Source organism: Fertoeibacter niger (genome assembly GCF_009380135.2).
GTDB classification, from domain to species: domain Bacteria; phylum Pseudomonadota; class Alphaproteobacteria; order Rhodobacterales; family Rhodobacteraceae; genus Fertoeibacter; species Fertoeibacter niger.
This window is the reverse complement of the sequence record NZ_WHUT02000006.1, coordinates 1-229,378: the sequence shown is the minus strand read 5'-3', so window position 1 is coordinate 229,378 and position 229,378 is coordinate 1. Positions and strand designations below refer to the sequence as shown.

203 protein-coding genes and 1 pseudogene (1 of these 204 cut by a window edge) are annotated in these 229,378 nt (G+C 65.0%); 76 read left to right on the top strand and 128 right to left on the bottom strand.

What is annotated here, in order from left to right; all coding sequences use genetic code 11:
- Nucleotides 1-1,139 carry the 3' portion of a calcium-binding protein gene (locus GEU84_RS12025; protein ID WP_152825686.1) on the top strand. The gene continues 1,441 nt to the left of window position 1, outside the view, so only the last 1,139 of its 2,580 coding nucleotides appear in the window; the start codon falls outside the window, past its left edge; the stop codon is at nt 1,137-1,139.
- 368 nt (nt 1,140-1,507) lie between these two features.
- Entirely contained in the window at nt 1,508-1,714 is a 207-nt protein-coding gene (locus GEU84_RS12020; protein WP_107663139.1) for a cold-shock protein, read from the top strand.
- A 155-nt stretch (nt 1,715-1,869) separates the two neighbouring features.
- Here GEU84_RS12020 and GEU84_RS12015 read toward each other — a convergent pair whose 3' ends face one another.
- The gene (locus GEU84_RS12015) at nt 1,870-2,334 is read right to left on the bottom strand and encodes a hypothetical protein (RefSeq protein WP_152825684.1); all 465 of its coding nucleotides are present in this window, start codon (nt 2,332-2,334) and stop codon (nt 1,870-1,872) included.
- Nucleotides 2,335-2,481: 147 nt separating this feature from the next.
- Here GEU84_RS12015 and GEU84_RS12010 point away from each other — a divergent pair, with 147 nt between their 5' ends.
- Nucleotides 2,482-3,393 (top strand): alpha/beta hydrolase, encoded by a 912-nt coding sequence (locus GEU84_RS12010; RefSeq protein ID WP_152825682.1) that lies wholly within the window; start codon nt 2,482-2,484, stop codon nt 3,391-3,393.
- Nucleotides 3,394-3,483: 90 nt separating this feature from the next.
- On the opposite strand, the gene GEU84_RS12005 is transcribed toward GEU84_RS12010, so the two are convergent.
- The 5 genes from GEU84_RS12005 to GEU84_RS11985 all read right to left on the bottom strand — a co-directional run bounded on the left by GEU84_RS12005 (nt 3,484) and on the right by GEU84_RS11985 (nt 10,583).
- Nucleotides 3,484-5,118 carry a nickel ABC transporter ATP-binding protein NikE gene (locus GEU84_RS12005; RefSeq protein WP_174539828.1) on the bottom strand — a complete coding sequence of 545 codons (1,635 nt, stop codon included), beginning with the start codon at nt 5,116-5,118 and terminating at the stop codon, nt 3,484-3,486.
- Nucleotides 5,111-5,926 (bottom strand): ABC transporter permease, encoded by an 816-nt coding sequence (locus tag GEU84_RS12000; protein WP_152825680.1) that lies wholly within the window; start codon nt 5,924-5,926, stop codon nt 5,111-5,113. Before GEU84_RS12000 ends, GEU84_RS12005 begins: the two co-directional genes overlap by 8 nt.
- Nucleotides 5,927-5,933: 7 nt before the next feature.
- A complete protein-coding gene (locus GEU84_RS11995) occupies nt 5,934-6,890 on the bottom strand; it encodes an ABC transporter permease (RefSeq protein WP_152825678.1) in 957 nt (318 codons plus the stop codon).
- 16 nt (nt 6,891-6,906) lie between these two features.
- Nucleotides 6,907-8,493 carry an ABC transporter substrate-binding protein gene (locus tag GEU84_RS11990; RefSeq protein WP_152825676.1) on the bottom strand — a complete coding sequence of 529 codons (1,587 nt, stop codon included), beginning with the start codon at nt 8,491-8,493 and terminating at the stop codon, nt 6,907-6,909.
- Between the two features lie 98 nt (nt 8,494-8,591).
- Nucleotides 8,592-10,583 (bottom strand): CocE/NonD family hydrolase, encoded by a 1,992-nt coding sequence (locus GEU84_RS11985; protein WP_152825674.1) that lies wholly within the window; start codon nt 10,581-10,583, stop codon nt 8,592-8,594.
- Between the two features lie 110 nt (nt 10,584-10,693).
- On the opposite strand from GEU84_RS11985, the gene betC reads away from it, so the two are divergent.
- The gene (gene betC, locus GEU84_RS11980; RefSeq protein ID WP_152825672.1) at nt 10,694-12,196 is read left to right on the top strand and encodes a choline-sulfatase; all 1,503 of its coding nucleotides are present in this window, start codon (nt 10,694-10,696) and stop codon (nt 12,194-12,196) included.
- Between the two features lie 228 nt (nt 12,197-12,424).
- Here the strand turns inward: betC and GEU84_RS11975 are convergent, their stop codons facing one another.
- The 8 genes from GEU84_RS11975 to bcoG all read right to left on the bottom strand — a co-directional run bounded on the left by GEU84_RS11975 (nt 12,425) and on the right by bcoG (nt 21,635).
- Nucleotides 12,425-14,041, bottom strand: coding sequence for a GMC family oxidoreductase N-terminal domain-containing protein (locus GEU84_RS11975; RefSeq protein WP_174539838.1), 1,617 nt, complete (start codon nt 14,039-14,041; stop codon nt 12,425-12,427).
- A gap of 128 nt (nt 14,042-14,169) precedes the next feature.
- Nucleotides 14,170-14,964, bottom strand: a complete 795-nt coding sequence (locus tag GEU84_RS11970; protein WP_241427673.1) for a carnitinyl-CoA dehydratase — start codon at nt 14,962-14,964, stop codon at nt 14,170-14,172.
- 2 nt (nt 14,965-14,966) lie between these two features.
- Nucleotides 14,967-16,982, bottom strand: coding sequence for an acetate--CoA ligase family protein (locus GEU84_RS11965; protein ID WP_152825667.1), 2,016 nt, complete (start codon nt 16,980-16,982; stop codon nt 14,967-14,969).
- Between the two features lie 300 nt (nt 16,983-17,282).
- Nucleotides 17,283-17,585, bottom strand: a complete 303-nt coding sequence (locus tag GEU84_RS11960) for an Rdx family protein (RefSeq protein ID WP_152825665.1) — start codon at nt 17,583-17,585, stop codon at nt 17,283-17,285.
- Between the two features lie 3 nt (nt 17,586-17,588).
- Entirely contained in the window at nt 17,589-18,749 is a 1,161-nt protein-coding gene (locus GEU84_RS11955) for an acyl-CoA dehydrogenase family protein (protein WP_152825663.1), read from the bottom strand.
- On the bottom strand, nt 18,749-20,206 hold the full coding sequence (locus GEU84_RS11950) for a carnitine 3-dehydrogenase (RefSeq protein ID WP_152825661.1): 1,458 nt from the start codon (nt 20,204-20,206) through the stop codon (nt 18,749-18,751). Before GEU84_RS11950 ends, GEU84_RS11955 begins: the two co-directional genes overlap by 1 nt.
- Before the next feature lie 2 nt (nt 20,207-20,208).
- Nucleotides 20,209-20,730 (bottom strand): lipocalin family protein, encoded by a 522-nt coding sequence (locus GEU84_RS11945; protein ID WP_152825659.1) that lies wholly within the window; start codon nt 20,728-20,730, stop codon nt 20,209-20,211.
- On the bottom strand, nt 20,727-21,635 hold the full coding sequence (gene bcoG, locus GEU84_RS11940) for a 3-dehydrocarnitine:acetyl-CoA trimethylamine transferase BcoG (protein ID WP_152825657.1): 909 nt from the start codon (nt 21,633-21,635) through the stop codon (nt 20,727-20,729). Before bcoG ends, GEU84_RS11945 begins: the two co-directional genes overlap by 4 nt.
- A gap of 73 nt (nt 21,636-21,708) precedes the next feature.
- Here bcoG and GEU84_RS11935 point away from each other — a divergent pair, with 73 nt between their 5' ends.
- Complete coding sequence (locus tag GEU84_RS11935) at nt 21,709-22,668, top strand: GlxA family transcriptional regulator (protein ID WP_152825655.1); 960 nt, start codon at nt 21,709-21,711, stop codon at nt 22,666-22,668.
- An 80-nt stretch (nt 22,669-22,748) separates the two neighbouring features.
- On the opposite strand, the gene GEU84_RS11930 is transcribed toward GEU84_RS11935, so the two are convergent.
- The 8 genes from GEU84_RS11930 to GEU84_RS11895 all read right to left on the bottom strand — a co-directional run bounded on the left by GEU84_RS11930 (nt 22,749) and on the right by GEU84_RS11895 (nt 31,569).
- Nucleotides 22,749-24,767: a M3 family metallopeptidase gene (locus GEU84_RS11930; RefSeq protein ID WP_152825653.1), complete on the bottom strand. Its 2,019-nt coding sequence runs from the start codon at nt 24,765-24,767 to the stop codon at nt 22,749-22,751.
- Nucleotides 24,768-24,860: 93 nt separating this feature from the next.
- Nucleotides 24,861-25,658: an amino acid ABC transporter permease gene (locus tag GEU84_RS11925; protein ID WP_152825651.1), complete on the bottom strand. Its 798-nt coding sequence runs from the start codon at nt 25,656-25,658 to the stop codon at nt 24,861-24,863.
- A gap of 31 nt (nt 25,659-25,689) precedes the next feature.
- Nucleotides 25,690-26,478, bottom strand: a complete 789-nt coding sequence (locus tag GEU84_RS11920; protein WP_152825649.1) for a transporter substrate-binding domain-containing protein — start codon at nt 26,476-26,478, stop codon at nt 25,690-25,692.
- A 366-nt stretch (nt 26,479-26,844) separates the two neighbouring features.
- The gene (locus GEU84_RS11915; RefSeq protein WP_152825648.1) at nt 26,845-27,879 is read right to left on the bottom strand and encodes a HesA/MoeB/ThiF family protein; all 1,035 of its coding nucleotides are present in this window, start codon (nt 27,877-27,879) and stop codon (nt 26,845-26,847) included.
- Nucleotides 27,879-28,346 (bottom strand): dUTP diphosphatase, encoded by a 468-nt coding sequence (dut, locus tag GEU84_RS11910; protein WP_152825837.1) that lies wholly within the window; start codon nt 28,344-28,346, stop codon nt 27,879-27,881. The genes GEU84_RS11915 and dut overlap by 1 nt, the downstream gene beginning before the upstream one ends.
- Before the next feature lie 27 nt (nt 28,347-28,373).
- On the bottom strand, nt 28,374-29,606 hold the full coding sequence (gene coaBC / locus GEU84_RS11905) for a bifunctional phosphopantothenoylcysteine decarboxylase/phosphopantothenate--cysteine ligase CoaBC (protein ID WP_152825646.1): 1,233 nt from the start codon (nt 29,604-29,606) through the stop codon (nt 28,374-28,376).
- Nucleotides 29,607-29,854: 248 nt separating this feature from the next.
- Nucleotides 29,855-30,694 carry a ChaN family lipoprotein gene (locus GEU84_RS11900; RefSeq protein ID WP_338144790.1) on the bottom strand — a complete coding sequence of 280 codons (840 nt, stop codon included), beginning with the start codon at nt 30,692-30,694 and terminating at the stop codon, nt 29,855-29,857.
- Nucleotides 30,691-31,569, bottom strand: coding sequence for an RNA polymerase factor sigma-32 (locus GEU84_RS11895; RefSeq protein WP_152825644.1), 879 nt, complete (start codon nt 31,567-31,569; stop codon nt 30,691-30,693). The genes GEU84_RS11900 and GEU84_RS11895 overlap by 4 nt, the downstream gene beginning before the upstream one ends.
- A 74-nt stretch (nt 31,570-31,643) precedes the next feature.
- Here GEU84_RS11895 and cobU point away from each other — a divergent pair, with 74 nt between their 5' ends.
- From cobU to GEU84_RS11875, 4 genes are all read left to right on the top strand, one after another.
- On the top strand, nt 31,644-32,186 hold the full coding sequence (gene cobU / locus GEU84_RS11890) for a bifunctional adenosylcobinamide kinase/adenosylcobinamide-phosphate guanylyltransferase (protein ID WP_174539836.1): 543 nt from the start codon (nt 31,644-31,646) through the stop codon (nt 32,184-32,186).
- Nucleotides 32,183-32,761, top strand: a complete 579-nt coding sequence (locus tag GEU84_RS11885) for a histidine phosphatase family protein (protein ID WP_174539827.1) — start codon at nt 32,183-32,185, stop codon at nt 32,759-32,761. The genes cobU and GEU84_RS11885 overlap by 4 nt, the downstream gene beginning before the upstream one ends.
- 79 nt (nt 32,762-32,840) lie before the next feature.
- Nucleotides 32,841-33,710, top strand: coding sequence for a glutathione S-transferase (locus GEU84_RS11880; RefSeq protein WP_152825642.1), 870 nt, complete (start codon nt 32,841-32,843; stop codon nt 33,708-33,710).
- 48 nt (nt 33,711-33,758) lie between these two features.
- Entirely contained in the window at nt 33,759-35,273 is a 1,515-nt protein-coding gene (locus GEU84_RS11875) for a YifB family Mg chelatase-like AAA ATPase (protein WP_152825640.1), read from the top strand.
- A gap of 34 nt (nt 35,274-35,307) precedes the next feature.
- On the opposite strand, the gene gshB is transcribed toward GEU84_RS11875, so the two are convergent.
- The 3 genes from gshB to rsmI form a co-directional block, all read right to left on the bottom strand.
- Nucleotides 35,308-36,252 carry a glutathione synthase gene (gene gshB / locus GEU84_RS11870; RefSeq protein ID WP_152825638.1) on the bottom strand — a complete coding sequence of 315 codons (945 nt, stop codon included), beginning with the start codon at nt 36,250-36,252 and terminating at the stop codon, nt 35,308-35,310.
- 82 nt (nt 36,253-36,334) lie between these two features.
- A complete protein-coding gene (locus GEU84_RS11865) occupies nt 36,335-36,688 on the bottom strand; it encodes a YraN family protein (protein WP_152825637.1) in 354 nt (117 codons plus the stop codon).
- On the bottom strand, nt 36,685-37,653 hold the full coding sequence (gene rsmI / locus GEU84_RS11860; protein WP_152825634.1) for a 16S rRNA (cytidine(1402)-2'-O)-methyltransferase: 969 nt from the start codon (nt 37,651-37,653) through the stop codon (nt 36,685-36,687). Before rsmI ends, GEU84_RS11865 begins: the two co-directional genes overlap by 4 nt.
- A gap of 85 nt (nt 37,654-37,738) precedes the next feature.
- Between rsmI and GEU84_RS11855 the strand changes: the two genes are divergently transcribed.
- From GEU84_RS11855 to murJ, 3 genes are read left to right on the top strand one after another with little or no spacing between them, the layout of a single operon-like run.
- Complete coding sequence (locus tag GEU84_RS11855; protein WP_152825632.1) at nt 37,739-38,920, top strand: penicillin-binding protein activator; 1,182 nt, start codon at nt 37,739-37,741, stop codon at nt 38,918-38,920.
- 43 nt (nt 38,921-38,963) lie between these two features.
- Nucleotides 38,964-41,705, top strand: coding sequence for a [protein-PII] uridylyltransferase (locus tag GEU84_RS11850; protein ID WP_241427671.1), 2,742 nt, complete (start codon nt 38,964-38,966; stop codon nt 41,703-41,705).
- Entirely contained in the window at nt 41,702-43,246 is a 1,545-nt protein-coding gene (gene murJ / locus GEU84_RS11845; RefSeq protein WP_174539826.1) for a murein biosynthesis integral membrane protein MurJ, read from the top strand. The genes GEU84_RS11850 and murJ overlap by 4 nt, the downstream gene beginning before the upstream one ends.
- Here the strand turns inward: murJ and GEU84_RS11840 are convergent.
- Nucleotides 43,237-43,923 (bottom strand): rhomboid family intramembrane serine protease, encoded by a 687-nt coding sequence (locus GEU84_RS11840; protein WP_152825628.1) that lies wholly within the window; start codon nt 43,921-43,923, stop codon nt 43,237-43,239. The two genes, murJ and GEU84_RS11840, sit on opposite strands and share 10 nt — an antisense overlap.
- Nucleotides 43,924-44,011: 88 nt before the next feature.
- Between GEU84_RS11840 and trpS the strand changes: the two genes are divergently transcribed.
- Nucleotides 44,012-45,055: a tryptophan--tRNA ligase gene (gene trpS, locus GEU84_RS11835; RefSeq protein ID WP_152825626.1), complete on the top strand. Its 1,044-nt coding sequence runs from the start codon at nt 44,012-44,014 to the stop codon at nt 45,053-45,055.
- A 31-nt stretch (nt 45,056-45,086) separates the two neighbouring features.
- The gene (locus GEU84_RS11830) at nt 45,087-46,184 is read left to right on the top strand and encodes a hypothetical protein (RefSeq protein WP_241427662.1); all 1,098 of its coding nucleotides are present in this window, start codon (nt 45,087-45,089) and stop codon (nt 46,182-46,184) included.
- 3 nt (nt 46,185-46,187) lie between these two features.
- On the opposite strand, the gene GEU84_RS11825 is transcribed toward GEU84_RS11830, so the two are convergent.
- Nucleotides 46,188-46,745: a L,D-transpeptidase gene (locus tag GEU84_RS11825; RefSeq protein WP_152825624.1), complete on the bottom strand. Its 558-nt coding sequence runs from the start codon at nt 46,743-46,745 to the stop codon at nt 46,188-46,190.
- 372 nt (nt 46,746-47,117) lie between these two features.
- Here GEU84_RS11825 and GEU84_RS11820 point away from each other — a divergent pair, with 372 nt between their 5' ends.
- The 14 genes from GEU84_RS11820 to GEU84_RS11755 all read left to right on the top strand — a co-directional run bounded on the left by GEU84_RS11820 (nt 47,118) and on the right by GEU84_RS11755 (nt 59,823).
- Nucleotides 47,118-47,615 (top strand): VOC family protein, encoded by a 498-nt coding sequence (locus GEU84_RS11820; protein ID WP_152825622.1) that lies wholly within the window; start codon nt 47,118-47,120, stop codon nt 47,613-47,615.
- A 135-nt stretch (nt 47,616-47,750) separates the two neighbouring features.
- A complete protein-coding gene (locus GEU84_RS11815) occupies nt 47,751-48,614 on the top strand; it encodes a branched-chain amino acid aminotransferase (protein WP_152825620.1) in 864 nt (287 codons plus the stop codon).
- Between the two features lie 57 nt (nt 48,615-48,671).
- Nucleotides 48,672-49,127, top strand: a complete 456-nt coding sequence (locus GEU84_RS11810) for a universal stress protein (protein WP_152825618.1) — start codon at nt 48,672-48,674, stop codon at nt 49,125-49,127.
- 666 nt (nt 49,128-49,793) lie between these two features.
- Nucleotides 49,794-50,651, top strand: coding sequence for a DUF2189 domain-containing protein (locus GEU84_RS11805; RefSeq protein WP_152825616.1), 858 nt, complete (start codon nt 49,794-49,796; stop codon nt 50,649-50,651).
- Between the two features lie 73 nt (nt 50,652-50,724).
- Complete coding sequence (locus tag GEU84_RS11800) at nt 50,725-51,297, top strand: NifU family protein (protein WP_152825613.1); 573 nt, start codon at nt 50,725-50,727, stop codon at nt 51,295-51,297.
- Nucleotides 51,287-51,949: a tRNA (adenosine(37)-N6)-threonylcarbamoyltransferase complex dimerization subunit type 1 TsaB gene (tsaB, locus tag GEU84_RS11795; protein ID WP_152825611.1), complete on the top strand. Its 663-nt coding sequence runs from the start codon at nt 51,287-51,289 to the stop codon at nt 51,947-51,949. The genes GEU84_RS11800 and tsaB overlap by 11 nt, the downstream gene beginning before the upstream one ends.
- On the top strand, nt 51,946-52,359 hold the full coding sequence (gene rimI, locus GEU84_RS11790; RefSeq protein WP_152825608.1) for a ribosomal protein S18-alanine N-acetyltransferase: 414 nt from the start codon (nt 51,946-51,948) through the stop codon (nt 52,357-52,359). The genes tsaB and rimI overlap by 4 nt, the downstream gene beginning before the upstream one ends.
- 189 nt (nt 52,360-52,548) lie before the next feature.
- The gene (locus GEU84_RS11785; RefSeq protein ID WP_152825606.1) at nt 52,549-53,544 is read left to right on the top strand and encodes a BMP family lipoprotein; all 996 of its coding nucleotides are present in this window, start codon (nt 52,549-52,551) and stop codon (nt 53,542-53,544) included.
- Between the two features lie 18 nt (nt 53,545-53,562).
- On the top strand, nt 53,563-55,131 hold the full coding sequence (locus GEU84_RS11780; RefSeq protein ID WP_152825826.1) for an ABC transporter ATP-binding protein: 1,569 nt from the start codon (nt 53,563-53,565) through the stop codon (nt 55,129-55,131).
- Nucleotides 55,131-56,276, top strand: a complete 1,146-nt coding sequence (locus GEU84_RS11775; protein ID WP_152825824.1) for an ABC transporter permease — start codon at nt 55,131-55,133, stop codon at nt 56,274-56,276. Before GEU84_RS11780 ends, GEU84_RS11775 begins: the two co-directional genes overlap by 1 nt.
- The gene (locus GEU84_RS11770) at nt 56,276-57,244 is read left to right on the top strand and encodes an ABC transporter permease (protein ID WP_152825604.1); all 969 of its coding nucleotides are present in this window, start codon (nt 56,276-56,278) and stop codon (nt 57,242-57,244) included. The genes GEU84_RS11775 and GEU84_RS11770 overlap by 1 nt, the downstream gene beginning before the upstream one ends.
- Nucleotide 57,245: 1 nt before the next feature.
- On the top strand, nt 57,246-58,046 hold the full coding sequence (locus GEU84_RS11765; RefSeq protein ID WP_152825602.1) for a purine-nucleoside phosphorylase: 801 nt from the start codon (nt 57,246-57,248) through the stop codon (nt 58,044-58,046).
- Nucleotides 58,047-58,144: 98 nt separating this feature from the next.
- Nucleotides 58,145-59,065: a sulfite exporter TauE/SafE family protein gene (locus GEU84_RS11760; protein WP_152825600.1), complete on the top strand. Its 921-nt coding sequence runs from the start codon at nt 58,145-58,147 to the stop codon at nt 59,063-59,065.
- Nucleotides 59,062-59,823: a TIGR02186 family protein gene (locus GEU84_RS11755; RefSeq protein WP_152825598.1), complete on the top strand. Its 762-nt coding sequence runs from the start codon at nt 59,062-59,064 to the stop codon at nt 59,821-59,823. The genes GEU84_RS11760 and GEU84_RS11755 overlap by 4 nt, the downstream gene beginning before the upstream one ends.
- A 108-nt stretch (nt 59,824-59,931) precedes the next feature.
- Here the strand turns inward: GEU84_RS11755 and GEU84_RS11750 are convergent, their stop codons facing one another.
- From GEU84_RS11750 to GEU84_RS11740, 3 genes are read right to left on the bottom strand one after another with little or no spacing between them, the layout of a single operon-like run.
- Nucleotides 59,932-61,206 (bottom strand): MATE family efflux transporter, encoded by a 1,275-nt coding sequence (locus tag GEU84_RS11750; RefSeq protein ID WP_241427661.1) that lies wholly within the window; start codon nt 61,204-61,206, stop codon nt 59,932-59,934.
- Nucleotides 61,207-61,252: 46 nt separating this feature from the next.
- On the bottom strand, nt 61,253-61,765 hold the full coding sequence (locus GEU84_RS11745) for a PaaI family thioesterase (protein WP_152825594.1): 513 nt from the start codon (nt 61,763-61,765) through the stop codon (nt 61,253-61,255).
- Entirely contained in the window at nt 61,762-62,202 is a 441-nt protein-coding gene (locus tag GEU84_RS11740) for a PaaI family thioesterase (RefSeq protein WP_152825592.1), read from the bottom strand. The genes GEU84_RS11745 and GEU84_RS11740 overlap by 4 nt, the downstream gene beginning before the upstream one ends.
- Nucleotides 62,203-62,336: 134 nt before the next feature.
- Here GEU84_RS11740 and GEU84_RS11735 point away from each other — a divergent pair, with 134 nt between their 5' ends.
- The 11 genes from GEU84_RS11735 to GEU84_RS11685 all read left to right on the top strand — a co-directional run bounded on the left by GEU84_RS11735 (nt 62,337) and on the right by GEU84_RS11685 (nt 71,555).
- On the top strand, nt 62,337-62,702 hold the full coding sequence (locus GEU84_RS11735; protein WP_152825590.1) for a MerR family transcriptional regulator: 366 nt from the start codon (nt 62,337-62,339) through the stop codon (nt 62,700-62,702).
- A gap of 183 nt (nt 62,703-62,885) precedes the next feature.
- Nucleotides 62,886-63,278 (top strand): MerR family transcriptional regulator, encoded by a 393-nt coding sequence (locus GEU84_RS11730; RefSeq protein WP_152825588.1) that lies wholly within the window; start codon nt 62,886-62,888, stop codon nt 63,276-63,278.
- A gap of 19 nt (nt 63,279-63,297) precedes the next feature.
- Entirely contained in the window at nt 63,298-65,076 is a 1,779-nt protein-coding gene (locus GEU84_RS11725; protein WP_152825586.1) for an acyl-CoA dehydrogenase C-terminal domain-containing protein, read from the top strand.
- A 79-nt stretch (nt 65,077-65,155) separates the two neighbouring features.
- Nucleotides 65,156-65,359, top strand: coding sequence for a DUF4287 domain-containing protein (locus GEU84_RS11720; protein WP_152825584.1), 204 nt, complete (start codon nt 65,156-65,158; stop codon nt 65,357-65,359).
- 31 nt (nt 65,360-65,390) lie between these two features.
- Nucleotides 65,391-65,603 carry a hypothetical protein gene (locus GEU84_RS11715; RefSeq protein WP_174539824.1) on the top strand — a complete coding sequence of 71 codons (213 nt, stop codon included), beginning with the start codon at nt 65,391-65,393 and terminating at the stop codon, nt 65,601-65,603.
- Nucleotides 65,604-65,658: 55 nt separating this feature from the next.
- A complete protein-coding gene (locus GEU84_RS11710) occupies nt 65,659-66,297 on the top strand; it encodes a glutathione S-transferase family protein (RefSeq protein ID WP_152825580.1) in 639 nt (212 codons plus the stop codon).
- Between the two features lie 81 nt (nt 66,298-66,378).
- Complete coding sequence (locus GEU84_RS11705; protein WP_152825579.1) at nt 66,379-66,711, top strand: hypothetical protein; 333 nt, start codon at nt 66,379-66,381, stop codon at nt 66,709-66,711.
- On the top strand, nt 66,708-67,919 hold the full coding sequence (locus GEU84_RS11700; protein WP_152825576.1) for an acetyl-CoA C-acetyltransferase: 1,212 nt from the start codon (nt 66,708-66,710) through the stop codon (nt 67,917-67,919). Before GEU84_RS11705 ends, GEU84_RS11700 begins: the two co-directional genes overlap by 4 nt.
- Nucleotides 67,919-68,389 (top strand): cupin domain-containing protein, encoded by a 471-nt coding sequence (locus tag GEU84_RS11695; protein WP_152825574.1) that lies wholly within the window; start codon nt 67,919-67,921, stop codon nt 68,387-68,389. Before GEU84_RS11700 ends, GEU84_RS11695 begins: the two co-directional genes overlap by 1 nt.
- A complete protein-coding gene (locus GEU84_RS11690; protein WP_152825572.1) occupies nt 68,386-69,366 on the top strand; it encodes a cupin domain-containing protein in 981 nt (326 codons plus the stop codon). The genes GEU84_RS11695 and GEU84_RS11690 overlap by 4 nt, the downstream gene beginning before the upstream one ends.
- Entirely contained in the window at nt 69,363-71,555 is a 2,193-nt protein-coding gene (locus tag GEU84_RS11685) for an FAD-dependent oxidoreductase (protein ID WP_152825570.1), read from the top strand. Before GEU84_RS11690 ends, GEU84_RS11685 begins: the two co-directional genes overlap by 4 nt.
- A 30-nt stretch (nt 71,556-71,585) precedes the next feature.
- Here GEU84_RS11685 and GEU84_RS11680 read toward each other — a convergent pair whose 3' ends face one another.
- The 16 genes and pseudogenes from GEU84_RS11680 to GEU84_RS11610 form a co-directional block, all read right to left on the bottom strand.
- On the bottom strand, nt 71,586-72,257 hold the full coding sequence (locus tag GEU84_RS11680) for a sulfotransferase family 2 domain-containing protein (RefSeq protein ID WP_152825569.1): 672 nt from the start codon (nt 72,255-72,257) through the stop codon (nt 71,586-71,588).
- Between the two features lie 111 nt (nt 72,258-72,368).
- Nucleotides 72,369-73,319 carry a 2-hydroxyacid dehydrogenase gene (locus GEU84_RS11675; RefSeq protein ID WP_152825567.1) on the bottom strand — a complete coding sequence of 317 codons (951 nt, stop codon included), beginning with the start codon at nt 73,317-73,319 and terminating at the stop codon, nt 72,369-72,371.
- On the bottom strand, nt 73,319-73,651 hold the full coding sequence (locus tag GEU84_RS11670; protein WP_152825565.1) for a tRNA-binding protein: 333 nt from the start codon (nt 73,649-73,651) through the stop codon (nt 73,319-73,321). The genes GEU84_RS11675 and GEU84_RS11670 overlap by 1 nt, the downstream gene beginning before the upstream one ends.
- Nucleotides 73,648-74,460: a pyrroline-5-carboxylate reductase gene (proC, locus tag GEU84_RS11665; RefSeq protein WP_152825563.1), complete on the bottom strand. Its 813-nt coding sequence runs from the start codon at nt 74,458-74,460 to the stop codon at nt 73,648-73,650. The genes GEU84_RS11670 and proC overlap by 4 nt, the downstream gene beginning before the upstream one ends.
- Before the next feature lie 30 nt (nt 74,461-74,490).
- On the bottom strand, nt 74,491-74,991 hold the full coding sequence (locus GEU84_RS11660; RefSeq protein WP_152825561.1) for a type III secretion system chaperone family protein: 501 nt from the start codon (nt 74,989-74,991) through the stop codon (nt 74,491-74,493).
- A 422-nt stretch (nt 74,992-75,413) separates the two neighbouring features.
- Nucleotides 75,414-77,555 carry an ATP-binding protein gene (locus GEU84_RS11655; RefSeq protein WP_152825559.1) on the bottom strand — a complete coding sequence of 714 codons (2,142 nt, stop codon included), beginning with the start codon at nt 77,553-77,555 and terminating at the stop codon, nt 75,414-75,416.
- A 126-nt stretch (nt 77,556-77,681) separates the two neighbouring features.
- Complete coding sequence (locus GEU84_RS21450) at nt 77,682-78,077, bottom strand: hypothetical protein (protein WP_338144793.1); 396 nt, start codon at nt 78,075-78,077, stop codon at nt 77,682-77,684.
- 19 nt (nt 78,078-78,096) lie between these two features.
- Nucleotides 78,097-78,468, bottom strand: a pseudogene (locus tag GEU84_RS21445) (DNA cytosine methyltransferase); the annotation flags it as partial.
- Between the two features lie 64 nt (nt 78,469-78,532).
- A complete protein-coding gene (locus GEU84_RS21530) occupies nt 78,533-78,685 on the bottom strand; it encodes a hypothetical protein (protein ID WP_420899283.1) in 153 nt (50 codons plus the stop codon).
- 59 nt (nt 78,686-78,744) lie between these two features.
- Nucleotides 78,745-79,500 (bottom strand): DNA adenine methylase, encoded by a 756-nt coding sequence (locus GEU84_RS11640; RefSeq protein ID WP_174539822.1) that lies wholly within the window; start codon nt 79,498-79,500, stop codon nt 78,745-78,747.
- Complete coding sequence (locus GEU84_RS11635; RefSeq protein ID WP_174539821.1) at nt 79,497-79,913, bottom strand: NlpC/P60 family protein; 417 nt, start codon at nt 79,911-79,913, stop codon at nt 79,497-79,499. Before GEU84_RS11635 ends, GEU84_RS11640 begins: the two co-directional genes overlap by 4 nt.
- Complete coding sequence (locus GEU84_RS11630; protein WP_152825555.1) at nt 79,910-80,431, bottom strand: hypothetical protein; 522 nt, start codon at nt 80,429-80,431, stop codon at nt 79,910-79,912. The genes GEU84_RS11635 and GEU84_RS11630 overlap by 4 nt, the downstream gene beginning before the upstream one ends.
- Nucleotides 80,428-80,853 carry a hypothetical protein gene (locus GEU84_RS11625; RefSeq protein WP_152825553.1) on the bottom strand — a complete coding sequence of 142 codons (426 nt, stop codon included), beginning with the start codon at nt 80,851-80,853 and terminating at the stop codon, nt 80,428-80,430. Before GEU84_RS11625 ends, GEU84_RS11630 begins: the two co-directional genes overlap by 4 nt.
- A complete protein-coding gene (locus GEU84_RS21440) occupies nt 80,850-82,769 on the bottom strand; it encodes a phage tail tape measure C-terminal domain-containing protein (RefSeq protein WP_174539820.1) in 1,920 nt (639 codons plus the stop codon). Before GEU84_RS21440 ends, GEU84_RS11625 begins: the two co-directional genes overlap by 4 nt.
- Nucleotides 82,718-82,882, bottom strand: a complete 165-nt coding sequence (locus tag GEU84_RS11615; RefSeq protein ID WP_174539819.1) for an HU family DNA-binding protein — start codon at nt 82,880-82,882, stop codon at nt 82,718-82,720. The genes GEU84_RS21440 and GEU84_RS11615 overlap by 52 nt, the downstream gene beginning before the upstream one ends.
- 40 nt (nt 82,883-82,922) lie before the next feature.
- Nucleotides 82,923-83,171, bottom strand: coding sequence for a hypothetical protein (locus GEU84_RS11610; RefSeq protein WP_152825551.1), 249 nt, complete (start codon nt 83,169-83,171; stop codon nt 82,923-82,925).
- Between the two features lie 88 nt (nt 83,172-83,259).
- Between GEU84_RS11610 and GEU84_RS11605 the strand changes: the two genes are divergently transcribed.
- Together GEU84_RS11605 and GEU84_RS11600 are read left to right on the top strand one after the other, a co-directional pair.
- Nucleotides 83,260-83,952 (top strand): S24 family peptidase, encoded by a 693-nt coding sequence (locus GEU84_RS11605; RefSeq protein WP_152825549.1) that lies wholly within the window; start codon nt 83,260-83,262, stop codon nt 83,950-83,952.
- 1,129 nt (nt 83,953-85,081) lie between these two features.
- A complete protein-coding gene (locus GEU84_RS11600; protein WP_174539818.1) occupies nt 85,082-88,024 on the top strand; it encodes a tetratricopeptide repeat protein in 2,943 nt (980 codons plus the stop codon).
- 490 nt (nt 88,025-88,514) lie between these two features.
- Here GEU84_RS11600 and pcaF read toward each other — a convergent pair whose 3' ends face one another.
- The 13 genes from pcaF to GEU84_RS11535 all read right to left on the bottom strand — a co-directional run bounded on the left by pcaF (nt 88,515) and on the right by GEU84_RS11535 (nt 101,188).
- A complete protein-coding gene (gene pcaF / locus GEU84_RS11595) occupies nt 88,515-89,717 on the bottom strand; it encodes a 3-oxoadipyl-CoA thiolase (protein ID WP_152825546.1) in 1,203 nt (400 codons plus the stop codon).
- Nucleotides 89,710-89,949 carry a hypothetical protein gene (locus GEU84_RS11590; RefSeq protein ID WP_152825544.1) on the bottom strand — a complete coding sequence of 80 codons (240 nt, stop codon included), beginning with the start codon at nt 89,947-89,949 and terminating at the stop codon, nt 89,710-89,712. Before GEU84_RS11590 ends, pcaF begins: the two co-directional genes overlap by 8 nt.
- On the bottom strand, nt 89,949-90,161 hold the full coding sequence (locus tag GEU84_RS11585; protein WP_152825542.1) for a hypothetical protein: 213 nt from the start codon (nt 90,159-90,161) through the stop codon (nt 89,949-89,951). Before GEU84_RS11585 ends, GEU84_RS11590 begins: the two co-directional genes overlap by 1 nt.
- Nucleotides 90,162-90,266: 105 nt before the next feature.
- Nucleotides 90,267-91,049 (bottom strand): SDR family NAD(P)-dependent oxidoreductase, encoded by a 783-nt coding sequence (locus GEU84_RS11580; protein WP_152825540.1) that lies wholly within the window; start codon nt 91,047-91,049, stop codon nt 90,267-90,269.
- Nucleotides 91,050-91,094: 45 nt separating this feature from the next.
- Complete coding sequence (locus GEU84_RS11575; protein WP_152825538.1) at nt 91,095-92,030, bottom strand: branched-chain amino acid ABC transporter permease; 936 nt, start codon at nt 92,028-92,030, stop codon at nt 91,095-91,097.
- A gap of 5 nt (nt 92,031-92,035) precedes the next feature.
- Entirely contained in the window at nt 92,036-92,908 is an 873-nt protein-coding gene (locus GEU84_RS11570; RefSeq protein WP_152825536.1) for a branched-chain amino acid ABC transporter permease, read from the bottom strand.
- A gap of 27 nt (nt 92,909-92,935) precedes the next feature.
- Nucleotides 92,936-93,661, bottom strand: a complete 726-nt coding sequence (locus GEU84_RS11565) for an ABC transporter ATP-binding protein (protein ID WP_152825534.1) — start codon at nt 93,659-93,661, stop codon at nt 92,936-92,938.
- Complete coding sequence (locus GEU84_RS11560; protein ID WP_217438560.1) at nt 93,658-94,461, bottom strand: ABC transporter ATP-binding protein; 804 nt, start codon at nt 94,459-94,461, stop codon at nt 93,658-93,660. Before GEU84_RS11560 ends, GEU84_RS11565 begins: the two co-directional genes overlap by 4 nt.
- A 13-nt stretch (nt 94,462-94,474) precedes the next feature.
- A complete protein-coding gene (locus GEU84_RS11555) occupies nt 94,475-95,668 on the bottom strand; it encodes an ABC transporter substrate-binding protein (RefSeq protein WP_152825532.1) in 1,194 nt (397 codons plus the stop codon).
- A 13-nt stretch (nt 95,669-95,681) separates the two neighbouring features.
- Nucleotides 95,682-96,509, bottom strand: a complete 828-nt coding sequence (locus GEU84_RS11550; RefSeq protein WP_152825530.1) for an SDR family NAD(P)-dependent oxidoreductase — start codon at nt 96,507-96,509, stop codon at nt 95,682-95,684.
- 184 nt (nt 96,510-96,693) lie between these two features.
- Complete coding sequence (locus GEU84_RS11545; RefSeq protein WP_174539816.1) at nt 96,694-98,331, bottom strand: GMC family oxidoreductase; 1,638 nt, start codon at nt 98,329-98,331, stop codon at nt 96,694-96,696.
- An 80-nt stretch (nt 98,332-98,411) separates the two neighbouring features.
- Nucleotides 98,412-99,731: an MFS transporter gene (locus GEU84_RS11540; RefSeq protein WP_174539815.1), complete on the bottom strand. Its 1,320-nt coding sequence runs from the start codon at nt 99,729-99,731 to the stop codon at nt 98,412-98,414.
- 32 nt (nt 99,732-99,763) lie between these two features.
- Nucleotides 99,764-101,188 (bottom strand): MmgE/PrpD family protein, encoded by a 1,425-nt coding sequence (locus GEU84_RS11535; protein WP_152825524.1) that lies wholly within the window; start codon nt 101,186-101,188, stop codon nt 99,764-99,766.
- A 29-nt stretch (nt 101,189-101,217) separates the two neighbouring features.
- Here GEU84_RS11535 and GEU84_RS11530 point away from each other — a divergent pair, with 29 nt between their 5' ends.
- Both GEU84_RS11530 and GEU84_RS11525 read left to right on the top strand, forming a co-directional pair.
- Nucleotides 101,218-102,729 carry an MmgE/PrpD family protein gene (locus GEU84_RS11530; protein ID WP_152825522.1) on the top strand — a complete coding sequence of 504 codons (1,512 nt, stop codon included), beginning with the start codon at nt 101,218-101,220 and terminating at the stop codon, nt 102,727-102,729.
- 144 nt (nt 102,730-102,873) lie between these two features.
- Nucleotides 102,874-104,355 carry an aldehyde dehydrogenase family protein gene (locus tag GEU84_RS11525; RefSeq protein WP_152825520.1) on the top strand — a complete coding sequence of 494 codons (1,482 nt, stop codon included), beginning with the start codon at nt 102,874-102,876 and terminating at the stop codon, nt 104,353-104,355.
- Nucleotides 104,356-104,856: 501 nt separating this feature from the next.
- Here the strand turns inward: GEU84_RS11525 and GEU84_RS11520 are convergent.
- The 7 genes from GEU84_RS11520 to GEU84_RS11490 form a co-directional block, all read right to left on the bottom strand.
- Nucleotides 104,857-105,429 carry a nuclear transport factor 2 family protein gene (locus GEU84_RS11520; RefSeq protein WP_152825518.1) on the bottom strand — a complete coding sequence of 191 codons (573 nt, stop codon included), beginning with the start codon at nt 105,427-105,429 and terminating at the stop codon, nt 104,857-104,859.
- 110 nt (nt 105,430-105,539) lie between these two features.
- Entirely contained in the window at nt 105,540-106,487 is a 948-nt protein-coding gene (locus tag GEU84_RS11515) for a LysR family transcriptional regulator (protein WP_152825516.1), read from the bottom strand.
- Between the two features lie 49 nt (nt 106,488-106,536).
- Entirely contained in the window at nt 106,537-106,968 is a 432-nt protein-coding gene (locus GEU84_RS11510; RefSeq protein WP_152825514.1) for a VOC family protein, read from the bottom strand.
- Nucleotides 106,965-108,176 carry a CaiB/BaiF CoA transferase family protein gene (locus GEU84_RS11505; protein ID WP_152825512.1) on the bottom strand — a complete coding sequence of 404 codons (1,212 nt, stop codon included), beginning with the start codon at nt 108,174-108,176 and terminating at the stop codon, nt 106,965-106,967. The genes GEU84_RS11510 and GEU84_RS11505 overlap by 4 nt, the downstream gene beginning before the upstream one ends.
- Nucleotides 108,176-108,919 carry a CoA-transferase subunit beta gene (locus GEU84_RS11500; protein WP_174539809.1) on the bottom strand — a complete coding sequence of 248 codons (744 nt, stop codon included), beginning with the start codon at nt 108,917-108,919 and terminating at the stop codon, nt 108,176-108,178. Before GEU84_RS11500 ends, GEU84_RS11505 begins: the two co-directional genes overlap by 1 nt.
- On the bottom strand, nt 108,909-109,766 hold the full coding sequence (locus GEU84_RS11495; RefSeq protein ID WP_174539808.1) for a CoA transferase subunit A: 858 nt from the start codon (nt 109,764-109,766) through the stop codon (nt 108,909-108,911). The genes GEU84_RS11500 and GEU84_RS11495 overlap by 11 nt, the downstream gene beginning before the upstream one ends.
- A 22-nt stretch (nt 109,767-109,788) precedes the next feature.
- Nucleotides 109,789-110,685 (bottom strand): enoyl-CoA hydratase-related protein, encoded by an 897-nt coding sequence (locus GEU84_RS11490; RefSeq protein WP_217438559.1) that lies wholly within the window; start codon nt 110,683-110,685, stop codon nt 109,789-109,791.
- A 94-nt stretch (nt 110,686-110,779) separates the two neighbouring features.
- On the opposite strand from GEU84_RS11490, the gene GEU84_RS11485 reads away from it, so the two are divergent.
- Complete coding sequence (locus GEU84_RS11485) at nt 110,780-112,285, top strand: amidohydrolase family protein (RefSeq protein WP_217438558.1); 1,506 nt, start codon at nt 110,780-110,782, stop codon at nt 112,283-112,285.
- 371 nt (nt 112,286-112,656) lie between these two features.
- Here GEU84_RS11485 and GEU84_RS11480 read toward each other — a convergent pair whose 3' ends face one another.
- Nucleotides 112,657-113,661 (bottom strand): aldo/keto reductase, encoded by a 1,005-nt coding sequence (locus GEU84_RS11480; protein ID WP_152825503.1) that lies wholly within the window; start codon nt 113,659-113,661, stop codon nt 112,657-112,659.
- Nucleotides 113,662-113,897: 236 nt separating this feature from the next.
- Here GEU84_RS11480 and GEU84_RS11475 point away from each other — a divergent pair, with 236 nt between their 5' ends.
- Both GEU84_RS11475 and map read left to right on the top strand, forming a co-directional pair.
- On the top strand, nt 113,898-114,785 hold the full coding sequence (locus GEU84_RS11475) for a LysR family transcriptional regulator (RefSeq protein WP_152825501.1): 888 nt from the start codon (nt 113,898-113,900) through the stop codon (nt 114,783-114,785).
- Between the two features lie 349 nt (nt 114,786-115,134).
- Nucleotides 115,135-115,887 carry a type I methionyl aminopeptidase gene (map, locus tag GEU84_RS11470; protein ID WP_152825498.1) on the top strand — a complete coding sequence of 251 codons (753 nt, stop codon included), beginning with the start codon at nt 115,135-115,137 and terminating at the stop codon, nt 115,885-115,887.
- A 41-nt stretch (nt 115,888-115,928) separates the two neighbouring features.
- Here the strand turns inward: map and GEU84_RS11465 are convergent, their stop codons facing one another.
- The gene (locus GEU84_RS11465; protein ID WP_152825496.1) at nt 115,929-116,894 is read right to left on the bottom strand and encodes an AraC family transcriptional regulator; all 966 of its coding nucleotides are present in this window, start codon (nt 116,892-116,894) and stop codon (nt 115,929-115,931) included.
- Between the two features lie 103 nt (nt 116,895-116,997).
- Here GEU84_RS11465 and GEU84_RS11460 point away from each other — a divergent pair, with 103 nt between their 5' ends.
- The gene (locus GEU84_RS11460; protein WP_152825494.1) at nt 116,998-117,876 is read left to right on the top strand and encodes an NAD(P)H-binding protein; all 879 of its coding nucleotides are present in this window, start codon (nt 116,998-117,000) and stop codon (nt 117,874-117,876) included.
- A 92-nt stretch (nt 117,877-117,968) separates the two neighbouring features.
- On the opposite strand, the gene GEU84_RS11455 is transcribed toward GEU84_RS11460, so the two are convergent.
- From GEU84_RS11455 to GEU84_RS11430, 6 genes are all read right to left on the bottom strand, one after another.
- Complete coding sequence (locus GEU84_RS11455; protein ID WP_152825492.1) at nt 117,969-118,748, bottom strand: MipA/OmpV family protein; 780 nt, start codon at nt 118,746-118,748, stop codon at nt 117,969-117,971.
- 15 nt (nt 118,749-118,763) lie between these two features.
- Nucleotides 118,764-121,868: an efflux RND transporter permease subunit gene (locus GEU84_RS11450; protein ID WP_152825490.1), complete on the bottom strand. Its 3,105-nt coding sequence runs from the start codon at nt 121,866-121,868 to the stop codon at nt 118,764-118,766.
- 4 nt (nt 121,869-121,872) lie between these two features.
- A complete protein-coding gene (locus GEU84_RS11445; protein WP_174539806.1) occupies nt 121,873-122,874 on the bottom strand; it encodes an efflux RND transporter periplasmic adaptor subunit in 1,002 nt (333 codons plus the stop codon).
- Nucleotides 122,875-123,129: 255 nt separating this feature from the next.
- On the bottom strand, nt 123,130-124,491 hold the full coding sequence (locus GEU84_RS11440; protein ID WP_152825484.1) for a sensor histidine kinase: 1,362 nt from the start codon (nt 124,489-124,491) through the stop codon (nt 123,130-123,132).
- Nucleotides 124,488-125,231, bottom strand: a complete 744-nt coding sequence (locus GEU84_RS11435; RefSeq protein WP_241427659.1) for a response regulator transcription factor — start codon at nt 125,229-125,231, stop codon at nt 124,488-124,490. The genes GEU84_RS11440 and GEU84_RS11435 overlap by 4 nt, the downstream gene beginning before the upstream one ends.
- A gap of 113 nt (nt 125,232-125,344) precedes the next feature.
- Nucleotides 125,345-125,968, bottom strand: coding sequence for a TetR/AcrR family transcriptional regulator (locus GEU84_RS11430; protein ID WP_241427658.1), 624 nt, complete (start codon nt 125,966-125,968; stop codon nt 125,345-125,347).
- A gap of 124 nt (nt 125,969-126,092) precedes the next feature.
- Between GEU84_RS11430 and GEU84_RS11425 the strand changes: the two genes are divergently transcribed.
- From GEU84_RS11425 to GEU84_RS11400, 6 genes are all read left to right on the top strand, one after another.
- Nucleotides 126,093-126,494 (top strand): RidA family protein, encoded by a 402-nt coding sequence (locus GEU84_RS11425; protein WP_152825481.1) that lies wholly within the window; start codon nt 126,093-126,095, stop codon nt 126,492-126,494.
- A 206-nt stretch (nt 126,495-126,700) separates the two neighbouring features.
- Nucleotides 126,701-127,798, top strand: a complete 1,098-nt coding sequence (locus GEU84_RS11420; protein ID WP_152825479.1) for an aldo/keto reductase — start codon at nt 126,701-126,703, stop codon at nt 127,796-127,798.
- 108 nt (nt 127,799-127,906) lie between these two features.
- On the top strand, nt 127,907-128,431 hold the full coding sequence (locus GEU84_RS11415; protein ID WP_174539804.1) for an ester cyclase: 525 nt from the start codon (nt 127,907-127,909) through the stop codon (nt 128,429-128,431).
- Nucleotides 128,432-128,469: 38 nt separating this feature from the next.
- Complete coding sequence (locus GEU84_RS21110) at nt 128,470-128,907, top strand: Atu4866 domain-containing protein (protein ID WP_152825474.1); 438 nt, start codon at nt 128,470-128,472, stop codon at nt 128,905-128,907.
- Nucleotides 128,908-129,028: 121 nt separating this feature from the next.
- Nucleotides 129,029-129,574 (top strand): Cif family virulence factor, encoded by a 546-nt coding sequence (locus GEU84_RS11405; RefSeq protein WP_152825470.1) that lies wholly within the window; start codon nt 129,029-129,031, stop codon nt 129,572-129,574.
- A gap of 115 nt (nt 129,575-129,689) precedes the next feature.
- Nucleotides 129,690-130,262 carry a nuclear transport factor 2 family protein gene (locus GEU84_RS11400; RefSeq protein ID WP_217438557.1) on the top strand — a complete coding sequence of 191 codons (573 nt, stop codon included), beginning with the start codon at nt 129,690-129,692 and terminating at the stop codon, nt 130,260-130,262.
- Between the two features lie 78 nt (nt 130,263-130,340).
- Here the strand turns inward: GEU84_RS11400 and GEU84_RS11395 are convergent, their stop codons facing one another.
- On the bottom strand, nt 130,341-131,246 hold the full coding sequence (locus tag GEU84_RS11395) for a LysR family transcriptional regulator (RefSeq protein ID WP_152825468.1): 906 nt from the start codon (nt 131,244-131,246) through the stop codon (nt 130,341-130,343).
- 295 nt (nt 131,247-131,541) lie between these two features.
- On the opposite strand from GEU84_RS11395, the gene GEU84_RS11390 reads away from it, so the two are divergent.
- Nucleotides 131,542-132,159: an FMN-dependent NADH-azoreductase gene (locus GEU84_RS11390; RefSeq protein ID WP_152825466.1), complete on the top strand. Its 618-nt coding sequence runs from the start codon at nt 131,542-131,544 to the stop codon at nt 132,157-132,159.
- Between the two features lie 119 nt (nt 132,160-132,278).
- Here the strand turns inward: GEU84_RS11390 and GEU84_RS11385 are convergent, their stop codons facing one another.
- Nucleotides 132,279-133,277: an aldo/keto reductase gene (locus tag GEU84_RS11385; RefSeq protein WP_152825464.1), complete on the bottom strand. Its 999-nt coding sequence runs from the start codon at nt 133,275-133,277 to the stop codon at nt 132,279-132,281.
- Between the two features lie 84 nt (nt 133,278-133,361).
- Nucleotides 133,362-134,465 (bottom strand): Gfo/Idh/MocA family protein, encoded by a 1,104-nt coding sequence (locus GEU84_RS11380; RefSeq protein ID WP_152825461.1) that lies wholly within the window; start codon nt 134,463-134,465, stop codon nt 133,362-133,364.
- 345 nt (nt 134,466-134,810) lie between these two features.
- On the opposite strand from GEU84_RS11380, the gene GEU84_RS11375 reads away from it, so the two are divergent.
- The gene (locus GEU84_RS11375; RefSeq protein ID WP_152825458.1) at nt 134,811-135,728 is read left to right on the top strand and encodes an AraC family transcriptional regulator; all 918 of its coding nucleotides are present in this window, start codon (nt 134,811-134,813) and stop codon (nt 135,726-135,728) included.
- A 90-nt stretch (nt 135,729-135,818) separates the two neighbouring features.
- Entirely contained in the window at nt 135,819-136,634 is an 816-nt protein-coding gene (locus tag GEU84_RS11370) for an MBL fold metallo-hydrolase (RefSeq protein ID WP_152825455.1), read from the top strand.
- A gap of 199 nt (nt 136,635-136,833) precedes the next feature.
- Here the strand turns inward: GEU84_RS11370 and GEU84_RS11365 are convergent, their stop codons facing one another.
- The 5 genes from GEU84_RS11365 to bla form a co-directional block, all read right to left on the bottom strand.
- Nucleotides 136,834-138,897, bottom strand: a complete 2,064-nt coding sequence (locus GEU84_RS11365; protein ID WP_152825452.1) for a prolyl oligopeptidase family serine peptidase — start codon at nt 138,895-138,897, stop codon at nt 136,834-136,836.
- A gap of 238 nt (nt 138,898-139,135) precedes the next feature.
- A complete protein-coding gene (locus tag GEU84_RS11360) occupies nt 139,136-139,762 on the bottom strand; it encodes a TetR/AcrR family transcriptional regulator (protein ID WP_217438556.1) in 627 nt (208 codons plus the stop codon).
- A 223-nt stretch (nt 139,763-139,985) separates the two neighbouring features.
- The gene (locus GEU84_RS11355) at nt 139,986-140,288 is read right to left on the bottom strand and encodes a hypothetical protein (RefSeq protein WP_152825448.1); all 303 of its coding nucleotides are present in this window, start codon (nt 140,286-140,288) and stop codon (nt 139,986-139,988) included.
- Nucleotides 140,289-140,533: 245 nt separating this feature from the next.
- The gene (locus tag GEU84_RS11350) at nt 140,534-141,577 is read right to left on the bottom strand and encodes an AraC family transcriptional regulator (protein WP_217438555.1); all 1,044 of its coding nucleotides are present in this window, start codon (nt 141,575-141,577) and stop codon (nt 140,534-140,536) included.
- 6 nt (nt 141,578-141,583) lie between these two features.
- On the bottom strand, nt 141,584-142,639 hold the full coding sequence (gene bla / locus GEU84_RS11345; RefSeq protein WP_338144788.1) for a class A beta-lactamase: 1,056 nt from the start codon (nt 142,637-142,639) through the stop codon (nt 141,584-141,586).
- A gap of 13 nt (nt 142,640-142,652) precedes the next feature.
- Here bla and GEU84_RS11340 point away from each other — a divergent pair, with 13 nt between their 5' ends.
- Complete coding sequence (locus tag GEU84_RS11340; RefSeq protein WP_152825446.1) at nt 142,653-143,552, top strand: LysR family transcriptional regulator; 900 nt, start codon at nt 142,653-142,655, stop codon at nt 143,550-143,552.
- Nucleotides 143,553-143,641: 89 nt separating this feature from the next.
- Here the strand turns inward: GEU84_RS11340 and GEU84_RS11335 are convergent, their stop codons facing one another.
- The 4 genes from GEU84_RS11335 to GEU84_RS11320 all read right to left on the bottom strand — a co-directional run bounded on the left by GEU84_RS11335 (nt 143,642) and on the right by GEU84_RS11320 (nt 147,928).
- Nucleotides 143,642-144,046 carry a hypothetical protein gene (locus GEU84_RS11335; protein WP_152825444.1) on the bottom strand — a complete coding sequence of 135 codons (405 nt, stop codon included), beginning with the start codon at nt 144,044-144,046 and terminating at the stop codon, nt 143,642-143,644.
- A gap of 63 nt (nt 144,047-144,109) precedes the next feature.
- Complete coding sequence (locus tag GEU84_RS11330; RefSeq protein ID WP_152825441.1) at nt 144,110-146,284, bottom strand: xanthine dehydrogenase family protein molybdopterin-binding subunit; 2,175 nt, start codon at nt 146,282-146,284, stop codon at nt 144,110-144,112.
- Nucleotides 146,281-147,276 (bottom strand): FAD binding domain-containing protein, encoded by a 996-nt coding sequence (locus GEU84_RS11325; protein WP_152825440.1) that lies wholly within the window; start codon nt 147,274-147,276, stop codon nt 146,281-146,283. Before GEU84_RS11325 ends, GEU84_RS11330 begins: the two co-directional genes overlap by 4 nt.
- 4 nt (nt 147,277-147,280) lie before the next feature.
- A complete protein-coding gene (locus tag GEU84_RS11320) occupies nt 147,281-147,928 on the bottom strand; it encodes a (2Fe-2S)-binding protein (protein WP_338144787.1) in 648 nt (215 codons plus the stop codon).
- Nucleotides 147,929-148,232: 304 nt separating this feature from the next.
- Here GEU84_RS11320 and GEU84_RS11315 point away from each other — a divergent pair, with 304 nt between their 5' ends.
- Nucleotides 148,233-149,150, top strand: a complete 918-nt coding sequence (locus GEU84_RS11315; RefSeq protein ID WP_152825437.1) for a LysR family transcriptional regulator — start codon at nt 148,233-148,235, stop codon at nt 149,148-149,150.
- Between the two features lie 149 nt (nt 149,151-149,299).
- A complete protein-coding gene (locus tag GEU84_RS21360; protein ID WP_277604932.1) occupies nt 149,300-149,428 on the top strand; it encodes a hypothetical protein in 129 nt (42 codons plus the stop codon).
- Between the two features lie 271 nt (nt 149,429-149,699).
- On the opposite strand, the gene GEU84_RS11310 is transcribed toward GEU84_RS21360, so the two are convergent.
- The 9 genes from GEU84_RS11310 to GEU84_RS11270 all read right to left on the bottom strand — a co-directional run bounded on the left by GEU84_RS11310 (nt 149,700) and on the right by GEU84_RS11270 (nt 161,011).
- Complete coding sequence (locus GEU84_RS11310; RefSeq protein ID WP_152825435.1) at nt 149,700-150,383, bottom strand: response regulator; 684 nt, start codon at nt 150,381-150,383, stop codon at nt 149,700-149,702.
- Nucleotides 150,380-153,061 carry a sensor histidine kinase gene (locus GEU84_RS11305; RefSeq protein ID WP_152825433.1) on the bottom strand — a complete coding sequence of 894 codons (2,682 nt, stop codon included), beginning with the start codon at nt 153,059-153,061 and terminating at the stop codon, nt 150,380-150,382. Before GEU84_RS11305 ends, GEU84_RS11310 begins: the two co-directional genes overlap by 4 nt.
- A complete protein-coding gene (kdpC, locus tag GEU84_RS11300) occupies nt 153,058-153,651 on the bottom strand; it encodes a potassium-transporting ATPase subunit KdpC (protein ID WP_152825431.1) in 594 nt (197 codons plus the stop codon). Before kdpC ends, GEU84_RS11305 begins: the two co-directional genes overlap by 4 nt.
- Before the next feature lie 10 nt (nt 153,652-153,661).
- The gene (kdpB, locus tag GEU84_RS11295; protein WP_152825429.1) at nt 153,662-155,698 is read right to left on the bottom strand and encodes a potassium-transporting ATPase subunit KdpB; all 2,037 of its coding nucleotides are present in this window, start codon (nt 155,696-155,698) and stop codon (nt 153,662-153,664) included.
- An 8-nt stretch (nt 155,699-155,706) separates the two neighbouring features.
- Nucleotides 155,707-157,374 carry a potassium-transporting ATPase subunit KdpA gene (kdpA, locus tag GEU84_RS11290; protein ID WP_152825426.1) on the bottom strand — a complete coding sequence of 556 codons (1,668 nt, stop codon included), beginning with the start codon at nt 157,372-157,374 and terminating at the stop codon, nt 155,707-155,709.
- A gap of 10 nt (nt 157,375-157,384) precedes the next feature.
- A complete protein-coding gene (kdpF, locus tag GEU84_RS11285; protein WP_217438554.1) occupies nt 157,385-157,477 on the bottom strand; it encodes a K(+)-transporting ATPase subunit F in 93 nt (30 codons plus the stop codon).
- Between the two features lie 585 nt (nt 157,478-158,062).
- The gene (locus GEU84_RS11280; RefSeq protein ID WP_152825424.1) at nt 158,063-158,851 is read right to left on the bottom strand and encodes an ATP-binding cassette domain-containing protein; all 789 of its coding nucleotides are present in this window, start codon (nt 158,849-158,851) and stop codon (nt 158,063-158,065) included.
- Nucleotide 158,852: 1 nt separating this feature from the next.
- Nucleotides 158,853-159,977 (bottom strand): ABC transporter permease, encoded by a 1,125-nt coding sequence (locus GEU84_RS11275; RefSeq protein ID WP_152825421.1) that lies wholly within the window; start codon nt 159,975-159,977, stop codon nt 158,853-158,855.
- 86 nt (nt 159,978-160,063) lie between these two features.
- The gene (locus GEU84_RS11270) at nt 160,064-161,011 is read right to left on the bottom strand and encodes a sugar ABC transporter substrate-binding protein (protein WP_152825419.1); all 948 of its coding nucleotides are present in this window, start codon (nt 161,009-161,011) and stop codon (nt 160,064-160,066) included.
- 172 nt (nt 161,012-161,183) lie between these two features.
- Here GEU84_RS11270 and GEU84_RS11265 point away from each other — a divergent pair, with 172 nt between their 5' ends.
- The gene (locus tag GEU84_RS11265) at nt 161,184-162,173 is read left to right on the top strand and encodes a LacI family DNA-binding transcriptional regulator (protein WP_152825417.1); all 990 of its coding nucleotides are present in this window, start codon (nt 161,184-161,186) and stop codon (nt 162,171-162,173) included.
- A gap of 13 nt (nt 162,174-162,186) precedes the next feature.
- On the opposite strand, the gene GEU84_RS11260 is transcribed toward GEU84_RS11265, so the two are convergent.
- From GEU84_RS11260 to GEU84_RS11250, 3 genes are read right to left on the bottom strand one after another with little or no spacing between them, the layout of a single operon-like run.
- Nucleotides 162,187-163,320 carry a Gfo/Idh/MocA family protein gene (locus GEU84_RS11260; protein WP_152825414.1) on the bottom strand — a complete coding sequence of 378 codons (1,134 nt, stop codon included), beginning with the start codon at nt 163,318-163,320 and terminating at the stop codon, nt 162,187-162,189.
- 12 nt (nt 163,321-163,332) lie between these two features.
- Nucleotides 163,333-164,226, bottom strand: a complete 894-nt coding sequence (locus GEU84_RS11255) for a TIM barrel protein (RefSeq protein WP_152825412.1) — start codon at nt 164,224-164,226, stop codon at nt 163,333-163,335.
- A 9-nt stretch (nt 164,227-164,235) separates the two neighbouring features.
- On the bottom strand, nt 164,236-165,351 hold the full coding sequence (locus GEU84_RS11250; RefSeq protein ID WP_152825410.1) for a Gfo/Idh/MocA family protein: 1,116 nt from the start codon (nt 165,349-165,351) through the stop codon (nt 164,236-164,238).
- Nucleotides 165,352-165,459: 108 nt separating this feature from the next.
- Between GEU84_RS11250 and iolD the strand changes: the two genes are divergently transcribed.
- The 4 genes from iolD to GEU84_RS11230 are packed head-to-tail and all read left to right on the top strand — an operon-like array spanning nt 165,460 to nt 169,994.
- Nucleotides 165,460-167,331: a 3D-(3,5/4)-trihydroxycyclohexane-1,2-dione acylhydrolase (decyclizing) gene (iolD, locus tag GEU84_RS11245; protein WP_152825408.1), complete on the top strand. Its 1,872-nt coding sequence runs from the start codon at nt 165,460-165,462 to the stop codon at nt 167,329-167,331.
- Entirely contained in the window at nt 167,331-168,308 is a 978-nt protein-coding gene (iolC, locus tag GEU84_RS11240) for a 5-dehydro-2-deoxygluconokinase (protein WP_152825406.1), read from the top strand. Before iolD ends, iolC begins: the two co-directional genes overlap by 1 nt.
- 10 nt (nt 168,309-168,318) lie before the next feature.
- Nucleotides 168,319-169,158: a 5-deoxy-glucuronate isomerase gene (locus GEU84_RS11235; protein ID WP_152825404.1), complete on the top strand. Its 840-nt coding sequence runs from the start codon at nt 168,319-168,321 to the stop codon at nt 169,156-169,158.
- Complete coding sequence (locus tag GEU84_RS11230) at nt 169,155-169,994, top strand: class II fructose-bisphosphate aldolase (RefSeq protein ID WP_152825402.1); 840 nt, start codon at nt 169,155-169,157, stop codon at nt 169,992-169,994. The genes GEU84_RS11235 and GEU84_RS11230 overlap by 4 nt, the downstream gene beginning before the upstream one ends.
- A 248-nt stretch (nt 169,995-170,242) precedes the next feature.
- On the opposite strand, the gene GEU84_RS11225 is transcribed toward GEU84_RS11230, so the two are convergent.
- Genes GEU84_RS11225 through GEU84_RS11210 form a run of 4 tightly spaced genes read right to left on the bottom strand, consistent with a single transcriptional unit; the run spans nt 170,243 to nt 176,414 of the window.
- The gene (locus tag GEU84_RS11225; RefSeq protein WP_152825400.1) at nt 170,243-173,695 is read right to left on the bottom strand and encodes an error-prone DNA polymerase; all 3,453 of its coding nucleotides are present in this window, start codon (nt 173,693-173,695) and stop codon (nt 170,243-170,245) included.
- The gene (locus tag GEU84_RS11220; RefSeq protein WP_152825398.1) at nt 173,692-175,218 is read right to left on the bottom strand and encodes a Y-family DNA polymerase; all 1,527 of its coding nucleotides are present in this window, start codon (nt 175,216-175,218) and stop codon (nt 173,692-173,694) included. Before GEU84_RS11220 ends, GEU84_RS11225 begins: the two co-directional genes overlap by 4 nt.
- Nucleotides 175,145-175,750, bottom strand: a complete 606-nt coding sequence (locus GEU84_RS11215) for an ImuA family protein (RefSeq protein WP_338144784.1) — start codon at nt 175,748-175,750, stop codon at nt 175,145-175,147. Before GEU84_RS11215 ends, GEU84_RS11220 begins: the two co-directional genes overlap by 74 nt.
- Complete coding sequence (locus tag GEU84_RS11210; protein WP_152825394.1) at nt 175,734-176,414, bottom strand: SOS response-associated peptidase; 681 nt, start codon at nt 176,412-176,414, stop codon at nt 175,734-175,736. The genes GEU84_RS11215 and GEU84_RS11210 overlap by 17 nt, the downstream gene beginning before the upstream one ends.
- A gap of 421 nt (nt 176,415-176,835) precedes the next feature.
- On the opposite strand from GEU84_RS11210, the gene GEU84_RS11205 reads away from it, so the two are divergent.
- The 6 genes from GEU84_RS11205 (at nt 176,836) to GEU84_RS11180 (ending at nt 183,842) form a co-directional block, all read left to right on the top strand.
- Entirely contained in the window at nt 176,836-177,717 is an 882-nt protein-coding gene (locus GEU84_RS11205) for a LysR family transcriptional regulator (protein WP_152825392.1), read from the top strand.
- Between the two features lie 83 nt (nt 177,718-177,800).
- Nucleotides 177,801-178,271: a formate dehydrogenase subunit gamma gene (locus GEU84_RS11200; protein WP_152825390.1), complete on the top strand. Its 471-nt coding sequence runs from the start codon at nt 177,801-177,803 to the stop codon at nt 178,269-178,271.
- Nucleotides 178,268-179,797, top strand: a complete 1,530-nt coding sequence (locus GEU84_RS11195) for a formate dehydrogenase beta subunit (RefSeq protein ID WP_152825388.1) — start codon at nt 178,268-178,270, stop codon at nt 179,795-179,797. Before GEU84_RS11200 ends, GEU84_RS11195 begins: the two co-directional genes overlap by 4 nt.
- The gene (fdhF, locus tag GEU84_RS11190; RefSeq protein ID WP_152825386.1) at nt 179,794-182,688 is read left to right on the top strand and encodes a formate dehydrogenase subunit alpha; all 2,895 of its coding nucleotides are present in this window, start codon (nt 179,794-179,796) and stop codon (nt 182,686-182,688) included. Before GEU84_RS11195 ends, fdhF begins: the two co-directional genes overlap by 4 nt.
- Nucleotides 182,689-182,698: 10 nt before the next feature.
- Complete coding sequence (locus GEU84_RS11185) at nt 182,699-183,631, top strand: formate dehydrogenase accessory sulfurtransferase FdhD (RefSeq protein ID WP_241427665.1); 933 nt, start codon at nt 182,699-182,701, stop codon at nt 183,629-183,631.
- Nucleotides 183,621-183,842, top strand: coding sequence for a formate dehydrogenase subunit delta (locus tag GEU84_RS11180; RefSeq protein ID WP_152825382.1), 222 nt, complete (start codon nt 183,621-183,623; stop codon nt 183,840-183,842). Before GEU84_RS11185 ends, GEU84_RS11180 begins: the two co-directional genes overlap by 11 nt.
- 114 nt (nt 183,843-183,956) lie before the next feature.
- Here GEU84_RS11180 and GEU84_RS11175 read toward each other — a convergent pair whose 3' ends face one another.
- The 6 genes from GEU84_RS11175 to GEU84_RS11150 form a co-directional block, all read right to left on the bottom strand.
- Nucleotides 183,957-185,624 (bottom strand): peptidoglycan-binding protein, encoded by a 1,668-nt coding sequence (locus tag GEU84_RS11175; RefSeq protein ID WP_174539800.1) that lies wholly within the window; start codon nt 185,622-185,624, stop codon nt 183,957-183,959.
- Between the two features lie 139 nt (nt 185,625-185,763).
- On the bottom strand, nt 185,764-190,359 hold the full coding sequence (locus GEU84_RS11170) for a MupA/Atu3671 family FMN-dependent luciferase-like monooxygenase (protein WP_152825379.1): 4,596 nt from the start codon (nt 190,357-190,359) through the stop codon (nt 185,764-185,766).
- A 16-nt stretch (nt 190,360-190,375) separates the two neighbouring features.
- Nucleotides 190,376-191,377, bottom strand: a complete 1,002-nt coding sequence (locus GEU84_RS11165; RefSeq protein WP_152825377.1) for a glycosyltransferase family 2 protein — start codon at nt 191,375-191,377, stop codon at nt 190,376-190,378.
- Between the two features lie 11 nt (nt 191,378-191,388).
- The gene (locus GEU84_RS11160) at nt 191,389-197,805 is read right to left on the bottom strand and encodes a type I polyketide synthase (RefSeq protein WP_152825375.1); all 6,417 of its coding nucleotides are present in this window, start codon (nt 197,803-197,805) and stop codon (nt 191,389-191,391) included.
- Between the two features lie 272 nt (nt 197,806-198,077).
- Complete coding sequence (locus tag GEU84_RS11155) at nt 198,078-199,493, bottom strand: hypothetical protein (protein ID WP_174539797.1); 1,416 nt, start codon at nt 199,491-199,493, stop codon at nt 198,078-198,080.
- A 99-nt stretch (nt 199,494-199,592) separates the two neighbouring features.
- Nucleotides 199,593-200,483: an acyltransferase family protein gene (locus tag GEU84_RS11150; protein ID WP_152825373.1), complete on the bottom strand. Its 891-nt coding sequence runs from the start codon at nt 200,481-200,483 to the stop codon at nt 199,593-199,595.
- 182 nt (nt 200,484-200,665) lie between these two features.
- Between GEU84_RS11150 and GEU84_RS11145 the strand changes: the two genes are divergently transcribed.
- Nucleotides 200,666-201,418 carry a WecB/TagA/CpsF family glycosyltransferase gene (locus tag GEU84_RS11145; RefSeq protein WP_174539795.1) on the top strand — a complete coding sequence of 251 codons (753 nt, stop codon included), beginning with the start codon at nt 200,666-200,668 and terminating at the stop codon, nt 201,416-201,418.
- Here the strand turns inward: GEU84_RS11145 and GEU84_RS11140 are convergent, their stop codons facing one another.
- Nucleotides 201,419-202,420, bottom strand: a complete 1,002-nt coding sequence (locus GEU84_RS11140) for a glycosyltransferase family 2 protein (protein ID WP_420899282.1) — start codon at nt 202,418-202,420, stop codon at nt 201,419-201,421.
- A gap of 339 nt (nt 202,421-202,759) precedes the next feature.
- Here GEU84_RS11140 and GEU84_RS11135 point away from each other — a divergent pair, with 339 nt between their 5' ends.
- Together GEU84_RS11135 and GEU84_RS11130 are read left to right on the top strand one after the other, a co-directional pair.
- Nucleotides 202,760-203,695 (top strand): CpsD/CapB family tyrosine-protein kinase, encoded by a 936-nt coding sequence (locus GEU84_RS11135; protein ID WP_174539793.1) that lies wholly within the window; start codon nt 202,760-202,762, stop codon nt 203,693-203,695.
- Between the two features lie 60 nt (nt 203,696-203,755).
- Nucleotides 203,756-205,114 (top strand): GumC family protein, encoded by a 1,359-nt coding sequence (locus GEU84_RS11130; protein WP_152825369.1) that lies wholly within the window; start codon nt 203,756-203,758, stop codon nt 205,112-205,114.
- Nucleotides 205,115-205,185: 71 nt separating this feature from the next.
- Here the strand turns inward: GEU84_RS11130 and GEU84_RS11125 are convergent, their stop codons facing one another.
- The 3 genes from GEU84_RS11125 to GEU84_RS11115 all read right to left on the bottom strand — a co-directional run bounded on the left by GEU84_RS11125 (nt 205,186) and on the right by GEU84_RS11115 (nt 208,126).
- Nucleotides 205,186-205,902, bottom strand: coding sequence for a sugar transferase (locus tag GEU84_RS11125; protein WP_152825367.1), 717 nt, complete (start codon nt 205,900-205,902; stop codon nt 205,186-205,188).
- 486 nt (nt 205,903-206,388) lie between these two features.
- Entirely contained in the window at nt 206,389-206,592 is a 204-nt protein-coding gene (locus GEU84_RS11120; RefSeq protein WP_152825365.1) for a hypothetical protein, read from the bottom strand.
- 178 nt (nt 206,593-206,770) lie between these two features.
- The gene (locus tag GEU84_RS11115; RefSeq protein WP_152825363.1) at nt 206,771-208,126 is read right to left on the bottom strand and encodes an oligosaccharide flippase family protein; all 1,356 of its coding nucleotides are present in this window, start codon (nt 208,124-208,126) and stop codon (nt 206,771-206,773) included.
- Nucleotides 208,127-208,283: 157 nt separating this feature from the next.
- Between GEU84_RS11115 and GEU84_RS11110 the strand changes: the two genes are divergently transcribed.
- Nucleotides 208,284-209,468 carry a glycosyltransferase gene (locus tag GEU84_RS11110; protein ID WP_174539791.1) on the top strand — a complete coding sequence of 395 codons (1,185 nt, stop codon included), beginning with the start codon at nt 208,284-208,286 and terminating at the stop codon, nt 209,466-209,468.
- Nucleotides 209,469-209,499: 31 nt separating this feature from the next.
- Here GEU84_RS11110 and GEU84_RS11105 read toward each other — a convergent pair whose 3' ends face one another.
- The 8 genes from GEU84_RS11105 to GEU84_RS11070 all read right to left on the bottom strand — a co-directional run bounded on the left by GEU84_RS11105 (nt 209,500) and on the right by GEU84_RS11070 (nt 218,537).
- A complete protein-coding gene (locus GEU84_RS11105; protein WP_152825361.1) occupies nt 209,500-210,324 on the bottom strand; it encodes a glycosyltransferase family 2 protein in 825 nt (274 codons plus the stop codon).
- A complete protein-coding gene (locus GEU84_RS11100; RefSeq protein WP_152825358.1) occupies nt 210,309-212,831 on the bottom strand; it encodes a hypothetical protein in 2,523 nt (840 codons plus the stop codon). Before GEU84_RS11100 ends, GEU84_RS11105 begins: the two co-directional genes overlap by 16 nt.
- A gap of 34 nt (nt 212,832-212,865) precedes the next feature.
- Nucleotides 212,866-213,834 carry a hypothetical protein gene (locus tag GEU84_RS11095; RefSeq protein ID WP_241427655.1) on the bottom strand — a complete coding sequence of 323 codons (969 nt, stop codon included), beginning with the start codon at nt 213,832-213,834 and terminating at the stop codon, nt 212,866-212,868.
- Nucleotides 213,835-213,990: 156 nt separating this feature from the next.
- Entirely contained in the window at nt 213,991-214,728 is a 738-nt protein-coding gene (locus tag GEU84_RS11090) for an SDR family NAD(P)-dependent oxidoreductase (RefSeq protein WP_152825357.1), read from the bottom strand.
- A complete protein-coding gene (locus GEU84_RS11085) occupies nt 214,725-215,276 on the bottom strand; it encodes a DUF3833 domain-containing protein (RefSeq protein WP_152825355.1) in 552 nt (183 codons plus the stop codon). The genes GEU84_RS11090 and GEU84_RS11085 overlap by 4 nt, the downstream gene beginning before the upstream one ends.
- A 2-nt stretch (nt 215,277-215,278) precedes the next feature.
- Entirely contained in the window at nt 215,279-216,505 is a 1,227-nt protein-coding gene (locus tag GEU84_RS11080; RefSeq protein WP_174539789.1) for an MFS transporter, read from the bottom strand.
- Nucleotides 216,502-217,248 (bottom strand): DUF1365 domain-containing protein, encoded by a 747-nt coding sequence (locus GEU84_RS11075; RefSeq protein WP_152825353.1) that lies wholly within the window; start codon nt 217,246-217,248, stop codon nt 216,502-216,504. The genes GEU84_RS11080 and GEU84_RS11075 overlap by 4 nt, the downstream gene beginning before the upstream one ends.
- The gene (locus GEU84_RS11070) at nt 217,245-218,537 is read right to left on the bottom strand and encodes an NAD(P)/FAD-dependent oxidoreductase (RefSeq protein WP_152825351.1); all 1,293 of its coding nucleotides are present in this window, start codon (nt 218,535-218,537) and stop codon (nt 217,245-217,247) included. Before GEU84_RS11070 ends, GEU84_RS11075 begins: the two co-directional genes overlap by 4 nt.
- Before the next feature lie 320 nt (nt 218,538-218,857).
- Between GEU84_RS11070 and GEU84_RS11065 the strand changes: the two genes are divergently transcribed.
- Both GEU84_RS11065 and GEU84_RS11060 read left to right on the top strand, forming a co-directional pair.
- Nucleotides 218,858-219,367 carry a sigma-70 family RNA polymerase sigma factor gene (locus tag GEU84_RS11065; RefSeq protein ID WP_217438561.1) on the top strand — a complete coding sequence of 170 codons (510 nt, stop codon included), beginning with the start codon at nt 218,858-218,860 and terminating at the stop codon, nt 219,365-219,367.
- A gap of 12 nt (nt 219,368-219,379) precedes the next feature.
- Entirely contained in the window at nt 219,380-220,015 is a 636-nt protein-coding gene (locus GEU84_RS11060) for a ChrR family anti-sigma-E factor (protein WP_152825346.1), read from the top strand.
- 50 nt (nt 220,016-220,065) lie between these two features.
- On the opposite strand, the gene GEU84_RS11055 is transcribed toward GEU84_RS11060, so the two are convergent.
- From GEU84_RS11055 to GEU84_RS11020, 8 genes are all read right to left on the bottom strand, one after another.
- Nucleotides 220,066-220,590, bottom strand: a complete 525-nt coding sequence (locus tag GEU84_RS11055) for a HutD/Ves family protein (RefSeq protein WP_152825343.1) — start codon at nt 220,588-220,590, stop codon at nt 220,066-220,068.
- Nucleotides 220,591-220,866: 276 nt separating this feature from the next.
- Nucleotides 220,867-222,735 carry a DNA mismatch repair endonuclease MutL gene (mutL, locus tag GEU84_RS11050; protein WP_420899281.1) on the bottom strand — a complete coding sequence of 623 codons (1,869 nt, stop codon included), beginning with the start codon at nt 222,733-222,735 and terminating at the stop codon, nt 220,867-220,869.
- Between the two features lie 56 nt (nt 222,736-222,791).
- Nucleotides 222,792-224,099 carry an insulinase family protein gene (locus tag GEU84_RS11045; RefSeq protein ID WP_174539787.1) on the bottom strand — a complete coding sequence of 436 codons (1,308 nt, stop codon included), beginning with the start codon at nt 224,097-224,099 and terminating at the stop codon, nt 222,792-222,794.
- Nucleotides 224,096-225,436: a M16 family metallopeptidase gene (locus GEU84_RS11040; protein ID WP_152825333.1), complete on the bottom strand. Its 1,341-nt coding sequence runs from the start codon at nt 225,434-225,436 to the stop codon at nt 224,096-224,098. The genes GEU84_RS11045 and GEU84_RS11040 overlap by 4 nt, the downstream gene beginning before the upstream one ends.
- A 99-nt stretch (nt 225,437-225,535) precedes the next feature.
- Nucleotides 225,536-226,066 carry a DUF3035 domain-containing protein gene (locus GEU84_RS11035; protein ID WP_152825331.1) on the bottom strand — a complete coding sequence of 177 codons (531 nt, stop codon included), beginning with the start codon at nt 226,064-226,066 and terminating at the stop codon, nt 225,536-225,538.
- Between the two features lie 53 nt (nt 226,067-226,119).
- A complete protein-coding gene (gene lspA / locus GEU84_RS11030; protein WP_152825793.1) occupies nt 226,120-226,626 on the bottom strand; it encodes a signal peptidase II in 507 nt (168 codons plus the stop codon).
- A 29-nt stretch (nt 226,627-226,655) separates the two neighbouring features.
- Nucleotides 226,656-228,245, bottom strand: a complete 1,590-nt coding sequence (gene purH, locus GEU84_RS11025; RefSeq protein WP_152825329.1) for a bifunctional phosphoribosylaminoimidazolecarboxamide formyltransferase/IMP cyclohydrolase — start codon at nt 228,243-228,245, stop codon at nt 226,656-226,658.
- Nucleotides 228,246-228,276: 31 nt separating this feature from the next.
- Nucleotides 228,277-229,378: heparinase II/III family protein (locus GEU84_RS11020; protein WP_174539785.1), on the bottom strand; the 1,102-nt coding region annotated here is incomplete at its 5' end.

Genomic DNA, 229,378 nt, shown 5'->3' with positions numbered 1-229,378 from the left:
TGGAAAGAATCGTGTTTTTCAACGGCAACCAGCTCGATCTGACGGGTGGGCTGACCGTGCGCGCCTGGGGTGGCATCACCACCCTGCGCGGCACCGACCTGAATGACGTGCTGATTTCCAATGCGCTGAGTGAAACGCTGCTGGGTGGCACGGGCAACGATACCTACAGGCTTGCTGCCACGTCCGGCAATGATGTGATCTTTGACAGCGGCGGTTCAGACCGCATCCAGTTCGACGCATCAGTCACGCAGGGAACGTTGCGCATGATGCGCTCGGGCAGCGACTTTGCGGATTTGTGGTTGGCAGTTGTCGATGCCAACGGCACCGCGCTTTCAGAAATACGGCTGGACGAACATTTTGTCCCCGGCAGCCGCATCGAGAGCGTGCTGTTTTCGAACGGTGCGCAACTGAACCTTACAGGTGGGTTGACGGTGCAGGGGTGGGGAAATGCACCTACCGTCCGTGGCACCGACCTGAATGACGTTCTTGTTTCCAATGCATACAGCGAAACGCTGCTGGGCGGCACGGGCAATGACACTTATCGGTTGTCGGCCACGTCGGGCAACGATGTGATCCGTGACGATGGCGGAATTGACCGCATCCTGTTTGACGCATCGGTCCCGAACAACCAGTTGCGCATGTTGCGCTCGGGCGCCGACAGCGCGGATCTGATCCTCGCGGTGGTCGATGCGAATGGCAACGCGCAGAGCGAGATCGTGCTGGACGAACATTTTGTCGTGGGCAGCCGGATCGAGTCCGTCAGATTCGCGAGTGGCGCGCAACTCGACCTGACGGGCGGTCTGCGCATTCAGGGCTGGGGCACGGTTTCAGTGATCCGTGGCACGGATAACGATGACAACATCCTGTCGAACCGGCTGAACGAGACATTGATCGGCGGACTGGGCGATGACACGTTCATCTTCAATCCCGTGTCCAGCACGGCGGTTGACCGGATCCTTGATTTTCAGCAGGGTGGCGACGTCATCCGCTTCTCGGCCGCCTTCGGCCTGAGTGACATCGACGACCTGGTTTTCACCCAGAACAGCGGCTCGGTGACGATCCGGGCGGGCAACCAGTTGATCGTGGTGAATGACGCATTGATCTCGGATTTCGACCCGTCGGATTTCCTGTTCGCGTGAAGTGCAGCAGCGCACCACTCATCAGTGCTGTGCGCGCGTGATTCTTCCGCCGCGGTGGAACCGACCGCGGCGGCGCGCGTTGCCTTTCAAGATCAACCGCGAAAGGACACACAATGAAGGGTATTCTGGCCTGGGCCATCGGCATCCCGATCCCGATCATCATCATCCTTTACGTCATCGACGTTTTCTGACGCCCAGCAGCCTGCCGATAACCCTTGATTTTCGGCCAGATAAGGCATAAGCACAAAGCCGCGACGTTATCACTATCGACCACTGTCTCCCTTCCAAGGCCACAGTCTTTCGATCTTGCCCTGACTGAGCCACGCCGCCGCAGTTCCGCGGGCGGGATTCTTAGAGGAGACATCACGATGGCCAAAGGCACCGTGAAATGGTTCAACGCCACCAAGGGTTTCGGCTTTATTGCACCGGAAGGCGGCAAGAAGGACGTGTTCGTTCACATCACCGCGCTGGAACGCGCTGGTATCCGTTCGCTGGCTGACGGTCAGGCTGTGACCTTCGACATCGAAGCAGGCCGTGACGGCCGCGAATCGGCGACCAACCTGTCGATCGCCTGATTGCGCCGGCCTCCGGGCCGCAAGGACATTGCAGCGGGGCAGATCCTTTGGTCTGCCCCGTTTGCCATTCTGGCGGCCGGCCCATCAGGCTGCCGCCGCATCTTCTGGTTGCCACCAAAGACCACCGGTTGGGGCCTGATGCCAGCCGGTCTCTGTCAGGCCGTGGTCCGGGGGTGGCCCTGTTGCCAGACCCGCGCCAACAGCCGGTCACGCAACGCATGTTCAAACCCGACGCGCAGCGACACCGCCGACAAGGGCGCCCGCAGCAGCACCGGGGCGGAACGGTCCGCGGGAAAACGTTGCTCGCGGCAGTCACGGCTGATCAGCAGCACAGGCAGGCGCAACCCGGCAGCAGTCAGCCGTGAAACGGCCAGCTGCCCGGCCTCCGCCCCCCCGTAACCATCGCATTCCATCACGAACAGGCCGTAGCCCAGCGGATCATCAATCATCGCCGCCAGTGCCGTGTAAAGCTCCGCCTCACCCTCGACCAGACCACCCAGCCCTGCCAGCGCACGCGCCACGGGGTTGCTGGCCCCACCACCGTCGCGCGCCAGCAGCAGCACGCGGATATCCCAACCCACAACCGTAGCCTCGTGGTCGGAGTGACGAAAAACCTGCATGTTGGCCTCCTGTCAGTGCTTGGGACGAAACTGCTCGCGTTATGGGCGAGGTTATCGTGGAATTCAGGCAATTTTGCGGTGCGCCGCCCCCATTGCCGCCGGAATCGAAACAGCGCAGTCTGGAGGAAAGCCAAGGATACCCGCAGCATGACCGACCCCGATTACCAAACCCTTATCGACGCCGAGACCTGGCCTTTCATCCGCGCGACCGAAGCCTGTTACCCGCCCGACGCCGTGGGCCTGTCGGTGGACGATCAGCGCCGGGTCTATGACAGGATGTGCCGGGCTTTTCACCGCGGTCATCCGCCCGGTGTGGCCGTGCAGGACGGGCGACGGGCGGGTGTGCCGGTGCGCAACTACACCTTTGGCCCGCCCGCGGCCACGCTGGTCTATCTGCATGGCGGCGGTTTCGTAGTGGGCGGGCTCGACAGCCATGACGATGTCTGCGCCGAGATCTGCGCCGCGACCGGCCTGCATGTGATCAGCGCCGATTACCGTCTGGTGCCCGAACACCGCCACCCCGCCGCCTATGACGATGCTCTGGCCGTGGCGCGGGCCGTCGAGGGGCCTTTGCTGCTGGCAGGCGATTCGGCGGGCGGGGCACTGGCGGCATCGGTCGCCCATGCGCTGCGGGGCCGCGTGGCGGGGATGGTGCTGATCTATCCGGGGCTGGGCGGCGACCGCAACCGCGGCAGCTATCTGACGCATGCAGCGGCCCCCATGCTGACCCGCGACGATGTGCTGTATTACGCCGCCCTGCGCCATGACGGGCCGGAGCCTGCCGATGATGTGACCGCCGCAGCACTGGCGGCGCGTGATTTCACCGCCCTGCCCCCCACGGTGATCATCAGCGCGGAATGCGACCCTTTGGCCGATGACGGGCGCGACTACCGTGATGCCATTCTGGCCGCCGGGGGCCGGGCAGCATGGATCTGCGAGCCGGGGCTGGTGCATGGCTATCTGCGCGCCCGGCACTCGGTGGCAAGGGCGCGCGACAGTTTTTCGCGGATAACCGGGGCACTGGCGGGGCTGGCGGAAGGGCGCTGGCCGGTCGTGTGACTTGCCAGCGCCGGGGGGCTGACTGCCCCCCGGACCCCCCGTGGATATTTTCATCTGGAAAGAGTGGAAAGAAGGCGCTTGCCGGCCCCTTCAGTTCCCCGCTGCGACCATCCTGCGGCTGGCGATCACCTGCTCCAGCCAGCCCAGTTCCATTTCCGGCACCGAGGACAGCAGCAGGTCGGTGTAATCGTCGAACGGCGGGGAAAGCACGTCGGTTTTCGTGCCATAGCGCACCACCTCGCCGCGATACATCACCGCGATCCGGTCGGCGATGGCGCGCACGGTAGCCAGATCATGCGTGATGAACAGATAGGCCACGTTTTCCTGCGCTTGCAGGGCCAGAAGCAGCTTCAGGATGCCATCGGCCACCAGAGGGTCCAGCGCCGATGTCACCTCGTCGCAGATGATGAGCTTCGGCTTTGCCGCCAGCGCACGGGCGATGCAGACCCGCTGTTTCTGCCCGCCCGAAAGTTCGGCCGGGTATCGGTCGATATAGCCCTTGCCCATCTCGATCTGGTCGAGGAGTTCCTGCACGCGCTGGCGCTTGGCAGCACCCGTCAGACCGAAATAGAACTCCAGCGGCCGCCCGATGATCGTGCCGACCGTCTGGCGCGGGTTCATCGCCACATCGGCCATCTGGTAGATCATCTGCAATTCGCGCAGGTCATCCTTGGTGCGCTGCGCCAGTGCGGGTGACAGGCTGCGCCCCGCAAAGGTGATCTTGCCTTGCGCGGCGGGCAGCAACCCGGTGATCACCCGCGCGAGGGTGGATTTGCCCGACCCGCTTTCGCCCACCACGGCCAACGTCTGCCCCGCGGGCAGATCGACCGTCACGTTTTTCAGCACGTCGAATGTGGTGCCCCGGTAGCGCGCGGTCACATGGGCAACCGACAGCACGGAAGGCGCCTCGGGCTTTTCCACATGGTCGATAGAGCGGACCGACACCAGCGCCTGCGTGTAGGCCTCTTGCGGGGTCTCGATGATCTGGGCCGTGGTGCCATATTCCACCATCCGGCCCTGCCGCAGCACCATGATGTGATCGGCCACCTGTGCCACAACCGCAAGGTCATGGGTGATGTAAAGCGCGGCCACCCCGGTATCGCGGATCGCCTCCTTTATCGCGGCCAGAACCTCGATCTGCGTCGTCACATCCAGCGCGGTGGTGGGTTCGTCAAACACCACGAGGTCGGGTTTCGGGCACAGCGCCATGGCCGTCATCACCCGCTGCAACTGCCCGCCCGACACCTGATGCGGATAGCGCCGACCGATGGTTTCGGGGTTGGGCAGTCCCAGCTTGCCAAACAGCATCACCGCCCGCGCCTCGGCTTCGGCCTTGCCCATCAGGCCATGGGCCAGGCTGGTCTCGATCACCTGTTCCATCAACCGCTTGGCCGGGTTGAAGGCGGCAGCGGCGGATTGCGCCACATACGTCACCTCGCGCCCGCGCAAGGCGCGCAGCGCGCCGGGTGCCGCCAGCCTTATGTCACGCCCGTTGAGTGTCACGGTGCCCGCCGTCAGCCGCACCCCGCCACGCCCGTAAGCCATGGACGACAAGCCGATGGTGGATTTCCCCGCCCCGGATTCGCCGATCAGCCCCAGCACCTTGCCCTTTTCCAGCTCCAGCGAGACGCCATGCACCAGCGTGATCTCCTTCGGCGGCTCGCCGGGCGGATAGGCGGTTGCCTCGATCTTCAGGCCCGTGATCGTCAAGAGATTGTCAGCCACCGCGGCCCCCTTTCAGGCTTGTGGTGCGGTTCAGCACCCAGTCGGCCACAAGGTTGACCGAGATGGCCAGCGTGGCGATGGCCACCGCCGGGATCAGCGCGGCGGGGATGCCGTAAACGATCCCCTCCTTGTTTTCCTTCACGATGCCGCCCCAGTCGGCCAGAGGCGGCTGCACGCCCAGCCCCAGGAACGACAGGGTGGAAATGAACAGCACCGAAAAGATGAAACGCAGCCCCATTTCGGCCACCAGCGGGGAAAGCGCGTTGGGCAGGATCTCGCGGAAGATGATCCATGTCTGCTTTTCACCGCGCAGGCGCGCCGCCTCGACATAATCCATCACCGCGATATCCACCGCCACGGCGCGCGACAGGCGGAACACGCGCGTCGCATCCAGGAGGCCCATCACCAGGATCAACACCGGCAGTGTCACCGGCATCACCGACAGCACCACCAGCGCGGAAATGAGCGAGGGGATCGACATCATCAGATCGACGCCCCGCGACAAAAGCTGGTCCACCCAGCCCCCGCGCACAGCGGCGATGAACCCAAGGATAGAGCCCAGTGTGAATGACAGGATCGTGGCGGCGGTGGCCACGAAAATCGTGGTCTGCCCGCCCCAGATCATGCGCGACAGCAGGTCGCGGCCGATGCTGTCAGTGCCCAGCCAATGTTCGGCCGATGCGGGTTCCCACACATCGCCGACGATTTCGGCCATGCCATAGGGCGCGAGCAACCCGGCGAAGATGGCGGCCAGAAAGTAGGCCCCGGTGAAAATCAGCCCGATCAGGGCGGCAATCGGAATTCTCATGCGGCCCTCATTTCGGATGCCTGAGGCGCGGGTTGGCGAGAATGGACACCACATCGGCGATGATGTTCATGCCGATATAGACGGCGGCGAACACCAGCCCGCAGGCCTGCACCACCGGCACATCGCGTTTGGCCACATGGTCCACCAGATATTGCCCCATGCCGGGATAGACAAAGACCACCTCGACCACGACCACCCCCACCACCAGATAGGCAAGGTTCAGCATCACCACATTGACCACCGGTGCGATGGCATTGGGAAAGGCGTGGCGGTAGATGATGGTGAACGGGGCCAGCCCCTTCAACTCCGCCGTCTCGATATAGGCCGATTGCATCACGTTCAGGATCGCGGCCCGCGTCATGCGCATCATATGGCCCAGCACGGTCAGCACCAGCACCAGCACCGGCAGCGATATGGCGTAAAGCTGCTCGCCCAGGCTCATGCTTTCATTGATCATCGCCAGCGAGGGCAGCGCGCGGAACTGCACCGACAGGATGAAGATGGCGATATAGCCCAGCAGGAATTCGGGCACTGAAACGGTGGCCAGCGTGATCGTGGAAATCACCTTGTCGGGCCAGCGGTTGCGGTAGCGCACCGCAATCAGCCCCAGCCCGATGGCCAGCGGCACCGACACCACGGCGGCCCAGAAGGCCAGAAACAGCGTATTGCCCAGCCGCTGCCCCATAGAGGTGGCAATATCCTGCCCGTTGGTCAGCGCCGTGCCCAGATCGCCCTGCAACACGCCGCCCAGCCAGTTGAAATACCGCACATGGGCGGGGTCGTTCATGCCGAGTTGCTGGCGCAGGTTTTCCAGCGCCTGCGGGGTCGCACCCTGCCCCAATATGTTCTGCGCCACATCGCCCGGCAGAACCGTGGTGCCGACAAAGATCAGCACCGAGGCCGCAAGCAGCAAGAGCAGGCCCAGCGCAATGCGCTGGACCAGAAGTTTCAGGATCGGGTGCATGCGCCCGCCGCCCGCGTTACGCGAGCCAGGTCTTGTGCGGCGCAAGGCCGTTCATCACTTCTTGCACGCCATCGGTTTCCCAGCCCTGCACCTTGTCGCCCACCGCTTCAATGAAGTCGTTGAACATCGGGCAGATCAACCCGCCTTCGTCATGCAGGATGGCGGCCATTTCGGCATACATCGCCTTGCGTTTGGTCTGGTCCAGTTCGCCACGCGCGGCCAGCAGCGTCTCGTCGAACTTGGGGTTGAAGAACCGCGTGTCGTTCCAGTCGGCGGTGGACTGGTAGGCGGTGGAATACATCTGGTCCTGCACCGGACGCCCGCCCCAGTATGAGGCGCAGAACGGCTGCTTGTTCCAGACTTCTGACCAGTAACCGTCACCCGGCTCGCGCTTGATTTCCAGCGGAATCCCGGCCTTGGCAGCCGATTGCTGGAATAGGGCCGCCGCGTCGATGGCGCCCGGGAAGGCCACATCCGACACGCGCAGGATGATCGGGCTGCCGTCATGCCCCGAGGCCTTGTAATGCTCGGCCGCCTTTTCCAGATCGAAGGCGCGCTGCGGCAGGCTTTCGTCAAACAGCGGATAGGCCGCGTTGATCGGGATATCGTTGCCGATGGAGCCGTAGCCTTGCAGGATCTTGTCCACCATCTCCTGCCGGTCGATGGCGTATTTCAGCGCCAGCCGCAGATCCTTGTTGTCGAAGGGCGCGGTATTGGCATGCATGATGAACACGTAGTGGCCACGGCCCGACACGTTCTTCACCGTCAGCCCCGGCGCGCGTGCCAGAAGGCCGGCCACCTTGGGCTCCACCCGGTTGGCGATATGCACCTGGCCCGACTGGATCGCAGCCATGCGCGCGGTGGCGTCGTTGATGACCAGAAATTCCACCCCGTAATAATGGCCGCGCGACGAATCCCAGTAATTCGCGTGCTTTTCAAACGTGTGGCGCACGCCGGGCTCGTTCACGATGATCTTGTAGGCACCGGCCCCGATGCCATCCGCCGGGTTGGCCACGCCACCCTCGGGCTGGATCATCAGGTGGTAATCGGCCATCAGATAGGGCAGGTCGGCATTGGCGGTGGACAGGGTGACAACCACCATGTCGCCATCAACCTTCATCGATTCGATGCCCTGCATGATGCCCAGCGCGCCCGATTGCGCCTTTTCATCGCTGTGGCGCAGCAGGGTGGCCAGCACGTCATCCGGTGTCACGGTCTTGCCGTTGTGGAATTCTGCGCCCTGACGGATCTTGAACATCCAGGTCTTTGCATCGGCCGAGCTTTCGACGCTTTCCGCCAGCCGCATGTCCAGCTGACCATCGGCGGTCACGTCAACCAGCGGCTCGCCACTGGTGCGCAGAACGTGGAAGGGCACCTGGCTGGCCGCCAGCGCCGGATCAAGGCTGTTGGTGGATTCGCCGCCACCCAGACCCATCAGCAGCGTGCCACCCTTCACCGGGCCTTCGGCGCGCACGGCGGTCGCCAGCAGCGTGTTGGCCATCGCGGCCGTCATGCCAAAGGCCGCAGCTTTGCCCATGAAGGCGCGACGGCTGTATTTGCCCTGAGCGGCGCGCGACAGAAGATACTTCAGTTCGTCGTTCATAGCAGTCTCCCTGAGGATCATTTTTGTTGATTGAAGAATCAATAACCCGCGAATCCGGTTTCGGGCAACGAATTCCTGCCCAGCCATCGAAACATTGTTCAGATGAAGTCGCGCGGAACCTTTTCGGCATAGTTGCGGGCAAAAACGACATTGTCACCCTCAAATGCCTCCAGCCGGGCCTCCATGTGCAGGTGCGTGGCATCCGACCACATCGCGGCGGTGGCCAGTGTGCGCACCGCCCAATCGCCCCGCGACAGCCGCTGTTCCCACCGGATCTCGGCCCGTGCCGCCAGCGGATCATCGGGATGCACCTGCCAGCGTTCGGCCATCGTGTCGCCGGTGATCAGGCCATGCGCCAGGTTTTCCGTGTCGCCGCCTTCATCCTCGACCACCAGGGCCACCGTGCCCGCGATCAGGTCATGCTCCACGCGCCGCGCCGCATGGCCCTCGCGCAGCACCTTGTGCCGCCAGGGTGCCGCGCCTTCGGGTGGTGGTGCCACCCATTCCGTTTCGCTGCCCTGATGCACCGGCAGATGCAGGGTGGCGGCGTGCAACGTCACCGTGGCCGCAACCGGGCTGGGCCACAGGAACGGCCAATAGGTTGTGGACAGCGCGATGCGCAGCCGGTGCCCCGGGGCCAGCCGATACGCCATCTGGTCCAGCACCAGCACCGCCGCCACCTCTTGCCCCACCGGCAGCAGGGCGGGTTCGGCCATGCTGTCGCGGTGGCACAGGTTCAGCATGCCGTGGGCAATCCGCACCGACGATCCGTCAGGCGCCACGTCGCACAGCCGCGCCGCCAGAAAGGCGCGCGGCTGGTCCGCGCTCAGCCGCAGCACCAGCCGCGCCGCGCCCAGCAGATCAAGCGGGGTCTCCAGCGGGGCGGTATCGAAACAGACCGACAGCACATCATCCGGGGCCTGATCGCCCGGCATTTCGCCATTCAGCCCCATCGGGAAAAACTCTCCCGTGTGCAGCCCCAGATGCTGCGGCGTGTTCACGCGGGCATGCAGCACCCCGTCACCGCCCAACTCGCCCCCCTGCGTCAGCGCCAGAACCTGTTGGGTCACGCGCGGGCTGGGCCAGACGGGTTCGGCAAGCCAATGCCCGGCGCGATGCGGTGCGCTGGCATCAGGCGGGGCGGAATGCAGCATGTAGGCGCGCATAGCCGGGTCATCCTCGGCCCCGTTGGCGATGCCCTTCAGCCAGCGGTCCCACCAGCGCAGCGCCTCTTGCAGAAAGCCGATCTGCGGGCCCGGCACGGCGGTATGCGGGTATTGGTGCACCCAGGGCCCCACGATGCCCTTGGCCAGCGGCGCGTTTTCCACCAGATGCGCCACGGTGTTCATGTAATTGTCGGCCCAGCCGCCGATACTCAGTACCGGCACCTGCAAGCGGCTGTAATCCTCGCCCACCGACCCGTGCCGCCAATATGCATCGCGCGCCTGATGCCCGGCCCAGCGGGGTGCCAGAAACGGCTGCGCCTCCAGCCGCGCAAGCCAGTTCGCGCGCCAGTCGCCCCGCAGCGCCGGATCGGCAGGGCGTGACGAATAGGACAGCATCACCGCCCCCCAGCCCAGATTCTCGTTCAGCAGACACCCGCCCTTGAAATGGATGTCATCGGCAAAACGGTCGATGGTGGAACAGACGGAAATCACCGCCTTCAGCGCCGGGGGTTGCAGCCAGGCGGTCTGCAAACAGTTGAACCCGCCCCAGCTTTTGCCCATCATCCCCACGGCGCCGCTGCACCAGGGCTGTGCCGCCAGCCAGCCGATCACCTCCACTGCATCGGCCAGTTCCTGCGCGGTATACTCATCCTCCATCAGCCCGTCGCTGTCGCCATTGCCGCGCATGTCCACCCTGACGCAGGCATAGCCATGCCCCGCCACATAGGCATGCATGATTTCATCGCGCGGCAGCGTGCCGTCGCGCTTGCGATAGGGGATGTATTCCAGCACCGCAGGCACCGGATTGGCGGCGGCATCCACCGGCATCCAGACCCGCGCCGACAGGCGGCAGCCATCGGCCAGCGTGATGATCATGTCGGGGTCGTCGGTGATCGGGTGCGGAAATTCGGTGACGGTTTTCATTCTGGCCTCATGGCGCGGGTGGCTGAAATCGGTCGGCGGCGGAACAGCGGCTTGCGCAGCCCCGCGTCACCCTGCACCCTGCCAGCCGGAAACAGGAAAGGACAGACCCGATGTCACAGCCCCCCAACATACTGATCCTGATGGTCGATCAGCTGAACGGCACGCTGTTTCCCGACGGCCCGGCCGAATGGCTGCATGCGCCCAATCTGAAACGGCTTGCCGCGCGTTCCGCCCGTTTCGCCAATGCCTATACCGCCAGCCCGCTCTGCGCGCCCGCCCGGGCGTCCTTCATGTCAGGCCAGTTGCCGCACCGCACGCGGGTTTATGACAATGCCGCCGAATTCGCCTCGGACATTCCCTGCTTCACCCACCACCTGCGCCGCGCGGGCTATCAGACCACGCTCAGCGGCAAGATGCATTTCGTGGGCCCCGACCAGCTGCACGGGTTCGAGGAACGGCTGACCACCGACATCTACCCCGCCGATTTCGGCTGGACGCCCGATTACCGCAAACCGGGCGAACGCATCGACTGGTGGTATCACAACCTCGGATCGGTCACGGGCGCGGGCGTGGCGGAAATCACCAACCAGCTGGAATATGACGATGATGTCTGCCATCAGGCGGTGCAGAAACTCTATGACCTGTCGCGCGGCACCGATCCGCGCCCCTGGTGCCTCACCGCCAGCTTCACCCACCCGCATGATCCTTTCGTGGCCCGCCGCAAATACTGGGATCTCTACAACGATCACCCGATGCTGGATGCACCGGCGCCCATCGCCTATGCCGATCAGGACGCGCATTCGCGCCGCCTGCTGGATGCCTGCGATGCCGGCGCGTTCGAGATCACCGAGGACCATATCCGCCGCGCCCGCCAGGGCTACTTCGCCAACATCTCCTACGTCGATGCGAAAATCGGCGAAATCCTCGCCACGCTGGAGGCGACGCGGCAAGAGGCGATCGTGGTCTTCGTTTCGGACCACGGCGAAATGCTGGGCGAACGTGGCCTCTGGTTCAAGATGAACTTCTTCGAAGGCTCCGCCCGCGTGCCCCTGATGATCGCCGCCCCCGGCATCGCGGCGGGCCGCATCACCACCCCCGTCTCGACCATCGACCTTACACCCACGCTTTGCGATCTGGCCGGCATCTCCATGGCCGAGGTGATGCCATGGACCGACGGCACCTCGCTGCTGCCCGTGGCCGCAGGGGCAGAGCGCGCCCCGGTCCCGATGGAATATGCCGCCGAGGGCACCATCACCCCGATGGTCGCCCTGCGCATGGGCGACTGGAAATACATCCACTGCCCCGCCGACCCCGACCAGCTTTACAACCTTGCCACCGACCCCGGCGAACGGGACAATCTGGCCGAAAGCCCCGCAGCCCGTGATACGCTTGCACAACTCCGCGCTCTTGCCGCCCGTTGGGATCTGCCGCGCTTTGACGCTGCCGTGCGCGAAAGCCAGGCCCGCCGCTGGGTGGTCTATAAGGCGCTGCGCATGGGCGGCTACTACCCCTGGGATCACCAGCCCCTGCGCGCCGCATCCGAACGCTATATGCGCAACCACATGGATCTGAACGTGCTGGAGGAAAACAAGCGCTATCCGCGGGGGGAATGATCCCCCGCAAGACCATAGCAACGCTGTGCCCTGACCAGCGGTCGGAGGCCTTCGGCGAGGATATTTGGGCCAGTAAGAACGGGCGATCCCTGTGCATGTTCTCACTGGTGCAAATATCCAACTGCACCCCTTGCCCCCTCGGGCCGCTTCCGTAACGCGACCGGCTGCCGCAGCGGGTGGCAACGCCGCGCGCGCGGGCTCGATGCCCGCGAGCGCGGCTCCCCCGCCTCAGCTTGCGTCGGCCAGCACCCGTTCTGCGCCCTTCCAGCCCAGCATCATCGCGGGCGCATTGGTGTTGCCCGCGATCAGATTGGGGAAGCTGGAGGCATCGATCACCCGCAGCCCCGCCACGCCATGCACCCTGAGGCCCGCATCCACCACCGATGTCGCCGGATCCGGCCCCATGCGGCAGGTGCAGGACGGGTGATAGACTGTGCCCGAGCGTCGGCGCAGGTCATCGACCATCTGGTCATCCGTCACGCAATCCGGCCCGGGGCGCAGTTCCTCGGCGATGACGGATGCAAGGGCGGGTTGGGCCGCCAGATGCCGCAGATATTTCACCGCCGCCAGCATCTCTTCCACATCGTGGTTGGTCGAATAGGCATTGGCCGTGATCACCGGATGCGCAAACGGGTCGGACGACGCGATATGGATATGCCCCCGGCTGGTGGGCCGACAGTTCGACAGGCCCAGCGACAGGCCCGGAAACGGGTCGGGCGTCAGCAGCGGGCGTTCGCCCTCGCGCGGGACCAGCGTGGAAAACGCCTGCATGTAAAGCTGCATGTTGGGCCGCGCGAGGTCGGGCGAGGTGCGGAAGAAGCCGCCCGCGTGGTTGATCGACTTGGCCAGCGGCCCGCCCCGCGTCAGCACATATTGCAGCCCCACCAGCGCCTTGCCCCACCAGGGCCGCAGGATGGTGTTGTAGGTGGGCACGTTCATTCGCCAGGTATAGTTCAACCCCTGATGGTCGCTGAGGTTGCCGCCCACATTGGGGTTGTGCTGCAGCACCGGAATGCCCAGCCCTTGCAGCAACGCGCCCGGTCCCACGCCTGACAGTTGCAGCAATTGCGGAGAGTTGATCGCCCCGCCCGACAGGATCACCTCGCCCCGTGCGCGCAGCGTCCTTGTCTGCCCGCCATGGCGGTATTCCACCCCCACCGCGCGGCCCTGTTCGATCAGCACCCGCGTCACATGTGCGCCCGTCACCACCGCCAGATTGGGCCGCTTCATCGCTGGGCGCAGGAACGCCCGCGCCGCCGAATTGCGACGCCCGTCCTTCACCGTCAACTGATAGACGCCCGCCCCCTCTTGCCGCGCGCCGTTGAAATCCGGCGTTTCCGGCAGGCCCGCCGCCGCACAGGCATCCAGATAGTTGCGCACCAGCGGGTGCAGCCCGCGCCGGTTGGCCGACACGAACAGCGGCCCGCCCGTGCCGCGCCATTCATCTGCGCCAGCCTCGGTATCCTCCATCGCGCGGAAGGCGGGCAGCACATCGCCCCAGCCCCAGCCCGGGTTGCCCGCCGCCGCCCAATCGTCGTAATCCGCCGCCTGGCCGCGAATATAGACCATGGCGTTGATCGAGGATGACCCGCCAAGGATTTTCCCGCGCGGCCAGTAATCGCGCTGCCCGGCCAGCCCGGGGTCAGGCTCTGTCCGGTAGCCCCAGTTCACCGCGGGGTCGTAGAACAGCTTGCCATAGCCCAGCGGCAGATGGACATAGAACCGCCGGTCAGACCCGCCCGCCTCCAGCACCACAACGCGGTGCCGCCCGCTGGCCGTCAGCCGCTCGGCCAGCACCGAGCCCGCCGAACCTGACCCCACGATGATGTAATCCGGCGTCTCGATCTGCACCGCGCTGCCCCTTTGCTGCTTGGGCCAAACTAGCCGGGGCAACGGGGCGGGCGCTGCGGATTGCGACAAGGAATGTCGATAACAGATGATCGCGCAGCGTCATCATCGGCGCAGAAGCGCGCTCAGCGCCCTTTCCAGACCGGATCGCGCTTTTCCGCAAAAGCGCGCGCACCTTCCAGCTGGTCTTCCGAGGCGTAAAGCCGGTCCACCGTGGCCAGTTGCCGCTTGGTGATCCGGTTCAGCGCGTCCTGAAACCGCATGTCCTCGGCCTCGCGCACCACCTCCTTGATCGCGGCATAGACCAGCGGCGGGCCGGATTCGAGCAGCCGCGCCAGCGCCCAGGCCTTTGGCAGCAGATCGGCGGGCATGGTGATCTCTTTCAAAAGCCCCCAGCGCAGCGCCTCTTCCGCGTCAAACCAGCGCCCGGTCAGCAACAGGTCCATCGCCACATGATAGGGGATGCGTTTCGGCAGCTTGATGCTGGCGGCATCGGCCACCGTGCCCGACCTTATCTCCGGCAGCGCGAAAGTGGCATTTTCCGACGCCAGGATCAGGTCGCAAGACAGCGCCAGTTCCAGCCCGCCGCCACAGCAGATGCCGTTCACGGCGGCAATCACCGGCTTGTTCAGGTTCGGCAATTCCTGCAAGCCGCCAAATCCGCCCACGCCATAATCGCCGTCCACAGCATCGCCACCCGCCGCCGCCTTCAGATCCCAGCCGGGGCAAAAGAATTTCTCACCCTCCGCCCGCAGGATGCAGACGCGCAGGCTGTCATCGTCACGAAAGGCGCGGAAGGTCAGCCCCATGATCCGGCTGGTCGCAAGGTCGATGGCATTGGCCTTGGGCCGGTCCAGCGTCACCTCCAGAATGGCACCTTCGCGGCGTGTCCGCACCGGGCCCTCGGTCTGCATGGTCATCGTCACGGCAATTCCTCCCTCACCAGCGCATCCACCGCGACCGCCCCATCAGCGCGCAATATCAACGGGTTGATTTCAATTTCGGCCAGCGCGGGCCGCGCCAGCATCAGGCCCTGCACCGCCAGCACAGCCGTCACCATTGCCGCCACATCGGCCTTGGGGCGGCCCCGGTAGCCATCCAGCAAGGGCCACAGCCGCAGCCGCCGCAACGCCGCTGTCACCTCATCCGCCCCCACCGGGGCCACCAGGGTCACCGTGTCGGCCAGAAGTTCCGCCGTCACCCCGCCCATGCCCAGCGTCAGTGTGACACCATAGACCGGGTCACGCCGCGCGCCGATGATCACCTCGGCCACGGCGCCCGCAACCATTTCCTCGGCCAGATAGCCCGTGGCCCCCGGCATTTCGGCCTGCCCCTCCAGGCTGGCCAGGCCCAGACGCACCGCGCCCGACTCGGTCTTGTGGGCAAAACCGAGGCCCTTCAGTGCAAGCGGCGGCACCAATGGCCCGGCCCGCTCCGCCAGTTGGGCGAGGGTCGGCGCAGCAATTCCGCGCGGCACGGCGATACCCGCGCGCGCCAACAGCGCCTTGCCCTCAGCCTCTGACAATAACCGCGTCCCGCCAGTGGCTTGCGCGGGCACAGGCCGCCAGCCCGGCCGCCCCGGCGCGGTCTGCGCCGCCTTCACCGCCGCCAGCCCCTCTTGCAGGCCCATCAGCGGGGCCATGCCCTGCGCCAGCATTTCCCCCGCCATGCCCTCGTCAAAATTCTCGGGCAACGAGGCCAGCGGGATGGCGGGCTTGCCGGTCGCCGCGGCCGCAGCCCGGATCGCTTCCAGAGCGGGGCCATAGGAAGACGGATCGCAGCGGTCGCTGCGCGGCGGGTCAATGATGAACAGCCCCGCGTCATAACCCGCCAGCATGGTAGAAAACACATCCGTGGTGCGCGGCCCGTCGCCCCAGATGAAAGTGTGGTAATCCAGCGGGTTGGCGATGGTGACAATCGGCCCGAGTATAGCACCCAACCGTTCCCGCTGCGCATCCGACGGCGGCGGAAACTCCAGCCCGAAGGGCGCGGCCAGATCGGCCACCAGCCCCGCCTCACCTCCAGAACAGGACAGCGAACACAGCCGCCCGCCCAGCCGCGGGCCACCCGCCGCCCCGGCCAGCACATGAAACAGCTTCAGCGTCTCCAGCAATTCTGAAGGGCTGTTCACCTCGGCCACGCCCGCCTGCCGCAGAAAAGCACTCGACGCCGCCCCGCCCCCGGCCAGAGATGCGGTATGCGAGGCGGCGGCCACCTGCGCCAGTTCCGTCTTGCCGGATTTGATGCAGACGATGCCCTTGCCCGCCGCGCGCGCCGCCTCGGCCAGAGCAGCGAAACCAGGCGCATCGTCGATCCCTTCAACATACAGCCCCAACGCCGTGACGCGGTCATCCGCCAGCAGCGCGCCCGCCAATTCCGCCAACCCCACCTGCGCCGCATTGCCCAGACAGGCGACATAGGCCACCGGCAGACCGCGCGCCTGCATGGTCATGTTGATCACGATGTTCGAGGACTGGCTGAGCAGCGCCACCCCCCGCTCCACCCGCCGCCCGCCATGCTGGTCGGGCCACAACAACGCCCCGTCCAGATAATTGATCACACCGTAGCAGTTCGGCCCCAGCACCGGCATGTTGCCCGCCGCGGCCACCAGCGCGACTTGCAAATCGGCCTCGCCTGCCTCCTCCCATCCGCTGGCAAAGCAGGTGGCGCCGCCCGCGCCCATCGCCGCCAGTTCCGCCACCACCTCCAGCGTGGCATGCCGGTTCACCCCGATGAACGTGGCATCGGGCACCCCCGGCAGATCGGCAAGCGACCGGAAGGCCGCCACCCCGCCGATCTGGTTCCGCGTCGGGTGCACCGGCCAGACCGGGCCGTCAAAGCCCATGCGGGCGCATTGCTCCACCACGTTCTGCGCCCAGCCAGAGCCCAGAACGGCAATCGATCGCGGGCGCAGCAGACGCGACAGGTCGCGCGTCATGGCAGCACCTGCGCCTTCGGCCAGGCGCCGGGGGCTGACTGCCCCCGGACCCCCGTGGATATTTTCGGGCAGAAAATGAAAGAGAGCAGGCCGCATGCCCCTCGCAGAACACCCTGCCCCCAATGCGGGAGCAAGGTGCCATTTCCTGGCGCGGTCATCGGCGTCCCCGCCTGTACCGCCAGACCATCATGGCGACTCGGGGTTAACGAAGCGTTGCTTGCCACCATCTTTTCCCATTTTCTGTCCAGAAATATCCCACGGGAGGGGTCCGGGGAGGGTGTGAAACCCTCCCCGGCGCGTTCAACCCGCACCACCCTCAGCCGGTCCGACCCGATCCACATGCCCCAGGTCCCGCCCCGGCCAGGCGGCGTCGCGGACCCGTTGCTTAAGCGCCTTCACATCGGGAAATCCGCCGTCAAGCCGCCGGTCCCAGATCACCACGCCATCCAGTGTGATGGTGAAAACACCACCCGTCCCCGGCACCAGCCCGACCGAGCCCAGATCAGCGCCGAAAGTTGACAGCAGTTCTTGTGCCATCCAGCCCGATCGCAACAGCCAGTTGCATTGCGTGCAATAGGTGATCTCGACGCCGGGCCTGCCCATCGCTCAGGCCCCCAGGGGCCGCAGAAGATCGCGGCTGATGATGTGGCGCTGGATCTCGGAGGTGCCGTCCCAGATCCGTTCAACCCGCGCGTCGCGCCAGAAACGTTCCAGCGGCAGATCGTCCATCAGCCCCATCCCGCCATGTATCTGGATCGCCCTGTCGGTCACACGGGCCAGCATCTCGGTGGCGTAAAGCTTGGCCGAGGCAATTTCGCGGTTGGCGGGAAGGCCCTGATCCAGCCGCCAGGCCGAGGCCAGCGTCAGATGATCCGCCGCGTCGATTTCCGTAATCGAATCCGCAAGTTGAAAGCCAACTCCCTGAAACCGCCCGATCGGCTGGTCGAATTGCTTGCGTGCTGCCGCATAGTCCAGCATCAGGTCGAACACCCGGCGCGCGCGGCCCACGCTCATCGTGGCCACGGTGATGCGGGTGGCATAGAGCCATTCGTTCATCACCGCAAACCCGCCATCCACCTGCCCCAGCACCTGCGCATCGGGCAGGCGGCAGTTGTCGAATTCGAGGATCATGTTCTTGTAGCCGCGATGGCTGACCGATTTGTAGCCGTCGCGGATGGTGAACCCCGGCGTGCCGCGATCCACCAGAAAGGTGGTGATCTTTTTCTTGGGCCCGGCAGAGGTCGCCTCTTCCCCCGTCGCCGCGAAAACGATCACGAAATCAGCATGTTCCGCGCCGGAGATGAAGTGTTTGGTGCCGTTCAGCACCCAGTCGCCGCCATCGCGCCGCGCAGTGGTCTTCATGCCGCGGATGTCCGATCCGGCATCGGGTTCGGTCATCGCCAGCGCGTCCATCCGCTGCCCACGCACAGCGGGCAGCAGATAGCGCTCCACCTGTTCGCCGGTGCAGGCCATCAGGATGTTCTGCGGGCGCCCGAAGAAATGCGTCAGCGCCATGGAACCACGGCCCAGTTCCCTTTCAACCAGCGCGAATTCCAGATGGCTCAGCCCCGGGCCGCCCACGCTTTCTGGGAAGTTGCAGGCGTAAAACCCCAGGTCCAGCGTCTTGCGCTTGATCTCGGCACCGATTTCATGCGGCACAAACCCCAGATCTTCGATCTGCTTTTCAAGGGGATAGATCTCGTTCTCGACAAAGCTGCGCACCGTCGAGACGATCATTTCCTGTTCAGAGGTCAGCCCGTAATGCATCACGCTTTCCTTTGCCCGACGTGGCGGCCTGCCGCATCGGGGCGCGGCAATGCATCATGCGCTGCGGCCAGTGGCAACACGCGGTCAAGGATCATCTGCGGCGCGGCGCAGGTTTTGCCCGCCGCCATGTCCACATGCAGCAACATCTGTTCCAGCGTGGCCAGCACCTCGCCCGCCTTCTCGATACGCACGAACAGGTGGATGCGCTTTTCATCCGCCGCCAGCACCTGGATGCTGCCGGTCAGCGCATCACCCACCCGCGCCTCGCCAAGGTGCATGATATGGGTTTCGGCGGTGTAATAGCTGAAGCCGGTTTTCACATATTCAACATCCGCGCCAATGAAACGCAGGAAAGCATCCACCGTTTCGGATGAAGCGAACAAATACCGGCTTTCGGTCATATGGCCGTTATAGTCGATCCAGCCCGGCAGCACCTGCATGCGGGCCATGACCATCGGGGCACCCTGCGGCACCTCGGCGGCCAGCGCCACCGCGCGCCGCGCGTCATGGTCGCGCAGAACCTTGCCCGCGCCCCAGTTGCGGTCTTTCAGCGCGCGCAGGAAACCGATCAGGTTGCTGTCGCGGATGCGTTCCAGCTCGCGGATCGTGTGGTGGCCCGACTGCGCATCCGACTGCCCGGCGATCAGATCGACCAGCTCGTCGTTGAATTCGGGCACATCCATCAGTTTCGTCCAGGGCCAGGTCAGACAGGGGCCGAACTGCGCCATGAAATGCTTCATGCCCGCCTCGCCCCCCGCCACGCGGTAGGTCTCGAACAGCCCCATCTGCCCCCAGCGCAGGCCAAAGCCCATGCGGATCGCCTCGTCAATCTCCTCGGTCGTGGCCACGCCGTCCTTCACCAGCCACAGCGCCTCACGCCAGACGGCCTCAAGGAAGCGGTCGGCGATATGGGCGTCGATTTCCTTCCTGACATGCAGGGGGAACATGCCGATCTCGCGCAGCACCTCCTTCACGCGCTCAATCAGCGCCATGTCAGAGCGCGCCGATGGCACCACCTCGGCCAAGGGCAGCAGATAGACCGGGTTGAACGGATGCGCGACAAAGATCACCGAAGGGTCGGCGGCGCCTTCCTGCAACTCGCTGGGCTTGAAGCCGCTGGTTGAGGAACCGATCGGCACCCCATGCGACGATTGCTGAATTTGTGCAAAGACCCGGTGCTTCAGGTCCAGCCGCTCTGACACGGATTCCTGAATGTAATCCGCGCCCTCCACCGCTTCGGTAATGCTTGCCGCAAAACTCAGCACACCCTCGGATTGCATGGGAAGGTCAGACAGCGCGGGCAGGGCGGCGCGGGCATTGGCCAGAACCTCGCCGATCTTGCGTTCGGCCTCGGGGTCGGGATCGAACACCGAAACGTTCCAGCCGTTCAGCAGGAACCGCGCGGCCCAGCCGCCCCCGATCACCCCGCCGCCAATGATTGCCGCCTTGCGCGCCATGTCTACCTCTGGTTTGTCCGTTGCAATGCCGCCACGTCATAGCCGCTGCGGCCAAAAATCTCGCGTGCCCGGTCGTAATCCTGCGGCGAGGCCGCGCGGGACCGGTGCAGCATCCAGCCACCCGTGCGGCCCTTCACCCCGATCAGCGCCATGCGCCCGTCGCGGCTGACATCCAGCAGCGCCAGTTGCGTGGCCAACGGCACACCCGCCTGTTTCAGCGTCAGTTCCGCCGGGCCCGCCACCGTTGCCACGCCATCGATCTGCCGCGTGGCCCCGGTCGCCGTATCGCGGCAACTGATGCGCAGCGCCACGCGACCATCGGGCAGGCTGTTGAAATCGGCGGTGGTGTGTCTGCAACCGGCCTGCGCGGCCAGGGGGAAACTCGCCACTTCATACCAGCGCCCCTCCAGCCGCAACACGGCAATGTCGCGGGCATAAAATGGCGATGTGAAATAGCGCAGCGAGGGGTGATAGGTGGTGCAGGCAGTCAGCCCCAGCAGGGCCAGCAGAAATATGCGTGTCATAATGGCGGCCTTTTCATCAGGTTGAGTTTCGCCCTCACCTCGGCCGGAGTAATCACCCGCGCGCCCAGGTTTTCGATGATCGTAGCCGCACGTTCCACCAGTTGCGCGTTTGTCGCAAGCACGCCTTTGTCAAGCCACAGGTTGTCCTCCAACCCCACCCGCACATTCCCCCCCGCCAGCACAGAAGCCGCGACATAGGGCATCTGGTGCCGCCCCAGCGCAAAGGCCGACCAGTGCCAGTCTTGTGGCACATTGTTCACCATCGCCATGAAGGTGTTCAGGTCGTCCGGCGCGCCCCACGGCACGCCCATGCACAATTGCACCAGCACCGGCGCAGGGATCACACCCTCCTTCACCAGTTCCTTGGCAAACCACAGATGCCCGGTGTCAAAGGCCTCGATCTCGATCCGCACGCCGCTGTCGCGCATCCGCGCGCCCATGTCGCGCAGCATGCCGGGGGTGTTGACCATCACATAATCGGCCTCGTTGAAATTCATCGTGCCACAATCCAGCGTGCAGATCTCGGGCCGGCACTCCACCACATGCGCCACCCGCTCCGCAGCACCCGCCATGTCGGAACGCGCTGCCATGCGCCCCATGTTTTCGGTGCCGTCAAACAGCAGATCGCCGCCCATCCCCGCCGTCAGGTTCAAGACCACATCGGTGGCGCTGTCGCGGATCCGCTCCGTCACCTCGCGGTACAGCGCCAGATCGCGCGAAGGCTTGCCCGTTTCGGGGTCGCGCACATGGCAATGCACCACCGCCGCGCCCGCCTTGGCCGCCGCAATCGCTGAATCCGCAATCTGCGCCGGGCTGCGCGGCACATGGGGCGAACGGTCCTGCGTGCCCCCTGATCCGGTCACGGCGCAGGTGATGAAAACTTCGCGGTTCATGGTCAGCGGCATGGCATCCTCCGGGGTCTGTTGCAGCCACTCTAGCGCGCTTGCAAAGCCGCGCTTTGCGATTTACGCAAGAAACATGGCACAAAGCGCAACAATTTTCACCGCCAGCACAGCCCCCCTGACCATCGCCCTGCTGGTCCTGCCGCAAGCCTCGATCCTGGAGGTTGCCAGCACGCTTGACCCTTTGCGTTCCGCCAACCGTCACATCGGCAGCGACGCCTACCGCTGGCGCGTCGTCTCTCCCGATGGCCGCGCCGTGCCCCTCACCTGCGGTATCGAACTGCCCTCCACCGGCGGCCTCACCCAGGCCGAAGGGGCCGATGCCCTGATCGTCATCGCAGGCTTCCGCCAGGCCGAGGTCGCCACCCGCCCCCTGATCCGCGACCTGCGCCGCATCGCGCCGCGCTTTCGCGCCATCGGCGGCATTGATGCCGGGCCTTGGGTGCTGGCCCGCGCGGGCCTGCTCGATGGCCACAAGGCCACCGTGCATTGGGAGGATCTGGAGGATCTGGCCAGCGCCCACCCCGCCGTCGATGTCTTGCCCGACCGTTTCGTGATCTCGGGCCCCCGCTTCACCGCAGGCGGGGCCGCCCCCGCCGCCGACCTGATGCTGCACCTGATCCGCGCCCGCCACGGCGCGGCGCTGGCCATGCAGGTCGCGGCCAGCTTCATCACCACCGCCCGCGACGGGGCCGAGCCGCAGATCACCCCGCCGCGCGACCCCCGGCTTGATCCGCGCGTGGCCGCCGCCATCGCCCGGATGGAATCGCGCCTCGACACACCCGAACCCGTGGCGCAAACCGCCCGCGCCCTCGGCCTATCCCCCCGCCACCTCGAAGGCCTGTTCCGCACAAACCTGGGCCAGACACCCGGCGCCTATGCCCTCTCGCTGCGCCTCGCCGCCGCCCGCCGCATGGTTACCGACACAAGGCACCCGCTGGCTGACATCGCCCTGCGCTGCGGCTTCACCTCCGCCGCCACCCTCTCACGCGCCTTCCGGCGGCAATTTGGCGTGCCCCCGTCCAGCCTGCGCTGACCTTTCTCATTTTCTGTCTGAAAATATCCCACGGGAGGGGTCCGGGGAGGGTGTGAAACCCTTCCCGGCGCGTTCATTCCTCAGGCCGCGTCCAGCAACCCGCGCCCCTTCAGCAGCGCCTCCACCCCCGGCATCCGCCCCCGGAACTGGGTATAGAGCGCCTCCGCCTCCTGGCTTCCGCCTGCCGACAGGATAAACCGCTCCAGCCGCGCCGCCACCTCCGGGTCAAACGGGTCGCCCGCCTCCTCAAAGGCCGCGAACGCATCGGCGTCCATCACCTCCGACCACATGTAACTGTAATAGCCCGAGGAATAGCCATCGCCAGAAAAGATATGCGCAAAATGTGGCGTTGCATGCCGCATCCTGATCGCGCGCGGCATCCCCAGGGCGTCAAGCACCTCGGCCTGCATGGTCATCGGATCGGCGGGCGCGGCACCTTCATGAAACGCCAGATCCACCAATGCCGAGGATACAAACTCCACCGTGCCGAACCCCTGGTCATAGGTGCCCGCCGCCAGCAACCGCTCCAGCATGGCCAGCGGCATCGGCTCGCCGGTCTGCCAGTGCCGCGCGTGTTTCGCCAGCACCTCCGGCACCTCCAGCCAATGCTCATACAACTGGCTTGGCAGTTCCACAAAATCCCGCGCCACAGAGGTGCCGGAAATGAACCCATGCGTCACATCCGACAGCATCTGGTGCAGCGCATGGCCGAATTCGTGAAACAGCGTGCGCGCATCGTCATAAGACAGCAGCGCAGGCGAACCCTTGGCAAAATTGCACACATTCACCACAACGGGCCGCACTTCGCCGCCCAGCTTGCGCTGGCTGCGCATGGCCGAACACCAGGCGCCCGACCGTTTCGATGCGCGCGCGAAATAGTCGCCAATGAACACCGCCACATGCGCGCCGCCGCGCGTCACCTCCCAGGCCCGCGCATCAGGGTGGTAAAGCGGCACATCCAGCGCGCGAAACTCCAGCCCGAACAGGCGGTTGGCACAGTCGAACTGCGCGCCAAGCATCGCCTCAAGGCTCAGATAGGGCTTCAGCGCCGCCTCATCCAGATCATGCTCCGCCTTGCGGCGCCGTTCCGAGTAATAGCGCCAGTCCCAGGGCTCCAGATTGCCGTTCACGCCATCGGCATGCATCATGCCTTCCAGCACCGCCGCATCCGCCAGCGCCCTGGCCTTGGCCGGCACCCAGACCCGCATCAGAAGATCGCGCACCGCGCCCGGGGTCTTGGCCATCTCGGGTTCCAGCTTGTAATCGGCAAAGCTGGCGTAACCCAGCAGCGCCGCCCGCTCGGCCCGCAGCGCCAGTATCTCTGCGGCAATCGCGCGGTTGTCGCTGGCATTGCCATTGGCCCCGCGTGCCACCCAGGCCTCATAGGCCAGTTGCCGCAGGTCGCGCCGCGCCGAAAACTGCAAGAACGGCACGATCAGCGAGCGGTTCAGCGTCAGCACATGGCCCCCTAGCCCCCGCTCCTCTGCCGCCGCTTTCGCCGATTCCAGCACGAAATCCGGCAGCCCTTCCAGATTGGCCTCGGCCAGCGGGTGAAACCACTCCCGCTCGTCCGCCAACAGGTTCTGGCTGAACTGCGTGCCCAGCACCGCCAGCCGCCCCTTCACCGCCGTCATTCGCGCGGCGGCCTCGCCCTCCAGCTCGGCCCCCGCCCGCACGAACATCTGCCGGTAAAGCGTCAGCACCCGCATCTGCTCTGCATCCAGCCCCAGCGCATCGCGCGCCTGCCACAGCGCACCGATCCGGGTGAACAGCGCGCGGTTGTTCGTCACCTCCGATGAAAAGGCCGACAGTTTCGGTGCCAGATCGCGCTGCAAGGCCTCGCGCGCGTCCGTGCTGTCGGCCCCGGCCAGGTTGAAGAACACCCCCGCCACCCGGTCCAGCAGCCCTTCGGCCAGTTCCATCGCCGCAATGGTGTTGGCAAAGGTCGGCGCATCCGGGCTGTCGGCGATCGCCGCGATATTCGCACGCGCCTCGGCCAGCGCCGCATCAAAGGCCGGGGCGAAATCATCATCGGCAATCGCGCCGAACGGCGGCAGGGCGAAAGGCGTTGTCCATTCGGCAAGCAGGGCATTGGTCATGGCAAGTCTCCTTTGCCCGGAAACCTAGGCATGCCCTGCGCCAAGGTCCACACCTGCCGTCTTGCCCCGGCCCAAATATCCGTGCGCCGTGCCCTACCTGCGCTGATGGCCGCCCAAACGCGCCTCCACCCGCCGCAACACCAGCGACAGGCTGATGGTCATCGTCAGGTAAATCAAGGCGACCACGTTATAGGTCTCGAAATAGCGGAAATTGCCCGCCGCCGTCACCTTGCCCAGTTGGGTGATATCCGTCACACCCAGCACCGAGACCAGCGACGAATCCTTCACCATTGCCACGAAATCATTGCCATAAGACGGCAGGATGATGCGAAACGCCTGCGGAAACACGATATGGCGGAAACGGTGCCAGCGGGTCAGGCCCAGCGCCTCGGCCGCCTCGATCTGGCCCTCGTCCACCGCCTGCAACCCCGCCCGGAAAATCTCGGCCAGGAATGACGAATAGGCGATGGTCAGCGCGATGACCGCCCGCCACAGCAGCGAGAAATCCCGCGTGCGCCACGGCTCCCATCCCAAGGGCCCTGTCACCCAGTTCCATGCCATGACCAGCCCCGGTGCCAGCACGAAGGCCACATACAACAGCAGCACGATGATCGGGATGCCGCGCACCACCTCGACATAAAACCGTGCCACCTGCCGCAGCAGCATGAACCGCGACAGCGCCATCAGCGCCAGTGCCAGCCCCAGGGCCGAGGCCAGCGCAAAAGCCACCAGCGTGACGAACACGGTAATCCCGATGCCCTTGGCCAGCGTGGCCAGCACCTGCGCATAAAGCCCGTCGCTGGCCACGCGCCAGAACAGATACACTCCGATCCCGGCCAGCAGGATCAGCCAATAGGGAAAGTCGTGCTGTTCCGCTGGCTTGCGCGGCATCGTTCAGGCTTTGGCCATCCGTTCCGCCGGGTCAGCCGCCGATCTTGAAATCGAGGAACCATTTCTTGTCGAGCGCCGCAATCGTGCCATCCGCCTTCATCGCTGCAATAGCGGCATTCACCGGCCCGACCAGATCAGACCCCTTGGGGAAAATGAAACCGAAATCCTCGGCCCCCAGCGTCTGCCCCACGATCTTCAGCGCGCCATCCGAAGCCGCGACATAGCCGTTGCCCGCCGTGCCATCGGTCAACACCAGATCGACATCGCCCGCGCGCAGCGCCTGCACACCTGCGCCAAAGGTTTCAAACAGCTTGATCCGGGGGTTCGCCTCATTCCCGTCCAGCACCTCATAGACGCCCACATAAAACGGCGTGGTGCCGGGCTGCGCCGCCATCAGCAGATCCGCATCGGCGGCAAAGCTGGCGGCATCGGCAAAGCGCGTCTCGTCGCCGCGCACCAGCATGACCATTTCCGACCGCATATAGGGGTCAGAGAAATCAACCTGTTCCTTTCGGTCGTCGCGGATGGTGATGCCGGTCATGCCCATGTCGAACTGGCCTTCCGACACGGCGGGAATCATCGCGTCCCAGCTGATGTTCTGATAGCTGACAGCCATGTTCAGCCGTTTCGCCATCTCGGCCATCGCGTCATATTCCCAGCCCACGGCAGCCCCCGCCGCATCGACGAACTGCAAAGGCGGATAGGCGTTTTCCGTCACAACCACCACCGCGCGCCCCGCAAGGTCAGGCAAATCCTGCGCCAAGGTCGCGGTTGAGGCAAAAGCAGAGAAAAGTCCCAGCAGGGCAGCAGCGATTTTCATGATGAGCTTCCTGTCACGAAGTTGATGCATGACTATGGCCGCGCCCCCTGCCCGATGCAAGCACCCGCCACAGGGCGGATGAATCAGCGATAACCGCGAGGTATGAAGCAATTTATAACGCGTGACGCATTGCTGCAAAAATCTGCACCAATGGCCCCGCCCGGCGCCTGACGACTGCGGATAACCCCCCTGCGGCCAGGTGCCTTGGCCACTCCGGCCCTCCGCGCCACGCCCACCCGTCCGCTGATTCGCCAACATGCGTAAAGCGCGCAGCCGATGCCACTCATCCAGACGGGTATCCTACCCGCCGTGCATCGCCCGTGCATCGGCAAGAACCCCAAACCCGGGCCTGTTAACCCAGCGTTCTCAGGCCCTTGCGCCGCACACCGCACAACCCTCGCGCCGCTTCACCCCGATCACCCGGCTCTCGCCATAAAGCGCGTCAAAAATCATCAGCCGCCCGCGCAACCCCTGCCCCGCGCCAGTGATGTGCTTCACCGCTTCCATCGCCATCATGGCACCGATGATGCCCGGCAAAGGGGCCGCCACCCCGGCCTCGGCACAGGTGGGCACCAGCCCCGGTGCAGGGCGGGTGGGAAAGACGCATTCGAAACAGGGGCCGCCCCGCGCCGGGTCATACAGGCTGATCTGGCCCTCCCACTGTGTTATTGCCGCTGCTATCAAGGGCTTGCCCAGTTCGGCCGCCACCCTGTTCACCATGTAGCGCGTGTCGAAACTGTCGGTCCCGTCCAGAATCAGATCGTAGTCGGCAAACAGATCGGCGGCAATTTCGCCCGTCAGTCGCCGGTGATAGGGCCGCACCGTGATGAACGGGTTCAGCGCCCGCATCGCCACTTCGGCACTCGCCACCTTGGGCAGGCCGATGCGGGCATCGGTATGGACGATCTGGCGCTGGAGGTTGGAATTTTCCACCGAATCATCGTCAATTACCCCGATTGTCCCCACTCCCGCCGCCGCCAGATACAGCAGCGCGGGCGACCCAAGCCCCCCCGCTCCGATAACCAACACCTTGGAATCCTTCAGCTTTCGCTGCCCCGGGCCACCGATTTCACGCAGCAGGATATGCCGGGCGTAGCGGTCCAGCTCCGCAGGGCGGAAAGCGCCGCCTGAAACTGGCGCAAGCTCCGTCACCTGTCCGCGCAGCCGCGCCAGCGCCGCGCGGTAGCCCAGCACCAGCGCCACAGCCACCGCCAAAGCCAGCCAGACCTGCGCCGATCCGCCGGTCGCCAGCCGCAAGGGATGCCCCTCGGCCAGCGCCAGATGCAGGCCCACCACCGCCAGCCATAATCCGCCGATCATGCCCAGACGAAGCCGCACCGGCGCGGCAAGGTAACGCCCCGTAAACCAGAGCGCCGCCATCATGGCAAGCACCAGAATCATCAACCCCTCCCGGTGGAGCCAAAGCCCCCAGCACCGCGCGCCGTATCCTCCAGAACATCGACGGCCGCAAACCCCGCCTGCACCACCGGTGCCACCACCAGCTGCGCAATCCGGTCGCCATGCGCGATGGCAAAGGGCTCCGTCCCCAGATTGATCAGCAAGACGCCAAGCGGCCCGCGATAGTCGCTGTCGATGGTGCCCGGCGTGTTCGGCAGGCTGATGCCGTGTTTCAGCGCCAGACCCGAGCGCGGCCTGATCTGCACCTCATACCCCGCCGGGATCGCCACGCGCAGCCCGGTCGGCACGATCGCCCGCTGCATCGGGGCAAGCACCATGCCCAAATCCCTGTCTGCCAAGGGGAAATTCGCCCGCACATCCGCCCCTGCCGCCCCCGGGGTCGCATAGGCGGGCAAAGGCAGATCACGGTCTGCCCACTCTTCCCACACCACCCGCACCACCGGGTTCATCGCCACGCCCTGCTGCATTTTCTGTCTCTAAATATCCCCGCCGGAGGCCTCGACATCAGCCATGGCGCCCAGGGCAGCAGCGATACGCGCCGCCAGCCGCCGCGCCACCAAGTCCTTGGCCATGCGCGGCCAGCTTTCCGCACCCGCCGCGTCAATCACCGTGACGGCATTCTCGCTGCCGCCCATGATGCCGGTGGCGGGCGACACATCATTGGCCACGATCCAGTCACAGCCCTTGCGCAGGCGTTTCGCCGTGGCATGTTCCACAACATCCTGCGTTTCGGCGGCGAAGCCCACAACCAGTTGTGGGCGCCCCTCGGTCATCCCAGCGATTGCCGCAAGAATGTCGGCATTCTCGGCAAACGCCAAGGCGGGGGGCTGGCCGGTGCCATCCTTTTTCATCTTTTGTCCTGCGGCATTGGCTACGCGCCAGTCGGCCACCGCCGCCGCAAAGACCGCCGCATCGGCGGGCAGCGCCGTCTGCACCGCCGCCAGCATCTCTGCCGCCGTTTCCACCCGCACCACCGCCACCCCGCCGGGCGGCGGAACCAAGGCCGGGCCGGTTACAAACGTCACCCGCGCGCCCAGCGCGGCCAGCGCCGTTGCCAGCGCGGTGCCCTGCGCACCGGAAGAGCGGTTGGCAATATAGCGCACCGGATCAATGGGTTCATGGGTTGGGCCAGAGGTGACGAGCACATGTTTGCCCTGCAAGGGGCCGTTGCCCAGCGCCGCCGCCACGGCTGCCACAATCTCCAGCGGCTCCGCCATCCGGCCGGGCCCATATTCGCCGCAGGCCATGTCGCCCGCGTTCGGCCCGACGATCAGCGCGCCGTCGGCCTGCACCTGCGCCAGATTGCGCTGCGTGGCGGGGTGGGTCCACATCCGCACGTTCATCGCAGGGGCCAGCAAGACGCGGGTGTCGGTGGCCAGCAGCAGGGTCGAGGCCAGATCATCGGCGCGGCCCTGCGCCATCTTGGCCATCAGGTCGGCGGTGGCCGGGGCCACCACGATCAGATCGGCGCTGCGCGACAGCTGGATATGCCCCATCTCGGCCTCATCCGTCAGATCGAACAGATCCTGGTGCACCTTGGCACCCGCCAGCGCCGAAACCGACAGCGGCGTGACAAATTCGGTTCCCGCCCGGGTCAGCACCGGCGTGACTGCCGCACCCCGTTCGCGCAGGCGGCGGATCAGATCCAGCGCCTTGTAGGCGGCGATGCCGCCGCCGATGATCAAGAGGATACGCTTGGCGTGAAGCATCGGTCTCTCCGCACGGGCACGGGTTCAGGTGTAGGGGCGGGCGGGGCGGAACTCAATCCCTGTGGGTATGGCCGACGACCGGGGGGCTTCACGCCCCCCGGCCCCCGCGGGATATTTGCATCTGGAAAGAGAGTGTCACGAGGTCCGGACCCGCAATGACCCGGCAGGTCTGACGCGCGAATGGCAATGCGCCAGAGGGTGCGCAACGGTCTTTCCCGCTTGCGCACCGTCGGGACAGGCCTGACGCTTCAGGATCTCTGTATCCCGAAGGCCGCGCAGGGATCGCCGCGATCCACCGGCGGGGTGACAAGCCACAGGTCAAAGGGCGCATCGGGGCCGGGGTCGGCCTCGGTCTGGCCAATGGACAGAACCGACAGGTTCGGCGCGGCCAGTGCCAGTGCCGCGGGCACGCCCTGATCGCGGCGCGCATGGCCGGTGCCGGTGATCACCGCCACCGGCCCGCCGGTTTCCGCCATGGCCAGCACCACGGCGCGCGCCAGCGCCGCATCGCGCAGCCGTTGCGCCTGCACCATCCCTGCCAGCAGATCGGCGGGCAAGGCGTTGCAATGGGCCTCATCCTGTTCCGCCTCGCGCGCGGCCTGATCGGCGGCGGCCAGCGGGGCGGCCAGACCGTAGCGCGCCGCATCGGGGCCGAACACGGCGGCCGCCCCTTGCGTCATGGCGTCACGCACGGCCTGCCGGGGCAGATCGCCGCCAAAGACCTGCGCGGAAGGGGCGGCGGTAAATATGGGGTGGTAAAGCGAAAAATCGGGCCAGCCGCTGTCGGCCCAGCCCAGCGCCGCCCCCAGTGCGGCCATGTCGCCCCGGTTTTGCGGCGTCACCCGCGCCGCCTGATCGGGGGTCAGCATTTCAAACACCAAGGCCCGGGGCCGCATGGCCGCCACGGCATAGGCCTGATGCGCGTGGTGAAGCGGGTTGTCATGCACCTCGCCCAGCACAGTCACATCTGCGGCGGGGAGCTGCGCCAGATCATCCGGCGTGATCTCACGCGCGGCTGCCGGCAGCGCCAGCAACCCGACCCCCAGCCAGAGGCTACCGACAAGCCAGAGGCGCGCAGCGACTGTCACAGCAGAAAGTGGTGAACCTCGCGCGACTGGGCCTCAAGGCTGCGCCGCATCTTGCCGAAGGCTGCGGCCTCAAGCTGGCGCACCCGTTCTTTCGACAGGTCAAGCTCCTCGCCCAGGGATTCAAGCGTGCGGGGCGCATCGCGCAGCTTGCGTTCGGTCACGATGAAGCGCTCGCGCGGGCTGAGGGCCTGCATGGCCGTCACCAGCCAGTCGCGCAGGCGGGCTGCGTCATGTGTGCCTTCGACCACTTCGGCGGCCTGGGCGCTGTCATCTTCCAGCGCGTCGATCCACTCGCGGCCCTCGTCATCCGATGATTGCGTGGCGTTCAGCGAGAAATCCGACCCGGACAGGCGGCCTTCCATCATCTCCACATCGGCCAGCGGGACGCCGACATCGGTGGCGATCATCTGGCGCAGCTGGTGGCCGTCCAGGGTTTCGCCGCGTTGCGAGGCCTCACGCTCCAGCCTCGCCTGCACGCGGCGCATGTTGAAGAACAGCGCCTTCTGGCTGCTGGTGCTGCCCGTGCGCACCATCGACCAGTTGCGCATCACATAGTCCTGGATGCTGGCCTTGATCCACCACACCGCATAGGTCGAAAACCGCACGCCACGATCGGGGTCGAACTTGTCGGCGGCTTTCATCAGGCCAAGGCTGGCCTCCTGGATCAGGTCGTTCATCGGTGCGCCATAGCGGCGGAATTTCGACGCCATGGAGATCGCCAGCCGCATATAGGCGGTGATAAGGCGGTGCAGCGCGGCTTCATCCCGCTGGTCGCGCCAGGCATAGGCCAGCCGCAATTCGGTTTCCGCATCCAGCAGTTCCGCCTTCATCGCCTTGCGGGACATGGTTTGATCGGTGTATCCGTCCAGTGCCATTGCAACCCCCTGTCGGCTTGCTTGCCGTTATACTTACCTTACGAGGCCAGTTCCTGACCGGATCACAAGAAACCGTGTCGATTGCCTTGCCGCCGCTCACACTTGTGTTAGGTGGCGCGCGTTCGGGCAAATCGGGGCTGGCAGAGCGGCTGGTTTCCGCCACCGGCCGCCCGCGGATCTATATCGCCACCGCCGAGGCCTGGGATGACGAGATGCGCGACCGAATCGCTGCGCACCGGTCAGACAGGGGCGGCGGCTGGGACACACGCGAGGCCCCGCATGATCTGGCGGGCGCTTTGGTGCAGGTGCCTGCGGGCGCGGTGGTGCTGCTGGATTGCGCGACATTGTGGCTGACCAACCGCATGCTGGCTGATGCCGATCTGGTGGCCGAGGGGGCTGGGCTGCTGGCGGCGCTGGCCGGCTGCGCCGCCCCGGTGGTGGTGGTCAGCAACGAGGTGGGGTGGTCCATCGTGCCGGAAAACGCCTTGGCCCGCCGGTTCCGCGATGTGCAGGGGCGGCTGAACCAGCAGCTTGCCGGGCAGGCGGGGCTGGTGGTGGCGGTGATGGCGGGCCTGCCACTGGTGCTGAAGGGCGCGCTGCCGCCGGGGGCGCTGTGACCCGGCTGTGGCTGGTGCGGCACGGGCCCACCCATGCGCGCGGGATGGTGGGCTGGTCAGACCTGCCCGCCGATCTGTCGGATCGTCCTGCGCTGGCACGGCTGGCCGCGCTGCTGCCCCCGGCGGCGGCGGTGGTATCATCTGACCTGCGCCGCGCTGTGGCCACGGCAGACGCGCTGCAAGGCCACCGTCCCCGCCTGTCGCATGACGCCGCCTTGCGCGAGATCCATTTCGGCGCGTGGGAGCTGCGCAGCCATGCCGAGGTGGAGGCGGATGATCCGGCGCATATCCGCGCCTTCTGGGACAGCTCGGGCGATGTGGCCGCGCCCGGCGGCGAAAGCTGGAACGCCATGGCATCCCGGGTGCATGGTGCGCTGGACCGGCTTGCGTTGGCACATGCGGGGGGCGATCTGGTGGTGGTCTGCCATTTCGGGGCCATTCTGGCCTGCGTGCAGCGTGCGCTGGGCCAAAGCGTGCAGCAGGCCTTTGCCCAGCGCATCGACAACCTGTCGCTGACCGAAATAGCCGTGACGCCCGAGGGCTGGCAGGCCAGCCGCATCAATCACATCGCGTGATGCCTGCGCGCACAAATCTGCGTTTTGCTTGTGCCGCAGCGCAGCCTAGGGTCACGCAAACCGGCAACAGGAGGCCCCAATGACCTATGATCTCGCCATCGGCGACCGTGGCTATTCCAGTTGGTCGCTGCGCGGCTGGCTGCTGTTTGATGCCTTCGGCATTCCCGTGCGCAGCCACACGGCGCGGCTTTACACCGATGAATTGCCTCAGCTTCTGGCAAAATTCGCCCCCGCCCGCACCGTGCCGGTGATGCGCACGCCCGAGGGGCAGGTGGTGCCCGAAAGTCTGGCGATTGCCGAGGAACTGGCCTCGCGCCACCCCGACGCCGGCATCTGGCCCCCGGGCCCGGCCCGTGCCGTGGCCCGCGTGCTGGCAGCCGAGATGCATGCCGGTTTCAGCGCGCTGCGCAGCCATTGCCCGATGAACCTGCGCGTCAGCTATCAGGGCTGCAACCCGCCGCCCGAGGTGCTGGCCGATCTGGCGCGGCTGGAACATATCTGGGCCTGGGCGCGGGCCGAGACCGGGGCGACGGGTGATTGGCTTTGCGGGCCATATTCTGCCGCCGATGCGTTCTTTGCCCCCGTCGCCGCCCGCATCACCGCCTACAACCTGCCGGTCGGCCCCGCCGCGCAGGCCTATGTGGCGGCGCATCTTGCCCACCCGTCCTTTCGCCGCTGGCGCGCGATGGGGCTGGTGGATGGCGCCGATCAGGAATTCTACCGTCGCGATTACCCGCAGCGACCTTGGCCCGGACCGGTGCCGCTGGCCGCGCGGGCGGTGGACGCTGGCCCTTCGGAAAACACCGCCTGCCCCTATTCCGGCAAGCCGGTCAGTGATTTCATGGCCTTGGATGGCCGCATCTTCGGTTTTTGCAACCCGTTCTGCCGCGACAAGACCGTGGCCGACCCCGAAGCCTGGCCCAAATTCATGGCCATTTACACTTCCTAAACCTATCCGCCCTAGCCGTTAACCAGTCTGAACGGCGAGAGGCAGAATATGGTCGCGCGGGCCTTCACAGTGGCCTTCGAAGGCGTAGAGGCCCGCATTGTCGAGGTGCAATGCGCCATCGCGGCGGGCCTTCCGGCCTTTGCCATCGTGGGCCTGCCCGACAAGGCGGTGTCCGAGGCCCGCGAGCGGGTGCGCGCGGCACTGGCGTCGATGTCCATCGCGCTGCCGTCGAAACGCATCACGGTGAACCTGTCACCCGCCGACCTGCCCAAGGAAGGCTCGCATTTCGACCTGCCCATCGCGCTGGCGCTGCTGGCGGCGCTGGAGATCATCCCCAAGGATGAGGTGGACCGCACAGTGGCGCTGGGCGAACTGTCGCTGGATGGCCGGCTGATCGGGGTGATCGGTGCCCTGCCCGCCGCCATGGCAGCTGCCGAGGATGACCGCTCGCTGCTTTGCCCCAAGGCCTGCGGGGCCGAGGCGGCCTGGGTCGGGGCCACGCAGGTGCTGGCCGCCAATTCGCTGGACGAGGTGGTGCGCCACTACACCGGCCAGTCGCCCCTGACCCCGGCCGAGGCGGGCGAGGTGCAACCCCTGCCCATGGGCCGCGACCTGCGCGACGTGAAGGGCCAGGAACGCGCCAAACGCGCGCTGGAGATTGCGGCGGCAGGCCGGCACCATGTGCTGATGGTGGGCAGCCCCGGCTCGGGCAAATCCATGCTGGCCGCGCGGCTTCCGGGCATCCTGCCGCCTTTGTCGGCCATCGAGGCGCTGGAAACCTCGATGATCCATTCACTTGCCGGGCTGTTGACCGAAGGCGGCATTTCGCGCGCGCGCCCCTTCCGCGAGCCGCATCACACGGCCTCCATGGCCGCCATCGTTGGCGGGGGGCGCGGGGCCAAACCCGGCGAGATTTCACTGGCCCACAACGGCGTGCTCTTCATGGATGAATTCCCCGAATTCCCTCGCGCCGTGCTGGAAACCCTGCGCCAGCCAATCGAATCCGGCGAAGTGGTGGTGTCGCGCGCCAATGCCCATGTGCGCTATCCCTGCCGGTTCCTGCTGGTGGCGGCGGCCAACCCCTGCAAGTGCGGCTATCTGGCCGATGCGGCGCGGGCCTGCGCAAAGGTGCCGCTGTGCGGCGAGGATTATCTGGGCCGCATCTCGGGCCCGCTGATGGACCGCTTCGACCTGCGCATCGAAGTGCCGCCGGTGGCCTATACCGACCTAGACCTGCCGCCCTCGGGCGATCCGTCCGCCCTTGTGGCCGCCCGAGTCGCCGCCGCCCGCACCCGGCAGGACCGCCGCTATGCCGCCCATCCCGAAGTGCGCGTGAACGCCGAGGCCGAAGGCGCGCTGCTGGAAGAGGTGGCCGCCCCCGACGCCGAAGGCCGCGCGCTGCTCTTGCGCGTGGCCGAACGTTTCGGCCTGTCGGCGCGCGGCTATCACCGGGTGCTGCGCGTGGCCCGCACGATTGCCGATCTAGACGGTGCCGCAGATGTCCGCCAGCCGCATGTGGCCGAGGCGGTCAGCTACCGCCTCGCCATCGGCACGAAAAGCTGACGCGCACGACATCACCCGGAATGGCGCATGAGGGCTAGACGCCTCGCTTGCGCTCGATCACTTCCCAGATCAGCGCCGCGCCATTCGTCCCGTCAAACCGCTCCAGCTCCTGCAAACCGGTGGGCGAGGTCACGTTGATCTCGGTCAGGTAGTCGCCGATCACGTCGATGCCCACAAAAATCTGGCCCTTTTCGCGCAGCACCGGGCCGATGGCGGCACAGATTTCCAGATCGCGCGCGCTAAGCCCGATCTTTTCGGGCCGCCCGCCGACATGCATGTTCGACCGCGTCTCCCCCGCCTGCGGCACCCGGTTGATCGCACCAATCGGCTCGCCATCCACCAGGATCACCCGCTTGTCGCCCTTTGCCACATCGGGCAAGAACTTCTGCACGATCAGCGGCTCGCGGTTGATGCCGCTGAACAATTCATGCAGCGAGGCCAGATTGCGGTCATCCGGCCCCAGGCGGAACACACCCGCTCCGCCGTTGCCGTAAAGCGGCTTCAGGATCACATCGCCATGCTTTTCCTTGAACGCCCGGATCGTGGCCAGATCCCGCGCGATGGTGGTGGGCGGGATCAGATCAGGAAAGCGCAGCACCAGCAGCTTTTCGGGCGAGTTGCGCACCCAGAACGGATCATTCACCACCAAAGTCCGCGGATGGATCATCTCCAGAATATGCGTCGTGGTGATATAGCCCATGTCGAAAGGCGGATCCTGCCGCAGCCAGACAACATCGTAGCTTGCCAGATCCACCTCGGTCTCGGCACCATAGGCCACATGATTGCCCTTCTCGCGCCGCAGCGTGATCGGCCAGCCCCGGGCCGTCACCCGTCCCTCGCTGTAGGCAAGCTTGTCGGGCGTGTAGAAAAACAGCTCATGGCCGCGCGCTTCAGCCTCCAGCGCGATGCGGAACGTGCTGTCGGCGTCGATGTTCACGGATCCGATCGGATCCATCTGCAAGGCAACTTTCAGGCCCATGGGCATCTCCCGTCATGATGCCCTTCAATGGCCGAAGCCTGACAGGGTTGCAATCACCCCAAGGCGACGCTTGCAAAAAGCGTCAGGCCGCAAAGGCGTTCTCGATGATTTCGATCTGGCCCCGGGCATCCACCAGCGCCACATCAAACCGCGCCTCGGTGTTCTGCCCCGCCGGTTCACCGGCCAGAAACTCCGAGGCTGTGCCATAAATCCGGTCCATCTGCCGCCGTGACAGCCGTTCGGCCGCTGCCGCATGGGTGACGCTGTGTTTCACCTCGATGAAAATCACCTCGGCACCGTCGCGGGCGATCAGATCAATCTCACCCGCTGTTCCACGCCAGCGCGCTGCGGCAATGGCCCTGCCAGACCGCGCGTAAAGCCGTGCAACCGCATCTTCGGCGGCCAGACCCGCCCTGTAGGATACCAACCCGCTCATCCGCCCGCCTCATCTTTCGCTGCCAGTTTCAGCGCCATCTGGTACAGATCCCGCCTTGGAAGACCCAAGCGCGCCGCCACATCCGCCGCTGCATCTTTCACCGATGCCTTGGTCAAAGCCTGCACCAGTGCCGCCTCCACCGCATCCACATCGGGCACCACCCCTTGCCCCCGGTCGATCAGCAGGACGACTTCGCCCTTCACAACCCGGTCTGCAAAGGCCGTTGCAAGCGCATCCAGCCGCCCGCGTGTCACCTCTTCGAATCGCTTTGTCAGTTCGCGGCAGACAACCGCTTCTCGTCCTCCGAAGACTTGCACAAGTTCCCTTAATGTTTTGCCAATGCGTTTGGGCGATTCATAAAATACCAGCGTTGCGGGCACGTCTACCAGTTCGGCAAAGAAGCGCGCCCGCGCGCCTGCGGCGGCCGGGGGAAAACCCGCAAAGAGAAAGCGGTCGGTGGGCAGGCCCGCCACAGTCAGCGCAGCCAGCAGCGCCGAAGGCCCGGGTGCCGCCAGCACCTTGTGCCCTGCCGCAATCGCCGCGCGCGACAGCTGATAGCCGGGGTCGGCCACCAGCGGCGTGCCCGCCTCCGACGCATAGGCCACGCTTTGCCCCGCCGCCAGCGCGCCCAGCAGGCGGGGGCGCATCGCATCGCCATTGTGGTCGTGATAGGCCAGCAGCGGGCGGCCGCGCAGGGGCACGCCGTGGATCTCCATCAGATGCCGCAGGCTGCGGGTATCCTCGGCGGCCAGCAGGTCGGCCGTGGCCAGAATATCCAGTGCGCGCAAGGTGATGTCGCGCGCGGCACCAATGGGCGTCGCGATGAAGTGCAGGCCCGGCGGCAGGGGGCGCTGGCCATAACTGCGGGCACCATCCTGCGGATGAACCGCCACGGCGGCGGGCTCCGCTGCGGGTTCTGAAGGCTCTTCGCCGGTCAGCCCGGGCCCCGTTTCGCCGATGCTCATGTCTGCGCCTTCCACGAAAGTTGCCTTCACCGGGTGAAACGCATAGGCTCTGGCTGACCGATGCCCCCGGGATGAGGAAGTCTGCATGTTGTCTGTTTTGAGGATCGCCCGCAAGTCGCTGGGCCGCGCTGCCATGGTGCTTTCCACGCTGGCCCTTGCCGCCTGCGAGCCTATCGCCCTGACCGGCGGCGGCGGGGGCGGCCCTGCCATCGACACCACGGCCCCCGTGCCGGTGGCGCTGCTGGTGCCTTCAGGCTCTGGCCAGGCCAGTGACGAGTTGCTGTCGCGCAGCCTGCAGAACGCCGCCCGGCTGGCGATTTCCGATCTGGGCGATGTGCGAATCGACCTGCGGGTCTACTCCACCGCGGGCAACCCCGGGCAGGCCGCCGCCATGGCGACCAAGGCGGTAGACGAGGGCGCCAAGATCATCCTTGGCCCGGTCTATGCGCAAGAGGCGAATGCCGCAGGCGTGGCTGTCGCCAACCGGGGCGTGAACGTGCTGAGTTTCTCGAACAACAGCGACATCGCGGGTGGCAATGTCTTTGTGCTGGGGCCGACGTTCCAGAACACCGCCGACCGTCTGGCGGCCTATGCCGTGCGGCAGGGCACCAGCCGCATCATGGTGGTGCATGACAGCACCCCGGCAGGCACTGTGGGCCGCAACGCCATCCAGCAGGGTGTGGCGCGGGCAGGTGGCAGCGTTGCAGGCACCGCCGCCTACGAATTCTCGCAGAACGGCATCGTCGCGGCGGTGCCCGGCATCGCCTCGGCGGCGCGGGCCAACGGGGCGCAGGCGCTGTTTCTGACCGCGACCACCGACGGCGCGCTGCCGTTGCTGACGCAGCTGTTGCGCGAAAACGGTCTGGGGGCGGAGACCCGCTTCATCGGCCTGACCCGCTGGGACATTCCGCCCGCAACGGCCGCGCTGCCGGGCGTGCAGGGGGCGTGGTTCGCCATGCCTGACCCGGGCCGCTACAACCAGTATCAGGGCCGCTATCAGGCCGCCTTTGCCGAGCCCGCGACACCCATTTCGGGGCTGGCCTATGACGGGATCGCGGCCATCGGCGCACTGGTGAAACAGGGCAGGACCAACGCCCTGACCGGATCGGCGCTGACCACGGGGTCGGGCTTTGTCGGCGTCGGCGGCATCTTCCGCCTGCGTGGTGATGGCACCAACGAACGGGGTCTGGCCGTGGCGCAGATCCGCAACAATCAGGTGGTCATCGTTGACAACGCGCCAACCAGCTTTGCGGGTGCCGGCTTCTGAGCCGGCCCTCAGCGGCTTTCCCACATCCGACAGCGCCGAAGGCATGATCCTGCCCGGCGACACCATAATCACGCCCGCTGCACTGGCCGATGCCATCGCCGCTGAACTAGCGGGCGATGGCAACGTGGATGCCAAAGCGGCGCGCGCGATAGCGGTGCGCCATCTGGCGCAGGCCAAGGCCGAGGGCAACGCCCGGCTGGAAGCGGCGTTCCGCGCCCAGAAGGGTGCGGCGCGCGCGCTGATCCGGGGGCAGGCGCTGCTGACCGACGGTCTGGTGACAACCGCATTGGCGGTGGCGATGCAACATCTGCACCCGCTGCCCAACCCCACCGAATCCGAGCGCATCGCCGTTCTGGCTGTGGGCGGCTATGGCCGCGCCGAAATGGCCCCGCATTCGGACGTGGACCTTTTGTTCCTGACCCCGTGGAAAGTCACGCCATGGGCGGAATCGGTCATCGAATCCATGCTTTACATGCTGTGGGATCTGAAGCTGAAAGTGGGCCATTCCAGCCGCACGGTGAAAGACTGCGTGCGTCTGGCCCGCGATGACATCACCATCCGCACCGCGCTGCTGGAGCATCGCTTTCTGGCCGGTCATGCACGGCTGGCGACCGAACTGGGCGACAGGCTGTGGACCGACCTGTTCCGCAACTCCGGCCCCGAATTCATCGAGGCCAAGCTGGCCGAACGCGCCGCCCGGCACAAGCGGCAGGGTGGCCAGCGCTATGTGCTGGAACCCAATGTGAAAGAGGGCAAAGGCGGGCTGCGCGACCTGCAGACGCTCTACTGGATCGGCAAATACCTGAACCGCGTGCCCAGCGCCGAGGGGCTGGTGGCCGCAGGCCTGTTCACGCGCGAGGAATACGACACCTTCACCCGGGCCGAGGACTTTCTGTGGGCGGTGCGCTGCCATCTGCATTACACCACCGGCCGCGCATGGGATCAGCTGACTTTTGACCTTCAGGTGGATGTGGCGGCACGGCTGGGCTACCGCGACACCGGCGGGCGGCGGGCGGTCGAAATCTTCATGCAGGATTACTTCCGCCAGGCCACCCGGGTGGGAGAGTTGACGCGCATCTTCCTGACCCAGCTGGAAGCGCGGCATGCGAAATCGGAACCCGCGCTGATCGGGTTCTTCCGCCGCCGCAAACCGCTGAAACCCGGCTACAGCCTGATGCAGGGCCGCATCGACGTGGCCGACCCTGCGGGTTTTCTGGCCGACAAGCTGAACCTTCTGCGGATTTTCGAGGAGGCGCTGCGCACCGGCCTGTTGCTGCACCCCAATGCCATGCGCCTGATTGCCGGGCATCTGCACCTGATCGACGAGGACATGCAGGCCAACCGCGAGGCGACGCGCATTTTCCTTGACCTGATGCTGCGCCACGGCAACCCCGAACGCGCGCTGCGACGGATGAACGAACTGGGCGTGCTGGGGGCCTTCATCCCCGAGTTTGAACCCATCGTCGCGATGATGCAGTTCAACGTCTATCACCACTATACGGTGGACGAGCATATCATCCAGTGCATCAGCACTCTGGCGCAGATTGAACGTGGCGAGCTGGTCGAAGAATTGCCGATCGCCAGCCGCATCCTGAAAGAGGGGGTGAACCGCAAGGTTCTGTATGTGGCCCTGTTGCTGCATGACATCGGCAAGGGCAGGCCCGAGGATCATTCGATCTTGGGCGCGCAGATCGCGCGGCGCGTTGCCCCGCGGCTGGGGCTGACGGCCGAGGAATCCGAAACCGTCGAATGGCTGGTGCGCTATCATCTGTTGATGTCGGACATGGCGCAGAAGCGCGATATAGGCGACCCCCGCACCCTGCGCGATTTTGCCAAGGCCGTAAAAACCAAGAAGCGGCTGGATTTGCTGACGGTGCTGACGGTCTGCGACATCCGCGGCGTGGGGCCGGGCACCTGGAACAACTGGAAGGCGCAGCTTTTGCGCCAGCTTTACCGCGACACCTTCACCGCGCTGGATGGCGGGCTGGAATCGCTGAACCGCGAAAACCAGTCGGACGAGGCGAAACGCGCGCTGCGCGAGGCGCTGACCGGCTGGGAAATGCGCGATATCCGCGCCGAACTGGCCCGGCACTATCCGCCTTATTGGCGTGGCCTGCCCACCGGCACCCATGCGGTGTTTGCCCGGCTGCTCAAAGGTCTGGGCGATGCCGAAATTCGCATCGACCTAGACCCAGACACCGACCGCGACGCGACTCGCGCCTGTTTCGCGCTGGCCGACCACCCCGGCATATTCTCGCGTCTTGCCGGGGCTCTGGCGCTGGTGGGGGCCAATGTGGTGGACGCGCGCACCTACACCTCGAAAGACGGCTATGCGACGGCGGTGTTCTGGGTGCAGGACAGCGACGGCACGCCCTATGATCTGACCCGCCTGCCCCGTCTGCGCAACATGATCGACAAGACCCTGCGCGGCGAGGTGGTGGCGCGCGAGGCGCTGCGCGATCGCGACAAGGTGAAAAAACGCGACAGCGAATTCCGCTTTCCCACCCATATCGCCTTCGACAACGAGGGGTCCGAAATCTACACCATCATCGAGGTGGATACCCGCGACCGGCCCGGGCTGCTGTATGACCTGACGCGCACACTGGCGGCCAACAACATCTATATCGCCTCGGCGGTGATCGCGACCTATGGCGCGCAGGTGGTGGACACGTTCTATGTGAAGGACATGTTCGGGCTGAAACTGCACACCAAATCGAAACAGGACACGCTGGACCGCAAGCTGCGCCAAGCGATCGCCGAAGGCGCTGCAAGGGCCGGAACGTGAAACCTGTGCGCCTGATGAAGGGGTTTCTGACCGTCGGCGGCTGGACATTGGGCAGCCGCGTGGTGGGCTTTGTCCGCGACGTGATGATGGCGGCCTATCTGGGCGCCGGGCCGGTGGCCGAGGCATTCCTGATCGCGTTTTCCTTGCCCAACATGTTCCGCCGGTTCTTTGCCGAAGGCGCGTTCAACATGGCCTTCGTGCCGATGTTCTCGAAAAAGCTGCAAGGCGGCGAGGATGCGCAGGGTTTTGCCGCCGATGCCTTTGCCGGGCTGGCGGGGGTGCTGGTGGTGTTCACCGTTCTGGGCACGTTGGCGATGCCCTGGCTGGTCTGGGCCATGGCCAGCGGATTTGTGGGCGACGCGCGGTTCGACATGGCGGTGATGTTCGGGCGCATCTCGTTCTCCTATATCCTGTTCATATCCTTGGTGGCGCTGCTGTCGGGTGTGCTGAACGCCTTTGGCCGATTTACCGAGGCCAGTTTCGTGCCCGTGTTGATGAACCTGATGTTCATTGCCGCCATGCTGATGGCCGCCCGCGCGGGTTGGGACATGGGGCTGACGCTGGCCTGGACGGTGCCGCTGACCGGCATCGCGCAACTGGCCTTCACATGGTATTCGGCGCATCGGGCGGGGTTCCGGCTGGCGCTGCGCTGGCCGCGCCTGACGCCCGAGTTGCGGCGTCTGGCGGTGATTGCGGGCCCGGCGGTTCTGGCGGGCGGGGTGGTGCAGATCAACCTGCTGGTGGGGAGGCAGGTCGCCAGTTTCACCGAAGGCGCGGTGGCCTGGCTGTCCTACGCCGACCGCCTCTATCAACTGCCGCTGGGGGTCGTGGGCATCGCCATCGGCACCGTGCTGCTGCCCGACCTGTCGCGCCGCCTGCGGGCCAATGATCCGCTGGGCAGCCGCGACAGTTTCAACCGGGGGGCCGAGTTTGCCCTGATGCTGACGCTGCCCGCCGCCGTGGCGCTGGTGGTCATTGCCCTGCCGCTGACGGCCGTGCTGTTCCAGCGAGGCGAGTTCGGCCCGCTGGACACGTTCAACACCGCGCTGGCGCTGGCGGCTTACGGCCTTGGCCTGCCCGCCTTCGTGCTGCACAAGGTCTTGCAGCCGCTGTATTACGCCCGCGAAGATACCCGCCGCCCGTTCCACTACGCGCTGGTCTGCATGGTGGTCAATCTGGTGTTTGCCGTGGGGCTGATGCCGCTGATCGGCTTCATGGCCGCCGCCTTGGCCACCACCGTTTCCGGCTGGGTCATGGTGTGGCAATTGTGGCGCGGGTCACGCGCCATGGGCGAGGCGGCGCTGCTGGATCAGCGTTTTCTGCAACGTCTGCCGCGCATCATGATTGCCTCGGGGGCGATGGGGCTGATCCTGTGGGGCGGGGCACTGGCGCTGGCCGTGCCGCTGGCGCTGCCGTCATGGCGCTATCTGGCGCTGCTGGCGTTGGTGAGCCTTGGCATCATCAGCTATTTCGGCATCGGCCATCTGATCGGCGCCTTCCGGCTGCACGATCTGAAATCCGTGCTGCGCCGTCAGCGTTGACGGATCTTCTGCTTCACCCGCGCCCAGCCGCCGGGGCTGACCACGAACGACAGCAGGAACCCGGCGGCAAAGCCCGAGATGTCCGCCACCCAATCCCACCCGCCGCCGAACAGCAGGCCGAACAGCAACTGTATGCCCATCAGAAAGCCGATCATGGTGAAGGCGCGAAACTGGTTCGCCCCCTTGGCCGCCAGATTGACCCACAAAAGAAAGGTGAATGCCCCGATCAGCCCATAGACCGGCGGATAACCGCCAAACAGCGGCGCGTCGATGAAGGGCAGAAACGTATAGGCCGCAGCCCCCGCCAGCCCCGCGCCAAAGAACACCACCAGCACCGCCCACCAGCGGAAGATCTCGCCCACCATCTTGCCCAGTGCCAGCAGGATCACCACGGCGAACAAGGCATGGGTAAAGGCGGCATGCACAAAGGGATAGGTGAACAGCCGCATCACGCCCTGCCAGGGGTATTGCCCCGCCTCGATCATCGCGCGCATCAGTTCGGGCGAAAAGGCGAAACGCTGCACCGCATCCAGCCGCCAGCCCACCGCCCCGGGGCCACCGGCAAGGCCCGCGCCGCCCAGACTCAGCACCAGTTCCATGGCGATCATCGGCAGCGCCAGCGCCCAGACGACGGGCGGCAGCGGGTTCAGCGGCGGGGCTGTCAGATTGTCCTGCATCGGGGCCTCATGCACGGGCCTCTTGATTGACGGCCCTTGCCCACAGCGATAAGCCGAAACCGCAACCTTTTCCACAGCGGAGTATCCCATGGCCGAGCCGGTCCAAACGCCTCAGGCTTTCCCCACGCGCATCTTTTCCGGCATCCAGCCTTCGGGCGGGCTGACGCTGGGCAATTATCTGGGCGCGCTGAAACGTTTCGTGCAAAAGCAGGACGAGGGGATCGAGACGGTCTATTGTCTGGTTGACATGCACGCGATCACCGTCTGGCAAGACCCCGCCAAACTGCGCCAGCAAACGCGCGAGGCGGCGGCAGGATTCATCGCGGCAGGCATCGACCCCGCGCGGTCGATCCTGTTCAACCAGAGCCAGGTTACGGCGCATGTGGAATTGGCGTGGATTTTCAACACCGTGGCCCGCATGGGCTGGATGAGCCGGATGACCCAGTTCAAGGACAAGGCTGGCAAGAACAGCGAAAACGTCTCGCTGGGCCTGTTCGCCTATCCCGCGCTGATGGCCGCCGACATTCTGGCCTACAAGGCCACCCATGTGCCGGTGGGCGAGGACCAGAAACAGCATATCGAACTGACCCGCGACATCGCGCTGAAATTCAATAACGATTATGGCGTGAATTTCTTTCCCATCACCGAGCCGGTGATCGAAGGGGCGGCCACGCGCGTGATGAGCCTGCGCGACGGCACCAAGAAAATGTCGAAATCCGACCCGTCGGACCAAAGCCGCATCAACCTGACCGATGACGCCGACACCATCGGGAAAAAAATCCGCAAGGCCAAGACCGACGCCGAACCGCTGCCCGACCATCTGGACGGGTTGAAAGACCGCCCCGACGCGCGCAATCTGGTGAACATCTATGCGGCCCTTGCGGACATGAGCGCCGACGCGGTGATCGCCGAATATGCCGGTGCGCAGTTCGGCACCTTCAAACCCGCGCTGGCCGATCTGGCGGTGGCGAAACTGGAACCGATCACCAGCGAGATGAACCGGCTGATGCAGGACCCGGCCGAGATCGACCGCATTCTGGGCGAAGGGGCCGACCGTGCCGACGCGATTGCCCGGCCCGTGATGGATGAGGTTTACGACATCGTGGGCATGATCCGCTCACGCCGGGCATGACGGCGGGCTGAGGGGGGATCGGGCGATGCCAATGCCGCGTCTGCCCCCCTTGCCGCGCGCGATGCTCCGCTCGGGCAGCCGTGCCACGCTGCATCTGCTGCTGGTGGCCTCGCTGGCGCTGACGGTCTGGACGGGGGCCGAGATTGCCCGCGACCCGCTGGTGCGGCCCTTTGCGGAACGCGGTGCGGCCGAGATCATCGCGGCCACCGACCGGATGCTGGCGGCAGAGGCCACGCCGCAGGTGATCGCCGCCCGCCTGACAAGCCTGCTGGCCGAAGACCCGCGCAACTGGCTGGCGATTGAGGCGGTTGAGGGCGTGGCCGCCGAACGCGGCATCGCCCTGCCCCCCGCCCTGCTGGCGCAGCGTGCGGCGGCATGGGATGCCGACAGCGGATTCTGGGCCAACGCCGGTGATTGCGCCACCTGCATCTGGGATGCCGCCACCTGCAACCTGCAACTGGCGCTGATGTGTCAGGCACCCGTGGCACTGACGCCGCTGGGCGACATCGCGGGGATTTCACGGGCGGGCGTGGCCAGCATCACCGGGGGCGAGGTGGACGAGATCGACCTTGCGCTGTCGGTGGTGGGCCTGTCGGCCACGGCGCTGGTGATCGCCACCGGGGGGTCGTCGGCGGTGGTCAAGGTAGGGGCGGGTCTGGGCAAGCTCGCGCGCCGGATGGGCCTGCTGTCGCCCGCGCTGACCCGCGTGATCACCACGCAACTGCGCGCCGGGGTCGATCTGGCCGCCCTGCCCGCCGTGCGCTCTGCCGATGATCTGGCAGCGGTGGTGCGGGTGGATGCCTTGGCCCCGCTGGGCGCATTGGCCACCGATCTGGGCCGGTTGCGCGACGCCACCGGCACCACCGAGGCACTGCACCTTTTGCGCTATGTCGATGACGGGGCCGAGGCGCGACGTCTGGCCAATGCCGCCGAGGCGCTGGGGCCCCGGGTGGTTGGCCGGATCGAGGTGCTGGGCAAATCGCGCTTCCTGCGCGCCACCCTGCGCTGGTCGGATGCGCTGTGGCAGATGTTTGCGGGGCTGGCGGGGCTGCTGGGCGCAGCCGTGGGTGTGCTGGGCGGCGCAGCGCAAAGCCTGGGCCTGCGTCTGCTGCGCCGCCTTGCGGGTTAGCCGTCAGATCAGCCGCACCTGCGTGCCGACCTTCGCCAGTGGGTAAAGTTCTGCGATATGTTCGTTGTAAAGCCCGATGCAGCCATCGGATGACGGACGCCCGATCTTGCGCGTGTCATGCGTGCCGTGCACCCGGTAGTATTGCCACGACAGATACAGCGCATGGGTGCCCAGCGGGTTTTCCGGCCCGGCGGGAACCATCGCGGGCAGGCTCGGGTCACGCTCGCGCATCGAGGGCGTGGGTGTCCAGGTCGGGCCTTCGACCTTGCGGATCACTTCGGTCAACCCGCGGCGGGTCAATTCCTCGCTGATCGGCACCGAAGACGGGAACAGACGGTAGACTGCTTCATCCTCTGACCAGAAATGCACGGCTTTCGACTGCGTATCGGCCAGAATCGCCCCGTTCTTCAGGCTGGCGAAATGGTCGCGCCAATCGATGCTACGAAAGCCCGAGATATTGTTGCGCACTTGCGCCAGCGCCAGTTGCGGGGCCGCGAGCCCGGCTGCGGCGCAAGCCGACAGGGCCAGCACCCGGCGGCGCGAAAGGGTCAAGCTGTTCATATTCCTGGCATCTCCGTCACATTCTAGTTTCCGAATGCGTAGACAGTCGCCCGTAGAGGTGCCCAAACACAAGTCACGATTGCGTGGCTCATGGTGCCTGCCCATCGTCACGGGATCGATTCATTGGGCTGCGAAACTGAATTTTGCGGCTGCTGGCCGCCGAGTCGGGGCGGCCACGTCCCCCCAAGGGTTCCGGTCTCCCCGTCCGGAACCTGTCGGCCCGATGGTTCCCCGGACCTTAACCCCAGGTCCGGGGTTTTTCCTTCAGCCCGATCGCTTGTAGGCCGTTGCGCGCAACCTCTGTGCAGCCCTGTGCCTTATGTGCCGCAGTCGCACAGGCTAGTCTTGAAGCAAGACAGCAGGAGCAACACCATGAGCCTTCCCGTTTCCCCCGTGCTTCCGGCCGCCACGCGCATTGGCCATGTGCATCTGAAAGTGGCCGACCTGGAGCGCGCGATCGGCTTTTACAGCGGCGTTCTGGGGTTTGAGCTGACCCAGCGCTATGGCACGCAGGCCGCGTTCCTGTCGGCGGGCGGCTATCACCACCACATCGGCCTGAACACCTGGGAAAGCAGGGGTGGCACGCCTCCCCCCGCAGGGCATACCGGGCTTTACCACACCGCTGTTTTGTTTCCCGACCGCGCCAGTCTGGGGGCCGCGCTGCAACGGCTGATCGCGGCGGGCATCCCGCTGGACGGCGCGGCAGATCATGGCGTATCCGAGGCGCTGTATCTGACGGACCCCGATGGCAACGGGGTGGAACTTTACCGCGACCGGCCCGAGGCGGAATGGCCGCGCGACGCGGCGGGCAGCCTGGTGATGACCAATGCCCGGCTGGATCTGAACGCATTGCTGGCCGAAGCGGGCTGACGGCGCGAGTCCGTGCCCGAGGCTGACGGCAGAGGCCTCCGGCGGGGATATTTGGGCCAGCAAGAATGCGGGGCGGTGCGACTGGACCCTGCCGTGGCGGAGTGATTAACTGCACCCGCAGGACAGGAGCATGGCATGGCATTCGGCAGGAACATCCGCACCTATTTCGACGGGCGCTGGCATGAGGGCAACGTGGCGGTGATGCATGCCGCCGATCACGGCATCTGGCAGGGCTCCTCGGTGTTTGACGGCGCGCGCTATTTTGACGGCGTGGCCCCCGATCTGGCCAAACACTGCGCGCGTGTGAATCGCAGCGCCGAGGCGCTGATGATCACCCCAACGGTCGCGGCAGACGAGATGGAGGCCATCGCCCGTGAGGGGTTGCGGGCCTACGGCGCGGCGCAGGCGGTGTATGTCCGGCCGATGTATTGGGCCTTGGATGGCTCGTCGGATCTGGGCATCGACCCCAAGCCGGGCAGCACCGGGTTTGCGCTGTGCCTCGAAGAGGTGCCGATGCCTGCGCCTGAGGCAACCACCACCCTGACCCGCACCCGCTTTCGCCGCCCCGTTCTGGAGGATGCGGTCTGCAACGCCAAGGCGGGCTGCCTTTACCCCAACAACGCGCGCATGCTGGTCGAGGCGAAATCCAAGGGTTTCGGCAATGCGCTGGTGGCCGATGCCATGGGCAATGTCGCCGAAACCGCGACGGCCAATGTGTTCATGGTCAAGGACGGGGTGGTGTTCACGCCGATCGCCAATGGCACCTTCCTGTCGGGCATCACCCGCGCGCGCCATATCGCCAACCTGCGTGCCGACGGGGTGGAGGTGCGCGAGGCTGTGCTGACCTTTGCCGATTTCCATGACGCCGACGAGGTGTTCCTGTCGGGCAACCTGGCCAAGGTCACGCCGGTGCGCGCGTTCGAGGACACCCAGTATCAGCATGGCCCGGTGACGCGGCGCGTGCGGCAGCTTTACATGGATTGGGCGCATTCGGCCTGAGGCTGGACAGCCGGGCCCCTGATCGGCCATGATCGGGCGCTGCATGGGGGATATGCGATGCGGAAGTTTCTGGTCGTGCTGGATGACAGCCGCGAATGCCTGAACGCGATGCGCTATGCGGCGCTGCGCGCGGCCCATACCGGCGCGGGTGTGCAGATCCTGTCGATCATCCCGCCCGAGGAATACCAGCACTGGATGGGCGTGGCCGATCTGATGCGCACCGAAGCGCGCGAGCGGATCGAGGCGCATTTCGAGGTCTTTGCCAAATGGATGCGCGACCGGCAGGGCGTGAACCCCGAACTGGTGATCCGCGAGGGCGACCCGGTACAGGAGATCCTGGCCCAGGTGCGCGAGGATACCGAAATCGGCGTGCTGGTGCTGGGCGCGGGCACCGACAAATCGGGGCCCGGGCCATTGGTCACGCAGATGAGCCGCAATTCCGGCAACCTGCCCATCCCGATCACCATCGTGCCCGGTGACATGACCAAGGAGCGGCTGGAGGCGATTACGTGAGTAGTTGGCCGGATTCTTGGTCGTCGTTTTGCGGCTCAACGAACCGGTGCTTTGCCAAGGTTTCTGTTGCCACCACGGTAGCAAATGCACATACTTCCTAAATGATAGATGAGCGGGACATATGTGAAGAAAAGGTCGCCACTCAATGGGTGCGGCGCACAATTGAAGACATATTGGGTGCGAAACGGGTTGGATCAATTCGATGCCCCGAGTGCCATGGTCAAGTGAGAGCACACCGCATGGGAACTACCGGGCAACGCGCGCATTTTGAGCATATGCAAAAACATGATGGCTGCTCGCTGAAATCCACATTCAAGGGCACGCGAACCCGTCACCCCTACCATCTGAGTTGAATTGAAGGCTCCAAGGCATTCGACTCACATCAAACCAATTGAAGCGTTTGCGCGGTGTTCGGACTTTCGAGTAACTTCTTTTTCAACTATTCAGCTCGCTGCGTAAAGCCGCTAGCACTCTCCTGCCGCTTAAATGGGGTAGCGTCGTTTAGGCTGTGCTAGCTTCTCCACAACCCGGAATTGTGACCGCGCGCGGGCAGGGAATCGTGCTATTCTTCACTTCAATACACTGATCTGCGCCACATTCGCCCTGCAATGCCGTCGCATCCGGTGCCTGCCCTGCGTCCTGCACCGGACCCATGGAGGATCACAGATGACCAAGACCATCGGAAACCCGCTGTCGTGGCTTGTCGGCGGCACGGGTGCCGTGCTGGACCATGCCGCATCCGTGGGCGACACATTTGGCAAGGCCGAGGCCGAGGCGATGCCGGTGCCCCGCAGGATCACGGTCGATGACCTGCGGCTGGCCCTGCGCAAGGGGGCCGAGGATCTGGGCGCGTTCCGCAGCGATGTGGTATTTGTCTGCCTGCTCTACCCGATCATCGGGGCGGTGCTGGCCGCCTTTGCCCTGCGCGGCGATGCGGTGCAGCTGATTTTCCCGGTATTGTCAGGCTTTGCGCTGGTCGGGCCGGTCGCCGCCGTGGGTCTTTACGAGATGAGCCGCCGGCGGGAACGGGGTGAGCCGGTGAACTGGCTGGCCTATCTTGACGTGCTGCAATCGCCGAAATTCGGCGGGGTGGTCTTGCTTGCGCTGCTGCATGCGCTGATCTTTGTGATCTGGGTGATGGTGGCCGACCTGATCGCCACGCTGACCATCGGGGCCGACACGCCGCGCGGGCTGATGGCATTCGCGCAGCTGGTGCTGGGCACCGGGGCGGGCTGGGCGATGATCGTCATCGGCTGCGCGGTGGGGTTCCTGTTCGCCGCATTGGTGCTGGCGATGAGCATCGTATCCTTTCCGCTGCTGCTTGACCGCAACGTGGGCGTGGTGGTGGCGGTTGTCACCTCGGTCAAGGTGGCGCTGCTGAACCCGGGGCCGGTGGCGGTCTGGGGGATGATCGTGGCCGGGTCGCTGGCGCTGGGGGCCATTCCGGCGCTTCTGGGTCTGGTGATCGTGCTGCCGTTGCTGGGCCATGCCACATGGTATGTCTACCGCGCGGCGGTGGCCTGAGTTTAGAACCGTTCCAAACCTTGACTCGGGCGGCGGCAGGGCGCATATCCGACAGGAACCGTTGGAGATTGCCATGTTCATCCAGACCGAATCCACGCCCAACCCCGCCACGCTGAAATTCCTGCCCGGCCAGACCGTGCTGGAGATGGGCACGGCCGATTTCCCCAGCGCCGACGCGGCGGAAAAATCGCCCCTCGCGCGGCGGGTCTTTGCAACGGGCGGCGTGACCGGCGTGTTCTTCGGCACCGATTTCGTGACGGTGACAAAGGCGGAAACAGTGGCATGGGACCATATCAAACCCGCCATCCTGGGCGCGATCATGGAGCATTACCAGTCTGGCGCCCCGGTGATCGAGGGTGAACAATCGGCGGTCAGCCATGGTGGCGGGCATGCCGAGCACACCGGCGAAGATGGCGATGTTGTGCGCCAGATCAAGGAATTGCTGGATACCCGCGTGCGGCCCGCCGTGGCGCAGGATGGTGGCGACATCACCTTCCACGGCTTTGACCGGGGCGTGGTCTATCTGCACATGCAGGGGGCCTGCGCGGGTTGCCCCTCGTCGACCCTGACGCTGAAGATGGGGATCGAGAACCTGCTGCGCCACTACATTCCCGAAGTGCTGGAAGTGCGGCCCGTTGCCGCCTGAGCCGCTGATCCTGGCCTTTGACACATCGGCCGCGCATTGCGCGGCCGCTTTGTTGCGTGGTGATGCCGTGCTGGCGGCGCGGGAAGAACCGATGGAAAAGGGGCAGGCCGAACGGCTGATGCCCCTGCTGGAAGAGGTTCTGGCCAAGGGCGGCGCAGGCTGGCGTGATCTGGCCGCGCTGGCCGTGGGCACCGGGCCGGGAAATTTTACCGGCGTCCGCATCGCTGTGGCGGCCGCGCGCGGGCTGGCGCTGGGGCTGAACGTGCCCGCCATCGGCGTCACCCGTTTTGCGGCGCTGGCACATGGCCAGCCGCGCCCTGTGGCGGTGATCGAGGACGCCCGCCGGGGCGAGGCCTATGCGCAGGAATTCGGCGCGGCGGGCGGGTCTGCGGCGCAGATCGGGGCGCTGGACAGTTTGTCCATGGCGATCACGGCACCTTGTCTGGCTGGTTCGGCCGCCTGTGCGCTGGCCGTTCTGCGGCCCGGCGCGGTGGTTCTGCCCCCGCTTTTCCCCATTGCCGTAGCCATCGGGCGCGAAGCGCTGTTGCGCCTTGCCACACCCCAGCCACGCCCTGCCCCGTTCTATCTGCGCGGGGCCGATGCCGCGCCACCATCTGACCCGCCGCCCGTCATCCTTGATGCGCTGCCATGACACCCGACGCGCTGGCCGCCCTGCATGCACGCTGCTTCACCACGCCCCCGCCGTGGCCCGCTGCCGAGTTCATTGCGACGCTTTCCAGCCCCGGCGCGTTCCTGCTGCACGAATCGCAGGGCTTTCTTCTGGGCCGCGTGGTGGCGGATGAGGCGGAACTCATCACCCTGGCCACCGCCCCCGAGGCACGGCGGCAGGGAATCGGGCGCAGTTTGCTGGCGGGTTTTCTGGCCGAGGCGGCGGCGCGCGGTGCAGCGACCGCGTTTCTGGAAGTGGCTGCCGACAATACCGGCGCCCTTGCCCTTTACACTCAGGCTGGATTTGCCGTGCAGGGCCGCCGGCGGGGCTATTACCACGCGCCCGACGGCCGGCGGACCGATGCGCTGATCCTCACGCGCGCGCTGGTCTGACCCCGGGGCACACCCGCCGCCTGCCGGATATTTGATCGAAAGATAAAAACCCGGGCAGCGTCACATAAATATCTATTGACCCGTCAACCCGTTCCCGCCCTACATTGGCTTCTGATCCTGCCGCGAGCGGGCCGCAGCGCGCGGCACCGTGCCACGGCGGGCGCAAGCAATGACAACCGGGAGACATCCATGACCCTCATCCACAAACTGCTTGGCGCAGCGGCGACGCTGGCGCTGACATCCGGCGTGGCCGCAGCCGAGCCTGCCGTGATCTTTGACCTTGGCGGCAAGTTCGACAAGTCGTTCAACGAAGCCGCGTTCAACGGTGCGACCCGCTGGGCGACCGAAACCGGCGGCACGTTCAAGGAACTGGAAATGCAGTCCGAGGCCCAGCGCGAACAGGCGCTGCGCCGTCTGGCCGAGGCCGGATCGAACCCGATCGTGATGACCGGCTTTGCCTTTGGCGATGTGCTGAACCAGGTGGCCCCCGATTTCCCCGACACGAAATTCGCCATCATCGACATGGTGGTTGAGCAGCCCAACGTGAAGTCGGTGGTGTTCACCGAGCATGAGGGCTCATACCTCGTTGGCATGATGGCCGGGCTTGCCTCGACCTCCGCGACTGTGGGCTTCATCGGCGGCATGGACATTCCGCTGATCCGCCGTTTCGGCTGCGGCTATGCGCAGGGTGTGGTGGCCGCGAACCCGGATGCCAAGGTGATCCTGAACATGACCGGCACCACCCCGGCGGCGTGGAACGACCCGGTGAAAGGTGCCGAACTGGCCAAATCGCAGAAAAGCCAAGGCGCGGACGTGATCTATGCGGCGGCGGGCGGCACCGGCATCGGTGTTCTGCAAGCGGCAGCGGATGAGGGGATCCTCTCGATCGGCGTTGACAGCAACCAGAACTACCTGTTCCCGGGCAAGGTGCTGACCTCGATGCTGAAGCGCGTCGACAACGCCGTGTATGACGCCTTCACCGAAGGCACAGAAATGACCGGCGGCATCACCGTGAAGGATCTGAAATCCGAAGGCGTGGGCTATGCGCTGGACGAACACAACGCGGCCCTCGTGACCCCGGAAATGAAAGCTGCGGTCGATGCCGCCGCTGCCAAGATCATCTCGGGCGAACTGGTTGTGCATGACTACATGAGCGACAACACCTGCCCGGCCGCGACGTTCTGAATGGTTTCGGGCAATGATATGGGGCGGCAGGCAACTGCCGCCCTACCCGATGCAGGGGCCCCGCTGGCCATCGAATTGCGTGGCATTTCCAAGGCCTTCGGTCCGGTGCAGGCCAACAAGGACATTTCCATTCAGGTGAAACGTGGCTCGATCCACGGCATCATCGGCGAGAATGGTGCGGGAAAATCGACGCTGATGTCGATCCTCTACGGGTTCTACAAGGCCGACGCGGGCGAGATCCTGATCGGCGGCAAGCTGACCGCCATCCCCGACAGCCAGAGCGCCATCCGCGCCGGCATCGGGATGGTTTTCCAGCATTTCAAGCTGGTGCAGAATTTCACTGTGCTGGAAAACGTGATCCTGGGGGCCGAGGATGGCGGGCTGTTGCGCCCCTCGCTGGCCAAGGCGCGGCGCGTTCTGGCGGATCTGTCGCGCGAATACGGGCTGGACGTGAACCCCGACGCGCTGATCGAGGATCTGTCGGTGGGCCACCAGCAGCGGGTGGAGATTCTCAAGGCGCTGTATCGGCAGGCCGATATTCTTATTCTGGACGAGCCGACCGGCGTGCTGACCCCGGCCGAGGCCGACCATCTGTTCCGCATCCTCAAGGGATTGAAAGATCAGGGCAAGACCATCATCCTGATCACCCACAAACTGCGCGAGATCATGGAGATTACCGATACCGTTTCGGTCATGCGGCGCGGCCAGATGACCGCCACGGTGAAAACGGCGGAAACCAGCCCCGAGCAACTGGCCGAGCTGATGGTGGGCCGCAAGGTGCTGTTGCAGGTCGAAAAGCGCGCGGCGACCCCGGGCAAGGTGGTGCTGGAGGTGGAAAACCTGTCGGTGCGTGACGAAAACAAGGTGGAAAGGCTGAAAGGCGTCAGCCTGACGATCCGCGCGGGCGAAATTCTGGGCATTGCGGGGGTGGCAGGCAACGGGCAGTCGGAACTGCTGGAGGTTCTGGGCGGCATCGCGCGCGGCACCGGCACAATCCGGCTGAACGGGGTGGAACTGGATTTGACCGGCAAACATTCCGACGGGCAAAGCCGCCGTGCGCAGGGCATCGCCCATGTGCCCGAAGACCGGCAGCATCTGGGCATGATCATGGATTTCGCGGCCTGGGAAAACGTCGCCTTCGGCTATCACCACGCGCCGGAATACCAGAAAAACGCCCTGTTCATGGACAATGACGCCTTGCGGGCCGATACCGAGAAAAAAATGGCGCGTTTCGATGTGCGCCCGCCCAACCCCTTGCTGGCGGCCAAGAACTTCTCGGGCGGGAACCAGCAGAAAATCATCGTGGCGCGGGAAATCGAACGCAACCCCGACCTCTTGCTGATCGGCCAGCCCACGCGCGGCGTGGACATCGGGGCCATCGAATTCATCCACAAGCAGATCGTGGCGCTGCGCGACGCGGGCAAGGCGATATTGCTGGTGAGCGTTGAACTGGACGAGATCATGAGCCTGTCAGACCGTATCGCCGTGATGTTCGACGGGCAGATCATGGGCATCCGCGACCCCGCCACAACCGATGAGCGTGACCTGGGCCTGATGATGGCCGGTGTTGCCGGAAAGGCCGCGTGATGGACCGTCTGCCGAAATGGGCCGATGTGGCGCTGGTGCCGCTGATCTCGCTGCTGCTGGCGGCGTTCTTTTCCGCAATGGTGCTGCTGGCCATCGGGCAAAGCCCGGTCGAGGCGTTCAACGTGATGGTGGATGGGGCGCTGGGGTCGGCCTATGGCTGGGGCTATACGCTGTATTACGCCACCAGCTTCATGTTCACCGGGCTGGCGGTGACAGTGGCGTTTCACGCGGGCCTGTTCAACATCGGCGGCGAGGGGCAGGCGCAGATCGGCGGGCTTGGTGTGGCGCTGGTCTGTCTGGCGCTGCCATGGCCGCACTGGACGCTGGCCTTGCTGGCCGCCAGTCTGGGCGCGGCTGCCTTTGGCGCGGCCTGGGCGGCGATACCGGCCTATCTGCAAGCGAAACGCGGCAGCCATATCGTTATCACCACGATCATGTTCAACTATATCGCTGCGGCGGTGATCGTCTATCTGCTGGTCGATGTGCTGCGCCCGGCGGGGCAGATGGACCCTGCGACGGCCCGTTTCCCCGAGGGCGCGAAACTGCCGTCGCTGAGCGACATTCCCGGCCTGCGCGAGCTTTTCCTGCGGGTGGACAGTTCGGGGATGCCGATTCTTGGTGCCGACGGATTGCAGACCTATCAAAACGTCCCCGCCAATGTCACGCTGCTGATCGCGCTGGCCGCCTGCTATGTCGTCTGGCTGCTTTTGTGGCGCACGCGACTGGGCTATCAGATCCGCGCATTTGGCAAATCCGAGGCGGCGGCGAAATACGCGGGCATCAACCCGGTGCGCATCACCATGATTACCATGCTGATTTCCGGCGGGCTGGCGGGGCTGATGAGCATCAACAACGTGATGGGCGAGGCGGAACGGCTGCTGCAAAACTCGTCCGAAGGTGCCGGTTTCATCGGCATCGCGGTAGCGCTGATGGGGCGCAATCACCCGCTGGGGGTGTTTCTGGCGGCGATCCTGTTCGGGTTCCTGTATCAGGGTGGGGCGGAGCTGGGGCTGTGGACATCGATCCCCATTGAATTGCGCATCGTGGTGCAGGGTCTGGTGATCTTGTTCACCGGCGCGCTGGACCAGATGGTGCGGATGCTGCTGCGCTGGGCCTTCAGTTTCCGCACGGCAAGGGTGGCCTGATGGATTACGCGACACTTCTGCAAATTCTTGACTCCACCCTGCGGCTGGCGACGCCGTTGCTGCTGGCCTGCCTTGCGGGCCTGTTTTCAGAGCGGGCCGGCATTTTCGACATCGGGCTTGAGGGCAAGATGCTGATGGCGGCCATGGCTTCGGGTGCCGTGGCGGCGTTGAGCGGCTCTGTCTGGCTGGGGCTTTGTGCGGGCATAGGGGCCTCGCTGGTGCTGGCCGCGCTGCATGGCATCGCCTCGATCACATTCCGCGGCAACCAGTTGATCGCGGGGGTGGCACTGAATTTCGTGGCCTCGGGCGTTACGGTGCTGATCGCACAGCGCATGTTCGGCCAGGGCGGGCGCACCCCGCCGCTGACCGGCGACGCGCGGTTCAACCCGCTGACCCTGCCCTTTGCCGAGGAATTGCGCGGTGTGCCGGTTCTTGGCCCGCTTTACGCCGAGGTGATCTCGGGGCATTCCATTCTGGTCTATCTGGCGCTGGCGCTGGTGCCTTTGTCGTGGTGGGTGCTTTACCGCACGCGGTTTGGTCTGCGGCTGCGGGCCGTGGGTGAAAACCCCGCCTCGGTGGATACGGCGGGCGTGTCTGTGGTGGCGCTGCGCTATGCCGCCGTGGCGATCACCGGGGTGCTGTGCGGTCTGGCGGGGGCCTATATGGCCACGGCGCTGCAGGCCGGTTTCGGGCGCGAGATGACGGCGGGGCGGGGCTATATCGCGCTGGCCGCACTGATATTCGCCAAATGGCGGCCCTGGGCCGCGCTGTGGGCCACGCTGCTGTTCGGCTTCTTTCAGGCGCTGGCGCTTCGGCCCGATGTGGTCGAGGCGGTGCTGCGCTTCAAGGTGCCGGTGCCTGCGCTGGATGCCCTGCCCTATGTGCTGACCGTGCTGGTGCTGGCCGGTTTCGTCGGCAAGGCCATACCGCCCCGCGCGGGCGGCCAGCCCTATGTGAAGGAACGTTGACATGAGCGCCGAAACGCTGGCCGCCCTGATCCGTGAGCGGGCCGGGGATGCCCCGGTCAAACTTGGGCTGATCCTGGGGTCGGGCCTTGGCCATCTGGCCCATGCGGTTGATGGCGTGGCCATTCCCTATGCCGATCTGCCGGGCTTTCCGCATGTGGGCGTGTCGGGGCACAACCCGAACCTCGTGATCGGCGATCTGGAAGGGGTGCGCGTGGCCGTTTTCGGCGCGCGTGAGCATTACTATGAAAACGGCAACCCTTCGGCCATGCGCCTGCCGCTGACGGTGTTGAAGGCGCTGGGGGCGGAATCGCTGATCGCCACCAATGCGGCGGGCAGCCTGCGCCCCGATGTGCGGCCCGGCGATCTGATGCTGCTGAACGATCACATCAATTTCAGCGGGCTGAACCCGCTGATCGGTGAAAAGACCGATGACCGTTTCGTGCCGATGACAGCCGCGCATGACCCAGATCTGCGCACGGCGCTGCTGGCGGCCGCCAAGACGCTGCATATCTTTTTGCCCGAGGGGTGCTATGCGTGGTATTCCGGCCCATCCTTTGAAACACCGGCCGAAATCCGCGCCATCCGCATTCTGGGCGGTGATGCGGTGGGCATGTCCACCGTGCCCGAGGTGATCCTCGCGCGGTTTCTGGGCCTGCGCGTTGCAGCCATTTCCACCGTCACCAACATGGCGGCGGGGATGAGCGACGAACAGATCAGCCATGAACACACCAAGGCCATGGCCCCCATCGGCGCCACGAAACTGGAACGGGTGTTGCGCGAATTCCTGCGCGGGCTGCGATGAATCCCCCAGCCGGGACAAGTGTTTGACAAGCGCTGCCCTGCAGCGTCAGTCTGGGTTCAGCCCGCCTGAAGCCCCGCCAGAACGCTGATCACCCGCCCATGCAGCTTTACCTTCCCATCGCCGAAGTATCGGTCAATGCCTTTCTTTTGCTGGGCCTTGGCGGAATCGTGGGGTTTCTGTCTGGCATGTTCGGCGTGGGTGGCGGGTTTCTGATCACGCCCCTGCTGTTCTTCATCGGCATTCCGCCCGCCGTGGCGGTGGCCACCGGGGCCAATCAGGTGGTGGCCTCATCCGTGTCCGGCGTGCTGGCGCAGATGAAGCGCAAGGCGGTCGATTTCCGCATGGGCGGGGTGCTGCTGGCGGGGGGCATGCTGGGGTCGGGGCTGGGGATATGGGTCTTTGCCCTGCTGACGGCGGCAGGGCAGGTCGATCTGTTCGTGCAGTTGGCCTATGTGCTGTTTCTGGGGCTGGTGGGGGCCTTGATGTTGCAGGAAAGCCTGCGCAGCCTGCGCAGGGCCAACCGCGCCAATGCTCCGATCCGGCGGTCCCACGTGCATCTGTGGGTGCACAAGCTGCCGCTGAAGATGAAATTCCGCGCCTCGGGGCTTTATATCTCGGTGCTGCCACCGATGATGGTGGGGGCGCTGGTGGGGTTTCTGGCGGCCATCATGGGGGTGGGCGGCGGGTTCATCATGGTGCCCGCGATGATCTATCTGCTGGGCATGCCGACCAAGGTGGTCATCGGCACATCGCTGTTCCAGATCATATTCGTCACCGCCTTCACCACGCTGATGCATGCCGTCACCTCGCAGACCGTTGATATGGTGCTGGCGCTGCTTTTGATCCTTGGCGGGGTGATCGGCGCGCAGATGGGCGCGCGTGTGGGGGTGCGGCTGAAGGCGGAACAGCTGCGCATCCTGCTGGCGCTTCTGGTGCTGGCAGTCTGCGGCAAGATCGCGCTTGACCTGCTGCTGCGCCCGTCCGAGCTTTACTCGGTGGGGCCGGGGGTGCTGCCATGATCCGCGCGGCTTTGGCCCTGTGGCTGCTGACCGTGCCCGCCATGGCGCAAGAGGAACGCATCGTCGCGGGCCTCAGCCAGACCAGCGTGGCGATCACGGCGGATTTCAGCGGGTCCGAAATCCTGATCTATGGTGCGGTCAAGCGTGAGGCGGCTGCCCCGGATGAGCCGAAGCTGGAGGTGATAGTAACGGTCGAAGGCCCGTCAACGCCGCTGGTGGTGCGCAAGAAAGAGCGCCGGGCGGGCATCTGGGTGAATGCCGAGGCGGTGAACATCAGCCGGGCTCCCAGCTTTTACGCCATCCACACCACCGGCCCGCTGGATGACATCCTGTCCAACACCGAAAACCTGCGCCAGCGCATCACCATTGCCAGTGCCGTGCGTGCCGTGGGGATCAGCGACGATGCCGAAGAAGCGCCCAGCTTTCTGGACGCGCTACTGCGCATCCGGGCAGCCGAGGGGCGTTATATCCTGAACGAAGGCCAGGTCACGCTCAGCGAAGACACGCTGTTCCGCGCTGATGTGGAATTGCCCGCCAACCTGACCGAGGGCGATTACCGCGTGCGCATCTTCCTGACGCGCGGCGGCATGGTGGTGGATGCGCTGGAACGCAGCATCGGCGTGCAGAAAACCGGCATGGAACGGCTGATCTTCACCATGGCACAGGACAAGCCGCTGCTTTACGGCCTGTTGTCCTTGCTGCTGGCGGTGGGGGCAGGCTGGGGGGCATCGACGGCGTTCCGGCTGGTGCGGCTCTGACCATGGGCGCAGCACCCCTGTGACTGCCGCCTCTTTTCCCTCTTTCCAGACACAAATATCCCACGGGGGGTCCGGGGGGTGTGAAACCCCCCGGCTCCGCCCGCACAATCAGCCCAGCGCCCGCCGTTCCACCCCCGGATAGGCCAGCAGCATCGTCACACCCCGCGCCACGTTCAGAACCATCAGCGCGGCCCAAAGACCGTGGTTGCCCATCAGCGGCACGAAGGCCAGCAGCGCCACCGCATAGATCGCCACCGACACCATGATGGTCAGCATCATCGCCCGTGTCTGCGTGGCACCGATGAACACCCCGTCAAGGATCCAGCTGGTCACGCCGATCAGCGGGGCCGCGACCAGCCAGGGCAGATACAGCCGCGCCTCGGCGCGCACCCCGGCATCCGTGGCCATCAGGTCGATGATCGCTGGCCCTGCCAGCGCGAACACCAGCGCCAGCAGCAGCGCGCCCCCGGCCCCCCATTGCCCCAGCATCACCGATGACCGCCGCACCCCCGCCACCGACCGCGCCCCCACCGCCTGCCCCACCAGCGCCTCGGCGGCAAAGGCGAAACCATCCAGCGCATAGGCCGACACCTCCAGAAACTGCAACAGCACCTGGTTGGCGGCCAGCGTCACATCGCCAAAGCCCGCGCCGTAAAAGATGAAGGTGGTGAAACAGGCCTGCAACAGCACTGATCGCACCATGATGTCCCGGTTCACCCCGATCATCAGCCGCAGCGCCGCCCGATCAGCCAGCCGCGCCCGCGCCGCCCCCAACACCGGGCCAAAGGCATCGCGGCACAGCCACAGCCCCAGCGCAAGCCCTGTCCATTCGGCAATCAGCGTGGCGGCGGCGACACCCGGCACGCCCCAGCCCAGGCCCAGCACGAACCACAGATCCAGCGCGATATTCAGCCCGTTCATCCACAATTGCAGCCACAGGATGCCGCGCATCCGCTCCAGCGCCACCAGCCAGCCGGTGATTGCATAAAGCGCGATGGTGGCAGGCGCACCCCAGAGGCGGATCGACAGGTATTGCCGGGCCAGCCCCTCCACCTCGGCACTGGCTGGGGCCAGTGCAAAGGCCCCGGCCATCATCGGGGCTTGCAGCACCACGAACAGCAGCCCTGCCACCCCGCCGATGATCAGCGCGCGCAGCAATATGGCCGAACGTTCTGCCAGATCGCCCGCGCCATGCGCCTGCGCGGCCAGCCCCGATGTGCCCATGCGCAGAAAGCTGAAAATCCAGTAAACGGTGGCCAGCACCACAGCCCCCAGCCCGACGGCCCCGATGGGTGCAGCCAGCCCCAGCTGCCCCACCACCCCGGTATCCACCGCGCCCAGCAGCGGCACCGTGGCATTCGACAGCACGATGGGCACCGCCATGCGCAGGATGCGTCGGTGCGTGATGGCCCTGGCCGTCGCGTCGGGTTCAGGCTTTGGTGGAGGCATCGCGTTCCGGCATCAGGAAATGCCCGGTGGCCTGCGCGAACAGCCGGCTGCGGTTGTCCTGCCAGGCCTCGACATGCACCGAAGCATAGCGGCGGCCCGAACGGTTGACCCGCGCGCGTGCATAGGCATCGCGCGGCAGACCGGCGCGCAGGTAATCCACGGTGAAATCAATGGTCTTGGGCAGGCGCGGCAAGGTGCCTGCGGCCGGGTCGATGCGGCCTTGTTCCATGTCTTCCCACAGGGTTGACCAGCTCAGCTCGATGATCGCCGCCACCTCAAGAAACGCCGCGGTGGCACCGCCATGCAGGGCAGGGAGAATCGGGTTGCCGATCAGGCTTTCGGTGAACGGCAGGATTGCGGTCAGCTCGTCCCCCCGCCGGTCGAACTGGATGCCAAGGAATGCGATATAGGGCACGCCACCCACCAGCGCGCGCAAGGCGGCATCGCGGCGCTGCTTGATCACCTGCACGGGTTCGGGGCGGGGGCGGATCATGTGGTGCCTCCCTTGGCGGCGGGGCGTTCTACGGTAAAGGCCCCCGTGGCCGTGGCGACGGGGCGCGATTCGTCATCATCGGTCGCCGTCACGCGGATGAAGGCCACCGAACGGGTGACATGATAGCATTCGGCCCGCGCCGTGATGCGCTGGCCGGGGGTCGCCGGGCGCATGTAGTCAATGCGCAAATCCAGCGTGGCGGTGCTGCCCGGGCGCGTCGGATGCACCATCACGGCGGTGCCGGAGGCGGTATCCATCAGCGCCGATACCGCGCCGCCGTGAATCACTCCTGTCGCCGGATCACCGATGAACCGCGCGTCATAGGCCATGGACACCTGCGCCCGCCCGTCACCGATACTGTCCAGTTCCATCCCCAGCGCGCGGCAATGCGGCAGTGCATTCACGAACTGGCGGGCGCGGGTCTCGGTATCACTCATGGCGTCCTCGGCGGGGCGGGGGTGGCAGGTCAGCGCATTAACCGCCGTTCCACCTGGGGCCGCAAGGGGCAAACAACCGGAACGATTGCGCGCTTTGCCCGTTGGCCCTAACCTGATGACAAGGGAGATGCGCCATGCCAGACACCATGCTGACCTTCAAGGAAATGTGCGCGAAGTTCGACGTGACCCCGCGCACGCTGCGCTATTACGAATACATCGAACTGCTGCAACCGCAGAAGGAAGGCCGCGCGCGGTTCTATGGCGCGCGTGAGGTGGCCCGGCTGACGCTTATCCTGCGGGGCCGCCGGTTTGGCTTTTCGCTGGAGGAAATCCGCCAATGGCTGCTGATCTACCAGCAAAAGGGCAACAAGACCCAGCTTGAAGCCTGGATCGGGATGGCCGACCGGCAGCTGGCCGAACTGACCCGCCAGCAGGCCGAGCTGGAGGTGACGATCGCCGATCTGCGGGCCCTGCGCGATACGGCAGCCGCGCAGATCTGATCCGGCGGCCCGCAGACTGCCTGCAAAATCCCGCCGATCCACCTTACAAAACTGACATAACGTCAGCGGTTTTCTGACGTGACGTTACATTTACGTTAACGTCAACTGATCTAGTAAGCTCTGCGCAAGGGAACCATCTGCTGCGGCATGAATTGCCCTGAGGATGATCCTGCGAGAGAGACGATGACCAACGATGTAATGTCCATCAGCGAGATGTGCGCGGCCTTTGATGTAACACCCCGCACCCTGCGCTTTTACGAGTCGAAGGAACTGTTGTTCCCGATACGCCAAGGCACCAAGCGCCTGTTTACCCGGCGCGACCGTGCGCGGCTGAAGCTGATCCTGCGCGGCAAGCGTTTTGGCTTCAGTCTGGAAGACATCCGGCAATTGCTGGATCTGTATGACCGCGATGGCAGCCAGGAGGTGCAGCTTATCCGCACCTACGAGATTGCCCGCAAACGTCTGGCCCAGATGGAGGCGCAGCGCGCCGAACTGGACGAGGCGATTGCAGAACTGAAAGACCAGCTGGCCTGGGGTGAATCGGCGATTGCCGGGTTCCGCAAGGCCGCCGAATAAAGACAGGGAGAGACCGAGAATGCCCAGCTACACCGCCCCCGTGAAGGACATGCAATTCATCCTGCACAATGTCCTGAAAGTGACCGAAACCGGCATCCCCGGCTATGAGGATCTGGACGAAGGCTTCACTGCGGCGGTGCTGGAAGAAGCGGGCAAGATTGCGCGTGACGTGCTGGCGCCGCTGAACGTGTCGGGCGACCGCGAGGGCTGCCGGCTTGAAAACGGCGTGGTCCGCACGCCATCGGGCTTTGCCGAGGCGTTCGCCGCGATGAAAGAGGGCGGCTGGACGGCGCTCGACTGTGACCCGGAATATGGTGGCCAGGGCCTGCCCTATGTGGCGGCGACCGCGGTGGGCGAGATGTTCATTTCCGCCAACATGGCCTTCAACATGTATCAGGGCCTGACGCATGGCGCCTATTCGGCGATCCACGCCCATGGCACGGCGGAACAGAAATCCACCTATCTGCCAAAAATGGTTGCCTGCGACTGGACCGGCACGATGAACCTGACCGAGCCGCATGCCGGCACCGATCTGGGCATGATGCGCACCAAGGCCGAGCCGCAGGGCGACGGCAGCTACCGCATCACGGGGCAGAAGATCTTCATTTCGGCCGGCGAGCATGATCTGGCGGAAAACATCATCCACCTGGTGCTGGCCAAGGCCCCGGGCGGGGGTGAGGGCACCAAGGGCATCAGCCTGTTCATCGTGCCGAAGTATCTGGTGAATGCGGACGGCAGCCTTGGCGACCGCAACGCCCTGTCGGTCGGCAAGATCGAGGAAAAGATGGGCATCCACGGCAATGCCACCTGTGTCATGAATTATGACGGCGCTGTTGGCTGGCTGCTGGGCGAGGAACACAAGGGCATGCGCGCCATGTTCACCATGATGAACGAGGCGCGGCTGGGCGTGGGCCTGCAAGGCTATGCGGTGGCCGAGGCCGCCTATCAGAATGCCGTGGCCTATGCCCGCGACCGCCTGCAAGGCCGCGCCGTGACCGGCACCGAAAACCCCGGCGGACCCGCCGACCCGCTGATCGTGCATCCCGACATCCGCCGCAACCTGATGGATCAGAAAAGCTTTGTCGAAGGCGCCCGCGCTTTCACCTTCTGGGGCGCGCATCTGATCGACCGTTCCGTGCGGCAGGGCGATCAGGCCGCCGAGGGCATGATTTCGCTGCTGACCCCGGTGATCAAGGGCTTCCTGACCGACAAGGGTTTTGACACGGCGGTGGCCGCGCAGCAGGTGTTCGGCGGGCATGGCTATATCGAGGAATGGGGCATGAGCCAGTTTGCCCGCGACGCCCGCATCACCCAGATCTATGAAGGGGCCAACGGCATTCAGGCGCTTGATCTGGTGGGCCGCAAGCTGACGCAGGACGGCGGCAAGCATGTGCTGGCCTTCTTTGCCATGGTGAAGGATTTCATCAAGGAAAACGAAGGTGACGCCCGGCTGAAACCCGGCTTCCTTGACCCGCTGAAGAAGGCGTCAAAGGATGTTCAGGCGGCGGGCATGTATTTCATGCAGGCCGGGATGAAGAACCCGAATGCAGCCCTGGCCGGGTCGTATGATTTCATGCACATGATGGGCCATGTCTGCCTGGGTCTGATGTGGGCGCGCATGGCCAAGGCTGCGATGGCGGCACTGGACGAGGGTGCCAGCGACCGCGATTATTACGAGGCCAAGATTGCGACGGGCCGCTACTACATGGCCCGGCAACTGCCCGCCACCGCCATGCATCTGGCCCGGATCGAAACCGGGGCCGAGCCGGTGATGGCGCTGCCGGCCGAGGCGTTCTGAGGGGCGAAAGGCCGGGCGGCTGAGGATTTTTCGCACGAAAAATCTGTGCTGCCCGGCGCCGCGGATTAAGGGGGAGACAATGTCGTTTCAGGCCTATCTGGACAATGTGCATGCCAAAACCGGCAAGTCGCCAGAGGATCTGAAGGCGCTGGCGGCGCAAAAGGGCCTGCTGGAGCCTTTGGCCAAGGCGACCGTCATCACCGACTGGCTGAAGGCCGACTTCGGCCTTGGCCATGGCCATGCGATGGCGATCCATGCTTACTTCAAGGGCAAACGCGACTGATCCCGCATCCGCCCCGCAGAGGAGCCTACCCGTGCCCAAACGCTTTCGCCTGACCCGCCGCTTTCCCATCGCCATGACCGAAGACGGCTACCGCCGCCTTAAAACCTTCGCCCATGAGGCTGGGCTGGACGAGGGCGAGGCGGTGTCGTTCATCTTTGAAAACTACAGCAGCGTGATCCACCACGACAACCTGACCCACCGGCTGCGCCTGTTCAATTCGGAACTGGACGCCCGCAAGAAATGAGCGCCCCATGCGCAGTCCCGGACAAGCCGGGCCCGGATCAGCCGGGAAACGGGAGATGACGATGGCGAAACTTTACTGCTTTGGCGAATCGGGCAATGCCTACAAGGCGGCGCTGACCCTGACGCTGGCCGACATGGAATGGGAGCCGGTCTTTGTCGATTTCTTCAACGGCGAGACCCGCACCCCGGAATTCCGCGCGCTGAACCCGATGGGCGAGGTGCCGGTATTCACCGATGGCGATCTGGTGCTGACGCAATCGGGGGTGATCCAGGATTATGTGTCCTCCAAAACCGGCAAGCTGGGCGGGCGTTCGGCAGCGGAACGGCGCGACGTGCTGCGCTGGGTGTTCTGGGACAATCACAAACTGTCGTCGCAGGCGGGCATGACCCGGTTCCTGATGAACTTCCTGCCCGAAGACAAGCGCCCCGAAGGCGTGATCCCCTTCATGCATGGCCGTCTGAAAGCCGCCTATACCGTGCTGAACGACCATCTGGCGGGGCGCAACTGGATGGTGGGCGACCAGATCACCATCGCTGACACCGCCTGCTGCGGCTACCTTTACTACCCCGAACCGTTTGGTTTCGCCCGCGCCGACTGGCCGCATATCGACAGCTGGCTTGACCGGATTTCCGCCCTGCCCGGCTGGGCGCACCCCTATGACATGATGCCCGGCAATCCGAGTGACCGGGCGTAAACTGAGAGAAAATGCTCGTGCATGAGCCCCCAGACCAAAGTGTGCGACACTCAAACCTGGCAATTCACAAAGGAGAAAGCCATGAGTGACGCATATGTAACCGAACGGATGTATCGCACAATTTCCCATCTCACATTGGGTTTAGAAGAAATGCGAGTGCGCTTGCCGAAGGCCTACGACGATGGTTTCAAGACTATTGCTGTAGAAGAAGTTCGTTCAATTTCTTCCGATTTGGCGGTTCGGTTTGGCGACTTGAAGGAAAAGTTGAGCATGAACCGGCATGAAGGGATGAGTTGGGCAGAGTTGAGTGTAGCTGACTTGTCTGACCTCGATCTCGTAAAAACAGCAGAAGAGATATTGGACATCCACGCAATCGCGTCCGACATCATCGAAATGAAGAGGCTCCAGAAATGACCGACGCTTACATCTACGACGCCGTGCGCAGCCCGCGTGGCAAGGGCCGCCCCGATGGCAGCCTGCATGAACTGACCGCCGTGGCGCTGTCGGCCAAGATCCTGAACGCGGTGAAGGAACGCAACGCGCTGGACGGGCACGCGGTGGAGGATGTGATCTGGGGCAACGTGACCCAGGTGGGCGAACAGGGCGGCTGCCTTGCCCGCACCGCGGTGCTGGCATCTGACCTTGACCAGTCGATACCGGGTCTGGCCATCAACCGGTTCTGCGCGTCGGGGATGGAGGCGGTGAACATCGCCGCCAACCAGATCCGCGGCGGGGCGGGCATGGCCTATATCGCCGGGGGCGTGGAAATGATGGGCCGCGTGGCCATGGGGTCGGACGGCGCGGCGATTGCCGTTGACCCGGCGCTGGCGATGAAGACCTATTTCGTGCCCCAGGGCATTTCGGCCGACATCATCGCCACCGAATACGGTTTTACCCGTGATGATGCCGATCAACTGGCGATGGAAAGCCAGCGTCGCGCCGCCGAGGCATGGAAGGACAACCGCTTTGCCCGGTCTGTCATCACCATTCGCGACCAGAACGGCCTGCCGATCCTTGCCACCGACGAATACATGCGCCCCGGCACCGACATGCAGGCACTGGGGGCGCTGAAACCGGCCTTCAAGGACATGGGCGAACAGATGCCCGGTTTCGACAAGATCGCGCTGCTGAAATACCCGCATCTGGAACGGATCGAACATATCCACCATGCGGGCAACTCCAGCGGCATCGTCGATGGCGCCGCCGCCGTGCTGATCGGCAACAAGGAATTCGGCGAGAAGTTTGGCCTGAAACCCCGCGCCCGCATTCGCGCAACCGCGAAAATCGGCACTGATCCCACCATCATGCTGACAGGCCCCGTGCCGGTCACGCAGAAAATCCTGGCCGACAGCGGCATGGGCATTTCCGACATCGACCTGTTCGAGGTGAACGAGGCCTTTGCGTCGGTCGTGCTGCGGTTCCAGCAGGCGTTCAATGTCGATCCGGCGCGGGTCAACGTGAATGGCGGGTCGATCGCCATGGGGCATCCCTTGGGCGCCACCGGGGCCATCATCATCGGCACGCTGCTGGATGAACTGGAACGTTCGGGCAAGGGCGTGGGTCTGGCCACGCTTTGCATCGCCAGCGGCATGGGGGCCGCCACCATTATCGAGCGGCTGTGATGCCGAAACTTGACCTCGCGCTTGTGCCGGTGAAAACTGGCTCGATCTACCCCGAGCCCTATGCGGCGATGGTCAAGGGCCGCTCCAGCCTCAGGCTGGGCGAGGCCGGGGGGCTGACGCAGTTCGGCGTCAATCTGGTGACGCTGGAGCCAGGGGCGATGTCGTCGCTGCGCCACTGGCACCGGCACGAGGATGAGTTCGTCATGATCACCGAGGGCGAATGCGTGATGGTGCAGGATGCGGGCGAAACCCTGATGCGTGCGGGTGATTGCGCGGCCTTTCCGGCGGGTTCGACCGATGGCCATCATTTCCTGAACCGCACCGACCGGCCCGCGCGGTTTCTGGTCGTGGGCACCAAGGCCCCGGCCGAGGTGGCCACCTATTCCGATGTCGATCTGATGGTGCATATCGGCGGCGGTGCTGCCCGCTTCACCTACAAGGATGGCAGCGACTGGGATGGCCCCCGATGATCCTGCGCGGGACCGAGACCGCTTTTGTGCCGCGCGATGCGGATCAGGCCGCCAGCATGGGCGCGCTTGACCGGCAAGACCTGTCGGGTGCGGGCGGGCTGACGCAGTTCGGCGTGTTTGTCGAGGTGCTGTATCCCGGCGCGCGGTCGTCGGACCGGCACTGGCACAGCATGGAAGATGAGCTGGTCTACATGATCGCCGGTGAAGCCACGGTGATCGACGATACCGGCCCCTGGCCCCTGCGTGCCGGTCAGGCGGTGTGCTGGCCCGCGGGCGTCGCCAATGCGCATCATCTGGTGAACCGGGGCACGGCCCCCTGCACCTGTCTGGTCGCGGGAATGCGGCTGCGCGACGATGTGGTGCACTACCCCGACATTGGCCGCACACAGCGCGAGCTGGGCGACAACTGGCAGGTGGAGGATGCCTCGGGCCATGTGCTGCGCGGTGGCCCGCTGCCCGATCATCTGCGGCTGGCCCGCCGCCTGCCGCTGCCGGAACAGGGACGCGCGCCGCTGCCGCCGCTGGTGCTGGCCTGGGTGGCAGAGCCCGACCCGGTGCATCCCGTGCTGGGGGGCGGCGCTGGCCCCTACAGCCATGCCGTCATCGGCGACCCCGGCGGGCTGACGCAGTTCGGCGCGCATCTGGAGGTTTTGCCGCCCGGATCGCGAGCCGGCTTTCGCCACTGGCACGAGACGGAGGACGAAATGGTTTATCTCCTGTCCGGCGATCTGGTGCTGGTCGAGGACACCGAATCCATCCTGCGCCCCGGCGATGCCGCCTGCTGGCCAGCGGCCACACCCGTGGGCCACAGCCTTGAAAACCGCGGCACAACCGATGCCAGCTATCTGACCATCGGCACCCGCAACCGCACCGACACTATCCATTACCCCGATCACGACCTCATCACCCACAAGGACGGCCCGGCCCGGCGCTATACCCGCCGCGATGGCTCGCCTGCCCCAAGGAGCGCGACATGACCGATTTCACCCTGACCACCGATGCCGACGGCGTAGCCACGATCACCTGGGACGTGCCCGGCAAATCCATGAACGTGATGTCACTGGCGGGCTTTGCCGAGCTGAACGGGCTGATGGATCAGGCGCTGGCCGATGCGGGCGTGAAGGGCATCATCCTGACCTCGGGGAAGAAGGATTTCGCGGGCGGGATGGACCTTAACGTCATCGCCAAGATGAAGGATGACGGCGGCGCGCAGGGCATCTTTGATGGCGTGATGATGATGCACGGCGTCATGCGCAAGATCGAACGCGCCGGGATGGATGCGAAAACCCTGAAAGGCGGCAAACCCGTGGTCGCCGCCCTGCCCGGCACGGCCCTTGGCATCGGGCTGGAACTGCCGCTTTCGTGCCACCGCATCATCGCGGCGGACAACCCCAAGGCCAAGATCGGCCTGCCCGAAATCATGGTCGGCATCTTTCCCGGTGCGGGCGGCACAACCCGTCTGGTGCGCAAACTTGGCGCGATGATCGCCGCCCCCTTCCTGCTGGAGGGCAAGCTGAGTGATCCGAAAGCCGCGAAACTGGCCGGGATCGTGGATGAGGTGGTGGCCCCCGAAGACCTGCTGGCCCGGGCAAAGGAATGGATTCTGGCGGCGAAAGACACCGATCTGGTAAAGCCGTGGGATCAGAAAGGCTACAAGATGCCCGGCGGCGCGCCCTATCACCCGGCAGGCTTCATGACCTTTGTGGGCGCCTCGGCCATGGTGCATGGCAAGACGATGGGGGTCTACCCCGCCGCCAAGGCGCTGCTTTCGGCGGTCTATGAGGGTGCGCTGGTGCCCTTTGACACCGCCCTGAAGATCGAGGCGCGCTGGTTCACCTCGGTGCTGATGAACCCGTCATCCGGCGCGATGATCCGCAGCCTGTTCATCAACAAGGAGGCGCTGGACAAGGGCGCGGTGCGCCCCGAGGCGCCCGATCAGTCGGTGCAAAAGGTGGGCATCATCGGCGCGGGCATGATGGGCGCGGGCATCGCCTATGTCAGTGCCAATGCGGGCATCGAGGTGGTGCTGATCGACGCGGCGCAAGAGGCCGCCGACAAGGGCAAGGGCTATTCCGAGGGCCTGCTCGACAAGGGCATGCAGCGAAAGAAGGTGACGGCCGAAAAGAAGGCCGAGGTTCTGGCCCGCATCACCGCCACCACCGATTACGCCGCACTGGCGGGCTGCGACCTGATCGTCGAGGCGGTGTTCGAGGATATGGCGGTCAAGGCCGATGTCACCCGCAAGGTTGAAGAGGCGGTAGGCCCCGACTGCATCTTTGCCACCAACACCTCCACCCTGCCGATCAGCGATCTGGCCCGCGCCAGTCAGCGCCCCGACCAGTTCATCGGCATCCATTTCTTCAGCCCGGTCGACAAGATGATGCTGGTGGAAATCATCCGGGGGCAACAGACCGGCGACCGCGCCGTGGCCAAGGCGCTGGATTTCGTGCGCCAGATCCGCAAGACGCCCATCGTGGTGAATGACGCACGCTTCTTCTATGCCAACCGCTGCATCATCCCCTATATCAACGAAGGCATCCGCATGGTAGCCGAAGGCGTGGAACCCGCGCTGATCGAGAATGCGGCGAAACTGGTGGGCATGCCGCTTGGGCCGCTGCAACTGGTCGATGAAACCTCGATCGACCTGGGGGTCAAGATCGCCAAGGCCACCCGCGCCGCGATGGGCGACGCCTATCCCGATGGCGCGGTTGACAAGGTGTTGTTCGCGATGGCAGATCAGGGCCGTCTGGGCAAAAAGGCCAATGCCGGTTTCTATGCCTATGACGCTGCGGGCAAACGGCTGGGCCTGTGGGACGGTCTGGCAGCGGCCTGGCCGGCAGCCAAGGCGCAGCCCGATCTGGCCGAAGTGCAGCACCGCCTGCTGTTCGCGCAGGTGCTGGAGGCCGTGCGCGCGCTGGAAGACGGCGTGCTGATGGACATCCGCGAGGGCGATGTGGGGGCCATTCTGGGCTGGGGCTTTGCGCCATGGTCGGGCGGGCCTTTGTCCTGGCTTGACATGATCGGGGCACCCCGCGCCGTGGAAATCTGCGATGCGCTGGCCGAGACGCATGGCGCGCGCTTTGCCGCCCCCGCCCTGCTGCGCGACATGTCGGCCAAGGGGCAGCAGTTCTACACCCGCTTTGCCCCCCAGCCCAAGGCCGCCTGAGGCCGCCATGGCCCGCCCCCGTGGGGCGGGTCATCCGCGTGGGGCTACGGCGTCGTCAAAGCGGTAGCGAAACCGCGCCACATCCTCGGCGCACAGATCCGCCAGCAGGGCCGCATCGGCGTCGGAATAGTAGCCGCGCCAATCGGCCACCCGGGCGGATTCGTTCACCCGCGCCAGCGGCGTCAGGCGGAAACCCAGATGCGTCTCGAACGGGGCCAGATCGGTCTCCAGATGCTCCAACCGCAGGAACAGGCTGGCGCGCTCGGCCCCGTGCCGGTCGCGCAGATAGGCGGCGGCAGGCCACAGCCGCAGCGAGGTCTGGGTCTGCGGATGGTTCAGGAACCCGGAAAACCCCTGTGATTTGGCCAGCCCCACCGCCGGATGCGCGAAACTCTGCGCCCGCAGCCAGTGGTAATAGCTGACCGCCCGGTCCCATGGGTTGCGCACCAGCGCCAGCGTGAAGAAATCGGCCACCTCGGCGTCGCTGACCAGCCCCGAAATATCGGCCAGGGTCGAATGCTTCCACAGCCGCCCCTGCGCCTTGACCCCCTTCAACCGCCCGCGCCGCGCCCGGGCCTTGGGCGTGTCGCCAATCAGAATGTCGTCCTTCATCGCCCGCGCCTCCAGCGCAAGGCTCAGCGCCGTGCCACCTGTCTTGGGGATATGCACGAAAATGAACCGCCGCCCGCGCGAGATGATCATGAACCGGAGTCTCCGCGTTTCTTGCTGGCCCAAATATCCCCGCCGGAGGCCTCTGCGGCCTGCGTTGCGTGCCTCCGGCGGGGATATTTAAGCCAGCAAGAATACATGCCGCTACACCCGGTTCGGCGGGTCGCGCCCATCGAAAAAGGCGATGATATTCTCCAGCGCCATCAGACCCATCGCCTCGCGCACCTCCAGCGCCGCCGTGCCCAGATGCGGCAGCAGCACCACGTTTTCCAAGGCGATCAAATCGGCGGGCACCTTTGGTTCGAATTCATAGACATCGAGACCCGCCCCCGCGATGCGGCCCGCCTGCAAAGTGGCAATCAGCGCGGCCTCGTCCACCACATCGCCACGGCTGATGTTCACGAAAATGCCAGTGGGTCGCATCTTGCCCAGCACCTCGGCATTGATCATGTGGTGGGTGGCGGGGCTGCCGGGCACGGCGACCACGACGAAATCGGCGGCCATCGCCTCGGCCAGATCGACTTGCCGGGACGGCAGGCCGGGGTCGGCGACGGGCGAGCGGTTGTAGAACACCACTTCCATGCCAAAGCCATAATGGCAACGCCGCGCAATCGCCTTGCCGATCCGCCCCATGCCGATCACGCCCAGCCTTTTGCCCGTCACATGCTGGCCCAGCATCTGCACCGGGGCCCAGCCGTGCCACTGGCCCGCGCGCAACAGCCGCTCACCCTCGCCCGCCCGCCGCGCGGTCATCAGGATCAGTGTCAGCGCGATGTCGGCGGTGGCATCGGTCACTGCGCCCGGCGTGTTGGTCACGACCAGCCCCGCAGCCTGCGCCGCGCCAGCGTCGATGTGATTGTAGCCCACCCCGAAATTGGCAAGGATCTTTGCGCGCGGCCGCGGCACATCGGCAAAGACATCGGCGCGGAACAGGTCGCCCAGCGTGGGCAGCACCGCGTCATGGTCGCGCAGCGCGGCGCGCAATTCATCGGCATCCACCGGTGTTGTATTGTCGCGCAACGTCACATCAAACCGCGCGCGAGCGGCCTGCAGCACCTTTTCAGGCAGGCGGCGCGTGATCAACAGCTTTTCCATCAGAACATCCTTCCCCCATCCGGCACGGCATGGCCCGGCCCGATCAACACAACCTCGCCGTCCGCGTCCGGCACGCCCAGCACCAGCACCTCGGACAGCACCTTGCCGATCTGGCGCGGCGGAAAGTTCACCACGGCCAGCACCTGCAGCCCCACCAGCCCTTCGGGCGAGTAATGCCGGGTGATCTGCGCCGATGACCGTTTCTCGCCGATGTCACCGCCGAAATCGACCCAGAGTTTTATCGCGGGCTTTCGCGCCTCGGGGAAAGGTTCGGCGCGGGTGATTGTGCCCACACGGATATCCACCTGCATGAAATCGTCATGGCTGATCATTTGCCCAGCTCCCGCCCCCGGTCTGCCGCCGCCTTGACCGCGCGGCGCAGCAGGGCGGTCAAGCCGGTGTCCGCGTCCATCAGCACCGCCAGCGCCGCCGCCGTGGTGCCGCCGGGCGAGGTGACGTTGATGCGCAACTGGCTGGCGCTTTCCGGGGCACGATGCGCCAGTTCGCCCGCCCCTGTCACCGTCGCGCGGGCCAATTGCATGGCAAGGGGGCCCGACAGGCCTTCGGCCTCGCCCGCCGCCGCCAGCGCCTCGATCAGGTGGAACACATAGGCCGGGCCAGAGCCTGACACGGCGGTGACGGCATCCATCTGATGCTCACCCTCCAGCCGCACCACCTGGCCCACGGCGGCCAACAGCGCCTCGGCCAGTTCCAGATGCGCGGATGTCGCCAGCGCATTGCCGGTGATGGCCGTCATGCCGCGGCCCACAGCCGCCGGCGTGTTGGGCATGGCACGGATCACCGGCGTGCCCGTGCCCAGCATCTGCTCATAGGTCGCAATGGTGGTGCCCGCCGCGATCGACAGGAACAGCGTGGCCCCCCCGCCATAACCCGCCAGCGTTGGCAGCGCCGCAGCCATCATTTGCGGCTTGACCGCAATCAGCACGATGGCCGGGGCGTCAGGCAGCGCCGCGTTGAGGTGCACACCCTGCGCTGCCAGCCAGTCCGAAGGATGCGGATCATTCACCCAGACCGACGCTGCCGGCAGCCCTTGTGCCAGCCAGCCCTGCAACATGGCCGAGCCCATCTTGCCGCAGCCCAGCAGCACCAGCCCGCGTGCCTTTACCTGATCCAGAACCATCGCTTCCCCCGGTCACATTCCGGGGGCAGGTTAGGCCCGCCCGTAAGCCTCTGCAATCGCAACCTTCATGGCATCGGCAGGCGTGTGTTCGGCCCAGGCGACCATCTGGAACGCCGGATAGAACCGTTCCGAGGCCATCACCGCCGAGGAAATCAGCCGGTCGATCTGCTCCGGCCCCGCCACCTGCCCGCCCGCCAGCACAAGGCCATAGCGCCAGACCATCAGCTTCTGTTCCGCCCACCAGGTAAAGGCGCCGGTCCAGACCATGTCGTTGCAACGGTTCAGCACATCGTAAAGATCGCCGATCCGATGTTCCGGCGGCTCCATCTCGAAGGTGCAGATCAGCCGCAGCGTTTCATCCTGCGCTGACCAGGCGAGGGTAAGGGAATAGGTGCGCCACTGCCCCTCGACCGCCATGGCGATCTGGTCATCGGTCACGCGGTCAAACTCCCATTCATGGTGTTCGGCCAGCGTTTCCACTATATCTATGGGGTGGATTTCATCGGATGCGTAGGTTTCGGAAAACGACATCGCCTGGCCTCTTCATGAAGCCTCCCGTGAGCCTGGACCCACAAGAGGCTGGGTGTCTGGCAAGTAGCAGCGTTGCCGGATGCTGCCCTTACTAGATATTGTGAGGCGAGGGGGGAACCCTGTAAAGCACTTTCTTGGTGAAACTTCTGTGGACAAGTGTGGCTGTGGCGTGTGTGGCTGTGGCGTGACTGTGGCGTGACAGCAGATTTTGCAGGGTTTGACAGCAGATGTTGCAGCAGATGGGTTTTCCGCAGCGTCGCCTTAAACGAAGGTTAAAAGGGGGCCAATCACGGCCCTTCAACTTGCCATCTGCCGCAAAGGCGGCGTGACCGAGCTCGGTTAGGGTGGAGCCTGCAGCGAGCTTGTGAAGGTGAGGCACTCCCTGTGTGTCGAAGGCTCAGACGCTTGCCCAAGCTTCCGATCTACTCGGTCGCGCCAGTCAGTAACTTCGACGCGTCGGCATCTTCCTTGGACTGGTCAGGCTCAGGGTGACGCACAAACTTGGTCTTGCCGGGCTTCTGCAGCCCCGCCGCGGACAATAATGCCCGGTTCTGCGTTCTTGCAGTGTCCAGCACATAATCCCATTCAACAGCTTCGATCGTGACGCCCGCGAATTTCCCGCCGAGCCTGCGCTGACGCCCACGCTCGTTATAAATTGGATCCCAACCTGACACTTCGTCTCCGAGCCGACCGAGAAAGTCCGCGACAACCAGGCAGTGAAACTGACAATCCTTCGAAACCTTGATCCGACGCCGACCAAAGCTCTCGACCTGGCTGTTCATAATCGCCGCAGCGTACTTTCTCACTTGGTCTTCGATGCGTTCATCTTTGCCGTAGTTTTCACGACCTGGGTGCTTCAGCTCTACTATGAACACTTCGGAAAGCGCGCGAGCGTCGTCCACTTCACCAATCCCACCCACCTCGTCGACTGCGCCAAGGCTAAATCCTACGTCCCACAAGACAATGTCGGGCCGATCCTCAAGTTCACTGCCGATTACAAACTCTCGCAGCGGCAGGTCAGAGGCAAAAGAAGACGTGAAAGCCAAGCGTTCGTCTACGATCCACAAATCATGACCCGCGCTTTCCCATTTGCCAGGATCAGTACCAATTCGTCGCATTGGTACAAGTAGTGAGTGCAATGTCTTCTCCAAGTGATAGACGTCCTCGCCTTGGCTCTTGCTCTTTCTGACACGTCGGATCAGTTGATCAAGGAGATCTAGAACCACTCGCCGACGTGCTGCATGGTGAGCAAGAGAGGTCCGCTCGTTCTCTTGGACAGCCCCCGCTGCCTCGATCACTATCTTTGAGAAGTCTTCAGGAATTTGCTTGCCAGAAACGAGCGCGTTGACCAGGTTTGTCAGGACAGTCTCGCGGTTCTTTTCTGCTCGCATCCGCGGCACGACCAGTGCCTGAGCATACGCCTCTGGTGTGGTGGCGCCAACCGGGAGGCTGGTAAAGATTTCATCGGTATCGCCATAGGCAAAAATTGGCTGCTCTCTCAAGAACGCCTGAAAGGTTGCGCGACGCATGTCGTCGAACTTTTTTACCTGATCTGCGATAAAGTTCTTTCGCGCGTCAGTCACAACGGCTTTCACAATCGCTTTCAGCTCATCTTCAGGTATCGTGAAGGCTGTCCGACTCTCTGTCGTCCGCTGATCAAGAAAGTCTCCCTGAACAATCAGGTGGAGCGTTAGCCCCTGCGCACCTTCGTGCTCGAGCTGGCTGATACCGAGTAGATCGTCTACCTTCCGAGACTGAATCGTCCGGCCATTGCCGAGGAGATGGACTTGGTGTTTTCCGTCCAGTCCACGGCTTGCCTTGGCGTCGCAAAGAAATCCCTTCACGGTAAGGTTCTCTCCGCTGGGCAACTCTATAGGGCCAAGTGGCTCTGGTCCGACGATGACCAGCTGCGACACTGCACTCGGATAAAATACCTCCACCGGCTTACCTGCCACAGCACTGAGTGTCAGTTTAATTTGGGGAGAGTTCCCGCTGAGAAACGGAGCAATGAACTCAGCTGCAAGATAGTTTTTGAGGGTCTCAGCCGTTTTAGAGAAGTGCTCTTTGTATGGCCCGAGGGACAATCCTTCGAAGCGAACCATTGTACCAGTCTCTTCGGGTCGCCAAGCAAGTTTTGGTGCCTTGTCAACGATCTGTTCAACATCAGTCAGGCGAAAGTCAAATGCCCGCTGTTTGAAACCGCCCTCGTCTCGGTACTGACTTTCAACCTCGATTTTCCTGAATGCGTCGAGCCAGTATAGGCGCCCCACACCCTTGCCACCGCGATCCTTCTTGAACTCGGTGTCGATCTGGCAGAATGCTTCAAAGCGAAGTGGGTCGAGACCGATGCCGCGATCCAGAACAGCAATCTCAACATTGTCGCCTCCTAACCCGGTGATGCTGATTTCGATGGTTCCGTCGCGTACATCGCCCAACTCTAGGTCTTCTACCGCCATGACCGCGTTGCTGACCGCTTCGAAAAACGGCTGCAAGGCTTGTGCCTGGTTTGCTGGCTTCATCAGCTTCCGGATACGATTTTTGAGGTTTTCGTTCAATGTGGTCATGAGGAATCTCTTTCATCCAAGCTCGACAGTCTATCGCCAAGGGGTCGAGAGTCACTCCCTCCAATGTGTGGCTACGCCATTTTCAGTCGATGGTCGCGTCCTAAATTCTTCCTCACACCTCCCCCCTCAGCATGCGCCACGCGCTAGCCGCAGCCAGGGGGACCACACCGTTACCGGCTGCAGCGGATCGGTCCAGCCAGGTGGCCAGCCCATCACCCAGTCGCTGAACGCAGGGTTTGAGCTCAGGGTGCCGTCTGAGTGCTTCTCCCCATTCAGCAAAACCACCCGGCAGCGGTGGGAAGAGCGGGGGCGCTGCGGCGTCCAGCCCGCAGCCGTCATCAGATCCCACATCAGCGTCCAGGCCAGGGCCGCATTCTTCAGCGCCACCTGTTTGCCCGTCTGGTTCCGGTCGGTGCGGAAGGAGATCCCTGCCGGGCTCAGCGTCACGCAGGCCCGGTTGCCCGAGCCCTTGAAGGTCGGCGTGGGCCAGTAGGAACAGCCTTTCGCGGGTATGCGGCCCACCGACTTCCGCCGCTGATACGAGGCACGCTGCAACGCGGTAGCCCATTGCCTGAAGGTCTCCGGCGACGATGTCGAGACCGAGGGACAGATGCCCGGGTACGTTCTCGAGGAAGACGAAGGGGGGTGCGGCCTCGGCGACGATCCGGGCGACATCGGGCCAGAGGTGGCGGGGGTCGTCGGCTCCACGGCGGTTTCCGCAAAGGCTGAAGGGCTGGCAGGGATAACCGGCAGTGACGATATGAACGCGGCCGCGCCACGGGCGGCCGTCGAAGGATCGCAGATCGTCCCAGACAGGAGCCGCAGCCAGGGACGCGTCTGCCATCCGCGCCACGAGAGTGGCTGCGGCGAAACTGTTTCGCTCGACATGACATACAGTGCGGTATCCGGGCACTGCGATGTGCAGGCCGAGATCAAGGCCTCCGACACCGGCGCAAAGGCTGATGCCGCGAAAATCGTCATGTCTTTGGGGGGAATGAAGAGCCACACGCGCGTTCCTCGACGGCGCTGGCGCGCTCGGGCGGGGGGCTCGTCTGTGGCCTCAGGTGATTGAAGGCCCGGCAGCGCGGGCATTTGACCGAGACCCTACCACGCAGGGCCTGCGGTTCCATCTTGAATAGCAGCCGGGCACAGCCCGAACAACGCATTTCCACGTCACGGCTTGCGGGCGTCATGGCGTGACACCCGGCAGGGTGAAGTTGGAGATCAGCAGTTCCGCCCGGTCGGGCACAGCACCCTTTGAGGCAATCGTATAGGTGGTCTTGACCGGGGCCATCTGGAACGCCGCGAAGGTATCCCGCACGCCTTGAACGTCATTTAAGGACAGGATGAAGCGCCCTTTCAACGCCCCCAGAACCGCCGCCAGCCGGGCAAAATCCTGCGGGGCGAACAGCGCCTTGCCATAGTCGCCCTCGCAGCCCCAATAGGGCGGATCGAGATAGCGGTTCTGCGCGTCGCGGCTTTCGGGCTTGTCAGGCGGGATCAGGGCGTTGATCAGGAGGTTGCCCACGATCGACACACCCACGCCCACCAGGGCTGACCCGACCGCACCGGCTGTCCCTGCCCCCAGACCGAGCAACTGTCCGACCTTCAGCCCCCAAAACTGCCCGGCGGCAATTGCGGCGATCGAGACGACGATCGACAGCAGCGAGCGCAGGCCATCCTTGCCGGGGATGACCCGGATCACCACACGCACCCCGGGCCGGGGACGCACGCGATGCCAAACACCCGGCAGCACGATCTGCGACCCCTGTTCCGTCACCAGCGCCACGCGGCAGCGCAGCAGCTCATCGGGCGTGGCCCCGGGCAGCACAGTGGAAAGGATCTGCGCCAAGGTCAGCCCTTCGGGCAAATCCAGCGCGATCCGCCCCGCAGCGGGGTCCAGATGCGGCGCGGCCAGCACGGGAATGAGGGCTTTGCCGGTCATGGCCGCACCCCCGCCCAGCGGAAATGCCCTGCCAGCCGCTGCTTCCACGGCCCGGTCAGATAGACCGAGAGCTTGGCGCAATCCTCGTCCGCCATGTGGATCATCAGCCCGGGACGGATCACCACCCCGATATGGGTGGCATGCCGCCCGCGGCGGAACACGACGACATCCAGCGCCTGCGCTTCGTCCAGACTGACCGGCCGCCACAGCGGCGAGGCCTGCGCCCCGCCGATCAGCGCGGCAATCTCGGCATGCTCATCCACCGATCCATAGCCCAGATAATCCGGCAGGCGGATGCCGGTCAGCTCGGCATGGATCACGCAGGCCAGCCCCCAGCAGTCGCACCCCGCCCTGCTGCGCCCGAAGGCCAGATAGGGCAGGCCGATGAAATCGTTGCTCCAGAGCGGCTTCACAGATGCAGCCCCGGAAAGTGGTCGCGCGTCATGCGGCCCATGGGATAATATTCCTGCTCGATCTCCTCGCGGCTGATGGTCAGGGTGATCTCCTCGCCGATGTCGGAGGTGGTGATCATCAGGTCGCTGTATTCGGCCTCGATGACCGATGGGCTGGAGGCCAGCACCACCGCCAGATGCACCGTGGCGGGCGTGGTGAAGCTGCGCAGCAGCGTCGCCATCTCCTGATCGACCGTCTCGATGATCACCGTGGCGGTGGCGGGCGCATCCTCCATGTCCGAGGGCAGAAGGGCGGAGGCGATGATCCACCAGAAGGGCTGGGTCCCCGGGTTGGCCCCGCGCCAGCTTGACCGGGTGCCATAGATGCGGGGTTCGTCCTGCACGACCTCCGCATTGTCGGTCGAGAGCCGGATCGCGGCCTCCAGATCCGGATGTTCGATCTCGAACAGCACGACATACAGCTCTTCCGAGGCCACGGCGTCCTGCATCATCCGGGCATTGAGGGAAACACGTCTCATGGCAGCACCACCAGGCTGAAGGATTTGCGGTATTGCACCTGCTGATGGATGGTCTCGGCCGGGGGCGGATCTCCGAACAGCACCAGCCAGCGCCGGGCGATCAGCAAGGGCTCGCCCGCCCCGGTCAGCAGCGGTGTGCCGTCCGGCATCAGCAGGGGCTGGCCGTCCGTGGTGGGATCCGGCATCCAGAACATCCGCGCGCCCTGCGCGACCGTGACGGCATAGAACCGGTCGAAAATCGCCCGCTCGTTCTGGTCCACGATCAGCGAGGCCGCCACCATCCGCGCCGCTGCGGAAAACCTGCGCCGGTAGCCGGGCGGCCCGGCATCGGACTGGCGGCGTTGCCGCGCGTCCTGCAGCTGCATCTGCCAGCCGGAACGTTCGAATTTGGTCAGCTCGCCGGGCCATTGGGGATAGGTCATCGCAGCACCGAGCCCTGCCGGTCGATCCCGAAATCGGCCTTCAGCGTGCGGCGGGCCTTGCCGCCCGGCGCGCGCAGCCCTGTGGCCACAGCATCCGACACCGCCATGACATAATGCTGACGGCCCCGCTCGTCGGTGCGTTCCTCGACCTCCATTTGCAGCGGGACCGAGCTGTTGTTCATCGGCTGGATCACGATGGTGCTGCCTGCAGGCTGCCCCGATGCCGCCGACGCCGCCACCGCCGTCATGGCCGAGATCAGCGCGCCCGCATTCTCCAGTGCCCGGGCGGTCATGATCTCCTCACCCCGCCGCATCATGGTCAGCCGTTCATCGGGCCGCATCCGGTCGCCGCCCGCCCGACCCAGCGCATAGGTGCGCTGCACCCCAGGCGATCCGGTGTGATTGGTGGAAATCGACGCAGCCGCCGCGCCGGCCGCACTGGGGCCACCAATGCCAAGGGCCCCGGTGATTGCCCCGAAGATGGAGTTCAGCCCGGGCTGGATCACCTGCTGGAAGGCCAGCCGCGCGAACTGCTCCTGCACATAATCCACCAGGCTGCCCACCTCGAACTTGCCGGTGCGCCCCATCGCCACGAAGGCATCCTCCATGCCCGACGACCATTTGGTGACGATGTTTTCCGAGACATCGGCCCAGCTCAGCTGATCCTTGTTGATCTCGATCAGCGCCCGCTGCACCCCCGACTGCCAGTCGTCGCGCCGCTTCAGGTCGGCCTCATAGGCCTTGGCCATGCGTTCCTGAAAGATCGTCTCCACATCGGCCGCGAAGGTCGCGTATCCGGCCTGCGCCTTCTTCAGCGAGGCCAGCGCCTTGTCGCGCCACGCCTCCGCCGCCGCCACATCCGCCGCGTAGGACGGTTTCAGCCGGGCGAGTTCGTCCTTGATGGTGGACACAGCGCCAAGGCCAGCACCGCCACCGCCCCCGCCGCCCGCGCCACCCCGGCCACTCGCTGGCGCAACGACAGGCAGGATCGGTCGGTTGCCGTAGAGGTCGCCGCTCTCGCGGGCCAACCTGTCGCCTTCTACCCTGCCTTGACCGTAGAGGCGATATTGCGATGCAAGGCCCCCGGTATCGTTGTCAACCCATGTCGCCGAAGCCACCCTCGCCCGTGCAGCTTCCCAGATGCGGGTTGCCATGACAGAGAGGTTGCCGGCCGCGCGGAGGGCCGCGTCTCCTATCCCGCCGACAGACCCCGCCACGGCATTGGCCGCATCAATGGCAGAGCCAAGGATTGTTGGCATCCTCTCGAATTCGACATTCGCTTCTGCCCCGCGACGCTGCATTTCCTCCAGCGCCGCAGCCGCCTCCCTAAGTGGCGCAGGGAGCTGGAGGCCGTCGCGCGCGATCTGCTGGATAACAGCAAGAGCTTCACCTGCTCGGATAGCGATATCTTCTGGTGAATTCGCTGCCTTGCCGACTTCATCCATGGCCGCAGCAAGAGCCAGCGCCTGCTCTGGGAGCAGGCCCATGCGCTTGGCAGCCTCGTCGAGTTCTCCCTCAAACAGTGCCAAGGCGTCTTGGGCGTTCAGAAGTGCCCACGGATCATCTTCAGGAATAGCGGAAATGGCGGCTCGCGCCTCCGCCACACCCCGCGCTGCTGCCTCGACATCCTTCAAACCTGCTTTCAGCGGATCAATGGAGGCCCTGAGATCGTCGAATGTCTGGCCAAGTGTCACGCTTGCAAGGTAGGTAGAAAAACCACGCACCTGCCCCGCAAACTGTCCGAACTTCTCTGTCAGGTCAGCCGTCTTCTGTGCCGACAGTTCAGCATAGCCAATGTAGCTGCTGAGCGATTCATCCAGCGCCCCAAGGCGCTTGCCAAGGTCATCCGCCCCCGAGCCCGCATTCAGCCACATCGAGACCAACGGCACGCCCACGGCAACGGCAGCGCCCGCCACGGCATGCTGATCAGCCGCAACGCCGTGTCCAGCACACGGCGGGCCTCGACCTGGGTCATCTCATGCTCCAGCGCCAGTTCGGCGACCAGATCGGATTTCGCGTAGGTTTTCATGGGGATGTCCTTTGCTGGTGAAATGTCGTCCCGGCCCGCGTCATGCGGCCTGGTTGGTTTTCGGGGGGCGGGGGATGTCAGGGGGCCACTCAAGGTCGGCAGGCCACGCCTGATCGAAGAAACGCATAAGCTTTGCCGCCGTCGTAGTGCGGCAATCAGCCCCGTGATCCTTCATTTTCTTGAAGAAATCGCCCTTGCCGAGGGCGCGGTAGGAAATCGCGAAGTGTGTCACCCCTTCATGAGAGGCGAGCGTTTCTGCGAGTGTGATGAGGGCGTGTCGCTGGTCCATGCCCCAAATTAGCCAAAATGAGCCTTACTGGTAAAGCCCTATTTGGCTATGTCTTGTCGATTTAGCCCATTTAGGCTAAAAAAACTCGATGGACCCGATTCTATCGATCATCGACGAAGCCTTGGCTAAAAAGAGCTTGTCAGACGCTGCCGCGTCAAAGCTTGCTGTGGGCAACTATGCCCTCATCAAAAACATGAGATCAGCGCGCTCTGACGATAAACGCTACTCTTTCCAAGCTCTTGAGCGACTTGCGGATGTTCTGGGCTTAGAGTGCTACTTCGGCCCGCCTCGTGAGACAGGCACCGTTTCTACGATGGACCTGGACGGGGCAGAGTTCGCCAACATCCCTTTGTACGATGCTACTCTTGCCGCGGGTTCTGGCGCAAACAACGCAGCCGAAGCCGTGATCAGCCATTTGGCCTTCCGCCGAGACTGGCTGACCCGGATCGGTGTGTCGGCTTCCAACTCTGTGCTCGCCCGCGCCCAGGGGGACAGCATGAACCCCTGCATCCATGATGGTGACCTCGTCTTAATCGACCGCTCCAAAACAGAGGCGCCAGTGCGGGCAAGGTCAGAACATAGTCGGCGGCCCCCACCCATCTACGCGCTGCTCCAGGACGGCCAAGCCCGCATCAAGCGCATCGAGCGCCCCGAGCCGGGGTTGGTCATGTTGATGTCAGACAACCCGGCCTTTAGCCCCGAAGTTCTGACCGGCAGCAAAATCGAAAGCCTCAACATCATCGGACGAGTGATGTGGTGGGGCCATACGACCAGGGATTGAGGCGGCTATCTGCACAAAGTGTGTGCCGACTACGTGTGAGGTTGGACGATTGAATGAGCATGTTCACGGGGACCCACGCCGAACGGCCGTCCCAGCCATGGCGGGGTTCCTCTACCAAGTGACCACAGCCGCGATTGCTTGGGTCTCGCTCTGGCCTGACGAGGACCTCCATCTTGAGGTTGCTGAGGACTTCGCAGTTGCCGCGCAGGATGCGCTGCACGGCGTGCAGGTCAAACACACCTCGGAGTCGGTCACCACTAACTCTCCCAGCGTACTAGAGACGATCAACAGCCTGTTCGATCTACAGGCCCGCAATCCCGACCGGATTGTGACGATCCGGTACCTAACGACCTCCGCGATTGGGATGGAACGTAACGAAAACCATCGCGTTCGCGGGGTGGCTGGCTTGACCTACTGGCGAGAAGCCGCTGGGCCTGCGGTTCCTCTCCAGCCCCTTCGCGACCGCCTCTTGGCTATGCCTCTTGGCTCCCTTGCCCACGACTTCTTGCGCGAGGCGTGTGACGAAAGAGTGCGCGAGGACCTACTGCGACGTATCGACTGGGTCACAGAGGCACTTGGCCAAGAAGAGCAACGGCGGCGACTAGATCAACTCCTCATCGAACACGGTTACACTTTCGGGGTTTCCCCGAGTGCGAGCTCGGGAACCGTAGGCGCGATATTAACGCAAGTTTTCGAGCGCTCAGCTAGCGCCACACCCGAGGACCGCCGATTGAACCGAGCTGACTTCCTTGAGTTGTTCGAGGGATTAACGCATGTCAGCCTGCCGCGGGGGGCGTTGACGGCCTTTGCAAGCACTTTCGGAACGTCCTACGATGGGATGCCTGTCGCTCGACCATCTGCGCTTAGTCTCGCGGCCGTCCCGACGTTTCCAGAGCTCCCCGATCGGCAGGCCCCACTCACCGCGGTCATAGAAAGCCTCGCCCAAGGTGGAGGCGCTTGGTTGGTGGGCGCTACTGGGCACGGGAAGTCCACTCTGGCAATGCGCGCCGCCAAGTTGGTGGGAGGACCTTGGGGCACCTTGCGTCTGAGGGGACTCGGGCCCTCCGACACCATTACACAGCTCAGGCGGGCCGGCGCAGAGGCCACGGTTCAAGGTATTGCCGGGGCGGTGCTCGACGACGTCGAGCACATCCACGACGCGGCTGTTGCGGGCGCTCTCGCAGAGACTATTCAACTGCTTACGCGGAAAGGGGCAAAGATCCTTTTAACAGGCTCGTCCCGCCCCAATTTAACGATGTTGCGAAGCTGCGGTTTGGCGACCAACGCCTGTATCGAGTTGGGTGCGTTGTCAGAAGCAGAGATCGAGCAACTGGTCGCTCTCCTTGGCGGTAATCCGAACGATTGGGGCCGATACATCCATATTGCAAGCTCGGGTGGTCACCCCCAACTTGCACATGCCTTGGCGCTTGGACTCGCCGAGCGGGGATGGCCGGAATCGGAGTTCAGGAGCCTCGCGGCCCTTTTGGGCCACGACGCAGCGACGCGAGAAGTCCTGGACGATACGCGGCGCAGGATCATGGGAGAAATCCCAGAGGGCGCGCGAGACCTGCTGTATCGGCTTTCGCTCCTTATCGGTGTGTTTGATCGGCAAACCGTATTGGCGCTCGCGCGACCGTCACCGCCAGTTGCTCGACCAGGCGAAGCATTTGATCGGCTGCTAGGCCCTTGGATCGAACGCGTCGGAAATGACGAGTTCCGCGCGTCACCGCTTATCCGCGGGTCAGCGGAAGCCATGCTGCCAAAAGAGGAAATCACAGCCCTCCATGCTGCGGCGGCCCGAGATCACACTGCTCGGAAGTCTCTGCGAGCGGATAAACTCGATCCTATCTTCACTTATGCGCTGCTCGGACGTGAAGAACGGTCGTTGACCTTGGCTGCTTTCGCCGTGCTGAGCGCACCGCACGCCGATCTTCAGATGTTGGCCGAGTCGTCAACGGTTTTTTGCCACTACACTTCGCTCACTGGTCAGTTTCCCAACCCCACCCCGCTCCATGCCATCGTTAGAAGCGCCCAGTTACTCCTACTAGCGGCGAGCGGACAAACGGAAAAACTCAGGACTGCGTGGGGCCTTTTCCACGAAGAGCTTTCCGCCATCCCGCATGAGACCTTCAGTGACTCCGAAGTTAAAGGCGCTGACTCTCTTCATTTGTACGTATTGTGGAAACTGCTTGGACTCGAAGGAGCGATTGAGGTTCTCACCGATCTGCCCGACGCTTGTCTTGTTTTCGGTGATTTGATGGCAGTCTCACCGATAGCTTTGGACGATCTACCTGCGGCCTCAGCCGACGCGCCAATTGGTAACCGCGCAGCAGCCTTCTTCTTCCAGCTCCAACTCGGTCAAGCCAAATCTGTTGCGGCCCTGATCCGCACCTTCGAGGCGCTGAAACGACGTACCGAAGCAGAACGGATGACCCTGTTGGCTACCCTCCCAGCAGAGTTCATTAACGACGAACTCGCGGTGCGCGGGCCCTGGATGACGCTCTTCAAGAAGGGGGAGAGGGGCACCGAGTCGCTCGCACAGGAATATTTGCGCCTCGCTGAACTGCTAGACCGCCAGGAAGAGGTCGGCTTTATGTTAGGGGCGGTCGAGACTGCGGCCATAATCCTTGACGAGGATCTAGGTAAAGGCGCCGCCGCATTGGCCGTCGTCGAGGGAGCCTTGGCGCGGCATCCCGGCAATGTCCGACTCCTGCGCGCCCTCTCGCGCATCCATTTTCACGCCCACCGCTATCCCGAACAGTTGGCGATCGGCATGCGGCTTGAGGAGGCTGTCGAATTCGGAGCGATCGAACTGGCGCACTTCCAGCGCGAACTTGCGGTTGGACTCGCGAACCTCGGCCAGAATGAAGAGGCAGCGCGTCTGTTCGAGCGTGCTGCGCGCAACGCGGGGGCTGTCGCTCTACCGTCTATGGCCAACATGGCTGCCGGCCTTCTCGCGGACGCTGCGGTTCAGCATGTTTTTGCAGGCCGAGGGCCTGCAGTGCTGGCGCTGCTCGCAGAGGCCCTGCCCCTCATCGATACTCGACGCACCAACAACGAGTTCGACGACGTCGCACTCCGGAAGCTCTTTGGCCATACTGTGGTATGGGCACGGATGGAGCTTTTTGGGACTAAGGGTGGGACCGGCGAGCTCCGGCTATCGATGGTCGCGGGTGCCAACAGCAACTCAGCAAAGCACCAAGATCTGCTTACGACGAAGAGCGGACCAGTGGAGGTGCTGTGGTACATGTTGGCTGACCTCGAGGCACTCTTGGGAGTGGATCACGGAATTGGACGCGCGATCGACAAACCAAACTGGGATGCTCGCGCGCTCTTCGAGCTCGAGCTGAGCAGGCCCGTCACTCAACTTCGCGCCGCCATCCGCAATGAGAACGGGCAGCTTATCGGTGAAGCTCTTGCTCGGGTGATTGATGTCGAGGCGGCCTTAAGTACACTAGATGGTGCCCGGCCCATTGGTGACGACTTCAATTTCTCGCGAGGTCGGGTGCCGATTTTGTCAGAAGTCGCGTTCGCTGCTGTTCGGCACAACTATACCGTCTACCCCCTAGCAGTCTTCATTCGAATGTCCCTTCGAGGCAATGCAGCAGAAGCGTCGATCCTGCTGCAGACAATCGCTTCCGCCTCGCGGCCCGTTTTCTCCCCCGAACAGGTCGGAAACATTCGCGACTTGTCAAAGGCGCGGCCAATTGAGGACTTTCTCTCTGTTGCGCTTTCCGTCGCCCAGTCTGTTGAGAATAGCTCGGTACCGGCCATCGACCAGCTTTTCCTTATCACCCTGCGCCTGGTCGAGAACGACAATAACCCGATCGCCGGAGAGGTGGTCTCGCACGCAGCCGATTGGCTCGAACGTTCGTGGCGCGAGGCCCTCAACCGCCAAAGCTTCCGCCTCAAGAATCCGCAACTGGCCCGCCCGTTGGTCGAGGCGGCCTTGGCCACGACTCGTCCGCCTTGTTCACGTTTCGCCAAGCTCCTTTTGGTGATCGAACCGTACTTGTCGGTTCGACTCTCGCGAGAACTACGAGATCGTGTCCAGGCAAATGCCGCCGACTAATTCCGGCGGAGTCTGCCCCAGTAAGTTGATCGGACGCACCGCCTCGAGGTGCCTCTCGTGCGGTTTAGCGACCGGCACCGACGACCGGCGAACGAAAGCTGCGGGCCGCTTTCGCCAAAATCAGTTGCATGTTGACACGGACATGCCATACAGCAGTTAGACGCCACTCTGTTGTTTTCAAAAGACTTTCCCTAACATGCAACTGCCCAGTGGAACTTGCGGCAGATGTTGCATGTTCCGCGCCCTCATTTCCGTGCCTTGCGCGCTGCATCTGTGTCTTGCACGGCCAATTATCCGCCGTTTATCAGTGGTTTAAACGCTGCCTCTCCGGGCGGTCTCCGCAACGCCGCCCCTGCCCGGATCGGGGCGGAGATATCCGATAATGCGGCTTATGCAAGTTCCCCTGTGCGTCGTGCAAGTCGGCGTAAACCCCGTCTAACTATATGTTTTCGCGCCGGTATCCGGGCTCTTCCGGCAACGTCCGGTTGCTTTAGACTCTTTCCAGCGCGAGCGCGATCCCCTGCCCCACGCCGACGCACATGGTGGAGAGGGACCGCCTACCCCTGTTCAGGTGCAATTCCAGCGCCGCCGTCCCCGTAATCCGTGCGCCCGACATGCCCAGCGGGTGACCGAGGGCTATGGCCCCACCGTTCGGGTTCACCCGCGGATCGTCGTCACCTACACCTAGCCGTCGCAGCGTGGCCAGGCCCTGCGACGCGAAAGCCTCGTTCAGTTCTATGACGTCGAAATCGGAAATGCCAAGACCCAGCCGCGCCATGAGCCGCTCCGAGGCTGGTGCAGGGCCGATGCCCATGATCCTGGGGGCAACGCCTGCAACCGCACCGCCAAGCACGCGGGCAATCGGCGTCAGCCCATGCTTCGCCGCACCCCCGGCCGAGGCGAGGATCAGTGCGGCCGCGCCGTCACTCACGCCGCTGGAATTGCCGGCAGTCACCGTGCCGCCCTTGCGGAACGGCGCCGGCAGCGCGGCCAACGCCTCAATCGTCGAGTCGCGGGGATGTTCATCACAATCCACCACCTCCGCAGCCCCCCTTCGCTGCGGGATCGCGACGGGCGCTATCTCCAGCGCCAGCCTTCCGCTGTCCCGCGCCGCTGCTGCCTTGACCTGCGAGCGCAGGGCAAAGGCATCCTGATCAGCGCGACTGATCGCGAAGTCTTCGGCCACGTTTTCGCCGGTCTCGGGCATCGAGTCGATGCCGTAGACTGCCTGCATCAGCGGGTTGATGAAACGCCAGCCGATAGTCGTGTCATGAAGTTCTGCCCGCCGGGAGAACGCCTTGTCCGATTTGGGCATGACAAAGGGTGCGCGCGACATGCTCTCGACCCCGCCCGCGATCATCAAGCTTGCCTCGCCCGCGCGGATCGCCCGCGCCGCCGTCAACACCGCGTCCATGCCCGAGCCGCATAGCCGGTTAATCGTGGTGCCGCCTACCGACTCTGGCAGCCCCGCAAGCAAGAGCGACATGCGCGCGACGTCGCGATTGTCTTCGCCCGCCTGATTGGCGCAGCCGAAGATCACATCGTCCACCGCTGTCCAGTCCACCCCCGCGTTGCGCGCAACAAGGGCCTGCAATGGCACAGCACCCAGGTCGTCGGCGCGTATGGAAGAGAGCGAACCACCAAACCGGCCGATGGGGGTCCGGATGTAGTCGCAGATAAAGACATCAGACATTGCCAAACTCCAGATCGACCAGGGCGCTATCCGCATGCAGCTTTGCCCGGGGCCGCAAGGCTTCGAACGGCATCGCCGTTGGTTTCTCGCTCGGGACGAACCGCTCCCGCGGCACGTCAACGACACAAAGCGAACTGTCTAGCCGCGTGGCGCTGGTCAACCCCGTCAGAAGCAGATTTCCGCGATCTGGCTGCCTGGCCTTGCCCTTCCCGGCAATGTGGTCGGTCGTCATCACAACTGTGCCCTTTCTCTCGCATTGGAAAGTCCGCAGCCCTTCCGTCCTGCAAACGGTGGGTCGCCACAGACGCGCAGGCCATCTTCCCTGTAAAGGACCGGCGACAGGGCCAACGCCGGTCTTGCCACCATCTCGGAACACCCGATGCCCAGGTCAGGGATATCCTGCGCGGCGCGCAAGGCGGTCTGCATGATGGAAAGGCGGTCCATGTCAGGCTCTGCAATTTCGTGGGCATCGCTCGGTGCGGAGTGAAACGGGATCAGCGGTGAAAAGGCATGTAGGCGGACCGGTGGAACCTTTCTGTCCGCGCATCGTCATGGCTTGGCCGGGGCCAGCCCCGAAGGCCCGGAGATTGAAAGCCCACCGTCTACACAGATTGTCTGGCCGGTGATGAACCTGCTTGCATCCGACGCCAGAAAGGCTGCAGCGTCGGCAACATCCTCACCCTTGCACAGCCTACCCAGAGGTGTTCGGTCAACACGGCGCTGAAAGCCATCAGCATCCAGCACCACACTTGTCCCGGGGGTTAGCGTCGTCCCCGGCGAAATCGCATTCACACGAATACCTTCTGGCCCCAGTTCCACCGCCAGTTGCCGGGTGACCGCATCAATGGCCGCCTTGGCTGCTGTATATCCCGTGGCACCCGGAATTCCGAAGCGGACCGAGGGCGAGCTGAGGTTGATCACCGACGCTCCCCGCATCCGGTTGCAATGGGCCTGCACCATCTGGATACCCCAAAGGCTGCCACTGATCCCCACTCGAAGAATGCGATCCAGCGTCTCGTCATCCAGCTGGCCAAAAGGCCGATAGTTGATCCAGATCGCACAGGACACCAGGATGTCGACCCCCGAGAACCGGGTTGCGATTGCCTGTCCTGCAGCCTGGTAAGCGGCACGGTCGCCCACGTCCAAACCATACGCCATCACCGTGCCGCCGCGGGATGCAATCTCTGCGGCGACGTCGGTCGCCGCAGCTTCATTGATATCCACCACCGCTACTTTCGCACCAGAAGCGGCTAGCCTAAGTGCGACGCTGCGCCCTATGCCGCCCCCCGCCCCAGTCACGACCGCGGAACGTCCCGCCAGATCAACCTGCATATTTCGCCTCGTTTCGAATAGCAGACGCCGCACCGAAGACCTGCATCACAGGCTTATCCCCAGCTTGCGTCCGATTGTCCCAATGATCCCCTGACGGAACAGCAGAACGGTAAGGATGAAGATAGACCCCTGGACGACCATGACCCATGGCCCAAGCCAGGCGAGGTAGTCATGCACAACCACCATGATCGCTGCGCCGACGATCGGCCCGGCCAGGGTGCCAATCCCGCCGACCAGCACCATCAGAACCACTTCACCCGAGGTCACCCAATGAACATCCGTCAGCGTCGCAAACTGCAGGACAATGGCCTTGAGACCGCCACCCAGCCCCGAAAGCGTCGCCGAAAGAACGAACAGGATCAGCTTGAAACGCGCGGTGTCATAGCCGATCGAGATCGCCCGCGCCTCGTTGTCACGGATACCCTTGACTATCTGACCAAACGGGGAATGGACGATACGGTAGACCAAAAGCGTGCAGCCAAGAAAGATCAGCGTGAAAAGCACATAGATGTTCCAGTCATTGGACAGATCGACCATGCCCAGAAACATTCCTCTTGGCACTGCTTGAATCCCGTTCTCGCCCCCCGCAAAATCTGCCCGCCAAATCGCATAAAAGACGAGCTGTGCCAGCGCCAGAGAAATCATAGCAAAGTATATGCCCTGACGCTTCAATGCGATCCATCCGAAAATCAAACCAAGAAGCCCGGACAACACCATCGCAAAAACAACCGACTCAATCGCCGAAAACCCAAGCTCCTTCGCGCCATGCGCCGCCATGTAGGAACCTAAGCCGAAAAATGCCGCATGGCCAAAAGACATCAACCCCCCGAAACCCAACAAGAGGTTGAACGCCATCGCAAAAATGGCGAAACACATGATCTTCATGAGAAGGATCTTGTATACCACAAAGGGCAAGAGCAGCACCAGTCCACAAAGAATTACAAACAGCACCGCATGGATTCGACCCGCCGGATATGTCATGTCTTTCAAACCTTTCGTCCAAAAATATCAACCCCGGGCCGGTAAAGGATAACCGCGACCATGACGATATAGATGACCATTGCCGAGAATTCCGGCCAGAACACCTTTGCAAGACCCTCCAGCGCACCCATCGAAAATCCGGCAATGATCGCACCTTTGATCGAACCCATTCCGCCAATCACCACCACCGCAAAGGCAACAATCACGATCTCGGACCCCATCATCGGGTTGACTGAATAAACCGGTGCGGCAAAAGCTCCTGCCAGGCCGGCAAGGCCAACTCCACCAGCATAAGCCGCTGCCTTCAGAAGCGGGACGTTCAAGCCGAAAGCCTCTGCCAGAGTTGGATTCTCCGTTGCAGCACGAAGATTGGCCCCGATCCGGGTTTTCTCTATGGTGTACCAAGTCAGGAAACAGATAACGACTGCCGCCACAATGACCCAGACACGGTAGATCGGCAGGTACATCACCCCAAGGTTCCACGACCCGGACAGGGAGGCCGGCACGCTGTAGGGCAACCCGGACACACCGTAGTAATTTCGGAATACTCCCTGCATCATCAGTGTGATGCCGAAGGTCAAGAGAATCCCATAGAGTGGGTCAACGTGATACATTCTTCGGATGAATATGGCCTCAGTCAGAAGGCCAAGAAGCCCCGCCCCAAGGAAGACCAGTGGCAACGCATACCAGTAACCGATGCCTGCGTATTCCAGCAGGCCCCAGGCAAGCATGGCCCCGAACATGTATTGCGCGCCATGCGCAAAGTTCGCGATGTTCAGGATTCCGAATATGATTGCCAAGCCCAGACTCAGCAGCGCATAAAAGGATCCATTGATCAGACCAAGTACAAGCTGTCCCGCCAAAAGTTGAAATGACAAAGCCACCCTCCCGGTTTATTTAGATTGTCATACACTCAGAAACCGCCTGACGCTTTCGATCTCAGCGCTGCCGAGTGGCCCCTCAAGCCTGTCCACCACACGACCGTTCTCGATGACCACAAAAGCATCGGAGACCCGCGCCGCGAAGTCGAAATTTTGTTCCACAAGAAGTATGGTGAAGCCCATCTCCTTCATGCTCTCGATCGTCTTGCGAATTTGCTGTACAATTACCGGCGCCAGCCCTTCAGTGGGCTCGTCCAGAAGTATCGCTCTAGCTCCAGTGCGAAGTATTCGGGCAATTGCCAGCATCTGTTGTTCACCGCCGGAAAGTGCATTTCCTGCCGCGGTCAATCTTGCGCGAACATTCGGAAAAAGATCAAAAATGCGCTCCAGTGTCATCCCGCCATCTCGCACGACCGGCGGCAACATCAGGTTCTCTTGCACGGTCAGAGTGCCAAATATTCCGCGCTCCTCCGGCACAAGCCCAATTCCAAGGAGGGCAATCTTTCTTGGGGAGAGCCCGATGGTCTCCCTGTTTTCAAATCGAACACTGCCCTCCCGGCGGTTCATCAGGCCCATAATCGATTTGACGATTGTCGTCTTTCCGGCGCCGTTGCGTCCCAAAAGCGAGACGACACCGCCCGGCTTTACGTCGAGCGAAACATCATAGAGCGCACGGCTTTCCCCATACCAAGCCGACAGATTGCGCAACTCAAGCGCTGGCTTGACCAAACTGTAGGTGTCTGCAGTCATGGATCAACTCCCAGATAGGCCCGAACAACCTGATCGTTCTGCGAGACGCTCTTGTAGTCGCCCTCGGCAGCCACCTTTCCACGGACAAGAACCGTGACGCGGTCACACAGGCTCTGAACGACCGAAAGATTGTGTTCCACAATCAAAATCGTACGGTCCTTGGCCTCGGCCTGGATCAGCGCGGCAACTCCACCAATATCTTCATGTCCCATTCCCGCGAATGGCTCATCTAGAAGCATCATTTTGGGCTCTAGAGCCATGGTCACCGAAAACTCCAAGGCGCGCTTTCGCCCATAGGACAAGTCCGAAGCGGGTTTGTGCAGCCAAGGCAGAAGGCCAACCGGCTCTATATATGACACGGCGGTTTCATGCAGATTCTTCAGCGACTTCTTGGACCGCCAGAACGCATACTGATCTCCTGTCTTTCGCTGAAGCGCGAGGCAGACATTTTCCAGAACGGTCATGCTCTGGAAGACCGAGCAAATCTGGAACGAGCGAACAAGACCACGATCCGCAATTTGCGATGGGCTCTTGCTTGTAATATCCTCGCCCCGGAAGATGATGTTTCCACTCGTCGGCGTCAGATACCTGGTGATGAGGTTGAAACAGGTGGTTTTTCCAGCCCCGTTCGGCCCAATCAGCGCGTGGATCGAGCCTCGCCGAACCCTTAGGCTGACATCGTCGACAGCCTTGAAGCTGCCGAACTGGCAGGAGAGATTGCGAACTTCAAGCTCGCAATCCTCGCCCAATTGGAGCCCCCCCCTGAGGGGCTCCTGACTTTGATGCGTGAGGATGGTCATGGGTACCGGCCGGTCAGTTGTTCAAGGGGCAGTTTGTTTCAGATTCAGGCTGAAACGCCTCCTCTGCGGGGATGGTCTGGAGGATCTCGTAATAATCCCATGGGCCCTGTGACCGCTCCGGAGATTTGACCTCCGCGAGATACATCGCATGCTCGACAGTGCCATCGGCCCGTAGCCGGGAATTTCCAAAAAGCGGATCCTCGAACCAACCGATTTCGCGAATTCCTGCGAGCACCGCTTTGCCATCTTCCGCACTGCCCAACTGTCCCGCAGAGCGCAGATACGCCAGAACAGAGGAGTAGACCGCCGCCTGAACCTGGCTGGGTTTGGCCCCGTTGTGCGCATCCGCGAATCGCTCGGCAAATGCGCGCGTATCGTCGTTCATATCCCAGTAGAATGCAGTCGTTGATTGCAGCCCCTGTGCAGCATTCAGGCCAAGGGCATGTACATCGGTAATGAAAAGGACCAGTGTCGCAAGTTTTTGGCCCGAAACCACGATACCGAATTCGTTTGCCTGCTTGATCGCATTGATTGTATCTGCAGCGGCACTCGCCAGACCAATCACCTTCGCACCCGAAGCTTGCGCTTGCAAAAGGTAGGAAGAAAAGTCTGCCACGCCGAGCGGGTGGTTTACCGAGCCGAGTACCGTTCCGCCACTGGCTTCGATCACGCGCGTCGTTGCAGCCTGGACGTCACGGCCGTACTCTTGATCCTGAGTCAGGAAGAACCAGCTGTCTCCGCCCTGCTCGACCACGGCGCGGCCGGTTCCATTCGCCAGCGCCCATGTACTGTAGGTCCAGTTGAGGGTATTGGGGCTGCATTCAGACCCCGTAATCCGTGAGGAAGAGGACGACGTCGACAGAATTACCTTGTTCTTTTCAAGTGCAATCTGTGAAAGTGCCAGGACAATTGCGGACCCAGGCACATCGACAATCACGTCGACCTCCTCCTGGTCAAACCAGCGGCGACCGATCGACCCTGCGACATCGGCCTTGTTCTGCGTGTCGGCAGTCACGATTTCTACCGTGATCTCGGAGTTCTCCTTGGCGAAATCTTCCACCGCCATCCGGGCCGCCAGTGCCGATCCTGGGCCGGAGTAATCGCTCAACGGGCCCGACATATCTGTCAGAACACCGATCTTGATGGTTTCGGCTGCAGCAGTCGTCGCGAAGGCGACGGCGAAAACCGTGCTGATCAAGTATTTCATTTTCTTCCTCCCTTTATTCGTTTCGATCGACTAGGCACCTTCTGTCTTCGGAAAAGCCGCCGTATTGCATCCATGAGCCTGCAAGTAGCCAGCCTGCGTCCACAGGAATGTCGACACCGGTGATTCCCGAGGATTCGTCTCCGATGAGAAATCTTGCGACTTGAGCAATTTCCTCTGGCTGGATCACTCGTCTCATGACTGCGCTGGCGGCAATTCTAGCGGGATCCCTCTGACCAGTTTCGATCAGATGCTTCAAACCATCAGTCATTACATAGCCCGGAGAAATGGAGTTTACCCGAACGTTTGATGGCCCCCACTCTGCAGCGAGATTTCTTGCAATCTGAATAACGGCGGCCTTTGAGGTTCCATATGCGTGAAGTGGTGTTGACCTCGCCCCCGTCACAGATGCCATGGCCACGATACTACCCCGCCCGCGACGGGCCATATCGCACCCGATCCCCCGAGCAAGCTGAAAAGTTCCGCGAACATTGACCTCGAAGTAGGTGTTCCAATTCTGAATCCAACCAGACCCCCAGACCTCAATCGGATCAGTTTCTCCACCAAGAATTCCAGCACAGATTATGAGGCTGTCGATAGGGGCATGACCCTTGCGAACAATGTCAAGGAACAAGTCTATACTGGCGGTATCGGCAAGATCTGCAAAGTGGGCGCTTCCGCCAATTCGTTTTGCAAGCGCTTCGGCCGCCTGAAAGTCCTTGTCGCAAATGACGACATGACTTCCATCTTGGCTGATCAGTTCGGCGCAGGCCGCGCCAATTCCGTGAGCGCCACCTGCCACGATGACGGTTCGTGGCAAATTTTGACTGACTTTTGCCGGCATTCCACTTCCCTCTCTCCCTAAATTCAAAAATGGCGCAAGCGGATCAGTTACTCCAATTCTTATGAGGCATGGGCGCTATACCTGGGAGGACCGCAATGCCGACAGACAGCATTCCTTCGAGGCCCGCCAATCGGAGAGCCCGGACTTCGCTATGGCGCCTTCTATGCTCTGATTGCGGATTTCGTCAAAAAGGGCAGAATGCCGTGGTCGATGATTTCGCATCAGCGACCAATGCAGGCCGTCCCATGATCATATCTGACGCCTTTTCCGCGATCATGATCGTAGGCGCGTTTGTATTTCCCGATACGATGTTCGGCATCACCGAGGCATCGGCAATTCGCAACCCCGAGAGACCGCGGACCCGCAGCTGAGGATCGACGACGGAACCTGTGTCAGGGCCCATTCGACAGGTGCCAACCGGGTGAAATGCCGTTGCGCTGGTATTGCGGATGTAGTCGGCTATCGCCTCGTCCGCCAATACATCCGGCCCGGGCTGGATTTCACGTCCAGCATATTCGTTGAACGCCTCTGCCGCAAAGATGCGCCGCGCAATACGGATACCGCGAACCAGGGCGTCAATATCGGTATCGTCCTCGAAGAACCGCGGGTCGATCAAGGGCGCGTGACTTTGGGGATCCAGCGTTATCTCCCCTCGGCTGCCAGGCCGTAGCAGGATAACAGAGGCACCATAGCCGTGCCCGCGCCCGATTCGGCCATTCGCACTGCGCGAGCCCGCCATGAATGTATACTGGATGTCTGGCCGGTCGAGATCATTGCGGCTGCGGATGAAACCCGCTGCCTCCAGCGCATTGGACGCGAGAAGCCCGCGACGGAACAGAAGGTAGTCGATTCCGGACCATGCAAGGCGGGGAAGGACTTTCCAGGAAATCCCGTAGGGGCCAGTATGGTCGGTGCGAAACTGGATTGACGCTGCGGCATGGTCCTGCAGGTTCCGTCCAACCTGCGGCAGATCATGAACCGGTGTTATGCCGCTGGAGGCGAGCGCTGCCGCGCATCCTACGCCGGAACGCATCAGAAGCACAGGCGACCCGATCGCGCCCGCAGTCAGGATCACTTCTCGTCGCGCGGTCAGGAACTGGGTCTGACCGTCCCGCTCCACCTCGACACCCACGGCGCGGCCCTCGCGAAAAACCAATCGCCGCACCGTCTGCCTAAGGCGCAGAGTGAGGTTCGGTCGTTGGGCTGCGGGATTGTAGAATGCCCGTGCCGTTGATTCCCGCCGACCATCGCGCTGTGTGACCTGACGGTAGCCGAAGCCTTCGGGGTCCGGCCCGGCAAAATCGGCGCAAGGGCGATATTGCAGCGACAGGCCTGCAGCGACGAAGGCCCGGCTCACATCGTTGATGGATCGGAGGTCGCTGACCCTGAGATTGCCGCCCGTGCCGTGGAAAGGGGAATGCCGCCAGGTAAGATTGTCTTCCGAGCGTATGAAGTAGGGCAGAACCTCGCGGTAGGACCACCCCTCGTTGCCCGCTTTCGCCCAGTCGTCGTAATCGAGGGGATGGCCCCGCATGTAGACCATGCCGTTGATCGAGCTGCTGCCCCCCAGCACCCGGCCCGCCGGCATGGCGATCCGGCGTCCTGCCGCATGGCGCTGCGGAACCGTCTTGTGCAGCCAGTTCAGGCGCGGGTGGCGGATAAGGCCCGCTACGCCAAGCGGCACATGGATCAAGGGGCTGCGGTCACGCCCACCAGATTCGATCAGGGCAACTGTCATCCTGCCATCCTCGGTCAGCCGGTTGGCCAGCACGCAGCCCGCCGATCCGGCGCCTACGATGAGATAGTCGAAGGTGTCACTCATGGTCTGCATGCTGCCCCGGGAATTTCGGCATTGGCCCCGCAAGAAGGCGGGGCCAGTTCTTTCAGCGTCTCTGCTTCGGGCTAACGCGCGAGCGAAGACGCAAGATCTGGTGACTGCGCGGGTTGGTCAGGGCCCTCGCCTTCGGGAACCGCCCGCAGAAATGCGGTCTCACGCATGCCAAAGACGTTGATGGCGCAGATCGCGCAACTGGCCATGATGAAGGCCACCGGCGCCAGTTGCGACCCCGTTGCCGACACCGCCGCGGTCACCGCCATCGGAGTAAATCCGCCAAATATGGCCAAGGCCAGCGCGTAGCTGCTGTTGATCCAGGTGATGCGGCGCGGCGGAAACAGCTCGACGATTGTCGTCGGGCAGGTGGCCGAGATGAACAGAAGCGACATCGACATGGCAAACTGGCCAATCAAATAGGCTTCGAAGGTGGCCATCGTTGTCATGTAAAGGAACGCCGGATAGCTAAGCAGGATGCAGCTGGCGCAGCCGATCAGGATCGTCCGGCGACGACCGATCACATCGGACAAATGCCCGACCAAAGGGACGCAAGCGGTATAGACGATGAAGATCAGCGTGCTGGCAAGCAAGGCGCTGCGCTGGTCGATACCCAGCACGCGCTGCGCATAGGTGGGCATGTAGAACAGGATCAGATAGTAGGGGGCAGCCCAGGTTCCGGCCAGAATGAACAGCCGCACCGCCTTGGTTACGAGGGATTCCGGAACCTGTCCCGTCGTGTCGATCCGCACCGGCCGCAGGTGCTGTTCCGGTGCCTCGGGCGAATTGCGGCGAAGGTAAAGGCCGACCAGCAACAAGAGCCCACCGAAAAGGAACGGCACACGCCAGCCCCAGCTCATCATCTGCTCGGGCGTCAGCACCGCGCTGAGGCCAAAGCCGATGCCCGACCCCATAAGGGCGCCTACCGCACTGCCCATCTGGTTGAAGCTGCCGAAAAGACCGCGTCGCCCGGGCCCGGCCCATGACACCATGTAAGATGCCGAGGGGCCGAACTCCCCCCCGCCGGAGAAGCCCTGCGTCAGGCGCAGCAACAGCACCAGAAGCGGCGCAGCGATGCCAATCTGGTCATAGGTGGGCACAAGGCCCAGGCCGACGGTGGCAAGACCCATGAGGCCAAAGGACAAAAGAAGTGCCGCCTTGCGACCCCTGACATCGGCAAAGCGCCCCAAGACGACCGCTCCCAGCGGTCGCGACAGAAACCCCACCCCGAATGCCGCGAATGTCGCCAGCAGCGATGCCGTCGGATTGTCCGAAGGAAATATCTGCATGGCAATATTGGTGGCAACGAAGGCATATACGCCGAAATCATACCATTCCAGCATGTGGCCAGCCGCAGCCGATGCCACCGCCTTGCGGCGTTCCTTTTGGTCCATAGTCCTCTCCTCCCCATTTCGCGTTCGCGCGGTCACTGCACCGCCGGTCCTCGCGACTTTTCTTGTCGTGTCGTAGCCCCCGGGCGGGCCCTGCATTGAAGGCCCGCAACCTGCTCCCCCAGGTCGGGCACCCCATCCACGTCCCACAGCCTGGTGATCAGGCGCTGAGCCTCTGCGGCGGGGCAGGCGACAGATACAAGCGCGACAGACTTGCCCGTCAGATCGTCGTCGGACATGGGCTGTGCGCCGGGTTCTGACCCCACGGCAAGATGCCGCCGTCCATCCAGGGTATCTGCCACCAAGGTCATGGCAGTCGCCAAAGCATCGCCCATCGCTGTCACCCGGATCTTCGCGCGCAAGGCCACGATGGCGGGGTCCGATGCGGCGTCATCGCCGAATGCCGCCAGCCCCGGGGATCCGTAAAGCAAGGTCACCGCCACCGCATGCTGGATGCTCAGGGCACAGTCGCGCCCGGTTCGGGGAGCGGGACGGTCTGCTATCCGGCAAAGGGCAGCAGGGACGCTGACGGTCAGTTCATGCAGTCCTTCGACATGAAAGCCCGGCGCGGCGCGCAGGGACAGGCTCGCCTCCACCAGCGCCGTCAGTTGTGCGCAAAGCGGATAGCGCTTGTGGCTGTTTCCAAGGAATTCCCACCGTGTTCCAAGATCCTCCGGGGCGATGTCAGTCATGAAGCTGGACGACATCACCCGGATCAGCCCGCGCGGCCCGTCCAGCGCGGCGCCCGAAGCGTCGATTCCCGCCTCGGCAAAAACCGCCGCAAGATAGCCGTCGCGCGCCGCGCCGCCCACGGCCAGGCTCTTGGCATTGCTCCCCAGGTTGCGGCACAGGCCCGCAGCCTGGTTGGCGGCAATGCCAATCGCCCAGACCATGCTTTGCCGATCCAGCGCCGCAAGCCGGGCAGCGGCGACGGCGGCCCCGATCACCCCGGTGGTCGTGGTGACATGCCACCCCCGGTCGTAATGTTCTCGCCCCAGAATCGCGCCCAGCCGACACGCGGTTTCAGCGCCCAGAAGGAAAGCCAGGATTGCCTCTCGACCGGAAATGCGGCGCTGTTCACAAAGCGCCAGCACCACCGCCCAGATCGGCGCACCCAGATGGGCAAGGGTCGGAAGATGTGTGTCGTCGAAATCGAGGACATTGGCCGAAGCCGCGTTCAGAAATATAGCCTCCGACAGCCCGGTCTTTTCCGCTCGCCCGATCAAACTGAATGAGGGTGGCGCGGCGTTAGCCTGCAAGACGCGAAAGATCCTCTCAATCGCCGGATCGCGAGCACCAGCAAAACAGGTGCCGACAAAGCTGACCAAGGCGCGTCGCGCCTCGTGCACAACAACGGGCGGAAGATTCTCGTAAGTTGCGTTGTCAATGAAATCCGCCATCGCGGCGGTCACCGCGCCCAGCCTGGCCACACCAGGATTGGCGTCCAACACATTGGTCATGGTCGACTCCTCCCGCCAGCCGAAATGACATGCGATACCAGCCCGACTTTTGCCACTTTAGGGAGCGCACCGACCGGACTCAAAGACTGATCCGCGATGGCGCATATCGCAAAACGGTATTGTTCGCCTCGCGCAGCCTGCCCCAGATTGTCCTCGCATATGGATCGGGATCGAGCGGGGCGATGAACGCGAGCGACGACGCAGGCGATGACAGCGCGACGTTCCGCGTTGCAAGATTTGTACGGGAAACGCAGTGGGACGACCTGCCCCCACACATCCGCGCGCTGGGTATCCGGTGCCTGATCAATGCGGTCGGCAACTCGCTGGGAGGAGTGCAGGACTTCGCGATCCAAAGGCTGCTGTCGACCCTGCGTCCGCTGAGCGGACCTCCGCAGGCAGTAGTGATTGGCCGTCACGAGGTGCTTGACCGGGCCAGCGCCAGCTTCATCAATGCCGCAAGTGCCAATGTGCTCGATTTCGACGACACGCATTTTCCCACCGTGATCCACCCGACTGCAGTCGTTTTCGCGCCGCTCTTGGCGCTATCCCAACAGGGTGGGGTGTCGGGTCGCGACTTCCTGACCGCACTGGTTCTGGGTATCGAACTGGCCTGCCGCCTAGGTCTGGCAGTATCACCCGGACACTACCGGCGCGGCGCGCATGTCACGGCGACCTGCGGCATCATCGCCGCCGCCGCGGTTTCGGGCAGGATTCTGCGGCTTGACCTGCCGTCGCTGATCTCGGCCATGGGTATCGCCGCATCGCGAGCGGGCGGCTTGGTCGAGAACCTGGGCAGCGCCGCCAAGAGCGTCAGTGTCGGGGCCGCGGCGCGGGACGGCCTGCTGTCCGCGACTTTCGCGGGGTCGGGTCTTGGTGCGGCACCTGACGCGATCGAAGGGCCGGGCGGATTTCTGGCGGTGGCGTCCAAGGATGCGCACCCCGCGCCCCTTGTCGACAACCTGGGCCACCGCTGGGAGATCGAGAACAACGCCCTCAAGGCCTATCCCTGCGGCGTGGTCCTGGGCCCGGTCATCGACGCCGCCCTGCAACTCTCAAGCAAGGTCGATGAGGGCCGCATTGCGCGCATTGTCGTCACCGGCCACCCCCTGCTGATCGAGCGCGCCAACCGTGCCGACGTGCTTTTGGGCCGCGAGGCCAAGCTCAGCATCCAGCATTCCGTGGCCTGTGCCCTATTGACCGGTCGGATGGGCGTCGAGGAGTTTTCGGATGCCGCCGTGTCGCGGCCGGATGTCCGCCGGTTGCGCCAGAAGGTCACGGCCATGGCGGCCCCCGGCATTGACCTCGATGGCGCACGGATCGAGGTGCATCTGACCGATGGCGGAGTGTTGATGGCCAACGTCGAGCATGCGCGCGGCAGCCCGGCCAGCCCGCTGGATAACGCGGCCCTGAACGAGAAGTTCATCGCCCTGGCACGGCTTAACCGCGGTGGACTGAAGGCTGATCGCCTGCTGCAGACCCTGTGGCAGATAGAAAGCCTGCAGGACATGCGTGCGATCACCCGCCTTTGTTCACCCGAATGAAGGACCCCGCATAAGCGCGCCTTGTCGAGAGCGCCACCAGAGGCACGCCGGACGAGCCCGACCGCAGCCGACGCGGAAAGACCGCGGCACATCAAAGACGGAGCCGGAAGCCGCGGCATCCATAGCACCAGAAGGAGCCATGCAATGGTCAACACTGACCTTACCGTAACCGCCCGTGTCGAGTCCTTCCTGGCCCGGCATCACGGGCTTTTCATCAATGGCGAATGGACGAGCGCCGCATCCGGCCAGACCTTCACGACCAGCGACCCTGCCACTGGCAGAATCATCGCAACGGTCGCAAGGGGTGACGCGCAGGACATCGACCTGGCCGTCAGCGCCGCCCGCTCCGCCTTCGAAGGCGCGTGGTCCGCCACCCCGGCGTCGCAGCGCGCAAAGCTGATGTGGAAACTCGCCGGGCTGATCGACGAGAATGCCCAGGAACTGGCACTGATCGAGAGCCTGGACAATGGCAAGACGCTCGCCTCGGCCCTGCGGGTTGACGTGCCCGATGCTGCCGAACGCTTTCGTTACTTTGCGGGATGGACGAACAAGATCGCGGGCGAAACGCTCAGTTCCATGGGCCCCGAGACCTGGCACGCCTATACGCTGCGCGAGCCTGTGGGCGTGGCGGGGCTGATCGTTGCGTGGAACTTTCCGCTGTTCCAGGCCGCCAACAAGATTGCCCCGGCCTTGGCGGCAGGCTGCACCGTGGTCCTGAAACCGGCAGAACAGACACCTCTGACAGCGCTTCGCCTGGCAGAACTGGTGCAGGAAGCGGGCTTTCCGCCGGGGGTGGTAAATGTCGTTACCGGCCATGGCCAGGATGCTGGCGCGGCGCTTTGCGCCCATCCGGGGGTGGACAAGATCTCTTTCACAGGGTCAACCGCCGTGGGCAAGCTGGTGCTTGATGCGGCGAAGGGCAATCTGAAGCGCGTGACACTCGAACTCGGGGGCAAGTCGCCGACCATCATCCTTCCCGACGCGGATCTGGACCGCGCCATCCCCGCAGCCGCGAACAGCATCTTCTTCAATGCAGGTCAGGTCTGCTCGGCCGGCGCCAGCCTTTATGCACATCGCTCGGTCTTCGACAGGGTCATGGCCGGCATTGTCGACCATGCTGCCCGTCTTCGCGTGGGCGCGGGCACCGAGCCCGGAACTGACCTCGGCCCGGTCGTGTCACAGCTCCAGCTTGACAGGATCCTGGCCCATTGCCAGACCGCACGGGACGAAGGCGCCACTGTCGTTACCGGCGGGCACCGGATCGACCGACCCGGCTACTTCATGGCACCGACAGTCCTGACTGACACCAGCCGGCATATGTCGGTCCGACAAAACGAAGTGTTCGGCCCGGTGCTTTGCGCCGAGGCCTATGATGATCTCGAGGCGGCTCTGGAGGAGGCCAATGCCACACTGTATGGCCTTGCGGCCTATGTCTGGACGCGCGACCTTTCACTGGCGCATCGCATCGCCCGCAAGCTCAAGTCCGGGCTTGTCAATATCAACGGTGCCCAACGTGATGCCTCGGTTCCCTCTGGCGGCTACAAGCAGTCGGGCTGGGGCCGCGAACATGGCCGGCCGGGGGTCGAAGCTTTCACGGAGATCAAGTCGGTCGTCGTCGGCCTTTAGGTTACAAACCTCGGGCACCAGTCGGTTGCGTGGCGGGTGAGTAAGCGGCGCGTCATCGGTGGCATCGTTCCGCGCCTTGCGGATCGGATGCCGATGAGGCGCCTGCCCGGCTGATCGTGGTTCTTCGACGACGCTCTACAGCCGGATCAAGCGGTGGAGCCATCGTGAACTCCGGGCGCAGCCTTGTTGCCTCGCAGCACAGGCGAAATTGCCCGGCGGGCTGGATAGCGCCCGGACTGACATGTGGCCTGCCGCCCGGGACAGGTTGCCATCGGCGCTCGCGCGGTGGTCCAGCCACCAAAATAGGTGCATCCACAGATGGTTGCGCGCGTGGCCAGGCCCTCATTCCTGACCCGGGCCCAACCCGCGAAACCGCGCCGATACCTGCGCGGCCCCGCATCTATTGGCAAGCTCTGCACCCACCCGCCACCTCGCCCGCAAGGGCCATAACGCGAACCATCGCGGTTATCGTCTTCTGGTGCGCCGCGCCGGGGCGCGAGCCTAGGCTCCCGAAGAAGGCTCGTCCCGGGCCGACTGAAGTTCGGCAAGGGCGCGGTAGATGATGTCATCTTTCGAACGCCGCCCCATGGTGAAGCCCGGTGCGATGGGTTCGGGACCATGGACGTCGCGGAACTCTCGTCGGATACCGTCATAGGCGACCGTCCGGTGCGCGATCTTCCATTGGCCCTGCCGCCGTTCGAAACGGTCGACATAGCGGCAAGCCATCGTGACCGTATGGGCTGGCAGGGGCGGGTTTCCCGTGCCCGCGGAAATCCAATGATACAGCAGGCAGCAGGTCTCGGCCACGGCGACGTCTCCGGCGATGTCGATGACGGGTGAGCCCAGCAGATGAAGCGACGATGCCACGTGGTCCTGCCGCCCGCTCGACCAACGCAGGAAGTCGTCCACATCGCCGTTGACGGGCCCGTGGTTGTCGATGGCGCCGTCGTGATAGGCGCTGCGCATCATCGCGAAATCCTTGCGGTCCGACCCGCGCGCATAGGTCTGGATCACGCGGACAATCTCGCGTTCGTCGCGCAAGATTGCCAGCAGCAGGTTGTCACTTTCCGTCATCGTCGCCTCCAACTGTCGCCACCAGATCCCCAGGGGCCCTTCTAGGCAGGCTAGCCCGGATCGGATCCGCGCTCCCAAGACCGATTGGCGATCTGCTTGATGCTTCTCGGCTATGGCTGCCGCGGCAATGTGGCGCTGTCCGATACCGTGATCGGGCGGTCCTCTCCGGCGCACTTGGGCAAGAGTCGGAGCTGCTCGACTAGCAACCCCTCGACCGTCCGGATAGCCATCGAAATCGGCCGACGCGCGTTCATTCCCGAAGTGATCTGGCGCCGGATCGCCGGGTTGGTCAGGTGAACCGCCAGCAGCCGACCCTCGGCGACTTCCTCATGGACCATGGAATACGGAAATACGGTGCAATACAGCCCGCGCAGCACCATTTCTTTCAGGACCGGTATGCTGTCCATCTCGACTTCGTAGCGTGGCGAGATGCGATAAGCGGCAAACCATGGTTCGAGCACGCGGTGAAAGCCGTTGGTAATGGCAAGTGGAAATTGCACCACATCGCGAAACGGTATCGTGTCCGCAGTCCCGGCCAGGATGCGCGAGGTGCCGACAAGAACCATGTCTTCTTCAGCCAGCTTGCGATAGTCGACCAGTTTGGCGGGTGCGGGGTCGGTCAGCAGAGCGATATCGATCCGTTCCTGCTCCAGCCATTCGCTGAGAAAGACGCTCAGCCCCTCTATGATCTTGACCGTCAGTCCGGGGAAACTGTTGCGAACTTGTGCGATCAGGGCCGGTGCAATCAGGTAGGCCAGCGAAGGCGGCAGTCCCACCACCACAGTTCCCGTCAGCCCCGTCGAGGTCGAAGCGAGGCTGGGCTTTATCTCTCCGATGAACTGCAGGACGTATTCCGCCATCTCCTGAAGTCGGCGGCCCTCATCTGTCAGTTCGACGCCCCGCGAGGTCCGCAACAGAAGCTTGACCCCCAGTTCGTCCTCCAGCGCGATGATCTGTCGGCTCAGGGCCGGCTGGGCAATGAAAAGCTTCTCCGAAGCCTTCGTAAAGCTTTGGTGCTGCGCAATTGATGCGAAATACCGAAGTTGGCGAAGCTCCATTCCTTCAGCCCGGCTGTTTCGGCCAAACAGTCATTCTTTCCTCCACCCGTCACCCCCCATCCGTCACGGCAGCGTCTGCCTCCTGCAGTTCGATGAGCAATCCTTGCATGGAAGCGGGCTGCAGGAAAACCATTCTTTGCCCCATCACATTCCTGCCCGGCTGGCCGATCGGAACGACGCCCAGTTGCAAAAGACGGGCCAGATCGGCCTCCAGATCGGTCGAGGCAAACGCCAGATGATGCAGCCCGCCACGCGGATTGCGCGTGAGATAGCCGGCTAGTGGCCCTCGGTCGCCCAGTGGCGACAGCAGTTCGATCTGCGCCCCCGCCAAGTCGAACCTCTGCATCTGGACGCCCTGCGCCTCGTTGCGCAGCACGGGCCCTGCGGCAACGCCCAGCACCGCCTGCCAATGCGCCACCGCGGCCTCCAGATCTGGCACGGCGATCCCGATATGCGAAAAACCGGGCGGCACCGCAGTCATGTCCTGGCCTCGTGCGCAAGTATGGCGTCTGGCCCGGTCTGGTCCAGCAGCGCCGACCGAAGCGCTTCGCCAAGGCCAAGCTCGTCGATAACCTGCGCGGTATGCTCGCCCAACAGCGGCGGCGGGCGGCGCATCGAATGCGGCGTCGCGGCAAGCTTGAACGGAAAGCCCAGCAGCCGCAAAGGCCCCGCCGTCGGATGATCGGTGTCCAGAATCATGTCCCGCGCAAGGGTCTGCGCGTCGCTCAGGGCATCCGACACACTGTTGACGCGGCCACAAGGAATGCCTGCTGCCTTGAGTTCGGCCAGCCACCATGCTGCGGTCTGATCCGCCATCGCCTCGGCCACGGCATTGTCGACCAGATCGCGGTTTTTGACGCGGGCGACATTGGTTTGCATCCGCGGGTCGTCCGACCATTGCGGCTTTCCAGCCAATCGCGCCAGCCTGGCAAACTGCATGTCGTTCCCGACTGCCAGCGCGATATCCCCATCGCGGGTTGCAAAGGTCCGGTAGGGAACGATGTTGGGATGGCCGTTGCCGAAGCGCCCGGCCTCGCGGCCCGACACCAGATGGTTCGAGGCGACATTGGCAAGAAGCGATATGCCGGTCTCGTAAAGCGATGCGCTTACCGCCTGGCCTGCTCCGGTCTGCTCCCGTGCGCGGAGCGCGGCGAGAATTGCGATCGTGGCATAAAGCCCGGTCGCAATGTCGACGATCGCCACGCCATGTTTGGTTGGCTCGCCGCCGAGGGCGCCGGTAATCGACATCAGCCCGGTCTCGGCCTGAAGGATGAAGTCGTATCCCGGATCGGCCGAACGAGGGCCGGACGGCCCGTAGCCGGTGATCGAGCAGCGCACCTGCTGCGGCGCATGGGCCAGACGCCACTCCTCGCCAAAACCCCACCGTTCCAGTGTGCCGCTCTTGTAGTTCTCGACCAGGATATCGGCCTCGCGCATCAGCCGCTCCACGACCTGCCGCCCTTCGTCCGACTTCAGGTCCAGCACAATGCTGCGCTTGTTGCGGTTGACACCCAGGAAATAGGCCGCCTCGCCGCCCGCGTGGGGCGGCCCCCAGCCGCGGGTCTCGTCGCCCTGTGGCGACTCTACCTTGATCACTTCGGCCCCCAGATCGCCCAGCGTCATCGTGCAAAGCGGCCCGGCCAGAACCCGGGTCAGATCAAGAACCTTGATGCCGGAAAGTGGCCCCATCACTCGGCTCCTCCTTTGTGCATGAAATGGAATGCTGGCCCATCCAGCGCAGGCAGGGGCGGCAGTGAGGCCAGCGTCTGACGTCGCCTCACCACCCAGGGAATCCCCTCGACCGCCTGATCCGCCGTGAAGCCGGGCGCGACCGCAGCCAGCGTCATCTCGCCATCGTCGAACCGAAACAGCGCGCGGGGCGTTGCCAGCGCCGCCGGACCTGCCCCGCGGCCAGGGCCGGGCCGGCGCGGCCCTACACCCGGATGCCCCGGACTGGTCACATAGCTGACGCGCTGGACAAACCGTTTGGGCTCATGCGGCATCAGCAGCACCGTCCGGCGGGCCAGCACGGCGATGTCATGCGCCCCACCCGAGCCGGGAAGCCGAACTGTCGGCCGGTCATAGTGACCGATGACGGTGCTGTTCAGGTTGCCAAACCTGTCCACCTCGGCCCCCGACAGCAGGCCCACGTCGATGATCCCCTTCTGCAGCGCGGCGAAGACGTCCATCATGCTGCCCAGCATCGCCGCGCCCCGTGCCACCGACGGGCTGCCGGTCGAAAGCGGTGGCTTGTCGGGGTCCGCTCCGATCACCCCGGATTCGAAGATCATGGTGATGCCGGGCGCATGCAGGCGCCGCGCGATCATGGCCGCCAGGCCCGGCGCCCCGATCCCGACAAAGGCGACCTCGCCATCGGCCAGATCTTGCGCGGCATGCCACGCCATGGCCAGTGTCGCGGGATCAGGCTGCATGGGGCGGCTCATGCGCGGCCTGGACAAGCGCCGCCTTGCGGGCCGGAGCTACCACCTCGGCCACCCCGGTCCGGGTGTCTTGCACCCAATTGTCGACCCACGCCGGGTCGCGCGAAAGCCGGTCGAATGCCCTGTAGTAATCATCGTCGCGGTCGTAGACGCCATCGACATACGACGGCCATGCCCCGAATGGCACCTCTGCGACCGCCGAGACAAGATGGGCCGGAAGGATGGTGCTGCCCGGGTCTGCGCGGATTTCAGCAGGGTCAACGATCTTTTCCACAGTGACAACGATCCTGCGCGCTGCCCGTGCGCCGGCCAGCGTATCGCCCAAGATGCCGCTGCTTTGCACATTGCCCAGCGGGTCGGCCCTGTGCGCATGGACCAGCGCAACATCCGGCACCAGCGCCGGCACCGCTGTCAATTCAAGCCCGGTGAAAGGGCAGACCACGCTGCGGCGACCACCGTCAGGGACAAGATCGCCCTCGGCAAGGACATGCGTCGGCAGGAATGGCAGCCCCATGGCCGCCGCCTCCAGCCGCAGCAGAAGGCCGAAATTGCTGGTCTCGCGCAGGCGCAGACGGTCTTCGGCCAGCGCCCTGCGGCAGATATGTGAGATGCCGATTCCAGGGTTGCCGAACCAGCCCACGACGATCTCTTTCGCCGCACCGGCCGCCACCAAAAGGTCGAACAGGATGTCCGCCCCGGTGCGGCAGAGTGTCAAACCGGTGACGCCCTGGCGGACGATTTCGCGCCCGGCCGCAAAGGGGACGCACTGGCCGAACCCCCCCACGAAGACAAGCGACCCGGACGGCACGAGCCCCCGGATCGCCTGCTCCAGGGACATGACCTTGGTCCCTGATACCGGATCAGGCATCGGAACGCTGATTCCGGTCATTGGCGAAGTCTGCCACATAGCGGTCCAGAGCGTCCTTGTTGCTTTGCCGGAACTTCATGAAGTCGGGCTTGCGCTTGTCAAGGAAGGCCTGCATCCCTTCGATGCTCTCCTCTGTGCCCCAGATGTTCGCCAAGAGTTCCATCCCCTGTTGCCAGGACGGATAAAGGGCGTCGGATTCGTGGTTGAGCGACTTCTTGGTGGCGCGGATCGTCTGCGAGGAATGCCCCTTGATCTTTTCACACCACGCCAGCGTTTCGGCGAGCAGACGGTCCTGCGGAACGACCTTGTTGATCAGCCCGATCTGCACAGCCTCTTGCGCCGTGAACGTGCGCGCGAGGAAAATCATCTCGCGCGCCAGGCGCTCGCCGATGATGCGGGGGATGTATTGCGTCGCACCTACCGTCGGACAGGCGCCCACCTTGGCACCAGTCTGCCCGAACACGGCATTGTCCGACGCGATGACCAGGTCGCACCACAATGCCAGCTCGTGGCCGCCACCCATGCAATAGCCGTTGACCATCGCGATGACCGGAACAGACAGCCCGCGGATCGTCATCGCAAGACCCAGCATGCGGTCGTTCCACATATGGGCGTTCTGGCGGTTGAGCTTCATCATCGCGGTGAAGTCGCCGCCGGCCGAAAAGGCCTTGTCCCCTGCCCCGGTGATCACAACGCAGCAGATGGTCGGATCCTCGCGCGTGCTCGAAACTGCGTGGATCATCTCGTCCAGGCTTTGCTCGCGAAAGGCGTTGCGGAAACGCGGCCGGTTGATGGTGATCCAGGCGACGTTGTCCTTCACCTCGAAAAGGATGTCCTGATAGGTGTCCGGGGCGGCAGCTGCGATGCCAGGCGAAACTCTTGTGCTCACGGGGGCTTCCTTCCATGCACTCCTCGACTGGCCAGCAGAGTTACCGATCCCTCGAAGCCGTAGGAAAGACTGATTTGCGATCAGGCCGATGCCCTTGCGCGATGACCCCGTGCGGCATGGAAGCAATATCGAATCGGTATTGTCGCGGCACAGCCGCACAGGCCAGAATGCCGGCAAACGCAGCGATCAGGGGATCGACATGCCCGCCCAAATCCTGTTCCGCAACGCCACCGTCCTGACCATGGACTCGCAGTTGGGCGACCTGACCGGCTGCGACCTTCTGGTGGAAGGCAGCCATATCGCCGCCCTGCGACCGAGCATACACGCGCCCGAGGCAAGAGTGGTCGATTGCACGGGCCAGATCCTGATGCCCGGCTTTGTCGATACCCACCGCCACACCTGGCAATGCCTGCTGCGCAACACCGCGGTCGACTGGAGCCTTGGCCAGTATTTCGGCGGCGTGCGCGGCGTGATCGGGGGGCACTACAGTGCCGAGGACATGTATGTGGCCAATTACTGCGGGGCCATCGAATGCCTGCACGCAGGGATCACGACGCTCTATGACTGGTCGCACAACAACAACAGCCCCGACCATGCTGACGGTGGGGTGACCGGGCTCTTTGACGCCGGAATACGTGCTGTCTATGGTTACGGCAATTCGAATGCGGAATGGATCCCCGTCAGTTCCCTGTCCACCGACTTCGACGACCTGCGCCGCGTCAGGCAGCGGTATTTCCCCGGCGACGACGGGCTGAGGACGATGGCCTTCGCAGCGCGCGGCCCGCAATATGCGACGCTGGACGTGACCGAGGTCGACTTCCGCACGGCGCGGGATCTGGGCCTGCGGATCACGGTCCATGCGGGTAGCGGCCATTGGGGCAAGCAGCGGCCGGTCTCGAAGCTGCACAGCCGCGGTCTGCTGTTTGCCGACACCATCTATGTCCACTGTTGCAGTCTGGCCGAGGACGAGATGGATCTGATCGCGGAAAGCGGCGGCCATGTGTCCTGCTCTCCCGAGGTCGAGCTGAACATGGGGCACGGCTGGCCCGCAACCCTGCGGGCCCTGCGTCGCGGCCTCCGGCCCTCAATATCGATTGACGTGACCACCTCAATCGGCGGCGACATGTTCAGCGCGATGCGCGCGATGATGGGCGCAGCCCGGGCGCAGGTGAATTCCGAGGCGCTCGACCGGGACGAGATCCGCGACCGGCCCGTTGTGACCAGCCGCCAGATACTGGAATTCGCGACGATTGACGGGGCACGGGCCTGCGGGCTTGACCATCGCATCGGATCGCTGACACCGGGCAAGGAGGCAGACCTGATCGTGATCGAGACCGCCTCGCCCAACATGTTCCCGCTGAACTATCCTGTCGGTGCCGTCGTCGAGTCCGCACATGCCGGCAATGTAGTGACTGTTCTTGTTGCAGGGCGGCCGGTGAAATTCAACGGCAAGATGCAGGACTTCGATATGGTGGCGGTCAAGCAGCGTATGGAAAGGGCCCGGGACGAGCTGTTTTCGCGCGCCGGCATTCCCGCCGACGGGACTTGGTACCCGCAGCCCCACACGGCCGGGACCATGGGCCGCATCCACAATGCGTGACCGGGGCGCATGCCGCAGCGTTTGTCATTTCATAGGCCTTTGACAGAACCGTCAAGCGCAGTCCAATCGGGCGACCTTCAGTTGCGCGACGGCCGCGCGTTTCAGGCATTTCACGACCATCTTGGGGCTGACGCCCAGCTTCCAGCTCAGATGCGCAAGCGAAGCTTGCGATCACTGTTTTGCGGCCCTGATGGCGCGCCTTCGCCAGCGGGATCGGGCCGGATTGCGTCTGTCGGTGCTGTAATCCCTGGCAGGCACGGCTTTGCCGACGTGAAACGCTCGGCAGTCTTGTTCCGCTATCCTGGGTTTCGGCTTTCGATGATCCGCGCCAGATCGCCGAAAATCGGGGCCCGATGGTCTTCGGCGCTGCTCTATCCGTTCGCTGCCGTTCGGGCTTCACTGTCAAGCCCCTGCATCAGATAGGCGTTGTACCGCTCGCCCGCCGCTGCGCCATGCGGCAGCGCCTGGTCGATCTCGCGCATGTCCTCCTTGCTGAGCTGGACTGTGCCTGCACCCAGAGATTCGCCAAGACGTTCGCGGGTTCGCGCGCCGACCAGCGGCACAACCAACGGGTCACGCGCCATGACCCAGGCGATGGCCAGTTGCGCAACAGTGATGCCCTTCGCCTGCGCCATCGCCCGCAACCGTTCGACAAGTTGCAGGTTGTGGTCAAGGTTTTCACCCTGGAACCGAGGGTTGATCGCACGGAAATCGCGTTCGCCTTCGCGCGCCTTGTTCCAATGGCCGCTGATCAGGCCCCGTGACAGAACACCGTAAGCCGTCAGGCCGACGCCGAGGTCACGCAGTTCGTTCAGGATCGCGTCCGGGCTGCGGGAGATCACCGAATACTCGATCTGCAGGTCTGCGATCGGGTGGACAGCATGCGCCCGGCGCAGCGTTTCCATCGACACTTCGGACAGGCCGATGTGCCGGATGTATCCTGCCTGCACCATCTCGGCCATCGCGCCCACGGTGTCCTCGATCGGCACGTTCGGGTCGAGCCGCGCAGGCCGGTAGACGTCGATGTAGTCGGTCCGCAACCGTTGCATGCTCTGCGCGAGCGAATTCTTCATGGCGCGCGGGCTGCAATCATTGCCGCCCCAGCCGCCTGCCGGGTCGCGCAGGGCGCCGAATTTGACGCTGAGCACCACATCCTCGCGCCGATGACCGGCAAGCGCCTCGGCGATCAGCATCTCGTTGTGCCCGCTGCCGTAGAAGTCGCCGGTGTCGATCAGGTTCACGCCTGCTTCAAGTGCAGCGTGCAGGGTGGCGATGCTTTCGGCACGGTCGGACGGACCGTACAGGTCCGACATGCCCATTGCGCCGAGGCCGATGGCCGAAACGGCGGGGCCGTCAGTTCCAAGCTTGCGTGTCATGGTCAATCTCCTTTGGGGTGGCGAGGTTCGGTCTTCGGGGTTCGAAGAAGCCGGTCATGTTCGCTGCGCCCGGGCGTGCTGCGCCGTGCCAAAAGGCGGATGCCGCTTTGGAACGGCGCGATCCAACCTGCTGTCAACGAACGAACTTCCGACTTCCGATGTGAAGATAGCCTTGCACTTAGTATGTGTTTAGATGATCAATTCGGAATGGGTCATTCGGTTATCGAGATACAATCATGAAGAGCGACCTCAACCGGCTGCACATGCTGTCCGTCGTCGCCAAGCATCTGAACTTCCGCCGCGCCGCAGCCGAACTGGGCATGGCGCCGGGCGCGCTCAGCGAGCGGGTGCGCGATTTCGAGCAGCATCTTGGCATCCGGGTGTTCAACCGGACCACGCGCAGCGTGGCGCTGACCGCAGCCGGCACCGCCCTGCTGACCGAGGTCGAACCGGCGCTGGCCAAGATTGCGTCAGCCGTGGCCGCCGCCCGGACCAGTGACGAAGTTCCCGTCGGCACGCTGCGGATCAATGGACCGCGCCCGGCGCTCGAATTCAGGCTGGGCCCGCTGGTCACGGCCTTTCTGCTGCGTCATCCCGGGATGAGCGTCGAGGTCGTGGCCGACGATGGCTTTGTCGATGTCGTGGGCCGGGGGTTCGATGCCGGTGTCCGCTATGGCGAGGCGCTGGAACAGGACATGATCGCGGTCTCGCTTGGCGCGGATCAGCGCCTGATCGTCGTCGGCGCGCCGGATTATCTTGACCGCAAAGGGCGCCCTCTGGAACCTGACGGGCTAGCCGGTCACAACTGCTTTGCCCAACTGTTCCCAGGCGGCAATCGGTTTGGCTGGACGTTCAGGAAAGCGGGGGTCGAGAAGTCGATCACGCCCAGCGGTTCGCTTGCATGTAGCGAACCCTCCGTGCAGGTGCAGGCGGCGGAGCGGGGCCTCGGCCTTGCGCTGCTGTTCGAGGAGCATTGCATCGAAGGTCTGGCCGCCGGTCGGCTGGAGCAGGTTCTGGCCGATTGGTGCCCACCCTTTCCCGGCCCATACCTGTATTATCCTGAACGAAGGCTGATGCCGGCCGGCCTGCGCGCCTTCGTGACCTTCATCCAGGCGCAGCGATGAGCAGGCCGAACTTGGTTGCCGATGGCAGGCTTGTGCATGTGCTTGACCCGTGGTGCAAACCGTTTCCGGGCTTTTACCTTTATCATCCAAGCCGTCGGCACACCCCCCGGCGCTTCGGGCACTGATCTCGTTCCTGGTCCTGGACACCGCCGCCCGAGCGGACGCGAAAGCCGGTATCTGGATTGAGGGCGGGCGTCTGGCCGGAACAGATGACGTCGGCGGCCCCGCGTGCCGAGCCACACCCCCTACCTGGGTCGTGCCCCCAGCGGTGCAGGGATTTCGGGGCGGGACAAACCGGCCCCAAGATGCTAGGGCCACGCAATCTTTTCCAATGTTCCCTGAGGCCAAGATGACAATCACCCACCAAGACGAGCTTGACGGCCTGCAGAAGATCGGCCGAATTGTCGCGAACACGATGCACGCGATGGCAGGGGCAATGGAACCCGGCATGACCACGCGCGACCTGGACGACATAGGCCGCGCATTGCTGGACCGGGAGGGCGCCATCTCGGCACCGCAGGCCACCTATGACTTTCCGGGCACCACCTGCATCAGCGTCAACGAAGAGATCGCACATGGCATCCCTGGTGACCGCAAGCTTGCCACGGGCGATCTGGTGAACATCGACGTCTCGGCGTCGCTGAACGGCTATTTTGCCGATACGGGGGCGACGTTCCACCTTGGGGCGGTGCAGCCCTCGCTGGAACAGCTGTGCCGCGACGGCAAGCGGGCCATGCAGATCGGCATCGCGCAGGTCGGGCATGGCAAACCCCTGGCCGGGATCGGCAACGCCATCGGCAAATTCGCGGCAAAGCGCGGCTATACCCTGATCCAGAACCTTGCCAGCCACGGTGTCGGTCGGGCCTTGCATGAAGAGCCCCAAGAGGTTGCGACTTGGCCCAACAAGCGCGAGAAACGGCGGATGCACGTTGGCCTTGTGCTGACGGTCGAGCCGTTCCTGTCGCGCGGCGGCATGTGGGCGGCCCCGGGTGGCAAGGATGACTGGACGCTGTTCAGCCGGCCAAAGGCGCCGGTGGTGCAATACGAACACACCGTCGTGGCCACCCGTCGCGGTGCGATCATCCTCACCCTGCCCGCCTGAAGGCTGAGAGACGCGAGACTGCAACACGGCGCAGCCTTTAATCACCCAGCAGCCAACCGCCGTTCTGGAACGACAAGGCATCTGTCCCCGTCCTGGCCCCGGGCATCGGGATCATCGGCATATTGTCGTGGGGACCGGCCTGTTATGCGCTTGAAGGCAACGGAAAAGGCGCTTTCCGACGCGTATCCGACCTCTGCGGCTACCCGTGCGATCGGCACCTTGGTGCGCCGCAAACGGTCGCCCGCAACCAGAATCCGCCATTCGGCAAGATACTGCATCGGCGTCTGACCCGTCACATGCCGAAACCGGACGGCAAAGCTGGTGCGCGAAAGGGATGCACGCGATGCAAGGTCCTGAACGGTCCAGGGCCGCGCGATATCTGCATGCATGGCAGACACCGCCCTGGCGATAGAGGGGTCGGCCACGGCGGCAAGCCAGCCGCCGGTCTGATGCGGGGCCGTCGCAAGATGCTGGCGCATCACTTGCAGCAAGACAAAATGCGCGAGGTGTTCGATCGAAAGCGCCCCGCCCGGCTTTGGCTCGCGCAGTTCCTGTGCGATGCGGTTCAGCGACCACTGCAGCGCCGCAAACTCGGGTTCCGAGCGTATCACGAGGACCGCGGGCAACCCACGCAACAGCATGTCACCGATCGTGCCAGACAGCAGAAATCGGCTGCTGGCCATGAAGAAATCGCCGCCGCCGCCATAGACCGCGGTGCCGCCGTGCCGCACCGGGGCATAGACCGAACCGGCATCCACGCCCTCTTGCGCCGGGGCCGAAGAGATCACGAACGGTCGGCCATGGGGCAGGATCACGCAATCGCCAGCTTCAAGGATCACCGGCTTTGATCCATCGACGCAAAGCCAGCAGCGCCCCTTCAGAACGGCATTGCATTTCAATCCGGCGTGGCGTTCGAAACGGATGGACCAGTCACCCCCCGCGTCCAGTCCCGCCGCGACGCAGGCATGGGGGTGCAGCATGGAAATGATTTCGGACAGCGGGTCCATTTCTGCGACTTTGAACGACGACGACAAAAACTCGGCCTCCTGAACATAGCCAGTTCGAAATCTGATGGGTAAGTCCGGTAAAAGTCAATCTGGAGGCATCGACATGATCCTGATCACCACACCAACAGGCGACATCGGCGCACGTGTCTTGCGACATGTGCTGAACGCAGGGGCGCATGTCCGCGTGATCTGCCGCGAACCCGCACGGTTGCCGCACGACATCGCCGCGCGGGTCGACATCGTTCACGGGTCGCACGGCGACGCTGGCGTTGTCCAAAGGGCGCTCGGCGGGGTTACTGCCGTGTTCTGGTTGCCACCGGGCAATCCGACCGAACCCAGCGCCGAGGCCGCGTATGTCGACTTCAGCCGCCCGTTCTGCGAGGCCCTGCCCCTGTCGGACGTCACGCATGTCGTCGCGATTTCGGCCCTTGGCCGTGGTTGGCCAAAGCCTGCCGGCCACGTCACCGCAACGCTGCGGATGGATGACCTGATCGGTGCCACGGGTGTCGCCTATCGCGCGCTTACCTGTGCGTCGCTGATGGATAACCTGATGCGTCAGGTGGAGCCGGTCCGTGATCTGGGCATGTTTTTCGCGCCGACGCCGGGGGATCTGCAGCTTCCTCAAGTCGCAAAATCCGATGTGGCGGACGTGGTGGCGCGCCTTCTGCTGTCGCCGGACTGGACCGGCGTGGAGGACGTGCCGCTGTGCGGCCCCGACGACATCTCTTTTGTCGAGATGGCGGCGACGATGTCGACGGTTCTGGGCAAAGCCATCGGGTTCCAAGAAATGTCGATGGACCAATTCGCCGGGATGCTGCGGGCCAACGGCGCAAGTGAAGGCATCGCCCAAGCCTATGTCGAGATGTTGACAGCCAAGAACGAAGGCATGGATACGATGATCCGCCCTGCCCCGCGCACGAACACGCCAACGACGTTCGAAGTGTGGTGCCAGACCGAACTGCGGCCCGCCCTGCTGTCCTGACCACAGGGGCCAAATGTTCGCAATCCTCAGGGTCGCCACGCCTGTGTGTGGCGACCCACCGGTTTGACGGGCTGTCTGGCAACTCGTCGCCGTCAGAACTTGAACACATAGCCCAGGCCGACCTTCGTCAGCATGTCGTCCACGACAATCGGGCTGTCCGCAATACCGCTGCCAAGTTTGGTCACGCCAAGGTCCAGCAGCAGCATGTGCCGTTCGGCCAGCATGTAGCCGAAGGTGATCCCACCTTCGACGTTGACGGTCGATGACCCGGAATATTGCGCACGGGACGCTGTGGCCTCGCCCGCGCGGACGCCGTAGTAGTAGTCAACCGCGTTGTCATCCAGCCAGACAGCCGCAAGCTTCGGGGTGATCATCAGTCTGTCCCAGGCCACGAAAGAGCGTGAGGCCTCCAGCTTGAAGCTGCTGCCGTCGCTGTCGCCGGTGACATCCGTCATGGCCGCGAAGGACAGATCAACAAGGTCCGATCGCCAGCCCATCGTTGCCCCGGCCCAGACACCGCCGTCGCGGTCCGCCATGCCGTTCAGGATCGGCGCATCGCCAGCCTCATACCCGCCCTCGCCGCCAAAGAAATCCACCGTGAGGCCAAAGCTGAGCTGTTCGGATGAGATCCAGGGCAGCTTTACATCCACAGATGGAACGCCGATCTTGAAATGGTCGTTCTCGTATTCAACGAAAGGCACGGCGGCGGTTTCTGTGAAACCGTAAGCCGTGTCGCCCTGAAATCCGAACAGGCCAACGGTGAAACTGCCGCCGCGCAGGCCGCCCTCTTGCGCCAGTGTCTGGGCCGGTTGCAGTGCCGCGACGCAAACAGCAAGCGCAAGACTGCCCCGAAGGGTTCTTGAAGTGGTCATCCTGATATCCTTTTTTCAGGTTTGTGAATGAGGTTGCCCGGCAGCGGCGCCCGAAATCCGGTGCACCCAGTCCGCGAGGTTCGAAAGCCAGACCAGCAGCGTCGGCACCACCACAAGGGTCAGCGCGGTGGAACTGATCAGCCCGCCGATGACGGCCTGCGCCATCGAAGCGCTTTGTTCGCTGCCCGGATGGATCGCGAGCGCAAGTGGCAGCATCCCGAGGATCATCGCCAGCGTTGTCATCATGATCGGGCGAAACCGGGTGACGCCCGCCTCGGCCAGCGCCTCGCGCAGCGGGTGCCCGGCGCGGCAAAGCTGGTTGGCGTGGTCGACCAGCAGGATGGCGTTCTTCACCACCAGACCCATCAGCATCACGATGCCGATCATCGAATAGAGATTCAGCGTCGATCCCGCGACCAGCAGCCCCAGCACCACCCCCGAGAACGCCAGCGGCAGCGACGCCATGATCGCAATCGGCTGCAGAAAGCTCGCGAACTGGCTGGCCAGAACCATGTAGATGAAGACAACGGCCAACCCCAGCGCCATGACCATGTCGGCCATCGTGTCACCCATCAGATCGGCATCCCCCCCGACAGTGATCGAGATGCCGGGCGGCAGATCCAGCGCCGCGATGGCGTGGTCGATGTCGGCCATTGCCTCGCCAAGGGTGCGACCGTCCAATCCCGCCGAAAGGGTGATGGCGCGGATGCGATCCTTCCGCTCGATCCGGGTCGGACCGAGATTTTCGGTGTAGTTTGCCACCTCCGACAGGCTGATCAGGCGTCCGCCTGCCGCCGCCAAGGGAAGGCGTGCGATCTGGTCGGGATCATTGCGCGACGCCTCGGGAAGGCGCAGCACGATCGGCTCGATCACTCCGTCGCGCCATTTCAGGTCCGCCACCTCTTCGCCGTCGACAAGACTGCGCAGCGCCGCGCTGACCGTTGCGGCGGACAGGCCGAGGTCGCTGATCACATCGGGCAGGATCAGGAAATCCACCATCGGCCAGGCCTCGCCGGTGGAAAGCCGGACGTCCGTCAGCCCCGGCACGGCAGAGACCGCCGTCAGGATCTGCGCCGACGCCACGTCCAGATCGACGGGATCGGTCCCTGAAACGGTCAGATTGACCGGCGCATCATCCGCGCCCACCCCGCCCGCAGCGGCAATCGACACCTCGACACCGGGAACCTGCGTAAGCCAGTCGCGCAGGACCGGCACCAGCCCTTCGGCCGATGCGGTGCGCGCGCCCGGTGGGTTCAGCGTCACCACCAGCGCCGCCTCGTTCGAAGCGGCTCCGTTGCCCGCCGCGACCGTCGTGTAAACGCTGGCCACTTCGGGCAATTTGCGCAGCAGACTGGTGAGTTGCGTCGCCTTGAGCGCGGTGTAGTTCTGCGACGACCCGACTGCGGTCTTTACGGCGATGTCGATGCGGCTTTCATCGGTCTTCGGCAGAAACTCTGATCCGACCTGCGGCAACAGCGCCAGGGCCCCGAAAAACGTGGCAAGCGCCAGCGCGATGGTGGTCTTGGGCCAGCGCAGGCTATGGCCCAGCACGTGGCGGTAGCCGCCGGCCATGCGTTCGAAGGCGTGCTCGAACCTTTCGATGGCACGGCCCACCGGCCCACGCCTGGCCCCGGGCTCGGAGTCCGGATCATGCCAGACGCTCGACAGCATCGGGTCCAACGTAAAGCTCACGAACATCGAGATCAGAACCGCAACAGCCACGGTGACGCCGAACTGGACGAACATCCGCCCCACGATGCCTTCCATGAACGCCAAGGGCAGAAACACCGCGCACAGCGCCAACGTGGTGGCCAGCACGGCCAGACCTATCTCGCGGGTGCCGTCCAGCGCGGCGGCGGCGTGGCTTTTGCCCATCCGCAGGTGCCGGGTGATGTTTTCCCGCACGATGATCGCGTCGTCGATCAGGATGCCGACCGACAAGGTCAGCGCCAGCATCGACAGCATGTTCAGCGAGAACCCCAGCGCCGAGATTACCGCCAAGGTTCCCAGAAACGAGATCGGCAAGGTCAGTGCGGTGATGACGGTTGATCGCCACGAGTTCAGAAAGACAAAGACGATCAGCACCGCCAGAACGGCGCCTTCTAACAATGTAGCGCGCACTGTTTTGTAAATATTGCGAATTTCCGTCGACGCATTCAGCAGGATGTCGATCCTGACGCCCTCGGGCAGGCCGGATACGTTCAGCGTGTCGATTGCGGCTTCGACCTTGGCGGCAAGATCGACGATGTTCGCCCCGTCGACCTTGATGATGTCCACGGCCAGCGCGGCCTGGCCATTCTGAAACGCAAGGCTGTCAGCATCCCGGCTGGTCCGCAGGACCATCGCCACATCCGACAACCGCACCTCTGCCCCGCCCGTCCGCGCGAGGATCAACTGACCAAGCTCGGCGGGTGATCGGGCCTCGGAATTGACCTGAACCGGGCGCGAGGCGCTGCCGCCGCGAATTTCGCCTGCCGCAGCCAGAAGGTTGCCGTCACGGATCGCCGCGATCACCTCTGCCACACTCAGCCCATGTGCCCGCAACCGGTCGGGATCGACCTGCACCTCGATCTGCCCTTCGGTCGCGCCGATCAGCGTGGCAGCACCGACGCCTTCGACAGCGGTCAACGCGGGCAGGATGACATCACGCGCCAGCCGGGTCATCGTGTCCGGCGGGTGTCCCGGTCCGCTGATCGCCAGCGAAAGAACCGGATCGTCCAGCGGGTTGAACCGCACCACCTGCGGGGCATCGGCGGCAGCGGGCAGATCGGGCACGACGGTTGCCAGCCGGTCACGCACGTCCTGCGCCGCCTGTCGGCTGTCGGTTTCCAGCGTGAAAAGGATCACGACCGAGGAATGGCCCTGCGCCGAAGTTGAAGTCACCGTGTCGATCCCGGCGATCGTGCTGACCGCATCCTCGATGGGGCGGGTGATCTCCGCCTCGATGGCTTCGGGCGTGGCGCCTGACCACGGGGTCGAAACCACGACCACCGGGAAATCCAGCGGCGGAAAGCGGTCGATCGGCAGGGTTCGCCAGGCCGCAAGGCCAAGCACCACGATGGCAACCATCATCATCGTGGTGAAAACGGGCTGCGCTATGCTGATCCGGGTCAGGAACATCGGTTCATTCCCCAACGACCCGCACAGGATCACCCGGCGCGAGGTTCAACAGCGGCAAACGGGTGATGATGTCGCCAGCGGCCAGCCCGCCTTTGACCGCGACCATATCTCCGGGCCAATCGGCCCCCGGTTCCACCGGAACCAGAACCGCGACACCCTCGCGGATGGCGAGCACATTGGCCGTGCCGCCCTCGGGTCGCAGCGCCGTGCGCGGCACGGCGACACCTTGGGCTTCCTGCCGCGAAACAACCTCTCCGATCAGAAAGCTGCCGCCGGGCAAGGCATGGGTCCGATTGTCGATCTCGAACCAGACCGGCACGGCCCGCGTTCCCGGTGCCGTCTCGGCCCCGATCCGGACAAGGCGCGCCGGTATCCTGACGGACGGATTTTCAGCAAACCAGAATTCGGCCCGAAGCCCCGCACGAAGACTGCCCGCCTGCGCGATGGGAACCAGCGCCATGACGGAAACCACGGAAAGATCGGCAAGTTCGAACAGCGCATCGCCCGGATTGACCAGTTGCCCCGGCTCGACCCAGCGGCTGATGATGTGCGCGTCGTAAGGGGCCACGACTTGCGCGCGCGCCAGATTGGCTTTGGCCTGAACAATGCGGCTTTGCGCGGCGGCGATCTGGGCGTTCAACATGGCGACAGCGCCTTGTGCCTGTTCAAGCGCGGCGGGCGCGGTTGCGCCGCGTTCGGCAAGGCGCGCCGTCCGCTCCAGCGCCATGGCCGCATGGCGCCGCTCGGCAACCAGTCGGGCCATTGCCGCCTCTTCCCCCTGCAACGCCAGTTGCAGATCGCCACGCCTGATCGTCAGAAGTGTCGCGCCGGCCAGAACCTGCTCGCCGGGTTGCGGGCTGACCTCTGCCGCGACACCACCCACTTCGGCCGAGAGGGTGACACGGCGCAGCGGCCTGACCTCGCCGGACAAAGCAATGGTTTCCCGCAGGTCCGTCGGCGCGACGCGAAACAGTTCGGCGGGATCAAGCATCTTCGGCAGCGGCATTTGCCCGGCAAGGGCAGGCGGCATCAAGGTGACCTGAGGGCCCGCCGGGTAGGCCAAGATGACTGCCGCAGCCAGCGCAACGACGGTCAGCGCAGAATAGGTCCCGCGACGTCGAAACTTCGGGGCTGTGGCAAGGTTGGTGTGCGTGTCGGCGGGCAACATGGCGAAACGTCCGGTTTGGCTGATCTGATGCCAGCCTTTTGCTGCCCGAACCTTGTGCCAACATTGCGCAGTTGGCAGCGTTCGCAGAAAACCTCAGACCATCTGCTGTGCTGCGGCGTCCCTGTCCGCCAGCGGAAAGCGAAGCACGAATTCGGCACCACCATCGGCCGAGTCGCCCACGGCGATGCTGCCACCGTGCCGATTGACGATCTGCTGCACCAGATGCAGCCCAAGCCCCGAGCCGCGGGCTTCGGAACGGCGAAAGAACGGCTCGAAAATCTGCACGCGGTCCGCAACCGCGATGCCGGGGCCGCTGTCGGAAACAACGACCGTGGCCGGAGCGCGCACATCAACCTCAATCGACACGCCATCCCCCCCATGGGCAATGGCGTTCTGCACCAGATTGATGACGACGCGCTGGATCGCCTGCCGGTCCCCCAGAATACCCACCGGCTGCTGCGGCACATCAAGCGACAGGTCGGCGCGCGTGGCGATGGCCAGCGGCGCGATTTCTGTCACCGCCTCGCGCACCAGATCGGCCAGATCAAGCCAGTGATGGACGGATGTGTCATCGTCCAACCTTTCAAGATCCAGCAACTGGTTCGCAAGCGCGGATAGCCGCGCGACATCCAGCGTCAGCCGCCGTTTTTCGGGCCCTTCGGGCAACTGCTCGATCCGCAACATGAGAATTGCAACCGGCGTGCGCAGTTCATGGGCGGCGGTGGCCAGAAACCGCTTTCGCCGCTCAAGCCCCTCGTCAAAGCGCGAGAGGGCGGCATTCATCGCCCCGACCATCGCCTGCAGTTCCGGCGGCACGTTGGATTCGGTCAGGCGGGTTCCCGGCTGGTTGATGTCGATGCGCGCGGCCTCTTCCGCCACGCGCGACACGCCTTCAAGATCCCGGCGCAGCAGCCACGGGATACCCAGTGCCACAACCGTCGTGACGACCGCAAGAACCGTCAGGTAATAGGGATTGATGTCTTTCAGCCGCCCGATCACCGGGCTGAGCGTGGGTCCGCCCCCGGTCAGGATCGACACGGGCCCCACCGCGCTGGACTGGCGGGCCCCGATCATGCCGCTGTCAGGCCGGCCGGGTTCCCAATAGGCCTCGACGTCGACCACCGCGCCCACATCGCTGAAAAGTGCGTGAACACCCTGCGGGATCGGGCCGTATTCCACCCGCCGTCCCGCGCTATCGCCGACCATGAACCAAAAGCCGGGCGTTGCGCTCATCTCGGCCAGAAAAGCTGAACCTGGCGATAGATAAAGACGCGCGCCGTCCGCCTGCAGATTTTCGGCAATCTTGGCCAGAACGGCTTCGTCCAGTTCATAGATGCCGCGCCGGTCGGGTTCGGGAATGGCCACGATCACCACCACCAGCGTCAGCGCCAGAACCTGCAACAGGATCAGCCGCCGCGACAGCCGCGAAATGAGCGAGCTGTGACCCCGCTTCATTCGGTTGGCCTCAGAAGATAACCGATGCCGCGCAAGGCATGGATTTCAAGACCGGCCGACTCGATCTTGCGCCTGAGCCGCGAGATGTGGGAATCGAGGGTATTGGACGCGATATCGTCGTCATAGCCAAAGACCGCCTGTTCCAGCACGTCACGCGGCACGACGCGCCCTGCGCGAAGGATCAGCGTCTCGAGTACCAGCAGCTCGCGTCGGGGCAGGTCCAGCGGTGTCTCGCCGATCAGGGCCGTGCGATGACCGACGTCAAAGACCAGCCCGCCCAGCGCAATCCTGTCCGGTTCCACCGCAGCCGGGCGGCGTGCAATGGCCCGCAACCGTGCCAATAGCTCATCAAGGGAAAACGGCTTGGCCAGATAGTCATCCGCGCCCTTGTCGAGCCCTTCGATCTTTTGCCGCGAATTGCCAAGTGCCGACAGCACGATCACCGGGCAATGCATGCCGCGCTTGCGGATTTCAGCAAGCAGCGTCAGCCCGTCGCCATCCGGCAGGGTGCGATCCAGAATGATGGCATCATAATCCACGCCTAGGGCTGCCTCTTTCGCGATGCCGAGTGTGGGCGCAAGATCGACAACGAACCCCTGGCGGGAAAGTCCGGTGGTCAGCATTTCACCCAGACTGGGTTCATCCTCGACAAGCAGAATACGCATGACGCCTCCGGACGGAAGGTTTACCGCGCGAACATTGCGCGAGGATTGCGGCAAGGTCGACAGGGCAAGGCGCATCGGGCGGTCATCCCGCACCACGGACAACGCGCGCGGACCGTGATCGGAAAGGAACATCGGATGCCTCACCCTGTGGTCGCCCCAGATCGCGAGACGGGGGCGGCATTGGTCGATCACGTGGCGGGCGCGGGGGGCGGCCCGGCTTCGGACGCCACAAGGACACCAGAGGCCAGACATTCAAACGCGGCGATCGCCTTGCGCAATGTTGCCGCCGGATCGTCGCTGGCGGCCACCCACAGCGCCGCGTTCAGGGCCATGCCGTTCAGAAGCCGGGCCAGTGCCTCGATGTCCACGGGCTTTATCAAACCCTCGCTCGCGAGGTCTTGCAAGGTTGCGATGGTCGCCTGAAGGCAGCGGTTCTGGCTGGGCCATTGCGACGGATCGCCTAGCACGGACGGGCCATCCAGCAGCACGATCCGCTGCACGTCCGGTTGCAGCGCCATCTCGATGTAGGCCGCCCCTTCCGCCAGCAGCCCCGCCCATCCCCCGCCCGCCCGCTGGCCCGCCAACTGCGCCTGTGCGGCCATCGCGGAATCGATCTCGTCCACCACCGCCGCCAGCAAACCGCGCTTGTCGCCGAAGTTGTGATAAAGCGCGCCGCGCGTCAGGCCGGCCTCTGCCGTGAAGTCGTCCATGTAGGCCCCCGCAAAACCCTTTTCGGCAAAGGCCTTGCGCCCTGCCGCAATCAGTTTCGCCCGTGTTTCCTCCATCATCGCGGTTCTGATGTTGGGTGCCATCTTTGTCCTCCAGTCGCATACGCAACGTATGCCAGTTGACATACGCGGCGTATGTCCATAGGTCACATACGTAGCGTATATGAAAGCGCCACATCACACCATCGGTCAATGGAAAGGGCACAAGATGCCGCTGAAAAACGAAACGATCTTCCCCGCCAACCGCCATGCCCTGTATGAGGCGCACGGCTATTCGGCCGCAGTCAGGGCGGGCGATCTGGTGTTCATCTCGGGCCAGGTCGGCAGCCGCGACGACGGGTCAGCAGAGCCGGACTTCCGCAAACAGGTGCAACTCGCCTTCGAAAATCTCGATGCCGTGCTGAGGGCGGCAGGTTGCAGCATGGATGACATTGTCGATGTCACCACCTTCCACACCGACCCAGAACAGCAGTTCGCCACCGTCATGGACGTGAAGAAGGACGTATTTCCCAGTGCCCCTTACCCGAACTGGACGGCTGTCGGGGTGAACTGGCTGTCTGGTTTCGACTTCGAAATCAAGGTCATAGCAAGGGCGCCTGCGCAGACCTGACCCACCGGGCAACCAGCAACGCGGGCGGTCCCATGACTGCCCGCGCATCGGCCCCGATAGCCAAGGGCCTCGGCGATGCCGGTCGGGCGGCCAAGCTCTGGAGGATCATGCAAGACTTCCGGACGATGTTTCTACCGCCCCGGCACCCTTAGCATCCAGATTGAGCCTGTGAACCGCGACACCTTCGCATGGAACAGGGCTCTATCATGTCAGGAACCATCTCTCTTGATGACTACCGCTTGCTCGGTCGATCCGGGCTGCGGGTTTCACCGCTTTCGCTGGGCACCATGACGTTCGGCACCGACTGGGGTTGGGGCGCGGACGAGGCAGAAGCCGCGCGCATCCTTGCCGCCTATGTGGATCGCGGCGGCAACTTCGTCGACACGGCGGTCAACTACACCGGCGGCTCGTCAGAACGCATCCTTGGCCGTCTGATAGCCGACAAGCGCGAGCGCATGGTGCTCGCGACGAAGTTCACGATGGCGCGCGATCCGGGCAATCCAAATTCGGGCGGCAACCACCGGCTGAACCTTGTGCGGTCGGTGGAGGCGAGCCTGCGTCAGTTGAACACCGACCGCATCGACCTGCTGTACGTCCACGCCTGGGATTTCACCACGACACCCGAAGAAATCATGCGCGCGCTGGACGATCTGATCGGCGCCGGGAAGGTGCTTTACCTCGGCATCTGCAACACGCCGGCGTGGCGGATCGCCCAGATGCAGACCTTGGCCGACCTGCGGGGCTGGTCGCCCTTTGTCGCCCTGCAGATCGAATACTCTCTGGTCGAACGCACGGTAGAACATGACCTGATGCCCATGGCACAGGCGATGGGTCTGGGGGTGCTGCCGTGGTCGCCACTGGGCGGCGGCATCCTGACCGGCAAGTATACCCGCGACGACCTTTCGGACGCGAATGATGCGCAGGTGTCCAGTGAACGCAAAGGCATCATCGCCTCGACCGGCCATCTGAACGAACGCGCCTTGGTCATCGCCGATGTGGTCGGCCAGATTGCCGAGGAAACCGGCGCAAGCCGCGCACAGGTGGCGCTGGCATGGACCCTGCGGCACCCCGCCGTCGCCTCGCCGGTCATGGGCGCGCGGACGCTGGCGCAGGCCGAAGACAACTTCGGCGCGCTGGAGGTGGCGCTGACCGACGCGCAGATGGCCCGTCTGGATCAGGCAAGCGCCCCTGCCCCGGTCTTTCCCGCCCGTTTCACCGCGCGTCCGATGGTGCGGCAACTCATCACCGGGGGCGCGTCGATCACGGCGCGGGACGCCCGTTCACCGGACCGGATGACCGCGTGACACGGGCCGCTGCGCACCGCGTGTCCTGGCTTGGGCGCGCGGGCGCAGGGCGAGGCGACTGACAGCCTGAACAGGTTGAACACCCGACACATGAGAAAGAACGAGGCCATGTCAGACACCATCACCGAACGAAGCCTGCGGGCAGACGATCCCGGGCTGCCGGCGCGCGTGCGGGCGCTCATCTGGATCGGCGAGATCGGGATCGCCCGCGAGAACAACGCCGCCATGGAGCAGTTCTTCCATCCCGACTTCCGTTTCCACGGGCCGGAAGAACCCGCGCTGACACGCGAGCATCTGTGGGGCTATTTCGCGGCGTGCCGCGCCGCCTTTGACGACTTTGCCGTGACGCGGCAGCAGATCCTTTCAGATGGCGGCGATTACCTCGCGGCGCGTTCGACCTTCTCGGGCGTGTTCGTCAGGCCGTTCACGGCATCGCCAATCGGCACACTGCAACCGACGGGCGGTCCTGTCACCTACAGGATCAACAACGTGTTCCGCTACGGCCCGGACGGAACCCTCGTCGAGGAATGGGCGCAGTATGACAGCCTCGTCGTGCTGAAACAGCTCGGCGTCGATGTGACCCTGCGCCACCGGGCCCTGCCGACCACCGGCGTTTCGCCAAGCAAGGCATAGCCCGCCCTGCCCCCCCACACACAGGAAAGGAAGACAGAATGTTCACCATCTTTGCCACCATCATCGCCACCGCAGCGGGCGCGCACGGTGCCACGGCAGCCTGCGGGTTGCCCGGGCCGCAGCAGGCTGCCGAACAGCGCGCAGAGATCTGCGTGAAACCGATCCCCCCGACGCTCGTGAACCAGACCGAGGATACCATGCAGTCGCAGCACGCTGAAAACGCAACCGAGCCGCATCCCTATGTCGGCATGTGGGTTACAGGAGACGGGCGCATCCGGCAGGAACTCTTGCCGAACGGGCGCTATGACGAAGCCCGGGGCAGGCGCGCCAGTGCCTATGTCGGCCGCTACGAAATCACCGGCACAAGCATCTTCTACTGGGACGACAGCGGCTTTACCGCAGACGGCGAGTTCGTGGACATGAACACGCTGCATCACGGCGGGATGATCATGTACCGCGAGCAATCTGGCCAGTGACAGGCGGCGGCCCGAAATCGGGCGAATGCCACCCCGCGCAACTATCTGGCCGCGCGCAACGCCCGGCCAGACGCGACCGAACCCTTCCCGCAACAGCTTAACCACCTGAAAGGAACACGACATGTATCGCACCTCTCTTGTGTTTCTCGCACTTGCGACCGCTCTGCCCGCCTCGGCGCAGCAGATGTGCCCGGATGAGGGCGCAAACTCGCCATCGGCGCTGCATGAAACCTGGATACTCGAAGGCTGGGAAAAACGCCGCGGCGACCCGACCTTTGTCTTCGCCGAGAAGCTGGGACGCTACTACGAACTGGACAGCCCGGGTGTCTACTACGACGACCTCGCGCCGGGACAGGCAACCATGCGGACCCCGGCAGAATACGGCGCGATGTGGGAAGGACCGTTCAACGCGATGCTTTCGGCCCTGCACGGAATTTCCGATCCGGTGCAGGCCATCGTCGGCGACCGCGTTGCGTCCACCACGCTGGAATTTGTCGCACAACTCGAAGCGCCGGACGGCACTTTGACAGCCATCTTCGACCGCTCGCAACTGGGGTGGGAGTGCGCGACCGACGGCCGATGGGTCATTCGCCACGAACACAACTCTGCCCGCGAGGCGACCGTCGAAGACATCGCAGAGTTCTTGCAGCCAGCGACAACGGACTGAGCGGCACCGGCAAGGTGCCCCCACCTTGCCCGCGGTCCCGACAGACCTGGTTGATGAATCCGCCGCCGCGCGTGCGTGGGGCGGGAAGAGGATCGTCCTTCAAAGGGAATGATCCATGCAGCATGGCATCGGCGCTGCGGTGGCGCCGGGGCCGATCCTTCAGAAACTGAAAGAGGTTATCATGAAACAAGCACTGCACACCCTCCTCCTCCCCGTGGTTGCCGCATCTCACCTGTTCGCGGCTGCGCCCGTTCTGGCCGCCAGTGACGCAGCAGCGACGGAAACAAGCAACACGGCGGTTGTCCGCGGCGCGTTCGACGCATGGGCCGCCCAGACCGGCAGCGTTTTCGACATCCTCTCTGAAGATGTGGCCTGGACCATCCCCGGCTCTGGCCCGGTGGCTGGCACCTACATCGGCCGGCAGTCCTTTCTGGAGGATGCGTCGCTTCCGCTGGTGAACCGGCTTGCAACGCCCATCGTTCCCGAGGTTCATCACATCTGGGCCGTAGAAGACCGCGTGATCATCCGCTTCGACGGAACCGCCACCACGACATCCGGTGCGCCCTATGAGAATCAGTTCGTGTGGATCTTCCGCATGGAAGACGGCGTCGTTGTCGAGGCCGAGGCGTTTCTGGACCTGATCGCCTACCAGAACGTCGTGGAAAACAACGAACTGCGCGCAGACTGATCCGCGGAAGGCCAAGACCTTGCAAGGCGGCACCCACAGGTGCCGCCTTCTTGCGTGGCGCCGGGGCCGCCATCGTGCCTATGACCCCTCGCCCAGCCGCCGCCTGAAGTCTTCCAGCAACCAGCGGCCCGCAGGCCCCGGCACACGATCCCACAGGTGGGCGGCATAGGTGGTCAGTGGTGTATCCGGCCCGCGGACATCGTCTGAAAGTTGCAGCCTGACCAACGCGCCCGACGCCAGACTGTCGGCGATCAGATGCAGGGGCATCCTGCACCAGCCAAACCCGGCCAGCAGAAAGTCCATCCGCCGCGCAAGATCGACAAACCGCCACTGTGCCATCCCCGTCAGACCGTAACTCGCGGCATCCCGGTCAACCGGATCGGCAAGAACCAGTTGCACGTGCTGTTCCAGATCGCTGCGTTCCAGCAGCCTGTTCTCTGCGGCCAGAGCATGCCCTTTGGCCGCGACCGGCACCATCTCGGTCCGGATCAAGGGCGTTGCGCAGACATCGTCGGGGACCGTGGGCAAAAGCAGGCCGATCGCCAGCGAAACATCACCACTGCGCAACCGACGCAGGGCGCCGCCAAGGCCTTCGGTCGAAAAGCTGATCGGCAACTGCGGCCAACGCGCGTGCAAGGCGCGCAGGCTGTGGATCAGCGGCGCCGAGGGGACAAGCGGATCGATGGCCAGCGCCAGTTCCGGCTCCAGTCCGTCGCGCGTTCCTGCGGCCACCGCCTCGAACCGCGCGGCGCTGGACAGCACGGCACGGGCCTGCGCCACCAGAACCCGCCCGGTCGATGTCAGGGCCGGGCGATGGCCGCTGCGGTCGAACAGCGTGACCCCCTGCATGTCTTCCAGGGTCGCAATCGATTGGCTGATCGCAGATTGCGCCCGCCCAAGCCTGCGCCCGGCGGCAGAAAAGCTGCCCAGATCCGCGATCGTCACCAGGATGCGCAGTTGGTCGAGGCTAAGGTTTCCGATCATGATCCATCGCTCAAACCGATAAAGACGATCACTTTTACATCGCTTTTTCAGAAGATCGCCAGAGGCTATCTTGGCGGCATGCAACGATCACCCATCACGAACCTTCCGCCCATCAACCCTGCACGGGGTTCGACCAGAGCATCCGTATAAGGCACCCGGCCTGTCGGCGGGCCAACCCAGCCTCAGCCCCGATTGAAGCGCGTTCTTTGCGCCGTGCCGGAACAGAAAAGCCCCCTCCAAGGCGGAACGATCCGGTTCGTTTCAGCCGACAACCCTTGCAACCCAGAGTATCAAAATGACAAAACTCCTCCTCATAGAAACCAGCCCGCGCGGCAAAAGCTCGATTTCGCGCAACATGACGGCCCGCCTTGTCGCAGGGTGGCGGGACGCCAATCCGCACGGCCAGATCGTCACCCGCGATCTTGCATCCACCGATCTGCCGCACGCCACGATGCCGTGGCTGGCCGCCTATTTCACGCCCCCCCACGCGCAGACACCCGAGATGGCGGCGCAACTCGCGCTGTCCGATCTGTTGGTGCGGGAACTGCTTGACGCGGACAGGCTGGTGATTTCGACCCCCGTCTACAACTACAACATCCCGTCCAGCCTGAAGGCGTGGGTTGACATGATCGTGCGCAAGGGCATCACCCTTGGCGCCGATGGTCAGGGCCTGCTGACCGGCAAGAAGGCCACGGTCGTCATCGCGTCCGGCGGCGTTTACGGCCCGGGCTCGCCGATTGCCAACCGAAACATCGCCCCCAATTACATGAAGCTGATCCTGCAAGTGATCGGCATCACCGATGTGGAGATCATCCACGGCGAAGGTGCAAAGGCCGTGGATCTGGGGGCCACGACGATGCAGGCGTTCGTCGACGGCCATGCCGACCGGCTGACACAGGTGGTCGAGGCGTGATCGCCCTGCGCTGATGCAAGTCTAGACGCTGCGCCCCGATAGGGACGAGCCCCACCAAGACGCACACGGCTGTCTTGGTGGGGTCCATCGCAGCGCCCCATCGTCCGGGGCTTTTGACGTCAGGCCCCCAGAAGCCAGCCCGGATACTCGGCAGGAAGTCGGCTGACGCTGTCGAGCACCCGCATATCCTCGGCGTCCAGCGCAATGTCGACCGAACGGACGTTCTCGCGCAGTTGCTCGACCCGTTTGGCCCCGAGAAGGACCGTTGACACGGCACGCTGTTGCAACAGCCAGGCGATTGCGATCTGGCCGGGGCTGCTGTCGTGCTTTGCGGCCACGGACCTCAGCACCTCGATCAGCCGCTCGCCACGAACCCGGTCGATCGGGGGAAAGTCGAGTTCCGTCTGACGGCCACCCGCGCCATCACCGCCGCCAGAATACTTTCCCGTCAGATAGCCCCCTGCAAGCGGGCTCCAGACCATCAGGCCGACCTGCTCTGACTGCAAGAGCGGGATCAGTTCGCGTTCCGCGTCACGTCCGACCAGCGAGTAATAGGCCTGAAGCGACGTAATCGGCGCCAGATCCTTCGCGGCTGCGATGCCGATGGCCTTCATGATCTGCCAGGCGGCCCAGTTGGACACCCCGACATAGCGGACGTCCCCGGATCGCACGAGGCTGTCCAAAGCCTGCAGCGTTTCTTCGATGGGCGTGGCGGGATCGAAAGCGTGGATCTGGTAAAGGTCGATATGGTCCACGCCAAGCCGCCGCAGGCTGGCATGGCACTCTGCCATCACATGACGGCGCGACGCCCCGCGTTGCAGCGGCCCCGGCCCCATGCCCGACCCGACCTTGGTGGCCAGGACGATGTCGTCGCGCAAAAGGCCGAGGTTCCGAAAGGACTGGCCCAGGATCTCTTCGCTGCGCCCGGTCGCATAGACATTGGCCGTGTCGAAAAAGTTGATCCCGGCCTCGACCGCCGCCTTGACCAGCGCGTCGGCCTCGTCCTGCCCCAGCCGTCCGACCTGGCCCCAGATGCCATCTGTGCCGCCAAAGGTCATCGCGCCAAAGCATAGCTCTGACACGAACAACCCGCTTTTGCCAAGTTTCCGCATCCGCATTGTGTCTCTCCTTGTGTTCCGATGGGGATTTTCCCCCGCGTTGAGGGCCGCGCCCATGCCGTGAAGCGGGCGCGGCCGATGGGTCTAATCGGCCACCACCTGCCGCGCGCCGGTTTGGGCGGCCTGTTCCACGGCCGCGACAAGGCGGCTGTTGTGCAGCGCATGCGCAAAGCCCGGTGTCGTGAAGGTCCCGTTTGCGATGTCGCGCGCCAGCGAGGCATAGACCTCGCCCACGTTGATCGCGGCACCGGTCCAGAAATCGGCGGCGGTCGGGCCCTTTCCGGTCGCCACCGGCGCGTCGGGTGCTGCGAAATCCACGTTGGCGGTCAGCGTCAGGGCACCGACCTGCACCCCGGCCAGATGATTGCCCTCCAGTCGCAGCCAACCTTCCGACCCGCGCAGGGTGAAGGTGAAGAGCGCCTGATCGGCGGGCACACCGGCCAGAACCTGCACGGAAACGGGCGCGCCGCTGCTGGTGCGGGCGATCAGATCGACATGGTCCGCAATGTCGCGCAGCGACGTCTCGCCGGTATCGACGATCTCGATCTCGGGCCACAGGGTCTGGGTGCGCGCGTCAACCTCGACGATGCGGCCCATCACGGCCTCGATCACATCCAGCACATGGCCGGTCGTGATGGTCATGAAGCTGGCGCCAGACGCGGCCTTGTTGAAGTAGTCATAGGCCTTGGGCGATTGCGGGCCATATCCGAAAGTCGTGGCGCCAACCCGTGCCGACATCAGCCGCCCGAGTTTGCCCGACGCCACAAGTTCCGCCGCACGCCTGACCGACGGATTGTGCCGCCCCTGCAACCCGATGGCGGTATGCAGCGACCCGGCCGCATCGGCCATCTCCTGCGTTTCGGCCAAAGTGGCCCCCAGCGGCGCCTCGCTGTACACCGCCTTGCCGGCCCGCAGCGCCGCCATCACCAGATCGCGGTGCGCCGGCACCTTGACCGCGACCGTGACCAGATCGATGCGGTCATCCGCGATCATCGCATAGGGGTCGGCAAACCAGCGGTCCGCGTTGAACACCTCTGCCGCGGCCTTGGCACTTTCCTCGCGACGGGTGGCAACTGCGGCCAGCCTGAACGCGGGCTGGGCCTGCAAGGCAGGAATATGCGATGCCCCTGCCCAACTGGCCTGTGTGTCCGCACCGATGATTCCGACCCTGATCTGATTGTTCGCCATGTTCGTTGCCTTCTTAAATGGTTGCGCAGTGACGCCATGTGGGTGGCGTTTCCGGAACATAGGACCAGGGTGACAGCCGGGGTTACGCAGGATCTATCAGAGGGTGGCCCGATCCTCTCACTCGTGGCGAAGGTCGCCGGATCTGCCCTGCCCCCCTCGCGCAGTTTTGAGCCGATCGGGCGCGCTGCTGATAGAAACTGCATAGTCACGGTCGCGGTAATCTGGTGGACTGGGCGCAGGCGCAGGGGCGGATCATCTGGCCACCCAGCCGGGCGGGGCGGGGCGCGACGGCGCAAGACCGCCGGGTGCTTGCGCAAAAGATCAAGAAATGCAGGGCTTTCAGCTATGGCAAAACCGACCTTCACTGACCTTTTGACAGTGATCGAGCGCTATGCGCGCTATGATTACGTAACACCGATCGAGGGCCTGAAAGTCGGCCGGACCGACCTTCCGTCAGAGGTCGGCCATTCGATCTATCAACCGTCGTTCGGGCTGGTGGCGCGGGGGGTGAAAGAGATGCTGGTCGGAGAAACCCGGTTTCACTATGGCGCGGGCGACTCGTTGCTGTGCGCCGCGGACGTGCCGGTGACATCGCAGGTGACCGAAGCCAGCCCGGCAGCACCCTACCTTGCCATCCACTTCGACATTGACCCCTCTGTCGTCGCCGATCTGTTGCGGGAACAATCGGAGGTCCGGCCCAAGGTCGATGAAAGCCGGATCGCGGGCAAGTATCCGCTGGACCCCGATCTGATCGACCCCCTGATCCGGTTGGTGTCGCTGATCGACCGGCCGCGCGACATTCCCGTGATGGCGCCCCTGATCCGGCGGGAAATCATCTGGCGGTTGCTGCACACCGAGCATGGCCCGCTGCTGGGCCAGCTTGCTTTTGCCAACGGCCATGCCACGCGGATCGCGCGGACAACGGCGTGGATCCGCGAAAACTATGCAGCCAGCCTGTGCATCCCGGACCTCGCGGCGCAGGCCAACATGAGCGTCCCGAGTTTCTTTCGGCATTTCAAGGCCGTCACCTCGATGTCGCCCGTCCAGTTTCAAAAGCGCGTCCGCCTGCAAGAGGCACGGCGCGGCCTGACCAGCGCCAATACCATCGCGGCGGTCGCCTTTGATGTGGGCTATGAAAGCGTGTCGCAGTTCAACCGCGACTATCGCCGCCTGTTCAACCTGACACCCAGCGATGATGCCGCAACCCTGCGCGCCACCCTGCAGCCAAGGCCGGTTGCCGTGCGTCAATCCGCAACGGCCTGAACACCCCTGCACCCGGGCCTGACCCAATAAATACCCAGATGCGCCGCCTTTGGCCGCATCGCTTTTGCCTGCGAGCACTGGAGAGGATCAATGACTTCTGACCGCCGAATTCTTGAAAAGGAGGCGCGCCGGGGCTGGCCGCACCCTGCGGCTTGGCTTTGCGCCGCGGGGCTGGGCGTGGCCTTGATTGCTGGCACGTCGGGCGCTGTGGCGCAGACCGTTTCGGGGGCGGTCAGCACGTTTCCGGGCGGAAGCGCCGAGATCAGCGTCGCGCAGGTGCGGCAGATGAGCGTGGTCGTGCAAGCTGCGGGCACCGTCATCTACACCGATCCGACCGGCGGGGCCGAACGCTATGCCGCCCATCCGCCCCCCGACCTGATCCTGGTGTCGCACGAACATGCGGAACACTACGATGCGGCGACTCTGCAACAGTTGCTTCAGCCGGAAACCATCATCGTGGTCCCGCCCTTTGTGAGGGATCTGCTGCCGGAAAGCCTTGCGGGCAGGGCCGTGGTTCTTGGCAACGGTCAGCATGTCGATCTGGGGGAGATCGGCGTCTCGGCGGTCGCGGCCTATGGGTTGCGCGGCCCGGCGCAGGTCTGGCATCCGCAGGGCCGTGGCAACGGCTATGTGGTGACGGTCGATGACAGGCGGCTGTATTTCGCCGGATCGACCGATGCCGTTCCCGAAATGCTGGCGCTGGAAGATGTCTTTGTGGCCTTTCTGCCGCTCTATCCGCCCTATGCCCTGGGGCCGGACGAGGCGGCGGCGGCGGTGGCGGCGTTCCGGCCCGCCAGTGTCTATATCTATCAATACAACAGCAGGGCCACCCGCGACGCGTTCGAACAGGCAATGACGCACGCCGCGCCCGAAACCACCGTGGTGCTGCCAGAAATCACGCGCTGACTGCTGCGGTGTGGCGCGTCGGCCCGCCAAACCCCGCTTTGCCTCGGGGGGAGGATGCGGCCAGCGCCGGTCAACCCGCAAAAAACCGCGCCCCAATCCCAAAGGGTCGGGACGCGTCACACCGCTGTCAAGCTGGTGCAGGGCCTGCTGCCCGCCACGCCCTAACCCGCACGGATCGGCATGGTGGGCGGCTGTAGCCTCAGTCCGGCATGCTGACCTTCAGCCCCGTCCACCTTGCGGCAAAGGCCCAGCGATCGGCAAACTCGTCCACCACCATTCGCATCGGCTTGCCTGCGCCGTGACCGGCCCGGGTTTCGACGCGCAGCAGATGCGGGTGCGGCCCAAGGTCGGCAGATTGCAGCGCGGCCACATACTTGAACGAATGTGACGGCACGACGCGGTTGTCGGTGTCAGCGGTCGTCGCAAGGATCGCGGGATAGCTGGCACCGTCCCGGATCGTGTGCAGCGGCGAATAGGCGTGAAGGGTCTGAAAGTCGGCTTCGACCTTGGGATCACCGAATTCCTGCACCCACATGCTGCCGCTGGTAAAGCGTTCAAACCGCAGCATGTCCAGCACGCCCACACCCGGCAGCGCCGCCGCGAAAAGATCCGGCCTCTGGTTGACGACGGCACCCACCAGCAGGCCGCCGTTGGATTCGCCGTGGATCGCAAGTCCGTCCGCCGAGGTGATGCCTGACGCCTTCAGATACTCGCCAGCCGCGATGAAATCGTCAAAGCTGTTCTGCTTGTCAGCCCGCCGGCCGCCATGATGCCAGGCGCTGCCATATTCCCCGCCACCGCGGATGTTGGCCACGGCATAGACGCCACCCTGTTCGACCCAGGCGATGGCCGCCGGCGAATAATGCGGCACGATGCTGATCGCAAAGCCGCCATAGGCATAAAGCATGGTCGGTGCAGGGCCAGTCACATCCTTGCGGCGCATCACAAAAAGCGGCACGCGCGCGCCATCCTTCGAGGTGTAGATATGCGGCTCGACAATGATCCGGTCCAGATCAATGTCCACATTTGGCGCGGCCCAGACCGAGCTGCGGTTCGCCCCCACCTCAAGTCGGTGGATGGTCAGCGGCGCGTCATAGCTGGTGAAGGCAAAGAACGCCTCGTCGTCGCCCGGCTGGCCCTGAAATGCCCCCGTTGTGCCCGGACCGGGAAGGTCGACCAGCCCTTCGAATGTGCCGTCCAGCGTGTAACGTTCAACCCGCGACTGGGCATCCACCATGTAGGACAGAACGATCCGGTCGCCAGCGACGATGGCCGAGCCTTCACGCAGCACGGCATCGGGCTTTTCGGCGATCAGGTCGGTGAACTGCGGCGCGGCGGCGTCGAGATTGATCGTCACGACCTTGCCGCGCGGCGCGTCCTTCTGGGTGGCCCAGATCATGTGCGGGCCGATATTGCCCAGCAACACCCAGCTGTCATCGTAGCTTTCGACAAGCGTCACGGGCGACAGGTCGGCGTCATTTGTGTCGATGACCGTCACCTGGGCTCCGCCGGTCAGGGCGGATGTGTAGATGATGATGTAACGCCCGTCCGACGTGACATCGACGGTATGGAGCAATGGCAAACCGGGGGTGGGCGCATGGATCAGACGATCCTCGGCCTGTGGCGTGCCCAGCCGGTGAAAATAAATGGCATGCCCGTCTATCGGCGCATCAAACCCGGCATCTGCCGCCGGTTCGGGAAACCGCGAGTAGTAAAAGCCCGCACCATCGGCCGCCCAGGCGATGTTTGTGAACCGGGCCCATTCGATCTCATCATCCAGTATCGTGCTGGTTGCCGTATCCATCACGCGGATGGTGCGCCAGTCCGTGCCACCGACCTGCACGGCATAGGCCACGTGCCCGCCGTCGCTGGAAGGCGCCCATTCCGCAAGCGCCGTCGTGCCATCTGCGGACCAGGTGTTGGGGTCGATCAGCACGCGGTCGGGTCCATCCACACCGTCGCGCAGGATAAGGCGCGGCTGATCGTCCATGCCGGAATTGCGGATGAAGAAGTATTTGCCGTTGCGCTTTGCGGGCGGCAAGGCCGTTTCATGGTTGAAATGCGCGGTAAGCCGGTCGCGAAACACGTCCCGCCCATCCAGTGCCGCCAAATACGGCGCGGATGCCGCATTCTGTGCCTCGATCCATGTTGCCACCTCGGTGTCCTGCCGTGGGTCATTCTCCAGCCAGCGAAACGGATCGGGGACCGTCACACCGAAGTGGTCTTCGACGATGGCGTCTTGCCTCGTGTCCGGATAGGTCATGGGCGTCTCCTCATTGGCGTTCACTGGGCCGGTGGCCAGTAGCAGGAACAGTGTCAGTGCGGATGTGCGAAGGGCTATCCCTTTGTGCGCGGGGCGGACGGGCGGGCGGCTATGCGCCGCGCAGCCGTTTGCCGTCCCGGCTGGCCGGGGTCTGTTGCGTGTCACGTTGGTCTCTCCTGTGCCGTGCTGGCCTCGGGCCAGGCTGAAGCGCGGGCGCCGGTGGCGCAGGCCGCGCCTTTTAAGCGATGGGGTCGCAGATGGGCAGGGTGCTGGCCGCCCGGATGGCCGCGGCGATCCGGGCAGTCGTCTGATCAAGGTCCATCCGCAGGCCCTCATGGATGACGGCGACGCTGATCTCTTCGTCGACCAGACGGATGGCCGCGGTGATGGCTGCGGCACACAACCTGACGTCGAAACTGTCTGGCGCACGCCGCGACCGCGCGGCGATGACCTCGATCAGCTGTTGTTCTGCCTGATGGCAGGCCATCAGCCACGCCGAACGCAAGGCAGGTTCCCTGTGCAGGATGGACAGGATGCGCACGGCGGTGATGGCATCGTTGATGTTGTCGGCGTCCGAGGCAAATGTCGCCATCACGCGCCCCAGATAGGTCTCGAGGCCAAGCCCCCTTGGCCATTCGCGCAGCAACGCCACGAAACGCAGCTCTCCGACCGTCAGCACGGGTTCCACGCAGGCTTCTTTCGACCGGAAATACCGCCAGACCGTGCGCTTGGATATGCCAGCCGCCGCGGCGATGTCATCGCCACTGGTCGCATCGAAACCCTTCATCCAGAAAAGCCGCGCCGCATGACGGGAAACGGCAAGCCGCGCCTCTTCCAATCTCGATTCGTCGATGGCTGCCTCCATGTCTGCGGTGCGTCTGACCCAAACCGCGCAGGTAAGCGGCGGATTGGCAAGATCAACTGCCGGTCCGATGGCAAAGGTTCTTGCCCGCGCCGCGAAAGGGAATGGCACGACAAAGCTGTCAATCCCGCCGAAGCGCTGTGACGCGATGTGCATTGTCGCCATTTCCTTTCCGGTGCGGGGGGATCAAAGCAAATGCGCCATGGGATGCCGCGTGGCGTGGGGATCAGTTTTCGCGGTTTTCCCGCATCTCCTGGGCGAGGCGCGCCGTCTCCTGGGCGATCCGTGCCTGTTCCAGCAACAGCAGTTGCTCTTGGTCACGGCGCTGTTGTTGCTGCAGCATGCATTGGGTATGTGCGGGCGACCCATAATTTGCCCCCATCGCGCTGCAGACGCCCTGGTCCTGCTGGGTGTTTGCAACTGTCTGCTGCCCTGGCGAGACGCAGCCGCCAAGGGCCGCGACGACGGCGCCTGCGCCGCCATATGTGCGCAACTTGGTGAAAACTGATCGTGGAGTGAGGTTGGTCATGGTTGGTCGTCCTGTTCGAGTGGGTGGCTAGTGGGGTCCGATGTGTGATCTGAGTCGCTACGCCACTTAGTGTGTCACTTAGTGCCACAGTAAATGTCACTAAGTGACACGGCGATCAAGTGCAGAAACGGACAATGACGTTGGGTCATCCACCCGGCACGGCCACGGGGCCAAAACAGGCGGGAAGTGTCCCTTGTTCAAGCAGGGCCAGCCATCGCCCTGCAGGCCGGTAGATTCCGCGCCCTTCAGCCGGTCATCGCCATGTCATTTCTGGCGACGATCTTGTCGCGCAGCTGGCTTGCGTGGCGGGCGGGTGGCATGCCGAAGATCCTCGCGTAGTCGCGGCTGAACTGCGACGGGCTTTCATACCCCACGCGAAAGCCTGCACTGGCAGCATCCAGTGCCTTGCCCACCATCAGGCGCTGCGCCTCTTGCAGCCTTAGCCGGGTCCGGAATTCGATTGGCGTCATCGAGGTGATCGCCTTGAAATGGGCGTGAAAGCTTGACCGGCTCATGCCTGCAATCTCGGCCGCGTCGTCAATCGGGCAGGCCTCGTGAAACTGGGTTCTGATCCACAGGATCGCCCGGGAAATCTGATTGAGACGGCTGCCGTCGCGGGCCATCTGGCGGATGGTCGGGCCGCTGCTTTTGTCGGTCATCAGACGATACAGGATTTCGCGCATGATCAGCGGTGCCAGCGCCTCGATGTCGTCGGGCGTATCCAGAAGCGCGACAAGACGATGCGTCGCATCAAACAGCGCAGGAGATGTCGTGTGCAGTTGCAGACCCTCCTCCACCGGTGCGTCGGCGTCGTCGAGGCTTGGAAACTTCAGCACGAGGTCGCTCAGCACTTCCGGGTCAAGCGCGATCTGCAAGCTGAGATAGGGCTCGTCCGCTGTCGCCGTGACGACCGATCCCATGATGGGCAGGTCCACCGATGCGACCAGAAAGCTGGCCGGGTCGTAAAGAATGTCCTTGCCGCCCAACACCACGCGCTTGCGACCCTGGGCGATCATGCAAAGGGTCGGCTGATAGACGACGGGCATGGGCAAGGTCGGCGCCGAGGCGCGCGCCAGTTGGACACCCGGCAAGGCGCTGGGGTGCAGCCCGTCCTCTGGCACGTGGCGGCTGATGATGTCGGTCAAGCTGGCGACTTTGTCTGCAATCTCTTCTGACATGGGTGCATCCTTCAAACGGGGAATTTCGGGGCAGTCCCTGATCTGGATGAAAGCCGACGCGCTGCCTTCGTCCTGCAAAGAAAGGCGGCCGCGCCTGCGCGGCGCGGCCATCTGGTGTCATCTGCGCGTCACGACGTCCATCACCGCCCTGGACAGATCTATCACGGCGGCATTGCGGGTTTCGAAATCAAGTTCGGCATCCGACAGGAAGATCGCGATGAAATAGGGGGCCCGGCCGGGCGGCTTCACCATCGCCACGATGTTGCGGTTGAAGTTGCCGCTGCCCGACCGGTCGGCGACCTGCCAGCCGTCCGGCGTGCTGGCCCGGATCAAGGCGCCGGTGACGCCGCCGGCGCTCATCCAGTCGACAAGTTGCGCGCGCGAGGTCGACGACAGGGCATCCCCGGTCAGCATCGCTTGCCACGTCGCAACCATCGCGTCGGGCGTCGTTGTGTCACGCAGGTCGCCCACGGCAAAGGTGTTCAGCTCCGGCTCGCGGCGGTCAAGCCGGCTGACAGGGTCGCCGATCTTGCGCAGGAAATCCGTGACACTTTGCGGTCCGCCCAGCCGGTCGATCAGCAGGTTCGTGGCGGTGTTGTCGCTCATGTCGAGCGCCGCAAGGCACAGGTCGGCAACGGTCATCGTGTCGCCTACCCTGCCTTCCGTCACCGGCGCATAGTCAAGGATCGCCTCCGCTTCGATCTTTATCGTTTCGCCAAGATCGAGCGCGCCATCGTCGACCCTGTCCAGAACCGCGCCGCACAGCATCGCTTTGAACGTGCTGGTCATCAGGAACCGTTCATCCGCCCGGTGGCTGATCGCCCAATCCGAGGCGCTGTCACGGACCACAAGACCGACCCGGACGTTCAGGGATTGTTCAATGCTGTCGACCGTCTGCATCAGTTGCGATTCGGCTTCCGCCGCAAGGGCGCCGGTGCCTGCGAACAGGCCGATGGCAAACCCGGCAGCCAACCGCTGCCGGGACCAGAATTGGGATTTCATGAGTCCATCCTTGTTTGTGCCGGGCAGAAAGCCCCGTGGAAACGCGCAACGGATCGGCGGATTCCAGCCGGGTCTGGCCGACGTTGAACTGGGCACGACATCACTTGATGTCATGGCGCACCCATAGCGACGCACTTTACCGACCTCAAACGACAAAATATCACCACCCACATAAGCTGGAGTAATGCACATGGATCGCCCCGACATCCCCCTGAACGGCCTGCGCGTATTCGAGGCCGCCTTCCGCCAAGGCAGTTTTACCCGCGCGGCCATCGAGTTGCGGGTCACTCAGGCCGCCGTCAGTCATCAGGTGGCACGGCTGGAGGACCGGCTTGGCATCACGCTGTTTTTGCGCACGTCCAGCGGTCTGGTGCCAACCGACGAGGGTCGCGCGCTTTATCCGGTGCTGGAGCACGGGTTCGACGCGATGGCGCGGGCGCTGGACCGGATCACCGGCCACCGCCATATCGAGGTGCTGAAGGTCGGTGTCGTCTCGACCTTTGCCGTCGGTTGGCTGTTGCCGAAATTGCCAGCGTTCCGGCAGTCCCATCCCGAAATCGACCTTCGCATCTCGACCAACAACAACCGCGTCGACATCCTGCGGGAAGGTCTGGACATGGCGATCCGGTATGGTGCGGGCAACTGGACCGGCGTTGCGGCCGAACTGCTGGTGAATGCGCATCTGACGCCGCTGTGTGCGCCATCCGTCGCCGAGTTTCTTGCCGTGCCCCGCAATCTTGGTCGTGAGGTGCTGCTGCGCAGCTACCGCAGCGACGAGTGGCCACGCTGGTTCGCCGAGACAGGCGTTTTTTGTCCGCCCCTGACCGGACCGGTGTTCGATTCGTCGCTTGCCCTTGCGGATGTCGCTTCGGACGGCGCAGGCGTGGCGTTGCTGCCGGTCGAGATGTTCGCGCGCCGGATCGCCGAGGGCAGGCTGGTGCAGCCGTTCAAGACCACGGTTTCGATAGGAAGCTACTTCCTGACCTGGCAAGCGGACCGGCCATCGACGCCCGCGATGGCCGATTTTGCCAAGTGGCTTTGCGCGGCCTCTGCCGGACAGCAGGTGTGGAACCGGGGCGGCTGAACCGAACATCAGGCACCCCCCGCTGTCCGGCCATTGTTCTTGTCCGATCGCGCTGATGCAGCCGGGAACCCAGGGCGCAAGTTCCCACATCAACCCGTCCGGGCCGCGCAGCCAGAAGCTTGGCAGCACGGCGTCGTAGCTGAGCGCGGATCGCAAGGCGTCGCCCTCAAAGACACCTCTACAACCTGCCGGATCAACAGAGCCGGAACCAGCCGCCCCGGCATGGCATGCGCCGCCGCGCGAAGCCACATCGGCAACACGTGCCTGCGCCGAAAGACCCTGTGCAGGCCGACACCCGCCTGCATCCCGAACGCCCCGTCAAGGCGCAGATGGTCGGCTGGCGCCCTCAACGGATCGATCAGAACGCCGCTCGCCGTGTCCTTCGCCACCAAAGACACCAGCCCGAAGGCGTAGTGGCCGAAATGGCAGATCGCATGGGCGAACAGCGCAAGGTCCGTGGCCAGTCGCAGGGGCCGGACAAGCTGGCTTGCCACCCCCTACTGCCTGGCTGTCGGGGACGCGATCAACCCGCGTGGATCGGCTAGATAGACAGCCATCTAAAGCACATCCTCGATCCGGATCGGCAAGCTGCGGATGCGTTTTCCCGTGGCGTGATGGACGGCATTGGCGATGGCAGCGGCCACCCCGACCATGGCGACCTCTCCCAGCCCCTTGACCCCCGCCGCATTCAGCAAGGGATCCGGCTTGTTGACAAAGCTGACGTCGATCGCCCCGATGTCGGCATTGACGGGCACGACATAATCCGCAAGGTCGTTGTTCAACACGCCGCCATAGCGGGGATCCTGTTCGCTGATTTCGCGCAGGGCGGCCGCGATCCCCCAGATCACACCGCCGTAGACCTGGCTTTCGGCGGTTCGCGGGCTCATGACCGTGCCGCAGTCGATCACGCTTACGACGCGCGAAACCCGGATGCGCCGCGTCGAAGGTTCGACCCGCACTTCCACGAAATGCGCGCTGAAGCTGAGGCCGACGAATTCGGGATACTGGGGGCCAACGGCCGATGGCAAGGACTGGCGCAGGCGGTCCATCACGGCCACGGGCTGCCCCGGTGCGAGAACCTGCACCTCTGCATCAATGTAGGGGCGTTTCAGGCGGAACAGAACCTGATGCACGTTCCCTGCCACGCTGCGGCCATCCCGCAGATCATCCAGTTTGCGGCGCCATTCGTCGGCAACAGCCTCGACCGCCGGAACGACGCTGGCCGTGCCCCATGACCCCGCCGTCACATGCTGCGGCGCGCCGTCAGGTTCGCCGATAATAACCTCAAGCTGCTGCGGATCAATGTCCAGGCGCGCGACAAGGGCTGCGACAATGACGTTGCGCATGCCCTGCCCCATTTCGTGCCCCGAAAGGCTGATCCGGCTTCTGCCATCCGCGCTGACCCGCAGGCGGGCGATGACCGGCGAGGTTGCCGCCTTGTAGCACCCCACACCCACGCCGTAGCCGATCAACAATCCGTCCGCGTCCTGCATCGACCCGATGGCAGGGGATCGGTCGTCCCATCCAAACCGCCGTGCGCCTTCGGTCAGACATTCAACCAGATGGCGGGACGTGAACGGCAGGCCCGTCACCGGGTCGGTTTCGGCCTGATTGGCCAGCCTCAACGCCACCGGATCGAGGCCCGCCGCATGGGCCAACTCGTCGATGGCACTTTCAAACGCGAACGACGCCGGATGCTCGAAGGGCGCGCGCATGAACCCCGGTGATTGCGTGTCGGTGCGGATCAACTGTTCGCTCGACCGGTAGTTCGCAATGGCATAGATGCGCGCGGCGGTTTCGCTGAAGGCGCCCCGAAACGTCTCGGCGCGAGAGTTCTGCTGTTGCCCGTCATAGGAGGCCGCGACGATCTTGCCCGCCGCATCAAGCCCCAGCCTGATCCGGTGCCGGCTGACCGGGCGATAGGTTGCCATGTGAAAGATCTGCCCCCGCGGCAAAACCAGTTTCACCGGGCGTCCGATCAGCATGGCGGCGCGGGCGACCAGCACCGTCTGCTGCTGCATCGAATTCTTCTGGCCGAAACCGCCGCCGACAGTGGGGCTCATCACGTGAACACGCTCCGGGTCCAGCCCCAGCGACAAGGCCACGCCGAACTTGATGGCCCCCGAGGATTGCGAGCCTTCGTGGATGTAAAGATGCCCACCCCGAAAATCAGCGGTGGTCGAGATCAGCTCCATCGGGTTCTGGTGCTGTGCCGCATGGTTGTATTCGGCCTCAATCGTGACGGCGGCGCTGTCGAATGCCTGATCGAAGTCGCCGAAGCTGATGCTGCCCTCGGGCACGAAAACCTCTGTGCCCTCGGCATCAATGTTCGGCGAAAACGCATCGGGGGCGTAGGTGGCGGTCACAAGCGCCGCTGCCTCGATGGCGATTTCAAGCGTTTCTGCAACCACCAGCGCAATCGGCTCGCCGCGATAGATCAGCCGATCCGACAGCATGGCATGGTAGGTGCGAAAGCTGTAAGGGCCGACAGCACCCAGCACCGCTTCGGCAACATCCTGAAAATCCTGATAGGTCAGCACGCGCAGCACGCCCGGAATGGCACGCGCGGCCTGCACGTCGACAGACACGAGCCGCCCTTTCACGATTTCGGACGGAACCGTCATCGCATGGGTCATGCGGTCCACCGCCACATCGGCGGCATATTGCGTGGCGCCGCGAACCTTGTCCAAGGCATCGACGCGTGCGCGGTCGGGGAAGGTATGCGTGGTCATTGGCCTGTGCTCCGCTGCTGTGCGATCATCAAGGCGTCGGCAACCGCCCGCGCGCCGAGTTCGATCTTGAAGGCGTTGTGGTGTCCGGCAGTCGCGCCCTCAAAGGCCGCGCGACCGGCGTCCAGTGCCCGCGCCGGGGTCAGCGTCTGACCGGTCAGCAGCGCCTCGGCTTGCGGCGCGCGCCACGGCCGCGTCGCAACACCGCCCAGCGCGATATGCGCGGCACGAACCCGGTCGCCATCGAGGTCAAGCATCACGGCGGCCGACACAAGCGCAAAGGCATAGGACTCGCGGTCCCTGATCTTGTGGTAGGTCGAGGCCCGGCCATAGGACGCCGCAGGCACGCGGATCCGCAGGATCATCTCGTCGGCCGCCAGTTCGGTGTCGCGATCCGGCGTCTGTCCGGGCAACCTATACAGATCGGCCAGCGGGATGGACCGCAGGCCGCGCGGGCTTTGCGTATCGACGGATGCGTTCAGGGCGGTCAGCGCGACCGCCCAGTCACCGGGGTAGACCGCGATGCAGGCCTCGCTGCCGCCCAACAGGGCATGGCCGCGATCCACGCCCCCCAACGCCGCGCAGCCGCTGCCAGGGTTGCGCTTGTTGCAGGCATACATCGCCCCGTTGCGGAAATAGTTGCAGCGCGTGCGTTGCAGCAGGTTTCCCCCCACCGTCGCCATGTTGCGCAATTGCTGCGATGCCGCCTTCAGCAAGGATTCTGCCAGAACGGGATAGTTTTCCTGCAAGGCCGGGCTTGAAGCAACATCGGTCATGCTGGCAAGCGCGCCAAAGACCAGTTCATTCGGACCAAGCGTCACCTCGTCCAGACCACCGATGCCGCTGACATCGACGATCCTGCGCGGCTGTTCGATGCCAAGCTTCATCAGATCGAACAGTGTCGTGCCACCGGCGATCAGCTGCACGCCTTCGCCCGTCAGTGCCGCGATCACGTCATCCGATGTCGCGGCTTTGGAATATGTGAAGGGTTGCATGGTCTTACACCTCTTCCATCTTGCGTGCGGCGTCCTGAATTGCAGCGACGATCCCCACATATGCGCCGCACCGGCAGATGTTTCCGCTCATCCGCTCGCGGATACGCTCCACCGACGTGGCATTGCCTTCCTGAACGCAGGCAATCGCCGCCATGATCTGCCCGGGGGTGCAGTAGCCGCATTGCAGGGCGTCGTGATCGATGAAGGCCTGCTGCATCGGGTGAAGGCCGTCCGCACTGATGCCCTCGATCGTCAGAACCTCGTGGCCGTCCGCTTTCGTTGCCATCGTCAGGCAAGAGGCAACCGCACGCCCGCCGACGTGGACCGTGCAGGCCCCGCACTGGCCGTGATCGCAACCCTTCTTGGCACCGGTCAGGTGCAAGGTCTCTCGCAGGACATCCAGCAACGAACTGCGCGGATCGACGACGATCTGCACCTCGTTCCCGTTCACGGTGAAGCGGATGGGCATGGTGGCCCCGCTGGCAGCGGGGATCTGGGCCTGAGCCGTCTGATCTGACAAAGGTGGCAAGGCAACCATCCCTGCGGCTGTCAGACCGACGCCGATCGCTTCCCGACGGTTTACATGAAGCATGCCCTGAGGCTGACATAAGGTTGCGTGGGATGTCGAAACTCTCGTCTGGTCGTCATGCATGGCCGGCTCCTGTCAAAGAGATGGGTGTTGGGTTGGGTCGATGCGGCGAAGGGTGGGCGCAAGGCGCTCTGCCAAAGAAGGTGCCGCACTTGCCGCAAAAGCATAAGCGCCCCGCCACAGATGCACCGTGCGGGAATCTGCACAATCAGCCAGACCAAGCTTGCGCAAACAGGGCTGATATGTTGATTTGAAGGGGAATTCCTGTGCCGCCCTGTGATCGACCGCGCCGATTGAACACGGAAGCGCACAGAATTGTGAAGTCAGGAACCGGGACTGGCATCCGCCCCGGGCGAGGAGCCGAACCATGACGAACCTTCACAATGTCTCGCTTGACGATCTGAAAGCCTTTGCAACCGTCGCGCGTCACCGCAATTTCCGGCGTGCGGCCATGGAACTGTCGGTGTCGCCTTCGGCGATAAGTCAGATGGTGCGCAGGCTGGAAGATCAGCTGGGGATCGCCCTGCTCAACCGTTCGACCCGCAGCGTGTCGCCGACGGCGGCGGGGGAACGCCTGTCAGAGCAGGTGCTGACGACGTTCGATGTGGTTCTTGCGGCCCTGAACGAGGTGACGACCTTCAAGGACAAGCCCACAGGCCTTGTCCGGATCAACGCGCCAAGGCCTGTCGCGCACCTGATCCTCGCCCCGCTCATCACGCAGTTCATGCGGGCCGAACCCGGCGTCTCGGTCGAACTCACGGCGGACGATGCGCTGATCGACATTGTGGAACAACGGTTCGATGCGGGCGTGCGGTTCGGGGAATCCCTGCGCAAGGACGTCATCGCCGCGCGCCTTGGCGGACCGCAACGCATGCTGATCCTCGCGGCACCGTCGTATCTGGAGGCGCATGGACATCCGACATCGATCGAGGAACTGATGCGGCACAACCTGATCCGCCACCGGTTTCCGGGCGGCAAGGTCTTTGACTGGGAACTGGAACACCAGGGCCGGACCATTTCGGTGACACCGACCGGAACGCTGACGGTCAACGACCCGCACGTGGCCATTCGCGCGGTGCTGGATGGTGCAGGACTGTCGTTCGAGTTCGAGGGCTATGCCAGCGAGGCCATGGTGCAGGGCCGTATTGTCAGCGTGATGCAAGACTGGTGCCCGTGGTTTCCGGCGCCATATATATATTTCCCCAGCAAAGACAACATGTCCGCAGCCGTCAGGGCGTTTGTGGACTTTGTGCGCGCCGCTGCGGTCCGGCTGCCGGCGCAATAGGCTTTGCTCGACGATTGCAGCGCAGCCGACGCAGAGACGAGTTGGGGTGCGTTGCCCCCCCCGCAAGATCCCTTGCCGTGAATAGCAGGCTGCCCAACGGAAAAGCAGCAGACGGCATGAGGAAAAGCCATTTTGCAGGGGCGCAGTTCATGGCGCTGCGGAATGCTGCGCTCTTTGCGATGCGGTATCACGAGGTCTCGCAGCGCCCGGCCTGTGTTCTGGCCGGTGTCAAACAACGACTCCGCGGCGTGAACGCATCCGCCGCCGCGATTGCCTGACCCCTGCAACACCAAGGCAAGACGAGTTCGACGGCGTCGAGACGTTCTGCGACCCCAAGGGCAAGCACACCAACAACGGCATGCTGCGGCCCGTTGACTTCGAGACAAGGCCGCGAAAACCGGACGCGGCAGGAGTCTGGCAGACCACGGGCACCTTATGCTTACGCAAATCCGGGCGTCAAGGCCGGCACGATTCGCCCGCCACCCGACCCACCAGTTCCCGCGACTGAAGACCTGGTCGAACCTTTCCGGAACGGCCCGGCACCCGGCCCTAGCCCAGAAACCTGTAGCCGATCCCTGGCTCGGTCATGATGTAGCGGGGGTTGGCGGCGTCATCGCCCAGCTTCTGGCGCAGCTGGCGCACATAGACCCGCAGATACTGGCTGTCCTGGGAATGGGCAGGCCCCCAAAGCGATTTCAGGATCATGGCTTGCGTGACCAGCCGCCCCGAGTGGCTGGCAAGTAGCCACAACAGGTCGAATTCGCGCCGTGTCAGGTGCAGGGGCACGCCCGCCTTGGTGACGGTATGGTTGGCAGAATCGATCACCAGGTCGAGGGCCTCGATCACGGCCGGGGTGGCGAGACCAGGCCGGTCGCGCAGCAGGCTGCGGATGCGGGCCAGAAGTTCCTTCATGCCGAAGGGCTTGACCACATAATCCTGCGCGCCCGCATCCAGCGCCGCGACCTTGCCCGCCTCGTCCGCCCGGACCGACAGCACAAGGACGGGAACCCAGGACCAACCCCGGATTTCGCGCAGCACGGTCAGGCCGTCGGCATCTGGCAGGCCAAGGTCGAGGATCACCAGCCCCGGCGCCTCGCGCGCCACGGCAAGGATGCCCTCACGGGCGGTCGCGGCTTCGATCACGCTGTGGCCCTCGGCCTCGAGCGGGACACGCAGGAACCGGCGGATCGGGTCTTCATCGTCGATCACGAGGATACGGGTGGGCGTGGTCATGCGGAAGTCTCGGGGTTGAACAGCGGCAAGGACAGCACGATCCGCGTGCCGGTGCCATCGGGCGCGGCAGTCTCGGCCCGGATGGTGCCACCCATCGCCTCGGTCAACCCCTTGCAGATCGCAAGGCCCAGCCCGGTTCCGGCGCGCTGACGGTCGCCCTCGGTGACGCGGTAGAACATGTCGAACACGCGGGCCTGTTCGCTGGGCGGAATGCCGGGGCCAGAGTCGGTGATTGAAAGCTCCAGACGTGCCCCGCTCGGGCGGGCCGCCACGACGATGGCCGATCCCGCTGGCGCGTATTTTGCGGCATTGTCGAGGATGTTGACCAGCACCTGTTCCAGCAGCACCTCATCCGAAAAGACAAGGGGCAGGCTTTCGGGCACATCGGCTGTCAACTGATGCGCCCGCAGCGGGGCGCGCAGGCGGTGGCGGGCCGTGCCGATCAGTTCGCCCATGTCCAACGGAGCCAGATGCAGCGTCAGCGCGCCATGGCCGATCCGCGTCATGTCGAGCAGGTTCTGCACGTAGCGGTCCAGCCGCTCGCCTTCTTCGCGGATGTTTTCGGCCAGATCCTTGCGGGCTGCGGCGGGCAGATCCGGCGCATCGGCCAGACTGCCGGCAGCGCCGATGATCGTCACCAGCGGCGTGCGCAGGTCGTGGCTGACCGACGACAGGAGGGCGGTGCGCAAGCGTTCGGTCTCGGACGCGAGCCGCGTTTGTGAAAGCTCCTCGGTCAGCCGCAGCCGTTCCAGCGCCAGCGCGATCTGATCCACCAGCGCGTCTAGCAGACGCCGGTCGGTGCGGGCGAACAGCCGGTCGTCGGCATAGGCGATGCCCAGCACCCCCAACCGCCGCTCGCCCGCGACCAGCGGCAGGAAGAACCAGCGCGCCGTCGGCAGAGTGTCCGACCCGCGCCCCGCAGTTTCGCCCTTGTCCCAGGCGAACTGGGCTGCGGACTGGTCCCGCACATCCAGCCGGTCCTCGGGCGGGAAGCCGCCCACGACCTGCAACGCGCCGGTCGCCGCAGGCCGCAGCAAGACAGCCTCGCAGCGCAGGGTCGTGGCGACATGGCTGACCGAGGCCCAGATCACATCATCGGCGGTGGCCGCAGCCGCGATGCGGCGGCTGAAATCGTAAAGCTTGTTGGTGCGGTCGGCGATGCTGGCCTGCGCATCGACCCGCGCCCGCAGCCGTGCCGCCAGATTGCCGGTGATGAGCGAGGCCACAAGAAACAGGCCCAGCGTCAGCAGCTCACCCTGCCGGGACACATGGAACGTGTAGCGCGGTTCGGTGAACAGGTAGTTGTAGGCCAGAAACCCCAGCACCGCCGTGAACATTGCAGGGCCAAGCCCCCGGCGGCTGGCCATGACGACCACGACCGTCATGTAGATCAGCGACAGGCTGGCAATCGGAAACAGTTGTTCAGCCGCGAAGGCGCAGGCCGAGGCGATGGCGACTGCCAACACCGCTTCGCCCCATGCCAGCGGTTCGCGCCCCAAGCGCGGCAGATGCCAGCGTGCGGGGGTGCCCCGAGCGTCCGGTTCCGCCGCCAGTGTGATCTCGAACCGCCCGGAATGTCGCAACAGACCTGCCGCTACGTCTTCGGTGATCAACCGCGCCCAGAACGGCCGGGCGCGCGGACGGCCGATCACGATGCGCTTGACGTTGCGGTCGGCGGCATAGGACAGGATCGCCTGCGCCACATCCGTCTCGGCCTCCAGCGTGGCAAGTTCCGCCCCCAGCCGTTCCGCCAGCCGCAAGGTGCCCGCAAGCCGGTCCTTGTCGGTTTCGGGCAGGCTTTCCGCGCGAGACTGCGTCACGGTCAGCGCGATCCACTCGGCGCGGGCGCGGTCGGCGGACCGTTTGGCGACGCGGATCGCCTCACGCGCGGCGGGGCTTTCATTCACGCAGACCAGAATGCGCTCCTGCGTCGGCCATGGCCCCGCAATCGCATTGGCCGCCATGTGTTCGCGCAGTTGCGCATCCACCCGGTCGGCAGCGGCCCGCAGCGCCAGTTCGCGCAGCGCGGTCAGGTTGCCCTTGGCAAAGAACGAGGTCAGCGCGCGCGCCGCCTGATCCTGCGGATAGACCTTGCCCTGCCGCAGCCGCTCCAGCAGTTCGTCGGGGGGGATGTCGATCAGCTCGATCTCGTCGGCCATCTCCAGCACACGGTCGGGCACCGTTTCACGAACCCTTACGCCGGTGATGCGGGCCACGGTTTCGTTCAGCGTCTCGATATGCTGGATGTTCAGGGTGGTGAACACGTCGATGCCCGCCGCGAGCACCTCTTCGACGTCCTGCCAGCGTTTTTCGTGGCGGCTGCCGTCGGCGTTGGTGTGGGCCAACTCGTCGATCAGGGCCAGCGCGGGGCGACGGGCAAGCAGGCCGTCGAGATCAAGTTCCGTCAAAGCGCGGCCCTTGTAGATCACCGGCTGTCGGGCCAGTTGCGGCAGACCCGACAGCTTGGCCTGCGTTTCGGCCCGGCCATGCGTCTCGATCAGGGCTGCGAGCACCTCCACACCTTCGGCCTGCTTGCGGTGCGCGTCATCCAGCATCGCCCAGGTCTTGCCCACCCCGGGTGCCGCCCCGATAAAGATCTTCAGTCGCCCGCGCCCGATCCGTGCGGCCTGTGTCAGCAGGGCGTCGGGGGACGGGCGCATGAGGGCGTCTGGAGTCATTCCGTTGGCGTTCCCTGCCCACCCCCTGACGGCAGCGGAAAGGCCGCGTCAAGGGCGAGGTTCGTTTCCAGCACATTCACGCGCGGCTCGCCGAATAGCCAGAGAGTTCGGCCCAGGATGCTTCCTTCGATCAGCTTGGTGATCGAAGCGACATCCGCCCCGCGTTCCTTGGCAATGCGATCTGCCTGCGCCAGCGCATTCTCGGGGCTGATCTCCGGATCAAGCCCCGATCCCGAGGCGGTGACGGCGTCGATCGGTGCCGCCCGTCCGTTCATCGCTTCAAATGCCGCCCGGCGCTCGGCAACCGCGGCGATCAGCGCCGCAGACGTCGGCCCGAGGTTCGAGGCCCCTGTTCCGGCCGCGTTCCAAACGCTGGCCGAGGGGCGCGGGTGCAGGTAGCCTGACCCTTCAAAGGGCTGGGCGACGAGGGAGGACCCGATCACGGCATCTCCTTGCACGATCAGGCTGCCGTTGGCGGCAGCGGGAAACAGTGTTTGTGCGATGCCGGTCATAGCAAGGGGATAGGCAAGGCCGGTCAGCAGGGAGAACAGGACGGTCAGGGTGATGGCCGGGCGCAGGTGGGTCAGCATGATTGTCTCCTCAGGCCAGGTTCAGCGCGACAAGGCACAGGTCGATGGCCTTGATTCCCACGAAGGGCACGATCAACCCGCCCAATCCGTAGACCAGCAGATTGCGGCGCAGCAGTTGCGCGGCGGTGGCAGGCCGATAGGCGACACCCCGCAGCGCCAACGGCACCAGAGCGATCAGGATCAGCGCGTTGAAGATCACAGCCGAAAGGATCGCTGACGTGGGCGACGCCAGCCCCATGATGTTCAACACCGCCAGCCCCGGATAGGCCGCGACAAAGATCGCGGGTAGCACGGCGAAGTATTTCGCCACGTCGTTGGCGATGCTGAACGTGGTCAGAGCGCCGCGCGAGATCAGCAACTGCTTGCCCACCATCACCACCTCGATCAGCTTGGTCGGGTCACTGTCGAGGTCGATCAGGTTCGCGGCCTCCTTCGCCGCCGGGGTGCCAGCGTTCATCGCGACGCCCACATCGGCCTGCGCCAGCGCGGGCGCATCGTTCGACCCGTCACCGCACATCGCGACCAGCCGCCCGCCCGCCTGTTCGCGGCGGATCAGGTCGAGCTTCATTTCGGGCGTGGCCTCGGCCAGAAAGTCATCCACCCCGGCCTCGGCGGCGATGGCCGCGGCGGTCAGGGGGTTGTCGCCGGTGATCATCACCGTGCGGATGCCCATGGCCCGCAACTCGGCAAAGCGTTCGCGCACGCCGGGCTTCACGATGTCCTTCAGGTGCACCACGCCCAGAATCTGCGTGCCTTCTGCCACCAGCAGCGGCGTGCCGCCCGACCGGGCAATCGCATCCACCTGCGCCGACAACGCGCCAGGCGGGGTCTGCCCGGTCAGCCGGATCACCGCGTCGATCGCGCCCTTGCGGAACCGCCGGCCATCGGTCAGGTCCAGCCCCGACAGCCGGGTCTGTGCGGTGAAGGGCACGAATTCGGCCCCCTGTGGCATGGCGGGGATCGCCCCCAGCATCTCGCGCGCCTTTTCGACGATGGATTTCCCCTCGGGCGTCTCGTCCGCGAGGGATGCCAGCGCCGCCGCTTCGACCAGTCGCCGCGCGTCCACCCCCGGCGCGGGGATCAGGGCATCGGCCATCCGGTTGCCGAAGGTAATGGTGCCCGTCTTGTCCAGCAGCAGGGTGTCGACATCGCCCGCCGCCTCGACTGCGCGGCCTGATTTGGCGATGACATTGGCCTTGACCAGCCGGTCCATGCCCGCGATGCCGATGGCAGACAACAGCCCGCCTATGGTGGTGGGGATCAGCGTCACGAACAGCGCCGCCAGTGTGACGACGGGGATCACCGTGCCGGAATAGCTGGCAAAGGCCGGCAGGGTGACCACGACGAACAGGAAGATCAGCGTCAGCCCGACAAGCAGTATATTCAGCGCGATCTCATTGGGGGTCTTCTGCCGTTCAGCGCCTTCGACCAGCGCGATCATCCGGTCAAGGAAGCTCTTCCCCGGTTCCGCCATGACCTTCATCACGATCCAGTCCGAGGCGATGGTGGTGCCGCCGGTGACCGAGGACCGGTCGCCGCCCGCCTCGCGGATCACCGGGGCAGATTCGCCGGTGATGGCGCTTTCGTTGACCGACGCGATGCCGCGCACCGCCTCGCCATCGGTCGGGATGATGTCCCCCGCCGCAAGGTAGACGAACTGCCCGGCGCGCAGGGTGGTCGAGATGACTTCGGTTGCCGTAACAGGTTCGGCGTCCGCATCGGCCAGCACCCGGACCTTCGTTTCAGACTTGGTAGCGCGCAACGTGTCAGCACGCGCGCGCCCCCGGCCCTCGGCCAGTCCTTCCGCAAAGTTGGCGAACAGAACGCACAACCACAGCCAAAAGGCGATGTGCAGCGCCACCCCGGCGCCCGGCGTGCCCGTCAGCAGGTCGCGCAGGCCCAGCACGGTGGTCATCGCAGCCACGATGGCGGTGACGAACATCACCGGATTGCGCCACAGCGTTCTCGGATCGAGTTTGGTCACGCTTTGCCGGATGGCGGCGGCATACAGGCCGGACATATCGGCCAGCTTTTCATTTTTCGACATGGGAAGCCTCAAAAGCTCTGCCCGGCCAACCGCGCGGTTTCTTCCGCGATGGGGCCAAGGGCAAGAACGGGAAAGAAGGTGAGTGCGCCAAGGATCAGCACCGTCAGGATCAAGAGGGTGACGAACAGCGGCCCGTGGGTGGGGAAGGTGCCGCTGGTGACGGGGGCTTTCGTCTTGCGAATCATCGACCCGGCGATGGCCAGCAGCGGCACGATCATCGCATAGCGGCCCAGCAACATGATCAGCCCCAGCGCCGTGGTGTGCCACGTCCCCGCAGCACCCCAGCCGCCAAAGGCCGAGCCGTTGTTGCCGGTGGCCGACGAATAGGCATAGAGGATCTCGCTCAGCCCATGTGGCCCGGCATCCTGCACCGCCGTCAGCGCCTGCGGCACGGTTGCGGCAACCGCGCCCCCGACCAGAATGCCCAGCGGCATCGACAGGAAGGCCAGCACCGCCAGTGTCACCTCGCGCCCTTCGATCTTGCGGCCCAGGTATTCGGGCGTGCGCCCCACCATCAGCCCGGCAAGGAACACCGCCAGCACGACATAAAGCAGCATGCCGTAAAGCCCCGCCCCCACGCCGCCAAAGATCACCTCGCCGATCTGCATGAAGACCAGCATCACAAGCCCCGACAGCGGCATGAAGCTGTCATGCATCGCGTTGACTGACCCGTTCGACGCGGCGGTGGTGGACGCCGCCCAGAGTGCCGACAACATCGCGCCGAACCGCTGCTCCTTGCCCTCCATGTTGGCGCCCATGCCAAGCGCCGGGTTGCCCGCCACCTCGTAGACATGGATCACCGCGAGCCCAGCTACAAACATGATCCCCATCGCGGCAAAGATCGCCCAGCCCTGCCGACGGTCGCCCGCCATCTGGCCGAACAGAAAACAGAACGCCACTGGGATCAGCAGGATCGACAGGCTTTGCGCCAGGTTCGACGCGATGGTGGGGTTTTCGAACGGATGCGCCGAGTTGACACCAAAGAACCCGCCGCCGTTGGTGCCAAGCTGCTTGATGGCGATCTGCGCCGCAGCCGGGCCACGGGCAATGACCTGTTCACCACCCTCGACTCCCGTCGCCGTCACGGCACCTTGCAGCGTCTGCGGTACACCCTGCCAGGCCAGAAACAACGCAAGCACCACCGACAGCGGCAGCAAGATCCACAGGACCGACCGCGTCAGGTCCAGCCAGAAGTTGCCCAGCGTGGCCCCTTTCGCCGCTGTAAAGCCCCGGATCACAGCAACCGCAACCGCCATGCCGGTGCCCGCGCTGACGAAGTTCTGCACCGTCAACCCGACCATCTGCGACAGATAGGAAAGCTGCGCCTCGCCCGAATAGGCCTGCCAGTTGGTGTTCGTCACAAAGCTGACGGCTGTGTTGAGCGCCAGATCGGGGGACATCCCCCCGATGCCGTCCGGGTTCAGGGGCAACGCCCCTTGTGCGCGCAGGATCGCGAAAAGGACGACGAAACACACAAGGTTGAACGCCAGCACCGCCATCGCATAACTGCCCCAGGTCATCTCGCGTTCGGGGTTGATGCCGCCTGACCGCAAAAAGGCCCGCTCCACCCCGGCAAGCGCCGGCATGCCACCATAAACGCGGGCCATCCAGACCGCGAGGCAAAGGGCGGCACCGATCAGGGCACCGAAATAAAGGGTATACGCCAGGAATGTCATGATCGCCCCCTCAGAACCGGTCGGGCCGCAACAGCGCGGCCCCGAGGTAGACGAACAGGCCCACGGCCACGCAGGCACCCAGGATCAGGTCGAACAGCGGCATGTCACATCCGCTCCAGGCTGCGGACGGCGAGGGCGAACAGGGCAAAACCGCCCGAGCCCAGACCGACGTAAAGGATGTCAAGCATTGCGGAACCTCCGTGTCAGATGCCCGGAAGGTGCGACTGATGCTTGTAAAGATGCCATTCCTGAAAGGGCGCTAACGCGTAAAGGAAGCGTAAAAATCCCGCTGCGCTGAAGAACCTGCTTCGGTTGCTTCCTTCTGCAAACGGCCAAACCGTGGTGTCTTGGGCGAGTGGAGTGCGACGCAAGACAGCTTTCTGAGCGACTGCCCTACTGGGTGGCCAACGTCAGCCGGATCGCGGAAAGGTCGGTTGACCGCCCGTCGCGAAAGCACCGCCCAGCTTGGCGTGCCCGGCCCGATGCCGCCGCTCCGCCAGGTTTGCGCGCCATCCTGCGGCGACACCGAACGGGCCTTTCGTGCCGCCCGCAGCATTTTTCCTTGCGGGGTCGCCCGCGTTGGCGGCGTTTTCGCCCGGGCCCATCCTGCCTTGCACGGGTTTCAGCGCCGAAGATCTGCCGTTGCGACAGTGACGGAAGCCCTTGATTTAAAGGACTTGCAACCGCTTCACACCGTCCCGCCAAGCGATGCTTCCAACGCCGCCATCTCTTGCCCGCCTGCCATCAGGTCTTGCAATTCTTCGGGCGTAATCTGGCCGCGTTCGGACGTGCCCAAGGTCTTGCCGCGATTGAGCACGGTGAAACGATCACCCACCGCCATAGCATGCCGCACGTTGTGGGTGATGAACACGACGGCAACGCCCTTTTTGCGCACCCTGTCCACCGTGGACAGCACATTTGCCGTCTGCCGCACGCCAAGGGCCGAGGTCGGCTCGTCCAGGATCAGCACCTTGGCCCCAAAATGCACCGCGCGGGCAATGGCGACGGTTTGCCGCTCGCCGCCCGACAGCGTGCCGACCGCCTGATCCGGCCCACGCAGGTTGATGCCCATCGCCCGCATTTCCTGCATGGTGATGCGGTTGGCCTTTTCATGGTCGAACAGCCGGAACGGGCCGAACTTGCGCAAAGGCTCGTTGCCCATGAAGAAGTTGCGGCTGACCGACATCAGCGGGATCATCGCAAGATCCTGGTAAACGGTGGCGATTCCGGCGGCGATGGCGTCGCGCGGATCGTCGAACTGCGTCGGCTTGCCGTCGAACAGGATCTCGCCCGACGTGGGCTTGTGCACGCCCGACATCGTCTTGATGAAGGTCGACTTGCCGGCGCCGTTGTCGCCCAGCAGGCAATGGCATTCGCCCGGATAGATCTGCAGGGACACACCTGCCAGTGCGATGACAGAACCAAAGTGCTTCTCGATGTTGCGCATTTCGATCAGGGGAGGGGGAAGGGGCGACATGTCAACGCTCTCCGGTGATGAGGCGGCGGATGTAGGTGTTCAGCACGACAGCCCCCAGCAGGATGACGCCCAGGAACACCCGGAACAGCGAGCTTTCAACGCCCGCGAAGAACAGGCCCTGCTGCACGACGCCGAAGATCAGCGCCCCGAGGGCCGCACCGATGACGGACCCGTATCCGCCCGTCAGCAGGGCACCGCCGATGACCACGGCAATGATCGCCTCGAACTCTTTCAGCAGCCCGCGATCCGCCCCGGCCGAGCCGAACTCCATCACCTGGCAGGTCGCAAAGACGGTCGCGCAGAAGGCCGAGAACATGAACATCAGGATCTTCACCCGGTTGACCGGCACGCCGACATAGCGCGCGGCCTGCGCATCGCCCCCGCTGGCGAAGATCCAGTTGCCAAAGCGGGTGCGGGTCAGGAGGATGTGACCGAAGATCACCAGTGCCACCGCCCAGACGATCAGCAACGGAATACCATCCACCACCGGCTGCCCCTTGTTGTTGCCCCGCTCGAACACGGCGATGACCCCGGCATCGCCCAGCCAGACAAAGAGGCCGTTCAGGATCTTGCCGCCGAAAAGCCAGGCCACAGGGTCGCCCGCGGCGGCGTCGGACACGCCGCCGATGATCGTCTTCCGCTCGATCAGTTGCGGCAGAAAGATGGTGAAGCCGCGCAGGATGAACAGGAAGGCCAGCGTCACGATGAAGCTGGGCAGCCCGGTGCGCACCACGATATAGCCGTTCAACGCACCAATGGCGATGCACAGAACGAAGGTCAGCAGGATCGCCAGCCAGACCGGCCAGCCCAGCGTGACCGTCAGGATGGCGATGGACATGCCCGCGAACCCGATCATCGAGCCGACCGAAAGATCGAATTCCCCGGCGATCATCAGCAGACATGCACCCACGGCGATGATCATGAACTGGGCCGAGACGATCGACCAGTTCAGGACGCCCTGAATGTTGAACATGCCGCTGTCGGCCGCGAAGATCAGGAAGAACGCAAAGACCGCGATCGTGCCGACGATCCCGCCAAGCTCGGGCCGGATCAGCGCGCGGCGCATGCCCGACATCTGTTTGACCCGTTCATCGGACACGGGCGTTGGTCGTGCCGCTTCAGCCATGCGGGCACTCCTTGAATGAGGTGTTGGTGCGTGTTGCAGGGGTTCGAAACCGGGCGCGCAGTAGGGCCCGCGCGCCCGAAAGGGGGCTAGCGGTATTCGCCCGCGAAAGCCTCGACCTTGGTCAATCCGTCTGCGGTGACAAAGCCGGGGCCCGAGTTGATGTTGTTGCCCGGCAGAACGCCGTAGCGGTCATAGTTGGTCAGCACCACCACCGGCAGATAGGCCTGAAGGAACGGCTGCTGGTCGATGCCCCACTTGATCGTGCCGGCCTGAATGCCCTTCACGATCTCGGCGCCAAGGTCGAACGTGCCGAAGTAGATGTCGCCGGCCATGCCGTTCTCGGCCAGGGCCTGCAGCGTCGGGTCGGCCGAAGTCGGCCCCAGCGTCAGCACGGCATCGGTGTCGGGATTGGCCGAAAGATAGGCCAGAACGCGGTTCTTGATTTCGGCCGGGTCTTGTCCTGCGTCGATCATCTGGTTGCCCAGCGGGATGCCCAGACCATCGGCAAAGCCCTGGCAGCGTTCCTGCGACGACGGCTGAACGATATAGTGGTTCACGCACAGGAAAGACGCCACGCCATCGGCCTTGGCCCGCTGACCCGCAGCCAGACCGGCGTCGTATTCCGGCTGGCCGACATACATCAGCGCGCCCACTTCGCGCGCCTGTTCGGGTGTGCCCGAGTTCATGATGATCACGTTGATGCCGCTGTCGACCGCCGCCGTGATCGAGCCTTTCAGCACGTCGAAATCGGCCAGCGTCGTGATGATGCCATCGGGGTTCGACGCCGCCACCTGATCGATGATCCGCGCCATGTCGGCCAGATCGCCGGTGGGCGGGTTGCGGTATTCTACCGTGACACCCATCTGCTCGCCAGCCAGCGCCATGGCGTTCTTGATCGTGTTCCACCAGCTGTCGCTGTCAGGAGCGTGGCTGACGAGAACATAACGTTCGCCCTCGGCATGTGCTGCCGAGACGCTGGCAAACGCACTTGCCGCAACCGCCGCGACGGCGATCGCCTTGGAAATCTTCTTCATGAGGTCCTCCCTGACCGATGTAGGCGCGCCGGTATGCAACCTGTGGCACCTGAGGGATGGTAGCTTGGCTCGCAACCAATTGCAACCGGTTGCAACGCATATCGATACAGGTGGTCTTCTTGGGCAGTCTGTCTGTATACTGCTCCCTGTCATCGAGAGCAGCGAGTATGTCATGACAGCTACCCTGAAGGATGTGGCCGCGCGCGCCGGCGTGTCGCGCTCGGCCGTGTCGCGCACGTTCACCGATGGCGCGTCGGTGTCGCCAAAGACCCGCATGAAGGTTGAAATTGCCGCCAATGAGTTGGGCTACGCGCCGAATGCCTTGGCCTCCAGCCTGACGACCGGGCGCACGAAGCTGATCGGGCTGATCGTGAACAACTTTCAGAACCCGCTGATCCTCGAGGTGTTCGATCTGTTCACCCGGGGCCTGCAGGATCGCGGGTTGCGGCCGCTTCTGGTGAACCTCAGCACGGCGACAGACCCCGCAGCCTCGTTGCGGATGCTGCGGCAATACTCTGTCGATGGGGTGATCGTGGCCTCGTCCACCCTGCCGCCCAGCTTTGCCGAGGCGTTCAAAAGCGCCGGGCTGCCGGTGGTGCATGCCTTCGGGCGCTATTCGGCCTCGCCCGATGTTCATGTGGTGGGGATCGACAATGTGGCCTGCGGGCGGATGGCCGCCGAGGCGCTTGTGGCGCGCGGCTATGACCGCGTGGCCTTTCTGGGCGGGCCGCAGGATGCTACCTCGACCCAGGACCGGGCGGCGGGGTTTCTGGCCGCACTTCGCGCGCATCCCGCGATCACCGTCAGCGTCAGCTATGCCAGCACCTATACCTTTGACGCAGGCCGGGCGGAAATGCAGCGCCTGCTGGAAAGCCCACCCGCGCAGGCCTATTTCTGCGGCGATGATCTGCTGGCCGTGGGTGCGCTGAGCGCGATCGCAGATGCGGGCCTGTCGGTGCCGGGTGACATCGGGCTGATCGGGCTGAACGACATGGAGATGTCGCGCTGGCAGAACATCGGCCTGACCACGATCCGCCAGCCCGTCGCCCAGATCATCGACGCCGCAATCGACCTTGTGGTGATGACGATCGAGGCCCCCGACCGTCATCCCGAGAATCGCATCTTCCCCTGCCGGGTGATCGAACGCCAGACGCTGAGGTAAGCCGAACGGCGCGCTAGCGGAACATCGGTGGCCGCGCGTCCATCCATGCCCCGCCAGCCTTTGCCGAGGCAACCGCCGTGTGAACGGCTGCCATCGACCGCAGACCGCTGGCTGCGGTGGGCAGGCCGTCGCGCGCCTCGCCGCGAATTGCATCCGCGATGTCGCAGTAGATGTTGGCCACGGCCAGCGGAAACCCCTCGGGGTGTGCGATGGCGACCCGGCTCAGGCGTTTTGCCTCTTCGTAAAGCCCTGCCTCGCCCTTTTCGATGATCTGGGTGCGCCCGCCCACCGGCGTATAGATCAGCTGGTTCGGCTGTTCGGACGCCCAGCGAAAGCCGCCGGTTTCGCCAAACACCTGAATGTCAAAGCCGTGCTGCCGCCCGATGGCGACGGAAGAGGTCCAAAGCCGCCCGACCGTGCCGCGCGACAGGCGGAAGTTGACCATCGCATCATCCTCCAGCACCCGGCTGGAAATGGTCGAGGCAAAATCTGCCGACAGCTTTTCCACCTCGTCGTCGCAGATGAAGCTGGCCATGTGCAGCGCGTGGATGCCGCAGTCGGCGAATTGCCCCGACACGCCCGCCATTGCCGGATCATAGCGCCAGCGGACGCGCGGGTTTTCCGCGTCGGTGGCGTCGCCGTGGTGGCCGTGGCTGAAATTCGTCACCACCAGCCGGACGCGGCCGATATCGCCAGCGCGCACCATGGCGCGGGCCTGGCGGACCATCGGATAGGCCGAGTAGCAATAGTTCACGGCGCAGATCTTGCCGGTCTTTTCGGCGATGCGGACGATCTCTTCGCCCTCTTCCACCGTCACCGTCATCGGCTTTTCGCACAGCACGTGGAACCCGGCCTCGAGAAAGGCCTTGGTGATCTCGAAATGCGTCGCGTTGGGGGTGGCGACTGTCACCAGATCCACCCGGTCGGCGCGGCCCCGTTCGCCCGCCAGCATTTCGGTCCAGTCGCCATAGGCGCGGTCAGGGGCGACGCCGAGGCTTTGGGCATAGGCGCGCCCCACATCCGGGCGGTGATCCAGCGCCCCTGCGGCCAGGGTGAAATGCCCGTCAGCCAGCGCGCCAAGGCGGTGGGCCGGGCCGATCTGGCTGCCTTGCCCGCCGCCGATCATGCCCCAGTTCAGTTTTGCCATGGTCGAAGTCCCTCAGTTGAAGCCGATGGAGTGCAGATAGTCGCGGTTCGCCCGTGCATCGTCGACCGGGCTGACATCCAGCGTCGGGTCACAGTCTTGTTCAACCGTGCACCAGCCGGTGAAGCCCGCGTCCAGCAGGATCTGGCGCACCGCCGGAAAATCCACATCGCCCTTGCCCAGATTGCAGAAGATGCCCTGACCGCAGGCGTCGTAGAACCCGGTGCTGGCGGCAATGGCGGCCGCTTTCACGGCAGGGTCTATATCCTTGAAGTGCATGTAGGAAATGCGGCCGATATGGCGGCGCATGAAGGCCACGGGATCATAGCCCGCATAGGAATGATGGCCGGTGTCGAAGCAGATTTTCAGGATGCTGTCATCCACCTCGTCCAGCAGACGCTCCAGTTCCGGCTCAAAGTCGATGAAGCCTGCGGCGTGGGCGTGGATGCCCACCGTCAGGCCGTATTCCTCGGCCCCCAGCTTGGCCACCGTGGCAATCCGGTCGCGGAAGGCGGCCCATTCGGCGGCGTCCATCTGCTCGGCCGCGTCCGGGCGGCCCGCAGTGGGCGCGCGGCGGGGCGAGATGCTGTCGATCAGCACCAGATGCCGGGCACCATGCGCCGTCAGCGCCTTGCAGGTGCGGGTCGCGGCATCCATCACCTCGTCCCAGGCGGCGGGATCATGGAACGGGCGGAACACCACGCCGCCGATCAGTTCCAGCGCGTTTTCGGCCAGCGCCGCGCCCAGAACACCCGGGTCTTCGGGCATGAAGCCGATGGGGCCCAGTTCGATGCCGCGATAGCCGGCGGCGGCGCAATCGGCCAGCACCTGACGCCAGGCCGGATTGCGCGGATCGTCTGCAAACTCCACCCCCCAGGAACAGGGGGCGTTGCCGATGCGGATGGTCATGGTGTGTCCTTATGGTTTGGGAACGGGATGCCAGCGCCCATCGGCGGCGGACAGAAAGGCGGTTTCGATGATCTGCGCCACGGCAAGACCATCGCGGAAGGTGGGCCAGACCGGTTGACCCGTGGCGATGGCTTGCAGAAAGTCGCGCGCCTCGATGATGATCTGGTCCTGATAGCCGGTGCCATGCCCCGGCCCTTGGCAAAAGGCGCCATAGTCGGGATGCGCCGGGCCGGTCAGGATGCGGGCAAAACCGCGCGTCGCCTGAGGACCGTCGGCGCGGTAAAGGTGCACCGCGTTCTGATCTTCCTGGTCAAAGCGGATCGCGCCCTTTGTGCCATGAATTTCATAGGCATACCCCATCTTGCGCCCCGTCGCGGTGCGGCTGATGTAAAGATGCCCCATTACGCCGGACGCAAAGCGCAGCATCATCTGCGCATGGTCATCATTTGTGACCGCGACCGGCCCGCCGGGGCCGGGGCGGTTGGCGTGCACGGTTTCGATGCGTGCCGAAAGCTCCGCCACATCGCCCATCAGGGCCAGCGTCAGGTTGATCGGATGCGGTGCCAGATCGCCCATGCAGCCCGTCGCCCGCCCCGATGTGCGCCAGGTGGCGGGTTCAGATGGGTCGGCCAGAAAATCCTCGGTATGTTCAGCGCGAAACCACGTCACCGTGCCGATCGCACCTTCGGCCAGCAATTGCCGCACGAACTGCGTGGCGGGCGTGCGCACATAGTTGAAGCCGATCATGTTCGGCAGGCCCGATGCCTCGGCCGCCGCGACCATCGCGCGGGCATCCTCCAGCGACGCGCCCAGCGGCTTTTCGCAGAACACCGGTTTTCCGGCGGCAAAGGCGGCTTCGGCGATGGCGCGGTGGGTGGACTGGGGCGAGGCGATGACCACCGCCTGCACCTTGGGGTCTGCGATCAGATCCTGCCAGTCGGCAGCGGCACGGGCAAAGCCGTAGGCGGCGCGATAGCGTTCGGCGCTTTGCGCGCTGCCGGCGGCAATCACCTCCAGCCGTGGGCGCAGTTCCGTGCCGAATACCGCGGCGACGGCCGACAGGGCAACCGCATGGGCCTTGCCCATGTATCCGCCGCCCACCAGTCCGATCCCGATGTCTGCCATTGCATCCTCCCTGACGCGACCAGTGTTGCAACCGGTTGCAAAACGGATAGCCAAAGCGTATAGCCAAAGCAAGCCCCGATAGCGGGGCAAAGGCAGCGCGAGGAACCCATGACCGCATCCGGCACGACTGTCAGGCTCACTGTGGCACAAGCCATCGTGCGGTATCTGATGAACCAGTATATCGAGATCGACGGGGTCGCGACGCGGATCTGTGGCGGCGGGTTCGGCATCTTCGGCCATGGCAACGTGCCCTGTCTGGGCGAGGCGCTGTATCCGGTGCACGCGGAACTGCCGCTGTATCGCGGGCAGAACGAACAGAGCATGGGATTCGCGGCGGCGGCCTATGCCAAATACCACCTGCGCCGCCGCTTCATGTTCTGCACGGCAAGCGCGGGTCCGGGCACGGCCAACCTTTTGACGGCGGCGGCGCTGGCCCATGCCAACCGGTTGCCGATGCTGATGCTGTGCGGCGATACCTTTCTGACCCGGCTTCCCGACCCGGTGCTGCAACAGCTTGAACATTTCGGCAATCCGACGATCGGGGTGAACGATGCCTTCCGCGCGGTCAGCCGCTATTGGGATCGCATCACCCATCCGGCGCAGATCCTGCAATCGCTGCCTGCGGCGCTGAACACGATGCTTGATCCCGCCGATTGCGGCCCGGCCTTCCTTGGCCTGCCGCAGGATGTGCAGGGCTGGTCATGGGACTATCCGCAGGCGTTCTTTGCCCGGCGTGTGCATCGCATCCGCCGCCAGGCGCCCGACAGCCTTGAAATCGCCGAGGCGGCGGCCCTGCTGCGTGCGGCGAAACGCCCCGTCATCGTGGCGGGCGGCGGCGTGCAATATTCCGGTGCGGTGGCCGAACTGACCACCTTTGCCGAGGCGCATGGCATTCCCGTGGTGGAAACCATCGCCGGGCGGGCCAACCTGCTGGCGACGCATCCGCTGAACATCGGCCCTATCGGGGTGACGGGATCGGACAGCGCCAACACCATCGCGGGGGCGGCGGATGTGGTGCTGGCCGTGGGCACAAGGTTGCAGGATTTCACCACCGGGTCGTGGACGGTGTTCGCCCCGGACGCCCGGCTGATCGGGCTGAACGTCGGGCGCCATGATGCGGCCAAGCATCTGTCGCTTGCCGTGGTGGGGGATGCCCGGCTGGGCCTGTTGGCGTTGGGGGCCGCCCTTGGCCCCCATCGCGCGCCGGATGGCTGGGTGGCGCAGGCGCAGGCCAAGCGCAGCATCTGGAATGCCTATGTCGCGGACAACACCCGCCCCGGCAACCGGCCCAATTCCTATGCGCAGGCCATCGGCGTGGTGAATGCCCTGTGCCACCCGCGCGACCGCATCGTGACGGCGGCGGGCGGTCTGCCCGCCGAGGTAACCGCCAACTGGCGCACGCTGGGCATCGGCACCGTGGATGTCGAGTTCGGCTTTTCCTGCATGGGCTATGAAATCGCCGGGGGCTGGGGCGCGCGGATCGCGCAAACCGAAGCAGAGCCTGACCGCGACACCATCGTTCTCGTGGGCGACGGCAGTTATCTGTTGATGAATTCCGACATCTATTCATCGGTGCTGACGGGCAAGAAGTTGATCGTGCTGGTGTTGGACAACGGCGGATTTGCCGTGATCAACAAGCTGCAGAACAACACCGGGCAGGACAGTTTCAACAACCTGATCGCAGATTGCCCGACCGTGTCCGCGCCCTTCACCGTCGATTTTGCCGCGCATGCCCGCGCCATGGGGGCCATCGCCGAAACCGTGGCCGACCCCGCAGCACTGGGTGAGGCGTTCCTGCGCGCCAAGGCGGCCGACAAGACCACGGTGATCGTGATGCAGGTCGATCCCCATGACGGCTGGACGACCCAGGGCCATGCCTGGTGGGAGATCGGAACGGCGCACGACTCTGACGTGGACAGCGTCAACGCCAGCCATGCCGAGGTCGAGGCCGGCCGCGCCCGGCAAAGGCAGGGGGTGTGATGGCCGATCTGTCCCGCCTCGGGCATGGCCCTTTCCTGGTGATCGGACGCGCGGGCATGGATCTTTACGCCGACCCGCCCGGCACCCGGACCGAAGAGGCCACCCGCTTTTCCGCCAGTCTTGGCGGATCATCGGCCAACATTGCCGTGGCCCTGACCCGGCAGGGGTGCCGGGCCGCGCTGATGACCTGCGTTTCGGACGACGCTGTGGGGCGGTTCTGCCTGAACCAGCTTGACCACTACGGCATTGACCGGGCCCATGTCCGCCGCGTGGGGGGCGAGGCGCGCAATTCGCTGGCGGTGGTGGAAACCCGGCTCGAAAACTGCCAGTCGGTGATCTACCGCAACGGGGCTGCCGATTTCGAGATGACGGTCGCCGATGTCGAGGCGGTGGATTACGCCGCCTTTTCCGCCCTGATCACCACCGGCACCGTTCTGGCCGCCGAACCGTCGCGAGGGGCCGCGTTCCGCGCCTTCGATCTGGCCCGCGCGGCCGGGTTGCCGCTGATCTTCGACATCGACTATCGCCCCTATTCGTGGCCCTCGGCGCAGGTCGCATCGCAGGTCTGTTCACGCGCCGCTGCGCTGTGTGACGTGATTGTCGGCAATGATGTCGAGTTCGGCTTCATGGCGGGCGACTACGCGCGCGGGCTGGACTGCGCGCGCGATCTGGCCCGGACGACGGCGCAGATTGTTGTCTACAAACGCGGCGAGAACGGCGCTGTCACCCTGACGGCAAGCAGCGAATTCGCCAGCGGCATCTACGCCACCGAGGCGCTGAAACCCACCGGTGCGGGCGACAGCTTTCTCGGTGCCTTCGTGGCTGGCCTGTCGCGGGGCCTGCCCCTGCCCGATTGCGTCCGGCGCGGATCGGCGGCGGCGGCGATGGTGGTGGCCCGCGTCGGCTGTGCCCCCGCCATGCCGACCGAGGCAGAGCTTGCCGCCTTTCTTGCCACCCATCCCGGCCCTTCCTTCTGAAAGCCCCACCATGCACATCGCCCCCCATGACAACCACAACCGCGCCATCGTCGATCTGCATGACGCGCTTGTGCCGCTGGTCTATTTCAACATCATCCGGCTGAAGGCGGGCGAAAGCTTTGACTACCGCACCCCCGGCTATGAAACCTGTGTGGTGCCGGCCACGGGCACGGTGACGGTCGAGACGATGGGCGAGACCTTTGCCGCCATCGGCCACCGGGGCGCGGATGTGTGGGACGGCGAGCCCGAGGGCGTTTATGTGCCCAGCGACACGGGCGCGCGGATCACGGCGCTGACCGAAACCGAAACCTTCATCGCCGGTGCGCAGTTCGCCGAAACCCTGCGCCCCTTTGCCGTGCGGGCGGCCGATATCGACCGCGTGCAATACGGATCGGACGACACGAAAACCCATCGCAAGATCAAGCACATCCTTGGCGCCGCCTATCATGACCGTGTGGGCCGCCTGCTGGTCAGCGAGTTGTTCACGGTGGGCGCGGGCGGCTGGTCGGGCTTTCCCAGCCACAAGCACGACACCGACCGGCTTCCCGATGAGACGCGGCATGACGAATGCTACAACTTCCGGTTTCGCCCCGACTACGGCTCGGGACTGCAAATGCTGCAGCGGGTCGATAATGAACCCGGCGATGCCTATCACATCATGAACCGGTCCACCGTGCTGATTGACAAGGGCTATCACCCTTGCTGCGTGCTGCCGGGATACGAGATGTATTACTTCACCATCCTTGGCGGCCAAAGCCAGCGCAGCCTGAAGCAGTATTTCCAGCCCACCCATGCCGCACAATTGCACACTATTCCCGGCATCATGGACATGGTGGCCAAGTTCAAATGACCCTTGCAACGCTGTCAGACGTTCTGCGCCCGGCGCTGGCGGGCGGCTATGCGGTGCCCGGTCTGGTCTGTCTGGGCTGGGAGGACATGCGCGCCTACGTGATGGCGGCCGAGGCCGAGCGCGCCCCGGTGATCCTGCAGGCCGGCCCCGGCTGCCGCGCGCACACCCCCTTGCCGATCCTGGGTGCGATGTTCCGGCATCTGGCGGCCAGCGTGGATGTGCCGGTCGTGGCGCATCTGGACCACGGCTATACGCTTGCGGATTGTCAGGACGCGCTGGACGCCGGGTTCACCTCGGTCATGTTCGACGGATCAAACCTGCCTCTGGACGAGAATATCGCGCAGACCGCCGCCGTGGTGGCCTTGGCCCGTTCGGCCGGGGCCTCTTGTGAGGGCGAGATCGGCTTTGTCGGCTATGACGGCGGGGCGGGCTCGGCGGGCACGGATCCGGCGCAGGCCGCGCGATTCGCAGCAGAAACCGGCGTGGACGCCATGGCGATATCGGTGGGCAACGTGCATCTGCAACAGGGGCCGGGCGGCGGTCTCGACCTTGGCCGTATCCGCGCGATCGAGGCGGTGACGCGCGTCCCGCTGGTCATCCACGGCGGATCAGGCGTGCCGCCTGCGCAGCGGGCCGATCTGGCCGCGCGGTCGCGTATCTGCAAGTTCAACATCGGAACCGAGTTGCGCATGGTCTTCGGCACCGCCTTGCGCAGCGCCGTCAACAGGGATCCGGCCCGGTTCGACCGTCTGGCGATCCTGCAGGAAACCCATGAACCGGTCTTCGAGGCCGCCAGAACACTCTTGCGCAATCTTGGGGCTTCAAGCCGGGTCTAGGGGGCTGCGGGCCGTCTGCCCGAGCGCGCGCTTGCACCGGCGCTGGGCCGCACCTTTGACAAATGGCCGCTTCAAGTAATGATGCGACTGCGGCGCCACACAGCAGCCAGGCAGCTTTGCGCGCGTCGCGTCGGTCACGCCCGCCTTGCCGGCAGTCAATGGATGGCATCCGCGCAATGCTGTGCACCTGTTCTGACATCCACGAACAGGGTATTTCAGCCCCACCGTTCTGAAATTGCTGCCGTCATTCAATGGAAATCCCGGCTGGGGAACAGCTTTTTTGCCTGTTCCCGCGGGTGCCGGGCCGTTGAGCGGGGGTCGCCGCCCACGGGGCGTTTCGTCTCATCGGCGCGGCCATCGTTGGAGGCAATCATCACCGGGCGGCCCAGCGTGGTGAGCAGGGACGAGACATCCTCGACATGTTCGGCGATCAGATGCACCACGGGGCCGTCGCGTTCGATGCGGCCCTGCACGCGCAGCAGGCGGCCCGCGATCACCGCCTTGCGGAAGGCGGCGTAAACGCGGGTCCAGACCACCACATTGGCCGTGCCGGTCTCATCCTCCAGCGTCAGGAAGATCACCCCGGATGCTGTGCCGGGGCGCTGGCGGGTGATGACAAGGCCAGTGACAGTGACGCGGCCCCGGGCCTGCGCCAGCCGGTCGGCGGGCAGGCTTTCGGGCAGGCGGGGGCGCAGCAGTTCAACCGGATGGGCGCGCAGCGACAGACGCAGGGCCAGATAATCCTCGATCACCTCCTGGCCCAGGGTCATCGCTGGCAGGGTGACGGCGGGTTCCACGCCGCCCTCGCCATCCGGGCCGAACAGCGGCAGGGGGGCGGGGGCGCGCAGCGCCTTGGCCGCCCACAGCGCATCGCGCCGCGTCAGGCCGAGGGCGGCAAAGGCATCGCCTTCGGCCAGCCGTTCCAGCGTGTCGGGGCGCACCCCGGCGCGGCGCCACAGGCTTTCGACATCGGGATAGCCGTTGCCACGGGCGGCGGCGATCCATGCCGCATCCTCTTCGCGCAGGCCCTTGATCTGGCGAAAGCCCAGCCGCAGCGCCAGCGCGCCATCCGCGCGGGGCTCCAGCGTGCAATCCCACAGCGAATGGTTGACCGAGACGGGCCGCACCTCAACCCCGTGTTCGCGGGCGTCGCGCACCAGCTGGGCAGGGGCGTAAAAGCCCATCGGCTGCGCGTTCAGCAGCGCGCAGGTGAAAATGGCCGGGTGGTGGCATTTGAGCCAGGCCGAGATATAGACCAGCCGGGCAAAGCTGGCGGCATGGCTTTCGGGGAAGCCATAGCTGCCGAAGCCCTCGATCTGGGCGAAACAGCGGGCAGCGAAATCGGCATCATAGCCGCGCTCCAGCATGCCCGACACGAACCGGTCGCGAAAGCTGCCGATGGTGCCCATGCGCTTGAACGTGGCGAGGCTGCGGCGCAGCCGGTCGGCCTCGGACGGTGTGAAACCGGCGGCGACCACGGCGATCTGCATGGCCTGCTCCTGGAACAGCGGCACGCCATAGGTGCGCCCCAGCACCTCCATCATCGCGGGGCCCAGGTCTTCGACGGGTTCCTTGCCCTGACGGCGGTTGATGAACGGATGCACCATGCCGCCCTGGATCGGGCCGGGGCGCACGATGGCCACCTCGCAGACCAGATCGTAAAAGGCGCGGGGCCGCATCCGGGGCAGGAAGTTCAGCTGTGCGCGGCTTTCCACCTGAAACACCCCGATGGCATCGGCCCGGCAGAGCATGTCATAGATGGCGGGGTCTTCGGGTGGCACATTGGCCAGCGTGCGCCGCTCGCCCCGGTGATCCTTCAGCAATCCAAAGGCCTTGCGGATGCAGGTCAGCATCCCCAGCCCCAGTATATCGACCTTCAAGAGACCCAGCGCGTCGATATCGTCCTTGTCCCATTCGATGACGGTGCGATCCTCCATCGCGGCGTTTTCGATGGGGCACAGCTCGTCCAGCCGGCCATGGGTGATGACGAACCCGCCGACATGCTGGCTCAGATGCCGGGGAAAGCCGATCAGTTCGCCGATCAGCTGCATGGTCAGCGTGACGCGCCGGTCGGCGGGGTCAAGGCCAGCATCGCGCAGCCGGTCTGCGCCGGGGGCAGAGGATGACCAGCCCCAGATCTGGCCCGACAGGCGCGCGACGACGTCCTGGCTCAGGCCCATCACCTTGCCCACCTCGCGGATCGCGGCGCGGCTGCGGAAATGGATGACGGTGGCCGTCAGGCCCGCGCGTTCGCGGCCATAGCGGGTGTAGATCCACTGGATCACCTCTTCGCGCCGTTCATGTTCGAAATCCACGTCGATGTCGGGCGGCTCGCCGCGTTCCTTGGAAATGAACCGCTCGAAGATCAGGGTGATGGATTCCGGCGGCACCTCGGTGATGCCCAACAGGTAGCAGACCACCGAATTGGCCGCCGACCCGCGCCCCTGGCACAGGATGCCTTGCGACCGGGCGAAGGCCACGATGTCATGCACCGTCAGGAAGTAGGATGCATATTCCACCTCGCGGATCAGGGTCAGCTCTTTCTCCACACGCGCGACGATCCTGGGCGGCGGCCCGTCGGGGTAGCGCCAGAGCAACCCGTTGCGGGTCAGCCGTTCCAGCCGGGCCTGCGCCGGTTCGCCGTTCAGCGCCTCGTCGGGATACTGGTAGCGCAGCTCGTCCAGCCCGAAGGCGCAGGCATTGGCAATCTCGACCGTGCGGCGGATCGCGGCGGGGTAGCGGTGGAACAACCGCGCCATTTCGGCCCCGGATTTGAGCCGGTGTTCGCCATTGGTCAGCCGACGCTCGCCGATGCTGTCGATGGTGCATCCCTCGCGCAGGCAGGTCAGCACATCGGCCAGCGGGCGGCGGGCCGAGCGGTGCATCAGCACATTGCCGAGGGCGACCATGGGCAAGGCGGTGGCCTGGCCCAGCGTGGCCAGCCGGTCAAGACGGGGCTGGTCGCGGCCGTCGTAATGCGGCGCGGCACCCAGGAAACACTGGCCGGGGAAGGCTTTGGCAATCTGGGCGATATGCGCGCGGGTGGTGGCGGTCACGGTTGCATCGGCCTCGACCGGATCGGGCGGCAGCGCGATCAGGATCATTCCCTGCCCCCAGTCCAGCAGATCGGCGCGGGTCAGATGGCATTCGCCCTTGGGCGCGCGCCGCTTGCCCTGTGACAGCAGGCGGGTCAGGCGTGACCAGGCTGCCACATTGGTGGGCAGGGCCACCCATTCCACCAGGCTGTCGGCCAGCACCAGCCGCGCTCCTGCGATCAGCCGTGGCAACGGCGTGCCGGGCAGGACGGGGGCTGCGGTGTCGCCGGTAAAATGCGGCACGGTCTGGCGGCTGGAATGGTCGGTCACGCGCTGCGAGCGGATGGCAGGACCGGTGGCTGTGCTGTCAGGGGCACCGTCCTGTGCCGCCTCGGCCTGTGCAAGCGCCTCGTCGCGCAGACGGACCAGCTCCTTCAGGGCGGAGAATGCCCGCACCACCCCCGCCACCGAATTGCGGTCGGTGATGGCGATGGCGGTCAGGCCCAGTTCGGCAGCCCGCGTCACAAGTTCCTCGGGGTGCGAGGCTCCGGTCAGGAAGGTGAAGTTCGAGGTGACGCACAACTCGGCATAGGGGGGGGCGCTGCCCCCGCCGCGACTGCGCCGCGCCTCCCCGGGGATGTTTGAGCCAGGATGAAAGCCGGTCATGCGAATTCCCCCTGCGCGAACCAGTTCTGCGCCCCCGAGGGCGCGGGCCAGTTCTGCGCCCCCGAGGGCGCGGGCCAGGCCGGGTTTTGCGGGGTGTGGAACAGCCACAGCCGCGGGCCTTGCTGCGTTTCGATCCGCCAGTAGTCGCGCAGGCCATTGCGCCAGGAGGGGTCGTCGAACCACCATTCCGGGGTGATCCTTTCCGGCCCATGGGCGCGCAGGGTGGTAAAGGACATGCGCCGCCAGCGGAACTGCGCGGGCGGGTGGCCCGAGGCATGGGTGACGGGTTCGGGTGGAAAAAGCGTGATGGGCCGCAGGGGGCCGCGCCTGCGGGGTGCTGCGAGGGGTTCCGACCAGGCGGCGGCCACCAGCTGAAAGCTGCGCTCGGGGATCTTGCTGTTGGCGGGCACCATCCGCAGCACGCGGTCAAAGCCGATGCGGTTGCCAAGGCGCGAAACCAGATCGGCCAGCGCATCCTCCTGCCGCAGGGCGGGGCCGCTGCCGATCTGTTCCGGCGCCAGCGGCTCGGTGATCGTGGCCGACAGGCGCATGCCGTCGATGCCAAAGCCCGAGTCAACCTCATCCACACCCTTGGCGAACAGGGCGGCGATGCGGGCGGGGTCGCGCATCGGCCGGGCCAGACCGATTTCCACCTGCGCCGTGCCGTGATCCACCCGGCGCAGTTCCAGCCGCAGGCGGCGCGCGCCCTGCTGGTGCAGCGCCAGCGTGGCACACAGCCGGTCCAGCAGGCGCGCAAGCCCGGCCATCACGTCGGATTGCAGGCCGATCGGTTCGGGCAGCGTGATCCGCACGCCAAAATGCGGCGGCTCGGGTTCTGCCGCCACCGGTTCGGGCTGATGGCCCAGAAGCTGATCCAGCCGCAGCACCAGCGCCGCGCCAAAGCGGCGGGCCAATGGTGCGCGGGGCAGTGCTGCCAGATCGGCGATGCGGGCGACGCCGACACGGGCCAGCGCGTCAGCGGTGGCATGGTCGATACGCAGCGCCGAAACCGGCAAGCGGCCGATGCCTTGCACCAACGCGCCTTCGGCAAGGATCCCGCCACCGTGGCGTGCCAGCGCATGCGCGGCCCCGCGCGTGCCCGCAATGGCGCTGGCGACCGACAGGCCCGCCCACTCCAGCCGCGCATGCAGATCGCCGCGCAGTTCCGCCTCGCCGCCGAACAGATGCGCGACGCCGGTGATGTCGGCCACCAGACCATCCGTGCCATCGGCGGCGACCATGGGCGCATAGCGGCTGGCCCAGCGGCGCAGGGCCGACAGGGCATCCGCCTCGCGTGCCAGATCGGCGGGCCGGGTCGTCACGTCGGGGCAGATCGCCCGGGCATCGGCCAGCGGCATGCCGCGCCGCAGGCCGCGCGCCTCGGCGGCAAGGTTCAGACAATGCAGGTGATCGGCATTGCCCGACCGGTGGGTCAGGGCAAAGGCCCCCTCAACGGGGCGGTTCCGCAGGCTGGCATCGCTCGCCAGCCGGGGAAACCAGATGGACAGCAGCCGTCGCGCCATGCCAGTTCAAAGTCCACGATCCGATAGTTCCTGATTTGTTCTTGTTAAGGGACCAGCGGTGCAGAGTCGAGTCCGCCGCTGTCGCAGCCACGGGTTCACAGTGCCACCGCGTCTCGCAGGCGCTGCTGCCCTGGCCCTCGCGGATCAGCATCAGCCCGGTTGTCCGCCCGGTTTCGGCGGCCAGTTGCAGCCGACGGCCTGCGGTCAGCGACAGCGCCTGTTGCGGTTCGGCAATGACCAGCGCGACGGGCGCTGCGCGCAGCGCCTCCTCGACGCACCACAAAAGGTCGGTCTCGCCCTTGGGTGTCAGCAGCATCAGCCGCTCGCCCAGACCGGCGGGCAGGCCGCGCAGCATGGGGCGCTGCGGCTCATGCGCGGGCAGCACCCACAGCACGGGGCCGGGGTGGCGCAGGCACTGGACCAGCGCAAAGGCGCGGCGGCCCGGCCCCCCGGCCTCATGCACGCGGGCATTGGTCAGCGTGAACGGGTCGGCCGCCGCCGGGCGCCGGGTAAGGTTATGCAGGGTCGTCACGCGCGTCCTCCAGCACGATGTCCAGCTCGCCATCCGGCAGCGGGCGTTGCAGGTCAAGCGCGCGGTCGATGGGGGCGGTCAGCCACAGCCGCCACTCCTCGGGGCGCGTCAGGATCACCGGCATCGCCTTGGGGTGAATGCGCTCCACCTCGCGGTTGGGTTCGCAGGTCAGGAACCCGAAGGCCTCCACCGTCACCTCGCCCTCCTTCAGCTTGCGCACCGAGGTCCATGTGGTGCGGATACCGGCAAAGAACGCCAGCGGCCGGTCGGGCCCCAGCGCGAACCACACCGGCTTGCCCTTGCCGGGCCCGGGCCGGTTGTCGGGCTCGGAAAAACTGGTGAAGGGCACCAGACAGCGGTGCGGCACCCCCAGCCAGCGCCGCCAGTGCGGCGAGGCGAGGTTGCGGATGTTCGTCACCCCCGGATCAGTGCGCTTGCCCGCCAGGAACTGCGGCGGCGTGGGCATCCCCCAACGCGCCATCGCCAGCTGCCAGCCACCGTCTGGCCCATGCCGGATGATCGGCGCCGGATAGTCGGGCCAGATCCCCGGCATCGGCGGCAGGTTGCCGGTCACATCATCCAGCACCTCGCCCTCGGCGACCACGTCATCAAAGACATGTCGCATCGCGTCCTGGCTCTTGGTCTGGGAGTAGAGGTTGCACATGGGCGGGGTCCGGAATCAGCAGGGCCCAAGGGTGCGAACATTGCGGGAACTTGTCCAGCGAATGTGTGCGTGGGCAAGGTTGGCTGTCGCAATTGTTGATGAGGGGCGGTGCCAGCGCCAGTGCTTGCAGGCACGCGTCCTGCCCACCCGCCTGCGCCGGATCTTGGCCACGAAAAGACCTGTTCCACCGGTATTGCGCGGTCTGGTGGCTGATCTCGATCCTGCGTTCCTGCAACAGGTCTTCCACGTTACTTGGCGACAGCGGAAACCGGATGCAAGGCAGCACCGCAAGGCGGATAGCCTGCGGGCTGGTATTGAAGTGCTTGAACGCTGGGCGCTGCGTCTTCAAGCAAGGCAGCAAGCCCGCCCTCCCTCTGCCGCTTTTCTTGCCTGCACCCGGAAATGCTGCCAAACCCGGTGCATGATCGACAAGCTGGAGATGTTTCTTGCCCTTGCCCGCGAGCGCCACTTCGGGCGTGCGGCGGAAAGCTGCGGTGTCACGCAACCCACGCTGTCCAGCGCCATCAAGCAACTGGAGGATCAGCTGGGCGTGCAGCTGGTGTTCCGGGGTTCGCGCTTTCAGGGGCTGACGCCCGAGGGGCTGCGCGTGGTCGATTGGGCGCGGCGCATCGTGGCCGACATGCGCGGGCTGAAGGATGAGATGCGTGCGGTCCGGTCCGGTCTGACCGGCGTTTTGCGGATCGGGGTCATCCCCACCGCGCTGCCGATGGTGGCCGACCTGACGCTGCCCTTTACCGAAAGGCACCCGCATGTGCGCATCAGCGTTCTGTCGCGCACCTCGGCGGAAATCCTGACCGGGATCGAGGCGCTGGAGCTGGACGCGGGCATCACCTATCTGGACAACGAACCTCTGGGCCGGGTCACGCAGGTGCCGCTTTACGCGGAACACTACCGCCTGCTCTGCGCCCCCGGCACAGCGCTGGCGGCCCGCGCGCAGGTGACATGGGCCGAGGTGGCCGGGGTGCCCTTGTGCCTGCTGACAGCCGACATGCAGAACCGCCGCATCGTCAATCAGCATCTGGCCGAGGCGGGGGCGGTGGTGGCGCCTTCGGTCGAGTCGAACTCGACCATCGTGCTGGTGTCGCATGTGCTGTCGGGCCGCTGGGCCTCTGTCGTGCCGAAAAAGCTGGCCGATCTGTTCACCGTGGGCGGGCGGCTGGTGGCCCTGCCGATCGTGGCCCCCGAGGCCGCGCATCTAGTGGGCCTGATCGCGGCCCACCGCGAGCCACACACCCCGATACTGGCCGCGCTGCTGGAGGCGGCACGCAAGGCAGTCGATTGACCGAGCCTATTGAACAACGGGTTATCACTATTGATTTGCCTATCGCACCGCGTAGAAAGGGCAAAGCCAACCGGAGGTAAGCCATGCAGCAGGACGCGGCAGACATCAGCGCGCGTGTGGGGGATATCCTCAGCGCCCATGCCGCGCTGGAGGGGCCCTTGCTGCCCATCCTGCATGCCGTGCAGGCCGAATATGGTTTCGTGCCGCAGGCGGCGCTGCCGCAGATTGCCCGGGCGCTGAACCTCTCGCGCGCCGAGGTGCATGGCGTGGTCAGCTTTTACCACGATTTCCGCGAAGAACCGGCAGGCCGCCATGTGGTGAAACTGTGCCGCGCCGAGGCCTGTCAGGCCATGGGCGGCGATGCCGTGGCCGACCATGCGCGCGCCCGTCTGGGGGTGGACTGGCACGGCACCACACCCGGCGGCGTGACGCTGGAGCCTGTGTTCTGCCTGGGCCTTTGTGCCTGCGCCCCTGCGGCGCTGATCGATGGCCGGGTGGTGGGCCGGGTGGATGCCGCAAGGCTGGATGAATTGCTGGCGGGGTGCGGCGCATGAAAATCTATGTGCCACGCGATGCCGCCGCCAAGGCACTGGGGGCTGATGCCGTTGCCGCCGCCGTGATGGCCGAAGCGCGACGGCGCGGGCTGGATGTGACGCTGGTGCGCAACGGATCACGCGGCATGGTCTGGCTGGAACCGCTGGTCGAGGTGGATTGCGCCACCGGCCGCTATGCTTTTGGTCCGGTGTCGGCCAAGGATGTGCCCGCGCTGTTCGAGGCGGGGTGGCATGATCACCCGCTGGCCCTTGGCCTGACGGCGGAACTGGACTGGATGAAACGCCAGACCCGGCTGACCTTTGCCCGTTGCGGGCTGACCGATCCGCTGTCGCTGGTGGATTATCAGGCGTATGGCGGGCTGGCGGGGCTGCGGCGCGCCTTGGCCGATCCGGCAGGCATCGTGGCCGAAGTCACCGCATCGGGGCTGCGGGGCCGGGGCGGCGCGGGCTTTCCCACAGGCATCAAGTGGAAAACGGTGGCCGAGGCGGTGGCCGATCAGAAATACATCGTCTGCAATGCCGATGAAGGCGATTCTGGCACCTTCGCCGACCGGATGATCATGGAGGGCGACCCCTTCACCCTGATCGAGGGCATGGTTATTGCGGGCATCGGCACGGGCGCCACGCGCGGCTATGTCTATCTGCGGTCCGAATACCCCGATGCGATTGCGGTGATGACCGAGGCGGTGCTGATCGCCCGGGCCGAAGGGCTGTTGGGCTCGTCGGTGCTGGGCTCGTCCCACGCCTTTGACATGGAGATCCGCACTGGGGCCGGGGCCTATGTCTGCGGCGAGGAAACCAGCCTGCTGAACAGTCTGGAGGGCAAGCGCGGCGTGGTGCGGGCGAAACCGCCTTTGCCCGCCTTGCAGGGGTTTCTGGGCAAGCCCACGGTGGTTAACAACGTGATTTCATTGGCCACCGTGCCGGTGATTTTCGAGCGGGGGGCGGCGTTCTACAAGGACTTCGGCCTTGGCCGGTCGCGCGGCACCATCCCCTTGCAGATCGCGGGCAATGTGAAACATGGCGGGCTGTTCGAGGTGGCTTTCGGCCTGACGCTGGGCGAGATTGTGGACGGTATCGCGGGCGGCACAGCCTCGGGTCGGCCGGTAAAGGCCGTGCAGGTCGGCGGGCCTTTGGGGGCCTATTTCCCCCGCTCGATGTTCCATGTGCCCTTTGGCTATGAGGAGTTCGGCGCGGCCGAGGGGCTGATCGGCCATGCGGGGCTGGTGGTGTTCGACGACAGCGCCGACATGTTGAAACAGGCACGCTTTGCTATGGAGTTCTGCGCGATTGAATCCTGCGGCAAATGCACCCCCTGCCGCATCGGTGCCGTGCGCGGCGTCGAAACGGTGGACCGGATCGCACGCGGCGACACCGCCGCCATCCCGCTGCTGACCGACCTCTGCACCACGATGAAAGCCGGGTCGCTGTGCGCGCTGGGGGGGTTTACCCCCTACCCCGTGATGAGCGCCTTGACCCATTTCCCCGCTGATTTCCACGCCACCGCAAAGGAGGCCGCCGAATGAAAGACTTCATCATCCCCGACCGCGATTTCGGCACCCCTGCGGCCAAATCGAAAACCATGGTCACGCTGACAATCGACGGCTTCGACATCACGGTGCCCGAAGGCACCAGCATCATGCGTGCCGCTGCGGAAATCGGCATTTCGGTGCCAAAGCTGTGCGCGACCGACTCGGTGGATGCCTTCGGCTCCTGCCGCCTGTGTCTGGTCGAGATCGAGGGGCGCAACGGCACCCCCGCCAGTTGCACCACACCCGTTGCCCCCGGCCTGAAGGTCCACACCCAGACCGGCAAGCTGAAACAGCTGCGGCGTGGCGTGATGGAGCTTTACATCTCGGATCACCCGCTGGATTGCCTGACCTGTTCGGCCAATGGCGATTGCGAATTGCAGGACATGGCGGGGGCCGTGGGCCTGCGCGATGTGCGCTATGACGCGGTGGATACCCATTTCAAGGCGCGCGATGCCGGCGGGTCGGTCAACGCGCACTACATCCCCAAGGACGAATCCAACCCGTATTTCACCTATGATCCGGCGAAATGTATCGTGTGCAGCCGTTGCGTGCGCGCCTGCGAAGAGGTGCAGGGCACCTTCGCCTTGACCATCGAAGGCCGTGGGTTCGACAGCCGCGTGTCCTTTGGCGCGAAAGCCGACAATGCGCTGGCGTCTGACTGCGTGTCATGCGGGGCCTGCGTGCAGGCCTGCCCAACCGCCACCTTGCAAGAAAAATCCATCATCGAGATCGGCACGCCCGAGCGTTCGGTGGTAACAACCTGCGCCTATTGCGGCGTGGGGTGCAGTTTCAAGGCGGAAATGCGCGGTGATGAACTGGTGCGCATGGTGCCCTACAAGCACGGCAAGGCCAACCGGGGGCATAGCTGCGTCAAGGGCCGCTTTGCCTATGGCTATGCCGCCCACAAGGACCGCATCCTGAACCCGATGATCCGCGATGTGATCACCGATCCCTGGCGTGAAGTGTCCTGGCCCGAGGCGATGGAGTTTGCGGCGCAAAAGATGCGCGGCATTCAGGCGCAGCACGGGCGGCATTCGATCGGCGTGATCACCTCCAGCCGCTGCACCAATGAAGAAACCTATCTGGTGCAAAAGCTGACCCGCGCGGTGTTCGGCAACAACAACACCGACACCTGCGCGCGGGTCTGCCATTCGCCCACCGGCTATGGTCTGGGCCAGACCTTCGGCACATCGGCGGGCACGCAAGACTTTGATTCTGTGGAACAGACCGATGTGGTGATCGTGATCGGGGCCAACCCGACCGACGGGCATCCGGTTTTCGCCTCACGTCTGAAAAAGCGGCTGCGGCAGGGGGCCAGGCTGATCGTGATCGACCCGCGCCGGATTGATCTGGTGGATGGCCCGCATGTGAAAGCGGCGCACCACCTGCCGCTGCGGCCCGGCACCAATGTGGCCGTGGTGACGGCGCTGGCGCATGTGATCGTGACCGAAGGGCTGTTTGACGAATCCTTCATCCGCGAACGCTGCGACTGGGACGAATTTCAGGACTATGCCGAATTCGCCGCCGACCCGCGCCATTCGCCCGAGGCGACGGAACTGCTCACACAGGTGCCTGCGGCCGATTTGCGCGCGGCGGCGCGGCTGTTCGCCAAGGGCGGCAACGGCGCGATCTATTACGGTCTGGGCGTGACGGAACACAGCCAGGGTTCCACCACGGTCATCGCCATTGCCAACCTTGCCATGCTGACCGGCAATGTCGGGCGGCCCGGTGTGGGGGTTAACCCGCTGCGCGGCCAGAACAATGTGCAGGGGTCGTGCGACATGGGGTCGTTCCCGCATGAACTGCCCGGCTACCGGCATGTGAAGAATGATGATGCGCGGGCGGTGTTCGAATCGCTCTGGGGTGTGACCATCGACAATGAACCGGGCCTGCGTATTCCCAACATGCTGGATGCGGCGGTGGAGGGCACGTTTCGCGGCCTTTACTGTCAAGGCGAGGATATTTTGCAATCCGACCCCGACACGAAACATGTGGCGGCGGGACTGGCGGCGATGGATTGCGTCATCGTGCATGACCTGTTCCTGAACGAGACGGCAAATTACGCCCATGTCTTTCTGCCCGGCTCGTCCTTCCTTGAGAAAGACGGCACCTTCACCAATGCCGAGCGCCGCATCAACCGGGTGCGCAAGGTGATGGCCCCGAAGAACGGCTATGGCGACTGGGAAGTGACGCAGATGCTGGCCAACGCCATGTTGAAAGAGTCGGGGGGTGGCAACTGGACCTACACCCACCCCTCGCAGATCATGGATGAGATTGCCGCCACCACGCCATCCTTCGCCGGGGTCAGCTATGAGCGGCTGGAAGAGCTTGGCTCCGTCCAGTGGCCCTGCAACGCGGCGCATCCTTTGGGCACGCCCCTGATGCATGTCGAAGGTTTCGTGCGCGGCAAGGGCAAGTTCATCCGCACCGAATATGTGGCAACCGATGAACGCACCGGCCCGCGATTCCCCCTGCTGCTGACCACGGGGCGGATCCTGTCGCAATACAACGTCGGCGCGCAGACACGGCGCACCGCCAACGTGGTCTGGCACGATCAGGACGTGCTGGAGATCCACCCCCACGACGCCGAGGTGCGGGGGGTCAAGGATGGCGACTGGGTGCGGCTGGCGTCACGCGCGGGCGACACATCCTTGCGGGCAAAACTGACCGACAGGGTGTCGCCCGGCGTGGTCTATACCACCTTCCACCACCCCGACACGCAGGCCAATGTCATCACCACCGATTATTCCGACTGGGCCACCAACTGCCCGGAATACAAGGTGACGGCGGTGCAGGTGGCCCCATCCAACGGCCCGACCGGCTGGCAGGAGGATTACAACGCGCAGGCCGAAATGGCCCGGCGCATCCTGCCTGCGGCGGAATGACAGGGGGCTGCTGATGGACCTGCGGCACAGCCTGCCCCGCCTTGCCTTCCAGGCCGGGCGGCTGACCGAGGGCACGCGCATGCTGCCCGAGGAAACGGCGGTGGCGATCAGCTACAACGGCACCACGCAGGCGGTGATGATGGCCACCCCGGCCGATCTGGAGGATTTTGCGCTGGGGTTTTCCCTCACGGAAGGCATCGCTGCGCCGGATGAGATCGACAGCATCACAGCCGTCGAGACTGACCGGGGGATTGATCTGCAAATCTGGCTGGTGGGGCCTGCGGGCGACCGGCTGGCGGCACGGCGGCGCAGCATGGCGGGGCCGGTGGGCTGCGGTCTGTGCGGCATCGACAGTCTGGACGAGGCTTTGCGCGCGGTGCCGCCCGTGCCGCCCTCCGGCCTTGCCCTGACAGCGGCGCAGGTCATGGCGGCCATCGCCGCCCTGCCGGGCCATCAACCTTTGCATGATGCCACGCGGGCGGTGCATGCGGCGGCGTTCTGGCGGCCCGGACAGGGGATCATCGCCGCGCGCGAGGATGTGGGGCGGCACAACGCACTGGACAAGCTGGCGGGGGCCCTGGTGTGTGGCGGCGCGGGCATGGTGCGTGCAAGCACGCACCCTACCGGAAGTGACGAACCCGCACGCCGCGGCGGATCACCCGCCGTAGGGTGCGTGCTCGCACGCACCGAGCCATCAACCGTTTATCCAAAAGCCCACGACGGTGCCATAATCCTCACATCGCGCGTCTCCATCGACATGGTGCAGAAATGCGCCCGCATCGGTGCGGCGGTGGTGATCGCCGTGTCTGCCCCTACAGCCCATGCCGTGCGGATGGCCGATGCGGCGGGCATCTCGCTCATCGGTCTGGCCCGCCCCGACGGGTTCGAGGTTTTCACCCATCCCTCCCGCATCAGCACCCAAGAGGCCGCCCATGTCGCCTGACAAACTGGTCTATATGGCCAACCAGATTGCCCTGTTCATGGAAAGCAAGCCAAAGGCCGAAGGCGTGGCCGGGCTGGCGTCCCATATCAATGATTTCTGGGAACCCCGCATGCGGCGCCAGTTCTTTGGCCTGATCGACAGCGGCGCAGCGGGCTTTCGCCCGCTGGTGCTGGAAGCGGCGGCGCAGATCAGACGCCCGGCGCCGGTCTGACCTGGCGGAGCGGGGGGTTTCACACCCCCCGACCCCCGTGGGATATTTGTCTCTGGAAAGAGCAGAGCGCCTCGATCGGTCGAAGGAGCATTGCGCGGTGGCAACGCGCCCCGGTCAATCCCCCAGGTTCAGCAACCCACCGGCCAGCAGGCCCACCATGGTCTGCTGGTTCATGTAGCCGGTTTCCGGCAGGTTGCGCGCCGCCTGAAAACGGCGGATCGCGCGGCGGGTTTCGGCGTCGAACGTGCCGTCGGCCGGGCCAGGGTTGAAGCCCAGACCATCCAGCCGCTGCTCGATCAGACTGCGCGCCAGCCCGCTGAGGTTCAGCGCCGCCTCGGCGGCTTCGGCCTGCTTGCGGGCAGCGTCGTCTTGCTGCGCCTGCCCTGTCAGCGCATCCACCCGTTTTTGCGCCTCGGGCGCAAAGGCCCCGCGCGGGAAGGCGCGCAGATAGTCGCGGTAGGCAATAAGCGTGTTGGACTCGCGCGCTTTGATCCAGGCCGCACGGTCCTGTTCTGCGGATGCCTCGCGCGCGGCCTCGTCGAAAACCGCAAGCCGGGCATTGGCCACATCGGCGTAAAGCCCGTCAGGATAGCGTTTGACATAGGCGCGCAGGCCCGGCTCATCCCCTGCTGCGCCGGTCTGATCCCAGTAGATGCGGTCGGCGCGTTCCTGTTCCGCGCGACGCGCCTCGGCCTCGGCCTCCAGCTCTGCCGCGCGGCGGTCAACCTGCGCTGACAGCCGGGTCAACTGGTCACGGTTCAGAAAACCTGTGGCGGGCAGATCGTTGCGCGTCTGCCATGCGGTGATCGCCCCGCGCGATCCGGGGCCGAACACGCCATCCACGCCGCGCGGGTCATGCCCAAGCATGGCAAGACCGCGCTGAATGGCCCGGCGCTGGTCGCGCGTCAGTTGCAGGGCTTCCTCGGCCTGCTGTGCGACCTGCGCAGGGTCGGGGCGGATGGCGGCAATCTCGGCCCGGGCCTCACGCGCATACCGGCCCTGCGGATAGCGCGCGAGGTAGGATTCGTAGGCCGCCACCGTGCCGATAGCCTCGGTCGCGCGCCAAAGCGCGTCTTCGCCGCTGACCGGCGGTTGGGGTTGCGGTGCGGGCGTGACCCCGCCTGCGGGACGGAACGGCACCAGCGGCGACAGAAAGCCCTCGGCGGTCAGGTCGGGTGCCTCCTCCAGCATGGCAGACAAACTCTTGCCTTTCAGCGGCAGTTGCCGGGTGGCAAATGTCGCAACCGCCAATGCATCACCGCTGATCACCGTCACCCCCTGCGGCACCTGCAAACGGCCAAGGCCCGCCTGCAGGCCCGGCCCCAGTGGAAGGCGGCGGGTTTCGGTGCCCAAAAGCAGCACAGCCCCGCCCCGCGCGGTAGCGGCAATCTCCATCAAGGTGGCAAGGTTCAGCCCGGTGGCATCGACGCTGGCCAGATCGGGCTGGCTGGCATCGGTGCCGATGAACCAGCTTTGCCCCGCCGAACGGGCGAAATGCCCCGACAGCAGGATGACCAGCCGATCCTCGGGGCGCAGGGCGGCCAGCTGTTCCGAGAGCAGGCGGCGCGCATCGTCAGCCGCCAGATCCTCGCCCGAGATCACGCGGAAACCTTGCCGCTCCAGCGTGCTGGCGGCATCAAGCGCGGCATCGGCGGCGGTGATGTCGGCGGCATCGGCATAGTTTTCATTGCCGATGACCAGCGCGCGGTCTTCGGCCCGGGCCATGCCGCCCAGAAACACCAGCGCCACCAGACCCGCCTTGCCGCACCAATTCATCACCATGCCGCTCTCCTTCATGCCAGTGTCAGGCAGGGCCGAAGTGGCCGTGCCGGATTCCGGGTTAATCTAGCATGAGAACGGCAGGCGTTGCGTTTTGTTCCCTGACCCCGGCGAAAAGGCCCCGCCGCGGCAATTGCACGTGTCAGGCCTCCTGCTTGCCGGCGCGCAAGGCGCGGCGGCGGGCCATGGCGTCGGCCCGCGCATCGGCACGGCCCGCGCCCGCCCCGGCGGCAAGGCCAAAGCCCTGGCCTGCTGCGGTGCCAGACAAAGCCTTGGGCGAGTCATCCAGATAGGCCGCCAGTTCGGCAAGGACGGGATAGCGGAAGATGTCGATGATCGACATCTTCGTGCTGTTCAGCGCTGCCTTGATGTCACGGTGCGCCTGCACCGCCAGCAGCGAATGGCCGCCAAGTTCAAAGAAATTGTCCTTCGGCCCCACATTGGGCACCCCAAGAACCCGCGACCATATGGCGGCAATCTGCGCCTGCACCCCTTCGGCGGGTGCCTCTTGCACGCGCGGCGCGGCCACGGCGGCCTGTGGTGCGGGCAGCGCCTTGCGGTCTACCTTGCGGTTGGGGGTCTGGGGAAAGCTGGCCAGCGTCACGATATGGGCCGGAACCATGTGCTCGGGCAGCCGCGCAGCAAGGGTTTCCTTCAGGTTCGGGGCCGCCCCCGTGACATAGGCCACCAGCCGCAGATCGCCCGGCGTATCCTCGCGCGCCAGAACGACGGCCTGGGTGATGCCGGGCTGCTGTTCCAGCACGGCCTCGATCTCGCCCAGTTCGATGCGGTAGCCGCGCAGTTTCACCTGATGGTCGGCGCGGCCGATGAAATCCACCTTGCCATCGGCCCGCCAGCGCACGAGATCGCCGGTGCGATACATCCGGGCACCCCAGGGCGCGGCGGCCTGCGGCGTAACAAAGGGATCGGGGCGGAAACGATCTGCCGTCAGGTCGGGCCGCTGCCAATAACCCCGCGCCACGCCATCGCCACCGATCCACAATTCGCCCGGCGTGCCGACGGGCGCGGGCTGCAGCGCGTCATCCAGCACATACAGTTGCGTGTTGGCGATGGGGCGGCCGATGTTGGTGATGTTTTCCTGCCCCGACGCGGTTTCGGTCGAGGACCAGATGGTTGTCTCGGTCGGCCCATACATGTTTTCAACCGTGGCCTGCGTGGCGCGGCGCAGATCCTGCACCAGTGCCCCCGGCAAAGCCTCGCCCCCCAGCATCAGGGTTTTCACCCCGGCCAGTGCCGCACGCGAATCGTCGTTCATCGCGATCATCCGCGCCATGGACGGGGTGCATTGCAGATGCGTCACACGGTGGCGCGCCAGTTGTGCCGCGATGGAATAATCATCCTCGGCAGGGCCCTGATTGGCGCGGCGCAGCACCTCGGCCAACGGCTTCAACCCTTCCAGCACCGTGGCATTGGCGATGCCATAGTCGATCAGGCAGGCCACCTCATTCACGCCGATGGCCTTCAGCTCTTCCACCCGGGCCAAGGCGTCGTCCATGGTGCCGAACAGGCCGGAATCATCAAAATACCGCTGGAAGGCGAAATCGAGGATACCCTCCATTTCCTCCGGCGCCACCGATTGCAGGTCGATCTGCATCGGGTTGGTCACGCCCTGCGGTTTCTTGAAGGCCGGGAAGGCCCAGGCATATTGCTTTATCAGGCCCGCCGCCGAGCGCAGGTAATCCTTCATCGGTTCGCGGGCGGTGTCACGCGCAAGGTCGCGGGTGGCGGCAAGGTAGGTGTGCAGCATCAGCGTGACCGTGCGCGTCGCCGGATCATGGCCCGCATCGCGCAGCGCCTGATGGTAGATACCGATTTTTGTGGCCACCTCGGCCACCGTCTGCCCCAGAAGATGCGTCAGCACATTGGCCCCAATGGCCCCCGCCTCGCGCCATGTTTCGGGGTTGCCGGCGGTTGTGACCCAAACGGGCAACTCGCGCGAGATTGGGCGCGGCTGCGTGACAACGGCAAAGGGCGTGCCATTGGCGGTGGGAAATTCCACCGCCTCGCCGCGCCACAGGCGGCGCACCTGATCTATCGCGTCAAACAGGGCCTTGCGGTTGTTCGGCGGGGTGTTTTCCGGCCGCAGCACGAAATCATCGGGCTGCCAGCCCGACGCCATCGCCAGCCCCACGCGCCCGCCGGTCAGGTTATCGATCACCGCCCAATCCTCGGCTATCCGCGCCGGGTGGTGCAGCGGCGCCACGCAAGACCCCGCCCGCACGTCGATGTTTTTCGTCAGGCCCGCAATCGCCGCACCCGTCACCGCCGGGTTGGGGTAGGGCCCGCCGAATGCATGGAAGTGCCGTTCCGGCGTCCAGACCGCGATGAAACCGTTGTCATCGGCGAATTTCGCGCCTTCCAGCAGCAGCTCATACTTCTTCGCCCCGGTGCCATCGTCATTGCCCCAGTAATACAGGCTGAAATCAATGGGTTTGGCGCTGACCGTGCGGCCCGACGACACCAGCGCCCGGTTTTCATCCGAGGTGATGACGATCTTGAACCCGCGCGCCAGCGTCCAGAACAGCTCCAGCACCGAAATGTCGAAGGACAGTGACGTAACCGCCATCCACACGCCCGGCGGATCATGCGGGATGCGCCCATCCATGCCGGTGAAGAAATTCAGCACGTTGCGGTGCTCGATCATCACCCCTTTGGGCCGCCCGGTGGAGCCGGATGTGTAGATCATATAGGCCAGATCGGCAGATGTGACGCTGGTTTGGGGGTTGGTGTCGGGGGAAGCGGCCAGGCGCGGGTCGGCATCAAGGCACAGGGTCTGCGCCGCGTGGGCGGGCGGGGATGCGGCCAGCGCGGATTGGGTGACGACAACCGGCGCGGCGCTGTCCTCGATGAACAGGGCGATACGGTCGGCGGGATAGGCCGGGTCCATCGGAACGTAAGCCCCACCCGCCTTTTGGATCGCCAGCGCGCCCACCAGCAGGTCAAGCGAACGGCGGGTGCACAGGCCCACCAGTGTGCCGGGGGTCACGCCCATGGCAATCAGCACATGTGCCGCGCGGTTGGCCCGGGCGTTCAGTGCGGCATAGGTCAGGCTTTCTGCCTCAAACACAATCGCCGTGGCGTCGGGGGAACGCAGCACCTGCGCCTCGAACGCCTGATGCACGCACAGGCTGCGATCATAATCGGTCGCGGTGGCGTTCCAGCCGTGCAGCACCTGCGCCCGTTCGGCATCCGGCAGCAGCGGCAGTTGTGCCACCGGCGCATCACCCGCCGTCGCCATGGCATCGGCAAAGGTGGCAAAGCGGGTGGCGATGGCGGCAGCCTCTGCCGCGCTCAACCGGGCGGAATCGTAGTGCAGCGCGGCATCATCCGCCAGAACGGCCAGTGTCAGCACCGCACCCGGCACCGGCGCATCCACGCCGGTCAGCGCCACGGGCGGCATCGTCACGCCGCGCAGGCCCCTGTCGCGCGCGATCAGATCCAGCGCAAAGGCGGGCGTCTTGCGGGCTTTTGCCAAGGCTGCGGCAAAGGCCGCCCGGGCAGAGCCCGCCGTGCCCTGCGCATCGACGCGCAGCGGCACCCAGGTGCTGAGAATGCCATATGTGTCGCCACCACCGACAAAGGCCATGTCGCAGACGGGTTTGGCCGACAGCCGCGCCGCCGCAAGGGCCAGTGCCGCGAACCGCGCATCGGTATCCAGTGCGGCAGGCAGGCGCAGCGGCAGGCGGGCATGGGTGGAAAAGCCGGGGCTGGGCAGCGCCATCGGCACTTCGGCAGGTTCCAGCGCCGTCAGGGCGCGCCGCAGGGCAACCTCGCCGGGGGCGACAGCGGCCAGCGCGCGGGTCAGCGCATCCATATTGGGGGCGGTCACGGGCAGGCCCGCCAGTGTCGCGGCCTCCACCGCCCTGCCGTTCTGGTCGGTCAGCCCCGACAACCGCAGCACGCCATCGGCACAGGCGACGGTCAAGCCACCCGCATCCGCCGCCAGAGCCGTCCCGGGGGCTGCGTCACCCGCCACCAGCTCACAACTCCCGACGCAAAGCACACGGTCGCCAAGCATGATCTTCGGCAGGGTCAGCGGGTTGAAATATGTGCCATGGTCCAGCGCGCGGACCAGCGCCGACAGGCTGGCCGCAGGCTGTGCAAAATCCAGAACCCCGGCTGCGGCAGGCCGCGCGGCACGCGCGAAATAGCTGCGCTGCGCCAGATCCTGCTTGCGCCGCTGCGGTGCGCCGGTTTCCAGCGCGGCCACCAGAACAGGGAAACTGTCAATCGCCGCCTCGAAGCATTTCGTGTTCAGTGTCAGCGCGGTATCTGTATCGGCAATGGGGAACAGCCGCTGTTCCAGAATGTCGCCCTCGTCGATCCCGCCCTCGATCAGGTGCCAGGTGATGCCATGCTGCGCCTCGCCATTCGCAATCGCCCAGACCGGCGCGTTGAGGCCCGCATAGCGCGGCAGCGGCCCGTCGTGAAAGTTCACCGCGCCCCTGGCCAGCGCCAGCACCGCATCGGGAATGACCACCAGATTGGCGATGGAAAGCAGCCAGTCCACCCGCAGCCCTGCCAGCCGGTCGGACAGCCCGGCATCCTGCGCCTCCACCCGCAGGCCCTTGCCCAGACCCCAGGCGCGCACATCGCCGTTCTGCGTCACCACGGCGGCGATGCTGTGCCCGCGCTGCATCAGCACCTCGGCGCATTGGATGGCGAGGGATTCGTTGCCGATGACGATGCAGGTCAGGCGGGGGGCATGAATGTTCATGGGCACTCCAAAACTCTTATTCGCCCGGTTGCGGGGCGATGACGGGCGGCGGCGCGGGACGGCGGAACAGGCGGCGAGTATGGTGGCGGATCAGGTCACGCAGGAAATACGGCGCATCGCCGCGGTCTTTCTTCTGCACCAGCAGGCGCGCGCGCCACAAAAGGCCACCCACAGCAAGGGCGACCGTAGCAGCGATCGTATAGGCAAGCCCATGGTTTTTCGTGAAATAATGCCAGCGGCTGTCGAACCAATACGCGGGCATCCGCCGCCATTGCTTCATCCCGGTCGAGACAGAGCCGATATGCGTCACTTCACTTTCGCGCACATAGTCGGTGGGAAAGCCTGCCAGCGCCGCACGGCGGCACAGATCGGTTTCCTCGAAATAAAGGAAGAAGGTTTCGTCAAACAGCCCGATCCGGTCCAGCACATCCTGCCGCATCATCAGGCTGGCACCTGCCAGCCAATCCACCCGCACCGTGGTTTCAGGAATCGACTGCGCGACGATGTGGTTTTTCAACAGCTTGCTGACCGGGCCGAAGCGGATCGCCGCCTCGAACTCGCCCGCGACAGAGGGAAATCGAAAGGCGGTGCGGTGCGGTTCGCCATCGTCGCCGTGAATATAGCTGCCCGCGAAACCCGTAGCGGGGTGGGTTTGCAAATGCTCCAGCAGCGCGCGGATCGACCCCGGGTCGGGGAAGGCATCGGAATTCAGGATATAGACGTAATCGGGCCGTGCCCCCCCCGGCAGACCCGCCCGGATGCCCACGTTATTGCCCGCGCCGAAACCGCCATTGCGCTCCGACTGGATCACCCGCACCGGCACCGGTGCGCTATCCCACCCCCGTTCGGCCACTGCGCGGCTGATCGCCTCGAACGACCCGTCGCCCGAGGCATTGTCCACCACCGTCAGCGCGCCCGCCATGCCCTGCATCTCGCGCAGGGCTGCCTCCACCGCGCGCAGCGTCATGTCGGGCGTGCGCCAGTTCAGCACGACGGTCAGCAGAGTGGGTGCGGGCATGGGTTGCACCATCACTCCGCCGCCTGCGACGGGGTGAAGCGATCCACAGGGCTGGCGGTCGCGCGGCCTGCCCCGGCCTCGGCTGTCGCGATCACGTTGCGCATCTTTGCCGCCAGCACCCGCACATTGGGCTCCAACACCATGCTGTCATGGTCGCCCGGCACCTCGATCACCTCCAGCGCGGGCGCAAAGCGGGTCAGGTCATTGTCGGGGAACACATATTCCTTGGCCGCACTTACCCATTTGCCGCCCGACACCTGCCAGTGCCGGTCCAGCGGCGGGCGGAACAGCGCGGTGGCCCCAACGCGCTGCGGCAGGTCATAAAGCGGCAGGGCCGCGCGGAACGCGGCCTCGATAGCCGCATTGTGGAACGCGCCCTCGGTCTGTTCGGGGGCGGGGTTGCGCTTCTGCATCTCCCATTCCCAGCGCGCGCGCGCCCAGTCGGCCAGATATCCCGGCCCGCGCTTGCGCAATTCGGCCAGCTTTATCAGCGCCTTGTCGGGGCGGCTGAGGGCTGGACGCAGCGGCAGCGGCGTATCCAGCAGCACCAGCAGCGCCACCTCTTCGCCCTCGGCCTCCAACTGCCGGGCCATTTCCCAGGCGGTCAGACCACCGCCGGAAAAGCCGCCCAGCAAATAGGGGCCATGCGCCTGCACCTGCCGCAGTTCGGCGATGTAATCCGACGCCGCCTCGGGCAGCGTGTCATGCGGCGGCTGGTCGCCATAAAGGCCCCGCGCCTGAAGCCCGTAGAACGGCCTGTCGCCACCGATCAGCTGCGCCAGATGCCGCAGGTTCAAGACATTGCCGAACATGCCCGCCACAAGGAAGAACGGCGTTTTCGGCCCGCCATCCTTTTCGTGCATGGCCACCAGATGCGTAAACCGGCGCACCGGCTTTGCCGCCACCGGCGCCGCGCCATCCTGCGGGCCGATCCGCTCGATGATCAATGCGGCACAGCCGGCAATCGTCGGGGCCTCGAACAGCACCGAGATCGGGAAATCCACCCGATACGCCTTGCGCACCATGGAAAACAGCCGCACCGCGATCAGCGAATGGCCACCAAGGGCAAAGAAATCATCCTCCACCCCCACTTGCCCCACGCCCAGCAATTCCTGCCAGAAGCCGACCAGCGTGCGTTCCACATCATTGCGGGGCTCCACATAGGCGGTGTCCAGATCGGGGCGCGCGAAGCTTTGGCCTTCGGTGCGGGCTGCCTCTACCGCGTCGGCCTGGCGGATCAGATGCGGCAGATCCAGCGACGAGACGATGACCTGCGGCAAGCCTGACGCCACGGCACGGCGGAAGGCCTCGGCGCCCTCCTCGGGGCGGATGCCCTGGGTCAAGTTATGCAGCAGGCGTTCCTCGGCGGGGGAAAGCTGCTTGGTATCGGCCTGCCCATCGTCAAACTCCAACTCGCGCGCGTCGGGGGGCGACAGTGCCAGGGCCCCTTCCAGACGGCGGATGGTGAAGCCCGTGATCTCCATCAGCACCGCGCCTTCCGGCGTGGCCAAAGTGATGTCGAAACTGGCCACCGGGCTGTCGGCGCGGTTGGCCCCGGCGTTGCGCACATGGCTGACGATCTGCGCGGGCAAGGGCGCGTGGACGCGGATTGACCCATAAGACACCGGCACCCACAGATGCGTGGGCTGATAGCCCGCAATCAGCCCCATGGCCCATCCGGTCGCCAGATCCAGCAGTGCCGGGTGCAGAAGCCACCCCTCATTCAGGTCATGGCGGAAGGGCGCAGGCAGGGCCAGCGTGGCGATCCCCTCACCCTGCCCCAGTGCGGCCTCGGTCAGCACACGCCAGCGCGGGCCAAAGTTCAGATGCTCCTCCTGCGGGGACCGCAGGCCGTTCGGGTCTTTTGTGACCACCGGGCAGCGGGCGGCAATCGCGGCGGGGTCGATGCGTTTCGCTTGGGCCGCCAGCGGAATCAGCCGCGCCTGCGCGTTCAGCTGATAGCCCACGCGGCCCTTGTGCGGCACGGCGGAGCGGAGTTCGAACCCATACCCCTCGTCGCTGCGGGTCAGTTTCGCGCGGATGTCGCGGGATGCGGTATCGGGCACATCCAGCGGCCGGAAGAAATACAGATCCTTGATTTCAAACGCAGCCACGCCCTCATGCGCCAGCGCCTCGGCGGCGAGTTCCAGATAGCCGGTGCCGGGGATCAGCGCCTGACCGGCCCTGGTGCGGTGGCCATCCAGTATCCAGCGGTCAGTGCCATAGGATGCGGTGAACAGCCGGTTGCCGTCGCGGTCGAACGTCGCCTCGTCCAGCATCGCGGCCTGAATGGGCAGGCGCGGCGCGGGGGGCCGTGTGCCGGTGCGGTCGGCCAGTGCCTCGGCCGCCATGCCAACGCCGGTCCAGATGCCCCAGTTCAGCGCCAGAACGCGCGTGCGGCCACCCTTGCGCGACTGCGCAAAGGCGTTGAGGTATTCATTCGCCGCCACATAGTCGATCTGGCCCGCAGGCCCGGTGACGGTGGAGGTGGAGGCGAACAGCACCATCAGATCCAGCGCGCCATCGGGGAACAGCGCCGACAGCACCTGCGTGCCGTGGAGTTTCGGCGCGAACACCTCTTCCACCGCCGCGGGGGATTTGGTCAAGAGCGGGCCGTCATCCACCACACCCGCCGCATGGATCACCGCGCGGATCGGGCCGAAGGCGGCGGTGCCCTTGGCAATCGCGGCCTTCATGTCTTCGGTGTTGCAGACATCGGCGGTGGCCACGATCACCTCGCCACCCAAAGCCTCCAGCCGTTGCAAGGCCAGGATGCGGCGCGCAACCGGATCGGCGGGGTTGGCCAGATGTTTCGGCCAGTCGGCCCGCGCAGGCAGATCACGCCGCGCGATCAGCAGGATACGCGCCTTGCAGCGGCGGATCAGGTCTTCGGCCAGCGTCAGGCCGATGCCGCCGAAACCGCCGGTGATCAGCACCGGGGTGCCTTCCGGCAGGGTCAGCGCATCGGTGTCGGGCAGGGCCACGGCCTTCACCCCCCGCTCATACCGGCGTTCGCCACGCAGGGCGGCGGCGGTGTTGGCGGGCGTTGCCAGCATATCCTCCAGCACCTGCGAGGCCAGACGCTCCATCGCCGCCGCATCAGGTTTGCCGCGCTTGCCCAGGGGCAGCACCACGTCCAGCGTCGAACACGTCACACCCGGCAGTTCGCGCGGGATCACTTTCACCGGCCCGTGGATCGTCGCCTTTTCGGCATAGGCCAGCACATCGGCCTTCACACTGGCCGCACCCGAGGTTACGGCGGTGATATGGATCGGGCGGGGCAGGTTTTCCTCGGCCATGGCCTGCGCGAGGAACATCAGGGAATAGAACCCCTGCTCGATATTGCGGTGGAAAAAGCTGGAACCGGGGCGAAAAGATTCCTGCGCCGTCACCAGCCAGAAATGCGCGATGCGGTTCGGGGCCAGACCCTGCGCCACCAGATCTCGGATCAGCGCGTCATAGCCATCACGCCCCCGTTCGGGTGCAAGGGTATAGCCGGTGGCATCTCGGCGATAGGCATCGCCTGCGCGCACCGTGGTCACGCGGTGGCCTGCGGCGGTCAGGCGGGCAGCGCACGTTGCACCAAGGCCCGCGTCATCAAGAAACACCAGCCATGTTTCGGGGGTGGAACCGGCCAGCGCCTCGGGGTCCAGATCGCAGTCGGCGGAACGGGGGCGCCAGTGGGGCTGCCAGCCCCATGAGGCCAGATCGTCATTGCGCAGGGGCAGTGCCGGGGCAGTCTCGGCCAGTTTGCCGGGTTCGATGAAATAGGGTTTGCGCTGGAATGCATAGGTCGGCAGCGGCACGCGGTTGCGCTTGGCGTCGCCCCAGATCGGCTCCCAATCCACCGGCACGCCACAGGCCCACAGGCGCGCGATGGTGGCGATGTGCCACTGGTCATCTGGCATGCGTTGTTCCGGGTGCCGCAGCGCGGCAATCACCTGCCCGGCCGCCACGCCATTGGCCTGCGCCAAGGATGACATCGCGCGGCCCGGCCCCATTTCCATGAACACGCGGCCCGGCGTGGCCATCAGCGTCGCCATGCAATCGGCAAACATCACCGTGTTGCGCAGATGGGCCACCCAATAGGCCGGGTCGGTTGCCTGCGCCACCGTCAGCGGCTGGCCAGAACGGTTGGAGATGATCGGGATCTGCGGCGCGTTCAGCGGGATCGATCGCAGATAGGCACCGAAACGGTCGAGTATCGGTTCCAGCATGCGGCTGTGGGCGGCGATGTCGATGGCGATGCGCTGGGTTTCGATGCCCTCGGCATCCAGCCGCGCGGCCAGCGCCACCAGCGCTGCATCGGGGCCCGACACGACGCACAGACCGGGCGCGTTGACGGATGCCATGTCGCAATCATCGGCAAGGTAAGGCCGCAGCGCCGCCGGGTCCAGCGGCACCGACAGCATGCCACCCGGCGCGATGGTGTCGAACAGGCTGCCGCGCAGGTGAACAAGGCCGATGCAATCGGCAAAGCTCATCACCCCGGCAAGGCAGGCGGCGGTATTTTCGCCCATCGAATGCCCGACCAGCGCAGTCGGCGTCACACCCCAACTGAGGTAAAGCTGCGCCAGCGCATATTCGGTGATCATGATCAGCGGCAGTTGCACCGAAGGGCGCTTCAGCCGGTCATTCGCCGCTGCCAGACCGTCAGCCTCGGGCAGCCAGACCGCGCGGATGTCGTAATCCAGCTTGGGCTGCAGGATCGCCAGACCTTGATCCATCCAGTCGCGGAACACCGGCTCTGTCTCATAAAGGTCGCGCGCCATGCCCGCGAATTGCGCGCCACCGCCGGGGAACATGAACATCACCTGGGGGTCGTCACCCAGATGGTCGTGGGTGAACACGCGGCGCGGGTCTTTGCCCTCCAGCAGATCGGCGGCGGCATCGTGGGAATCCGCCACGATCACCCGGCGCTTCTCGAACGCGCGGCGACCGTGTTTCAGCGTCCAGGCCACATCGGCCAAGGGTTGATCGGGGTTGGCACGCAGATGCGCGGCGAGGCGCAGGCTGGCCGCATCCAGCGCCGGTTTGCTGCGGGCCGATAGCACAAGCGGCTGGAACGGCCAGTCGCTTTCGCCCGACGCGTCACGCTGGGGGGCGGCTTGCAGCACGGTATGGGCATTAGTGCCGCCGACGCCAAGGCTGTTCACCCCGGCGCGGCGCGGCGTGGCGCGCATGGGCCAGTCGGTCAGCCGGTCATTCACCCGGAAGGGCGAGGATTCGAAATCAATCGCCGGGTTGGGCGCTTCATAGCCCAGCGAGGGCGGCATCTGCCCGTGGTGCAGGGCCAGAGACACCTTGATGAGGCTGGCCACCCCGGCGGCAGTATCCAGATGGCCGATGTTGGTTTTCACCGATCCGATGCGGCAATGGCCCACCGCATCTGTGGTTTCGCGGAAGGCGGCGGTCAGGGCCGCCACCTCGATCGGGTCGCCCAGATAGGTGCCGGTGCCGTGGCATTCGACATAATCCACCGTATCGGCGGTAACGCCGGCAATGGCCTGCGCCTCGGCTATCGCCTTGGCCTGCCCATCAACGGACGGTGCCAGATAACCGGCCTTTGCCGCCCCATCGTTGTTGACGGCAGATCCCTTGATGATCGCCCAGATATGGTCGCCGTCGCGGATCGCATCCACTGCGCGGCGCAGCACAACCGCCCCGGCACCCGAGCCGAACACCGTGCCCTGCGCGCGGTGGTCGAAGGCGTGGCAATGACCATCGGGCGACAAAATCTCGCCGTCCTGAAAGATATAGCCGCGCGCATGCGGCAATTCGATGGTGACGCCGCCCGCCAAAGCCATGTCGCATTCGCCGTTCAGCAGCGCCTGTGTGGCGTAATGCACCGCGACCAGCGAGGTGGAACACGCGGTCTGGATGTTGATCGACGGGCCCTTGAGGTCGAAGATGTGCGATACGCGGGTAGACAGGAAATCCTTGTCGTTCCCGGTGTGGCGCAGCAGGAACATGCCGGTGTTTTCAACAAGGTCCGGGTTGGAACACAGGTTGAAGTAGAAATACGATCCCATGCCGCAGCCGGCGTAGACGCCAATGGCACCCGGGAAATTTTCGGGCGGGTGGCCTGCGTTTTCCAGCGCCTCCCAGCACACTTCCATGAACTGCCGGTGCTGCGGATCAAGGATCGCGGCCTCTTTGGGGGAAAACCCGAAGAAATCGGCATCGAACTGCTCGAACCCATCCAGAATGGCGGCGGCGGGCACATAGTTGCGGTGGCGCATGCGGGCGGGGTCTTCGCCTGCGGCCAGCAATTCGGCATCGGTGAGGTGGCGGATGCTTTCCACCCCGTCGCGCAGATTGGCCCAATAGGCGGCAATGTCGCCAGCGCCCGGCAGGTGCGCGGCCATGCCGACAATGGCAATGTCGGTTTCCGTGATCTGCTGATCCGCCCGCGTGTCTTCCGTCATGCCATCCACTCTGGTCGCGGGCGTGCTGCGGTATACAGCCAACCCTACCTAAATTAACGCAAATTCACCAGCAAAGACAGCCTGTGCCGGATCATCTTGCTATCATGCACACGGCCGCGGCAATGCCTTCGCGCTGACACGACTCGGCCGGTTTTCCTGCTGTGTGCCCTTTAAACTTGCCACGAATATGGCTGGTTCATGGCGGCTTTCTGCAAGTCCGGCCAGCCTGTCTGCCAGCCATCGCCTGATACGGGCCCACGGGGGCGTGAGTTTCACAATACCGTGCGCGGCGGGCGGGCGGGGGCCGCAGCCGTGGCAACAGGCGGGGCGGCGGGCTGGCGGCGGGCCAGCGCCAGCGCCTCGGCATGGCCCAAAAGCGCCCCGGCCAGCAGCCAGGTGAACGGGATCAGCGTGGCATTGGGCAACAGATCGACCATGTTGGTGCCCAGGATCAGCGCGACCAGACATACATAGGGCGAGATTTCCACGCCACGGCGCAGCCCCTGCTTGGCCAGTGCAAACAGCGGCAGCGCCAGCAGCCCGAACTGCGCGATGAAGCCAAGCCAGCCGGAAACCCCCATGGCAATGATCCAGGCCCCGTCGGATATGGTCAGCAACTTGCCCGTCACCGCATCATAGACATGGTTGCGCCCATAACCGCCCCAGCCGAACAGCGCCTGCTGGCTGGCATGGTCCAGCAGCATTTCCTCGTTGTCAAAACGGAAGCCCAGCGACTGCGCGCGTTCGGGGCTGATGCTTTCGGCAAAGGCCAGCAGCGTGTCGATGGGCACCAGATGCGCGCCGCGCAGCAACGGATAGCTGATTGCCAGAAGCGCCATGGCCGCCGCCGCCAGCACCATGCCGCGCCGCCCGGCCAAAAGGATGATCCCCGACAGCACCACACCATAGGCCAGCGGTCCCACGCTTTTGCAGGCCACCAGCAGCAGGCCCAGATAGACGGTCGCGGCAATCAGCCTGGGGCGCTCTTTCCCGCTGGCACAGCGTGCCAGCATCAGCGCCGAGACATAGCACATCAGCGCAAAGAACGCCGCCCACAGCCCATGCGGCAGGAACACGATGGGGCGAAAGCCGCCTTGCCGGATCATCTGGATAAAGTCATGCTGGAAAAAGCCGTAGACCCATACGTTGATCTGCGGGCTCAGCCGCACCTCGATCAGCATCGGTATGGAATAGAACAGGCCCGCCACCACCAGCGCCACGGCGATATTGCGCATCGCCTCGGGTGTCGCCAGATAGCGGCGGCCCAGGATCAGCGGCAGCAGCGCGATGAACTGGTTGGGCACGGCGGCGACGGAATCGTAAAGCCGCATCCCCGGCAATTGCCCGGTGGCCAGCGGGAAGGGCTGCGTGTTGGTCAGCACCGTGGCAAAGGCCCCCAGGATGAACAGCGCCATCAGCGCCTTGCCCAAAAAGGTGGGGGGCAGGATCGCCAGCCGCTCCTGCCGCACGAACAGCACCATCACCAGCGCCGACAGGGTGGGAATGCTGAACTTGTCCAGATCGGGCACGGCGGGCAGGTCGATCTTGGCCAGTGGCGGCAGCAGAAGATAGCCGCCAAGGATGGTCCAGATCAGCGCCTTGTCAGGCGTCAGGCGGCGGAACAGCACGAATGTGACCAGCGGCCAGATCAGCAGCATCAGATAGGCGATGATGTTTCCGAACTGCATCAGGCACTTTCACCGGTGTCGGGGCGCGGCCCGCCGCGACAGGCGGGCAGGCGCAGAAAACATAGCATGCGGCCAGCCCCCGCGCCACTGGCGCCCCGGTCAGACCACCCGGCGCAGGCCGGGGACTTGGCGCAGCACCCAGGTTGCAACCAGCGACATGGCAAAGATCAGCAGCGCGGCAAAGGCGGCATTCACCCCGCCGCCGAACAGCTTGTATGTGACGAGCATGAAGAACGGATGCACCAGATAGATGCCGAAGGCCAGCTTGCCCAGTGCCGCCACCGCCTGATTGCGCAGTTCGACCCGCCACAGCACCTCGAACAGCACCGCCGCCAGCAGCATCTGCACCGCCCAGAACATCGGCGCCCCGGCAAAGGTGATGGCAGAAATCAGCGCCGCCGTGCCAAGCGGCAGCAGCGCATTGCCCTGCCGGTGCCCGATGGCGGCAAGGATGCCGTAGATGAACGGCGGCAACGCATAGCCCCATTGTGGCAGCGGCACCGGCATCGGCACAAAGGCCTGCGCCCACAAGAGCGGCGGCGAGATCAGCACCAGCCCGGCGCAGGCCACAACCAATGCACGCGGCGTCTGCACCAGATGCACCAGCAAGGGCACCAGCAGCGAGGCCAGCATGACAAAGGGCAAAAACCACAGATGGATGGTCGAGCCCACCAGCAGCGACCACGGATCGCTTAGCAAAGGGCGGGGGGTATCGGCGGTGGCACTGTCCACGGCGATGAAGAACAGCGACCAGAACAGCCAGGGAAAGGCGATGCGCTGCACCCGCGCCAGCCAGGTAAAGCGGCCCTTTGACCGTTGCAGCGACTGCACCGCCAGAAACCCGGTCAGCACCAGAAACAGCGACAGCGCGACATAGCCCACGATCCGGCCCGGCGCATGCGCATGCGCCCACACAATGCCCAGCGCCGCCGCGATACGGGCCAGGTCGATAGAGCGGCGGTAATAATCCTGTGGTGCTGTCATAGCCATCGGGCGTAAGGCAAACAGGAAACTCAGGCAAGAAACTTGATGCCCTGCGAGATGGCAATCCGGAAACAGAATGTTCCGCTGCGCAAAGCAGTTGCGAAAGGCCAGGGCGCGGCTTTTCGTCGATTTGAAACGGCGATCATGCTAGGCCTGCGCCCGAGAACACGGCGGAGGCAAGGGCAGCGGTGGAATTTCGGTATGACAGCCATGTGATCCGGGTGAACCTGCCCGATACCGCTGCATTGCTGGCAGCGGTGCGCGCCCGGTTTGCGGCACGGCAGGGCTTTGCGCTGGCCACGATCAACCTTGACCATCTGGTGAAGCTGGCCAGCCCCGGGGCGTTTCGGGCGGCCTATGCGGCGCAGGACATGGTGGTGGCCGACGGCAACCCGATTGTCTGGCTGTCGCGGCTGGCCGGGCGGCCCGTGGCGCTGGTGCCGGGGTCTGACATGGTGGTGCCCCTGGCACAGGCGGCTGCGGATGCGGGTGTGCCGGTGGCCTTTGTCGGCAGCAGCGCGGCCGCACTGGCGGCGGCGGCGACCAGCCTGACCGCGCGGGTGCCGGGGCTGAACGTGGCGATGCAGGTGGCGCCGCCCATGGGATTTGACCCTCAGGGACCGGGTGCAGACCGCATTCTGGCCGATCTGGCCGCCGCGAACATAGGGCTGTGCTTCATCGCGCTGGGGGCACCCAAGCAGGAGCTTTTTGCTGCAAGGGGCCGCGCGCTTGCCCCGCATGTGGGCTTTGCCTCGGTGGGCGCGGGGCTGGATTTTCTGGCCGGACGCCAGACCCGCGCGCCGGAGTGGATGCGGAAGCTGGCGCTGGAATGGCTGTGGCGCATGGCGTCCAGCCCGCGCCGGCTGGGGCCGCGCTATGTGGCCTGTGCGGCGATCCTGCCGGGGCAGGTGCTGGCGGCGCTGCGGCTGCGGCGGGCCTGATCACTTGTATTCGATCAGCCCCGTGCGGCGGTTGATCAGCCGCCCCCAGGCATAGCCCAGCGCGCCCTGCGCCTCGGCCAGCTTGCCCAGCACAAGAAACGCGGCAACGGTCCAGTCGCCCTCGCGCCTCGCGATGCGCAGCACCTGAAGAGGCCAGGCCAGCAGCAAAAGCAGCCACAGCGGATGCCACACCAGCGCCAGCAGCAGCGCCGTCAGCGGCAGCACGGCCCCCCACAGCAGCGCGCGCCATGTTTCGCGCACCCAATGCCGTTCCGGCCCTGCGCCGTGCAGGTCGGCACCTTCGGCAAAGGCATGGCCCGCCCGCCGCGTGCGCCGCCACCACTGACCGAACCGGGTCATCGCCGCGTCATGCAGGGTCATCTCGGCCTCCAGCCGCCAGACGCGGCCACCGGCCCGGATAAGCCGCAGGCACAATTCGGGTTCTTCGCCCGCGATCAGAACCTCGCGGTAGCCGCCCACCGCCATCAGGGGCGCAAACCGCATCAGCGCATCACCGCCGCAGGCCGTTGCCGGGCCGGGGGGCGTGTTCCATTCGCGGTCGCACAGCCGGTTGTAGACAGACGCCTGGGGAAACCTTTCGCGCCGCCGTCCGCAGACCACCGTGACCCTGGGATGTGCTTGCAGGAACGCCACGGCGGCGGGCAGCCATCCGGCCACCACCTCGCAATCACCATCAACCATCTGCACCAGATCGGGCGGGGCGGCGCCTTCGAGCGCCGTCAGCCCGGCGTTGCGCGCCCGGGCGGCGGTAAAGGGCTGCGTCATGTCCAGCGCCACCACCTGCACGCCCATCCGCGCCGCCATGGCCTGACTTCCATCCTTCGATCCGCTGTCCACATAGACGATGCGCCGCACCTGCCCTTTGAGCGAGGCAAGACAGGCCTGCAAGCGCGCGCCTTCGTTCCGCCCGATCACCACGGCATCGACAATCGGCGCAGCACCGGCGGCGTCCGGCACAGGTGAAACATGCTGGTCTGGCACAGGCTGGTCTGGCACGGGGCTCTCTTTTTCTGCGGATGCGATGGTTATCCTATGCGCTGCGGCATGGCCTTGTCATGGGTTAACATCGCTGTGACCGGACCGCCGCAGCGGGCTGCAAGACCGCCTCCAGACTTCCCCCCGCAGAAATTATCTGTTAATCACCAATTGGCTGGGCGGGGGCCCGGGCGATTCCTTTCGGCATGGGCGCATGTTTGCCATATTCCTGAAGTATCTGTCCCGGGATCATGCCTGCTGCAAAGCGGGTGCGTGTTTTACCGTTGGTGGCACGTTCGTGCCACGTTGCAGCAGGAGCCTGAAGTTCGGATGCCAAAACACAACATGTTGGTGACGCACGCGCTTCGGCCTGTGGATGTGGAGCATTCCGAGATGAACGGCGACAGGTTCGGCAAGCGACCGGAAGAGGCGGACAAGCCGCGCAGCACCGGGGTTTCGCTGTTCCGGCAGGGCAAGGTGCCCGGCGCGGCAGGGCTGAACGTGGATCACCGCACGGGGCCCGGGCCGTTTTCGGGGCCGATCTTCAATTCATCACCCAATCCCGACCGTGTCTGGGAATCGCTGACCGCCGTAACCCTGAACCCCGGTCATCTGGATGGAAACGGTCTGTTCTCGCAACCGTCCACCAACCCTGCCACGGCGGCCTTTGACATCTTGCGCACGCGCATCCTTCAGGCGCTGGCTGAACGCGGCTGGAAACGCATCGCCATCACCTCGCCCACGCATGGCTGCGGCAAATCCTTTGTGGCCGCCAATCTGGCGCTCAGCCTGTCACGTCGCCCGTCAGGGCGCACCGTTCTGATGGATCTGGAATTGCGCAGCCCCGGGTTGGCCCCGCTCCTCGGCGTGGCCGACGCCGGGCCGCTGCGCGATTTCCTGACCGGCGAGCAGCCGCTGGAATCGCATTTCCTGCGGGTGGGGCGCAATCTGGCGCTGGGGCTGAACGGCACCCCCGTGACCGATGCCGCCGAACTGCTGCAAGAGTCCGCCACCGCCGACGCGCTGGCCGAGATGCTGGAGCAGCTTGACCCCGAAGTGGCGCTGTATGATCTGCCGCCCGCGCTGGTCAGCGATGATGTGATCGCCATGCTGCCGCAGGTCGATGCCGTGCTGCTGGTGGCCGATGGCACCAAGACCACCGCCGAAGACATCCGCGCCTGCGAGCGCCTGTTTGAAAACCGCACGCCGCTGATGGGGGTGGTGCTGAACCGCGCGCAGGATCGCGGGATGGACCGCTACCGTTATGGCAAGAAAAAGTGAACCCTGCTGCGGCGCATTCCGGCGCCCGCAGCCCCAGTGAAGTAACAGGACGCCGCTTTCATGGGCCCCATTCAATCTTTGGACGATCTTTTCGGCGTGCTGCGGCGGCGCGGGCTGCTGATCGCGCTGATCAGCATTGTCGGCATTGCCGCTTCGGTATTTCTGGCCAGCCTTCAGCCAAACAGCTATGAGGCGGCGGCGGTCTTGCAGGTGGAAACGCCGGTCGTCACCGATGGCACCGACGATCCGACCGGCACCAGCACCGCCCAGTTCCTGCAACTGATCGAGCAGCGCATGCTGACGCGCGAAAACCTGATCGCGGTCATCGAACGCCACGCGCTGTTTGCCGCCGCCGAGGGCATGAACATCGACCAGAAGGTGCAGCTTCTGCGGGCCGCAGTGCGGTTTCAAAGCGTGGCACGCGTAGCCCAGCAAGCCTTTGGCGGCGGGGCGGGCGTGTCGGCCATGATCATCTTCGCCCGGTTCGAAGACCCCGAACAGGCGGCGCGGGTGGCCAATGATTTCGCGCAGAGCATTCTGGATGAAAGTGCGGCGGGACAAGCCGCGCGGTCACGCGAGACCATGCGGTTCTATCTGGAGGAAGAGGCCCGCGTCAGCGACGAGATCGTGGCGCTGGAAGGCCGGATCGCCGCTTTCAAGAATGCCAACAGTGCCGCCCTGCCCGATGCCGGCACCGCGCGCGAGAACGAATTGCTTGATCTGGATGCCGCCATACGCGCCATCGACCAGTCGCTTGTGGGCCTTCTGGGCGAGCGGACCGTGCTGCAGAACGCGGGCAGCCTGCGCGCTGTGGAACAGCGGCAACTGGAAACGCTGGTGGCGCAGATCGACGTGTTGAATGCGCAGAAGGCCGCGCTTCAGGCGCAACGCGATGCGCTGGCGGCCTCGTCCGCCCGCACGCCGGAAATCGAGCGCGAGCTGAGCGCCTTTGACCGCCAGTTGCGCCAGTTGCAGGACCAGTATGATGTGATCAACCGCCGTCTGGCCGAAGCCGAGACCAGTCAGCGGCTGGAAGAGCGCAACCAGGCCGAACGGTTTACCCTGCTGGAACGCGCGATCGTGCCGCTGGAACCCTCTGGCGGGCGGGGCCGCAAGCTGATGGCCATGGGCGTGATCGCCAGCCTGGGTCTTGCCTTTGGTCTGGCGCTGGCGCTGGAAATGATGAACCCGGTGCTGCGCACCCGTGGCCAGATGTTGCGGCAGCTAGACCTCAGCCCGGTAATCACCATCCCCGACCTGCCGTTGCGTGGCAGCCCGGCGGGCGGGCGCGCGGGGGCAGAAAAAGGCCCTCTCATGCGGCTGCGCGACGGGTTGCCAAAGCCGATGATGCTGGCAGCGGGCATTGTGGTGTTTCTGGTGGTGATGGCCGCTGCGGCCATCGGTGCCATCTCCGCCTGACACCCTGCCCCCGGCATACAAAAGGCCCGCTCCCCTGCCAGGGTGCGGGCCTTTCTGTTGTTGCAGGGGTGTCAGTAACCGGTGGCCTTCATCACCACGCCCACCGTGCGGGCCATGATCTTGGTATCCGTCCAGAGCGACAGCCGCGCCTCATAGGTCGCGTCATATTCCGCCCGCGCCTCGAATGTGGTGCGGTTGCGCCCCGCCGTCTGCCAATAGCCGGTGATGCCGGGCCGCAGCGCGTAATAGGCCGTGCCGGGATACAGCGCCTGCTGGTTCAGCATCATCGGGCGCGGGCCGACCAGGCTCATGTCGCCGATCAGCACGTTGTAAAGCTGCGGCAGCTCATCCAGCGAGGTTTTGCGCAGCAGGCGGCCAAAGCGGGTGATGCGCGGGTCATTCTTCAGCTTTTGTGTGCTGTCCCATTCCGCACGCGCCGCCGGGTTGGCCGCAAGATACGCTTCCATCCTTGCATCGGCATCGCTGACCATGCTGCGCAACTTCCACATGCGGAAGGGCTTGCCGCCCTTGCCCACACGCTGCTGCGTGTAAAACGCCTTGCCACCGTCGCGCGCCACCAGAAAGGCCAGCGCCCCGATCACCGGCAGCACCACAGGGGCGGCCATCACGATGACAGCCACATCCAAAGCCCGTTTCAGGCTGTTGCGATACAGCCCGCGCCGCGGCGGAAAAACCGTGGGCGGTGAAAAGCCGATCTGCTGCGCCGCGTCAGCCCGCTCGGCATCAACCGGGCTTCCGGTTGAGAACTGCGGAAAACTGATTGTCATTGTCAGCGACCGATCAACAATAGCTGCGTCACCGCAGGCAGAGCCCCGGCAGCGCAGCATTCACTCGTACTGAGGGCGCAGACGTTGCCCTTCCGGTTCTGGCAGAAACCGTCGAATTCTGGATACATGACTTGCACTCGGATTGAGCGCCCCCTAAGGGATATTTTACCTTCTTCTCCGGGCCTTTGGCGACAACCTTCCGACAGCCGCGGCGGCATTTACGTTAGGTTAACTAAATTTTTTTTCAGGCCGGGCGGCTTGGGCGTGAAGCCACGCAGGAATCCGCAACCATCACGTGCATGGCGCAGCACATTGATGCCGCAACGCGGCAGGCTGATTCGGCTACCGATCAGCCACAGCGGTGTTCAGGCCGACAACCCCGCGCCGCTGACACTGCGCTGACCTGACGAAAAGACATGCCCTTTTGGATAAGCCATTGTTTCTCAATCACGCCGTCCGTTTTCGAGCAGGCAGAGCGGCATCAGTTCACCGTGTGACAACCTGGCGCGGTGGCACGCAGGGGGTGCGCGCCTCACGCAGCAGGCAAAGGGTAAGCAGCACGATGACCCCCAGCACGCCTCCCAATGAATAGGCGAGCGCCGTTCCCAAAGCACCGGACCCGGCATAGATTGCGCAAACCGCACCCAGAATGCCCGAGATGATGCCACCATAAACGACAACAAGCGTCATCTGCTATCCTTCCGCATGCGCGTCTCCCAAGGCAGCATCGTAAAATGATGCCACGTTTCGGAAACAATGCCAGCAGGATTTCGTTAATTATCCGCTAATCCGCACGCAATCGCGCGGACAGCCGGGTGTTTTCCATGCGGCCATCGGCGAACATGCCACAGCCGGCACCGCAGGCCGGTCAACCCGCCAGCGCCAGGACGGCGGACCAGTTCAGCGCAAGGGCCGTGCCGCCCGCCAGCAGCGCCAACGCGGCAAATCCCAGATCGTGCAGCGCATCCCAGGCGCCATGCCGCCGGGCGATCCAGATCACCGCCGGATAGACCAGCACCCAGGTCAACCCCTGCGCCGCCAGCCCGCCCAAGAGCCCGCCAAAATGAACCCCGGTCAGAAATGTCGCCGTCTGCACGGTGGCCTTCAGCGCAACTACCCAAAAGAAATTGCGCGAATCCCCGGCGGCCAGCGCCGCCTGATCATAGGTCATGCCGATCACCAGCGGCATCTGGGCACAAGCCACGACCACCAGAATGGCCCCCGCCTGCGCATAGCGAGCGTCATACAGGAAATCGACCAGCGGCACGCCCCCCAGCGCCAGCAGCGCCAACAGCGCCAGCACCCCCGCCGTCAGCCCGCAGCGCAGCCGCCGCAGCCGCGCAAAGTTCCGCGCCGAGGCGGATGGCGGGCTGTCACGGTAAAGCGGGATCAGCACCCGCCCCGCCACGGCCTGCGCCAGCAGCACGGGGAAAGAGGCCAGAAAATAGCCGATGTTGTAGATGCCCAGCTGATCCAGCGGCATATAGGCGCCCAGAATGGCCTTGTCGCCCTGAAACAGCAGAAAGCCGCAGGCGGTGGACAGGAAGATCCACTTGCCGAAATGGATCAGCTCACGGCCTGCCGCCGGCTCCCACTGAAAGCGGTTCTTCGGGCCGGGCAGATACATGTGCACCAGCCACAGCTTTGACAGCGTGCCGATGTTCTGCCCGATCACCAGCGCCCAGACCGACGGCCATACCCAGGCGATCAGCACCATCGACACGATGCCAATGGCCTGGCTGGCCAGATCCAGCAGCGTGACGCGACCCAGCATCAGATGCCGGTGCGCGGTGTCGATGCGGGTGGGGGCAAAGCCGCCGGTCAACAGGGTCAGCCCCACTGCAGGCAGCAGCACCGCAAGGTCGGGTGCCCGGAAGAATTGCGCCGCAGGCCAGGCCAGCGCCCACATCGCCAGAAACAGCAAAGCGCCGCGCGCCACCTGAATCGTCCAGGCGGTGTTGAGGAAATCGGGGTCGTCGCCCCGCTTGTTCTGCGAGATCGAGGCACCAAGCCCCACATCGGAAAACATCATCAGCCCCACCATGAACACCGATACCAGCGCCATCAGGCCAAAGGCCTCGGGGTAAAGCAGGCGGGTCAGGATCAGGTTCGAGGCCAGCCGCAGCAATTGGGCAAAGGCATAGCTGCCAGCGGTGATCGCCGAGCCGCGCAGAACACGGGCGAAAATGCCGGATCCGGTCAGCATGCGGGGAAGGCGGGACATCGGCAGGCTCCTTGCCGCACAAACAAGATGGGCCCGGCCGTGACGGGTGGGCGATGCGACCCTAGGCGGGGCGGGGCGGGGCGTCAATCAGCACGGGGCTAGGCAATGCGGCAGATGCAGCCTACTGTCGCTGTATCAGCAACATCAGGGGTTTGCGGTGAAGATTGCCTATCTGGTGAACACCTATCCGCGCGGATCGCAGACCTTCATCCGCCGCGAAATTCAGGCGCTGGAGCGTCGGGGGATCAGCATCCACCGCTTTGCCATGCGGTCCGACCGGGCGGCGCTGGTGGACCCCGCCGATCTGGCCGAGGATGATTTGACCGAGCATGTGCTGGCGATGGGCGGGCGCAGGCTGCTGGCCTCGGCTGTTGGATGGGCCATGCGGCATCCGGGCAAGGCGCTGGCGGCGTTGCGGCTGGCACTGGCCAGCGGGGCAAGGGGAGGGCGGCTGATCCATCTGGTCTACTGGCTGGAGGCGGCACATGTGGCGCGGCGCTGTGCCGATCTGGGCATCACCCATCTGCATGCGCATTTCGGCACAAACTCGGCCACGGTGGCCATGCTGGTGCGGGGTTTTGGCGGGCCGCGCTACAGTTTTACCGTGCATGGGCCAGAGGAGTTTGATGCGCCGGTGGCGCTGAACCTGGGGCTGAAGATGCGCCATGCCGCCTTTACCGTGGCGATCAGCAGCTTCGGGCGCAGCCAGCTGTGCCGCTGGGCCCGTGGTGCCGACTGGCCGCGCCTGCATGTGGTGCATTGCGGCATCGAGCCGGCAAAGTTCCCCGAATCCGCCCCGCTGCCCGCCAGCGGCGCGCGGCTGGTGGCGATCGGGCGGCTGGCGGAACAAAAGGGTTTCGCCCTGCTTGTCGAGGCACTGGCGCTATCCCAGGCCCCCGGCCTGCATCTGACTCTGGTGGGTGACGGCCCCTTGCGCCCGGCACTGGAGGCGGCCATTGCCGCGCATGGCCTTGGCGGGCAGGTCACGCTGACCGGCTGGGCCGATGAGGCGCGGGTGCGGGCCGAACTGGCCGCCGCCCATGCGCTGATCCTGCCGTCTTTTGCCGAGGGGCTGCCGATGGTGGTGATGGAGGCGATGGCGGCGGGCCGCCCTGTGATCGCCACGATGATTGCCGGTGTGCCGGAACTGGTGCTGCCGGGGGAAACCGGCTGGCTGGTGCCTGCGGGGGATGCGGCGGCGCTGGCGGGCGCGATGGATGCGCTGGCCGCCACAGCCCCCGAACGGCTGGCGGCGATGGGGCAGGCCGCACGCGCCCGCGTGCTGGCCCGGCATGACATCGACGTAGAGGCTGCAAAGCTGGCGGCACTGTTTGCCGGATAATGCGCGGGTGCAGGCGGCGGCGCTTGCCCGATCAGCGCCCGCGTGCCCATCCGCTGTTTCGGCCCAGCCGCACGGCCAGCGATACCGCCGCATAGGTGGCAAAGCCCGGCGGGTCGGCCAGCGCCAGCCGCGCCAGACCCAGCACGCCCAGCCGTGGTTTTGCCTCGCGCGCCAGAATGCCGGGGTAAAGCTGTGCAATTTCGGCCACGCCCGCATCCTGCCGCCGCCTCACCCGGACCAGCGCCGAAAACCCCTCGATCATCGGCCAGGTATAGGTGGCGGGGCATTCGATGCGTTCATGCGGGCTGAATTGCAGCCGCACGAAGGTGTCGTCGGAAATGATGCCCGGAAACGCCCCCCAGCGCGCCCGCCCCGCCGCATTCACCGCGAAAAAGCCGAACCCCGGCGCGGGGCTTTGCGCAAAGGGCAGGCGCGACCAGAACCCGGCATAGGCGCGTGTCACCCAGCTGCGCGCCCGGCTGATCAGCGGGCGGCCACTGGCATAGGTGGGCAGGTCACGGTCAAGCGCGGCGATGATCTGGGCGATCAGCGGCGGGCTGACCCGCACATCGGCATCCAGATAGGCCCGCATCCGCCCCCGCGCCGCCTTGTCGCCCGCGTTCAGCGCGCCGGGTTTGCCGCCCTCGGGCAGGTCAAGCACGATCAGGTTCCAGCCCGCCGCTTCGGCCCGGGCCGCATAGCTGCGCGCGATGGCGGCGGTGTTGTCGCGGCAGCCATTGGCCACCACCACCGCCTCGGCCTGCTGCGGGCCTGCGGCGAACAGCGATTCAAGGCAGGGGCCGATATAGCCCGCCTCGTTGCTGGCCGGGATGATGACACTCAGCACGCAGCACATCCCGCAGCCAGCGCCTGCCAGCGCGGGTTGTCATCGGCCAGATGGCGCAGCGCGCCCCAACTGCCCCATTTGCCGGGGCTGTAGACATCGACAAAGGCGTTGAACGGCGCATCCGTCAGCCCCTGCCAGCCTTGCAGCAGCCGGGCGTAAAGCGCACCCATTTCGGGGGTGTAGTTCAGATGGGTGAAAAACGCGGTCAGTTCGGCATCATCGACCAGCAGGCCATAGCCCACAACATGCGTGCCGCCCTCATACATCACCAGATCAAGCCCCGCCTCTGCCGCCACATCGGCCTGATAGGGCAGCACGGTGCCCAGCAGATTTTCCAGCGAATCGTCAGGCTTGCCACTTTCCGCCCCGGTGGCGAGTTCGGCTGCCGCCCGCGCCACCGCCAGATCAAAGCGGTGGGCCGCGATATGTTCGGCGCGCGCCGCGCCTTGCAGGCCCAGCGCGTCGGCGCTGGCTTCGGCCGCCGCGCGGCTTTCGGCCAGCCAGCCCTTCACCAATGCCGCCTTGTCCTCGTTCCCCAGGCCGCCGCTGAAATACCCGGTGACGGCATAGGCATCAAAGGCCTGTTTCGGGGGGGGCAGGCCTTCGGCCACCACCTGCGGCGCATCCAGCACCGCTTCCTCCAGCCCCAGCCAGCCGGTCTGGCTGCTGATCACCCGCACCAGCCGTTCCGGGGCCTGATCGCCGAACACGGCCGCCCAGATACCCGCCACCTCGGTCGCGCGCAGGGCATAGTATTGCACCCAGGTGCCTTTCTCGCCCCAGCGTTTCAGGCCCTGTTCCTCGGCCCAACGGGTCTGGCCAAACTGCCAGTTCCACATTTCGTTGGAATATTCGACATGGGCGCGAAGGCCGGGTTCCAGCCCGTCGCGCACCACCTCGGCCATGGCGCGCACCAGCGCATCCTCGGCCAGATGGGGGATGGTGAACCACGGGTCGGCGTCCAGCTCGTTCGCCAGCGCCACCATCACCTCGACCGGCACGCCGTTCACCGCCCAGGTGTAATGCCCGGGCAGCGGGCGGTCGGCGGCCAGCGCCAGCGTGGCGTTGTTGGTCATCATCCAGTCCATGAACCGCACCGATGCCACGCCACGGATGCGCGCCAGCCATTCGGGGTTGAAGATCTGGCCTGCCGCATGTTCGGCCTGCCGGTCCTCGCGCAGGATAGTGATGTTGCGCAAAGGGTCAGTTTCGTCGATGGCGGTGATGTTCAGCAGGACCGACCCTTCGCCGGGCAGATAGTCGAATGTTATGCGCCCCGGTTCGGCTTTGGCATTGGTCGCGCGCCCGTCCAGCGCCAGCGTGCCCTTGCCCTCATAGGTCAGCACATAGCGCCCGGCGGCGGGCGATTGCGGCGGAAGGTCGGTCAGGAACACGGTCGATATCCCGGTGACATTGGGCGGCATTGCCTTGGGCCAGCCGTTTTCATCCAGATACCCGGCCTCGGCCAGCGCCGGATGGTCAAACCCGCCCCATTGCCCGGGCAGATGGCCGATCCAGGGGCGGCCCGATTTCATCAGGTCAAGAAACGGCTGCTGCACCGACCAGTCGTAAACCCCCGCCAGCCCCAAAGCGAGCGCGGGGTTGGTGACGGGTGCGAACACCCGGGGCGGCGGCGCGGCGGCTGGTTGCACCACGGGCGCGTCTGCCAGCGGCGCGGCCGCTTCGGTCGCGACCGGCGCCGTTGCGGTGGGGGTGGCCGCGTCATGGGCCTGAACCGCAGCCCATGCGATGCGTTGCAGCACCGGGGCCAGATCATCGGCGATCACCGCATCACGGCTGGCCCACTGCCGCGTCAGTTGCGCGGGCAGGCCTTCGGGCGTCTTGCCGGTCATCGTGGCCATATGGACCATGGCCACCAGATAGCGGCCCTTGCCGTTTGGGTGGATGTCGTCGGAAAACGCATCGCGGATGTCATCCATCCCCGGCACGCGGCCCGCCGCGATCTCGTCCGCCAACAGGCCCATCGCCTGCCCTGCCGGGATCAGCCGCACGGCGGGGGCCGTGGCGGGGCGGGTCTTGTTCAACTCATCCGCGATGCCCTGCCACAGCGGCAGGTCGGCGGTCAGCCGGTCGCGCCAGGGCACGGTTGCGCCCTCGTCATGCGCCACGGCCACGCCGGTGCCGCTGTTCAGGCTGTGCCAGGTTTCATAGATGAACACCTGCGCCGTCGGTTTCGCCTGCCAGGCGAGGCTGGCAAAGTTGCGCGCCTGCCCCACCGTGTCGTTCCAGTCGATCTGCGCCAGCAGGGGGATGCCTTCGGTCAGCACCAGCGCCTGCGTATTGCCGCGTGGCAGCACCATGCGGGCGTCGACGCCTTCGGCCTCGGCGGAGTTTTCCCAGTTATACTTCAGCGGTGCCCCGTTGATGATCTGCGATTCCGCCCGCAGTTCCACCCCCTGCGCGCGGAACCCGCCTTGCACCAGCGGTGCCAGATCGGGGCCGACAAGGCTGTGGCCCACAAACAGGATCTCGGCCAGCAGAGACAGGATCGACATGGGGGCAGGCCTTTCGTCAGGTATCAGGTGCGCGTCAGGAATCCGATGGGGCGGCAACGCCGGTGGCAGGATAGCCCGTCACCACCCGCCAGACCAGTTGCTGCACCACCGGCACCGCCGCATCTGGCAAGGCATCGGCGGATGTGCCATCGGCGCGGGTCAACACATGCGGCAGGCCTTCGGGGCTCTGGTGATAGAGCACCGCGAAATGTGTCAGCGCAATGACATAGGCCCCCAGATCATTCAGGTGGATCGGGTCGGTGCTGCCATCGGCATTGCGCGCAAACAGGTCGTCGCGGCGCGTCAGGCCGGGCACCGTGCCTGCGTCGATCGCCCGCACCAGCGCCGCCATCACCTGCCCGCCGGGGATCACATGCATGGGCGCCACGCCGGGCTGTGTCAGCGCGCGGCGCAGCAGATCATCCTGCCAATACCGCGCCAGATCGGCATCCAGCCGCGCCAGCCAGCCCTCGGCATCATCCAGCCGGTGCCAGGTCTCATACAGGTAAAGCCGCACCTCGGGCCGGGCCGCCCGCGCCTTGGCCGCCCAAAGCGCCAGATGCCGGGCCGAATCGTGATAGCGGATCGCATCGCGAATCTCGACCATCTCGGTCAGCACCACGGCACCATAGCCACCCGTATCCAGCGCTTCGGCTGCCGGGCGAAAGGCCGCGCTGGCGTTTTCCTGCGTGAAGCCCGGCACATCGCCCAGCCAGTGCTGGCGCAAAGACGCGCCCCAGCCCAGTTGGCTGGCATGCTCATGCCCGGCAAGCTGCGCCAGCATCGCGGGCATGTCGCGCCCCACAAGCGAATGCCCCAGATGATAGACCGGCATGGGGCCTGTGGGTGTCTCCAGCGGGCGGGCATAGGCGGCGGCAAATTCCGCCGCATCCATCTGCGGCAAGGGGGGCAGCGGTGCCGGAGCAAAAAGCCGGGTCAGCCCAAAGGCACCCAAGGCCGCCAGCACACCCAAAGGAATGATCCGCCGCAACATAGGCCGCATGTGCCTGCCCTCTCTTCCGCTCCGCCCCCGCGTCACTCATTACCCCGGCGCCCGCCCTGTGGCCAGCCTCGCGCCCCGCTTTGCCAGCCCTGCCGCGCAATCTGCCAATCCCGGGGCGTTCTGCCGTGGGATCGCCTGCGTGGCGGGCACAAGGTGCTATTTCGGCGCGAAGATCCGGTAATAGGCCCAGTCGGGCAGAAACTGGCCCAGACGGAAGAACCACGAAAACACCGTAGGAAAGCTGGCCTTGAACTGGTCGCCGCACATCTGCTCGAACATCTGCTGCGCCGCCTGTTCGGGTTCCATCAGGAAGGGCATCTTGAAATCGTTCTTGGCGGTCAGCCGGGTCTTGATGAAACCGGGGTTGGCCAGTTGCACCGTGATGCCCGATCCGCGCAGATCGGCGTAAAGGCTTTCGGCCATCGCCATGACCCCGGCCTTGCTGGCCCCGTAACCCACCGCACCGGGCAGGCCGCGAAAGCCTGAAAGGCTGCCGGTTATCACCAGATGGCCATGCTTTTTCAGCAGCATGTCGGGCAATACCGCCCCCACCACCCGATGCGCGCCGGTGAAGTTCACGTCGCACATCGCCTCGACCTGTGCCGCGTCCCAGTCCTGCGCCGCCATCGGCCAGTAGACGCCCGCCATAAACACCACACCGTCCAGCGCACCCACCTCGGCCGCCGCCGCCTTTACCGATTCGGTGGAGGCCACATCGCAGACCACGCCCGACGCCTTGCCCGGCATCGCCTGCACCGCCGCGTTCAGCCGCAGCGCATCGCGCCCCGACAGGATCACCTCGGCCCCCGCGGCGTTCAGCTTGCGCGCCAAAGCCAGACCCAGACCTTCGCTGGCCCCAACCAGCCAGTAACGCTTGCCGTTGAACTCTCTCATGTTTCCACCCGTCGCAGTGTGGCCACCAGTTCTGCCACCGTTATGCCGAACTTGGTAAACTGGCTGCGGTTCATGATGGTTCCGTTGTCCATCAGATACATCCAGTCGGTCACGTCCAGCACATGCCCGCCCGCATCCTGCGCCAGACGGATGCGGTAGCGCAACCGCACAGCCGGACCAATGACCTGCCCCTGCCCTTCGCCCACCACATCGGGCGCCTCGGCGCTGATCGCCCCGTCACGGCCCAGCCGCAATGTCCAGCACCGTTCCTGCACCGTGCCGCTGTCATAGCGGAAGGTTTCCGCCAGCGTGCCGGTGTTGCCATCCCAGCTGCCCTGCATATCGGCCACAAACCGCGAGGTGACGCGGCCCGTGGGGCCATAGATCACGCCCTCGCACAGGATCGGGCCGTTCAGATGCTGCCGCAGATCAAACACCGGGCCTTTGCCCGCGAAATCAGCGGGCTTCTGGCTGCGAAAGCCCAGAAACCGCGCCTTGGCGGCCACTAGCGCCAGTGCAAGCACGAAACCCGACAAGAGCATCAACATGGTCAGGCCTCCGGCACGGGGGTGGCGGCCAGCAGGGCGATGGCCAGCAGTTTCAGGGCGCAAGGGACGAGGGCGTAAAGCGTGGTCAGCAAGGCCAGCGCCGTTTCTGGATTGTCAGCCCCCGCCGCAAAACCGCGCGCCTGCAACAGCGGCAGCAGCGTGGCCGCCGCCAGCGCCAGCGACAGTTTTGACGCAAAGGACCACAGGCCGAATGCCGTGCCCGCCCCGGCATCGGATATCTGCGCCAGATGCCGGGCAAAGATCGCGGGCAGCAGCGTCATGTCCGCCCCCAACGCGGCCCCGGATGCCGCACAGATCACGGCGAAGGCCAGCGTATCGCCCGCCCCCAGCCGCGCGGCAAAGATGAACGCGATGACTGCCAGCACCATGCCCGCCAGCAGCATCGGCTTGGCCCCATAGGCGGTGGCAAGGCGGCTCCACACCGGGGTGGACAGGGCGGCGGCAAGGAAGAACAGCAGCAGCAGCGGGCCTTCGGCCCCCGGGGCGGCAAGGCGGCTTTCGACAAAGAACAGGAACAGGGTGGATGTGACGGCAACCGGCGCGGCATTCACCAGCGCCAGCAACAGCAACCGCCTTGTCAGGGGGTCGGCCAAGGCAGCGCGCAGGTTCGGCGTGTCCACATGCACCCCTGCGCCGGTCCACTCCCGCCGCATCGCCCAGACCGCCAGCACCGCCACCAGCGCGAACACCGCCGCAAAGGCGGCGAAGGGCCGGTCAGTCAGCGCACCCAGCGCCACCGGTGCCACAGCGGCCAGACAGATGCCCAGCAGCGCCCCGCCTTCACGCCAGCCTGCCAGCCGCAGGTGCCCGCCGGGGCCAAGGGTGGCCGCGCGGCGCACCCCCTCGGCGTAAAAGGTGATCGTCAGGAACGAAAACGCCGAAAACAGCACCAGCAGCGTCAGGCTGAACCACAGCAACGGCGCAATCGGCGGCGTCACCGCAAACAGCCCCAGCATCGCCAGCGCCATCAGGCCTGCCGCCCCCGCCACCATGGCCCCGCGCCACGCCCGGGCCTTCTCCGCCAGCCAGCCCAGAAACGGATCCTGCACCACATCCACCAGCCGCAGCAGGAACAAAGCCGCACCCAGCGCGCCCAGCCCCACGGCATATTCATCGACATAGAACTTCGGCGCATGGATGTAGATCGGCAGCCCGGCTGCCGCGATCAGCGCGGCAAACAGCGCCCAGGGGGCCAGCGGCAGCGTCACCGCGACACCTCATCCACCGGCGGGGCGGGGCGGGCACGGTAACGCGCGCCCTTGATGGCCAGTTTCAGCGCCTGCCAGTGGATCAGCGCCAGCACCCGCCGCGACCCGAACGGGCGGCGCAGGCAGGCTCGCAGGATGCCCGCATTGGTCAGGGCCACACGCGGGCCGGTCAGTGTGGCGTAAAGGCCCCCCTCGCCCTGCGTATAATCAATCCAGATGCCCACCCGGTCGGGCCTGATGTCAAAGCGAAAGGTGTAGCCGCCCTCGATGGGCTGAAACGGCGACACATGCAGGATCTTGGTGGCCGCCAGAGTATCCGCGGGCGTGATGGGCGCATGGTCGGGGCGGTGGCACAGATAGGAATGCCTGTCGCCGAAAGTGTTCGTCACCTCGGCAATCACCACGCGCAGGCCCGCCGCATCATGGCACAGCCAGAAACTGACCGGGTTGAACACATGGCCCAGCACGCGCGGCTGGGCCAGCAGTTCGATCCGGTCGGCCTCGGGCAGGCCATGCGCCGCCAGCACGTCGCGCACCCAAGGCGCGCCGCGCCCCTGACCGGGCGGGCCACCATGATCGCTGTCCCATAGTGACAGCAGGTTGCGGCGATTGCGTGAAAACAGCGACGGGCCCGCAGCCTCGGGCTCCAGCAGCAGATAATCCACCCCATAGCGGAAACTGTTCGCCACGGCCCCCTTGCGGCCATGGAACGTTTCACCCCGGATATGGTCTACCCCGCTCATGCCGCCTCGGCGCGGCTGCGGGCGCGCATCGCCTGCACCACATCCACCGCGCTGGCGAAACCGTCCTCGTGGAACCCGTTGCGCATCCACGCCCCGCAGAACCAGGTGTTCAGCGTGCCGTTGCGCAGCCGGATCGCGGCCTTCGCCGTCTGCCCGGCCATGTCATAGACCGGATGGCGGAAGCTGACGACATCCTGCACCAGATCATCGCGGATCGGCTGGGTGGAGTTCAGCGTGACAAACAGCGGATCATCCTGCGGAATGGGTTGCAGGCTGTTCATCCAATAGGTCAGGTCGATGCGGTCGCCCTGCGGCCCTGCGGGTTCGACATAATTCCACGATGACCAGACCGCCCGTCGTTTCGGCATGACCGACGCATCGGCGTGCAAAACAGCCTCGTTCGGCTGATAGCGCACGGCAGACAAGGCGGCGCGTTCCTGTGGGCTGGCATCGGCCAGCATGGCCAGGCTGTCATCGGAATGGGTGGCGAAGATCACCTCGTCAAACGGCTCCCATTCGGCACCATGGGCGCGCACCTGCACCCCTGCGCCATCACGGCGCACCCCGGCGATGGGGGCGTTCAGGCGGATATCCACGCCCTCGCCCGCCATTGCGGCATGCAGTCGGCGCACATATTCCACCGATCCGCCCTGCACCGTATGCCACTGGTGCTGACCGGTGGCCGACATCAGCGCGTGGTTCTGGAAGAACGTCACCAGCGCCTGCGCCGGAAAATCCATGATCCGCGCGGCGGGGGTTGACCAGATCGCCGCCGACAGCGGCAGGATGTAATAGTCGCGGAACCAGCGGGCGGTGCCCAGCGCCTCCAGCAACTGCCCGATGGTCAGGCTGGCATCGCGGGCCAGCGCGGCCGCCTGCGCGTTGAAGCGGAATATGTCGCGCAACATGCGCAGAAAACGCGGATCGGCGACGTTCCTGCGCTGCGCGAACACCGCGTTCAGGTTGCGCAGGCCATATTCCAGCCGCCCCCCGGCGATCGAGGCCCCAAAGCTCATGCTGCTTTTCGCCGTGGGCACGCCCAGTTTGTCGAACAGGGCGCAGAGATGCGGGTAATTCACATGGTTGAACACAATGAAGCCGGTATCCACCGGCTGATCGCCACGCTTGCCCGCCAGAACGGTGCGGGCATGGCCGCCCAGCCTTCCCTCGGCCTCATACAGCACAACCGCGTGATCCATGGCCAGCAGATGCGCCGCCGCCATGCCAGATATGCCACCGCCGATGACGGCGATGCGGCGGGGGGCGAATTTCAGGGTCTCGAATGGCATCTACGCGGCAACTCCTTGGTCCGTGGTCCATAGACACATGACATGTTACGTCAGGCAATACGCGGGGTTTCATGCGCCGGATCAGAATGTTGCTGCGGATGTGCGATCTGCGGCACGGAAAAAGGCAAATTGATCCGACCGGGCGCAAGCCGCGTAGAAGGCGCATGATGATCGAAACCCTCGCCCCAGAAAAACCGGATGCATGGTCCGCCGCACGCGCCTATGTTGCCCCCGGAACGGGCGCAGGGCGTCGCCGGGAAAGGCCAGTCGTGACTGGACGGAATGAAGGCAACGGGCCGGTGGACCCGGATTGGGCCGCCATGCTCGCGTTGGTGCGTGACCGGCAGGACAAGGCGGCGTTCGCTGCCCTGTTCCGGCATTTTGCGCCGCGGGTGAAGGGGTTCTTGATGAAATCCGGGGCCAGCGAGGCCCTGGCCGAGGAATGCGCGCAGGATGTGATGGCGACCCTGTGGCAAAAGGCGCATCTGTTTGATCCCGAGCGCGCGTCTGTGGCCACATGGGTGTTCACCATCGCCCGCAACCGGCGCATCGACGCCCTGCGCAAGTCGCGCCGCCCCGAGCCCGAAGACCTGCCTTGGGGCCCCGAGGCAGAGCCCGACCAGCAGGCCGCGCTAGAGATGCAGCAAGACACCGCGCGGCTGGGGGTCGCCCTGGCCCAATTGCCGGAAAAACAGCGCGCCCTGATCGAGCGCGCCTATTTCGGCGACCTCAGCCACAGCGAGATTGCCGCCGAAACCGGCCTGCCGCTGGGCACCATAAAATCACGTATCAGACTGGCGCTGGAACGGCTGCGCCACCAGATGACCTGAAGGCACCTTATCATGACGATCCGGCACCATGTTTCCGATACCCTGCTGATGGCCTATTCCGCCGGGCAACTGCCCGAGGCGTTCAATCTCGTGGTCGCCACGCATCTGTCGCTGTGCGACGATTGCCGCGCGCGGCTGGGGGCTTTTGACGCCGTTGGCGGCGCGGTCCTGGCCGATTGTGGCGCGGCGACCATGCCGGAAAGCAGCCTTGAGGCCACGCTGGCGCGGCTGAACAACCCCGTTGCCGCGAAAAAGACGCAACAACGCGGCGATCTGCCCGCCCCGTTGCTGGATTACATCGGCGGCGGGCTGGATGCGGTGAAATGGCGCCCCCTTGGCCTGGGCGTGCGGCAGGCGATCCTGTCTACCGACCGCGCGGCCTCGGCCCGGCTGCTCTATATCCCCGCGGGCCATGCCGTGCCAGACCACGGCCATCGTGGCACGGAACTGACGCTGGTGCTGCAAGGCGCGTTCCGCGATGCGACCGACCGCTTCGCCAAGGGTGATCTGGAGATTGCGGACGAAGATTTGCAGCACACCCCTGTGGCCGAACAGGGCCCGGCCTGCATCTGCCTGGCCGCCACCGATGCGCCGCTGCGCTTCCTGGGGCTGATCCCGCGACTGGCGCAGCCGTTCTTCCGCATCTGACCGGACTGGCCCCGGGGCTGCCCCCTATGGGGCAAGACGCGGTGCCGGTTTCACAGCGTCAGCGTCACAGCCACTACAGTCCCGCCGCTAATGTTGAACGCCTGGTCGGTGATCATCAACTCGCGCCGCGCAAGGACATGTTCGCCGACACGTGCATCCTCCAACGCAAACAGCACAAGCGCCCGGCCCTTGATCGGACGGGCCAGCGCATCGGCAATGACCTGCACATCGGGTTTGGGGATGCGCGCACAGGTCAGCACGTTGAAATCCTCCGACGGGGCCGTCACCCCCTCGGCGGCCACAGCCACATGGCCCGGAAAGGCCACCGGCACCAGCGGATCGGCGCGCAGCCGCACCGCCCCGTTCAGATCGAACCCCGGGCCGGAAATCACCGTCAGACTGCGCTCGATCCCCGGAAACAGCGAAAACGGCCCGTCCTGCGCCACAACCGCCAGCGAAATGCGGTAAAGCAGGCTGCCATCACCGCGATTGACCTTCAGCATCTCGGTGGTCTGGCCCCCGCCATTGGCCCAGGGCATCGTGGTGTAATCCGCCGCTGTCAGATGCCGGATCATTCTGCTGCTGCCCCGCGATCTATGGCGCCCCCGCAGAGCGCATGTTCCATGACATAGATGGTAGCAGGATTGCGCCAGCTTTTTGTGATATTTTTCAAAGCCAAAGCCCGTTTTGTGACGTCTTTTTGCACGCCGTGCCCCAAGCGCCGCGGATTTCCCCGCGCTGCCCTGCCCGCAAAGCGGTCTGCGGCGCGAATCAACCGAAGGTTTTTCGGCGAACCCGGGAAACACGCGCGCCCTGCATCAACAGCCGCGTAGCGCCACCGCCGCTGCGTATCACCGGCGTCCGAACAGCCGTTCGATATCGGCCAGTTGCAGCTCCACATAGGTGGGTCGCCCGTGGTTGCACTGGCCCGCCAGTGGCGTCGCCTCCATTTCGCGCAACAGGGCGTTCATCTCCTCGGGGCGCATCTGGCGCCCCGAACGGACAGAACCGTGGCAGGCCATGCGGCTGAGCACGGCATCCATCCGCGCCTGCACACGCGCCGAGGTGCCCTGATCGGCCAGATCATCCAGAATGTCGTGGATCAGGGCGGCGGCATTCACCGTGCCCAGGATCGCCGGGGTTTCCCGCACCGCCACCGCGCCGCCGCCAAACGCCTCGACCACCAGCCCCAGCGCGGCCAGATCATCCGCATGATCCAGCAGTCGCGCGGCGTCACCAGCTGATAGTTCGACAATCTCGGGTATCAGCAGCGCCTGCGCCGCGATACCCGCCCCGTCGCGCTGCGCCTTCAGCCGCTCATACACCAGCCGTTCATGCGCCGCATGCTGATCGACAATCACCATGCCGGTGGCGGTCTGGGCGATGATGTAGTTTTCGTGCAGTTGGGCGCGCGCGGCCCCCAAAGGCCGTGCGGTATCGGGGGATGGCTGCGCATCGAAGATGCGGGCCACCGGCTCTTCCGCAAAACCGGGCGCTTCGGCATAGCCGCCTGCCGCAGCACTGTCTGGCGCGGGCGGCACGGGGGCCTGCGCCTGAAACGCCCGCGAAAAACTGGCCTGCGAGGGGCGGTCCATCTGATACACCCGCGCGCCTTCGGGGCGGAAGGCCGCCAGCGTTTCGCCCGCCACGGTGGAAGATGCCCGGTGCCCCGCCCCGGCCAAAGCCTGTCGCAGGCCCGAGATGATCAGCCCGCGCGCGCCCTGCGGGTCACGAAACCGCACTTCTGATTTCGCCGGATGCACGTTCACATCCACCAGTTGCGGGTCGCAGGTCAGGCCCAGAACCGCCGCCGGATGGCGGTCGCGGCTCAGCACGTCCATATAGGCCGCGCGCAGGGCACCGAACAGCATCCGGTCCAGCACCGGGCGGCCATTCACGAACAGGAATTGCGCCACCCCGGACCCGCGCGAATAGGTGGGCAGCGCGGCATAGCCGGTCAGCCGCAGCCCGTCGCGTTCCGCATCAATGCGCAGTGCATTGCCTGCAAAATCCGCGCCCAGCACCCGAGCCAGCCGCCCGTGCAGCGCATCAAAGAAATCGCCGGGCTCGGGGTCGGCGCGAAACACCACCCGCGCCTCGCCGCCCGACACATCGCGCAGCGTGAACCCCACAGCAGGTTCGGCCATCGCCAGCCGTTTCACCACATCGCCGATGGCCATCGCCTCGGCCCGGTCTGACCGCATGAATTTCAGCCGCGCAGGCGTGGCATGGAACAGATCGCGCAGTTCCACGACCGTGCCCCGGTTCAGGGCTGCGGGGCGCACCGCCTCCATCCGCCCGCCCGACACGGTAATGCTGGCCCCCTCGGCCCCCGCCGCGCGCGAGGTGATGGTCAGCCGCCCCACCGCGCCAAGGCTGGGCAAAGCCTCGCCCCGGAAGCCGAAAGAATGGATGTTCAGCAGATCGGTTCCGTCGATCTTTGATGTGGCATGCCGGGCCAGCGCCATCGGCAGATCGGTGCCGGTCATGCCGCAGCCGTCATCGGTCACCCGGATCAGCGTCTTGCCGCCATCGGCGTAATCCACCGTGATACGCCCCGCCCCCGCATCCAGCGCGTTTTCCACCAGTTCCTTGACGGCAGAGGCGGGCCGTTCCACCACCTCGCCCGCCGCAATACGGTTGATCGCCGCCTCGTCCAACTGGCGGATCACCGGGCGGTCAGGCGCGACATCGCTTATCTTGGGTCTGTCCAGCATCATGCCACTAGGGTTAGCACGGCCCAGCAGATTCGACCACAGCAACAGTGACAAGCGGCTTAGCCGTCGCTGGCAAGCCCCACCGGCTGGCCGACCACCACGAAATGCAGGTCATCAGGCCGCAGCAGGCGCTTGGCCACGCGGGCCACATCGTCCAGCGTCACCGCCTCGATCTTTTCGTTGCGGGTGGCGGCATAGTCGATCGGCAGGCCCTGCATCTGCATGCCCACCAGAATATCGGCAATCGGCCCGTTGCCATCAAATCGCAGCGGGTAAGAGCCTGTCAGAAACGTCTTGGTCGAAGCCAGCTCTTCGGCGGTGATGCCCTCCGCCGCCATCCTGGCCCATTCGGCCTGCACCACGGCCACAGCCTCGGCCGCCTTTTCATTGGCGGATGCGAACTGACCCAGAAACATCTCGGCATGGTCCATCGGGGCCAGATAGGTGGACACCCCATAGGTCAGCCCGCGCTTTTCGCGCACCTCGGTCATCAGGCGCGCGCCAAAGCGGCCACCGCCCAAAACCTCGTTCAGGATATAGGCGGCAAAGAAATCAGGGTCATCGCGGGTGATGCCCTCATGCCCGAACCGGATCACCGATTGCGGGGTCGGAAAATCCTGCACTGTCACGCCACCTGCCAGCGCCCAGCCGGCACGGCCCGGCATCGGGGCCCCCGTTGCGGGCAGATCGCCCAGCAGATGATCCAGCAGCGCGCCAAGATCCTCTGCCGTGATATCCCCCACCGCCGACACATAGATGCGGTCGCGCGCCAATGCGCCCGTGTTGGCGGCGATGATGTCATCGCGGGTCAGCGCCGCCACGGATTCCAGCGTGCCGTCGCCGGAACTGCCATAGGGATGGTCGCCGAACGCCGCTGCATCAAAGGCATTGGCTGCCAGCACCGCAGGATCCTTGGCGTCGGACCGCAGGCCAGACAGCACCTGACCGCGCACACGTTCCACCGCATCGGCATCAAACCGCGGCTCAACCAACGCCAAACGCAGCAAATCCACCGCCTGATCGCGGTTTTCCGTCAGGAACTGCGCCGAGACGGACAGCGAATCGATGCCCGCACGAAAGCGGTAGCTGGCGGCCAGACCGTCACGCGCGGCGGCAAACCCCTGCGCGTCCAGATCGCCCGCGCCTTCCTCGATCAGGCCGGTCATCAGGTTCACCGCGCCGCGTTTGCCCGGCGCGTCCAGCGATGTGCCGCCCTTGAACCGGATTTCCAGCGCGGTAAAGGGGATACCGTGTTCCTCCACCAGCCAGGCGGTGATGCCCCCGGGCGAGACAACCTCTTTTATGGCGATTTCGGCGCGCAGGGGCAGCGCGAACAGGATCAGCGCAAGGGCCAGACGGATCATCACAGCGCGTTCTCCTCATCCTGCATCAGCCAGCCGGTCACGGCGCGCCGCCGGTCGAGCACCATTTCCGCTGCCGCCATCACATCCTCGGGTGTCACCGCCTGTAAAATGGCGGGCCAATCCTGCACATCCTGCACCGTCAGGCCGGTGGTCAGCGCCTCACCATAGCGGCGGGCCAGACCATCCACATTGTCACGCGCATAGATGTCGGCGGCGCGCAGTTGCGTCTTGATCCGGGCAAAGGCCTCGGGCTCCACACCGTCTTTCAGAAACTGCGCGACGACGGCATCCATGGCATCTTCCGCTTCCTGCAGCGACACGCCGGGCACCGGAACGATGGCCAGCCCGAAGGTGCCCTGATCCAGCGACGAACCGTCGTAGAAGGCCGAGGTATAGACCGCCTTTGCATCGCCAAACTGCAATGCCCGCGCCAGAACCGAGGTCGTGCCGCTGCCGCCCAGCACTTCGGCCAGCATGGTCAGCGCCGCCGCCTGCTGCTGCGCGCCGGGGTTCCGCTCGGGTGCCAGATAGGTGCGCATCACATAGGGCTGCGCCACCCGGCCATCGGCATAGGTCAGCCGCCGTTCGGCCAGTTGCGGCGGCTCCACCGGCCGGTTGCGCGGCAACAGGCCCTCGGTGGGCTTCAGAGGGCCATAGTGCTTTTCCGCCAGCGCGCGCACGGCCTCAGGCTCCACGTCGCCCGCGATCACCAGAACCGCGTTGTTGGGCGCATAGAACCGCTGGTAAAACGCCAGCGCATCATCGCGGCTCAGCTGTTCCATCTCGTGCCGCCAGCCGATGATCGGCACACCGTAGCGGTGGTTCATGTATTGCGCCGCGCGCCGCTGTTCGCCGAACAGGGCCGCAGGATCACTGTCGGTGCGCTGGCTGCGTTCTTCCAGAATGACCTGCCGTTCGGTCGCCACATCTTCCTCGGTCAGGCGCAGGTTGCGCATCCGGTCGGCTTCCATCTGCATCATCAGTTCCAGCCGGTCAGCCGCAACCCGCTGGAAATAGGCGGTATAATCCCACGAGGTAAAGGCGTTGTCATCGCCGCCCTGCGCCTCGACCGTATCGGAAAACTCGCCCGGGGCCAGCGTGTCGGTGCCCTTGAACAGCAGATGTTCCAGAAAATGCGCGATGCCGGAATGGCCCTCGGGCTCATCCGCCGCGCCCGCGCGATACCAGATCATCTGCGTCACCACCGGGGCACGGTGATCCTCGATCACCACCACCTCCAGCCCGTTGGGCAGGGTGAAATCGGTCACGGTTTCGGCATGCAGCGGCAGGGCCAGCGCACAGATGGCCACCACGGAAAGGTGCAGACGACGGAAAAGCATCGGTTGGTCCATCCCTCGGGTCATGTCAGCCATCGACAGGCAACTTACGGCCCTTGCCCCGGCGATCAAGGCCGGATGCAGCCCCCAACGCGGAAGTGACTATTCGTCAGACTCGGGCGGGGCCGACACGTTGCGCGCCCCTGCCCTGCGCCAGCGTGCGAGTTCGGCATGCTGGTCCAGCGACTGCGGCTCATAAGCGCGGAAATAGACGTTCACGTTGAACAGCCGTTCCAGCAGCCGCCCGTCATTCTGGCGGCGGTATTCCAGATCCTCGGCCGCCAGCTCGGGGCGGATATTCGCCGCAAGACCATAGCGCGCCGCATGGGCCAGCATCGCCGTGTCACCCGCAGGCACACCGCCTTGCAGGGTCTGTGGCCGACCGCCCAGCGCCACGATGGCATCGGCATTGGGCGTGGGGTCAGTGCGGTTGGCCCCGCCCAGCGTGGGTTCGGGCAGCGCCGCCAGATCCTCGGGCAGTTCCAGCGGTTTGGGTGGCAGGATGGCAAATTCGTCCGGCCCGTTGGTGGAGGACCGGATGTTCATCAACTGCGGCGTGTCCGGCCCGGAACAGGCGGCAAGGCCCAGCAAAGCCAGTCCCGCGACCGCCAAAGCGCCCCGTGCTGCCCGCATGCGAAAGCCTCCTTCACCCGTTCGGTTCGTCTTAGCGCAAAGCATCGGGCGCGTCACGGGGTCTTTCGCCGGGGGGTGCTGCGCCGCTTGGCCGGGGGTTTCGGCGTGCCGGTAAACAGCACCAGCCCGATGGCCCCGGCAAAGATCGAAATATCGGCCACGTTGAAAGCATAGGGGTTTTCAATGCCGCAGCAGGACATGTTCAGAAAATCGGCCACCGCGCCATAGGCCACGCGGTCAACCACATTGCCCAGCGCCCCGCCGATCAGCAGCCCTGCGGCAATCCGGGCACGGGGGTTCTGCCCCTCACGCGCGGTCCAATGCCAGACCCAGGCCGAAATCGCCAGCGCCACCGCGATCAGCACCCAGCGCATCACATCCGCACCGCTGGCAAACAGGCCAAAGTTCACGCCCTGGTTCCAGGCCATGCGGAAGGTCAGGTAAGGCGGCAGCACATTGATCACGCCCCGCTCGATCAGGTTCAGGCCAAAGACCACCGCGACTTTCGTGACCTGATCCAGCACGAAAATACCCAGCGCCACCAGCGCGACCAGCCGCATCGGGGCGGGGAAAAGGCGCGATACCATGTTCAATGCCGGAAATGCCGCTGGCCGGTGAACACCATGGCCAGACCTGCGGCATCGGCGGCGGCAATCACCTCGTCATCGCGCACCGACCCGCCGGGCTGGATGATCGCCGTGGCCCCGGCCTCGGCCGCCGTAATCAGCCCGTCGGCAAAGGGAAAGAACGCGTCCGACGCCACGACGGCACCCTGCGTCAGCGGTGCGGGCAGACCCAGCGCCATGGCCATATCCTCAGCCTTGCGGGCGGCGATGCGGGTGCTGTCGACGCGGCTCATCTGCCCGGCCCCCACGCCCACGGTTGCGCCATCTTTCACATAGACAATGGCATTGGATTTCACATGTTTCGCCACCGTCCAGGCGAACATCAGATCGGCCAGTTCGGCATCGGTTGGCGCGCGTTTCGTCACCACCCGCAGATCGGCAGCCGTCACATGGCCCGCGTCGCGGTCCTGCACCAGAAATCCGCCCGCCACCTGTTTGAAGGCAAGCCCCCGCGCCACCGGGTTGGGTAGGCCCATGGTGGTCAACAGACGCAGGTTTTTCTTGGTGGCAAACACCGCCCGCGCGCCCTCGTCCGCGCCCGGGGCGATGACCACCTCGGTAAAGATTTCCACGATCTTTTCCGCCGTCGCCGCATCCAGCGGCTGATTCAGCGCAATGATCCCGCCAAAGGCCGATGTGCGGTCACAGTCGAACGCCCGCGCATAGGCCTCGGCCAGGGTCGCGCCACGCGCCACGCCGCAGGGGTTGGCATGTTTCACGATCACGCAGGCCGGGCCCTGCAACGGATCAAACTCCGCCACCAGTTCAAAGGCCGCATCGGTGTCGTTGATGTTGTTGTAGGACAGTTCCTTGCCCTGCCATTGCCGCGCCGTGGCCACGCCGGGCCGCCATGTGCCATCGGTGTAGAAGGCCGCGCGCTGGTGCGGGTTTTCGCCATAGCGCAGCGGCGAGGCCAGTTGCCCGGCAAAAGCCCGCCGCCGCGGGGCGGGTTCGGCCAAAGCCTCGGCCATCCAGCCCGACACAGCCGCGTCATAGGCCGCGGTGCGGGAATAGGCCGTCAGCGCCAGCCGCTGCCGGAAGGCATGGGACGTGGCCCCCTTGTGCGCCTTCATCTCGGCCAGCAGGGGGGCATAATCGGCGATGTCCGTCACCACATTCACGAATCGGTGGTTCTTCGCCGCCGCCCGGATCATCGCAGGCCCGCCGATGTCGATGTTCTCGACACAGTCGTCATAAGACGCGCCACGCGCCACCGCCGCCTCGAACGGGTAAAGGTTCACCACCAGCAGGTCGATCGGTTCAATGCCATGCACCGCCATCGCCACCAGATGCTCGTCATCGTCGCGCAGCGCCAGCAACCCGCCATGCACATTGGGATGCAGGGTTTTCACCCGCCCGTCCATCATTTCGGGAAAACCCGTCACCTCGGCCACGTCACGCACCGCCAGCCCCGCCGTGCGCAGCGCCTGCGCCGTGCCGCCGGTCGAAATCAGTTCCACCCCCATGCCGGCAAGCGCCCGCGCCAGATCCAGCAGGCCGGTCTTGTCGGACACCGACAGCAGAGCGCGCCCGACGGGCACCAGATGGGTCATTCGTTTGCCTCCGGTTGAGGGGCGGTCCGGGTCAATCCCGGTCCAGGTCGCGGATGGCCAGCGGAGTATCCTGTGCTTTCGCCAAGGTCCAGCCGATCCGGGTCTCAAAATCCGTCGCTGTGCCCGTCAGGACAACCTGTTTTGTCGCACGCGGCTGCAAACGCCCCTTTTCCAGATAGACTGACGGCTCCAGCGACATGACAGCCGCCCCTTCATGGCGAAACACCCAGATCTCGCCGCTTTTCAACGCCAGCGAAATCGCGCTGCCGCCCATGTCCACCGCCGCATCCACATCGGGATGCAGATGGAACCGGATGGCAAAGCGGATGCCGCGCGGCCCGCTGTGGCTGATGATATAGCCAAACCGCTTGCGCTCGCCCGGGGTCAGCGCGGCCAGCACATCCTGCCCGGTCAGGCGGCGGCCATCGGCAGCCAGCAAGATGTCGCGCTGATGCGTCAGCCCGTGGGTCTGCGACCAGCCCGCATGCGCCATATGCATGTGATGCCCGGCCATCGCATGGCTTTGATGCGCGGTCAGCAGGCGGGCGCGGTCGATCATCACCTCCTGCGCGCCACCACCAAGCCGCGAGGATGAAAACCCGTCGATGGACAGGGTGGAATGGCTGGCCGTGGCCCGCCCCGCGCGCCGCCAGTCGGGGCCAAAGGGCGCGCCCGACCCGCAGTTCACCACCACGGGCCTGCGCCCCGATGTCAGCTCAAACGCCAGGACCGAGGCATGGGCAGAACGCCCGGCCCGCCCGTTCGGCGGCTCCGCCGCATCGACGATCACCGTTGTGCGCCCGCCCGCCAGCCGGGCAAAGCCCATGGCCAGCCCCTGCGCCGCCACCGCCCTGACCCCGGCATTGGCCAGCGCATGATCCAGCCGCCCCTCCAGCCCGCGGCCGCCACCGTGAAACCGCGCCAGCCCGCCATCGGCATGGCGCAACGCGCGCAGCGTGGGGGCGATACGCTCTATCGCGGCCAGATGCGCGGGCGGCACCATGCGCCCCGCCTCGCCCAGCGCCTGCGCGGCCCAGCTCAGCAGGGTGAAAATCTCCAGCAGTTCCTCGGGGTTGCGGGTGGGAATGCCACCCATCGCGTCAATCTCGTCGGCGCAGTCGCGGGCCAGCGCG

What these genes read in the sequence shown, in the direction of transcription:
- iolC (WP_152825406.1), top strand. Translation starts at nt 167,331, where the DNA reads ATGGCCGATCTGTCCCGCCTCGGGCATGGCCCTTTCCTGGTGATCGGA.
- GEU84_RS11455 (WP_152825492.1), bottom strand. Translation starts at nt 118,748, where the DNA reads ATGACCACTTCAAGAACCCTTCGGGGCAGTCTTGCGCTTGCTGTTTGC.
- GEU84_RS11760 (WP_152825600.1), top strand. Translation starts at nt 58,145, where the DNA reads ATGCAGCTTTACCTTCCCATCGCCGAAGTATCGGTCAATGCCTTTCTT.
- GEU84_RS11170 (WP_152825379.1), bottom strand. Translation starts at nt 190,359, where the DNA reads ATGAACATTCATGCCCCCCGCCTGACCTGCATCGTCATCGGCAACGAA.
- GEU84_RS11135 (WP_174539793.1), top strand. Translation starts at nt 202,760, where the DNA reads ATGTTGGTGACGCACGCGCTTCGGCCTGTGGATGTGGAGCATTCCGAG.
- GEU84_RS11590 (WP_152825544.1), bottom strand. Translation starts at nt 89,949, where the DNA reads ATGACGACCGACCACATTGCCGGGAAGGGCAAGGCCAGGCAGCCAGAT.
- GEU84_RS11065 (WP_217438561.1), top strand. Translation starts at nt 218,858, where the DNA reads ATGCTCGCGTTGGTGCGTGACCGGCAGGACAAGGCGGCGTTCGCTGCC.
- GEU84_RS11315 (WP_152825437.1), top strand. Translation starts at nt 148,233, where the DNA reads ATGACGAACCTTCACAATGTCTCGCTTGACGATCTGAAAGCCTTTGCA.
- GEU84_RS11815 (WP_152825620.1), top strand. Translation starts at nt 47,751, where the DNA reads ATGGCATTCGGCAGGAACATCCGCACCTATTTCGACGGGCGCTGGCAT.
- GEU84_RS11480 (WP_152825503.1), bottom strand. Translation starts at nt 113,661, where the DNA reads ATGACACGCAAGCTTGGAACTGACGGCCCCGCCGTTTCGGCCATCGGC.
- GEU84_RS11725 (WP_152825586.1), top strand. Translation starts at nt 63,298, where the DNA reads ATGCCCAGCTACACCGCCCCCGTGAAGGACATGCAATTCATCCTGCAC.
- GEU84_RS11630 (WP_152825555.1), bottom strand. Translation starts at nt 80,431, where the DNA reads ATGAGACGTGTTTCCCTCAATGCCCGGATGATGCAGGACGCCGTGGCC.
- GEU84_RS11655 (WP_152825559.1), bottom strand. Translation starts at nt 77,555, where the DNA reads ATGACCACATTGAACGAAAACCTCAAAAATCGTATCCGGAAGCTGATG.
- GEU84_RS11405 (WP_152825470.1), top strand. Translation starts at nt 129,029, where the DNA reads ATGTATCGCACCTCTCTTGTGTTTCTCGCACTTGCGACCGCTCTGCCC.
- GEU84_RS11575 (WP_152825538.1), bottom strand. Translation starts at nt 92,030, where the DNA reads ATGACATATCCGGCGGGTCGAATCCATGCGGTGCTGTTTGTAATTCTT.
- GEU84_RS11380 (WP_152825461.1), bottom strand. Translation starts at nt 134,465, where the DNA reads ATGGCGAACAATCAGATCAGGGTCGGAATCATCGGTGCGGACACACAG.
- GEU84_RS11730 (WP_152825588.1), top strand. Translation starts at nt 62,886, where the DNA reads ATGACCAACGATGTAATGTCCATCAGCGAGATGTGCGCGGCCTTTGAT.
- GEU84_RS11360 (WP_217438556.1), bottom strand. Translation starts at nt 139,762, where the DNA reads ATGGAGGCAGCCATCGACGAATCGAGATTGGAAGAGGCGCGGCTTGCC.
- GEU84_RS11755 (WP_152825598.1), top strand. Translation starts at nt 59,062, where the DNA reads ATGATCCGCGCGGCTTTGGCCCTGTGGCTGCTGACCGTGCCCGCCATG.
- GEU84_RS11195 (WP_152825388.1), top strand. Translation starts at nt 178,268, where the DNA reads ATGAAAATCTATGTGCCACGCGATGCCGCCGCCAAGGCACTGGGGGCT.
- GEU84_RS11580 (WP_152825540.1), bottom strand. Translation starts at nt 91,049, where the DNA reads ATGCAGGTTGATCTGGCGGGACGTTCCGCGGTCGTGACTGGGGCGGGG.
- GEU84_RS11850 (WP_241427671.1), top strand. Translation starts at nt 38,964, where the DNA reads ATGATCCTGCCCGGCGACACCATAATCACGCCCGCTGCACTGGCCGAT.
- GEU84_RS11585 (WP_152825542.1), bottom strand. Translation starts at nt 90,161, where the DNA reads ATGGACCGCCTTTCCATCATGCAGACCGCCTTGCGCGCCGCGCAGGAT.
- GEU84_RS12020 (WP_107663139.1), top strand. Translation starts at nt 1,508, where the DNA reads ATGGCCAAAGGCACCGTGAAATGGTTCAACGCCACCAAGGGTTTCGGC.
- dut (WP_152825837.1), bottom strand. Translation starts at nt 28,346, where the DNA reads ATGAACCCGGTGGTGCGGGTGGTGTGGGAAGAGTGGGCAGACCGTGAT.
- GEU84_RS11430 (WP_241427658.1), bottom strand. Translation starts at nt 125,968, where the DNA reads ATGGCACCCAACATCAGAACCGCGATGATGGAGGAAACACGGGCGAAA.
- GEU84_RS11915 (WP_152825648.1), bottom strand. Translation starts at nt 27,879, where the DNA reads ATGATTCTGGTGCTTGCCATGATGGCGGCGCTCTGGTTTACGGGGCGT.
- GEU84_RS12000 (WP_152825680.1), bottom strand. Translation starts at nt 5,926, where the DNA reads ATGAGAATTCCGATTGCCGCCCTGATCGGGCTGATTTTCACCGGGGCC.
- GEU84_RS11925 (WP_152825651.1), bottom strand. Translation starts at nt 25,658, where the DNA reads ATGCCGCGCAAGCCAGCGGAACAGCACGACTTTCCCTATTGGCTGATC.
- kdpA (WP_152825426.1), bottom strand. Translation starts at nt 157,374, where the DNA reads ATGACATTCCTGGCGTATACCCTTTATTTCGGTGCCCTGATCGGTGCC.
- GEU84_RS11205 (WP_152825392.1), top strand. Translation starts at nt 176,836, where the DNA reads ATGATCGACAAGCTGGAGATGTTTCTTGCCCTTGCCCGCGAGCGCCAC.
- GEU84_RS11565 (WP_152825534.1), bottom strand. Translation starts at nt 93,661, where the DNA reads ATGACTGCAGACACCTACAGTTTGGTCAAGCCAGCGCTTGAGTTGCGC.
- GEU84_RS11320 (WP_338144787.1), bottom strand. Translation starts at nt 147,928, where the DNA reads ATGCATGACGACCAGACGAGAGTTTCGACATCCCACGCAACCTTATGT.
- GEU84_RS11970 (WP_241427673.1), bottom strand. Translation starts at nt 14,964, where the DNA reads ATGACCATGCAGACCGAGGGCCCGGTGCGGACACGCCGCGAAGGTGCC.
- GEU84_RS21360 (WP_277604932.1), top strand. Translation starts at nt 149,300, where the DNA reads ATGGCGCTGCGGAATGCTGCGCTCTTTGCGATGCGGTATCACGAGGTC.
- bcoG (WP_152825657.1), bottom strand. Translation starts at nt 21,635, where the DNA reads ATGCCGCTGACCATGAACCGCGAAGTTTTCATCACCTGCGCCGTGACC.
- GEU84_RS11615 (WP_174539819.1), bottom strand. Translation starts at nt 82,882, where the DNA reads ATGAAAACCTACGCGAAATCCGATCTGGTCGCCGAACTGGCGCTGGAG.
- GEU84_RS11160 (WP_152825375.1), bottom strand. Translation starts at nt 197,805, where the DNA reads ATGACGGAAGACACGCGGGCGGATCAGCAGATCACGGAAACCGACATT.
- kdpF (WP_217438554.1), bottom strand. Translation starts at nt 157,477, where the DNA reads ATGCCGCTGTTCGACCTGATCCTGGGTGCCTGCGTGGCCGTGGGCCTG.
- GEU84_RS11935 (WP_152825655.1), top strand. Translation starts at nt 21,709, where the DNA reads ATGGCACAAAGCGCAACAATTTTCACCGCCAGCACAGCCCCCCTGACC.
- GEU84_RS11395 (WP_152825468.1), bottom strand. Translation starts at nt 131,246, where the DNA reads ATGATCGGAAACCTTAGCCTCGACCAACTGCGCATCCTGGTGACGATC.
- GEU84_RS11250 (WP_152825410.1), bottom strand. Translation starts at nt 165,351, where the DNA reads ATGGCAGACATCGGGATCGGACTGGTGGGCGGCGGATACATGGGCAAG.
- GEU84_RS11865 (WP_152825637.1), bottom strand. Translation starts at nt 36,688, where the DNA reads ATGAGCGGGTTGGTATCCTACAGGGCGGGTCTGGCCGCCGAAGATGCG.
- GEU84_RS11210 (WP_152825394.1), bottom strand. Translation starts at nt 176,414, where the DNA reads ATGTGCAACCTCTACTCCCAGACCAAGAGCCAGGACGCGATGCGACAT.
- GEU84_RS11175 (WP_174539800.1), bottom strand. Translation starts at nt 185,624, where the DNA reads ATGGTGATGAATTGGTGCGGCAAGGCGGGTCTGGTGGCGCTGGTGTTT.
- rimI (WP_152825608.1), top strand. Translation starts at nt 51,946, where the DNA reads ATGACACCCGACGCGCTGGCCGCCCTGCATGCACGCTGCTTCACCACG.
- GEU84_RS11060 (WP_152825346.1), top strand. Translation starts at nt 219,380, where the DNA reads ATGACGATCCGGCACCATGTTTCCGATACCCTGCTGATGGCCTATTCC.
- GEU84_RS11985 (WP_152825674.1), bottom strand. Translation starts at nt 10,583, where the DNA reads ATGAAAACCGTCACCGAATTTCCGCACCCGATCACCGACGACCCCGAC.
- fdhF (WP_152825386.1), top strand. Translation starts at nt 179,794, where the DNA reads ATGAAAGACTTCATCATCCCCGACCGCGATTTCGGCACCCCTGCGGCC.
- GEU84_RS11770 (WP_152825604.1), top strand. Translation starts at nt 56,276, where the DNA reads ATGGATTACGCGACACTTCTGCAAATTCTTGACTCCACCCTGCGGCTG.
- GEU84_RS11375 (WP_152825458.1), top strand. Translation starts at nt 134,811, where the DNA reads ATGGCAAAACCGACCTTCACTGACCTTTTGACAGTGATCGAGCGCTAT.
- GEU84_RS11155 (WP_174539797.1), bottom strand. Translation starts at nt 199,493, where the DNA reads ATGCAGTTCGGAAACATCATCGCCTATCTGATGCTGCTGATCTGGCCG.
- GEU84_RS11235 (WP_152825404.1), top strand. Translation starts at nt 168,319, where the DNA reads ATGCACATCGCCCCCCATGACAACCACAACCGCGCCATCGTCGATCTG.
- GEU84_RS11165 (WP_152825377.1), bottom strand. Translation starts at nt 191,377, where the DNA reads ATGCCCGCACCCACTCTGCTGACCGTCGTGCTGAACTGGCGCACGCCC.
- GEU84_RS11540 (WP_174539815.1), bottom strand. Translation starts at nt 99,731, where the DNA reads ATGGACCAAAAGGAACGCCGCAAGGCGGTGGCATCGGCTGCGGCTGGC.
- GEU84_RS11660 (WP_152825561.1), bottom strand. Translation starts at nt 74,991, where the DNA reads ATGTCGTTTTCCGAAACCTACGCATCCGATGAAATCCACCCCATAGAT.
- GEU84_RS11710 (WP_152825580.1), top strand. Translation starts at nt 65,659, where the DNA reads ATGACGATGGCGAAACTTTACTGCTTTGGCGAATCGGGCAATGCCTAC.
- GEU84_RS21530 (WP_420899283.1), bottom strand. Translation starts at nt 78,685, where the DNA reads ATGGAACCGCAGGCCCTGCGTGGTAGGGTCTCGGTCAAATGCCCGCGC.
- iolD (WP_152825408.1), top strand. Translation starts at nt 165,460, where the DNA reads ATGACCGCATCCGGCACGACTGTCAGGCTCACTGTGGCACAAGCCATC.
- GEU84_RS11435 (WP_241427659.1), bottom strand. Translation starts at nt 125,231, where the DNA reads ATGCGCCTTGCCCTGTCGACCTTGCCGCAATCCTCGCGCAATGTTCGC.
- GEU84_RS11350 (WP_217438555.1), bottom strand. Translation starts at nt 141,577, where the DNA reads ATGGCCGCGCCGCGCAGGCGCGGCCGCCTTTCTTTGCAGGACGAAGGC.
- GEU84_RS11670 (WP_152825565.1), bottom strand. Translation starts at nt 73,651, where the DNA reads ATGATCAGCCATGACGATTTCATGCAGGTGGATATCCGTGTGGGCACA.
- GEU84_RS11420 (WP_152825479.1), top strand. Translation starts at nt 126,701, where the DNA reads ATGTCAGGAACCATCTCTCTTGATGACTACCGCTTGCTCGGTCGATCC.
- GEU84_RS11690 (WP_152825572.1), top strand. Translation starts at nt 68,386, where the DNA reads ATGATCCTGCGCGGGACCGAGACCGCTTTTGTGCCGCGCGATGCGGAT.
- pcaF (WP_152825546.1), bottom strand. Translation starts at nt 89,717, where the DNA reads ATGTCTGATGTCTTTATCTGCGACTACATCCGGACCCCCATCGGCCGG.
- GEU84_RS11610 (WP_152825551.1), bottom strand. Translation starts at nt 83,171, where the DNA reads ATGGACCAGCGACACGCCCTCATCACACTCGCAGAAACGCTCGCCTCT.
- GEU84_RS11950 (WP_152825661.1), bottom strand. Translation starts at nt 20,206, where the DNA reads ATGGCGCGCAAGGCGGCAATCATTGGCGGCGGGGTGATCGGGGGCGGC.
- GEU84_RS11355 (WP_152825448.1), bottom strand. Translation starts at nt 140,288, where the DNA reads ATGACCAACCTCACTCCACGATCAGTTTTCACCAAGTTGCGCACATAT.
- GEU84_RS11695 (WP_152825574.1), top strand. Translation starts at nt 67,919, where the DNA reads ATGCCGAAACTTGACCTCGCGCTTGTGCCGGTGAAAACTGGCTCGATC.
- GEU84_RS11130 (WP_152825369.1), top strand. Translation starts at nt 203,756, where the DNA reads ATGGGCCCCATTCAATCTTTGGACGATCTTTTCGGCGTGCTGCGGCGG.
- GEU84_RS11390 (WP_152825466.1), top strand. Translation starts at nt 131,542, where the DNA reads ATGACAAAACTCCTCCTCATAGAAACCAGCCCGCGCGGCAAAAGCTCG.
- GEU84_RS11095 (WP_241427655.1), bottom strand. Translation starts at nt 213,834, where the DNA reads ATGCGGCCTATGTTGCGGCGGATCATTCCTTTGGGTGTGCTGGCGGCC.
- GEU84_RS11740 (WP_152825592.1), bottom strand. Translation starts at nt 62,202, where the DNA reads ATGAGTGATACCGAGACCCGCGCCCGCCAGTTCGTGAATGCACTGCCG.
- GEU84_RS11685 (WP_152825570.1), top strand. Translation starts at nt 69,363, where the DNA reads ATGACCGATTTCACCCTGACCACCGATGCCGACGGCGTAGCCACGATC.
- GEU84_RS11810 (WP_152825618.1), top strand. Translation starts at nt 48,672, where the DNA reads ATGCGGAAGTTTCTGGTCGTGCTGGATGACAGCCGCGAATGCCTGAAC.
- GEU84_RS11225 (WP_152825400.1), bottom strand. Translation starts at nt 173,695, where the DNA reads ATGACCGGCTTTCATCCTGGCTCAAACATCCCCGGGGAGGCGCGGCGC.
- trpS (WP_152825626.1), top strand. Translation starts at nt 44,012, where the DNA reads ATGGCCGAGCCGGTCCAAACGCCTCAGGCTTTCCCCACGCGCATCTTT.
- GEU84_RS11930 (WP_152825653.1), bottom strand. Translation starts at nt 24,767, where the DNA reads ATGACCAATGCCCTGCTTGCCGAATGGACAACGCCTTTCGCCCTGCCG.
- GEU84_RS11385 (WP_152825464.1), bottom strand. Translation starts at nt 133,277, where the DNA reads ATGCGGATGCGGAAACTTGGCAAAAGCGGGTTGTTCGTGTCAGAGCTA.
- GEU84_RS11735 (WP_152825590.1), top strand. Translation starts at nt 62,337, where the DNA reads ATGCCAGACACCATGCTGACCTTCAAGGAAATGTGCGCGAAGTTCGAC.
- GEU84_RS11550 (WP_152825530.1), bottom strand. Translation starts at nt 96,509, where the DNA reads ATGCCGGCAAAAGTCAGTCAAAATTTGCCACGAACCGTCATCGTGGCA.
- GEU84_RS11370 (WP_152825455.1), top strand. Translation starts at nt 135,819, where the DNA reads ATGACTTCTGACCGCCGAATTCTTGAAAAGGAGGCGCGCCGGGGCTGG.
- GEU84_RS11280 (WP_152825424.1), bottom strand. Translation starts at nt 158,851, where the DNA reads ATGTCGCCCCTTCCCCCTCCCCTGATCGAAATGCGCAACATCGAGAAG.
- GEU84_RS11785 (WP_152825606.1), top strand. Translation starts at nt 52,549, where the DNA reads ATGACCCTCATCCACAAACTGCTTGGCGCAGCGGCGACGCTGGCGCTG.
- GEU84_RS11920 (WP_152825649.1), bottom strand. Translation starts at nt 26,478, where the DNA reads ATGAAAATCGCTGCTGCCCTGCTGGGACTTTTCTCTGCTTTTGCCTCA.
- GEU84_RS11800 (WP_152825613.1), top strand. Translation starts at nt 50,725, where the DNA reads ATGTTCATCCAGACCGAATCCACGCCCAACCCCGCCACGCTGAAATTC.
- GEU84_RS11945 (WP_152825659.1), bottom strand. Translation starts at nt 20,730, where the DNA reads ATGACACGCATATTTCTGCTGGCCCTGCTGGGGCTGACTGCCTGCACC.
- GEU84_RS11535 (WP_152825524.1), bottom strand. Translation starts at nt 101,188, where the DNA reads ATGACCAATGTGTTGGACGCCAATCCTGGTGTGGCCAGGCTGGGCGCG.
- kdpC (WP_152825431.1), bottom strand. Translation starts at nt 153,651, where the DNA reads ATGCTGACCCACCTGCGCCCGGCCATCACCCTGACCGTCCTGTTCTCC.
- GEU84_RS11340 (WP_152825446.1), top strand. Translation starts at nt 142,653, where the DNA reads ATGCACATGGATCGCCCCGACATCCCCCTGAACGGCCTGCGCGTATTC.
- GEU84_RS11330 (WP_152825441.1), bottom strand. Translation starts at nt 146,284, where the DNA reads ATGACCACGCATACCTTCCCCGACCGCGCACGCGTCGATGCCTTGGAC.
- mutL (WP_420899281.1), bottom strand. Translation starts at nt 222,735, where the DNA reads ATGATGCTGGACAGACCCAAGATAAGCGATGTCGCGCCTGACCGCCCG.
- GEU84_RS11325 (WP_152825440.1), bottom strand. Translation starts at nt 147,276, where the DNA reads ATGCAACCCTTCACATATTCCAAAGCCGCGACATCGGATGACGTGATC.
- GEU84_RS11085 (WP_152825355.1), bottom strand. Translation starts at nt 215,276, where the DNA reads ATGTTGATGCTCTTGTCGGGTTTCGTGCTTGCACTGGCGCTAGTGGCC.
- kdpB (WP_152825429.1), bottom strand. Translation starts at nt 155,698, where the DNA reads ATGTCGAAAAATGAAAAGCTGGCCGATATGTCCGGCCTGTATGCCGCC.
- betC (WP_152825672.1), top strand. Translation starts at nt 10,694, where the DNA reads ATGTCACAGCCCCCCAACATACTGATCCTGATGGTCGATCAGCTGAAC.
- GEU84_RS11465 (WP_152825496.1), bottom strand. Translation starts at nt 116,894, where the DNA reads ATGGACCCGCTGTCCGAAATCATTTCCATGCTGCACCCCCATGCCTGC.
- GEU84_RS11745 (WP_152825594.1), bottom strand. Translation starts at nt 61,765, where the DNA reads ATGATCCGCCCCCGCCCCGAACCCGTGCAGGTGATCAAGCAGCGCCGC.
- GEU84_RS11070 (WP_152825351.1), bottom strand. Translation starts at nt 218,537, where the DNA reads ATGCCATTCGAGACCCTGAAATTCGCCCCCCGCCGCATCGCCGTCATC.
- GEU84_RS11075 (WP_152825353.1), bottom strand. Translation starts at nt 217,248, where the DNA reads ATGAGCGGGGTAGACCATATCCGGGGTGAAACGTTCCATGGCCGCAAG.
- GEU84_RS11440 (WP_152825484.1), bottom strand. Translation starts at nt 124,491, where the DNA reads ATGAAGCGGGGTCACAGCTCGCTCATTTCGCGGCTGTCGCGGCGGCTG.
- GEU84_RS11425 (WP_152825481.1), top strand. Translation starts at nt 126,093, where the DNA reads ATGCCGCTGAAAAACGAAACGATCTTCCCCGCCAACCGCCATGCCCTG.
- GEU84_RS11750 (WP_241427661.1), bottom strand. Translation starts at nt 61,206, where the DNA reads ATGGCGGTGCCCATCGTGCTGTCGAATGCCACGGTGCCGCTGCTGGGC.
- GEU84_RS11880 (WP_152825642.1), top strand. Translation starts at nt 32,841, where the DNA reads ATGACCTATGATCTCGCCATCGGCGACCGTGGCTATTCCAGTTGGTCG.
- GEU84_RS11400 (WP_217438557.1), top strand. Translation starts at nt 129,690, where the DNA reads ATGCAGCATGGCATCGGCGCTGCGGTGGCGCCGGGGCCGATCCTTCAG.
- GEU84_RS11260 (WP_152825414.1), bottom strand. Translation starts at nt 163,320, where the DNA reads ATGGCAAAACTGAACTGGGGCATGATCGGCGGCGGGCAAGGCAGCCAG.
- GEU84_RS11530 (WP_152825522.1), top strand. Translation starts at nt 101,218, where the DNA reads ATGCGATACCAGCCCGACTTTTGCCACTTTAGGGAGCGCACCGACCGG.
- GEU84_RS11525 (WP_152825520.1), top strand. Translation starts at nt 102,874, where the DNA reads ATGGTCAACACTGACCTTACCGTAACCGCCCGTGTCGAGTCCTTCCTG.
- GEU84_RS11495 (WP_174539808.1), bottom strand. Translation starts at nt 109,766, where the DNA reads ATGTCCCTGGAGCAGGCGATCCGGGGGCTCGTGCCGTCCGGGTCGCTT.
- GEU84_RS11035 (WP_152825331.1), bottom strand. Translation starts at nt 226,066, where the DNA reads ATGCGGGCAGCACGGGGCGCTTTGGCGGTCGCGGGACTGGCTTTGCTG.
- GEU84_RS11555 (WP_152825532.1), bottom strand. Translation starts at nt 95,668, where the DNA reads ATGAAATACTTGATCAGCACGGTTTTCGCCGTCGCCTTCGCGACGACT.
- GEU84_RS11265 (WP_152825417.1), top strand. Translation starts at nt 161,184, where the DNA reads ATGACAGCTACCCTGAAGGATGTGGCCGCGCGCGCCGGCGTGTCGCGC.
- GEU84_RS11720 (WP_152825584.1), top strand. Translation starts at nt 65,156, where the DNA reads ATGTCGTTTCAGGCCTATCTGGACAATGTGCATGCCAAAACCGGCAAG.
- GEU84_RS11090 (WP_152825357.1), bottom strand. Translation starts at nt 214,728, where the DNA reads ATGAGAGAGTTCAACGGCAAGCGTTACTGGCTGGTTGGGGCCAGCGAA.
- GEU84_RS11125 (WP_152825367.1), bottom strand. Translation starts at nt 205,902, where the DNA reads ATGACAATCAGTTTTCCGCAGTTCTCAACCGGAAGCCCGGTTGATGCC.
- GEU84_RS11955 (WP_152825663.1), bottom strand. Translation starts at nt 18,749, where the DNA reads ATGCATTACGGGCTGACCTCTGAACAGGAAATGATCGTCTCGACGGTG.
- GEU84_RS11855 (WP_152825632.1), top strand. Translation starts at nt 37,739, where the DNA reads ATGTTGTCTGTTTTGAGGATCGCCCGCAAGTCGCTGGGCCGCGCTGCC.
- GEU84_RS11605 (WP_152825549.1), top strand. Translation starts at nt 83,260, where the DNA reads ATGGACCCGATTCTATCGATCATCGACGAAGCCTTGGCTAAAAAGAGC.
- GEU84_RS11505 (WP_152825512.1), bottom strand. Translation starts at nt 108,176, where the DNA reads ATGGGGCCACTTTCCGGCATCAAGGTTCTTGATCTGACCCGGGTTCTG.
- GEU84_RS11640 (WP_174539822.1), bottom strand. Translation starts at nt 79,500, where the DNA reads ATGACCGGCAAAGCCCTCATTCCCGTGCTGGCCGCGCCGCATCTGGAC.
- GEU84_RS11220 (WP_152825398.1), bottom strand. Translation starts at nt 175,218, where the DNA reads ATGGCGCGACGGCTGCTGTCCATCTGGTTTCCCCGGCTGGCGAGCGAT.
- purH (WP_152825329.1), bottom strand. Translation starts at nt 228,245, where the DNA reads ATGACCCATCTGGTGCCCGTCGGGCGCGCTCTGCTGTCGGTGTCCGAC.
- gshB (WP_152825638.1), bottom strand. Translation starts at nt 36,252, where the DNA reads ATGGGCCTGAAAGTTGCCTTGCAGATGGATCCGATCGGATCCGTGAAC.
- GEU84_RS11305 (WP_152825433.1), bottom strand. Translation starts at nt 153,061, where the DNA reads ATGACTCCAGACGCCCTCATGCGCCCGTCCCCCGACGCCCTGCTGACA.
- GEU84_RS11825 (WP_152825624.1), bottom strand. Translation starts at nt 46,745, where the DNA reads ATGAACAGCTTGACCCTTTCGCGCCGCCGGGTGCTGGCCCTGTCGGCT.
- GEU84_RS11775 (WP_152825824.1), top strand. Translation starts at nt 55,131, where the DNA reads ATGGACCGTCTGCCGAAATGGGCCGATGTGGCGCTGGTGCCGCTGATC.
- GEU84_RS11625 (WP_152825553.1), bottom strand. Translation starts at nt 80,853, where the DNA reads ATGACCTATCCCCAATGGCCCGGCGAGCTGACCAAATTCGAACGTTCC.
- proC (WP_152825563.1), bottom strand. Translation starts at nt 74,460, where the DNA reads ATGGTTCTGGATCAGGTAAAGGCACGCGGGCTGGTGCTGCTGGGCTGC.
- GEU84_RS11255 (WP_152825412.1), bottom strand. Translation starts at nt 164,226, where the DNA reads ATGACCATCCGCATCGGCAACGCCCCCTGTTCCTGGGGGGTGGAGTTT.
- GEU84_RS11875 (WP_152825640.1), top strand. Translation starts at nt 33,759, where the DNA reads ATGGTCGCGCGGGCCTTCACAGTGGCCTTCGAAGGCGTAGAGGCCCGC.
- GEU84_RS11960 (WP_152825665.1), bottom strand. Translation starts at nt 17,585, where the DNA reads ATGGGCAGGCCCGGCGTCGAGATCACCTATTGCACGCAATGCAACTGG.
- GEU84_RS12010 (WP_152825682.1), top strand. Translation starts at nt 2,482, where the DNA reads ATGACCGACCCCGATTACCAAACCCTTATCGACGCCGAGACCTGGCCT.
- GEU84_RS11520 (WP_152825518.1), bottom strand. Translation starts at nt 105,429, where the DNA reads ATGACGGAAAGTGACAACCTGCTGCTGGCAATCTTGCGCGACGAACGC.
- GEU84_RS11230 (WP_152825402.1), top strand. Translation starts at nt 169,155, where the DNA reads ATGACCCTTGCAACGCTGTCAGACGTTCTGCGCCCGGCGCTGGCGGGC.
- lspA (WP_152825793.1), bottom strand. Translation starts at nt 226,626, where the DNA reads ATGCGGCTGGTCGCGCTGGTGGCGCTGGGTATTTTCGTGCTGGATCAG.
- coaBC (WP_152825646.1), bottom strand. Translation starts at nt 29,606, where the DNA reads ATGCTTCACGCCAAGCGTATCCTCTTGATCATCGGCGGCGGCATCGCC.
- map (WP_152825498.1), top strand. Translation starts at nt 115,135, where the DNA reads ATGACAATCACCCACCAAGACGAGCTTGACGGCCTGCAGAAGATCGGC.
- GEU84_RS11450 (WP_152825490.1), bottom strand. Translation starts at nt 121,868, where the DNA reads ATGTTCCTGACCCGGATCAGCATAGCGCAGCCCGTTTTCACCACGATG.
- GEU84_RS11415 (WP_174539804.1), top strand. Translation starts at nt 127,907, where the DNA reads ATGTCAGACACCATCACCGAACGAAGCCTGCGGGCAGACGATCCCGGG.
- GEU84_RS11680 (WP_152825569.1), bottom strand. Translation starts at nt 72,257, where the DNA reads ATGATCATCTCGCGCGGGCGGCGGTTCATTTTCGTGCATATCCCCAAG.
- GEU84_RS11515 (WP_152825516.1), bottom strand. Translation starts at nt 106,487, where the DNA reads ATGGAGCTTCGCCAACTTCGGTATTTCGCATCAATTGCGCAGCACCAA.
- GEU84_RS11510 (WP_152825514.1), bottom strand. Translation starts at nt 106,968, where the DNA reads ATGACTGCGGTGCCGCCCGGTTTTTCGCATATCGGGATCGCCGTGCCA.
- GEU84_RS11310 (WP_152825435.1), bottom strand. Translation starts at nt 150,383, where the DNA reads ATGACCACGCCCACCCGTATCCTCGTGATCGACGATGAAGACCCGATC.
- GEU84_RS11765 (WP_152825602.1), top strand. Translation starts at nt 57,246, where the DNA reads ATGAGCGCCGAAACGCTGGCCGCCCTGATCCGTGAGCGGGCCGGGGAT.
- GEU84_RS11445 (WP_174539806.1), bottom strand. Translation starts at nt 122,874, where the DNA reads ATGCCGCTGCCGAAGATGCTTGATCCCGCCGAACTGTTTCGCGTCGCG.
- GEU84_RS11055 (WP_152825343.1), bottom strand. Translation starts at nt 220,590, where the DNA reads ATGATCCGGCATCTGACAGCGGCGGATTACACCACGATGCCCTGGGCC.
- GEU84_RS11500 (WP_174539809.1), bottom strand. Translation starts at nt 108,919, where the DNA reads ATGCAGCCTGATCCCGCGACACTGGCCATGGCGTGGCATGCCGCGCAA.
- GEU84_RS11840 (WP_152825628.1), bottom strand. Translation starts at nt 43,923, where the DNA reads ATGCAGGACAATCTGACAGCCCCGCCGCTGAACCCGCTGCCGCCCGTC.
- GEU84_RS11895 (WP_152825644.1), bottom strand. Translation starts at nt 31,569, where the DNA reads ATGGCACTGGACGGATACACCGATCAAACCATGTCCCGCAAGGCGATG.
- rsmI (WP_152825634.1), bottom strand. Translation starts at nt 37,653, where the DNA reads ATGAGCATCGGCGAAACGGGGCCCGGGCTGACCGGCGAAGAGCCTTCA.
- GEU84_RS11990 (WP_152825676.1), bottom strand. Translation starts at nt 8,493, where the DNA reads ATGAACGACGAACTGAAGTATCTTCTGTCGCGCGCCGCTCAGGGCAAA.
- GEU84_RS11100 (WP_152825358.1), bottom strand. Translation starts at nt 212,831, where the DNA reads ATGTCGATCCTGTCTCTGCTGGCCGAGATCCTGTTTGTGGGCCACAGC.
- GEU84_RS11200 (WP_152825390.1), top strand. Translation starts at nt 177,801, where the DNA reads ATGCAGCAGGACGCGGCAGACATCAGCGCGCGTGTGGGGGATATCCTC.
- GEU84_RS11180 (WP_152825382.1), top strand. Translation starts at nt 183,621, where the DNA reads ATGTCGCCTGACAAACTGGTCTATATGGCCAACCAGATTGCCCTGTTC.
- GEU84_RS11150 (WP_152825373.1), bottom strand. Translation starts at nt 200,483, where the DNA reads ATGGCTATGACAGCACCACAGGATTATTACCGCCGCTCTATCGACCTG.
- GEU84_RS11965 (WP_152825667.1), bottom strand. Translation starts at nt 16,982, where the DNA reads ATGACGCGCGACCTGTCGCGTCTGCTGCGCCCGCGATCGATTGCCGTT.
- GEU84_RS11365 (WP_152825452.1), bottom strand. Translation starts at nt 138,897, where the DNA reads ATGACCTATCCGGACACGAGGCAAGACGCCATCGTCGAAGACCACTTC.
- GEU84_RS11705 (WP_152825579.1), top strand. Translation starts at nt 66,379, where the DNA reads ATGAGTGACGCATATGTAACCGAACGGATGTATCGCACAATTTCCCAT.
- GEU84_RS11700 (WP_152825576.1), top strand. Translation starts at nt 66,708, where the DNA reads ATGACCGACGCTTACATCTACGACGCCGTGCGCAGCCCGCGTGGCAAG.
- GEU84_RS11460 (WP_152825494.1), top strand. Translation starts at nt 116,998, where the DNA reads ATGATCCTGATCACCACACCAACAGGCGACATCGGCGCACGTGTCTTG.
- GEU84_RS11115 (WP_152825363.1), bottom strand. Translation starts at nt 208,126, where the DNA reads ATGTCCCGCCTTCCCCGCATGCTGACCGGATCCGGCATTTTCGCCCGT.
- GEU84_RS11270 (WP_152825419.1), bottom strand. Translation starts at nt 161,011, where the DNA reads ATGAAGAAGATTTCCAAGGCGATCGCCGTCGCGGCGGTTGCGGCAAGT.
- GEU84_RS11105 (WP_152825361.1), bottom strand. Translation starts at nt 210,324, where the DNA reads ATGTGCTGCGTGCTGAGTGTCATCATCCCGGCCAGCAACGAGGCGGGC.
- GEU84_RS12015 (WP_152825684.1), bottom strand. Translation starts at nt 2,334, where the DNA reads ATGCAGGTTTTTCGTCACTCCGACCACGAGGCTACGGTTGTGGGTTGG.
- GEU84_RS11995 (WP_152825678.1), bottom strand. Translation starts at nt 6,890, where the DNA reads ATGCACCCGATCCTGAAACTTCTGGTCCAGCGCATTGCGCTGGGCCTG.
- GEU84_RS21110 (WP_152825474.1), top strand. Translation starts at nt 128,470, where the DNA reads ATGTTCACCATCTTTGCCACCATCATCGCCACCGCAGCGGGCGCGCAC.
- GEU84_RS11675 (WP_152825567.1), bottom strand. Translation starts at nt 73,319, where the DNA reads ATGGAAAAGCTGTTGATCACGCGCCGCCTGCCTGAAAAGGTGCTGCAG.
- GEU84_RS11780 (WP_152825826.1), top strand. Translation starts at nt 53,563, where the DNA reads ATGGGGCGGCAGGCAACTGCCGCCCTACCCGATGCAGGGGCCCCGCTG.
- GEU84_RS11820 (WP_152825622.1), top strand. Translation starts at nt 47,118, where the DNA reads ATGAGCCTTCCCGTTTCCCCCGTGCTTCCGGCCGCCACGCGCATTGGC.
- GEU84_RS11275 (WP_152825421.1), bottom strand. Translation starts at nt 159,977, where the DNA reads ATGGCTGAAGCGGCACGACCAACGCCCGTGTCCGATGAACGGGTCAAA.
- GEU84_RS11120 (WP_152825365.1), bottom strand. Translation starts at nt 206,592, where the DNA reads ATGACGCTTGTTGTCGTTTATGGTGGCATCATCTCGGGCATTCTGGGT.
- GEU84_RS11805 (WP_152825616.1), top strand. Translation starts at nt 49,794, where the DNA reads ATGACCAAGACCATCGGAAACCCGCTGTCGTGGCTTGTCGGCGGCACG.
- GEU84_RS11475 (WP_152825501.1), top strand. Translation starts at nt 113,898, where the DNA reads ATGAAGAGCGACCTCAACCGGCTGCACATGCTGTCCGTCGTCGCCAAG.
- GEU84_RS11545 (WP_174539816.1), bottom strand. Translation starts at nt 98,331, where the DNA reads ATGAGTGACACCTTCGACTATCTCATCGTAGGCGCCGGATCGGCGGGC.
- GEU84_RS11830 (WP_241427662.1), top strand. Translation starts at nt 45,087, where the DNA reads ATGCCGCGTCTGCCCCCCTTGCCGCGCGCGATGCTCCGCTCGGGCAGC.
- GEU84_RS11560 (WP_217438560.1), bottom strand. Translation starts at nt 94,461, where the DNA reads ATGACCATCCTCACGCATCAAAGTCAGGAGCCCCTCAGGGGGGGGCTC.
- GEU84_RS11040 (WP_152825333.1), bottom strand. Translation starts at nt 225,436, where the DNA reads ATGCTTTTCCGTCGTCTGCACCTTTCCGTGGTGGCCATCTGTGCGCTG.